This is a genomic window from Anaerococcoides asporogena (genome assembly GCF_029590275.1).
In the GTDB taxonomy this organism is placed as follows: Bacteria; Bacillota; Clostridia; order Clostridiales; family Clostridiaceae; genus JG1575.
Genome location: NZ_CP120965.1, coordinates 3281138 through 3511823, shown reverse-complemented (window position 1 = coordinate 3511823; position 230686 = coordinate 3281138). Strand labels below are relative to the sequence as shown.

The window sequence follows — 230686 nt, the reverse complement described above, 5'->3', positions numbered from 1 at the left end:
TGGCTCTGATCCTGGAGCTGGCCCACCAGATCGGACGGCACAGCCAGTCCGTCCAGGCCGGGGAGTGGACCAGCGCCAGCGACTGGTGCTATACCCTGTCACCCCAGGTTGAGCTGATGGGCAAGACACTGGGAGTTATCGGCTATGGCCGGATCGGACAGCGGGTCGGTGAACTGGCCCGCGCCTTCGGCATGCAGGTCATTACTGTGGAGCGGCCGGGCCGGGCCTTCGATGTGCCATCCGTTTCCCTGGAAGAGATTTTCCGGCAGTCGGATATCCTGACGCTGCACTGTCCCCTGACCCAGTTCACCAGGGGCATCGTCAATGCCAGAAGCCTGGCGTTGATGAAGCCAGGTGCCTTCCTGATCAACGCCTCCCGCGGCCCCCTCATCGTGGAGGAAGACTTGCGCCGGGCGCTGGATGAAGGCGTCATTGCCGGTGCCGCTCTGGATGTTCTGTCCATGGAACCCATGCCGGAAGGCCATATCCTGCGGGAAGCCCCGAATCTGATCATCACCCCGCATATCGCCTGGTCGACAAAGGAAGCCCGAATCCGGATTCTGGACTCTACCATGCGCAACATCCGTTCCTACCTAGCCGGCGAACCCCGCCACCGCGTCATTTAGCCGATCGAATTAACCTGTATTTAACTTAATTGGGCACGATTAAACAGAATGGAGGCTTTACAAATAGTAAATATTTTGTTAAGATTGCTTTAACAAAATAAATACAGATGGAGGAAGCGTTCATGTCTGATTTGGGCATTCGAATTCTGAAGATTCTCCATGATAAAAACAGCGACGAGTATGTTTACTTGAAGAGCCATTCCCAGCTGCGTGATTACCGAAAAGAGGAGATCCAGACAGAAGCGGAACGGCTGACGGAGAAAGGGTACCTGGTGACGGTCCGCACCGATCGGCTGATCGAACGGGATAACAGTCTGGTCAACTACTTCTTTGAAATTACCGATGCCGGGAAACACCTTTTGAACCAGTGGGCAGCAAACATAAGCTAACAATGAATCATGAGAACCGATAGAAAAAAGCCGGAAACCCCGGCTTTTTTCGCGTTTAGAATCAAATCGCTGCATTTTTCGAATCACGCCTTCCACTGAAATCAAGTCCTGTCCATCGATCCTGTCCATCGATCCTGTCCATCGATCCTGTCCATCGATCCTGTCCTCAGATCCTTTCCTCAGATCCTTTTCTCAGATCCTTTCCTAAATACTTAAAGGGATTCTTGCCAGCCGATCATCCCCGACGGTCCGAAGCCGTCGAAGACTTGCCGATGAAACGGAAGAACCTTGTCTGAGTGCCGGAGGTTCACGAAAGACTTGCTCTTCTTTCATAGAATGTTCTCAAATGCCGGACAGCGTCACGGTATAATGGACTCAAACCAACCGAGCCGCAATCTGGCGCAGATCCTTCCGGTAACCCACCGAAGGTGGATGCCCGGCAGTTGCCGCAGACAAAGGAGCAATGCATTCGTGACAGAAGAAGAACTGATGGCCCAAGGCTATCGTAAATACCGGGGCAAGGACATCGATGTCTACTACAGCCAGGACCGCTGCAACCATACCGGCGTCTGCAGCCGGGAAAATGAGTTTGTATTCGACCCGTCCAGCCGTCCCTGGATCATGGTGGATCTGGCCCCCGTGGAGGAAGTCATCCGGGTCGTGCGGGAATGTCCCACCGGCGCCCTGAAGTATAAACTCAAAACAGAGGAAGAAGTTCAGCCTGCTCCGGATCGGGAGTAAAAACATCCTGCGATTGTCTCCCTTGAAAGGGAGGCATGAGCCTGGAAAAGATCCATGGACAGGAATCAATGAGGAAAGAGGTATAAAGAATGGAATATCCCGATATCAATACGAAAATCAACGATGTGTTTGTCATGCCGGTAACGGAAGAGCTCACCCGCAAGTGGGGGGAGGCTTTAAAATCGGAACAGCGCATAGAACAGATCCTTAACCGGGAACTGCTGCCCAGGCTCCTGGAGTATGTCAGGACCAGCGAACCCCGGTTTGAGGGCCGGTTTGTGGTAACCAAAGTCGGTGATGTGATCAAGGGGCAGTTTCAGTCTCAGTCGGTCGTGAAAAGCAGTCTGGATCAGGCGGTTCTGGATCACCTGAATCAGCTGCTCCGGGAATTCTCGGGCAGTCCCCTGGCTCAGGCCGAGATCAATCTGAACTGTTTTTTGTAAGGTAAAAGTAAATCAAACGGCAGGATTCCTGCCGGCAAAGACCTGATTTCAAACAATGGGAGGAATCGCTCATGAAAAAGGAACCGCTGAAAACCACTCCGAAACCGGAAGAAAAGAAAAATTTCTGCGAAGTGATCCCCGAATCACGGGATATCACGGAGACGGAAGAGCAGCTCAGGCATCACAATCCTCAGCAGGGACAGACCACGGATGAACTGGGCGAGGTGGAATCCTCCGAATACGCCACCAATGACCAGTTCCGTTCCAAACCCGAATACTATAATCCCAAGACCTGTTCCACCACCACCGACAAGGATGAGCTGGAGCGATGAAGCGATCACAAATCAATCAGGCCATCCGGGAAATGGAAGAACTGGCTGACCGGTTCCATTTCGCGCTGCCGCCGTTTTGCCACGTCAGTCCAGCGACGTGGCCTGTTTTAGGCCACGACTGGGATGAAGTCAGGGATTGCCGGCTGGGCTGGGATATTACCGATTATGGTCAGGGGGACTTCCATGCCCTGGGCTTCTCCCTGATCACACTGCGCAACGGCAAAGCGGGGGATCCGAAGTATGCCCGGACCTATGCCGAAAAGCTCCTGATGCTGCGCGAAGGCCAATATGCCCCGATGCATTATCACCGGGCCAAGACCGAGGACATCATCAACCGCGGGGGCGGCAATCTGCTCCTGCGTCTGATTCAGACGGATGAGGACGGACATGAAACTTCGGAACCTGTCCGGGTTGCCTGTGACGGGGTCCACCGGATTCTTCCCTCCGGCGCCAGTCTGCGCCTGACCCCCGGGGAGAGCGTCACGCTGACGCCCGGACTGTCCCACGACTTTCGGGTGGAGCCAGGTACCGGAGCCGTCCTCATCGGAGAAGTCTCTTCCGTCAATGACGATGAAACGGACAACTTCTTCCGGGAGGCGGTGGGACGTTTTCCCACCATCGAGGAGGATGAACCCGCCTGGCGGCTTTTGTGCAGTGAATATCCGCCGCCACCTTAGGGAGCATCGTGATTTCAATCGGGAAACGGCTGTTTGAGAAATCCAGGAAGAACAACAGGGAGTCCCTCCGGCCCGCCGGAAGGACTCCTGTTCCATCCGGTGGGCCGGAGGGGCCTGACGGATCTATTTTCATTTGAATTTGCAATGAAAAACGGAAGAAATGCTATACTGATAGGAAGAGAACACATCCGGCAGGAGGAAATCAGTGACAAAGAAATATTTGGATCAGTTTTTAACACAGACCGCGGCAGGAAAACGGCCGGTGGTGCTGTTTGCCGATATTGACGGAACCTTGGTGGACAAGTCCCTGCAGGTTTCCGAGACCGACCTGGAAGCCATTCAGCGGTTTATCGCCGCAGGCTTCCACTTTACTCTGGCCACGGGCCGGGGCCGGATCAACGCGGAATACCACGTTCAGGCAGTTCCGTCCAACTTTCCGGCAATCTTTGCCAATGGCGCGACGCTGTATGACCGAACGGGCCGGCAGTCCATCATCGAGCATGAAATGGCTACCGAGGGGCTGGGGGAGCTGTTCCGGCGGCTGACTGTCTTCTATCCGGAAATCATGATTCAGGTGTACACGCCGGATCAGACGTATCTGGTCAGCCAAAGTCCGGATGAGGATCCCCGGGTGGTCGAGCATCATCCCTTTGTCCGGGCAGATTTTGGAGATGTGGAAGGTCAGCGCTGCAATAAGATCCTGTTCGGCCTGACGGATGAGAACTGCGACGCGGGCATGAGACTGGCCCATGAGTATGTCCGGGAGTATCTGCCCCAGCTTCGAGTCGTCAAGTCTCAGACCCATTATCTGGAGCTGACGCCCCGAGAGGTATCCAAGGGCAAGATGATCCGCTACATTCGGGAGAACAGCAGTGCCTTTGTCATCGCGGCCGGAGACTATCTCAATGACATCGAGATGATGCGGGAAGCCGAACTCTCCTATACGCTGGCCAGTTCACCGGCTGAAGTTCAGGAGGCCGCTGACCGCGTTCTGGATTCGCGGCCGGGGCAGTTCGTTGCCAGGGTGATTGAGGATATTCTGTCCGAGTGGGGGAATCCGGCCGAAGCCGGGAAGTGACCAGCCAGGCGGGGCAATCCCAGGGCTGCGAGGGAATAGTCCAGTGAGCGGCAGCCGCTTTCAGGGGGCGGCTCGGGGAATGGTCAAAGAATCGGGTGGTTATGAGCAGAAGGAGGAATTATGAGCAACGTTTATTTTATTCCGATGAAGCAGGCCGATGAGGCAGCCTTGTCCGAGGCGGCTGCCCGGCTGTTTGAGGAAGTGGTGGCCCGGGAAGAAGTGGAACTGGCCGGGGAGATCCCGCTGAAGGTTCATTTCGGGGAAAAGGGCAATGATACATTCCTGCGTCCCGGGTGCTATCAGGGAGTCATCAGCCGGCTCAGATCGCGCGGCATCACGCCCAGCTATATTGAGACCAATGTACTTTATCGGGGCAGCCGGACAACCCGGGACAGCCACATTGCGCTGGCCAGGGAGCATGGCTTTACGGATCTTCCCATCATCATCGCCGATGGCGATCACGGCGAAGCGGTGACGGAAGTGCCGATTCCCGGCAAAGTGTTTGATTCGGTCAAGCTGGGGGCCGGCTTTGCGCCTTACGATCAGTTCATCATCATGGCACATTTCAAGGGACATGCCGAAGCCGGTTTCGGCGGTGCCATGAAGCAGCTGGCCATGGGCTTTGCCGCCCGTTCCGGGAAAATGGCGCAGCATGCCACCGTCAATCCGGTGGTGAGCCAGGATGAATGCATCGCCTGCGGCGCCTGCGTGGAATCCTGCAATTACGGAGCAATTGAGCTGACCGAGACGGCCTTCATCGACCATGAGAAATGCGTCGGCTGTGCCGCCTGTGTGGCCGCCTGTCCGGTAGGCGCCATCAAGACCGACTGGGGCGCGAAGGATTTTACGGCCCGGCTGGCGGAATATGCCTACGGAGCTGGCTTTGGCAAGCGCAATATTTACCTGAACTTCCTGCTCAATGTCACCCAGTACTGTGACTGCTATGGCGGACACATGGAGCTGGTGGCTGATAACATCGGCGTCTTCGCCTCCACGGATCCTGTGGCCATTGACCGGGTCTGCATTGATCTTTTGCAGGAGCGGGAAGGCAAGCCTCTGTTTGACAACGGCCGGGAATCCCTGGCTCATGCCGAGGAAATGGGACTGGGCAGCCAGAAGTACGAGCTGATCACACTCGGTTAGCAGCAGATCATCTGTCCTTCGGACCATTTCAAGAAAAAAATCGTGCGGAAAGCGTAATGACCCGGCGCAGCGGCTCCATCCGGAGATTCAATGCGGCGCATTAACCATGTTGGTTTCCCATGAAAATAAGCATAAGAAAAAGTCCTTCGGGGAGTGACCATATCACTCCCCGAAGGACTTTCTGATGCCAGGGTCCGGCGGTTTATGTGCGGGCGCGGACATATTCAATGGCTTCCTTGCCGGTCAGATGATCCACATCGATGGCGAGGATCAGAGCAGCGGAGCAGCCAGCCACTTCCTTGGCTTTTTCTTCGTCCGGACGGTCTCCGGAGTATTTTTCCACCATGGCCCGGAATGCCTCGATCCGTTCGTCGCCGGCGCAGACGCGGACCCGTCCGAACGCAATGGCGCTTCGAAAATAGGTGGTGTACTCGGCACTGATGATGGTATCCTCATCAATGACGGTGAAACTGATTTTCGGGTTGCCGGTAATGGCATCGAGCTTATGGCCAGCCGCCGCCGAATGGAAGTAGATGCGGTCATTGTGATAGACATAGCTGACCGGCACACCGTAGGGGTAGCCGTCATCGCCGTGACAGGACAGGATGCCGTTGGTGCATCTGGCAAGAACAGTGTGGGTCGCCTCAGGGGACAGGAGCTGGCGCGCTCGGCGCATGGTTCGAAACATGAATTACCTCCCAGGGTTAATTTATTCAAATGCTAAGTTTGCGGGCTGTTTCATTCAAGAGTCATTCAAGGGGTCCTTTGATGATCATTCTATAGCCATTCGATCAATGATCATCAGATGGGCTGGCAGCGGGGACAGGTATAGATGCTGCCGCCCAGATAGCTCTCCTTGCGGATTTCGCCGCCGCACCGGGGGCAGCCCTCTTTCTGGTGGAGGCTGCTCAGGCTGGCACGGTAGCTGCCGCTTTGACCGAAGAGATCTTTCTCGGTATCCCGGCCGCCGGCATCCGCCATGGTCGCCAGGGTGGTCTTGATGGACAAGAACAGCTTCCCGGCAGCTTCGTCATCCAGGCTGGAGACCTTCTGCCTGGGATGCAGGCCGCAGGACCAGAGCAGGTCCTGCAGGACTCCGTTGCCCAGTCCGGGAATGCGCTGCTCGGTGGCCAGGAAGGCCTTCAGGCTGAGTTTCTGAACCGCCTCTGCGTTCAGCAACGACTGGAACCAGGCCCGGTTAAACTCCGGCGTCAGGGGAGACGGTTTCGTCCGTGCGGCAGCCCGGTATTCATTGTCGAAGGTTCCGGGTTCGAAGCACCAGAGCATGCCATACATTTGGACGCTGGCGCTCAGGGCCGTTCCGTCGCGGAATTCCAGGAGGAGCTGGTGCTTCTTCGGCCGGGTGGCGGGCATTTCATGAAACCTCAGATTGACGCCGTCGGAAATGACCAGCCGGCATCGGCCAAAGTCCATTTCCACCATTCCGCCGTAAGCGGAAGCATCGTGGAGCGTGCAGCCGCGCAGTCTATCGGGGTAAACGGCGGGATCCCCATGGTAAAAGGCAAATTGATGCGGTGACTGGTTCACGGCTGCCGCGGCAACGGTTTTGCCGCAGACGGCCTGATTCAGCTGTCTGGCCAGGACCAGGGCTTCGGGCAGTTCGATCATAGTGTCCACCCCCTCGGAGTACATTCGGTGTTTCCGATGAAACACCCTGCTCCTTCCATTATACCTTAACTTCCTGAAATTTTCCCACTAAAGATCGAATTGACCCAATTAATCTGCATCTGAATCCCTTTTGATGTAGTCCAGAATCTCCTCAAAGGAGCGCTTGCTTTTCGCGATCGCCTCCATTAATTCCCGGTCTCTCATTGCCTGTCTCTTTTGGAGCAGTTCCTTCAGTACAGCCGCTTCCGCGTCATATTTGGCCTTGGCTTTGGCCAGGGCAGCCTCGGATTTCCTTATTTTCTCATCAATCAGGATCTTGGGTCCTCTTGGCATTATAGTTCTCCTCTCAACCGTTCATTGATTTGATTTGCCTTGGTCTTTATGTTTGCCACATCCAGTCTGACGGCCTTCAGGATTGCTTTCTGCGTGGCTGTCACCGCGTGGCTTAAGCGATAGTTGCCATCTCCCATCCTCGTCATCTCAATCTTTTCCAGTTCCCGCAGCGCGGCTGGAACCGTCATGTAATTGGCTTTACGGTCGTTGTTTACCATCTCCGCTTTCAGTAGAGTGTACAGACGGCTTCGAATGATTGTGGCAACGAACTCAATAAAGATTTTAGCCGATACTGATTCGTTGGAGTGGACCCGAAGACTCTTGTTGCCCAGATAGGACTTGCTTCCACGGAATAACTTTTCCGATACATCACGCCCCTTATACAAGGTGATCGCTTCCTCGGCGGTCATCTTTTTTGAGGTCACAATGACGAAATATCCGCAAAGCTTCAGCTCGCGTTCAATCACGGCTTCCTTCTCTTTAAGGGCGAGGAAGGTCCCATCCTGATCATAGAAGACCTCAAAATATTGATTGTAGCTCTCCGGCACACTCATCACTTTCCCCTGATAAGGAGCCATGAGAGCAGCCATGCGCTCGACCTTTGCTTTCAATGCAGAGCGTTCCCAGGTTTGCTTTTCATCGCTGTGAAACAGATGGAAATAGCGGTCGTTTCGATCGGACTCATAGAGCTTATGCCGGACGGTAATGCCCGATACATCATAGGCTTTCACCCTACGATTCCAACTCTCTTCGAAGCTCCCCCGATGCGCCATGATCAGTTCATTGACCAGCTTGGCTCTCCCTTTGAGCATCATGACAAAGTCATAGCCATATTGATCCATGTACTCAATGTTCTGGCGACTGAAGTAGCCCCGGTCAAGAATAAACCCGATTTTGCGATAGCCATAGGCATAGGCACGATCAAGCATGTACTGCAGTTGGGAAACATCTACAATACTGCCGGGATATTCCTCATAGAATAGTGGGACCTGATTGCTGGTGTCATAGGCAATCGCGTAATTGAAGATGGGACAGCCCAGATCGACTTTCGGGTGTCCGAACTCCACCAGCTCAAGATCTCCAGCCTGGCAATTCTTATTCGTGGAATCATACGAAATATAGATTTTCTCTCGATGGTCTCTGGCTGCATTCCAGTCATTCAAGAACCCCATACTTTGCTCATCACTCATCTGGCTTAGGAAGCCGGAGATCTTGGAATCACTGTACATATGCATGTTTTCCGTGAACAGGGGATGGTTGTAAGCATAGTCGGGATAATACTGAGAGGCGTTGTTTTCGCAGATGATCGAATAGATCGCCAGATCCAAAAACAGGCCCAGATCAGGAAAGTTAAAGTATCGGCCCAGCAGCTCAGGCAGTTTGTAGGCTTCAACGATCTGCTGCAGGACAATGAATGCCCCAACCTTGAGGGTATAGCTTCGACGAATTGTACTCTTTTGGACCGGAAGTTCAACTTCGGGAAAATACTTCAAAAAATTCTCGTTGGGTACCATTCGCTCCGGATTGTCCGGATCCTGTTTGCCGATGGTGACTCGTTTAGGGATGGTATACTTTCGCTCCGGATAATAGATCCGCTCGTATTCGAAGTCGATATAGACCGCATTTTTCTTTTTCTGATGAGTTATTTTCCCTGGAATATCAGGTACATCAACGACACAATCAAGATACATTTCGGGTACTTCCTTTAGTGTTATTTAATACTAAATATTGTATAACAAAAGTCCCATGAGTACAACCATTAAAGACTGTATTCATGGGCTTTGATCAACTTTTTTTGACGATGAAATTTCTTTAGTGTTATTAATTCAGGAAGTTAAGGATTATAACCCCGCGGGGCGGCAACCGCCGGCGGACGGTTGATATTTGCCGGATGGTCCATCCCCGGGTTCGCCGATCCGGCCGATGAGTCGCTTGATCGTCCGGCTCATCGGCCATCCGATGAAAAAGGGAGAACACCCGGCCTGGTTGGTCGGGTGTTCTCGTTGGATCAGGGATGCCCTGGCCGCAAAATCACAAGATTGTGAATCAGACCGGTTTGGAATCCTGAAATTCTTTCTGAACTTTGGCCAGAGCCTGGGGATCCGTCAGGAGCCGGAGACCCAGGAGGGCCAGACTGAAGGCTCCGTCCAGAAGGGCCTTTGATCCGGCGTCAGATACGGTGGCCGCGGCGAAATCACTGGTATGAGCCGGAACATCACTGCCGCAGATCTTGATTTTGCCCTGAATGGTCGGGCAGCGGTAGGAGACAGCCCCGACATCGGTGGATCCAATGGGCTCTTCGACGATGGCTTCGATCTCAGTCAGGCCGGCTGTGGCAAAGGCTTCCTGCAGCAGCTCGCCCAGGGTGTAGTTCATCAGGCAGTCATCGTAGGCGGTTTCATACTGGTAGTGGCTGAATTGGACGCCGGCTGCCTGGGCAGCCGCCTGCGCGCTTGTCAGGGCTTTGGCTTGAACTTCCTTGCAGTAGGCCATGGAGGGAGCGCGGAAGTAGTAGTCCAGCTGGGCCGTTTCCGGGATCACATTGGCGGCTTTGCCGCCATCGGTAATGACGCCCTGGATGTTGGTGCCCGGCTTGACGAACTGGCGGAGCTGGTTCAGCAGGTTGAAGGTGGAGACGGCCGCATCCAGGGCGGAAGCACCTTCCCAGGCCCGGGAGGCATGGGCGGACCTGCCGTGGAAGACAAACCGTTCCGGAATCAGGGCCAGGGACCGTCCACCCAGCCCGTTGACGCTGGAAGGATGGAGCATCATGGCGCAGTCCACGCCGTTGAACAGGCCGGCCTCGGCCAGGCTGATCTTGCCCCCGAAGTTTTCTTCGGCCGGGCAGCCCATGACCTGCAGCGTGCCGCCGGTCTGGTCGATGACCTGCTTCAGGGCAGCGGCAGCAGCCAGGGAGATTCCGGCGATGAGGTTGTGGCCGCAGCCGTGGCCGACTACGGGCAGAGCGTCGTATTCGCACAGGTAGGCCAGCACCGGACCGGGTTTGCCGGAGTCATAGACTCCGACAAAGTCGGTGGGGGTGGCTGCTCCTTTGGTTACGCAAAAGCCCAGTCCGGTCAACATCTTCGTAAGCTGTTCCTGAGCCAGCCATTCTTCATTGCCGGCTTCCGGATGGTCGTAGAGATACCGGACCAGTTCGGCATACTGAGGATGGCTTTCTTCCAGGTAAGTCTTGATGGCTGATTCGTGGGACGTCATCGCGCCACCTATTCCAGAGCTTTCTTGGCCAGTTCCAGAGCTTCCTGGCGCCATTTTTCCATGGTGCCGTCGGCTTTGGCTGCTTCAATCACTTCATTGGCAACCGCGATCAGGGACTGATATTCTTCGCCCAGGGGGAAGCCGATGATGTTCTGATTGTATTTGCCTTCCGGATCCAGGTTGTAGGTTTCTTCCGGCAGGATGGTGAAATCAGGGAAGGTGGCCAGCATGTTGATGGCATTGTCTGTGGAGACAACCACCGCGTCCAGGTCTCCGGCGTTAAGGGCCAGAGCCAGGGCATCGAGCACGCCCATGAGTTTGACGTTCATGGCGTCGGTGACCGTGTAGGCCATTTCTGCCTGGATGGAGCCGGTCTGGGCTCCGATGGTGAGCTTGGCTGCCTTGATTTCATCCAGCGTCTTGTATTTGGCAGCCGTTTCCTTGGTCATCATCAGACCGTGGAAGCCTTCTACGGATTCGTTGACAAATCCGGTGGAGAACTGCATGGACTGCTTCCGTCCTTCGGTATAGGTCAGTCCGGCAATGGCCATGTCGATCTGGCCGGCCTGGACATTGGAGAGAACACCCTGGAAATCGGTGGCTTTGATCTCCAGCTTGACGCCGATCTTGTCAGCGATGGCCTGTCCGAGCATCACGTCGGAACCGACGATCTGCTTGTTGCCGGAGGCATCGAGGATATAGAATTCATTCGGAGGATAGTCCGGGGAGGTTCCCATGACAATCTTGCCGGCTTTCTTGATCTGGGCCAGCTTATCATTTTCATCGGCCTGTGCCTGAGTGGTGGAAGCGCCGGTGGTGGATCCGCCGGTGGCCGGATCTGTGGCTGCGCCCTGAGTGGTTGCTGTCGGGGAGGTAGCCGGGCTGGTGGCGGGAGCGGCGGGAGCACAGCCGGAGAGAAGGGTTATGCCCAGAAGGAGGGCCGCCGAATTCATCATCATTTGCTTTATTTTAAGGTTAAACATGCTTCATACATCCTTTTTTAAATTTGTTTGTTTCTTTTTTTTTGATCCAGGATTGGGGAGGGATTGGAATCAGTAACTCACCACGTTGAGGAACTGTCGGGTTCTTTCCTCCCGGGGATTGTCCATGACATCCGCCGGGGGTCCCTCCTCTACGATTTGTCCGTCATCCATGAACAGGATGCGGTCGGCCACTTCACGGGCAAAGTTCATTTCGTGAGTTACAATGACCATGGTCATGCCATCCTTCACCAGATCTTTTATAACCAGGAGCACTTCCTTGACCATTTCCGGGTCCAGGGCGCTGGTGGGTTCATCAAAGAGCATCAGTTCCGGTTCCATGGCCAGTGCCCGGGCAATCGCCACCCGCTGCTTCTGACCGCCGGAGAGACTGGCCGGATAGACATCGCGCTTGTCGGAGAGACCGATGCGGGCCAGCAGCTTTTCTGCGGTAGCCTCGGCATCCTTCGGACTGAGCGATCGTACCAGGACAGGCGCCATGGTAAGATTCTCCAGCACCGTCATGTGCGGGAACAGGTTGAAATGCTGGAACACCATTCCCATTCGGCCTCGGGCTGTGGTCAGCTCCTTGGATTCCGGATCCAGGACGGAGAGGTCTTCCCCGTGAAACAGGATCTGGCCGGAGGTCGGCCGTTCCATGAGATTAATGCAGCGCAGCAGCGTCGACTTGCCCGAACCGGAGGGTCCGATGATGGCAACGACTTCGCCTTTTTCCACGGTCGTGGAGACGCCCTTGAGCACTTCCAGGCTGCCGAATTGTTTGTACAGATTATTTATGGTCAGCATCCGTATTCAACTTCCTTTCCATGATGGCCATGAGCTGAGTCGTAACAGTGGTGAGGAACAGATAGATCAGCGCAACGACCAGGAGCGGCTCAAACGTGGAATACGTGGCGGCCTTGATGATGTTGCTGCTGTAGGTGACATCAAAGATGCCGACCGTCGAGACGATGGCGGATTCCTTGATCATGGTGATGAATTCATTGGCCAGGCCGGGCAGGATGACCTTGACCGCCTGGGGGATGATGATCTTGCGCATGCTCTGGCTTCGGGAGAGTCCCAGGGACAGTCCGGCTTCCATCTGACCCTTGTCGATGGAGTTGAGTCCGCCGCGCAGGAGTTCGCTGATGTAAGCGCCGGAGTTAATGGCCAGGGCGACGACGGCGGTGATGAATTCCCGCGAGCCGTAAATACTGCCCAGAAACGGAAGTTCCGGCAGCCGGATTCCGATCTGAGGCAGAGCGTAGAGCCAGATCAACAGCTGAACCAGCATGGGCGTGCCTCGGATGATCTGGGCATACAGGTCCGCGATGACGTTGAGGACGCGGTAGCGGCTTCGTTTCATCATGGCGGCGGTCAGGCCGAGAAGGCTTCCCAGGATGACCGTGATCAGGGACAGGACGATGGTGACCACCGTACCCTGAATGAACACATTGGTCCAGGGGATCAGTTTGGAAAAATCGATGACGATTTTCGACGCGTATATATATGACATAATTTCAGCTCCGATACATAATATTAACAATATATGAATAATTATACATAACGTCAGGGAGCGGTCAAGTGCTTTTTGGGGGATTTCATTCAGAAAAGGCAGGATTTGAAATCAAACCGGCAAGAAAAGCCGAATAGAATTGGCGAATTGAATTAATAAAAATGCAAATACGATGCAAATTATACAGTTGAGTATCCTTTACTTCAAAAAACAATGAAAATTAAGCAAATGATGAAATGACAGGATCCATTGCTCCATCAGCGTTCCTGAGCAGGCTGTCCACCAGCTCTCCAGGGAATTTCAAGAGAATTTACTGGAGACTTGGCCGAAGCCCGACTGGAGCCAGAGTGGAACCAGACCGGAGGGATATCCGGACTCTCCCGAAGCCTGACTGGCGGTATTAAGATGGAATAAACGCAGGATTATGCATCTGACAGGAGAGTGGAATCGAGGGGAAAGGATTTGCGATGGCGCAGGAACCTGAAAATCACTCCATCAGGGAAAACTCTGAGGAAACATCAATCCGGCCTGACAGAACAGAGTGGCTAAAGATCCATCGTCAGCTGATGAGTTTCTTCCGGAACCGGCTGACCCAGAATCTGCATGAGATAGCGGCTGTTGTCGCGGGCTCCCTGGGTGGCGGTATTGTCAAAGTAGATCCAGGCAGGGGCTCTGGCATCATCCAGCCATTCCTTGAGCCGATTCAGCTGATCCTTTGAATAAGGCGTATGGTACATGCGCTTCAGACCGTGCAGACGCAGGTAACTCTCCGGGTGAGGGGCAATCCACTCGCAGGGCCATCGCCCGGGAGAGCTGGAAATTACCTGGGTTGCCTGGCGGCGCGCCAGTATTTCCGCCGTGCCGGGTTCATACCAGGTGGAATGGCGGAATTCCACCGCGATGCCAGCCGAAAGGCCGGATTCCCGAAGGATTTTTCGCATGGTCGAAAGAAAACCGTCCAAAGCTGCCGGATCAGCTGCAAGGCTGGGCGGCAGCTGAACCAGAAACCAGGACAGCTTGTCCCCCAGCTGCGCGAAGCTCGTCAGAAATTCGCTGAGTCGGGCAGTGGCTTCCAGTGGCAGGCGCAGTCCCAGATCATGGGTAAAGAGACGATTCAGCTTAATGCTGAAGCGAAAGGCCGGCGGCACCGTATCATGCCAGTTTTGAATGGTTGCTTCGGAAGGAAACTGATAATAGGTGGAATTGACTTCCACGGTATCGTAGATCTGGCTGTACAGCCGCAGCTTATCCTTGGACCGGATGCCCGCCTCATAGAAGCTTTGACTGTCCCAGCCCGCCAGGCCAATATGAATCATAGCAACTCCTTTCAGGGGGAAATCGAATCCCGCAGGTGACCTGATTTTTGTTCCATAAAAAACGAACTCTCGAGCTGATCAAGGTTCGGATCAGAGATCCATCATAAGTTACAAAGATCTTTTTTGTTGTCTCCAGGTGTCTGTATATATTTAATGTAGCTTTTTTTTATCAAAGAGGGTCAGGCATTCTCGAAAATTTCATGGATTCAGATCACTTTGTGGTACGATTCTTGTATAAGAGGGCGAGGTATCCGAAGGTACATTGACCCACGCCCCCGATTCAACGACCTCAGGAGGTGAAGCATGGAATCCATCGATATCGATCGTGCCACAGAGCTGTTGACTGAGCTGGCCGATGAACTCCCCGACGAAATTTTCAGCAACCTGAATCTGGGCATTCTGGTGTCGGAAGAAGTCCGCTACAGTCCGGAATCCTCTCCCGGAGATCCGCTGTACATGCTGGGGCAATACTCCAGAAACCGAATGGGACGTCAGATCGTGATCTTCTATGGCAGTTTCCAGAAAGTTTTCGGTCATCTGGACGAAGTCCGGCTGAAGGAGCGTTTAAAGGAGACCCTGCACCACGAACTGCTCCATCATCTCGAGAGCCAGGGCGGGGAGTTTGGGCTGGAGTTTGAGGATCACCTGCGCCTGCAGTCATACCGGGATCGGGTTCGCCGCCAGACCTAGCAGCAGTCCACTCCAACCAGCCTCACACACAAATACAAGGTTCGCGAGGAATTTTGGCTCAATCATAAATTCTGTGGGATGGTGGATTCCTTACGTACGTTTTACGACTCATATCGAATAACTTGAGGAAGAAGTATTCATCATCTGGATAGCCATACCCTTGTCGACGTAATGTCTTAATCTTGTTGTTGATCCCCTCGATTTGACCATTCGAAATGCGGTAGGTCGCATAAGCTATAATCCCTTCAAAATGTCTGTCCATCAGGCGCCCAAACCACTGCAGGTGCTCATTCTCCGAGGCATAGCATACTTCCATGACCTCCGTGATCAGACTAGCCATTTCCGGCTCACTGGCGGCCTTGTACGCCTCCGAGAGCATCTCTTTGACGAGGTCAACTGTGAACAGAAGCTGGTTCTCCTGGATGAGCTGGTCGTACTTCTCCTCACTGCCAGGACGACGCGTGATCTCTGCCCTTTGGAAGAGCCTACCGCCCTTGGACAAGGGTTTGCCCTCCGCGGCCTCCCGGTCTTTGCGCTGCAGCGTCTCCCGAGAAGACATCAGGATATAGCGGGTCCTCTTGAGGGACTCAGCAGCTTTGTACTCACCCACCGCCTGAAGACGCCTCTGTTCGTCTTTGCGCACTTCAGCGACCACTTTGTCATTGAAATTCTTGATGATGTGGAAATGGTCGAAGACCGGCTGGATGTGGGGGCACTTTTCCTCAAAGGCTTCTTGGAAGTCTGAGTTCATGTCCGAGGCGACTGCTTCAACACCGTCCATCCACTCGAGACCGACGTGCTCAATGAAGTCATAGACGACCTGCTTGCGCTTGCCATGGGCGATCCAGAGGATATGGCCAGTCTCTATGTCGATGATGTGGGTGGCGTACTGGTGGCCTCGGTGAAGCTTGAATTCGTCGATACTGAGGTACTTTGCCTGCCTCTGGGGCTTGGTGAGCTTGCCGTCCAGGGTGTACATTTCCTCCAGGCGTTTCAAGTCGATCGCTTTGACTGTGTTCTTGCCAAGACCAGTAATCTCAGCGACTTGCTTGAGGTTGTAGGTTCCGATGGCGAGAAGATCCCTAGTGTATTGCAAAAGTGGTTGCGAGATCCGATGACCTTGTGCCTGAAAGGGCACCTGCTGGACTCTGGTGATCCCGCAGGTTGGGCACAGTAATTGATTCTTATCGAATTCCAGGGAAGTATAAGTGTGCCCGAAGTTCAGGTGCCAAAGACTACATGAGGACGTATTGTTAATGTGCATGAAGCCCCCGCAGTTGGGGCAGGCGCGATCGGTGTCATCTAGCTTGAGGACTCCATGAAACTGAATCACACTTTTACCGGAAACGGCAGTATGCTGTGAACTATGCGTATTAGTAAACCCAATAAGAGACGAAGGGATGTGCAGATAATTTTGGGAATCAGTGATTGTATTAGCTTGTTCATCCTGTGTATAATTCATTCAGAGCCTCCGCTGTGTTTGGATTTGTACATCCGTCCAGATGCATTTCCATCATAGCGCGGGGCTCGTTCTATTATCAAATGTTATGCCGGTTTGGGGAATGGATCTAGTCGGTCAATCCCACAGAATTTGTGATTGACCCGGAATTTTTCTCAAAAGGGCGAAATCCTGCATAAAAAGGAAGCATAAGTCTGGCGAGACCTGATTTTCTAAGAAGGCTTGTTAAGTGCGCTTAATAATAGCACGCTTTACAAGCCTTCTTAGAATTAAGATAAAAGTTCAAACGAGGATTAGTTCGGAAAAACGAAAAAGGAGTTGTTGCTCATCTAGTTACCTAGTTATGCAACAACTCCCTCAGACAGACTCCATATAATTGGTGATCTGGTGGGGTTCGAGGGTGAGACTACCCGGACAGCTTAGCCAATAAAGCAATAAAAATAGGCGGAAGTCTAATACACATTCGAAACAAGAAATTCTGAATATATATTTGCATAGGATGTTGAATACGCTAATCGTTAACGCCTGCGTTTAAGTAAGATGCCTGTTTATCAGGAACAAGTATCCTTGCCCGTTCAATTGATAGTGACTGGATCTTGATATTTCTAAAATCATTTCATCAAAACTAATTATTTTTGTAGGGGAGGTTCCTGATTCCATGAAAGTCGCTTGTAGCCGGTTTGAACAGGTAACATTACGAACAACAATAATAATAGTAAAAAATACCTTAATTTAAATATTTAATTATTTCTCCTTGTCAGGGGACGATACAAGTCCATTAACGGAAAGTAACAAGCCGATAACGATACAGGATATTCTGATAACTTTGTTTACAGATTCAGTCTCTATCGGACGTGTGAAGATTATACTGTCTAAAAATGGTACCATCACAATTACTAAAGCAAACAGAATCGAAACAATTTTCCTATTCACAATACCACTCCTTTTGTATGTAATTAACAACAATAGATGAAGATCACCATTAATACCCTCCTCTGATTTAATAGTAGAGGGGAAACTAAAATTTAGAGATTTAATGATATTAATTCACATACAGAACATACTGGTCGTCTAAATGGAACAGGTTTTATCAACTCGAGCCATGAAACCGTATGAAACCAAAAGCAAAGAATGGCTCAAGATCAGTTCCTTTTTCCTCCACAGCGGATCAGGCAGCCCGGTCGTCCCAGAAATGACGACCGAATGAAACGATACGGCCCCTGGTTACCCAAATTCAGTGTTTTTGGAGGTCGGTGCAGGGTCGTGTGTCTGAATCAAGGTTGGCATGAAGTGGAATCAACCGATTGATCTTTCATAATCGCAAGTTTTGCCAAGGATTTAGGGAATTTCAATAACTACCGTCTGGAAGATTAACCTCCAATTTACTTGATGAGAACATGGGCATCACATGGCAAAGCTAGAATATCCTTGTACGAAACGAATGAAACGGAGGAACAAGGATGTTGAACTGGAAAAAAATGATGGCTCTGGCGGTGACGGGATCCCTGGTTATGGGATTGGGCGGCACCAATGCGCTGGCTGCCAGAAAGACGGCAGGAAAGGGTCAGACGGTGCGCAATGTGATCCTCATGATCGCGGACGGCTGGGGCGAAAACCAGATCCTGGCGGCCAACTACTACCATGCAGGACGGGATGGGCAGGCGATCTATCAGAACTTCCCCACCGCCACGTTTATGAGCACTTACTCGGTGGGAAGCTACGATCCTTCCCAGGCCTGGTCAGACACTGACTACATCAAGCACCGGCCCACGGATTCAGCGGCGGCCGGAACGGCCATGTCCACCGGCGTCAAGACCTATGATGCAGGCATTGGCGTGGATATCAATCGCCGGGAACTCAAGCATGTGGGCCAGTATTTTGAGGAAGCGGGCCGCTCCACCGGCGTAGTATCCTCAGTGCAGTTCTATCATGCGACTCCGGCCGCATTCATTGCCCATGACGTCAACCGCAACAACTATAATACCATCGCCGCTGAGATGATCAATGAGTCCGCTGCGGACGTCATCATGGCTCCGGGTCATCCCATGTTCAATGACAACGGACAGCCCGCCGCTCCCAGTTTCAAGAATCTCAACGCCATGCGCGAAGGCGGGAAGGCGGTCGATGGGGAGACACTGTGGAATAACCTGACCCAGGGCCAAGCCGGTGCAGATGCTGATGGAGACGGTCAGACCGATGCCTGGACCTTCATCGAAACAAAAGCCGAGTTTGAAGCCATGACCCGGGGGGAAACCCCGAAGCGCGTATTCGGGGTGCCCCAAGTGGCATCCACCCTGCAGCAGGGACGCGGCGGCGATGCCAAAGCCGCTCCGTATGCGGTTCCCTTCAACCAGAATGTCCCGGATCTGGCCACCATGTCCCGGGCTGCCCTCAACGTGCTGGATCAGGATGAAGACGGACTCTTTCTGATGATTGAAGGCGGTGCCATTGACTGGTCGGGGCATGCCAACCAGCTTGGCCGAAACATCGAGGAAATGAATGACTTCAATGCCGCCGTCGAGGCCGTGGTGGACTGGGTGGAAGAAAACTCCAGCTGGAGTGAAACGCTGCTCATCGTGACCGGTGATCATGAGACCGGATACCTGTCGGGCTCACCCGATGCCCTGACTCCGGTCCGCAGCAACGGTCAGGGCCAGCTGCCCGGTGTGTACTGGCTCTCCGGCGACCATACCAACCAGCTGATCCCGCTGTATGCCAAGGGACCGGGTGCTCAGCTCCTGAAGAAATATGCCGACGAGCGCGACGCAGTCCGCAAGCGCTACCTCGACAATACCGAAATCGTCCCGGCAGTCCTGGATTTGCTGGATTAATCGGATTCCACATCAAACGAAAAAGCAAAAAATGCCCGGAGCTCATCCCCCTTGGGGGAGCAGGCTCCGGGCATTTCTGTGTCCGGGCATTTCTGTGTCTGGGACATCACCGGGTTCTGGTCAGGGCGCGATCAGGAGGGTCGAGAAGTAGCTGTCACAAGTCACTTCCTCAATCCGGGGAAAAGCCTGTTCCGTGGGGAGGCCGCAGTCACTGACCAGGGCTGCCCGGTCGGTCAGGCCCTGTCTGGCCAGGAGTTCCAGAACCTGGGGCAGGGACTTGCCGGACTTCATCACGATTTTTCCGCCCGGCAGGGCCAGGGCGGCTTCCAGATCTTCCAGGGCGCCGGGCAGGATATGCAGTGGTTCATTCATCTCGGTCAGGCTGCGGTTGAGCCGGGCGGCACAGGCGCAGAAGCTGGTCACGCCGGGGATGGTTTCCGCCGTCCAGCCGTCGTCGAGAAGAATTCGGCACAGGTAGGACCAGGAGCTGTAGAGCGAAGCATCGCCCAGGTTAAGCACCGCCACATCCGCACCGGTTCCGAGATGGCGCGCAATCTGGTCTGCGACCGCGCGGTAGGCTCGTTCCCGCAGTTCGGGATCCCGGGTCATGGGCAGGTCCAGGTATTCCACCGCCTTGGCAGCCAGATCCACCGCCCCGGCGGCGATGGACAGCGCCAGGGAGTGGGCACCGGAGGTCCGGGGCACAGCCAGCACCGGACACAGCCGGATGCGCTCGGCTGCTTTCAGGGTCAGCAGGGACGGATCTCCCGGCCCCACGCTGACGCCATACACAATTCCATGTTTCATCAATCATCACTCCATTTCCGGATTATTAAGTCAGATTGGCAGGGGAGCTCATCGGCACCGGACACAACCGGCAGGCCGAGTGATCGGGCCGCTTCGGCCAGTTCACGGTTTGGCAGGTTCAGTTCGCCGTACCGATTCAGGCAGTTGATCACCGCGCCACATTGCTTCAGCCGGTCGATGGCCTGCCGCAGGAGCGCCGGGCGGATGGGCTCAAAGCTCTGCTCGGCAATGACCTCGCCGGCCAGATCCCGCGCCAGGCTGAAGTCCACGTCATTTTCATGCAGGATGCCGGTGGCAAACGGAATGCCTCGCTGCTGCAGCGCCCGGTACTGCGGGATGCCGGTTCCGCCGCCGGCGATGACAAACACCCGTGGTACTCCGCCGGGGCGGGCCAGTTCAAAGCTGCCGAAGCCCGGGTTGTAGCTGCCGTCAGTCAGACCGAACAGTTCCCGGATCCGGTCGCCGCCAAAGACTTCCCGGGGGCTGCCGATGTGGGCAATCGCTCCGTCCTTGACGCACAGAACCAGATCCGAAGCCTTCTGGGCCAGTTCCAGTTCGTGCAGCGACATGATGACCGTGATGCCCCGCTCCTTTGCCAGGGACCGCAGAATTCCAAGGAGTTCCAGCTTATAGCGGATATCCAGAAAGGAGGTGGGCTCGTCCAGTACGATGATCCGGGGTTCCTGGCAGATCGCCCGGGCCAGCAGGATTCTCTGGCGCTGGCCGTCGCTGATTCGGGTAAAGTCCCGTTCGGCCAGGGGCAGGGCATCCACCAGCTCCATGGCCCCGAAGACAGCGGCCCGGTCTGCCGCGGAGAGGATGCCCAGGCGGCCGGTATAGGGATAGCGGCCGGTGGCGACAACCTCCCGGCAGGTCATAAGTTCCGGTTTGAGCCGGTCGGTCCAGACCACCGATACCTGCCGGGCCAGGTCGAGGCTGGACATGTTGGCAATGGATCGCCCATCGATGCTCACCGTTCCGCCCAGGCTTTTCAGCTGACGGGTGAGGCTTTTCAGAATCGTGGACTTGCCCGAGCCGTTGGGTCCGATCAGGGTCATAATCTGCCCCCGCTCCAGGGACAGGCAGATGTCCCGGATCAGCGGGACTCCGTCGTAGCCGACGGTGAGACGGTCCGTTTTGAAAAAATCAGTCATGTCAGTCACGTCCTTTCTTTCCCAGCAGTATGCTGATCACGATGGGGGCACCAATCACTGCGGTCACCGAGCTGATGCTAAGTTCCAGGGGAGCAAAGGCGGTTCGGGCGATCAGGTCGCAGCCCAGACAGAATGCAGCGCCGCTTAAAAAGCAGGCGGGGATGACAACCAGCGGCCGGGCTGTGCCCAAAAGGCCCCGGGTCAGATGCGGCACGGCCACGCCGACAAAGGACACCGGGCCGGCAAAGGCGATGACGCAGGCGCACAGGACGCTGGATAAAAGCACCAGCAGACGGCGGAAGCGGGGGATGTTGACGCCCATGTTCCTGGCGTAGCTTTCTCCCAGCTGACAGGCGCCGATGGGTTTGGACAGCAGGAACACACAGACAGCAGCCGGCAGGACCACGAACGTCATGGCGGCTACATCCGGCCAGGCCATGCCGGAGAAGCTGCCCCGGGACCAGTTGTGCAGGTTCACGATGGCGGCGTCATCGGCGAAGGTAATCACGAAGTCCGTCAGGGCGGAACAGATGTAGCCGATCATGACGCCGCTGACAATCAGCCGGCTGGAGCGTTGAACCTTTCGGGCCGCCAGCAGGATAAAGCCCATGGTGCCCAGGGCACCGGCAAACGCCGCGCTGATCAGAGCGGCCGAGCCCAGGGGAATGCCCCGGCTCAGCGCGGCAATCAGGGTGACCGACACCGCCAGCTTGGAACCAGAGGAAATGCCCAGGACGTAGGGACCGGCGATGGGGTTGTTGAAATAGGTTTGAAGCAAAAAACCCGACAGCGCCAGAGCGCCGCCGAGAAGAACCGCCGCCAGAGTCCGGGGCAGTCGGATTTTCCAGATGATATCCTGCTGGGTGGGCGTCCCGCCCTGACCAAACAGAATGCGCCTGATGTCGGGGAGGCTGACCGGTATGCTCCCCAGGCTGATATTGAGTGCCACCAGGCCAAGAACCAGGCTCAGCAGGAATAGCAGAGCCAGGCCGAAGCGCCAGCGTCGTTTGTTGGATGGATCCATGCGGCAAGTCTCCTTTGCGGAATTCGTTCATCGTCCGGAACGTTATCTGAGGCGGGTAAAAAAGTGCAGCTGGTTCAAAGTGGGATCGGGATCCGTCAAGAGGCGGTTCAGATCCGAGACCATCAGCCCCAGCCGGGTTGTTTCCTGGTACAGGTTCTTTTCCGTACACCAGACATTTCCGGTTTGAACGGCCTTGAACTTGCTCAGCAAAGCGTTCCTGGCGGTCAGGTCTGCCAGGGAAGCGACTTCACCGGCCAGGGCACTGTTGTAGATCAGGACATCCGCATCCCTGGCCGCGGCATAGAAGGCTTCCATATCCAGATTGACGGTATTGTCGGCTTGTTCCGGGTCGCCCAGATGGCTGAAGGCATAGCTGCCTCCTGCCAGGTCGATCATCTTCGTGATGTAGTCCCCGGGTTTTCGCACCACCACCTGACCGGCGGAACTGATGTAGAAAAACGCCACCGATTTGCCGGTGCCGGACTGCACTGAGGCTTCCCGGAGCAGGGCGGCCTGCCGGTCAAAGCTTGCCGCAGCCTGCTCTTCCCGACCGGTGAGTACGCCGTAGAGCTTAATCCATTCGGTCCGGCCCAGCGGGTGTTTTTCATAGCTGGACTGGTCGATCAGAACCGGAACCTTCATCCCCAGCAGTTTTTCCTTCACCTCGGGCACATGATTGATCATGCTGGATTCAATCGCCAGATCGCACTGACTCGAAAGAATCAGCTCATAGTCGGGCGCACTGTATTTGCCGGCAAACACGATGCTCCCGTTTTCCATGGCCGTCCGGGCATTCTGGCTCTGCCAGTCCGCCGCCCGGGTGCCGGAGAGCCGGATCTGATCCAGGGCATGGAGTTCATCGAACTGAGCCATGACGGAGGTGGCCACCAGATAAACGCTGCGCAGCGGCCGCTGCAGCACGGTGATGTCCCCCCCGATTCCTTCAGGCGCCGTCCTGCCCGGCGGGACGACCAGAAACCGGCTTTTGTCCGACAGCGTGACCAGAGCATAATCCTCCGGATAATAGTCCACGCTGAAATTCTTGGCATACTCCAGCTCCAGGGACCGCTCAACCCTCCAGCCAATTCCCAGTCCGCCGGCGGGCGGGGCAGCTGCCGGAACCGTACAGCCCGACAGGAGGATGGTGACTCCCAGAAGGGCAGTGACTCCCAGAAGAGCAGTGACTCCCAGAAGCGTGCTGACTTTGAGAAGAGCGGTGCTCAGGAAGGCTGGTACTCCCCGAAGCCCGCCGGGTCGACGGGGGCGAATCCCATTGCATCCTGTCATCATTTCTTCAGGGAAGCCGAATCAAAGAACAAGGTGTACTCTACTTCCCGGGGTTTGCCCATGGCTGTGGTGTCGGCAATCACCGCCAGCTTCTCATCGAGCGTGACCGGAATTTCAAACGTGCTGTTGCCGGCGGTATTGACCGGCAGGTATTTTTTGCCGCCCACCAGCATGTAGTCGTAGTTCGGGCTGCTCCAGACGATGGTGGCGGTAGCCTGTTTGCCGCTGACGCTGAGTCGGGCCGGGGATTCCACGCTGGCGCGGCCGGAGCCGCCTTCCAGGGTGACGCCGATGGTGTACTGACCCTCTGCCGGAAGCTGACCGGAAGCAGGCTGGTCCGCTCCGGCGGAGGACCGCAGCGCGGTCTGAGGAAGGCTGGCCGACTCAAAAATCAGCACCCGGTCATACCAGGCCTGCTTCTTGATGCTGAAGGCGGCGCAGTCGATTTCCTGATCCAGGGCACTGACCGCCACGGTGTAGGTATATTTGCCGTTGGCATCGGGAACAAACTGGCTGAACCGGTCTTCGGTCGCGGTCTGGGCATCCTGGCCGGTGCCGATGAAAAGTTTTTCATAGCCATCGCCGCTGAGCGTCAGAACGGCCGTCATGGCACCCTGGGCAACGGTGAGCTGAGCATCGATGACCCGGAACATGGAAGAGCTTGACGATACCTTGATGGGATAGGACCCATCCTGAAGTTGATTGCCGTATACCGGTACCAGGGCTTTGGGGGTGACCGGCACCTGCGCCTGGGTCACTGAGGGAACGGAAACCGGGGCGGCCGCTTTGGCCGGGCTGACCGAACAGCCGGTGAGCAGGCTGCCGGTCAGCAGCGCCGCAAGGATCCATTGTTGTACTTGTTTCATTTCGCATCTCTCCTGATTTTTTTGATGGACAACAGGCTGACTGCAGTCTGCTGCTGGCATGGTCTGGACAGCGCCAGACCTGGTTCGAACGATGGCTGGTTTGCCAGGGCCTGCATGGGAAGGCTTCGAGGGACAGGCTCTGAGTTTTCCGGGATAAGCACCGGTCAGCCGGAGCGGCTGATGGCTAATGGCTGATCGCTTCGCCGGCGTGGCGCACGATCAGATCCTGAATGCCTTTCATCTGGCCCATGCCCTTCAGGACCACTTCAACCGCAAAGCCGGCTTTCTCAAATTCTTTCTTCCAGGATCCGTCCTCTTCACCGGCCATGTCATTGTTGGCGTGGTCGCCGGCCACGATCATGAGGGGCTGCAGCACCACTTTGGTCGCGCCGGAAGCCTTGACCTGAGCCAGCACGTCTGCCAGCGACGGCGTCGCTTCCACGGTGCCGATGAAGTACCGGCTGTGTCCCGCTTCGGCCAGCGACTGCTGAAGCCGGGCGTAGGTGGCGTTGGACGGAGCTTCCGTGCCGTGACCCATGAAGACTACAGCGGTACCTGGAACGTCATAAGCCGCTGTTTCCCGGGTGATGACCGATGCGACCTCCTGATAGTCCGTGTCGCGGCTGAGCAGATTGACGCCGATGCTCAGACGGTCGAACCTGCTTTCATAGGCTTTCACTTCGGCCACGATGTCATCATATTCGTAGCCGTTCATGACATGGGTGGGCTGAATCACGATCTCCCGGACCCCGTCCGCCACCAGGCGGTCCATGGCCTCTTTGACATTGTCGATCTTCAGGTTGTCCCGCTGCTTCAGCTTGTCAATGATGATCTGACTGGTAAAGGCCCGGCGGACCTCATAGGCGGGATACGCAGCCTGCAGGGCCTGTTCGATGGCGCCGATGGTCAGGTCGCGGCTGTCGTTGTAGCTGGTGCCGAAACTGACGGCTAACAGCACCGGCTTTCGGGGCGCGTCGGTGGCGGCGGGGCTGACGGCCGCGGTCGGCCGGGCGGCGCAGCCCGTCGTCATTAGCAGGGCCAGGGCCAGGGCGGCCAGGGGTTTGAGCTGTTTGTACATGACTGATTTCCTCCTGAATTAAACAAATGGATTTATTGTCAGTGCCGGCAGAACGCTGCGCGTTGGCGGCATCGCAATCAAAAAGCGGGGGCCAGGGCAAAGCCTCACCCCCCAGCGGGGCCGGAAGGATCCGTGCCCCCAGGAATAAGGGATAATAGAGAAAAAGAGAAAAATCTGGCCCGAGGGAATCGGGCACGTTTGAACCATACCGGAAGCTGCCGGACGGGCAAAATAAAAAAACGCCCGCAAGCAGCTTGCAGACGTTTGTTAATGGTCGAAATCGGGACGTGACCAAAAAAAGGCCTCACCCATTCTCATCCATGACCCCGGTAGTCCGCAGGGCTGTATGCACCGCGCAGGAAGCGCGGCAGGAAACAGGCAAGTATTCTGGCTTATCGCCCGGATCCGCAGGGTGCGGACTCGGCCCTGACGCCTTCCCGGAACTTCTTCCAGTGACATCTGCCAGGGCTCTGGCGAATTACAGCAACGGCCTTGCGTGGGATTCGCACCCAACTTCCATGGCCTGATTCCGATATTCAAACGAACTCAGTATACCAACGGGACTTTGAAATTGTCAATCGGTTGACAAAGAATTGTTCTTAAGGCATACTGGTTTTCAGTTAGACTGGGAAAGCAGGGTGTAATTCCCTCACAAGGCCGTTACCGTGATAGTCGGGTTACCAGGATTCATATTCCTTTGCGGGCACCGAAGGATATGGTTTGAGCGGACTTTCGCGTCCGCGTGAATCAGCCCCCCGGTGCTTGGCGTCGGGGGGTTTTTTGCATGGAAATGAAACGAAACGTCAATGGAACGATGATGCGCCGCGGCTTCACCACCGGGACCTGCGCCGCGGCGGCGGCCAAGGCGGCGGCTGTTTTGCTGCTGCGCGGGCAAGCGCCGGCCACCGTGTCGGTCCGGACGCCCGGGGGGATCGACCTGGTACTGGACGTGCTCCAGCCGGAGCGGGGCGCGGATTCTGCCAGCTGCGCCATCCGTAAGGATGCCGGGGACGATCCCGACATCACGGACGGCGCTCTGATCATTGCCCGGATCCGCCGGATTCCCCGGGGGATTGAGCTGGACGGCGGGACTGGAATCGGCCGGGTCACCCGGCCCGGTCTGGATCAGCCCGTGGGGGCGGCGGCCATCAACCGCGTGCCCCGGGAGATGATTGCCCGCCACCTCCGGGAGGTGTCGGAGAACTGCGGCTACAGCGGCGGTCTGTCAGTCGTCCTGGAAATTCCCGGCGGAGACGAGCTGGCCCGCCGGACCTTCAACCCCCGCCTGGGCATCACCGGCGGTCTGTCGATCCTGGGAACCTCCGGCCTGGTGGAACCCATGAGCCATCAGGCCATGGCGGATACGATCCGCCTGCGGCTCCGGCAGCTGCGCGCCGGGGGTGCCCAAACCGTGCTGCTCACCCCCGGCAACTACGGCGAGACCTTCGCCCGGGAGGAGCTGGGACTGAGTATGACCTGCCACATCAACTGCGCCAATTTCATCGGCGATGCCATTGACGCGGCGGTGGAGCTCGGGTTCGAACGGATTCTGCTGGTGGGCCACATCGGCAAGCTCGTCAAGCTGGGAATCGGGGTGCCCAATACCCATTCCGCCTTTGGCGACGGCCGGATGGAAACGCTGCTGGCCTGCGCCCTGCGCGCCGGCGCCGGACTTCCCCTGCTGGCGGGAATCCTGGAGTGCGCCACCACCGATGCCGCCCTGGACCTGCTCTGGGCCGCCGGTCTGCTGGAGCCGGCATTGGTCGAACTGGGCCGGCGGATCGAGGATTTTCTGACCCGGCGCGTGCCTGCGGGCATTGCCCTGGGCTATCTGTGCTATACCAATGCGCCGGATTTTCCCGGCGTTCTGATAAAAAATGATCAGGCCAGTGACCTGATGAAACTGCTGGAGGAAAAACAATGATTCATTTTGTGGGAGCCGGCCCCGGAGCACCGGATTTAATCACGCTGCGCGGTGCGCAGCTGCTGCGTCAGGCCGACTGTATTGTCTACGCCGGATCCCTGGTGGATCCGCGGCATCTGGAGGGGGCCAAAGCCGGCTGTGAGATCCATAACAGCGCCGCCATGACCCTGGATGAAGTCATCGCGGTGCTGGAACGGGTGCACCGCAGCGGCGGACTGGTGGTTCGCCTGCATACCGGAGATCCCTCGATTTACGGCGCCATCCGCGAACAGATGGATCGGCTGTCGCAGGCGGGCATACCCTTTGACGTCTGTCCCGGAGTATCCAGCTTCTGCGGCGCCGCCGCCGCGCTGAAAGCTGAATATACCCTGCCCGGGGTCAGCCAGAGCGTGATCATCACGCGTCGGGCGGGACGGACTCCGGTGCCGGAACGGGAGCGAATTGCCAGTCTGGCCGCCCATGGCGCTGCCATGGTGGTCTTTCTCAGCGCCGGCATGACGAAGGCGCTGCAGCAGGAACTGCTCGAAGGCTATGCCGCGGATTCTCCCGCGGCCATTGTCTATAAAGCCAGCTGGCCGCAGGAGAAAGTGCTGCGCTGCACGGTGGGTACCCTGGCGCAGACGGCGGCCGCCCATGAGGTGTCAAACCATGCCCTGATTCTGGTGGGGGGATTCCTGGGCGAGGACTATGAGCTGTCCAGACTGTATGATCCTGCCTTCACCACCGCCTTCCGCCAGGGAACCGAGGCATGACCGCTGCGGTGATTGCCTTCAGTCGGCAGGGAGCCGAGCTGGGGGAACGGGTGGCATCCAGCCTGGAAGTCATGGGATACCAGACCGAGGTGAGGCGCTGCGGCCGGGGGGAGCTGCCCGGGTGGACCCGGGCGAACTTTCATCGGGATGCCCTGATCTTCATCGGATCCTGCGGCATTGCCGTGCGGGCGGTGGCTCCGCTTCTGGCCGGAAAGACCCGGGATCCGGCGGTGCTGGTCATTGATGAGCAGGCCCGCCATGTCATCGCCCTGCTGTCCGGCCACATCGGCGGGGCCAACCGGCTGACCCGGGAGCTTGCCCGGGCATTGGATGCCGTCAAGGTCATTACCACAGCCACGGATGTCCGGGGCGTGTTTGCGGTGGATGCCTGGGCGGTCGAACAGGGTCTTCGGATTGCCAGTCCGGAGGGCATCCGGGAGATTTCAGCCTGTCTGCTGGCCGGAGGTTCCGTCCGCCTGGAGACGCCGTTTCCGGTGACGGGACCTTTGCCCCCGGGATTTCTCATGACGGATGCTGGATCGCCTGCGGCGTTGCCCACAGTGCGCATTGACTGGCAAAGTCACGCCGAGGCGGCGGTTCTGGAGCTGGTGGCGCCGGTTGTCAGTCTGGGCATCGGCTGCCGCCGTGGGACGCCGGCGCCCCTAATTGAAGCGGCGGCAGCGCAGCTGCTGGAGCAAACCGGCTGTCACCCCCTGGCCATCGCCAGGGTCTGCAGCATCGATCTGAAAGCCGATGAGCCGGGACTGACGGAATTCTGCCGGACCAGACACCTGCCCCTGGTCACTTATTCCGCCCGGGAGCTCGAACGCGTCCCCGGCCGGTTTGGGGCCTCCGAGTTTGTCCGGCGCGTGACCGGGGTGGACAATGTCTGCGAGCGCAGCGCCGTTTGCGGCGCCGGAGCCGGTGCCCGGCTGCTCCAGGGAAAAACTTCGGGCAGCGGGGTGACGCTGGCTCTGGCCATCGCCCCCTGCACCCTTCGCTTTGAAAAAGGAGAACTGATATGAAAAAACTGTATGTTGCCGGGATTGGTCCGGGAGATGCCCGCAATATGACGGCGGCCTGCCGCGAGGCCATCGAAGATTGCGATGTCATGGTCGGCTATTCCAAATATGTGGAGCTGGTCGCACCGCTGTTTCCGGACAAACGAATCCTCGATACGCCCATGACCCGGGAGGTGGAACGCTGCCGGATGGCTCTGGAGCTGGCTTGCCGGGGTGAAACCGTGGCCATGATCTGCAGTGGCGATGCCGGGGTGTATGGCATGGCGGGCCTGATCTGTGAACTGGCGGCCGAGTATGAACCGGTGGAGATCGAGGTGGTGGCGGGGGTGACGGCAGCCCTGGCCGGGGCGGCGGTGCTGGGTGCCCCTCTGACTCATGACTTCGCGGTGATCAGCCTGTCGGATCTCTTGACGCCCTGGGAGGTGATTGAGCGACGGCTGGAGCACGCGGCTGCCGCCGACTTCTGTCTGGCGCTGTACAATCCCTCCAGCCGCTCCCGCCACGATTACCTGGAGAAAGCCTGCGCCATCCTCAGGCGTCACAAACCGGCGCAAACCGTCTGCGGCCTGGTCCGGAACATCGGGCGCGCCGGTCAGTCGGATGCGATTCTGACGTTGGAGGAGCTGAGCCAGACTTCGGTGGACATGTTCACCACGGTGTTCATCGGCAGCAGCCAGACCCGGATCATCGGCGGAAGAATGGTCACGCCCAGGGGGTACCGGCTTGACTGAAGTCATTCTGTTCGGCGGAACCACGGAGGGGCGGCTGCTGGCGGCGGCCTTGCGGGCGAAAGCCCTGCCGGCGCTGGTCTGCGTGGCGACGGAATACGGGGAGTCGCTGCTGGAGGAGGGGGGGAGCCTCTCGATCCGGCGGGGCCGGCTGGAAACCGGGGAAATGGCGGACCTCTTCCGGCAGCGGAAGCCCCGTCTGGTGATTGACGCCACCCATCCCTTTGCCGCGGTGGTCAGCGAGAATATCCGGGCGGCCTGCCGCGCGGCCGGAACTCAGTATTTGCGGGTACTGCGCGCGGACAGCTCTGAGGAAGAGGGTGACGGGGAACAGCTGGAGCGGTTTTCTGATCTGGAGGATCTGATCGCCTGGCTGAACGAACAGCCGGGGATCATTTTCTCGACGCTGGGGGCCAAGGAAGCGGAGCGGCTGTCCCGCATCAGGGGCAGTGCCGAGCGGGTCTGGCTGAGGATTCTGCCGGATCCGGCGGGGCTGGCTGCCTGTCAGGCCGCCGGGTTTTTGGCCCGCCGCATCATCTGCATGCAGGGACCGTTTTCCCGGGAGCTTAACATGGCGATGTTTGGCGCCGCCGGGGCGGACATTCTGATCACGAAGGAATCCGGCCGGACCGGGGGCTATCCGGAGAAAATCGCGGCGGCAAAAGCCTGCGGCTTGAAGATCGGAGTATGGAGCCGCCCCCGGGAGAGCCGGGGACTGGCGGCGGAGGAAATCATCCGGCGCATCGGGGAGGGAACACTATGAAGCAAGTAACCATTGTTGGGGTCGGACTGAGTGCCGGCACTCTGACCCGGGAGGGAGCCGAGGCTCTGGCCCGGGCGGATCTGATCCTGGGCGCTCCCCGGCTTATTGAGGCTCTGGCGGAGTTTGGAAAGCCTTCGGTCGCGGCGTATCAGCCAGAGGAGATTACCCGCTGTCTGGCCAGTCAGGGGAGCGGGCGGTACTGCATCGCTGTCTCCGGAGACACCGGTTTTTTCAGTGCCGCCCGGGGACTGAGCGAAGCGCTGGCTGACTGTGAGGTGAGCTGGCTTCCGGGGATTTCATCACTGAATGCCCTCTTTGCCAGGCTCCGGCGCCCCTGGCAGGAGGCTGCCCTGGTCAGCTGCCATGGCCGTGAGGCGAATCTGGTCGATACGATTCGCCGCAGTCGCCTGACCTTTGCCCTGACCGGACAGAATCTGGCGGTCCTGGGAGAAGCGCTGACAGCGGCCGGTTTTGGCCGGCTGACCGCCACGCTTGGGGAAAACCTGGGACTGCCTGATGAGCGCCTGTCCACGGTGCGGCTGGCTGAACTGGCCGATATGACGCCCGGTTCGCTGGCGGTGCTTTTGGTGGAGAATCCCCGGGCGGATGACCGCATCCCTTGCGGACTGCCGGATGAGTCCTTTCTCCGGGGCAAAGTACCCATGACCAAGTCTGAGGTTCGGGCAGTGACGCTGAGCCGGCTGGCACTGGCGCCGGACAGCGTCTGCTGCGATATTGGCGCCGGTACCGGCTCGGTGACCGTGGAAATGGCGCTGGCGTCCTATCGGGGCCGGGTCTTTGCCCTGGAGCGGTCGGAGGAGGCCCTCCGTCTGATCCGGGAAAACTGCCGGCGCTTCCACCTCGGGAATGTATCGGTCCTGCCGGGGGAGGCCGCCCAGTCGCTGGGCTCTCTGCCCCGTCTGGATGCCGCTTTCATCGGGGGCAGCGCGGGCCAGCTGACAGCCATTATTGATGCACTGATGGCCAACAATCCGCGGATCCGGATTGTCCTGAATGCCGTCACCCTGGAAACGGTCCAGGAAGCACTGGACTGTTTTCAGGCTCATGGACTGGAACCGGACATCGTCCAGCTGGCGGTGACGCGGACCCGGCTGGTGGGCCGGCGGCACATGCTGGAGGCCGCTACGCCGGTCTTTGTGATGGCAGGAGGCGGGACATGGATCGAATCCTGATTGCCGGAACCCATTCGGGCTGCGGCAAGACCACGGTAACCTGCGCCGTCTTGACGGCGCTGAAGCAGCGCGGGCTGAACCCATCGGCATTCAAGTGCGGCCCGGACTATATCGACCCCATGTTCCACCGTCGGGCCATCGGGGTGCCCTCCCGCAACCTGGATCCGTTCTTCTGTGACGAACAGGGGCTGAAAGGTCAGCTGGCCGGTCCTGGTCTGGCGATTATCGAAGGAGCCATGGGCTACTACGACGGGGTGGGCTGCGACGGGCGGTTCAGTGCCTATGAGGTAGCCCGGCTCACCCGAACTCCGGTGGTGCTGGTGCTTGATGTCAAGGGCATGTACGCCTCGATGGGGGCGGTGCTGCAGGGTTTTGCCCGATACCGGGAAGACAGCGGGATCAGCGGCGTCATCTTCAACAATGCCTCGCCGAAACTCAATGCGGGACTGTCCGCCATCGCCCGGCAGGTCGGGATCCGGCCGCTGGGCTATCTGCCGCGGGCGGTGAAGGCCACGGTGGCCAGCCGGCATCTGGGTCTGGTGAGTGCGGAGGAAATCGGGGAGCTGGAGGAGAAGCTCCAGACCCTGGGTGACCTGGCCGAACGCTGCATCGACCTGGATGGGCTGCTGGAACTGGCTGCGGGGTCGCCGGGCCTGACCGGTGAACCGGAGGCGATTCGCCCCCTGGGATCCATCCGGCTGGCAGTGGCGCGGGATGAGGCCTTTTCCTTTTTCTATGAAGAAAACCTGGAGCTTCTCAGGGCGTTGGGCTGTCAGCTGGAATTTTTCAGCCCCATGCGCGATCCGGCCTTGCCCCAGGGCGTGGCCGGTCTGTATCTGTGCGGGGGTTACCCCGAACTGCATCTGGAGGCTTTGAGCGGCAACCGGACCATGCTGGAATCAGTCCGCTGGGCGGTACGGGGCGGTCTGCCCACCATCGCCGAGTGTGGCGGATTCCTCTATCTGCATGACCAGCTGGACGGGATTCCTTTGGCCGGAGTGGTGCCGGCCCGGGCCCGCACCACCGACAGACTCAGCCGGTTTGGCTATGTGACTCTGCGGGCCGGGGTCGACAACCTCCTGTGCGGCGCGAAGGATACGATTCGATCCCACGAATTTCACTACTGCGAAAGCACTGCGCCGGGCGGGGACTTTACCGCAGAAAAGCCGCTGTCGGACCGGAGCTGGCCCTGCATTCATGCTACCCCCACTCTTTATGCCGGATTTCCCCACCTGTATTTCCCGGCGAATCCTGAGTTTGCCCGGCGGTTTGTCACCGGGTGCCTGGCCTACGACCGGACGATCCGATCTGACCGGCAGAATCAGTCGGACCGAAAGAATCGGTCTGAACTCATCGGACCCCCGGAGACTATCAACCATAACGGAGGAAGATTATGACCCTGGAATTTGAAATACTCGACCCCCTGGATATCGAAAAGCGCAGCTTTGAACTGATCGAGCAGGAATTGCCTCATCCACTGGATGAACAGCTCGCTCCGATTATCAAGCGGGTCATCCATACTACGGCGGATTTCGAATACGCCGATACGCTGAGTTTTTCCGCCACCGCCCTGGAATCCGGTTTGGCCGCCCTGCGGGCCGGGGAGACCATCGTGACCGATACCAATATGGTGAAGGCGGGGATCAACCGGACGGCGCTGCAGCAGCTTGGCTGCGAGGCGGTCTGCTATATGGCCGATGAAGCCATCGCCCAGGAGGCGCTGGAGCAGGGAATGACCCGGGCCACCCTCTCCATGGACCGGGCTGCCCGGCTGCAGGGACATCCGATTCTGGCCATCGGCAACGCCCCCACCGCGCTGATCCGGCTGGCCGAACTGATCCGGGAGGGCCGGATTGCGCCGGCTCTGATCATCGGCGTCCCCGTGGGCTTTGTCAATGTCGTGCAGTCGAAGGAACTCATCATGCAGTCCGGCATTCCCTATATCGTGGCACGGGGCCGCAAGGGCGGCAGCAATGTCGCGGCGGCCATCGTAAACGCCCTGATGTACCGGATTACCAGAACCTGATTCCTGAACCAAATACCTGAACCAAATACCTTAACCAAATTAATGAAATGAATTTATGGAACGAGTTGATTGATCAAAAACGGAGCAGGCACACCGCGCTGGTGTGCCTGCTCCGTTATAGGATGAAGGTTTCGGGTTGATTATTGTCTGGGTCCGGCATTGACGATGTCTTCGCCGACTCCGGGAAAGCGGCTGAAGTTCTTGACAAAGCCCTGAGCCAGTTCGCGGGCGGTCTTTTCGTAATCGGCCGCGTCCTGCCACTGGGTGCGGGGATTGAGGAGATCATCCGGCACGCCTTCGATATGGACCGGAACTTCCAGGTTGAAGATCTCATCGTGGCGGTAGTTGGCCTGCTTGAGTTCTCCGTTCACTGCGGCATTGACCATGCGGCGGGTCAGGGGCAGGGACATGCGCTTGCCGACGCCGTACTTGCCGCCGGTCCAGCCGGTGTTGATGAGGTAGACTTCAGTCTGATGGCGGTCAATCTTTTCACCCAGGAGCCGGGCATACTCTTCGATGGGACGGGCCATGAAGGGTTCGCCGAAGAGGGCGGAGAAGGTGGTCTGGGGCTCGGTGATGCCGCGCTCCGTGCCGGCCAGCTTTGAGGTATAGCCGCTCATGAAATGGTACATGGCTGCCTCGCGGGTCAGGCGGGAGATCGGGGGGATAACGCCGAAGGCATCGGCTGTCAGGAATACGATGGTATCGGGAACTCCGCCCATGCCGGACAGCTCCGCGTTGGAGATGTACTCGATGGGGTAAGTGCCGCGGGTGTTTTCCGTCAGGCTGTCATCGGAATAATCCGGAGAGCGATCGGCGTCGATCACGACGTTTTCCAGGACGGAGCCGAAGCGAAGCGCCTGATAGATTTCCTTTTCCTTTTCGGGATCCAGGTTGATGGTCTTGGCATAGCAGCCGCCTTCGAAGTTGAAGACGCCATGCTCGTTCCAGCCATGCTCGTCATCACCGATCAGCTTGCGGCTCTCGTCAGCCGAGAGGGTGGTCTTGCCGGTGCCGGACAGACCGAAGAACAGAGCGGTGCGGCCGTCTTCCGCCATGTTGGCGGAGCAGTGCATCGGCAGAATATGGCGCTCCGGCAGGAGGTAGTTCATGACGGAGAAAATGGATTTCTTGATTTCGCCCGAATACAGGGATCCGCCGATCAGAACGAGGCGTTCGGTGAAGTTGAGGATGATGAAGGCTTCGGAATGGACTCCGTCCTCGGCGCCTCTGGCTTTCAGAGACGGTACGGCGATGACGGTGAAATCGGCGTCGTAGCCGGTGCGGGCGGTGTCCTTGATGAAGATCTGGCTGGCAAACACAGCCTGAGCCGGATTTTCGCACAGGATGTTCAGCTTGAGGGAATGGTCCGGATCGGCTCCGGCCTTGGATTTCACCAGGTACATTTTGCGGTCGGCGATGTGAGCCATCACCTTCTGCTTGAGCTTCTCATAAACGGCCGGTTCCATGGGGACATTGACCTTGCCCCAGGCAACGGTGTCCCGGGTCATGTCATCGCGGACGATGTAGCGGTCCTTGGGGGACCGTCCGGTGTATTGGCCGGTCTTGATGACCAGACAGCCATTGTCAGCCAGTTTGCCGTTGCCATCGCAGACGGCCTTTTCAATCAGCTGGGTGACACTTAAGTTTTCAATCAGATTCTCTTGTTTAATTCCAAAGAGTTGTTCCAAAACAGAACCTCCTAATGTGCAGTAATATCTTCATTTAAATACAGCAAAAAACAAAAAGCAACCGACTGGATTTTATCAAATGCAATGAAAAAAGTCTGAGGGGGGATTCATTGAAGAAAGCTTAATATATTGTGAAATAAAAAATATTCTCGTGCATAATGCCAAGAATATTTCTAATAATGGAAATTGGTTCGTTTTCAATTAATGGTTTACTTGCTGTACTGAACTTTGCGCTTGCCGCCGGCCAGCAGCAGCATGGAGGGAATGGATGCGGCAATCAGGGAGAGACCGATCTTCAACCAGACATTGGCGACGTAGAACCGGCTGTTGTCGTAGTGCGCGGCCAGACCCTGCCCCAGGGCTTCCAGAAGGCCCACGTTGACCTGCTGCAGAACTTCCGCGGCGGAGATCAGGACGCTTCCCAGCAGCAGTGAAGCCAGGACCAGGAGGATGCCCAGACCGATGGGCATCTGGTTTCCGGCCATGACCCGGTAGATCCCAATGACCAGGAAGGGGATGGCAAATCCGACGGGCTGAGCCGGCACGCCCATGACATGGACACCGGCCATGAGCACGGCACCCAGGATTGCCCCCAGAATTGCGCCGATGAAACCAGCCGCGGAAAAGCTCCGGTCGATCAGGCCGGTTACGACCCCTTTGGGAAAGTCGCCGTGATTGGGGTTCTCCTCCGGCCTGACATAGGCCCCCCGGGAGCGGCTTTCCCGGGTCTTCTGGCTCGATGGGCGGACCGGCTGTGACACCGGTTTTGCGGCGGGAATATCATAATAATGCTCTTCTTCTTCGTCCGTCAGATCATCCGGGTCGGTCAGGTCCGCCGCGTCCGTCAGGTCATCAGACTCCGTCAGATCAACAGCCTCTGTCAGATCTGCTTCGACTCTCCGGTCATTGGTCTTCGACCGGTATTCAGAATCTGCCAGACCTTCCGCAACCGGCTCAATGTCATCCGCCCCGATCATTTCTTCCATGGAGGTCATAACAGCTTCCGGCGGGAAAGTCGGCTCTGCCGGCCGGGTTCTTTTCGAATCCGGCACTGCTGAAGCTGACGGATCGTTCCCAGCACGGGCGGCCGGATGTCCGGTTTCAGCAGCCAGCCAGGGATTTTGGGGCTGAACCGCGGCTTCGATCCGCTGGATACCGGATTCCAGGCTCTGGGTCAGAAAGTCGAGACGCGTGGCTTCCAGCCTGGGATCGGCGGTGGGTGCGGTCAGATCGACATAGACCCGGCGGCCGCGGATTTTGGCCTGGGTCAGCGCGTACCGCGACGCCAGCGATTCAATGTGGTCCAGCAGCTCATTTTTGGCCGGTTCGGGCCCGTCAAAGGAGGTTTCAATCCAGGTCCGTCCCTTCTCTTCATTGACTTCATAAAGTCGGGTTCCGACAAATTTGGAATAGATTCCGTTGGTGTCAAAAAAACCTTTTTCGGATAAAGCTTGTTTCAGCAGATGGTTCATGGCGCAACTCCCTCGCATAGTGTGTTCAGAGTCCTCGGACTCTGAGGCAGCCGGATCGACAGTGCCCGGCACGTTATTACGTGTCATCTTATCAGCCAAACATTAACCCCATTTTAAAGCAGACCCCTGATAATAGAGTCGTTGAAAAAACTGCCGGCTGTCAGCCCCTCCATGTCTTCACCGTTCCAGCAGCATAAGACATGGATCGCAAGGACCTGGCCGGATTTTTGTGCCGCGTCGCAGCCACGGACGGGATAATGTCAAATGTTATTAACAAATCACAGCTTTTTTGATGGTATCATAGAATAGATGGTCTGTTTCTTCATTTAATGATGGAAGGTCTATTTCTTCATTTAATGATTGAATCCAATGCGAAGTGGTTCCGGGGTTCACCAGTTCCGATATTGACGTCATTCCGAAACTTAAACATTTCGCCATGCAATCATACTGGAACACAATCATTCCGGTACGCAATCATTTTGGAACACAATCATTCCAGGATCAACTGGTACATCAATCGAGAAACAGTGCGAATCAAATCGTTCGAACAACCGATAAAACATACAGTCGAGGAGGACATACCTATGATCGCAGTAATACTGGCCCAGGGCTGGCTCAGACGGGAAGTGGCGGAGGCTGAACTGGCCGGAGTGAATGAACCGGTCGTTTATGCCGAACGTTATGAAGAGCTTCTGCCGGTGAAGGATGAAGTGGAGATCATTTTGAATACGGGGAAGCCGGATGCGGAAGTCATCCGTCAGATGCCGCATCTGAAGTGGATCTTTTCGTATTCTGCCGGAGTCGACATGTACCCGATGGAGCTGCTGAAGGAAAAGGGCGTGGTGCTGACCAATACCTCTGGGGTCCATAAAACCAATATCGCCGAACAGGTGCTGGGAGCCATGATCCTGTTCTCGCGCAACCTGCTGCAGGCGACGAAGGATCAGGCGGCCCGGGTCTGGCAGACCTATCGTCTGGATGAACTGACGGGAAAACAACTGCTGATTATCGGCGCCGGTCAGATCGGGCGGGAAATCGCCCGCAAGGCCAAGGCCTTTGACATGAAGGTCACCGGCGTGCGCTGGCAGGAGAGCCGTGAGATCCCGGTGAACTTCGATGAAATGGTGACCGTGCGCGAGCTTCACCGCGTGCTTCCGGGCAAGGATTATGTCTGTCTGGTGGTACCCGCCACCGATGAGACCATCGGTCTGATGGGCCGGCGGGAATTCCAGGCCATGGACCGGACCGCCGTCTTCATGAACGTGGGCCGGGGCAACACCGTCCGGGAAGCCGAACTGGTTGAGGCACTGCAAAATGGCGAGCTGCGCGGCGCATATCTGGATGTTTTCGAAGTGGAGCCCCTCCCTCAGGAGTCTCCGCTCTGGGATCTGCCCAATGTGTTCCTGACGCCTCACACCGCCGGGCCGACCCCGCATTACGCCACCCGGTCCTTCGCGCTGTTCCGGGCTAATCTGGAAGAACTCCGGCACGGCCAGCCCATGACCAACCGGATCGATCCCGACCGGAAATACTAGGAGCTTTATGAAAGCGGCTGAATTTTTTCACCTGGTTGAAATCCGGACCAAAACGGCCAGTCTCCTGCCCTATCTGGTCGGTACGCTGTACGCCCTGACTCAGTATGAGCGCTTTGACCGGCTCAATGCCCTCCTGATGCTGGTGTCGCTGGTCTGCATTGATTTGTCCGCTACCATTCTGAATCACCTGTCGGAGGTTCGAACACCCTACAGCGTGTTCCGCCTCGATCACATGAAATACTCCAAATCCGGTGTTAAATTCCTGCTGGCGGCGCTGCTGGCGGCCGCCGTGGTCTGCGGCGGCTGGCTGGCGTGGCGCACCGGGCCCATCGTCTGGTTCTGGGGCGTTGTCTCCTTTGCCGCGGCGATCCTTTATTCCGCCGGACCGCTGCCCATTCAGCGCACCCCGCTGGGGGAGGCGGTATCCGCCTTCTTCATGGGCTTCGTCATTGTGTTCCTGGCCTGCCACATCCATCTGGGCGGGGAACCTTTCCGGGCCTATGTCTTTGGCACCCGCTTCACCCTGGAACTTGACCTGGAGCGCCTGGGCGAGATCCTGCTGGTCAGTCTGCCCCTGGTTACTGCCATCGGCAACGTCATGCTGGCCAACAACATCAGCGATCTGGCAAAGGATCTCAGTGAGCGCCGCTATACCCTGCCGGTGCTCATCGGTCGCAGCGATGCGCTGGTGCTGTTCAATCTGTCCTATCTGGCCGGCGCTCTGGCCATTCTGACCGCTGTTCTGGTCCGGGCTCTGCCGGCTCAGGCACTCTTCATAGCTCCGGTCTACGGGCTGGTCTTCCGCCGGGCCCGCCGCTTCAGCGCGGCCCCGGACAAGACCACAACCTTTCCCCTGGCGGTGCACAATCTCAACCTGATCGGCGCCGGCCTCATCCTGGTTCTGATCAGCCGCCTCGTTTTTTAGAATCTGTAACCCGGAACATAGCTGATAAACTGATTTGGCTGAACTACCTGCGCCAGCCAACTGGAATCAACTGTTTTAGCCAGCAGAAATGACCAGCAGAAATAACCAAACTGAAATAGACAGAAATAACCATACTGAAATAAACAGAAATGAAAGCATCTGCAACAGATAGGAGTCGTTTTGGAAAAGTTTGTACAAGAAATCATGCAGCAATATGGATACCTGGGGATCTTTCTTCTGATCTTCATCGAGAACCTCTTTCCCCCCATCCCTTCGGAGGTGATTCTGTTGTTCGGCGGCTTTATGACCGTATCCGCCGGACTGAATGTCCCTCTGACCATTGTCGCGGCCACCGCCGGATCCATGGTCGGGGCCGTCGTGCTCTACTTCCTGGGCTATGAACTGGGGATGCACGGGATTCAGCGTTTCTTCCAGGGCCGCATCGGCGATCTCCTGGGCCTGACCCCCCATGATCTGGTGAAAACCACGGAATGGTTCCAGAAGAAGGGCTCCGCGGCCATTTTCCTGTGCCGGTTCATTCCGCTGATCCGAAGCCTGATCTCCATTCCGGCCGGCATTACCCGGATGAAAGTGGGTCCCTTCCTGGTTCTGACCCTCATCGGTTCCACCATCTGGAATACCGTTCTGGTTCTGCTGGGTCATTTTGCCGGCCAGGGCTGGAATGAATACAAGGAAATCTTCTCTGCCTATTCCAGTATCTTTGTCCGGGTCATGGCCGTGGCCGTGGCGCTCTGGCTTGCCTGGCGCATCATTCGCCGTTTTCGCCGGAGCAGGGCTGAGAAATGAAGCGCCACATTGAACTGACGATGCCCGGCGGCACGCTGCGCGGTTATCTGGATCTCCCGGAGGGTGAGGGACCGCATCCGGCCGTGATAGCCTTCCATGGCTTTACCGGAGACTGTACGGAACACAAGTTTCTCCTGGCCCGGCTGGGCCGGCACCTGGCCGCCTCGGGCATCGCCGTGCTGCGGCTGTCCTTCCTCGGCTCCGGGGAATCGGACGGCGAGTTTTACGACACTGCCCTGTCGGATCAGGCGCGCCAGGGCGAACGGATTCTGGACTGGGCCCGGTCACAGGCGGCCATTGATCCAGACCGGATGCTCCTCCTGGGCATGTCCATGGGGGGTTGCGTCGCCACCCTGGTGGCGCAGCGGCGGCAGTCAGACCTGCGGGGCCTGATCCTTTTCGCGCCGGCGTTCCGCTACGCGGAGAAGTACCGCGAGCGCTATGACGAATCCGGGACGCTGTGGCATGGCAATCTGGCCGTGGGCCGCGCCTTCCTGGACGAGTGTCTGGCCTGTGACTTTGCTGCGCTGCTGAGCGATTTGAAGCTGCCGGTGCGCTTTTTCCACGGATCCGCCGATGCTTCGGTGCCGCTGGCGGTTTCGGAGGAATTCGTCCGCTGGCCGCAGGACGCCCGACTGACGCGGCTGCCCGGGACCGATCACGGGTTTGATACCCCCTCGGGCATCGCCGGACTGTTCGCGGGCGTCGAAAGCGCCGCCCGGGAACTTCTGGACTGTCCCTGAGTCCGGGTCCGAATCCTTAGATCGGGTTGTTTTGTCAACTCTCCCAAGTCTTCAAGCATAAACTTGCATCCCTGATGTATAGAAGGGGTGCTCTTTTTTTGCCCTTTTTCAGCCCGAAATGTAATCATTTGCGGAAGGTGACCAGGAATGAATAAAGTTTTCCACAGGATTTCGCAAATTGCTCAGGCAAGACTTCAGCAAATTAAACAGGGGTCTTTTTCCTGGATTTCAATAAAATCAGAATTTTAGTATTGGAATTTTAGTACCGGATGAAATTTTGAATCGAATCGGCAAGATATGACCTTTAAATTTTTAGATTTTAATTTGAGTTTCAAGTATAATATATGGTGCAAATTTGAATGGATCGGTAAAAATCGGGCCGTGAAAAGGGTTTTATGCATTTAGTTATCTTTTATGCATTCTGATTTTGCTGTCTAAAAACAAAATAATTTTGGGGAGGATATGAAATATGAGACAGGACAATGTAAAGATCATCATCTGGGGACTGGGTGCCATGGGCAAGGGCATGGCCGAGATGCTGCTGGCCAAGAAAGGAATTGAAATCGTCGGGGTGGCAGGCCGCGGCGACAAACTGGGAAAAAGCATGTTTGAATTCCTGGACAAGACCAATCCGTATGACCATGACATCGTGATCGGAACACCGGAAGAAGTCATCACCGAGAAAGCGGCCGATGTGGTGCTGCTGTGCACGGATTCCTACACCCGCACCGCCTTTGACCGGATCAAGTTCATTCTCGAGCAGAAGATCAACGTCATCTCCACGGCGGAAGAAATGGCGTATCCTCAGGCTCAGGAACCGGAGCTGGCCAAAGAGATGGACCGCATCGCCAAAACCAACGGCGTGTCTGTCCTGGGCACAGGCATCAACCCCGGCCTCATCATGGATCTCCTGGTGGTCTGCCTGACCGGCGCCTGCGAGTCGGTGGACTCCGTGGAAGCCAAGCGGGTCAACAACCTGTCTCCCTTCGGACCCGTCGTCATGCATGAGCAGGGCGTGGGCATCACCATGGCTGAATTCGAGGAAAGAAGCAAGACCGGAACTCTGGCCGGCCATGTCGGATTCAGCGAATCCGTCAACATGATCGCGGACGCCCTGGGCTGGAAGCTGTCCGAACCGGTTTCCCAGAGCATGACCCCGATCATCTCCAAGGTCGACCGCAAGGCACCCTACGCTGAAGTCAAAGCCGGCAACATGGCCGGAGTCGACATGCGCGGCCAGGGAAAAGTGGACGGCGAAGTCAAGATCAGCATGATCCACCCGCAGCAGGTTGAGCCCCAGCTGGAAGGCGTCAACACTGGGGACTACATCAACATCAAGGGCGTGCCCGACATCAACATGGCCATCACGCCGGAAGTTCCCGGCGGCATCGGCACCATCGCCATGTGCGTCAACATGATCCCCCACATCATCAATGCCAAGCCGGGTCTGCGCACCATGCTGGACCTGCCGGTACCAAGAGCCATGATGGGAGATATCCGCGAACTGATCGAGGTGGAATAAAATGACAGCGAAAAAAGGCGACTGGGTCCGGATCCATTCGGTGATCCTGACCGCCGCCCAGCGGACCGGCAGTCTGCCGGAGGATACCCGGGCCACGGATATCCAGATGTGGACCAAGGGGTTCCTGCTGGATGAAGCGGCAGCCCTCGGCGACGAAGTCACGGTGGAAACCTACATCGGACGCCACCAGAGCGGCACCCTGACCCAGATCGAGCCATTCTATGACCATAATTACGGCAAGTGCGTCCCGGAGCTCCTCTACATCGGACGGAGTCTGCGGGCGGACCTGAAAGAATATGAAGCGCAGCGCAAGGAGGAGGGACAGGATGAAAGATAACAGCTACCAGAGCGTTCTGGCGCGCAAGAACGACATCATGAAGACCTCCGTCGGCATCGACTACTCCCAGTTCGAGTACGGCCGCATCGCCTTCGACTATGACCGGATGATGAAAGAGACCGGCTACAGCCTGGAGGAGATCCGCCAGATTCAGAATGAAACCGGAGTGGGCAATACGCCCATCTTTGAACTGCACAACCTGACCCGGCTGGCGCGCAAATACGCCGCGCCGGGCAAAGGCGCCCGCATTTTCGTTAAGGATGAGGCGGCCAATCCGTCCGGATCCTTCAAGGCCCGGCGGGCGGCCACCAGTGTATATGAAGCGAAGCGCCTGGGCTTTTCCGGCGTCATCACGGCAACCTCGGGAAATTACGGTGCGGCAGTGGCCAGTCAGGCAGCGAAGAGGGGATTGAACTGCATTGTCGTCCAGGAGTGTTACGACTCCCATGAGAAGGGACAGCCGGAGATCATCGAAAAAGCCAGAAAGTGCGAAGCCTACGGGGCCGAAGTCATTCAGATGACCGTGGGACCGGAGCTGTTCTACAAGTTCCTGCTCCTGCTGGAGGAAACGGGCTACTTCAACGCTTCGCTCTACACCCCCTTCGGCATCGCCGGCGTGGAGACCCTGGGTTACGAGCTGGCCCTGCAGATGCGGGAGAAGATCGGCCGTGACCCGGATGTCGTCGTGTGCACCAACGCCGGCGGCGGAAACCTCACCGGAACTGCCCGGGGCCTGCGGGCTGCCGGGGCAAATTCCCAGGTCGTGGGCGCCTCCGTCGACCTGTCGGGGCTGCATATGGCATCCGACAATGACTTCAACCGCAAGTCCTTTACCACCGGCCACACCGGCTTCGGCGTGCCCTTTACCACCAACCCGGACCGCTCCGACGTGCCGCGCTCGGCCGGCCGGCCGCTGCGCTACATGGACCGCTATGTCACCATGAGCCAGGGCAGCGTGTTCTTCATTACGGAAGCCCTGGCCCAGCTGGAAGGGCTGGAACGCGGACCGGCGGGCAACACCTCCCTGGCCGCAGCTTTCTGCCTGGCCCAGGAGCTGGATGAAGACCAGGTCATCGTGGTTCAGGAAACCGAGTACACCGGCGCCGGCAAGCACATCAACCCGCAGCTCACCTTTGCCCGCGAAAACGGCATTGAGCTGGTGATCGGCGACCCCAAGGACGAGATTCCCGGCAAGAACATCGTGCTGCCGACCAGTGCCGGCAGGCTGTTCATTGAAGATCTGGACCTGAATAAATTGCGGCGTTCCTCCATCAAGAATCAGACGGTGGGCAAGAACGTCCTGGATATTACCCCGGCCGACGTGGATTATCTCGTCCTGGAAACCAATTCGGATGACGCCTTCGTCCGGACGGTTCTGGCCGAGCTGGGAGTCAGCATTACGGAGGAAAACCAAAGATGAAGCGACCCGATGACTACCTGAGCCGCCGGGCTCACCTGCAGGATCTGACCGAAGAAGAGCTGGAGCAGCGCTTCTGGGAGACCTGCGCCAAAATTGTCGATCCCATGCTGGATCTGGCCAAAAAGAACACAACGCCGTCCATCGAGCGCTCGGTGCTCCTGCGCATGGGCTTCTCCTCACCGGAGGCCGCTCAGATCGTGACGCACACCATGGAACACGGTCTGATGGGCAAGGGTTGCGGCCACCTGGTCTACCGCCTGGCGCAAGACCAGCATCTCACCATCCGGGAAGCCGGACTTCGCCTCGCCCAGGGCGAGGGCTTCGACGCGCTCAAAGCCGTCCTGGGAGGGAACGCGTAATGGATCTGAAACGCAACGAAAAACTGGATGTCCGGGAAATCCTGAAGGACCTGGACAAATATGAGCCGCGCCGCCGCGGCTGGCACTGGCGCGAAGGCGCCGGCACCCCGCGTCAGATCGGAAAGTTTGTCTTCCATGACATGAGCGACGATCTGAAGCAGAGCCAGCCGCTGCCGGCTGCCAAGTACTTTGAGAACATCGACCCGCAGCCCAAATGCGTCATCACCACCGAGATTGCCTCGGGCCGGTTTGAGGACGACATCCGGCGCATGCGCATGGCCGCCTGGCACGGCGCAGACCACATCATGGTCATCCGCACCGCCGGCCAGAGCCATTACGATGGTCTCATCGAAGGCACGCCCCAGGGCATCGGCGGAATCCCCATCACGCGCAAGCAGGTGCGGGCCCAGCGCAAGGCGCTGGATCTCATTGAAGATGAGGTCGGCCGTCCGATCAACTATCATTCCTACGTGTCCGGTGTCGCCGGACCGGAGATCGCCGTCATGTTCACCGAAGAGGGCATCAACGGGGCCCATCAGGATCCCCAGTACAATGTCCTCTACCGCAACATCAACATGGTGCGGTCCTTCGTGGACGCCGCCGAAGCCAAGACCATCATGGCTTATTCCGGCATGGCGCAGATTGACGGCGCCCATAATGCCAACGCCACCGCCCGGGAGGCCTGGAAGGTCATGCCGGAGCTGCTGGTTCAGCATGCCATCAACTCGCTGTTCTCCGTCAAAAGCGGCATGAAGAAGGAGAACATCTGTCTCTCCACCGTGCCGCCCTCGGCTCCGCCGGCCCCGGCCATGCGCCTGGACCTGCCCTATGCCGTGGCGCTGCGCGAGCTGTTCCGGGAATACAAGATGCGGGCCCAGCAGAACACCAAATACATGGAATCCTCCACCCGCGAGGCGACGGTAACCCATGTGCTGAATCTGCTGATCTCACAGCTGACCCGGGCAGACATCCAGTCCACCATCACGCCGGACGAGGGGCGTAACGTGCCCTGGCACATCTACAATATGGAGGCCGTTGATACGGCCCGGCAGGCCTTTGCCGGCATGGACGGCCTGATGGATATGATCGCTTTGCGCCGGAACGAAGGGGAACTGGCACAAAAGACCCGGGAAATCAAGGAACGGGCCATCCTGTTCATGGAAGAAATCCTGGAAAACGGCGGCTATTTCAAGGCCGTCGAGGACGGCTTCTTCGTCGACTCCGGCATCTATCCGGAGCGCAACGGAGACGGCATCGCCCGCAAGATTGACGGGGGCATCGCCGCCGGCACCGTGTTCGAGCGCGATGCCGACTATCTGGCGCCGGTCACGGCCCACTTCGGCTACAACAATGCCGCTCAGTACGGAGCGGAGGATCCGGTCAGCCTGATTGGAGGCTGCACCTTTGAGGACCGCTCCAAGATCGTCTACATCGACGAGCTGGATCCCAATGACAACGTCAATGTCCGCCTGGAAGAAGTGAAAGACCTGCTGGATCCTGCCCGGATCAAGCCGGAAATGGAATGGCGCGGCGACGGAGTCATCCATCTGTCCATGTTCCTGCCCGCCGAGGAGCGCACCGCCGCGGTGGCCGCTCTGGAAATCGCCCGGCGCATGAATCTGGCCGATGCCGAGGTTATCCACAAGGAGATCATGCAGGAGGCCGAGGGAACACGGATTGAGGTCAAGGGCGTCTTCCGTGACATCCTTAACATCGCCGACCTGGTGATTCCGCCCAAACCGGAAATTCTGTCCGAGGAAGAGCTGCGCCAGGACATCCAGCGCCGGCCGATGAAGATCGTCTGCGGCACCATCGGAGAGGATGAACACTCCGTGGGCCTGCGTGAAATCATCGATATCAAGCATGGCGGCATCGAGAAGTACGGCATCCAGTGCGAGTATCTGGGGACGTCGGTGGCGGTGGAAAAAATCGTCAACGCCGCCATTGAGCTCAATGCCGACGCCATCTTAGCGTCCACCATCATCAGCCATGATGACATCCACTACAAGAACATGAAGAAGATCGCGGACCTGTGCGTTGAAAAAGGCATCCGGAACCGGATCATTCTGGCTGCCGGCGGTACGCAGGTATCCAACGAATATGCCCGGGAAGCCGGAATGGACCAGGGCTTCGGCCGCGGTTCCAAGGGCGTCCATGTCGCAACCTTCCTGGTCAAGAAGCGCCGGGAACTGGAACAAGGGGAACCGTAACATGAAACAGGCAGACCTGCTCATTGCGGAGATCGGAAGCACCACCACGGTGGTCAGCGCGTTCCATCAATTGAATACGGATCCGGTGCTGCTCGGCCAGGGGCAGTTCCGCACCACCGTATCGGAAGGGGATGTCAACATCGGCCTGGCCGGTGCCATCCGGGATCTGGAGGAGCAGCTGGGAGAAGCGCTTCGCTATGACCGGCTAATGGCGTCCTCCTCCGCCGCGGGCGGTCTGCGCATGACGGTGCACGGCCTGGTCTATGACATGACGGTGCGGGCGGCGCGGGAGGCCGCCCTGGGGGCCGGCGCCAACCTGAAGTTTGTTACGGCCGGCCGGCTGCGCCGGTCGGATCTGGCAAAAATCCGGGAAATCGGGCCCAATATTATCCTGCTGGCAGGCGGGGTTGATTACGGCGAGCGTGAAACCGCTCTGTACAACGCGGAGCTGATCCGATCGCTGAATCTGGCGGTTCCGGTCATTTATGCCGGCAATGTGGAGAATCAGGAGGAAATCCGTCTGATCTTCGAGGGCAGCCCCAACCGGCTGTATGTCGTGGACAATGTCTATCCCCGCATCGATGAACTTAATATTGAACCGACCCGGAAAGTCATCCAGGCGGTCTTTGAGGAGCACATCACCCACGCCGGCGGCATGGAGCACATCCGCGATCTGGTGGACGGACACATCATTCCGACGCCGGGCGCGGTGATGGAAGCTTCCATCCTGCTCAAAGAGGAACTGGGCAACCTGGTCTGCGCCGACATCGGCGGGGCCACCACCGACATTCATTCCTGCACGGCGGACTCGGATGAGTTCGCGGGCATCCTGCTGGAGCCCGAACCGGAGCACAAGCGGACCGTCGAGGGGGATCTGGGTATGTACGTCAACCGCATGACGGTGCTGGATCTGGTGACGGACCGGGAACTGGACAGCCGGCTGGGTCTGGACCGGGCCGAGGCGGTCCGGCGCTCCGAAGCGCTGCCGCCCATCCCGGACACGGCACAGGACCTGGCACTGGTGTCGCTGCTGGCAGAGACCGCCCTGGTGACGGCTCTGCGCCGCCATGCCGGCGTGCTGAAGGAATACTTCGGTCCGTCCGGCCGCAAGCTGGCGGCCCTGGGCAAGGATCTGACCCCGGTGAAGCATTTCATCGGCACCGGCGGGGCGCTGACCCGCCTGCCCGACGGCGAGGCCATTATCCGGCGCGCCCTGGCGCGGGAGAGCCGGCTGGAGCTTTTGCCCCGGCCTGATATCAACATCTGGATTGACCGGGACTACATCATGGCCTCCCTGGGCGTCATGAGCCTGCAGTATCCGGAAGCGGCCCGCAAGCTGGCCCGAAAAAGTCTGAGCATCCCGGAGGGAACACCATGAAAAATCCACGAGTAGAAATTAATCTGACCCGGCTGCGCCAGAACGTCGATGCCATCGTCGGCCTGTGCGCCGATCACGGCATCTCCGTGGCCGGTGTCACCAAGGCGTTCTGTGCCATGCCGGAACTGGCTCAGGTCTTTGTCGACGGCGGCTGCCGCTATCTGGCGGATTCGCGCCTGGAGAACCTGAAAAAACTCAAGGGCATGAGTCTGCCCCGCATGATGCTCCGGCTGCCCATGATCTCCGAGGCTCGGGAAGTGGTCCGTTACGCGGACATCTCCCTGAACTCCGAGGTCGATACGATCCGGGCCCTGGATCAGGCCGCTCAGGAAGCCGGCGTCCGCCACGGCGTACTGCTGATGATGGATCTGGGCGACCTGCGGGAGGGGTTCTACGATGAGTATGAGCTGTTTGACGCCATCGAGCAGACCCGCAGGCTGTCCCACATTGACGTGGTGGGGGTCGGCGTCAACCTGACCTGCTTTGGCGGAGTCATCCCGGATGAGTACAACCTGTTCCGGCTGGTCACCATCGCCAAGTATGTCCACAAAAAGTACGGCCTGGAGATGGAGCTGATTTCCGGAGGCAATTCCTCTTCCCTGCATCTGATCCTGGATGACGCCATGGTGGAGGGGATCAACAACCTGCGCATCGGCGAAGCCTTTCTGCTGGGACGGGAAACCGCCTACGGCGAACGGGTTCCCGGAACCGTGGAAGGAGTGTTCACCCTGGTGGCCGAGGTCATCGAGCTGAAAAAAAAGCCCACCGTACCCAAGGGAATGGTGGGAAAGAACGCCTTCGGCGAAGTGCCGGAGTTTGAGGACCTGGGGACCAGAACCCTGGCCATCTGCGCCATCGGCAAGCAGGATGTCGATCCCACCAAGCTGACGCCCCAGGATGAGGACATCCTGATCAAAGGCGCTTCCTCCGACCACATCGTCCTGGATCTGACGGACTCGGCCATTCCCTACCGGGTTGGTTCGGAAATCCGCTTTGACATGACCTACGGCGGCATACTGTCCTCCATGACCAGCAATTATGTCCATAAGGAAATCGTCTGGGAGGAAGCCGAAGCCCAGGAGGAGTTCCAGCTCAAGGTCGTTCGCTGAGTCCTGCCTGAGGCAAGCAGCACACAAGCGATCCTGCCAGCATCGACATGAGCAGCAATCGAAAAAGCAGCAATCGAAAAAGCAGCAATCGAAAAAGCAGAAAACCCCGCGGCCGGTCGGCTGTCCCAGGACAGTCCGCTGGAAGCGGGGCTCTTTTTTGACTGGCTGACTACAGGCGAATCGGAATCAGCTTGATGTAGTCTTCAATGGAACCGTCCTTCAGGCAGCACTCGATGATCTGGCGGCCGAGGGGATCCAGGTCCGGGGAGTCGAATTTGGCCAGTTCCTTCTTGAAGAAATCGGTGAGCAGCCGGGCTCCGGCGTCGTAGGCCTCATCGCCGACTTCCGGCTGACGGTTGACTTCAAGCAGTTCCTTGGGCAGGAAGGTGCCGTCCACCTTGATGCTGCCCAGGGCGTAGCCAAGCAGCGGGCATCTGGATTCGTTGAGCTGATGGCGGCCGAACTTGCCGTTGCGGCGGGAGAGATATTCCCGGGCAATCCACTGGGGCATGAAGCCGACCTTATGGGCGCCGATGTTCTGGTTGGGGATCAGCACGTAGCGGGTGTGGCTGGTTTCCAGTATCTGCTTGAGCAGGAGGTTGGCCTGGTCGACGCGGCGGCCGGTGGCAAAGGGCCAGTAGGAGCCGACGCCTTCGCTGGTCATGCCCTCGCTGTCGGTGATGCTGGGATTGTTGTGGCCTCTGGGGGATACCAGGCGCCACAGCCAGGCCAGGGCCGGGGGCAGGATATGGAACAGCCCGATGATGCCGTAGCTGGGATCCGCGATGGTGCAGGGCGGAGTGCGCACGCCGAAGCTTCGGATATCGACTTCCACCGGTTCGTTGATGATGTTGGTGATCTGATTGCGCGGCAGAATCACCCGTGGGTTGGGGCAGGGCTTGTCCGGGGCATCCATGATGTGTTCCCAGATCAGGCAGGTGGAGCCGGGGACGGAATCATAGTTGAAGAACAGCAGCGGTTCCTTGGGATGAATGGTGCGCTTTTCCAGATAGGGATCCGTGCCGTATTCCTTGATGTGGTCGGTCCGCATGAACCAGCCGGCTTCGGCATCCTTGACTACCAGGCGCTTGGAGGCGTTCTGGAGCTGGGGATGGCACAGCGCCATGTCATCGGTGATGGGGAGCAGCTCGCAGGTTTCAATCAGGTCAATGTAGGTGGTTTCGCCGGTGACGCGGTTGGTGGACAGGCGAATGCGGCCGTCCATCTCGCGATGGATTTCTTCGATCATTTCACTCTTGCCGCTGCCCGAAGCACCTTCATGCATGACGGTGAGAACATTGTCATAGGGCGTGATGATCCGGACGGTGGAGCCGTGGACCGTCACCCAGCCTTCTTCTTCGCCGATCTTGAGGAGCACGCCGTAGACGCCTTTCTTGGCGCTGGGGCCCGGATACAGGTTGTAGGAGAAAAGCTCGTAGATATCGTCCAGCCGGTTATGCACGACCATCTGCTTGCCGCCAAAATGGGTATGGCGGAAGGTCGGTGCCAGGTAGATGATGGCCTTGGGCTTGAAGCCTTCGGGAACGCGGCTGGCCGGGATGAAGCCCTGCAGGTCGGCCAGGGCCGCGGCGAAGAAGCCGGCGTTGTCCGGAGCGACCAGGAGCGCGGGATAGCCGAATTCTTCGCCGCCGGCCATGAAGGGCATGATGATCAGGCCCTGCGTGGTGAGCCAGTCGAAGGTCTGGTGGCGCAGTTCGTCAAATTCCGCGCCGTATTTGGAGATGAAGCGCTGCTTGTCGGATTTACCGTGGTCGGCAATGACCATGCAGTGGGGATCGCGCCGTCTCATGTAGACATCCATGTAGTTGACGACCAGTCCGTTTTTGCACTTGGCCACCGTGGCTTCCACGACTTGGCCTTGGCCCGGAACGTCATAGCTCACTTCATTGAACAGCGGGTCACCGCCCATGGCCAGTTCAAGAAGTTCGCCGCGTGTCTCCGGGATGGTTACCGAAAGACCGCTCTGCAGAAGTTGGTTCAAAGAGTCCGGCAGAATCATATGCTGGATCGGTCCTTTGTCTGTCATCACGTATCGCCCCTTGTCGTTTGTATAAAATGCAGAAATGTTGAGTTATTATTCCACTGTAATAATACATCGGAGATGGAGCGAAAACAACAATAAACCTTATAAATCAAAGGTTAACAAGAGCAACCGATTACATTTGTCAACCCATTCAGCGTGAATAATTATGCATATATCGTGAATAACAATCATGTTGAAACCAGCCGCAAACCTTCCGGGCGGTCGCCTAAGCTGCGTTTTCCAGGGGGTTCAGGTCCTGCGGCGGGTCTTCGACACGGTAATTTCGGAACAGGCTTGCCCCGATCAGGCCGCCCAGGATTCCTCCGATGGCAGCGCAGGCCATGGCCAGCAGAACGTTCAAAGGCGGATTGAAGCCAAAGGGGGCCAGGAAACCGGGAATCGGGGAAGCGGTTCCGGGCGCGTTGTTGATGATCCCGAACCAGGAGGCGCTCAGACCCGCCAGGGCTCCCCCGAAAAAGTCCGACACATAGATGGGGACAGCGTGGCGGGTGACGATGTGAGCCTGGGTCAGGGGCTCCAGCATGACGGCAATGATGTTGCCCTTGCTGCCCAGTTTCAGCTTGTAGAAGATCACTCCGTTGGTAAAAGTCCCGCCAAAGGTGGCAACGGCGGCGATGCCCATGGGCAGTCCGGTGAGTCCGAGCATGGCGGTCAGCGCCATGGAGCTTAAGGGCGAAGTGCAGATGACTTTCATGATTCCGCCCAGAAGGATGCCCATGACATAGGGCGACTGCTCAGCCGCCGCGGAGATCATGGCACCGATCTGGGAAAGGGTGCTGCTGACCATCGGATTGATCGCGGCAGCGATGCCTCTGGCCAGCGGAGCCAGCAGCAGCGCCATCAGAATCACGTTCAGTCCCTCCGGCAGCTTCTTTTCGAGTTTCGGAGTGAGCAGCCCCAGCAGGTAGCCGGCGATAAAGCCGGGCAGGATGCCGAAGCCAGCCGTTGCCAGGCCGGCTGAAACGGCCAGTACCGGGGAGATGCCCATTTCCAGCAGGACCAGCATCGCCGCGGCGGCCGCCCCCATGCTGCCGGACAGGCTGCCGACCTCTCCCAGAAACCGGCTGTGCAGAAAATTCCCTGCGATGTACCGGTGGATCGCCTCCACTAAAAACGTTGCGATCGCTGCATTGGCCAATCCCCCCATGGCCGCCTGGCCCTTGGGTGCTTTCAGGCTGAACAGCGAGAATACCCCCAGTGTCGCAATCAACAATCCCATTCCCTGAACAATTTCCATCATGTTCTCCTCTCACTTTTTTTATGTATCAAAAAAAAGGGCAGCGCAGCGTAGGCTTACCAAAAAAACCTACGTTGCTCTGTCCTTTGATCTGAAAGATTCACTGCGTCCGGCAGCTTGCTTCTTCGATGGCCGGTTACGGCTCTCTCCAGAGTTGTGTCCCATCGCTGGTATGACCTGAAAGTTTCGGTAACCTATGTTAGGAACAGGTCCCTTGCTTCTACGGTCCCGGCAGGTTGCCGGGCTCTTCAGCCGATGTTCATCCACGGATATTGAATTCAGTACCTACTGTACAGGGCGGCCAGAAGCCTGTCAAACAGCGGGTTTGGGCCGGATTTTCAAAGTTGTATTTATTTTATCAATCTCACTGAAAAGATAATGCTTATGATTGGGATAACCATAAGCATCTGCTAAATTTGATGGCTATTTTATTTTTGATTGCAAAATGAGGGAAGTGGGCAGGAAGTGAAATGCTACCGGTTTTCCTCGTCATCGAGCTGCTGCTGAATTTTTTTCTGGGTCACCGTATTCTGATGATAAAACAGCCAGGCAGCAAGATAACTGATCGCAGTGGAACCCAGGAAGGTAACGAGGAGCATCGCCAGGAAATAGCCGATGCCATCCACCTGATACTTGCCGGCGTATTGGGAATAGTTGATCCCCCCGGTCACTGTGGTGACGGTCAGTCCGGCGATGAGGCTGTGGATCAGGGGCATTCGCTTCGAGTGCGTTCCGCTGCCGTTCAGATCCAGTCCCAATGACAGATACCGTACCAGCTTGTAGATGGAAACTCCGAAAAAGCAGAGGAACTCGGCGGCATACTGTTTGAACGGCGCGTTCATAATAAATTGCTGCAGCAGAATGGACGCAAGCAGGGCAAACATCAGAATGCCATCGGCCTCACTGCTGATTTTGCGGCGTTGTGAGATGACTCGTTCATCCCGGATAGTCTGGTTTTTCATGATGGATCCTCCCAAAATAAGTCATTCAGTGTTTTCTTCAGTGCCTTGCAGATTGCGATGCACAAATTCAGCGACGGGTTATAATCCCCGGCCTCAATCAGTCCGATGGTCTGTCGGGTCACGCCGACAGCTCTGGCTAATTCTTCCTGGTTCATATCGCATTCCAGTCGGGCTATTTTCATTCGCTTGTTCTTCATGAAGCACCCCCTTATATTGCAAAGTATAACATATCTCAGTCATAATGCAATATATAAATTACATTTTTGCTCGGAATCCAATACAGAGGGAAGCAGCAGAGGAAAGCACCGGAGGAAAGCAACAAAGGAAATCGCCGGAGGAAAGCACCGAAGGAAAGCAGCAAAGGAAAGCACCGGAGGAATACACCAGAAGAAAATAGCAGAAGAACCACGGAAGGACAACAGCGGTTCGGGAAATTGCTGCCGGGTGACCTGCCGGGCAATCTGCCGGGCAATCTGCTGCCTGGTGACTTGCCGGGCAATCTGCGGCTCAACGATCTGCCAGATGCAATCAGTGTATGCTTTTTTTCAGAATCATTTGTTATAATAGCCTTGAATTCGAGGCGGATCCCATGTTGCCGGGACCGCGGGAGGTAGGTCAATGGCAGGTTATGTATTTGCGCTGGGTGTCGCGCTGGTTTTGCCGGTGCTGGTCTCGCTTGTTCTGGTGCGCCGGTACAGGGCACTTCAGCCCGTACTGCTGGGAGCCGCCTGTTTCATCCTGTTTCAGGTTCTGCTGCGGATTCCGCTGCTTCAGTTTGTGCTGCCCAGGTCAAATGAGTATCTCCTGTTCCAGTTTACTCAGCCCCGGCTGTTTCTGTGGTTTCTGTCCCTGACGGCCGGCCTGTTTGAAGAAATCGGACGGTATGTGCTGATGCGCCGGTTCATGAAGGACGCGCCGTTGTCTCATGCGATTGCCTTCGGAGTGGGGCATGGCGGTATGGAGGCCATGCTGCTGGTGGGTCTGAATTTAGCGGTGGGCGGATATCTGGGACAGCTTCCCTTCCAGTCCAGCCTGCCCTTTGTCCTGGCCGGTGCAGAACGGATTTTGGCCATGACGCTCCATGTCTGCCTGAGCATCCTGGTGTGGCGTTCTCTGAAAGAGAACAAGCCGCTTCTGCTGGCTCTGGCCATTCTGGCACATACCCTGTTTAACGCGCTGGGGGCTGAACTGGCCTGGCGCAACGTCGACGCGGTACTGATTGAGGGTGCCCTGGCACTTGCCACCGTCGGTATTGTCATCTATACCCTGTTCACTCTAAAAACCATTCGAACGGATCAAAGGAGTATTGAATCATGAAAAGAAAACACCGTGGACTGACCCTGCTGCTGTTTGTACTGACCCTTTCCCTGGCCCTGGCCGCCTGTGCCCAGAAGACGCTGCCGGAGGGCTTTGATCAGGCCAAGGTAACGACTCAGGCCAAACAGGTCATTACGCAGCTGACGAATAAAGAGTATGCCAGCGTGGCAGCCCAGTTCAGCCCGGAGATGAAGGCAGCCCTGGATGCCCAGAAACTGCAAACCGCTGTGGGACCGGTCATCGACAAGCTGGGCGCCTTCAAGGAATTCAAGTCCGAAACCGTCGGGGCCGGGGAGAATCCCACCATCGGAAAATACGCTGTAGCCATCATCAATTGTGTCTACGCCAACGGCAATGCCACCTACACCATCAGCATCGACTCCGCCGGAAAAGTCTGCGGACTCTATGTGAAATAGGAATAGGGCACAAGGGATCGGCCGGTGCGGCGGATGATCAGGCTGGGGCAGCCTGGATCGGATCCCGCAGCACCCTCTGAATCCCCGACCCTGGATGCCGCCCTACCATGCGGCATTTTTCTTTTTCAGCCGGGCGAGCTTTGACCTTGCTCCGGGCTTTGGCTGAGCTTCGAAAGTCCATGACATGCATTGGTTCGGATCAGACGCCTGCCGGCTGAAAAAAATTGACATTTCCGCTGATTGCAATAAAATAGCAGAGGAAAGCATAAGCAGAGAACTCGGATAACCCAGGGTTTCTGATCATGCCTTTCGAGATTGCTGCTATCCTATTTCTACATCAATGATCCGTGCCGCTGCCTCTGATCTTTGTGCGGCAGCCCGGAATACGAGGAACAAACCAATGGATAAATTACAGGGGGAAGGGTGCGAGATCCTGATTCCCAAGGAAGAGCGGAAGGAGATCCGGGATGTCGAGGCATCCATTACGGGGAAATATAAGAAGACGATCTGGTCCAAGTTTACCAAGGCGCTGAATGACTTCCAGCTGATTGAGCCGGGGGACCGGATTGCGGTAGCCATCTCCGGGGGGAAGGACTCCATGCTGATGGCAAAGCTGTTTCAGGAACTGAAGCGGCACCGCAAGTTTGAGTTCGAGGTGGAGTTTATCTGCATGGATCCGGGATACCATCCCCAGATCCGGGAACTGCTGCTGGATAATGTGGAATACCTTCAGATTCCGCTGAAAATATTCGAAGCGGACATCTTTCAGGTCATTGATGACATTGCCCGGGACTACCCCTGCTACATGTGCGCCCGGATGCGCCGGGGCTACCTCTATGCCAAGGCCCGGGAACTGGGCTGCAACAAGCTGGCCCTGGGTCACCATTTCAACGATGTCACTGAGACGGTCATGCTCAACATGGTGTATGGCGGGACCTTCAAGGCCATGCCGCCCAAGCTCCGCTCCACCAATTACCCGGAGATTGAGCTGATCCGACCCCTCTACTATATCGAGGAGAAATTTATCAAGAAGTGGACCAGCGAGATGGGCATCTGGCCGCTGAACTGCGCCTGCATGGTGGCGGCCAAGCGGACCGGCAACAAGCGCTATGTCATCAAGGAACTGATTGAAGAGATGAAGAAGATCAACCCCAACGCGGAGATGAACATCCTGCGCTCGACTCAGAACGTCTATCGCGACACCTTGCTGGGCTATGTCTCCGCCGGCGAGAAGCATGATTTCGCCACCGCCTACTCCGAGCGGCCGGGTACGCCGGACGAGGAGTAAGCTGCCGGAAGAAAGCGGTGCGGGCAATGGATGAGATCATCCCTGAGCCAGGGGATGCAGCAGGAAGCCCTTCATCATCATGACAGTGAACAGCAAGGCCACCCGATTCGATTCGGGTGGCCTTGCTGTTATTGGGGTTCAGATTTCTTGTGTTACTTGAGCCGGATGCGGTCGCCGGGTTTAGTTTTCAGCTCGGCGTTGAGTTCTTGCTCCAGAGCTTCCAGCTGGGAAGGCCGGCCGAAGTTGTACTTGTCCATGCCTTTGCTGACGAGTTTGTGGCGGGGCAGGTAGCGGGGGCCTTTGCCAAGGATGGCAATAAGGGCGAGAACCAGGGCTGCGAGGCATCCCAGGATCATCCAGCGCAGGAGGGAGCCGGGCATCTGCAGGAACTTGAGGAGCAGGGCGGCAAGCCACAGGAGGACGATGGCCGGGCTGCGGGTGGTCAGGCCGTAGTAGATCACAAAGAAGAGGAAAACGGCCAGGAGCAGAAAGGCGGTGACGTCCTGCTGGAACAGGGTATGCCAGCGCATGGCGATGGTCTGAAAGAGCAGGAAGAGCACCCAGCCCAGGAACAGGCAGAAGGGGGCGCGCAGGAGGAGTGTCTCATCCCAGAGGTCTTCGTCTTCCCGGATGCTGCCGTTGATGGCGAACAGGAGGAGGGTCGTCAGGATCAGCAGGAAGATGGCCAGTCCCAGGAGTTCATAGTGCCAGCTGAGGATGGCCAGGGAGTAAAGGATAAACGAAGCGCCGACGGTCCAGCCCAGGGCATGGCGCGCCTTCTGCCGAATCAGTTCACGGTGCGGGCTGGCGGCTGCCTGAAACAGGGTAAACAGGGTCAGGCCGGCCAGCGTGATGAAATAGAGGTACCAGGTGTAGGACGGTCCCACGACGGGAGCGGGATACCTGGTTTCCAGGGTCAGGACAGTAGCCTGAATGGGCAGGAAGTAGGCGGACAGAGAGACTGCCGCCAGAATCAGCCAGGACAGGCTGTTGAGTATTTTCAATCGAGTCTGCTTTTGTGCTTCCATGTGGGACCTCCCGGACCGGCGGCGGCAATGGAAATTGCCGGCCGCTTTGAATTGATTTCAGTATAACAAAGTCATTTCGGCCCCGTATGGCGTAACTGTTATAAAACTGTAAATCTTGGCTGACCTCAGGGGCTTCAGCTGGGATGGGGCTGGTGGGAGTCCGCGGTCTCGGGTTCGGGGGAGAGGCGGGACAGTCCCAGGATTTCTTCAATGAGGGTGGACAGGACATCCAGGTCCTGGACCCCGTTGAGATACAGGTCGCTGAGCCCGCGCACCAGGATGTGGATGGTGTATTCGGGGTAGCGCAGGGGCAGCAGGGACGGATTTTCCCGCAGGAGCTCCGTTACTTCCCGGATGGCGTGGTCTTCCAGGCGCCCCCGGACAAAGAGCGAGACGACGGTGCCGTTGCTGGCTTTGATGTTGAGCAGGTTCTCGTTGTGCTTCATGGTGGTCAGGTAGTACCCCAGAATGCGGCGGATCAGGGTGGAGAAATCCTCGGTCTGGTCGCGCAATTGGGTACTGAACTGACGGGACACCTCCTCGACGAATTCGTCGGCGATGGCGGCCAGGATGGCGTCCTTTTTGGGGAAGTAGTAGTAGAAGAGCCCCTTGGCGACGGACAGGCGGCGGACGATGTCATCGACGCTGGTATTTTCGTAGCCGTTTTTGAGAAAGAGCTCCCGGGCGGCATCCATGATTTCCTGGCGGCGGACTTTGGGATCTTTTGAGATTCTCATGGCGCAGGTCTCCTATTCCAGTGATTTTAAGGACTCTACCATGTTGATCCGTTTCAGGGCGAAGTGCATGACGAAGTTGACGATGGCAGAGAAGAGGAAGGTCAGGGCGAAGGCCAGCAGATAGCTGGGCCAGTAAATGACTTTGCCGAACATCATGTTCTCGATTTCCATGGTCTGGATGATGAACTGATGCAGGGATGCCCCCAGGGCCAGGCCGAACAGGGCGCCGAACAGAGTCAGGAAGATGTTCTCGCGGTAGACGTAGGCGGACACCTCCGTGTCCCGGAAGCCCAGGACCTTGATGGTGGCGAGTTCGCGCACGCGCTCCGTGATGTTGACGTTGGACAGGTTGTACAGGACGATGAAGGCCAGGGTGCCGGCAGAGGCGATCAGGACCAGAACCACATAGATCAGGGATTTCATCTGGTCGTTGAAGGTTTTGGAGGTTTCGCTGGCGGAGAAGATGCCCAGAACGGCATCCTGTGCCATCAGCTCCTCCTGCACGCCATTTTCATCGGCCAGGCCTTCCTCGGTCAGCTTGAGCCAGGCCATGTCGTAGTCGGGCTTGAGGAAATGGGTGGACTGGTAATAGCGGGGCGAGATGTAGATGTAGTTTTCGATGTAGTTTTCGGCAATGCCGGAGATGACGGCTTTGTACTGACGGCGGTCACCGTCTTCATAGCTCATTTCGTCTCCGATCTTCAGACCGGTCTGATCCGCCATTTTCTCCGTGATCACGACGCCGTCATCCGGCAGGGGAAGGGCCTGGCCGCTTCTGCGGTCGCGCAGCACCACGAAGCCGGAGAGCTTGCCCGGTTTTTCAGGGATGGTGAGGCGGGCGTCGTAGGTCCGGTCAGAGCCCGGGACATGGACTTTCATGGTGAGCTGCTGGCCCAGGGCATAGCTGTCCACGGAATCCACCTGGGACAGGATCTGGTCCAGATTGCGTTCCGAAGCGGGCTTCTTGGAGTCGACGCTGACAATCTGGTCGAAGATGAACAGTTCCTTGAACTGGTTGCCCATGATGGCATCCACCGAGTCCTTGATGCCAAAGCCCGTCAGGATCAGGGCTGTGCACCCGGAAATGCCCAGAACGGTCATCCAGAAGCGTTTCTTGTAGAGGAACAGGTTACGGAAGGTGACCTTGCGGGAGAAGGACAGGCGCCGCCACAGCGGCGTGATGCGCTCGAGCAGGATTCGCTTGCCCGCCGGCGGAGCCTTGGGCTGCATGAGGGAAGCGGGGCGTTCCCGGATCTCGGAATAGACGGCAGCCAGAGTGGCTCCGACGGTGGAGAGCACGGCAAAGCCGATGGAGAGTGCCGCGTAGGTGGAGTTGAACTCGATGACCGCGGCCGGCACGTTGTACATCATCTGATACGCCTGAATGATGACCCGGGGGAAGAGGTTGAAGCCAATGAACAGGCCAAGGACCGAACCGGCCAGGGAGGCCAGGAGAGCATAGGCGATATACTTGCCGGCAATGTAGCCGGCGCTGTAGCCGAGGGCTTTCAGGGTGCCGGCCTGGACGCGCTCTTCCTCTACCATGCGGGTCATGGTCGTCAGGGAGACCAGGGCAGCCACCAGGAAAAAGAAGAAGGGGAAGACCACGGCGACTCTGCCGATCTTGTCGGCGTTGTCAAACCAGGAAGTATAGCTGGGATTGCCGTCCCGGGTGGAAACAAACCACTGATCCGGGATGTCGAGGATCTTGCGCTCGGCGTCCATGATCTTGTCATCGGCTTCGGCCAGCTTTTCTTCCGCGTCAGCCTTCTGAACGTCATATTCGGCCCGGCCTTTATCCAGTTCGGTCTTGCCGTCGGAGATTTTTTTCCAGCCTTCCTCGACCTTGGTGTCCAATTCGGCTTCGCCGTTGTCCAGATCGAGCTGGGCCTGGGAGAGCTCCACTTCACCGTCATCGAGTTCTTTGCGGGATTCGTCCAGCTTCTTTTTGCCGGCATCCAGTTCCTTCTTGCCTTCGGCCAGTTCTTTGGCGGACTGGTCCAGCTTCTTCTTGCCGGCGTTGTATTCGGCCAGGCCGGACTTATACTCCTTCTCGCCGGCGGCCAGATCCTTCTTGGCCTGGTCATACTGCGCCTTGCCGGCGTCATAGGCGGCCTTGGCGCTGTCATAGCTGGCGTTGACGGTTTCCAGGGAGGTGTCGAGGAAGCTGCGGATCGCCGCCGGGGCTTCCGGCGTTGTATAGGGGATAAAGGTCCGGATGTAGCTGGCGGTCTCGGGGGAGACTTCTTCGATCTGAGCGAGGAGCTGGTTGTACTCCTCTTCGGTCATGGTGGGGGCGTCGGGAATTGAATCCCGTGCTTCATTGAGTCCCTTGACGATGTCGCCGAACAGTTTGATCTGCTGTTCGGAGGATTCCATGGTGGCCTCGTTCTGCTTGAGCATGGCCTTGCCGGCATCGATCTGCATCTTGGCGGAGTCGAGCTGGGCTTTGGCGGTGGCCAGTTCCAGGGTGGCCGAGTCGAGCTTGGCCTTGCCGGCCAGGTACTCATTATTGCCTTTCTGCCATTCGAGATAGCCTTCGTTGTATTTGACCCGGCCATCCAGGAGCTTCTGGCGGTTTTCCAGGATCTCCTTGCGGCCGTCGGCGATCTCCTGCCGGCCTTTGGCCTCCTCGTCGATGAGGGTAGTTTCGGCTGTGGCCAGGTCTGTCTCGGCCTGATCCAGTGTGGCTTTGGCATCGGCCAGTTTTTTCTCCGCGTCGGCTTTTTCCCGGCGCAGGGTGGCCTTGCTGTCTTCCAGCTCGGCCAACAGGTCGGCGGTTTCTTTGGCCATGACCGTTTTGCCGATCTCATCAACCTGGGCCTTGACCGGATCAACCAGGTTCCTGTACTCGTCCGTGTCGGGGCGGAGCTGGCCGGCTCCCTCTATGGAGAAGAAGAATTCAGTGGGTTCTTCCAGGGTAAAATCTTCGGCGGGCACGTACACGAAGGTGGCAAGCTGGCCGTTGCCGATGTTGGTGTGCTCGAACTCAAAGCTGATGTAGAGGGGAGACTCCACCAGGCCGACAATTGTATAGTCCTGATCCTTCAGCACTTTGGCCAGGTCATTGCCCTCGTCCTCGGCAAAGCGCACGGTCTGACCGACGGACAGGTCCATGTCCTGGTACTTTCCGGCAGCCAGGACGATTTCACCGGAGCGTTCCGGCAGGCGGCCTTCCTTGAGGACGAGCTGATTCAGGGTTTTCGGCTCGTGGTAGGTGGCCAGATCCATGGAATAAAGTCGGGCGGCCAGCTTCTGGTCTTCGCGGACCAGAAACAGATCCTTGGTATAGGAGCTCTGGAGCTGGTCGATGCCTTCCACCGCCCGGAGCTGGGCAATGTCTTCGGGACTGTAACCCAGGGGGTTCAGCGAACGCAGATCCATCAGGTTGAGCTCGGAGTAGTAGGCAGCCGCGCTCTTGACCATATCTGGTCTGGTGGCGTTGATGCCCGCGAAAAAGCCCACACCCAGCGCAATGATGGCCAGGATGGACAGAAAGCGGGTAAAGTTCTTTTTCAGGGAGCGCAGAAACTCCCGAATCATGACGTTCATGGGATCACCACTCGATCTCGTCCACCGGTTTGGGGGACTCGTTGATGTAATGCTCCAGCACCTTGCCGCTCTTCATCCGGATGACCCGGTCCGCCATGTCCACCAGGGCGCCGTTGTGGGTGATGATGACCACGGTCATATGGTTTTCGCGGGAGAGATCCTGCAGCAGCTTCAAAATGGCCTTGCCGGTATTGTAATCCAGCGCGCCGGTGGGTTCATCGCACAGGAGCAGCTTGGGATTCTTGGCAATGGCTCGGGCAATGGCCACCCGCTGCTGCTCTCCGCCGGAGAGCTGCGACGGGAAGTTCTGGGTCCGGTGACCCAGACCAACCAGTTCCAGGGCCACTTCCGGATCCATGGGATTCTTCGTGATCTCGGTGGCCAGTTCGACATTTTCCACCGTCGTCAGATTCTGGACCAGGTTGTAGAACTGGAAGACAAAGCCGATGTCATAGCGCCGGTAGTCCGTCAGGGCGCGTCCGTTGTACTTGGAGATGTCCTTGCGGTCCACTTCCACCAGACCGGAGTCCGCCGAATCCATTCCGCCCAGGATATTGAGCACCGTCGTCTTGCCCGCGCCGGAAGCACCGACGATGATGCAGACCTCGCCCTTCTCGATTTCAAAATCTACGCCGTCCAGAGCGGTAATGGTGACTTCCCCCATGGGGTAGACCTTCCGAACGTCTTCTAATTTAATAAAACTCATGGTATCACATCCTAATAACCTCATGATATCACTGACTGACTCCAAGTCAATCAATAAATTACATACAGGAACTATAAAACTCCACGCAATACCACCAAGGTGTTTTTGCGGGAGCAGATCAAAAAACAGGGAGGACCTCGCGAACGGCTCCACACCCTGTTTTTCAGGACAATCTATTTAGGTCGTTATCTTTTGACATTTTTTGACCCGCAGGCGCTGTCCTTTCCAGGAAGTTTCGTCTATCGCCGCTCAGTTCCGGGATGATCCGACTACCGCTGCTCGAGGTTCTTTCTTCGGTCAGAGGCCAGGCGCGTTAATCGATGGTACGGCCGGTTATCGAGCAGGCGGGATCGGTTTGGCAGTCCGGTAATGGTTCAGGAGGATTCGTGCAACTTCAATGCCTTCCTCTGCCAGATTGAAGGACCCGTCCTGCATGGCCCATTCAAAGATAAAGCCGCGAAGTGCCCGTACCAGCTGGCAGGCGATGTCCGGTCCGTTTCCTTCGAGGTACCCGCCTTCCACCGCACTGCCGATGGATTCGCTCAGGACGTTTTTCACGACGCTGCGGATTGCCTGGGAATCCTTGATCTCCAGCTGATTTTTCAGGAACACGCTGCGGTAGGCTGCCCCTTTTTTCATATTGGTTTCCAGATATTTTTGAACGGCCAGTTCAATGATCCGGATGGGATCTGCCTCGACCTGGGCCAGATAGGTACGGAGCTCTTTGTCGAAATTTGTGTAGCCTTCGTTGAAGACATGTCCTTTACTGGGGAAGTAGTGATAAAACACGCCGACACTGACGCCGGCCTTTTCGCATATATCGGAAATCTTGACCTGGTCATAGGGAAGGTGGATAAAAAGCTCCACCGCGCTCTCATAAATTCGCTGCTTTGTCTCCAAAGCCTGTCTCTGTCTTTTCGTTAAATGATCATCCATGGATTCTCCAGACTGTGTGTTAATCGGCATGTAAGTGTTCCTCCGCCCGGCCGAGCCGTGCTTTCCCTAAATCTACCAAAATTCCGGAGAGAATCCAACCTCCTTTTTTCCCCAGCCTCATGACGCGGAATGTTACGAATCATGCGAGGATTCCGGCGAAAATTATGAATTAAGCATTTAAAAGGAAAGGAAGAGGTAATCTGGGAAACAAAGTCCGGTGAATCGAAACACATTGACATGCGCCGGACCAGCAATATAGAATAAGTTCATTGAATAAGTTCGTAGAATCAATTCTATGAACTTATTCTATTAAACAAATCAGGTTATTTTTTTAGTTTGAACTGAAAGCGTATACACAACGAAAATCAACAGGGAGATGCATCTTGATCGGAACATCAGTATTTCAGGAACTGGCGGCAAAAGCAAAAGAAACATTCGATCGCACAATGAATGGAAAATCCTGTATGAATCCGATCCCGGATGACATTCCAGTGCCGAATGAAGGATTCGGTTTTTAGAAAAGAAGGGCGGGCCGTCTGTTTCAACGTATGGACGGTCCTTGTTTATGACTTGCAGTCAGGGGGGGTATTATGAAAACATTACGCCAAACCGGTATTTTTTATGGATGGTTTATTATAGGGGCTTCATTCCTTATCATGGCCATCGGATTCGGCAGCGTGTACAACGCTTCCAGTATTTTCATTCAGCCGGTCTGTCAGGACCTGGGCTTCACCCGTTCGCAGTTTAATCTGACCATGACAATCCGGGCAGTTGTCTCAGTGGTAGTGTCTCTCCTGGCGGGAAAGATTTTCAGACGGTTTCCGATCATGAGGGTCATGAAAACAGCTGCGGTCATTCTTATCCTGTCGTTTTTCACCTATTCCCTGGCAGACTCCCTCTCGATGTTCTATCTGATCTCCGTCGCAGTCAGCATTGCACAGACACTGGTCACGATCATCCCGTTGTCCATTATCATCAGCAACTGGTTTGATCAAGGCCGGGGTGCGGCTCTGGGGCTGGCCTTCATGGGCAGCGGAGTCGGCGGCATGGTGCTGAGCTCTCTGACTGGCATCTGGATCCAGATGTACGGCTGGAGAGCAGCGTATCAGATCCTGACGGTGCTGATGGTGATATTTCTGATTCCCAGCGTGTTTCTGGTTTTGCGCCTGCACCCCAGGGAACTGGGGCTGAATCCTCACGGCGTCACCAGAGAGGGGGCGGAACGCTTCCGGACTTCGGAGCAGGAAGGGATTACTCTCAGGCAAGCAATGCGTTCAGCGAGCTTCTGGGGCATCAATCTTGCCTCGGTCCTGCTGGTGGTTGCTGTGAATGGTCTGATGCTCAATGTAGCGCCCCATCTGACGGACATCGGCTATTCCATTACCTTCAGTGCCAACATGGTGGCATTGATCATGGGGTCCCTGGCTATGGGTAAATTCATTCTGGGCAAGCTGTTTGACCGCCTCGGACTGAAACCAGCCATACTCATCGCCAGCTGTGCCAATATCATCGCTCTCGCGGGACTGATCTACGCAGAAAAATACATCGGGCTGGCTGTTACGGTATTGTTTGCGGGGGTCGGCTGCGCCTATTCCACGATCACCTACTCCGTCCTAACCCTGGAACTGTACGGAAAAAAGGACTACCGGGCAATTTTGGGCTTTATAACTGCCATAGCGTCTTTGGGCGGCATCATCAGCCCGGTACTGACCGGTTTCCTGTATGATCTGACCGGCAGTTACCTGGACAGCTATAAAATTTCCATCGGCTTCTGCGTGATTGCCCTTGCCATATTCCTGATGGTGTTCGGACAGAAGAAGCAGCAAAAAACAATGCCGTCCTTTCAGGAGGGGGAACGATGGATTCTAACATCCCAGTCGAAATAATAAGATCCACGGGGATTCTGTTTCATCCGGACAGCATCAGTTCAGTTCTCATTGACGGAAATTGCTGCGTTCCGATAAAATGAGCACGATACCATAATTCACAATTTTTTTTAATTATTATACATATGGGAAATGGCGCTCCAGCAGGCAGCGCGAATTTGCAGAACGTGCGATCCGCTGGAAGGCGGAGATTTCCCGGTAAAAGAACGATTCCACCGATTCCATCCAATAACGGACAAAACAAAGGGGAAACGCAAAGTGAAAGCACTCTTAAAGAGCAATATTTTTTACGGCTGGTTTATCGTTGGTGCCGCCTTTTTCATCATGGCGCTGGGATGGGGCAGCGTCTATAATGCTTCCAGTATTTTTATTCAACCCATCACAAAAGAACTGGGTTTCACCAGATCTGAATTCAATGTGACGCTGACCATCAAGGCGGTGTGTCTTTTGGTTGTTTCACTCCTGGCCGGTAAAATATACAGTCGGTTCAATATCATGAAAGTAATGAAAGTCTTCAGTGTCACCCTGGTACTCTCATTCTATCTGTATTCGTTTGCCAGCACGCTCCTGATGTTTTATGCCATCACCATTGTAGTTAGCACGTCCCTTTCACTGATTGCCATTCTCCCGTTATCCATCATTCTGAGCAACTGGTTTGTCAAAGGACGGGGCAGCGCCATCGGCATGGCTTTTATGGGAAGCGGAGTCGGGGGCATGATCTTGAGTTCGCTCACTGGGATCTGGATTCAGAATTACGGCTGGCGTGTCGCCTATCAGTTCCTCACGGTACTGATGGCTGTCTTTATTCTCCCCGGGGTATTCCTGATTATCCGCACCCAGCCCAGTCACATGGGGCTTAAGCCTTACGGAATAACCGAGGAAAGCGCTGAAACCTATCGGACGGCAGAGAATGAAGGAATTATGCTCAAGGAAGCCTTCCGCTCCGTCATATTCTGGGCAGTCAACCTTGCCACGGTCTGCCTCAACATCGCCATCAACGGACTGATGCTCAATGTGGCGCCACACCTCACGGACATCGGCTACTCCATTACCTTCAGCGCCAACGTAGTAGCTCTCATTATGGGATCCCTGGCCATCGGTAAGGCTGCATTCGGAAAACTTTATGATACCATCGGACTCAAGGCGACCATTCTGATCGCCTGTATGGCGAATATTATTGCCCTGACGGGAGTGATTTTTTCCCGGAGCTACATCGGCCTGGCAGTTACGGTCATTTTTGTGGGCGTCGGCTGTGCCTATGGAACGATTGCCAGCTCTGTCCTAGCCAATGACCTGTTCGGCAAAAAAGACTTCAACGCGATATATGGATTTTTAACCGCCATTGGAGGAGTCGGCAGTATTCTGAATCCCATCATTTATGGATTCCTCTATGATAACAGCGGCAGTTATATCAGCAGTTACCTCCTGTCCATCGTACTGTGCGTTGTGGCTCTGTTCATTTTCCTTGCAATCTTTTCCTGGAAAAAACCGGTTCCTGCTCTGAATTGATTCTGATCCACCGCTGGTTGCTTCAGGGGCGGGGGAAATGCTCTGCAGTATTTCCCTGCCCTGTAACCGCCCGGTCAATGATCAAAAAATAGGATTAGACAGCTGGAATGGTATTTGAAAACAAAATATGATGTAAATTTAAAAAAACACTTCACAAAACATGCTTTAGTGGCTATAATAAGTTTTGTAACAAATTTACGGGATGTAGCGCAGTTGGTAGCGCGCTGCGTTCGGGACGCAGAAGTCGCAGGTTCGAATCCTGTCATTCCGACCAACCATGCGGGTTCCAGAGCTTTCTGGAACCCGTTTTTATTGAAAATAACTGCAAAATAACTGCATAGGAAGAGTGTGCAGTGAGAACATATAAAAAGAAGGCTATCGAATAGCCTTCAACATCCGCTCCTTTTTGTTTTCCTGTCTTAAGTGGGTGTACACATCACGAGTGATATTAGACCCTTTTGTGTGCCCGATTATTTCCTGGACGGTCATTTCATCAACGCCTTTTTCGTACATTTCCGTTACGAAAGTATGTCTGATGCAATGGACCGTTTTTATTTTTAGCCCAAGTTCTTTCTGGACTTTCTTTAGATATTTCCGATAGGAGTTTGCATCAATCGGGGATCCGGTGGGATTCACGAAAACTAAATCACTGTTCGTAAAGGCAGCTCCCATTTTGAGCTTGCTAATGTTTTTTAGGGTTCGGGCTTTTTTCAAGAGATCGTGCACTTCATTGTCTATAAATACTTCTCGTTCCGAACTCTTATTTTTTGTAGAGTCATTTTGGTATTCGTAATGGTAAGTTCCATCGGGTTTTATTACTTTCACCCATGCTAAGGAACTATCGATACGGATTGAGTCTTCAAGCAGATCATTTTCTCGTAAACCGAGAATTTCACCTTCCCTGGCTCCGATCTTAAATAATAGTGATGTTACTACCCAGTAAACCGGATGATTTTGTTCCATGTAGAGTAGAATCAGCTGCTTCTCCGCTTTTGTATAGGGATCGTAAGTGAAATCAGAAACAGTTCTTGTTTCCCTGGCTTTCTGGGGCAGCTGGACCCCCTGCATGGGATTCCTCATAATCATGTTGGTGCCAACAAGATAGGTGAAGTGACGATTTAGAAATTTGCGGATCAGCAGAACGAAATTATAAGAATTCTTCTCTGCCATCTCATTAAGGATTTTCTGAATGGTCATTGCTTGAATATCTGCTACCCTCATAAAGGCCATACTAGTACTTTTAATCGCATTGTAGTGGTCATAGTAACGAGCAAAAGTACTGTCTTTAATCCCGGAGGGTTTGATCACTTCAAATAGCCATTCGTGAAGAGAATTCGTTAGGGTAGGGTTTTTATCCGATAAACCCGATGATAATAAACGCTTGTATTCATCCCGTTTTAGTTCTGCGTCCTTCTTACCTGTTCCATAGAAGTTCTTGTATTTGCGAACACCATTTTCATCATATCCCAGGAACAATTGAACTCTGTAGTATTTTTCATTAAAGTTCTTTTTGACAGCCATATGCTTCAACTCCCAATTGTGCTTTTTAACATTAACAGATTGATTGGACAACATTTGTCCGGAAAATAAAGTTCTTGTAATCCTAATTTAGCCCAACTATGATTAAAGTACACCAAAATTAGAACATACATTCGAACGAGTGGAGGGGGCTTAAGTGACGGAATTAGAGAAGAAAGCACAAAGTAACTTCATCAGGCTGATTAAGCTAATCGCTGCAGGTAAAGATTCATGCAGTGATTCGCCTGCTCCAGAAGAGCATCGTAACTCGACTTGCTCATCTGATTGATATCAGTGATGCCGTGGTCCTGATATACGCGATCTAAGGCAGACTTAAGGGTCAGGAAGGAATCCTGATTTGTTATAAAGGAGTCTGCCTTTACACTTTCAATATCTTTATTCACCATATCGTCAATGGTCACATCAAAGTGTGCGGCCAGGATTGCAGTAATTGCCAGGCTGGGTTCAGTATCTCCGCTCTCCCATCGTTGGACCGTCGTAAAGTTCTTTCCGACTAAATCACCGATCTGGTCCTGAGTGAAGCCCCCATTCAATCTGAGATAGCGCAGGTTTTTTCCGAAAAACATATTCACCCTTCCTTTAAGTTTATTAAAGTAACTCGTAATCATTTTAAATTTTATTTGCAAAAAATACAAGTACTTTATTGACATGCATATTTTGCAAGTGATATTATTGTAGCCACAGGAGGAGTTCATAAATGCACTATGAATTACACGTACTTCGAGCAATCAGAAACGAAACGCAAGAAGATGTAGCCAAAGCTGTAGGGGTTTCAGTACAAACATATAATGCCTGGGAGAAGGATTTTTCAAACATAAAAATCTCCAAAGCCAACCGATTGGCCAGGCATTTTGGGGTCTCACTGGACGAGCTTTTTTTGGCCAATCAACATGCAGAAAATGCAACTAAGGAGGATTAACGTATGGCAAAGGATTTATCGCTTCAGGAGATTTCAGTCAAGCTGGCGGTCACAGTTGAAGAAGCAGCGATGATTTCCAATATCGGAGAGAATAAGCTCCGGGATCTCATCCACGGCGGCAAACTGGATCATTTCAAATTGGGCAACCGATTCCAGATCCCATTCAAGTCATTGGAGCGTTTTATCGAAGAATCGGGCAAGAGAAGAGATCAGATATAGCATAATGCTATTTTATGAATCAAATGAAGCATTTTATAACGAGTATTGAGGTGAAAAAATGAGACAGTATACAGAGCTGAAAACCACAGATTTAAGCAGGTCTGAATGGCTGGTGCTGAGACAAAAGGGCATTGGCGGGTCAGACGCCGGCGCGATCCTTGGATTAAACAAATGGAAGACGCCATTTCAGGTATACCTGGATAAAACCGAACCCATCGCGGATGATGAGCAGTCCGAATCAGCCTATTGGGGGGTCACTTTGGAGGATCTCGTAGCCAGGGAGTTTACCAAACGAACAGGGAAAAAGGTCAGGCGAAATAACCGGATGCTGATCTCCTCAGAATACCCGTGGATGATCGCCAACCTGGACCGGGAAGTGGTCGGGGAAGACGCCATCCTTGAGTGCAAAACGACCAACGCATTCATGGCAAAGGAATGGGAGGGAGACGAGATCCCGGCGTCCTACATGATTCAGATCCAGCATTACCTGGCAGTTACTGGGGCAAAGAAAGCGTATGTGGCAGTCCTCATCGGGGGCCAGAAATTCATCTGGAAAGAGATCCAGCGCGATAAGGAACTAATTCAGACCATCATTGATCTGGAACGCGGATTCTGGACGGATCATGTTCTCAAAGGGGTACCACCGGCTTTGGATGGATCGTCTGCTGCCGAAAAATACCTGAAGGAAAAGTACGCCATTGCTGAGCCTGGTTCATCCATCGACCTGAAGGGTGAATATCATGAGCAGATCGAACAATACCTTAGTTTGCAGGAATCGATCAAGGAGCTCACCGCGGAAGCGAATTCCATCGAGAATGCATTGAAAAATGAGATGGGCGATAAGGAAACTGGATTCACGCCGAAGTACCAGGTGCTTTGGAAGAATGTAGTCGCCGCCAGGTTCGATTCAAAGGCATTCAAGGCTCAGCATCCGGATCTGGCAGATAGATTCATGAAAGAAATATCATCCCGAAGATTCACAGTAAGGCAGTTAAAGGAGAGTTAAACATGGCAAACGTGGGTTCCCTGAAAAATGAGTTAGCAAGCAAGAAAACTACTGGTGTTGGCACCGCAGGCAGCAGCATCAAAGGCATGCTGGAATCTCCGGCAATCAAGAAACGATTTGAAGAAGTCCTGGATAAGAAGGCACCTCAGTTCATGAGTTCCGTGGTCAACCTGGTCAATGGCGATACCAATCTGAGAAAGGTTGATCAGATGTCGGTCATTGCCTCCGTCATGGTGGCAGCGACACTGGATCTTCCCGTGGATAAGAACCTTGGATATGCCTGGGTTGTTCCCTATGGCGACAAAGCCCAGTTCCAGCTTGGCTACAAGGGCTATGTTCAGCTCGCTCTGCGGACCGGTCAATACAAGTCGATCAATGTGGTGGAGATCTGTGAGGGTGAGCTGATCAAATGGAATCAGTTGACAGAGGAGCTGGTTATCGATTTTGAGAAGCGACTGTCTGATGTAGTCGTCGGATATGCCGGATATTTTGAACTGGTGAATGGCTTCAGGAAGACAGTTTATTGGACGAAAGAACAGATCGAAAAGCATCGAAAGAAATTCTCGAAATCACCTTTCGGCTGGAGCAAGGATTTTGATGCCATGGCCAAAAAGACAGTCCTTCGAAACATGCTGAGCAAGTGGGGGATTCTGTCCATTGAGATGCAGACCGCTTACAAGGGGGATATGAACACTGTCAATGCGGCAGCTGTAGATTCGGGGAATGTGGATGAAAACATTGAGTATCTCGATATAGATTTCTCCGTGAATGAAGAAGGAATTAATGAGCCCCATTACGAACCTGTTGAAGTTCACCCTTAAGGATGATGATGCGGCATAGGCTGCTTGATCATAATGTCACCCAAAATAACCAGGGGAAGCCTTGCAACCTTCCCCTGAAAGGAGGTTCTCATGGCGGATGGCTGGATCAAATTTTACCGGGCTACACTTGAAAATCCAATTGTATGCAAAGATGCAGATCATCTGGCTGTATGGGTTTATCTGCTGCTTCATGTAACCCACGCGGAGTATGATACATCATTTGTCGGGGGACGTTTTACACTCAAACCCGGGCAACAGCTTTTTGGGAGAAAGGTCATCAGCGATGATTTGAAGATTAACCAATCTAAGGTCCAACGAATCCTGAAAACCTTCGAAAATGAACATCAGATTGAACAACAGACAACGAACAAAAACCGGCTGATATCAATTGTTAACTGGGATAAGTATCAGGGGGCTGAACAGCAGAACGAACAACAATTGAACAACAACCGAACAACAACTGAACAACAACTGAACACAAACAAGAATAATAAGAATACTAAGAAGACTAAGAATATCTATATAGGTGAGGATGGCCCTGTGGATAACTCCATCGAGGAAATCTATGACGCTTACATCCCTAATAAAAAAAGATTACCGGAAACAACCAAGCGGCGGATCAAGACCTTGGTCTCCAAACATGGACCAGAGAAAGTGAAGCGAGCCGTCGACCGGTATAAAGAAGCTACAAGGGACAGGGAGCTGAAGTATATCAAGAACAGTGACGGCTTTTTTCAGGATGATTATATCAAGATCTATCTTGAGGATGACTATAAGGCTCCAGCAAGGACGAAGGGTTCCAGTGTAACCACATTTAATGATTATGAGCAGCGTGAATACGACTATGACGCACTGGAGAAAAGTCTTCTGGGTTGGGAGTAGGAGCGATATAGGGGGACAATATGAACAGCAGGGAAAAAGGAGCCAGAGGCGAACGAGCCCTGGCAAAGAAACTGAGAGAGCACGGCTATATGGAAGCCCGTCGGGGGCAGCAGTACTCCGGTGCAAATGGGGATCCCGATGTTGTAGGTCTGCCAGGGATCCACATTGAATGCAAATACACCGAACGGCTCCAACTCTATGACGCAATGGCTCAGGCAGAACACGATGCGCGGGAAGACGAAATCCCCGTTGTCATCCATAAACGAAATCACTGTAAGTGGTTGGCTATAATGGATCTGAATAACTTCATCAAATTGATTAAAGGTGAAGCTGATGTGGGTTGAAGAGATTCTGATAAGGTATCCACTCGATAAGGCTCAACTGAACATGAGGAAACTGACTCTCAGGGCAATTCAGCAGAATATCATCGATGAAACAGCAACGAATTACGGCGAACGGGTTCAGACCTCCATCACCTCCGACCCTACAGCAGATAAAGCTATGAAGATCATTGCAAAGACTGAGGAGCTTCGTACCAGGGACAACCTCATCGAACTCAAGGTTCAGCTGATTGAGAATGCCCTGTCGGTATTGTCTGATGAAGAATTCAACATTGTCACTAGGGTGTACTTTAAAGGGCAATCCTATACAGCAATCGATGTAGAGTGTGGAATCTCGAAACGGACCTGTCAACGGATTAAAAGAGACGCCATCTTGAAACTGGAACCGCTCCTGGAAGTAATCCTCTTGATAAATAAATGAATTGGTCGGAATTGGGATGATATTAGTGAGTGTGTATAGAACTTTTGATTGCTAAGGTTGATCACAGAAACCATCCTTCGACATCTATATTTGCCTTGTATTTTCAATAATGTTCTGGCACAATATTGTTATTGTAAATGAGTAAACATTTTCAGTTAAACATGCTGAATTAATCTTGCCCCCTCTCTGATAGAATTTTTTTCAGTCGACCATACAAAATGCACCGATTCTTATCTGGTGCCGAAGTGATAAACCCAATTTTTAGGAGGATCCATGATGAAAGGAACCATTTTTTCTCTGAAAAGCAATTCATCTCAAAGTAAAAGATCAAACCATAGTGCTCGTATCAAGAGTGGTGGATTATTCTTGCTTTTCCTTGGGCTTCTTGGAGGATGTAATCGGATTAAAACTGCTCAAACATTCACAGAGACAGGAATTGTCCGAAAAGCTCGGGAAGAGATCGCTGCCCTCAAAGCAGTTGATCCCGCCGATAATTTATCTCTAATATCTCGAATCTACTTACCGGCTGAGAATCCAAAAGGCCTTCAGCCTCTCTTCAGCGTTAATGAAGAGGGACTTATGGTTACATATATGAATCTGATGAAAAGTGATCGCATCTTTGGCATCCATCAACAATATTCTTCTGATCCCCTAAAGCTGCTGAAAGCAAAGGCAAAGTCATTATCAACAAAACAAATTGGAGAGGAATTATTTTACGTCTCCGGTGACCCCTGGCCTGAAGAGCTTAAAAATATATACATGATCCGGGAAGACCTTATGATTCAGATCACAGCACAGGGCTTTAGTGAAGCGGAATTTATAAAGACTCTTGAGGGGCTGATTGAAATACCTCTCGACAGTAACCATGTTGCACCCAACTCAACCAAGTAAACTTCTGTTGGAATTGAACAAACTCATGAATAATTGATTTGTCGCGATTTTGGCACGATATTGGCGCGATTTTGGCACCTTTGTTTGCCAAATCAGTGCTACACTAATAGCAGGTAAGAGCGTCCTTTGACAGGGCGCTCATTTTATTTGGAGGAATGGCCATGGAAGAATATCGGTGCAAATATTGCAGAGGCCTATTTAATCTGGACAAACAGAAAGTAAATCATGTGATCAGGGATAAGGGCTACATCGCCTGCCCCTATTGTGGATCCAAAGCAATTGGGCTTTTTAAGTTTGAAGGAATTGAAGGGTGTATGAAAGGTGGAGAGATCGACTCATGGAAAATAACCTGATGATCACCATGCGACCGATCCGATCCCTGAAGCCCTACAAGAAAAATCCTCGGATCAATGATGGGGCTGTTGCCTATGTTAAATCCAGCATTCAGGAGTTTGGATTCAAGGTCCCGCTGGTCATTGACTCCAAAGGCGTAATTATTACGGGACATACCCGGCTCAAAGCTGCGAAGGAGCTGGGCATGAAGGAGGTCCCCTGCATTGTAGCGGATGATTTATCACCCGATCAGATCAAAGCCTTTCGCCTTGCGGACAATAAAGTTTCAGAAATGGCAGAGTGGGACGTTCCACTTTTGAACGAAGAGCTGGAAGATCTGCTAGAGCTCAACTTTGACATGGATCAATTTGGCTTTGACCTGGACTTTGATCTCCCGCCTGAAACACAAGAGTCCAGTGAGGAAGAAAAAGAGAATGCCCGCATGAACACCATGCACCAGTATAATCTGGAGTACTTTGATGCCGATCGAGTTGTCGGGTGGCACCAGATGCCAGTCCTTGCAGCTGTAGATCACGTGCCTAGGCGGCTGATTGGTTTTAACTATATGCTCAATACTCCGGATCCCGATGCAGGGATCCATTTTTATGTGGATGATTATCAGTTCGAACGAGTCTGGCAGCGGCCAGATTTCTATGTGGAGCGGATGACTGAATTTGACTGCATGCTGACACCGGACTTTTCACTCTACATGGATATGCCCCGTGCCATGAAAGTCTGGAATATTTACCGGTCACGCCTGATTGGTCAGATCGCTCAGGATTATGGCTGCGTGGTTATTCCAACTGTTTCATGGGCAGAACAGGAGACTTTTGACTTCTGCTTTGATGGATTACCGGAAAATTCCACTCTCTCGATCTCGACCATTGGGATCAAGCGAGCAGAGGAATCTTTTGCGATTTGGAAAGCAGGCATGGATGAAATGATCCGGAGGCTGAAACCAAAACGGATTATTGTCTATGGGGGCCAGGTGGAGTACGACTACCAAGATACCGAGGTCCATTATTTTGAGAATGAAGTCACTGAGCGAATGAAGACCAACAAAGTCAGAGGGGGTGAAAAAAATGACTAAGGAACGATTACTGGACATTTTCAAACACATTGAGTTTATCGAGATCGACGAATTTATGATCACCAGGAACAAGCAAATCTTTAACCTTGAAACCGATACGCCGATTGACTTCACCGATTGGAACAAACTCCTGGAGCACAAGATCCACGGTCAGTCCATTCGGGATGCACTCGATGAAATCGAGTTTGAATTTCACTATGAGGGAGGCAGAGGATCCTCATCCGGTTCGGGAGAAATGGGCGGGGGGTTCAACCATGCCAGCCTGCAGGGACGAAAGGCTGAAGATTACGGAAAGATCGAATACCCGGCGGTATTTAATACGCAGGGCCGTTTTGCGACTCAGGATGAGGCCATCCGCCTATTCAATGACCGGTACAAGGATTCAGATATCGAGTATGGAATCAGTGTAGACGAAAATGGCTTTGTCCATCGTCACATCCGGGGATCCGCTACTTCAGTTCCGATTTCAGCCTATGGGAAGAATCATATTGTGGTCCACAATCATCCCAGTGGCGGTGCTTTCAGTGATACGGATCTAATCGCAGCGGCCCAGGATGCCCATGCAACGGGGATTGTTGCCACGGCCGGAAAAGTATCCCACGTGTTCCGAAAGGGCTCTGACTTCAAAGCGCCGGAGTTTGCCAGGGCCGTCAAGAAGGCGAAATGGCCAAAGGATCTGACCTATGACGCTGGGGTCAAATGGTGGATGAAAAAGAACGCAAAAGATTTCGGTTTCACGTATGAGGTACGTAAAACCAAAAAAGCACCAAGATAGCGTGTAGTTGGAGGGGGTGAGATCGTGACCAGGAAACAGAATAATAATTTGATTCCAAATTCAGATCGCACTCCGGAAGAACTCCGAGCGATCACATCGAAAGGCGGCAAGGCTTCCGCTGAGGCCAGGAGGCGCAGAAGAGACTTTAAAGAGATTGCCCAGCACTTATTGACCATGACGGTTAAGAACGGCTCACAGGACGATCTGGAGGCCATTCGAAGCATTGCGGAGCTGAAGGGACAGAATATCACCGTGGCAGATGCGATCATGATAGCCATCACCCAGAATGCCATGAAGGGCGACATCCAGTCCGCCAACTATATTCGAGACATTACAGGCCAAAAGCCAAAGGATGAAGTCGAACTGACCGCTACAGTCAACGAAGGCAAGCTGGGAAGCATTTTAAAGCAGCTGGAAAAGAACACGAAATCAATTAAGAAATGATACGAACCAATCCTTATATGCATTGGGCATAGAGGGACGGCGCGTATCATTTTCCGTTTGGAGGGGATCATTTGGGCGGAAGAGGGGCATCATCACAAGTGCAGAAGAACTCCCTAGCGGTGTCATCAGAAAAGTGGAGACCAAACGTTGAAGCTGGTGAGAACCGGATCAGAGGGAGGAAAACAGAAACAGCGATTCTGGTAGGAATGGATGGGAAGATTTTGATTGATAAATCCGACGGGCATAAAAGCCAGGTGGGATTCAATGGGCAGGAACTTGCATTGATGGACGGAGCCATTTTGACCCATAACCACCCTCGCAACAGCACATTCAGTGATGAAGATTTGAAAATCATGGTACATGGTCTAAAGGAAATTCGCGCTGTAGCGGTCCATGGAACTTTTGTGATGAAGAAGACAAGGGAGAATGCGGATTTTTCCATGGGTAAGGACTATGCTCTGGCGCAAAAAGAACATTTGAATCAGACCAATAAAATCTGGGCGGAAGCTCAAATGAAGCGACTGGGATTACTGGAAATGGATAAATTGGCGGATCAGCTGAACCACAGCATTGAAGTGTTTCGACGAAAGTGGTTAGCGAAGAATGCTAAGAACTATGGATTTATTTACACGTACGAAAGGAGAACAGCATAATGGCAGCAACAAAGAAGGGCTTTATTCTCGATGATCGATCCCTGGAACCGGTATATAAGGTGCCGAAAGCGGGCATCAAAAAGACCCCGGTTACACCGAAGGCGTCCAACCGTGGAACAAAAAAGAAGTAATTCGGGATAGGAGTGAAAAATGGGAGGGAGAGGAGCAAAGAGCGCGCCGGGTACCTCAAAATCAAAAGAGTACCCGGAAAAACGGAAGCATTCGCAAAAAGAAGGTTTAACGGCAGAGGAACATAAAGCCAGGCTTGCAGCCTCGCCGGATCCGGAACCCGGGAAAAAGCCCTATGCCGATGGCAGAAGGCAGACTTGGCGGAACGTATCACAGGAAGAACTCGAAGACGGCAATGCGATCATGACCAAAAATTTTATCCTGCCTGGGAGTACCTTTGAGAACCTGAAGCCGGGATCAAGAATTGAATATGCGCCGATGCTGCGTCAGGGGTCCGAGATGAAAGCAATTCGCGGAACCCTGGAAGTAATCGATGGGATTCGGGTGGGGATCAGCAACTCAACTAAGGGGTATGCCAAATACACGGTAACAGATCTTTACACCGGGGTTGCCATCGGGTTTGGAGCTACAAAAGCCGAGGCGATTGAGGATGTAAAAAAATCGATGGAGCGTACCGGCGGAATAGAAGGCTTCAAGCGAAAGCGGATTACTATGCTGGAGAACATTCAAGGCCATGGCAGGCGCTGGAAGGGGTAAGGTAAATGGGCGGCAGAGGAGCAAGGTCAACCAGTGGTTCAGCCACTCAAAACAAAACCGATTCAGCTCTGGCAGGAATTCTTGCCCTGGAGAGTGAATTGCAGGCAAAGCATGGAGCTGATTTTGAACCGGGAATTCAACTGGCCACTGAACTGCTTCGTGATAGCCGGTTGCAGCGGGTTCGGACCAGAAGCGGTCTTATAAAAATCAGCAAGGATCTCACCAGGGTAACCAAAGATATTAAGCATAGACTTGATGAATTGGAAACTCTGGAGAACAATCCATATCAATCCTGGCCGGAGGAGAACACCTACAACTGGGCCATTGCAGCACACGGATCCATCGAAAATTATTACCGGAGCACGGATCAGAAACATGAAACCACGGAATACACAAAGCTGATTCAAGATTTTCACGGTCATCGAATGAACCGGGAAGCCATCGAAGCCCTCAAAAGGGTACAGGTGAGACTCAAGGTGTATTCAGGCCAATGGACTCAGAAATGGGATGCCTTGAAGCCCTGATGAACCAAAGGGGGGATGGGGATGATTGAAGATACCATCCTGTTATCTGAAAAATACCGTGACTTCATGGAGCTAGATGCTCCGGCAGAATTTCTGGAAGGGACAACCGCTGCCGGGAAAACCACCGTTGGTTGTCTGAAATTCATGTTCAAAGTGGCCAGGAGTCCAAAGAAAATGCATATCCTGTCGGGGCTAGATTTGGGAACCATTGAAAAAAACATCATCAACAAGGATCTGGGCATTCTGGATATGTTTGGGGATCTGGTGACTTATAGTCCCAGCGGGAAAGGCAAGAACTCATTGCCCCACATGATTCTCCACATGGGCGCGGACGACAAGATCATATACGTGCTGGGCTATGACAACAAAACACGCTGGAAAAAGGCACTGGGCGGGCAGTATGGCTGCCTGTACATTGATGAGATCAACATTGCCGACATGGATTACATCCGGGAAGTGGTAATGAGGTGCGATTATCTCATGGCTACGCTCAATCCCGATGACCCCAATCTGCCAGTGTATGCGGAGTTTATCAACAATTCCAGGCCGCTCAAAAAGTGGGCTCATGAAACGCCTATTGAAATTTTGGAACAGCTGGACCGGGGACCCAAGGATGGTTGGGTGCACTGGTTTTTTTCATTCAAGGATAATTTGAGCTTGACTGAAGAAAAGCTGGGCCAGATCATCAATAACGTGCCTGTCGGGACCAAGCTCTATAAGAACAAGATCCAGGGGCTCCGCGGTCGGGCCACCGGCCTTGTGTTTGCTAATTTTGACCGACGCAGGCATGTCTTTTCCAAAGCTCAGCTCGAACAGTGGATGAACAAAGAAGGCCTTCATTTTGAGCGCTACACCTGCGGAGTGGATACGGCCTATTCCGACAAAAGTCCAGATGTGCTGGCCTTCATTTTTCAGGGAATCACCCAGAGGGGGCATTTGGTGACCCTGGAAGAGGAAATATACAACAACGCCAATCTGGATGAGCCGCTGGCGCCATCGGATGTCGTGGTCCGCCTGAATGACTTTCTGGACCGGATGCGGTCCAAATGGGGCTTTGCCAAGGATGTGTTTGTGGACAGTGCGGATCAGGCAACGATCACGGAGCTGAACAAGTACCGGAAGCGTCGGGGATCGCTTCACTCTTTCATCAATGCCTATAAAAAGATGAATGTCATCGACCGGCTTCACCTTCAACTGGGCTGGATCGCAGCCGGATATTATTACGTGATGGACACATGCCCCTATCACATTCGGGAAATGGAAAGCTACAGCTGGAAAAGTGACAAATATGAGCCTGAAGACATGAATGACCATACCATCAACGCCGGGCAATATGCCTGGATCCCGTTTAAGAATGTGATCGGTGAACGGGGCATAGTAGCAGGCAAAGGAGGAACAGCTTGAAAATCTTGAAACTGGACAATGGGGCCTTCAGTCCGGTGGTCCAGCAATTTACTAACTTTGAAACAGACTGCATCCGTAACCGGATCTGGTATCGTGGGGATCCGTCTGAAATCGAGCAATACTTCAAACAGGCCAACTTTGACACAGTGTCCAAGGCTAGGTTTTGGGCTGCTGTGCCATCGGAAGGGTATATCAGAAAATTCCACAGCGGGATCTATGCAACCGTCATCGATGCCCTGACCGACCTGGTGCTGACTGACTTTCAGGGGTTTGGGGAACAGGAGGAGTCAAAAAGGGAAGTCATTGAACGATGGGAGGACATCGCTCAAGACAATCATTGGGATGATGACCTTCTACGAGACGCCATCAGTGAAGCGCTCATTGTAGGCGACGGGGTATTCAAACTGTCGGTGGATCGGGAGCTGTCAGAGTATCCGATCATCGAATTTGTATCCGGGGAAAATGTGGAGATTCGGCACAAACGTGGCCGGGTGAAGGAATATGTATTCAAAACCGAGTACTTCAAAGACAAGCAGCGGTACATCCTGGAAGAGTCCTATAAAAAAGGGGCCATTGCATATTCTCTGAAGATGGATGGCTCAGAGGGTAATCTTCCACTTGAGACATTGGATGAAACGAAAGCTTTGAGTCCGGTGTCGTGGTCGGGTGACTATTATTTGTGTGTCCCGATCCGTTTTTACCGCCATCCCAAATACCCCGAGCGCGGGATGCCGCTGCTCGACCGGAAATCAGACAATATCGATGCCCTGGATGAAGTGTGCAGTCAGTGGATCGATGCCATCCGGGCAGGCCGGGTCAAGAACTACATTCCGGAGGATTTGCTGCCAAAGGATCCCGAAACCGGCGAGGCCATGCGGCCGAACAGTTTTGACAATCAGTTCATCAAAACGCAAACGTCCATGAAGGAAAACGCTCAGGACACCATCGACCAGAAACAGGCCATGATCAACTATGATGCCTTTGTCCAGTCCTATGCCAGCATGCTGGACCTGGTGCTTCAGGGAGTGGTTAGTCCTTCATCATTGGGCATTGACCTCAAAAAGACCGACAATGCAGAAGCCCAGCGGGAAAAAGAGAAGACAACCGTCAAGACCCGGGACAAAATTGTAGACACGTTATCAGAAGTCATCCCTCAGTTGGTAGAGATTGCGCTTCGCTGTCAGGACAACCTGAAAAACAACGGCAGGGATCTGGCCAGTTATGAAGTCACGGTCAATTTCGGTGAGTATGCCAGTCCGGGCTTCGAGCAGAAATTGATGATGGTGAACACAGCCGCTGCCTCAGGGATCATGAGTGTTGAAACCATGGTGGAAGAGCTTTGGGGGGACTCCAAGGGTCCGGAATGGAAAGCGGAGGAGGTCCAGCGCTTGAAAGAAATGCGAGGTTTCGTTCCCCGTGATGAAGCGGGAGCCGCCATTGACGGGATGGACCAGGGCGAGGAGGAAGGCGAGGAGCTAACGGATGAGCAAGCTGATACCGAAGAAAACACCATGGGAAGAGCTGAGTGAAATCTTTCAGGAGATGGAACTGGAGCTGATCGTGTCCATGAAAAGAAATCTGCATCGCCACGAAAAGGAAGAAAGGCTGATCGGTTATCGATATGAGCAGTGGCAGTCAGCCAAACTGCGAGATCTGGACCGCTTCCGAAGAGAAAATGAACAGATCATCGCTCAGTTTAAGCCAGGGATTGTCCAGAAAATCGAACAGACCATCAAAAACTCATACCGACAGGGCATGCAGCGCGTCATGGGCTTCCTTGAACGGTTAGGCGATCAGGTGGGTCTAATCCTGCCGGGACGTGCCGAAACGACACCAGGGGCATACAGGAACGGAAACAGGCCGTTGGATATCAACTTCTTCCGGATGCAGGATGAGCGGCTCAAATCACTCATCACGGAAACGGTGGAGCCGGTGGAGGATGCTACAAGAGCCATTACCAGGTACATTGATGACCAGTATCGGCAAATCATTAAAAAGGCCCAGATTGCACTGACCAGCGGCACCTATACCATGGATAAAGCCCTGGATACGGCCATCAGCGATTTTTTGAACCGTGGGATCACGAACATCACATACAAGGACGGCAGGATCAGATCCATTGACAGCTACGCGGAGATGGCGCTGCGGACCGCTGCGCATCGGGCCTTCCTTGCCGGCCAGGGAGAAACGAGGAAAGAACTGGGCATTGCCACGGTCATCGTTTCAAGTCATGACTCCATCTGCGGACTTTGTGCCCCGTGGCAGAACGCGGTTTTAATCGATGATGTGTGGTCCGGGGGAACAGCTGATGGAATCTATCCCCTGGTTTCCCAGGCGATCAAGGCTGGGCTACTGCATCCCAACTGCCAGCATAACCTGGATACCTTCATCCCGGGGATCACAAAAGTACCGGAGCCCAAGGAGCAGCGAGCAAAGATCGTTCGAGGAAAACTGCAGCAGAAGCAGCGTGCCATTGAGCGGGATATGCGCAAACTCAAGATGGCCCTTGCAGGGCTGTCTGACCCACAAGCGATCCAGAATGCCCGGCGGAAACTGGACAGAGCTGAAACCCGGATGAAGGCACTCATGGAGCTGGATCCGGCCATGCGCAGGCAGCCGGAACGGGAAAGGATCCGGCTCAAAGGAAAGAGGTGAAGGAAAACGAACACGAAACAGAGAAGAGGAATCAAACGTCGATCCGTTATCGGGAAGGGAAGGTGATCCAAATCTCCAAGCGTTCTGGAAGGACGCCGTTCGTTTCAAGGAAAGGGGGTGAGAATTTGACGGAAAAAGGACCGGAAGTGAAAGTCGTTTATGCCCTTTACGCCGGGGCTTCAGCTAAGGCAAAGAAGCTGATTGCCAAAGGGACCAAAGCTGAAATGGAAAGGCTCCAGGAAGAACACACAAAAGCATATAAGGCTATCAAGGCAGGCCTATTTACTGAGATCGTGAAGCTGTAAACAGCAAGCTGTCAGCAAATTAAAGGACATCAAGATTGACAGAGGACTGTTGAAACAGGGTCAGGGGGTGCATCATAAAAAAAGAACGGCCTCTTAAGAGAACCGTTCATCGGTGGGATCGCCGGACTGTCGTATGATCTCATCGATCTTTTTTTCGATGCGGTCGAGCTGTTTCTGTTGATTTCTTCCCCAGTGGATGACCGAAATAATGAATGTCACGAACATGATGAATATGACCACGTTCAGAAGCTGCCAGAGGACTTCAGTTATCATCGTTTCCAAACCCTCCCAAATTCTGTTGAATATAAATTCTGTTGAACTCACTATATCATGAAAGCATAAAATATGCTGGACCCAGGCGTAAAACAGGGCAGCCTTGTGATGCGACCACGTAAAAAGCGTAGGAGGAATAGATGAAAAGAGAAGAACTTGAAGCATTGAATCTGACCAGGGAACAGGTTGATGCCATCATGGACATCAACGGCAAAGACATCAACACCGTGAAATCCAAAATGGAAGGGGTCCAGGCTCAGCTGACCAGGGCCCAGGAGACCATTGCGGAACGTGACGGCCAGCTGGAGGCATTAAAAAGCAGCACCGGGGACATTGAAGAGCTCCGGCAGAAAGTAGAAACTCTGCAGGCAGAGAACCAGAAAACAGTCAGCCAGTACGATGCCCAGATGAAAGATCTCAGGCTGAATTCGGCCATCAAACTGATGATTGCCGGTAAAGTCCATGACGAGGACCTGACTGCCAGCCAGTTTGACAAAACCAGGCTGATCCTCAACGAGGACGGTACGGTGACAGGGCTGCAGGATCAGCTACAGGCTATTCAGGAAAGCAAGAAATTCCTGTTCAAGGGGCCGGAGCAGCCTGAGAAAACGGCAGGTTTCAAATTTGGGATCGAGCCCGCAAAGGATGGAGGTTCAGGCATGGATGCAGCGCTTAATGCTGCTTTTGGCCTAGGGGAAGATTAACACCAGACACCAAAAATTGATTTAAAAGTGAGGGAAAAACATGGCATTTAATTATGCAGAACGCTTTGAAAGCCAGATCGAAGAAAAGTACAAACATGGCCTGACGTCCGCCGACATGGCCACAAACAACAAATATCGCTTCATTGATGCGCAGACTATCAAGATCCCGACGGTCACTATTTCGGGCTACAAGGATCACGTGCGCACGGGAGAAAGCACGAACCGGGGCACGATCTCCAATGAATGGACGCCGTATTCTCTGACCCATGATCGGGATATCAGCTTTTATGTGGACATCATGGACGTGGATGAAACCAATCAGGTCGTGTCGGCAGCCCATATCACCAAAGCTTTTATGGAGGACCAGGCTATCCCGGAAACAGATGCCTATCGGTATTCTAAGCTTTACGCTGACTTTGTGACCCACGGGGGCACGCCCACCACCACCATCCTGACGGTTTCCAATATTCTCTCGATCTTTGATGATGCCATGGAAGCCATGGATGAGGCAGGAGTTCCCGAGAGCGGCCGCAAGCTGAAATGCACCCCGGCGATCTACACGCTGCTCAAGAGCGCGGAAGGGATCCAGCGGACCCTGGAGGCCTCTGGCGCTGCCAATGTGAATCGAGTGATCCGCAAGCTGGATGATGTGGAGATCACCAAGGTGCCCTCTGACCGCTTTAAGACAGCCTTTGATTTTACGGAAGGATTTGCCCCGGCAGTTACTGCCAAGCAGATCCATATGATCATTTATCATAACAGCGCCATAGTGGCCCCTGTTAAGGTATCTGACGTCTATCTGTGGGCCAAAGGGGAAACGCCCCAGAGCGCATACGGATGGCTCTACCAGAACCGTTCGTATCAGGATCTGTTCCTGATCAAGCAGAAAAGGGCTGGCGTGTACATCTGTACTGCAGTCTAGGAAATCAGTGAAATGGGGGAGTGCAATGATCCTGGCAATTAAGGCCAATCGGGAAGTCAAGATCAAGCCGGCAGAGCGAAAAGTCTATGCCGAACAGGGCTACAGGATCGTGGAAGATCCTGGAGATGGATCAAAACTGGAAGTTAAGACAAAGCCTGCGGCAAAACCGGCCAGAGCGAAAAGGGGCCAGGCAAAATAATGCCTGGCCCCTTGAATGAAGGGGGAGTGAGTTCATGTATGCGAGCGCCAATGATTATTTGACCTACATAGCGGACGAGCTGCCAGCCAATATCGAGCGTCTTCTGGCTCAGGCGGCGGATGATGTGGATGCCGTGACCTTTAATCGAATCCGCGGGGTGGGATTCTCCAGTTTGACTGCTTATCAGCAGGAAATGGTCAAAAAGGCTGTGTGTCATCAGGCAGAATACCTGATGAATTACGGCCAATATGAAGGCATTTCCAGCTTTTCGGCAGGCGGGGTGTCCGTGTCCTTAAATCAAAACAATCTGTTCAACGGTAAGCGGATGAGCAGCAAGGCCATTGAGTGCTTAAAAACTACAGGCCTGACTTCCCGAAATGTGCGTTGGGGACGGAGCAATTATGTTTAAACTGCCATTTCCTGTCTGGCTTGCCAATACTCCGGTGACCTTGGAGACCCAGGTGAGGGGCGAAGATGGAATCACCAAGGTGGTGCTGTTCTCCGGGAAAGCCATTGTGGAAGAGCGGACTCAAGTATTCATGAACAAAGAACGACAGCAGGTCAAGATGAGCGGGAAAGTCATCATCCAGGGCGATATCCTCCCGGGTGAAGACATCAAGGGGTATCTGACGTTCAATGGCCAGGAACGGACCATTGTATCCACAGTACGACCACGAAATCCGGACGGCAGCGTGTTCTCCACGGAGGTGGGCTTTGAGTGATAAAAGTAAAAAGTAATGTAGTCCTCAATGATGCGGCCATCGCAAAGATCACCGGCGGAACGGAAAAAGCCATGAAGATCCTTCTGGAGGGACTTAAAACTGACGTGTCCGAGCGGAAGGTCGTGCCATTTCGGGACGGACTCTTAAAGGACAGTGTCTCAACTGGGACGATGATGCAAAACGGCTATACGCTGGGGTGGATCGGCTGGGATACACCGTATGCCCGGCGTCTATATTTTCATCCAGAGTACAATTTCAGGCAGGACAAACACCGAAACGCCATGGGCTTATGGATGAGCTTTTACGAGCTGGGGCCCGGGCAAGACTGGATCCAAAAGTCTTTTGCCGTGGCTCTGAAGATCGCAGCAGGAGGTGTCATCAGGTGATTACCAGTAAAGCGTTCAAAGATTGGCTCAAAGGGCAGTTCCCGCAAGCCATGGGCTATTACTCCGGATCTCTGGGGGATGCAAACCTTGAGCAGACGCTGACGGTTTATCCCTACAAAGGGGTGACACAGGCCATGCAGCGGGTGGATGGAAAGCCTGGATATCATTACCAGGCATTCACGGTTCTCATTCGGTGGAGCCGGAGCAGTGAAGAATCAGAGATGAAAGCTTATGAGGTTTACCGGATCATAGAGGACTATCCGGAGGCAGTAACGATGCACTCCGGCAGTCCGATGTTTCTGGGGGTGGATGATGACGTGCATGAGTACGTGATCAATTTCAACGTGTTACACAAGGAGGAATAATAAATGGCATTTGTAGGAGTATTTCCGGTCAACGCAAGTACATTCAAAGTGGGCAAAGCAGGGCTTACGTCCGTCGCTCCCACAGATTTTGCGGGGATCGCGGAGCTGGAAGAAATTGGGTTGGACATCGACAGCTCAGATGAAACCTGGAACAGCATGGATGCGGAAGGGTGGCAGTCGGCCCTGGTCACGGGTAAGGAGCTTAAGCTGGGTGGCAAAGCCAAGCGGAGCATTGGGGATCCCGGCAACGATTATCTGGCGGGACTGGCATTTTCGATCGGCAGTGACTGTTACACCAAGTTTGAGTGGACCTTCCCGGATGGTGCAAAGGTCACCGGTACAGTGGCAGTTGGGGTCAAGTCCATGGGCGGCGGCAAAGCCACGGATGTGGCCCCGCTGGAGTTTGAAATGCTCTCCCACGGCAAGCCCACCTTCACACCAGCACCCGTCGCATAATCTAACAGCCCTGGATCCGTGGCTTAATACGGATCCTTTTTTATAACCACAATGGATTCTCCTGTAGCAAGCATGTTACCGGAGAAAAAAATCAAAGTAATAATGGGGGAATCAAATGTTATACGACATTGCAAACAAGCTGACCAATAAACGGCCTGAAGTCAGACTTGCTGAAGGGCACGTCTTCAAGATCAACAACACCAAGACCGGTGTCATCATGATGGACCACAAGATCAAGGAAGCAGAAAAGCTGGAAACGCTGGAGGAAAAGCTCAATGCCTATGATGAGGTCATCGGACTCATGCTGACAGCGGAGGCCAGAGAATTCATTGCATCCCAGGACTATGGTCTGGAGATGTATGAGGTCATTTTTAAGACCATCACGGCAGCCATCCAGAATAAGTCTTTGGAAGAGGTGGAGGCAGAAGAGGCTAAAGCAGGATTTCGTCCCTAGATGGTATGACATTTGGGATGACTGGGAGCTGATCGAAGCCTCATTTGCTGACCAATATCATATCAGGCTACGCTCGGCACAGGAGGAATCCATGAGCTGGGAGGAATTCAAAAACCTGTTATCCGGATTAGGGCCAGAAACGGCGCTGGGAAGGGTCATTAACATACGGTCAGAGGATCAAAAGGATACGCTCCGCCACTTTTCGGAAGGTCAGCATAAGATCCGGGATGACTGGCGCAAAAAAGAAGAGAGACGCCGGGACGATTTCAACCGGAAAAATCAGGATCAGAAGGCGGTGGATCCATATGCGGCATTATCTGCGATGTTCCAGGGCTTACTGAAGTGAATCTATTGAATTGTTCGCTGAGATCGTTAATCAGAAAAATTTCTAAAGAGAATCTCTAATTCTGATTTATCCTTTATTTCACCCTTACTTAAGAATCGTTCCACCAGAATTTCCCCGTCAGCAAAAAATTCTACTTCCCATCTCTCTCCGGGAACTGCAATTTCAACCATAATACTATCTCTAACTTTGTTAAGACGGTAATATATCTTCTTTTCATCAAGTTTGTCCAGAAAATCAATTAAATCGTTCATTTTACTACCCTCGCATATATAAAATAGAACCGGAAAGGGGTTGAAGGGATGTCAGGCGGAACAAGTGTAGGCAAGATTCAACTGGACCTGGAGCTGGGCGGCGATATTAAAGAACAGATCAAGGCAGCTGCTGGTGAAATCGGCAGGGGTCTTGAAGAAAATCTGGGTGGCAAAGGTCTTGATATGACAGGGATCACCAAGGGGGTCGAAAAAGCCCTGTCCGGTATGGAATTGGCTTTCCGGGCCAGCTTTGATGATATCCGGACCATGGCCAATGATGTGGCTCAGTATGTCAGGGAAACACTGTCAGGCATTTCAGGGACGATCCAGGGACCAAAGAATATTGAATTGCCCAAATCTGTCAGTGTGAACCCGTCAGCCATGGCCACAGGCCCGCCCGCCAGCGCAGGGGTGAAGGTCAAGGCTCCAACCATTGCCCCGGATGCCGGGGCCATTAAGATGCAGATGGAGCAGCTGGATGTGGTGCTGCAGAGATTGGATGGTCAGGCGGACAACGTGCGTCAGAAGATCAATGCGCTCAAGGCTGAAATCGTCAGGCTGACCCAACCTACAGGGAACAAAGTCCAGGATTTCATTAACACAAAGGCTTTGACCAAAGCCAGGGCGGAGCTCCAGGCCCTGGAATACGAACACGAAAAAATAGGGACCAAGGTCACTGGGATCAATGACAAATACATTCGGCTTGAGAACTCTCTGACAGCCCTTCGTTCTAAAGCGGATGGAGTGCAGCAGGCAACCACCCAGGTGACAGCAGCTGCCGGAACCATTCAGAACCCGGTTGAGCGAGCCAAAACGGCCATGGACAGGCTCCGGCTTGCAGCCTCCAAGGCAGTCCCGGTTGCCCGATCCATGGTGGATTCTCTGCGAAGAATCAGCTCCGGGGCAATCCATGCGGCTGCCACTGCCATGGCAGGACTCAGGGCAAGGACAGCAGGCGTGAGTGCCTCATTGCGCAATATGGTATCGGCTGGCACATCCGGGATCCGGCGGATCGGAACTACAGTCATATCCGCTGCAAAGAATATTCTGATCCTGGGTGTCATTACCAGTGCTCTACGGTCCGCTTTTGGGATCTTTTCCTATGGAGCGAATCAGACGACAGGGTTCCAGCAGGCAGTGGCGAATCTTCGGACGGCTTTCTATACAGCCATATATCCCATTTATCAGGTGGTGCTGCCTGCTTTGATCGCCTTTATGAATGGTCTTGCCATGGCGATCAACTTTCTGGCAGTTTTCTTGTCCATGCTCACCGGAAAAACCTATCAGGCGAGTTACCAGGGGGCCAAGGCCCTTTCCATGAGCGCAGCTGCAGCGGAACAGATGAAAGTGTCCTCCGGTGGGGCAACAAAGGCAGTGGAGGGGACTGGTAAGGCACTAAAAGATACCGGGTCCAGCTCCGAGAAAATGGCTGATGACGTCAAAAAGTCAGCTGATAAAGCCAAACGTGCCCTGGCTGGATTTGATGAACTGAACATCCTCTCCTTCCCGGAAGATCCAGCAGTGAACGAGCCAGCAGTACCAGGTGCTCCTGATGTTGGTGGCGGTGGAATCGGCGGCGTTGACCCAGGAGCAGGGTTTGCAGCTCCCATGATGGGACTTCCGGCAGCAGTGGCAGCCGTCACACCGGTGCTGGAGGGTCTCAAGGAACTCTTTGCAACCCTGTTTGATCCGCTCAAAGATGCCTGGGATCAGCAGGGACCTGTCTTCATGGCCGCATTGTCGAGCGCCATCGGGCGGACCAAAGACATTTTCAGGGATCTTTATACGGTCCTGCAGAGTCCACCTGTACAGGCGTTTAATTCTAAAATAGCTCAGATCGGGATCCTTCTGGCAGCTGTGGCGCTGCGGATCTATGCTGACTTCATCGGTCCGATCATCCAGTGGTTTGTCAATTCCCTGCCGAAGGCAGCCGAGGCCTGGAATCCTGTCCTGGATAAAATCATCCTTCGCCTGGAGGACCTGGCAGCGCCTGGTTTCGGATCGGAAGCCCTGGCCAATATCATCCCTGCCCTGAATCGTTTCCGTGATGCGCTATTGCCCTTCACCGTGACACTGGGGGAAGGTCTGATCTGGATTTATGACCATGTACTGCTCCCCTTGACCTCGTTCATCTTCAGCGATGTAGTCCCTCGTTTACTGGACCTTGTAAGTGGAGCCTTAACGGTACTCAACAATGCCCTGATCGTGCTGCAACCCATCTGGCAGTGGGCCTGGGATAATATCCTCGCTCCAATTGCCGCATGGACTGGCGGGATCATCGTTACGGTCCTGGACGGGATCAATGCGGCCCTGACGGCCCTGGGTGAATGGATTATAAACAATCAATCCACCATCGAAGCCTTGATCATCCTCATCGGTTCGATTGCTGCGGCCTGGAAGCTGGTTAATGCGGCCCTGATCGTCTGGAACGTAATTTCCGGCATTGCAGCCATCATGACCGGAGGTTTGGCCGGAGCTGCCGGGCTATTGGGAGGCGCGATTGCCTTCATTACATCTCCGGTCACACTGGTCATTGCAGCAATCGGCCTATTGATTGCAGCTGGGGTCCTGCTCTGGCGAAACTGGGATACGGTGAAAGCGAATGTAGTGGCCAAGTGGAATGAGATCAGGCAAAAGGCATCGGAAATTTGGAATGGTATCAAAACCTTCCTGGTCAATCTGTGGAACGGCATCAAGGCCACGGCCGCCAACGTCTGGAATGGTATCAAAACCTTCTTTGCCAATTTGTGGCAGGGGATCAAAAACACGGCAAGTACTGTCTGGAACGGGATCAAAGCATTTTTATCCGGACTTTGGACAGGGATCACGACCACAGCTACAAATGCCTGGAACGGATTCAAGACCTTCCTGGCGAATTTGTGGACGGGGATCAGCACTGGCGCTAGCAATGCCTGGAATGGGATCAAAACGGCAGTCACCAATATTATTACTGCCATCGTGGGCGGGATTGCCGAGAAATTCCTGGGAGCCAAGACAAAGATCGCGGAGATCTTTGACGGCATCAAACAGTCCATCAGTGACAAAATCAATGCAGCCAAAGATATCGTGTCTGGGGTCATCGACAAGATCAAGGGATTTTTCAGCTTCAAGTTCACATGGCCGTCGATGCCAATGCCTCATTTTGGAATTACCCCGGATAACTGGAAAATCGGGGACCTGCTCAAGGGCGTCATCCCAAAGCTTGGAATCAACTGGTATGCCAGGGGCGGTGAATTTGACCAGCCCACGGTCATCGGTGTCGGAGAAAATGGCCGGGAAGCGGCCGTGCCGTTAGAACATAACACCGGATGGGCAAAGGATGTCGCGAACCTGATCCTCGCTGGGATGGGCGCTGGCATTGGCAGTGGTGAGAACGTGGTGAAGCTCGTCATCGATGAGCGGGAAATCGGGCGGGCAATCCTGCGGGACTGGAACCGCGCGCAGAAGCAGTCGGGTCGAGCTACAACGCTAAAGAGGTAAGGGGTACATGAAGACATTGACAATCAACGGGGTGGCAGTTGCTGCCCCGGTTACTTTAGAGGTAAATCTGGGGGATCTCGATGCCGAGACCTCCGGACGAAACGTCCTGGGGACCATGATGCGCGATCGGATTGCCGGGGGCAAACGGAAGATCAGTCTCAAATGGGGTCCTTTGAGTGATTCGGAGATAGCAGCCATCTTAAATGCGGTCAGCCCGGTATTTTTTCCGGTGAGTTATCCGGACCCGATCAGTGGACAAAAGACCATCACTGCCTACGTGGGAGACCGCAGCGCTGCCCTTTTGAATTATTCCATGGGGAAGTGGCTGGGCCTGTCCTTTAATCTGATCGAGAGGTGATTACATGATCAATGCAGCGTTTGCCTCCCCTGATCGGACTTTGACAGCCAGGATCACCATCGATGGGATCGTGTATGGACCCGACGTCATAGCAAGTATTAAGTTTAACCGCGGGGTGTCTCTGGCCAACCTGTTTGAGATTGGAACGGCCTACGCCCAGGTGGTGTCTTTTGAGCTTCTGGATGAACACGGCACGCTGCTGGAAGGTCGGGCGTTCCTGGGAAAGCGGGCACGGATCGAAATAGGAGTCCTGGACGGTGAATTATGGGCTTACCAGGATATGGGGGAGTACATCCTGGAAGCACCGGAGAAGGTCCAGAAAACCCTGTGGCGCTTTGATGGATCCGATGACATGATCCGAGCGGATATCTCCTTTGATGAGACGCTGCTGGTCTATCCCCAGACGATTCTGGCTATCTTTCAATCTGCCGTGACCCAGATGGGGATGACCACGGATACGACATTGTTCCCGAACAGTGCAGTGTTGATCGACATTAAGCCGATATTTTATGACATGACCATCCGAGAGGTGCTCTCGGATGTGGCCGAGCTTGCAGCCGGGTACTGCTTCATCGAAGACGGCCAGGTACGAATCAAAAGCATGGTGCAGGATACGCTGACTAGTGTGACCGGTGAAAATATATCGAGCTTCCGGCGCCATGAGGACAAAGACATTTTGATTGATCAGCTGATCATCAGGCAGACAGGAACGACAGATCACATCGAAGGGACAGGCACTCATCCGTATTACATCGCGGATAACGTGTTTATCCAGGGAGATCCGCAGCGATTTGCTCCGGCCATCTTCGGCGCCATCAACGAGATCAGCTTTGTGCCCTGTGAAGTGGAGTTCAATGGCAATCCAACTGAGCTGCTCAATGGCTGGATCGATCTGGACTTTCTCGGAATCATCTACAGGGTATTCCCGACTGCGCGGGAAATTAGTTTCACCGGGGGCATGAAGGAACGCTGGATCTCCAATCATTTGGAGAATAAACCTCCGGATCCGGTTGAAGAGAACCTGGTCCGGAACATCAAAAAAACTCAGGCTATGATCCAGCTGACCAATTCAAACATCGAAATGACGGTCACCCAGATCGTGACAGAACAGGTGCAGCAGTTTGCCCCTTATCAGGTGCATATCATCTCGACCGGAGGACTGCTCTTCAAAAATGGGGTCATATCCACCACGCTGCTGGCCCGGGTCTATCAGAACAACGCAGATGTGACCGATGAGATTGACGCCAACCGCTTCCGCTGGACCAAGACCAATGCGGACGGATCACCAGATACCATTTGGAATGATGCCCACTTCGGCGGTGTCAAGCAGGTGCAGGTCGCCAGTGAGGACATCAAACGACGGGCTACATTCCAGTGCCAAATACTTGATCAGTAAGGGAGAAAAATATGCCAGTAGTATCAAGCGGACAAATTACCATCATCGATCTATATGACGCCCCCAGTCTGAATGCCTGGGTAAGCGCTTCCCAAACCACTGTCCAAACCTACAACAACACAACCCAGGTCTGGAACCCCAGCTATGCTTCGTCTCCCCAGGTAATGACTTTGAACCTGACCAAGGCAGGGTCCATTACCAGTTTGATCGGCGCTGCCGTTGCCAATATCAAATGGTATAAGACCGTAGGGGGCACCAAGACTGAAATCACATCACTCATCACCACTGACAATGAATATAAGTCGGGGACCAGCCACAGTGTTTTAACGATCAAAACCAACGTTCCCACGGCGAATAATGCTGTCATCTATACAGCTGAAAGTACCTGGACTGATCCGGACACGGGACTGCCGGTTACTTTCGCAGCGGAGATCCCCATTACGCTGGTCCAGCTGGCTAAGGCCGCTGTCATCGGTTCTGTCTATGCGCCCAATGGGGATATATTCCGCAATAATACTCCAGCGAGTCTCCTGATCAATGCGGATCTGTATAAAGATGGAGCCTTGAGCTCAGGCAGTAAGAAATTCAAGTGGTTTGCCGCGGACTCATCCGTCACGGTATCCCAGGACACCGATGGTGGAGTGGGCTGGCGAAAAATCATAGCCACGACAGGCACAACCGGGGAGGTGGCCAATGCCAGCTTTGATGTAGCGGTCACCACACAAGGGGTCCTGACCGTGTATCCGGATGCTGTCACCAGCGCTCAAACGTACAAAGTGGTCATCACGGACAATGCGGGCGGTACTTCCGGAACGAAGGTCAGTGGTTATATGACCCTGAAGGACCTGGATGATCCTATCATGGTCATTATTGAGTCTTCCGGCGGTGATGTGCTGAAAAACGGGGTGGGGTCCACCACACTGCGGGCCAGACTGTTCCAGAATGGGGCCGAGATTGATGCAGCGCCCACCTATGCCTACACCTATACCTGGACTAGATGGCAAAATAATGCTCTGGATCCAAACTGGGCAGGGGCAGGAATTTCCACCAAAACCGGCAAGGATCTGGCCGTTGGAACGGCAGATGTAGACGGAAAGACAATGTTCAAATGCGAGGTAAGCAAGTAATGAGGCACTATGTAGCCTTCCTGGAGCTGGATGGAGTCCGCACCAGGGTAGAGTTTAAAACAGACATCCGCCCGGTGGAATATCTCTGGCAGCGCTATGGGATGAGTACATTTATTGAGTCAGTGGAGACAACCCCTGATGAGGATCAGACGGGGGTAACATAAATGGTCGTTTCTATTGGGCAGATCACAATCATCGATATGAATGACGTGAATATCTCCACAACTGAGCCTGCGTCTCCCGTGGCGGAGCAGCTTTGGCTGGACACATCCATGGTTCCCAATCAATTGAAGCGGTGGACAGGAACCGAATGGCTGATCGTCAACGATACCGGCGATCTGCAGGATACGGTGGGGAACCTTGAAACCACGGTCACCACGATGTCATCGGAATTCACGCAAAACCTGGACAGCTTTCGAACGGAAGTATCCGAGCAATTTGTGAAGACGACGGATTTATCGATCTACAAGGAGGAAGTCAGTACAGCCTTCACTCAGACAAAGAACGCTTTCGCCATGGACTTCTCCACACTGATCTCTAACATCTCAACGGTGGATGGGAAGGCGACTGAGAATTTCACGGAGATTTTCAAGTACATCCGCTTTGTCGATGGAAATATCATTTTGGGCGAAGAGGGCAATCAGATTTCACTGAAGATCACCAGCAATCGGATCTCTTTCATGCAGGGGGTCCAGGAAGTAATGCACATTACGAACAACTTGTTATACATCACCGACGGCAGATTCCTGAACTCTCTGCAGATTGGTAACTTCTCGTTCCGGCCACGTACAAACGGCAGTCTGGCCTTTGGAAAGGTGGTGTAACCTTTGGCGCTTTCCGGAGTAACAACCAAGACCTACACCCCATCATCAGCCTTCTGGGTGTGGGTGGAGTGGTCGGCAACACAGAGCATCGAGAATAACACCAGCACAGTCACGGCCATTACCTATGGTGGATCCAACAGCTATGGCTATTATAGCGGAACCAATAAATGGGGATACACCTCGATTGCGGGCAATACCACTTCGGTGAAGTATACAGCCCCCTGGGTAGCCTCCACCACCAAAAAGGAGCTTCACCGGCAGGTCCGGACCATCACGCACAATGCAGACGGTTCAAAAAGCATTGCCCTCTCCGGGCGATGGACCGCAGGTTCTGACCCGGAAGGGTCATTCTTTGACATCACATCCTCCGCTACCGTTACGCTGGACACGATCCCCAGAGCTACCCAGCCAGCAGTCAATCTGACCACCGTTGATCTGGGTGGGGCTGTGACGATTTCAACACCAGGTGCCAGCGGATCATTCACTCACACACTAAAATACGCCATCGGCAGCTTAAGCGGGACCATTGCTACCGGGGTTAACGCAAGTTATGCCTGGACGGTTCCGGCAGCGCTGGCAGGAGCCATTATCGGGGCCAAGTCGGGGACCGTCACCATCACCTGCGAAACCTACAGCGGGGCAACACTGGTGGGGACAAAGACTGTTGCCATGACCCTGACCGTACCGAATACCGCCACGTACTGGCCAACGGCCAGCATTACGAGCGTCACGGAAGGAGCTGCGGGGCTGACCGCCTTTACCGTGTTCATCCAGGGAAAGACGCAGCTCCGGGTACGGTCATCCGGCAGCGGCAAGTACAGCGCCACCATCACGCAGTATAAAGTCACCATTGATGGATTTAATTATTATGGGGCAGACGTTACTTCAGCTCTGATAAATAAGAGCGGAACTGTTGCCCTCACACTGACTGTCACGGACAGCCGGGGCTACACAGGGACATCTACACAGAACGTGACCTTTCAAGCATATACCGCGCCTCGGATCACTGCCTTTTCAGCCAGCCGGGCGCCGACTGACCAGGGAATCGATCTTTCGGTTCCTATCAATTTCTCCATCTCGACCTTAAGCAATCAGAACACGAAATCCTATCAGATCAGATATCGGCCGGTGGGGGCAGCCTGGGTCACGCTGACCAGCAGCACGGCCTATTATACCAGGTCCATCACGCACACTGGAACCGGGGTACTCAGTACGACTCTGGCCTACGAAGTGGAATTCACCATTGCCGATTATTTCACATCCGTCACTCAGACCCTGCCCATTAGCACCGCCTTCGACCTGATCAACTTCAATACATCCGGCAAGGGCATTGCCTTTGGTAGAGTATCAGGCAAGGATGAAATGGAAGTGGATCTGCCGATGGATATCCTTAAACCAGTGAAGTTGACGGGGAGCGATCTTGATCTGGCCGGAGGATCCCTGAAATTCAGTGGTGTGGCAATGCCCTATAATAATCTGATTTCAGCCAGCATGGATCTTAACACGCTGCAGACAACTGGAACTTACTACTGCCCCGCCAATGCCACAGTGGCCACGCTGGTCAACTGCCCTACAACCAGTGCCTTCAGCCTGGTCGTCACAAAGCATGCAGGCGTTGCCCAGCTGCTGATCCCTTATTTGACAACGTCCCATGATGTATTCCATCGTAACTACTACAACGGCACCTGGGGATCGTGGCAGAACATTTACGGCCTGTCAGCCCATACACACGGATCAATGACAGCCGCATCCCAAAACTATTCCTATACAGATTACGGCTATATTTCCTTTGGACCGCAGAATGCAACATGGGCCCATATCTATACGGACCGGCCCAACTTCTACTTCAACAAAGATCTTTATGTGAACGGGTATAAAGCCAGGACCATCGTGGCCAGATCCGGTGATGCTAAAAACGGGTATGAAAAGTACAATGATGGCTATGCCAGGGCATGGAAAACCTATTCCGGAACAGTCCTGGGTTCCTCATTGTCTGCTACAGGGCCAACAGGCACCTATAAATCAGGCTGGCTGGCTTTTGGGGCATGGCCGATTACATTCACTGCAGCGCCACGGCAGATCGTGGCGCTCACCACACCAGTGGGATCCTGGATCTGGCTTGGTGGAGTAAAACCTGCAACTACAACGAATCCAGGGGATTTTTTCATGTACAAATTCGGGACCACGGATAGTGGAATTGAAGTGTACGCCGAAGCATACGGCACGGCATAAAAGGGGGAATAAAGGGAATGTTTGCGACTTTGAACGACACGAACAAGGTGATTGGGTATTCCAAAGATCCATGGATGACAGCCATTGAGTTGACCGATCAAGAGTACATAAGGCAAATCAGCAGCAATGGATATTTTCTCTATTTGGGAAATGACGTTTTTGAAGAACATGCCTTTGAACCTCCTGAACCTACGCAGGAGGAAATCAATGAGGCAGCACTGGCTCAGCAAAACATCCAGCAGCAGAAAGCCATTCGTGAGCTTGCCCTGATGCAGGCCGTTGCCCTGATTCCGCAGCTGAGCGAAGTAAAGGTATTCAATCTACGATATGCTTTTCCGCAGTGGCGGGATTTGATTGGGACTCAAATCTTCAAAAGTGAGATACCCTACATCATGTACAATGATGATTTTTACATGGTTAATCAAGATCACCTGGTCCAGGCAGAATGGGTGCCAGGAACAGGGACGGAAAGTCTATACAGTAAGGTGGCCCAGCCAGGTGCTGTGGCGACATGGGTGCAGCCATTAGGGGCTCATGATGCCTATAACAGTTATGGATCCTGGCTCCCGAAATCAGATCCGGTGACACATAACGGAAGCACCTGGATCAGCTCATTGGATGGCAATATTTGGGAACCTGGAGTCTATGGGTGGGTAATTTATACGGGATAGGTAATTGGGGGGTCACATGGCATATGAAATTAATCCGGTCGAACATGGGAAGATTTTGGCAGAAGTGGGAAGACTGAAAGATGATATTAAAGCGATGGAGAAAAGAATTGATGAACTGGAGGCCTACGCGCGGCGGAATGACACCGAGCATCAGGGCTTTTCCAATTCTCTGGAAAAGCTCCAGGGCGTTCCTGACAGTCTGAAGAAAATAGAGAATTCAATTCTGGTGGTTACTCCGAAGCAGGCGAAAGAAAATGGGAACGGCTGGCTGACCATTCTGCTCAAAAATCCAACGTACCTCATGTGGATCATCCTCGGAGCTGTGATCATCTCCATGGTTCTCATGGGGTATAACTTTGTTGAGATCAGTCAGGTACTGGAAAAGCTAAAATAGGAGGATGGGATGGAAATAAAAAAAGCAGCCAATTACAACAGCAAAATCTTTACTAACAGGCGAAATACAACTTTCAAGAGCCCTCAGAAATGGGATGTAATAGTGAACCACATTACTGAAGGGTATATGCCAGGAACTCTTACATGGCTGGAGAACCCTGAAGCCAAAGTATCCTGCCATTACCTGGTGACACGCAAAGGAGAGATCTATCAGCTGGCAGATCTGCAACATGGTACCTGGCATGCCGTGAAGCACTCGCCGTCTGCTAGGATCGTCCAGGAACGCTCTGAGCCGCCAAACCTATACACGGTTGGCATCGAGCATGAAGGTATTCACGAGGAAACGCAGGGGCGCCTGACAGCTGCACAGTATGCAGCGACATTGGAATTACACAAACACATCATCGAGCGGTATGAGGCTACCTTCAAGGAGCCTTTTTTGATTGACCGGGAACATGTCCTGGGACACCACGAACTGGATACCGTCAATCGTAGCGTCACGGATCCGGGAGTGGAATTTCCCTGGGCGGAGCTGCTAACCAATCTCACAGTTTGGAACAAGAAAAGACAGGAGGCAATAGAAATGGAAGAAAATAAACTTGATACAGCCCAGCAGTGGGCAGTTGACAATAGTCTGGTCAAGGATGAGGGCTGGAAGGGTCCGATTAGCAAACACACGATGGTATCGATTCTGTACGCACTGATCAAGCGCGTCTTCAAGATGTAGGAGGATATAGATGGATACCCTGGAAAATATCGTAAACGTCATCTTAATCCCCATCCTTCCATCCTTGGCTATTCTACTTGGCCTGTATCTGCAGAATCTCATTCAGAAGGCCAAAGCACAGTTGGAGCTGGCAGAGGGAAGTCAGATCGCGCTGCGCCTTGATGAGGCTACTCAGGCCGTAGTCGAAGCGATTAAGTACACAGCTCAAACTTACGTGGACTACATGAAAAAGCAGAATGCATTTGATGCAGTAGCACAGAAGGAAGCTTTACTTATGGCGATTCAAAAAGCCAAACTCCTGATGAGTGCTAATGCAATGAAAACGATAGAAGATGTTTCTGGAGATGCAGATGCCTGGATCCGAACAATGATTGAGGCGAAAATAAAAGAAATGGGAAATAATCAGCCCCTGCCGGTTAAGGTTGACACATCGGAAAATCTCGATTAAGCTAACAAAGACATCATAGGAAAGACGTTGTAAGCCCCGGAGCGATCCGGGGCTTTGTCCAGTCAAAATGAAATAATTATATTGTTTAAACTTTCCACTTACGGTACTATTTAATCAAAATGTATTTCTGGGAGGTGGAAGATTAGTGCATAGGGATGATGGATTTCCTGACTTTTTCCCGGATGAATGTCCTCCAGATTGTGCGAATTTTGATTTCAAGGACATGAAGGTATTCAGGATTTCAAATGAAGAAAACGAAGTAACAATGAAGTCGTTTAGGTCGTATTTTCAAGACAAGATACCTCTTAAGCATCCAGATAATTTATATCGAAATTATGCGGTTTCCGTTTTTGAAGATCTACAAGGCTTACATCACAGTTATGAAGCGTCAGGAATTTTAAGAAAATCCTACCCCTCTAAAATTATTCTGGAAGGCACTTTAAAAGAAAAATCTGGAGCCACATTAAAAAAAGGGAATAATTCGCATGTATCTTGGTGGATTAAGCATGATTATGATCCAACACGGGAGTTTGAATTTCTAAAGGAGGTATAAAATGATGTCTGAAGTATTTGTATATTCCAAGGATATAGGTAATCTATATTATTGCTTGGATTTGATTTACTATGACAGACCATTATTGTTCCTCTTAAATGATGAAGGCAATAATTTATATATTGTTACAGTTATTGAAACTGAACCCAACGAAAAATGGCTTATCTCTCCAATTAAAGCAACAGAAATGGTACGAGTTGCGGAGGGTGAGCTTACTGGTTATGATGCTTTTCATATGAGTGAAGATAACCTCATCTTTCAAGGGACTTTATATAATAATGTGATCGAAACGGAAATAAAAAATGTTTCGGAAATTTCAGATGAATACTTTCCTTTAAAAACAAATTGCCTTAGTAATTCTGAGATTATTGATGAACTGAGAGCCTATAGCAGATTAGATACGTTCCCTCCAAAATATAAAAATATAAAAGAAAATGCTGCTAGAGAAGAAAATTCACTTGAGGTGCGGTTTAACTCTGAACAAAAATCAAATTTAGTGGACATTACACTTTTAGGGAACGTACTAGTTAACTTACAAAAACTAACAAGCACTATAAATCAAAAAAGTGAGCGGTCTAGAGCAAGAGCCTCTAAAAACATTTTTAGAGACACAACTTGGAATGCCTTTGCTGTTGCACCTGGTTCGTTCAAAATAAAGCTTGTAAATATTCCCGAGAAGATTGATGGTAGAGATGCTCTTACTGACAATATGATTTCAATATTAAATATTTTAGAATCAACTTCTAATTCGCAAACTTTTTTAAAGCAACTTACCTATAATAACACCGCCACTATTAAAATAATTAATAAAATTTTATCAAATCTAAAAAATTATAATACTGATTTTGATTTGGAATTCACCTCAATTAATAATTACGAAAGAAAAATCAGTATAAATCAACGTCAAATTGATTCCTCATTAACAATTTTATCTGAAAAACAAAAGAAAAAAATTGATCGCTATGAGATAACTGGGACATTAACAACATTTTCAAAAAATAAAAAAATATTTGAATTAGAAGCTACAGATGGTAATGTTTATAAAGGTTTTGTTGATAATGAATTGAGTAAAAGGGAAGTTTCAGTAAATGGACCTCCTCTCAAGTTTGTTATTCAAGAATACGAAGAAATGTCTTTACTTGAAACTAAAGGAAAAAAAATAAAGGAATTGCTGGAAATCAGAAATGAATAATAACTAATTGAAGAGCACTCTACAATCCTAAATTTCTCGTAAGTATTACAGTTGTTTTGAATTTTACTAGCTTAATGATAAACATATTAAGAAGCTCAGGCCTAGCGCCGGGGCTTTTTTACGCAAAAAATCCATCGCGAAGACTAAGAACCTTGCGAGGGGAGAGAAGAGCGCCGGGGATTTTTATTTTTGTCCGTCTTGAATGTTAGAATGTATGTACGAACTAAAGGAGTGGACATCATGACGGAAAAACAGTTTCTAAGAGCAGCATTGGATCACTACTTCACGACGGGGAACCGGTTCTATCACGACAAAGGCAAGGCGATCCTGGTAGATCTCGAAACCATAACTAAGTATAAGGCGCTGCCGGATGAACCGACAGACTACGCTGCTACAGTAATTTGTCCCGAGTGACGGACATCCCTGATCGGAAAGGTCCGGGGCGAGATCTATTGGTGCCTGGAATGCAGAGAGATGTGAAATAAGTAGGGAGCAGGTTTAAGGCTCCTTTTGGCGTTGATGGTCCCAATAACTGTCATTGAAAACCATCCTGGCTTACTATTGTGCTAAGATATTGGAAAGCATACGTTTATTAGGAAGTAAATTATTAACTTCTGGAGGAAGATAGATGACACTTAAAGATATTTTGAAGGTTTTTGAGTTACCTCTTTCTGCCTTATTTGGTTTGGCAGTAATTTCAGGTGCAATCTTATTACTCCCATCGGATGTACTTTGCATTTTAGGGCTCAATCAGTTACCAACAACCTGGAGGACAATATTAGGCATTACCTATCTCTTTTCAATTGTTATGTGGTCATTGCGGATTTTTATAAAAACTGTGAATCTTTTAGAAAATCTTTACTTTAAATCTGTATTCCCAAGGAAATTTGATTCGAATATGAGAAATTTAACTCCTATAGAGGGTGCAATAATTGTAGGGTTATCACAAGAACCTACATACACTTCACGATTGCCAATGAACGATGGAGTCATTTTGAGGTTAAGACATAAATTGATGATCCAACCTACTATGACTGATAATTTAACAGACGAATTTATGATGATCCCATTCACATTAACACCCGTTGCACTTAAATATGTGCAGGATCATCCTGACTTTGTAGAAAAATATACGACTCTAAATCCGCTATCCAGGTCAATTGGTTCCGAAGGGATTTGGTCTAATCGCGACTAAAATTCAAGGGTATTTTAAATGAAATATACAGAATAGGAGCCTGGTTAGGGCTCTCTTTCGTATCTATCAGCAATGTCAGCCAGGATCAGCAGTAACAGTTCATCATCTGTCATGGTCATTACCCCCTTATGTTCTATAAATATGGTAGTATTTAGAAAATGGCGTAATGGGGGATATTTTTTAATGACTGATGCGGAACATAGAGCAGCAGCAAGAATATTTGCTGCTCAATGGAATAATAGAGGGTATGAAAAAGGTGACAGTCAACGTTTCTGGATGGCTTTGTTGCAGGATGTATATGGTATAGAGCATCCGGCTGAACATATATATTTTGAGGAACAGGTAAAACTAGATAAAACAAGCTTTATTGACTGCATAATTCCATCAACGCATGTATTAATTGAGCAAAAATCAATCAATCGTGATCTAAAAAAAGGAATTCGTCAATCAGATGGTTCAATACTCTCACCACTCCAGCAGGCGAAAAGATACTCTATCGAGCTTCCCTACTCAGACCGACCAAGATGGATCGTGCTTTCTAACTTCAAGGAATTTCACATTTATGACATGCAGAAGCCTGGTGGAGATCCCGAGATTGTCAAACTAGCAGATCTTGAAAATGATTATTATCGCATGTTTTTTTTGGTGGACAAGGAAGATCAGAACATAAAAAAAGAATTCGAAGCATCCATTAAAGCAGGCGAATTGGTGGGTGTTCTGTATGATGCTTTGCTGAAACAGTATGCGCCACCGCATACTGAAGACATTTTGAAAGACTTAAACATCCTTTGTGTCCGCCTTGTCTTTTGCTTTTATGCGGAAGATGCAGGCCTTTTAGGCCGACATAATATATTCCATGACTATCTTGCAAAATACCAACAATTTCATTTCAGGGATTCTCTCATCAAGCTCTTCCGTGTTCTGGATCAAAGGCCGGAAGAAAGAGATCCGTACCTAGAAGATGATTTGGCTGCGTTCCCATACGTCAATGGAGGCTTATTTGAAAAGGAAAATATTGTCATCCCGAGGATTAATGAGGAGATTATCGATATTATCCTAAACAAGACCTCTGCTAACTTTGACTGGTCCAAAATAAGTCCTACAATTTTCGGAGGTGTGTTTGAGTCTACATTGAATCCTGAAACCAGAAGATCTGGTGGTATGCACTATACATCAATTGAGAATATACATAAGGTCATTGATCCTCTATTTATGAATGAGCTCAATCAGGAACTTAATGAAATAAAATCCATTAAAGTTGAGCGTACAAGAAATAAGCGCTTAGATGATTTCCAGGAGAAACTGGCATCACTTACTTTCATGGATCCAGCAGCCGGTAGTGGTAACTTTTTAACCGAAACCTACATTTCTCTAAGAAAACTGGAAAATGCCGTACTGGAATCTAGGTATGGCAAGCATGAAGATGGTGAGCAAAGATTACAGATCAGAATGGGCGATGTTTTTAATCCCATTAAAGTTTCGATTAATCAATTTTATGGAATTGAGATCAATGACTTTGCTGTGTCAGTGGCAAGAACAGCCTTATGGATCGCTGAATCACAAATGATGAAGGAGACGGAAAATATCATCAATCACCAAATAGATTTTCTCCCATTAAAATCCTATGCTAATATCATTGAAGGCAATGCACTAACATTGGATTGGGAGAAAGTGGTATCCAACAGAGAGTTGGATTACTGTATGGGAAACCCTCCTTTCTTGGGATACTCACTGCAATCAAAGCAGCAGAAGGCGGAAATGAGGGAAGTCTTTGTTGATAAATTTGGTAAACCAGTAAATAGTGCTGGAAAAATAGATTATGTATCGGCATGGTACATGAAAGCTGCGAAATACATCCAGGCAACAACAATTCAGGTGGCTTTTGTTTCTACGAATTCAATTGTTCAAGGAGAACAGGTGCCGGTCATCTGGCAGCCATTAATTGATGATTATAATATCGAAATCAACTTTGCCCATAAAACCTTCCGATGGGATAGTGAAGCAAGCAATAAAGCCCATGTACACGTCGTAATAATTGGATTTAGTTATGGTAACAACGATAATATAAAATACCTATACGAAAATTCCATGGCAAAACAAGTAACCACAATCAACGCTTACCTAGCAGATGCCCCAAACGTATTTATCAACAGCCGAAATAAGCCTGTTTCAGAAGTCCCTGAAATGTCAACGGGAAACCGTCCAGCCGATGGAGGTCATCTTATTATTGAAGCTGAAGATTATTTTGAATTTATTAATAAGGAACCAGCTGCAATACCATATATAAAAAAACTGACCGGGTCAGTGGAATATATCAATAAGAAGGAAAGGTATTGCCTGTGGTTAGTTGACGTTTCTCCAGCAGAAATTAGAAAAATGCCAGAAGTTTTTCAGCGTGTGAATGCATGTAGATTGGACCGTCTCAATGGTGCTGCGGATCGGAAAAAGCTAGCGGAAACGCCAACCTTATTCCGGGAAACCAAGAATCCAGATAAATTTATTATCGTCCCTTTAACATCATCAGAAAACCGCAGATATGTCCCTATGGGATTCCTAAACGGGGATTTCATTGCTACAAATAGTGCTGGGATAATACCAAACAGTACTATGTTTGACTTTGGGGTACTGATATCAAACGTCCATATGTCTTGGATGCGAGCTGTAGCGGGGAGGTTGAAAAGTGACTATAGATATTCAAAAAATATTGTATATAACAATTTCCCGTGGCCTTCCCCATCAAACAGTCAAAAGGCTAGGATTGAGACTTCCGCCAATATGATCCTAGATGCCAGAAACCTTTATCCTGATTGTTCCTTGGCAGATCTTTATGATGATATTGTGATGCCACCGGAATTAAGAAAAGCACACCAAGAAAACGACAAAGCTGTTATGGAAGCATATGGTTTTGATTGGAAAAATATGACTGAAGCCGATTGTGTTGCACAGTTGATGAAGTTGTATGCTGAATTGACAAAAGGAACAACTAATCGAATTTAGCCGTACCAAATTCGAACCAAGCCACTTCATGCCATCAAAGAGAATTGCCTAAAAAAATAACTGCAAAATAACTGCATGATACGACGATGAAGCAAAAATATATAAAAGGGTACATCGCGTAAAGTGAGATATACCAACGGTTTTAAAGATTTTTAAAGATTTATAAAAATGGTTTATGGGAACGCAGAAGTCGCAGGTTCGAATCCTGTCATTCCGACCAAATAAGCGGGTTCCAGATTTATCTGGAACCCGCTTTTTGTCAAATCATCTGTATAATAACTGCATTGACAACCTGGATTCCCGGTTTACCTAACGAGGAATCCTTTGTATTTTCTCAAAAACTATTGATATCACTTACTTTCTATCTATTAAACCTTGCGGTTATCCTAGTTATGTGTTACACTATACATAACTAGGAGGGCGTATTATGGCCATTGTTAATCAGTTCGATAAGCGCAGCGGAATTACTTACGTTTATGAATCAGTTTCCCATTGGGATAAGGAAAAACAACAGCCTCGGTCCAAACGGTCGCTCATCGGCAAACGAGATCCGGTCACCGGCGAAATCATCCCAACGGATGGACGGGGTAAAAAACGTCGGAACCCAGAGGCGGGTACAACTGAAGTCAAGCCTGGCCCTGTGCCCTTTACCGTAGCTGATCGTAAGTTCTACGGTGCCACGTATCTGTTGGATCAAATCGGAGACTCTCTCGGGCTTACAGAGGACCTCAAGGCTTGCTTTCCCTCTCTCTACAAGCAGATTCAATCCATCGCCTATTATCTGATCCTGGAGAGCGATTCCCCCTTGTTTCGATTTGAAAAATGGAGTACGCTCCACCGGCATCCCTATGGAGCCAATATCCCATCTCAGCGCAGCAGCGAGCTGTTTGCGGGCATCTCGGAAGAGTCCAAACAACGTTTTTTCAGCTGTCTTGCCAAGCGCCATCAGCCCGATGAGTATTGGGCCTATGACACCACCTCGGTGTCGAGTTATTCCCAAACCCTTCGTCAGGTCCAGTACGGTAAAAACAAAGAAAGTGACCCCCTGGCGCAGCTGAACCTGGCCTTGGTCTTTGGACAAGACTCAGGGTTGCCGTTTTATTACAGAAAGCTCTCTGGCAACATTCCAGATGTCAGCACGATCAAAAATTTGCTGGCTGATTTCAAAGTGCTGGGCTTCGATAAAGTCAAGTTGGTCATGGACCGGGGATTTTACAGTGAAGCCAATATCAATGCGCTTCTTGGGGAGCGACTGAAGTTCATCATTGCCGCTGGCACGCATCTGGCCTATATCCGAAGACATATCGACGGGATCTATGACAGCATCCGATCCTTTGAAAACCTGGATGAGCAATATGGCTTATACTCCTCAACTATTCTGACTGACTGGGAGTTTCAAAAAGAACGCCCCAACAAGAAAGATGTCATCCGACAAAAACGCCGGGTCTACCTGCACGCTTACTTCAACATTGAAAAATACGCGGATGAAGAAGCTCATTTTGATCGACGACTGCTGTCGATGAAGGGGGAAATCCTAAGCGGAAAACGTAATCCCGATCATGAGACGTTCTACAAGAAATACTTTGAAGTGACAGATACCCCGGTAAGGGGCATTAAAGTTACCGTGAAAGAAGATGTGGTCAAACAGACGAAGCGCTATTTTGGATTCTTTGCGCTGATGACCAATGAAAAGATGGATGCCATCACGGCTTTGACGCTGTATCGGAATAAAGATCTGGTGGAAAAGGCCTTCGGCAATATCAAGGAACGGCTCAATCTGAGGCGACTCTTGGTTTCCTCAGAAAAAAGCCTGGATGGAAAACTCTTTGTGGCCTTCGTCGCGCTCATCTATTTGTCCTACCTCAAAAAGCAGATGCAGGATAAAGGAATGTTCAAAGATTACACAATGCAGTCTCTGCTGGACAAGCTGGACGTCATAGAGTGCTTTGAAAACCCAGGCCATGACTTGAGGGTTGGTGAGATTCTCAACAAACAGAAGTTGATCTATGAATTCATGGGTGTTGAGACCCCATCATAGTTATGTGTTCCGGGAATCCAGGTGACAAGTGATGGAGTCTAATGATAGCCTCCATCGTTCGCTTTTTTTTAGTATTCTATTGGCTCAATCACTTTTTATGTGGGATTATGATTTTCCCTGTTTACACGGAGAGGTCGACGTGGTAGCCTGACTGGCCGACTAGCCCAGCATTTATGCAGCCTAGCGGCAAGGCTGGCGGAACCACGCCGACAGAGGCTCCATGTCAACTTGGGAAAATCCCACAGTTTTTGTGATTGACCCATTTTTTTTTGCTAAGTTCAAGTATCAACTCTCTATACATATGAAGTACAACAGTTTTGGATTCAGCCACCACCGTCATAGGATAAGAATTTCTATGTGAAAATATCAGATTTGCTCCCAAGATATCCCCACCTAAAAAAACAGATATTGTAAGCACTCTTCCGTTTTCATCTATCTTCTGAACAGATACCGTTCCATATAAAATAATATCCATTGTATTACAGTGCTCATTTTGAAGGTATATGATTTGTCCTTTGTCATACTGGCTTATCCTATACCTGAATGAACCAAATACCGAATATATTGACTCGCTAATTAAACATTGCGTTTCTTGATGATTTTTGATATAATAATCTTATGAATAATGATTTAAATACCCAAGCAGTACGGCTTAGTCCGGAAGAGCAATATCAGATTCGCAAGAACATCATCCGCCTATCAGAAAAAGGTAAAACGAATGAGGAAATAGCGGAAATCTTAGATGTAAGCTTGCGGCACGTCCAGAACACTAAGAAACAATACAAGGAAGGCGGGATCGCAGGGATCAAGTCCCAAAAGCGTGGTCGCCGAGAGGGTGCCAAACGAACCCTCACTCCTGCCCAGGAAAAGGAAATACAACAAATCCTGGTTGATAAGACCCCGGATCAATTGAAGTTCAAAGACTGCATGTGGAGCAGAAAAACCATTGCAGAACTTATTTATGAAAAGTATAAAATCAGCCTGCCCGTATCTACTTTAGGGGTCTACTTGGCGCGGTGGGGATTCTCAGTCCAGCGGCCGATGAAACGCGCCTACAAGCAAGACACAGAGAAGGTGCAGCACTGGGTCGAAACTGAGTTTCCTGGCATTACTGAACGAGCAGAGGCTGAGAATGCAGAGATTTTCTTTGGAGATGAAACCGGATTGCAAAACCAGTCAACTTGCTTGCGTGGGTATGCGCCAATCGGACAAACGCCGGTGGTTCGAACCGAAGCAAAGCATATCAAGATCAACATGCTTTCAGCAATTTCCAATCGAGGAAAATTGCGCTTTGTCCTCTATAAAGACAACATGAATGCCGACAAACTGATTGATTTTATGCGGCGGTTAGTGCATGACAGCAACAAGAAAGTATTCCTGGTGCTCAATAATCTGCGGGTTCATCACGCTAAAAAAGTCATGGCGTGGGTAGAAAAGCATAAGGAAGAAATTGAGCTATTCTACCTGCCACCGTATGCCCCAGAGTACAATCCTGATGAATTGCTCAACAGCGATCTCAAACGTGGCATAAGTAAAAAACCAAGTCCCAGGAGCGATGATGAGCTTGAACATAATGTTCGATCACATTTAAAAACTGTGCAATTGCGCCCTAATAAAATCAGGGGGTTCTTCCATTCAAAAACCACAAAATATGCCTCTTAATATGCGCAAGGTTTAATCAGGGGAGCAATAACTCTTCATTTGTAAATCCACTAAAAAGATCCATTTTCGAAATTACATCAACATAAATATCAAAATTTATTTTTCTCACCACCTAAATAGTTTCCTTGGTAACTATATTATACCCCACTCTGTTGTATGATTATATATATTTTATATTTTAAATTGAAAGGAGCTTTCGATATGATAGAAAAACTATATGATTTTTCTAAAAAAGATACAAAACAGATAGAGAAACTAGTTGATGACGAATCTATACTCATAAATCACATGATTTTACCTAAAGGAGAAGGGATCCCCGAACATTATTCAAATTCGAATGTATACATGGTTATTATCAAAGGAATTATGACTTTAAAGCTTGATGATCAGGAACCTCAGAAATATGCACATGGCAAAATTGTCAGCATTCCCTATAACACTAAAATGAATGTCTATAATTTTGATGAATGTGTTCTGGATTTTTTTGTACTCAAATCTCCTAACCCTACGAACTATAAAGAGGTATCAGTATGAAAAAAACATTACAGCGTGTAATTCAAATACTCTTTCTTGCTCTTTTCGTTTTCCTAATTATTAGTGGTAAAGTACAGTTATGGATGGGGCTGTTTCTTTTAGGTATCGTCTCATCGTTTGTGCTGGGGCGTATCTATTGTGGATGGATATGTTCAATCAATACCGTCATGATTGGTGTTACATGGATAAAAAAGAAGCTTCATATAAAAAGTATGAAAATACCATCGTTTTTAACAAAAGCATGGGTACGTTATGTTGCCTTAGGTGTATTTGTCATAGTTTTTATTTTTACTATGTTTACCGGAAAGAAGCTACCCATTCTACCTATTTTATTTATGATAGGAATGTTATTAACCTTTCTTTTCCCTGAGGAGTTATGGCATCGCTACTTATGCCCATATGGCACTATTCTTCATCTGTCATCAAAAACATCCAAGTACCATATGGCTATCGATTCTCACAAATGTAATAACTGTGGTGTATGCATGCGCGTGTGCCCCGCAAAAGCCGTCGAAAAATATGAAGATCATCATGAAATTCACAAAAGCGATTGTATCGTATGTATGGAATGTTCAAGAAAATGCAAACAAGAAGCTATTAGCTATAAATAGTAACAAATAAAAACGTTGGCATTAATTACATCAACTGCCAACGTTTTTATCTATCAATTCTCCCGATAAAAATTTTTTACCCAGCCATCTTATATATTTTTCAATTGTTGAAAAAGCGAATTACATGACAAAGAAAACAACTTCAAGAAGTGATGTTTTAGTATTTAATAAATTTGTCCCCTGGAACACCGCAGATGCTGCACTTATCTGGCTGGAATTTTTCGATATTTCCGCAGACAGGGCAGAGATAATAGAAAACCTCCTCAGTCTGGTCAAGATTTTCTAGTGCATCCTGATAAAGCCCAGCATGAACCTCTTCGGCCTTCATCGCAAAGGTGAAGGACATAAGGGCGGCTTTATTTCCAACGGCTTCGGCTTCTTTTACAAAATCAGGATACATTTCCTTGTATTCATGGGTTTCACCTGCAATGCCATCCTTTAGGTTATCAACTGTTGAGCTGATTTTTCCTGCTACTTCAAAGTGCTTTAAGGCATGGATGGTTTCTGCGTCGGATGCAGCCTTGAAAAGCTTAGCTGCGTTGAGCTTTCCATCTTTTTCTGCTTTCTTTGCATAAGCCAGGTACTTTCTGTTTGCCTGGGATTCTCCGGCGAAAGCCTCCATCAGGTTATCAAATGTTTTGTTTTCACTCACTTTATTGTCCTCCTTGTTTTTAAATAGAGATTCTAATAGTTTGTTCACAGCATCTTTTGGGAATCCTTCGGGTTGAGTTTGATCAAGAAGTGACTGCAGAAAATCCTTCGCATTTTGACTTTGGGGGATCATATAGCCTGCTTCTCGAATGATATCCTCAGCCATGATATGGTTGGATTTTTCGATGGCGGCTGCCAGTTTTCCTGGTAAACCTAAAGCGATATTTTCCTGCTCGGACTTACTGCGCATTAGCACCTTCATCGCACCGATTACAGCTTCTGTTTTAGGCTGCTGGGCTGGGTACTCAAAAGGCACCATCGAAATTGCACCGGATGGACAAGCATCAGCACAATCTCCGCAGCCGATGCACTTTGATACATCTATGATGCTGTTTTCGGTGTCAGTAGCACCGGTAGGGCAGACGTAGAGGCACAAGCAGTCTTTCGTGCACAGACGTATATTTCTCACCGCGTATTTTTTAGACATTCTCATGACCTCCCTTCAACTTTTTCAAATTTCCAATTCGGCACCTTACATACTGGACAAATATCCGGCGGTGTATCTCCTACGTAGACAAAGCCGCAAATGGTACATACGTATACGCCGGTATTTTGAAGCATGGTGTCACCCTCTTTTTGATACCGGTTCAAAAGAGATTTTAAGATGCGGGTAACTTTCTCGCTCCACACCAGGGCGCGAAGTGCACCTCGATCGTTGATATTAGATGCTACAGCATTGGCATTGGGGAAGCCTTCAGCCAGGTCTTTTTCAATAAGCTCGACCAGTTTATCTACACTTGGTTCTTTTGCAGGTGCTGTTACTGTCTTGAAGAAGCCAGCAAGTTCATTGAAAAGAGCAGCTTCTTCAGCTTTATACTGCTTCTCACAGCCTCGCGCTAGGTTAGTACAGAGTGCGCTGATTTCCAATGGCGACATTTCTTTCATATCGCTGGATGACTCAACGACCGATATCGGTTTTTTCACTACTGGAGCAGAGGGCTCACCTTGCTTTTCAAAATCCGATTTTGCAGCTCCACAGAGCGGACAAACCCAATCCTCCGGCAGGTCTTCCCACTTTGTGCCCGGTGCAATGTCAGCTTCAGGAATACCCGCTGCTTCGTCATAGATGTAACCGCAGATGGAACATACATATTTGCTCATGCTATCTCCTCCTTTTCATAACTAATTTGGCTCAATCACTTTTTATGTGGGATTATGATTTTCCCTGTTTACACGGAGAGGTCGACGTGGTAGCCTGACTGGCCGACTAGCCCAGCATTTATGCAGCCTAGCGGCAAGGCTGGCGGAACCACGCCGACAGAGGCTCCATGTCAACTTGGGAAAATCCCACAGTTTTTGTGATTGACCCCTAAGATTAGAAAATACCACATTCTACCTGGATCCAACTAACGAAACCATTATTACGGGTATTGCCTTAACGATGCAAGGGCAAAAAGTCGGAATTGATTTTTGGAAACAACTGATGGATAATTTTAATGTTATTTCTGCCAACTTTCCAGAAGAACTCAAGGAATACACAATTCATATAACAAACCCTGTGGATAAAGATAAGATTTTGTTCGTATCAAAACAAGGTGAGACTTTTTATGATGCTTTCAAGGAGTGATTCTAATCGGGCATAGTGTTCTTCTGAAAATATGTAGAATTGCTGGATAATAAAGGTATGAGCTAAGCCGACTTAAAAAGTCAAAAACGCAACCAATTTTATGACAGCTGTTCGGATGAATAAAACCAACTGTAAATTAGCGTTTTCGAGATCAGAAGTCACAGGTTCGAATCTTATCATTCCGACCAAATTACAGACGTCTTCGAAACAATCGTTGACCTCTGTTAAAATCGGTAAACTAAAGTGTACCACTACTAGCCGACCACCCATAAAAGCTTGGGATGGTCGGCTAGTATTTATCTTCACAGGTGAAGTTCATCCGGAGTAATCAGGGTCATATATGGTCTGGGGAGTCTATTGGAATTATCAACAATTAGTTATTAACCATATACAACATCATTCCAGTAGGAGCTCAAAATGATTTTTTTGAGCTCCTGTCCCAACAACTAGTGGTTCGGTGTCAGGTTTTCTTCAGAAGGCTTATTGCTATGACTGACTTTTCATTGCTGGAAGTATTGGATCAGAGGTTTCAGGGGTTGAAGATTTTTTCTGCCAGTTTTGAACTTCTGCGATGACTGCATCAATGTCATCCACCTGCAGAACGACCAGATCGCCTGGTTGAGCCATACCGAGAGCGTGGTGAACGGCTTTTTTCTCATCGATCACCATGGTGACGGAGTTAGCCGGGAAGCCGCGTTGAAGGAGGCCTGCCTTAACTAGGCGGGCTGTCTCGCCGGGTACGCGTTCCCGGGGATCAGAATCGCATAGGACGATGTGGTCATAATACAAAGAGATGGCTTTTCCAAATTCCAGAAGGTCCTCGCTGCGGCGATTGCCGACACCCGAAGCCATACGGATCTTTCTGCCTGGCATCAGAGTTTGAATGAACTCACCAGTAGCATGGACTGCTGCCACATTATGACTGTAATCAATGATAACCTTGAAGTCGCCGAGTTCGAAAACGTTCATCCTTCCCCGGGACTGTTCCACAGAAGCTTGAAAGCTGATGAGTCCGGCGCGAATTTGCTCCGGATCAAGTCCCAGAGAAAACGTCGCGGCAGTGGCAGCCAGGACGTTTTGAATATTAAAGACTGCTTTTCCCTCAAAGGTAATGGGAATTTCTGTCACGGGAGCGATTGGGAAGATTCCATCGGGTGTCTGCACTACGATCTGTCCGGTCTCATCAATCGCAGCATTGCGGTTCCCCTTTGCAAGATTGGCAGCCAGAGCAGAGTGTCCGGAATCCATTGAGAATAGGAATGGATTCCCGTTGGAGCGTTCGACACAAGCGAGTACTCTCGGGTCATCCGCATTGAATATCGCCCAGCCGCCCGGGGCAACGCCCTCTTTCACGGTGGATTTTTGACGGGCTAAATCCTCCAGGGTATCAATTCCACCTTCGCCGAGGTGATCCGAGCTGATATTGAGGAGTACTCCCACATCACAGGTGGAAAAGCCCAGTCCGCGACGAAGGATCCCACCGCGTGCAACCTCAAGCACTGCCTGCTCGACAGAGGAGTCTGACAATACGAGGCGTGCGCCCTCCGGTCCGCTGTAGTCCCCACGGACAACTTCCACTCCATCAATAACTACTTGGTCTGTGGAGGCCAGCCCTACTACATTTCCGTTGTGTTGCAGGATGTGAGTAATCAGACGGGATGTGGTGGTTTTGCCATTCGTTCCGGTGACGGCTGTGACAGGAACGGAATGAGGGCAGCCGGCTGGGAACAACATATCGATGATGGGAGCGGCGATATTGCGCGGCTGACCGATGCTCGGACTCAGATGCATCCGGAAGCCAGGCGCTGCGTTAACTTCAACAATCCCGGAGTGACCCGAGATAAGCGGCTCCTGCAGGGAGGGGGCTACGACATCGATTCCCATGACATTGAGTCCCACCAGCCGGGCGATTCGCTCCGCCATCCGTTGATTGTGGGGGTGCACCAGATCAGTGACATCTACAGCAGTTCCGCCGGTACTGATGTTGGCTGTGGTTTTGACATAAAGTTTCTCACCGCGGGGCAAAACGCTCTGAAGTGTCAAACCTTGGGCTGTGAGCAGGCGTTGGGTCGCTTCATCGCTGATTATCCGTGTCAGGTTTTTTTCATGGCCTTCGCCCCGCTGGGGGTCTTGGTTGACCTGATGGATGAGCTGGCTGATGGTATCCATTCCGTTGCCGATGACAAAGGCGGGTTCGCGGAGGGCGGCTGCCGCAAACCGGTAGTTGATGACCAGGATGCGAAAGTCAAAGCCTTCGATGAACTGCTCTACGACACAAGTATCGCAGATGCCCCTGGCCAGTTCGTACGCCGTGAGAAGATCCTCGGGATCTCTGACATTTACTGTAACCCCTCGGCCATGGTTACCGATCAGCGGCTTGACCACCACAGGATAACCTATGCTCTCGGCCGATGCCAGGGCTTCTTCAAAGGAGTCCACCGAAGTGCCTTCCGGGACAGGGATGCCATTGGTCTTCAGTATCCGCTTCGTCCATTCCTTATCATCGGCAATTTCGACGCCCAGAGCGGAGGTAGTATCCATCATGGTAGCCTGAATCCGGCGCTGATGACGGCCGTACCCGAGCTGGACATAGCTGTCTTCATTCAGGCGAAGGTGGGGGATGCCCCGGCGAGCCGCTTCTTCAACTATGGAAGTGGTGGACGGACCAAGGCGGGATTCCTCTGCAATCGTCTTTAGTTCTGCAATCATTGGATCAATGTCAGCGGGAACCCCTTCAAACAGCTTCAGGACCAGTTCTGCTGCCATTTGGCCAGAACGAAGCCCTACTGCTTCATCGAGGTAGCGGAAAACCAGCTGATAGATGCCCGGTTCCGGCATGGTATAGGTCTTGCCAAAGGTGACGTGATGACCGGCCAGACACTGCAGTTCAATGGCCAGATGCTCCAGTATATGACCTGCCCATGTCCCCCGTTCAACCCGTTCGAAAAATCCGCCGCGGTATCCTGGAGAACAGGTATGGTCGATGAGGCTGGGCATTATTCGCTTCATGCTGTCCAGGAAGCCGGGCACGGTATCCGTTGGTTTATATTCCAGTTCTTCCAAATCGATTTTCATAAAAATCACGGGGTGGCGGCTGTAATAATTGGCGCCGCGAAGAGCCCGGATCTCAAGTAGTTTCATGACTGTACTCCTTATTCAGATTTCATCAGATTGGGTATTCTGATCTTACCTGACATCGAGCCGATTTCATTGTAACCTCATAAGATTTCATAGATTATTTAGAACTTAACATATTTTATTGGATTTACTCGTGGAATTTAAAAATACTGTGAATAGGCAATGAAAGCATCGCTTCGAACGAAATCAATGGATTTCACCTGAGGACAAATACACTGATCTGGACCGGAGTCTATGGGATTGTTTACTGAGTTGATCAAAAGAGATGCTGCTGTGTAGCTTCCGACGGTTTGAGGGCTTCTTTTCCAGATGAGCAGTCCTCGCATGAGGGTATCAGATTCTGGAGGAGCAGCAGGGAAGAGGTGAATCGGGTTGACTGGCATTGGGATCAGCTGGCAATTATAATAAAGATGAATCCAATGCGGCAGAGAAAAAGAATTCGGGAGGTGCGTGTCATGATCTCCAATCAATGGTATGCCATACTTCCAGCCACTAAAGTCAAACCGGGACAGATTGTAGGAGTCAGGCGGTTGAATCTGGAACTGGCTGTGTTCAGAAGTAAAACAGGGAAATTGGGCTGTGTCGTGGACCAGTGCACGCATCGGGGAGCGGCGCTGCGTCTGGGGAAGGTCCGGGATGACTGTATCCAGTGTCCGTTTCATGGACTGCGGTTTGATCCCCAGGGCAAGTGCCGGCTCATTCCTGCCAACGGAAAAGCTTCCCGGGCGGATCTCAGCCGCTACAACGTCCGACATTACCCGGTGAGGGAAAAACACGGTATCATTTATCTCTGGTACGGAGATCCGGAGCAGGCATCATCGGATCTGCCTTTCTTTGACCGGGAGATCGACGAGTCCTTCTCTTATAGTGAAATCGAAGACCATTGGAACGCCCATTATTCCCGATGCATTGAAAACCAGCTGGATGTAGTGCACCTGCCGTTTGTCCACCACAACACCATCGGCCGGGGCAACAAGACGCTGGTCCATGGCCCTAAAGTTGTGTGGGAGAAAGGGATCCTTACCACCAGCGCCAATAACGAAGCGGATCATGGGCAATTGCCCAGGTTACCCGAAGACAGTGTGATCAAGGAAACGTATCTGAGCTTCCGGTTTCCCAACTTGTGGCTGAATCACATCAGTGATCAGATGAAAGTAATGATCTATTTCGCACCGGTGGATGACGAAAATACCGTCCTGTATATCCGGTTCTACTGCAAGCTGGCAAATGCCAGGCCGCTGAACAGCATGATTGCCTGCCTGGGCAAGTTCGGAAACCGGATGGTCGAGCGCCAGGACCGACGGGTAGTCATCACCCAGAAGCCAAAGGCGTCTTCGCTGAAGTCGCGCGAAAAGCTGCTGCAGGGCGACGGTCCCATTATTAAATACCGAAAGATCAGAGAGGAACTGAACCAGGCAGGTTCGCCGGATCAGTCGCAGAGAACAGAATCAGGTGCAGCTGAAATCAGATGAGGCAGTTTGAGGTCCGGCAGTTTTAGATCCGACAGTTTGAGCTCCGGCGGTCTGGGTCTGGCAAACGGTCCAGACGCGGCGGGGACAAGCGTCATGCCTTATTCAGTAATTTTTTGGTATCACAAGGTTTGGATGAGTCCTATATAAGTACAGTCGAAAGGGGGGAAGCAAGATGGGAAAACAGGATCGGGTCTATGTGGCGATCGATCTGAAGTCGTTCTATGCATCCGTTGAGTGCATTGAGCGGGGACTGGATCCCATGACCACCCATCTGGTGGTGGCGGATGCCAGTCGGACGGAAAAAACGATCTGTCTGGCCGTTTCCCCCTCCCTGAAATCCTTGGGGGTTTCCGGGCGGCCCAGATTATTCGAAGTGGTGCAGCGGGTCAAAGCGGTGAACGCGGAGCGACCGCGCCTGGCTCCCGGCCGGACATTCACGGGGGAATCCATCGATCAGGTCATTCTGAACGCTTCGCCGGAGCTGGCGGTTGCCTATCTGGTTGCCCCGCCCCGGATGGCGCTGTATATGGAGTACAGCACCAGGATCTACGAAGTATATCTGAAATACGTGGCACCGGAGGACATCCATGTCTATTCCATCGATGAAGTCTTCCTCGATGTCACGAACTATCTGGACACCTGCCGGCTGTCTCCGCGGGAGATGACCATGAGGATGATCCGGGATGTCCTGCGGACCACCGGAATTACGGCGACGGCAGGGATCGGGACCAATCTGTATCTTGCCAAGATCGCCATGGATATTCAGGCCAAGCATATTACTCCGGATGAGAATGGCGTCCGCATTGCGGAACTGGATGAGATGAGCTATCGCCAGCTTTTGTGGACCCATCGGCCCATTACCGACTTCTGGCGGGTCGGGCCGGGTTATGGGCGGAAGCTGGAAGCCAACGGACTCTATACCATGGGCGATGTGGCCCGATGCTCCGTCGGTAAACCCAACGATTATCACAATGAGGACCTGCTGTATCGCCTCTTTGGCATCAATGCGGAGCTGCTGATTGACCACGCCTGGGGCTGGGAGCCATGTACCATCGCCGATATTAAGGCGTACAGGCCGGGTTCGAACAGCATGGGCTCCGGCCAGGTTCTTCAATCGCCCTACCCGGCGGAGAAAGCCAGGCTGATCCTGCGGGAGATGACAGACCTCTTGGTGCTGGATCTGGTGGACAAGGGGCTGGTCACGGACCAGATGGTGCTGACCATCGGCTATGACATAGAAAATCTGACAAATCCCGAGATCAGCCGGTCCTACCGCGGTGAGATCACCACGGATCGTTACGGGCGCAGGACGCCTAAGAATGCTCATGGCTCAACCAATCTGGGCCGCCAGACGTCCTCGACGAAAGGAATTATGGACGCGGTCATGGCACTGTTTGATCGGATCGTGGATCCCAACCTCCTGGTCCGACGAGTTTATATCACGGCCAACCATGTAACAAAAGAAAGTACCGCTCAGCCGGTCGAAACTTACCAGCAGATGGATCTGTTTACCGACTATGATGCGCTCCAGGCGAAGCAGGCGGAAGAAGCCGAAAAGCTGGCGCGAGAAAAACGAATGCAGGAAGCCGTCATCGGGATTCAGAAAAAATACGGCAAAAATGCTGTGATCAAGGGAATGAACCTGGAGGAAGACGCCACAACCATTTCCCGCAACCAGCAGATCGGAGGACACAAAGCATGAGCCATCCCTATGAAGACATCATCGATCTGCCGCATCATCGCTCCTCGACCCGGCCCCATATGTCAGCCCATGACCGGGCGGCCCAGTTCTCACCCTTTGCCGCTTTGACGGGGTTTGAGTCGGCGATCCATGAAACGGGACGAACAACGGATCAGAAAGTTGAACTGGATGAATCCGTCAAAGCGGACCTGAATGATCGCCTGATCCTGCTGCAGGAGCAGCTGGATCAGGCACCGCTGGTCACCCTGACTTATTTTTTGCCAGACCCCAGGAAACCCGGCGGATCCTATGAAACGCTGACCGGCTGCATCAGAAAGATCGATGCATCCGGACAGCGGCTGATAATGGAAGACGGTACGGTCATACCTCTAGACGATCTGGCTGCCCTGAGGGGAGAGATCTTCCGAAAAATCGGACCATGAGGAAAAAATCTCTGGGGAAAGAATCTCTGAGGAGTGGGAGTAGAATACGGCTAATCAACTGGATTTGGTGATCGAAGCGCCCGGACTGCCGGCGGCAGCATGATGAGGCAGCTGCTGATGCTCGGGCAAAAAGAACGGGCTTTGGTACTGCCCGACGATCCCGCGGTTTCCGGCATGCCCCTGGATATGGAACATATCCAGGAAGACCTTCTGGATCACCAGCCCGCGGAGTTCAATATCGCCTGCTGAAATTGACCATCTCAGAAACCATTGCTCTCTGAGTCGGGCCGAAATCATCATTCCCAAAGAAATGCCGTTCGGATTGAACTCCGAACGGCATTTCGTAAACGGGGCATGTTGCCGAGCAGATGGGTTGAAAGAAACCCTGTCATCTACCTAATGGGATCTTGGAAAACGACATGAAACTGACAGTGAACAAGGATAAGACCCATCTGACCAAAATATGCGAGGGAGTTGAATTCCTAGGCGTGCGGATATCCAGTAAATGGATCTCGATACAGCCCAAACGGCTGAAGAAATTCAGGGATAAAGTAAGTCGAATCACCCGCAGAAACAGTGGCAGGCCATTGGGGGCAGTGGTGGAGGAATTGACACCCGTGCTTAGAGGATGGATCAACTATTATCGAGTAGCAGACATCAAATCACTGGTTGCCAATCTCATGGGTTGGATCCGGAGAAGACTCCGGATGATTCGAATGAAGCAGTGGAAGAACTCCAAAGTCCACATCATCCATATGCTAATTCTGTACAGCTACTTAGAGGGTTATGAATAATTGCTACTTTTCAGGAAGCAATTGCATAAACCTCGAAAGATATGTAGAAATTGAAGACTTGGTTTTTGTCAAAAAAAGAAGCAAGCTGCTTCCTCAGGTTGCGGAAGGAATTCATCACAACAAAACTAACACAGATCATCACCTCAGTGGCTTGCTGTGTTCTCTCCATAATTCTGTCTAGACCATACTTCCGTTTGCTTTCTCCGATTTTGGCTTCCACCATATTGCGATCGCCAGCCTCCTGGACCTCTGCTGCTCGCTGCTGCTGGCGCACCTGAGGATCCTTTGGGGGTCTGCCAAGTGCCGGACCGTTCATTCGAATATTCTTGCTTTTGCAGAATGCCAGGTTGGCTTTGTTTCGATATATCTTATTTGCCAGGATCCTTTCAGGATATGATCCTGTTCTTTCTTTGTAACGCTCAGCACTCTCTTGCAAGGTCAGGGCTTCATTGAAGTTTTCAAACGAAAAGTACTCCATTCGCACATACCCCTCCACCGTTGAGAGGGCAATTTTCGAACCAAACTCGGTGTTGACGGATGCCTTGCCCTGCTTGATAGGCCTTACCCAGGGCTGGGACACACTGACAATTCGACGTTCGATCCGGTTAATTTTTAACTTCCACATCTCAAACTGCTGATCATGAATCAAAGACAGTGTCTTGAGTGCATCGATCGTCTTTGGGCTGATGGGTTTGTTCATGGCTGGTGAGTCAAAGTATCCCAGGCAGCGTTTCAGCAATTACAAGAGATTACCCTGTTTTTCTCGGAACTGGGCTGGAGTATTTTTTTCGATTTGGAGATGCTCAAATAAGCCTGTCTGGCACGATTCAACAATGACTTCTGAGTTTTGGTAATGGGTTTTCCTCGTGTTATTTCTAGATGACGCATGGCTGAACAGACCGCCTCATACAGGAGGCGGATATCCGTCGGGAAGTGGATGTCTTGTAGAACACAGGTAGCATCCAGGATCAACGTACCGCTGCTTGTCTGTAACAAGTCATTGACCGAAGAAGTGCTTGACTCAGAGCCTTGGGGATCGCTTTCCCCCGAATGGCCGCCGCTCGAATCATCATCACTATCATCATTGGACGATGGTTTCTTTAAGGGATTCTGAGCAATAATGGCTTCATTGATTTGGCAAATTTCTGCGGCTGTAAAGCGTTGCCTGAAGTAAGACATCAAGCTGGTATCAAAGGGCAATTCACTTGAGAATTCTTCGAATCCGAGGAAAAACTGAAGATATGGATTTTCACGAACCAGCTCAATCAAATCCGCATCAGAGACATTCAAGGCTTGTTTGAGAAAAAGAGCGCCAAAGGCCAATCTGGATGAGTATGCCCGGTTGCCACGAGGCCCATTGAACTTAGTGGCATAGATTTCTTCGATGAGATCCCAGGGCATTTGATGGGATAATTTCACCCATCGATTGGAGGGATCAATGCTGACCCCATGGAAACCACTTGGGTATTCAAACACCGAAATTTGACGATTTCTCTTCTTAAAACCCATAAAAATCTCTTGAATACGAGCAAAAATGCTGAAATTTAATGAAAACTTATAACTTTATTATACCAGAAACCAGCTGAAAGTGGCTTGAAGAATAGGTTCCGGGCCCATTCAGCAGTCTCTACTTAGATGAATTAGGGTTATGTGAAATGACAAAAGTCAAAGTTGGCTTATTGTCACACATCGTGATAGAAACTGCATGAGCCGAATGCGGAAAACGCACGTACGGTTCTGTGAGAGCAAAGAAGACAGGGTCGCTCCCTGCCTTCTAGCTACTCGATTTGACTCTCCTGAAAAAGATTATCTTCCTTATAACGGATGATCTTTTATGAAAATACTCACTTTCAGGCGTATGGTAAGAGTAAAGAATAAGCAAAAAATTTTGTGTGGAATAATTAGAGACTGCTGAATGGGTCCGGAACATAGTGTTCAAGCCACTTTTAACTGGTTTCTGGTATAATAAAGTTATAAGTTTTCATTAAATTTCAGCATTTTTGCTCGTATTCAGGAGATTTTTATGGGTTTTAAGAAGAGAAATCGTCAAATTTCGGTGTTTGAATACCCAAGTGGTTTCCATGGGGTCAGCATTGATCCCTCCAATCGATGGGTGAAATTATCCCATCAAATGCCCTGGGATCTCATCGAAGAAATCTATGCCACTAAGTTCAATGGGCCTCGTGGCAACCGGGCATACTCATCCAGACTGGCCTTTGGCGCTCTTTTTCTCAAACAAGCCTTGAATGTCTCTGATGCGGATTTGATTGAGCTGGTTCGTGAAAATCCATATCTTCAGTTTTTCCTTGGATTCGAAGAATTCTCAAGTGAATTGCCCTTTGATACCAGCTTGATGTCTTACTTCAGGCAACGCTTTACAGCTGCAGAAATTTGCCAAATCAATGAAGCTATTATTGCTCAGAATCCCTTAAAGAAACCATCGTCCAATGATGATAGTGATGATGATTCGAGCGGCGGCCATTCGGGGGAAAGCGATCCCAAAGACTCTGAGTCGAGCACTTCTTCGGTCAATGACTTGGTACAGACAAACAGCGGTACGTTGATCCTGGATGCTACCTGTGTTCCACAAGACATCCACTTCCCGACGGATATCCGCCTCCTGTATGAGGCGGTCTGTTCAGCCATGCGTCATCTAGAAATAACACGAGGAAAACCCATTACCAAAACTCAGAAGTCATTGTTGAATCATGCCAGACAGGCTTATTTGAGCATCTCCAAATCGAAAAAAAATACTCCAGCCCAGTTCCGAGAAAAACAGGGTATTCTCTTGAGATTGCTGAAACGCTGCCTGGGATACTTTGACTCACCAGCCATGAACAAACCCATCAGCCCAAAGACGATGGATGCACTCAAGACACTGTCTTTGATTCATGATCAGCAGTTTGAGATGTGGAAGTTAAAAATTAACCGGATCGAACGTCGAATTGTCAGTGTGTCCCAGCCCTGGGTAAGGCCTATCAAGCGGGGCAAGGCATCCGTCAACACCGAGTTTGGTTCGAAAATTGCCCTCTCAACGGTGGATGGGTATGTGCGAATGGAGTATTTTTCGTTTGAAAACTTCAATGAAGCCCTGACCTTGCAAGAGAGTGCTGAGCGTTACAAAGAAAGAACAGGATCATATCCTGAAAGGATCCTGGCAGATAAGATATATCGAAACAAAGCCAACCTGGCATTCTGCAAAAGCAAGAATATCCGAATGAACGGTCCGGCACTTGGCAGACCCCCAAAGGATCCTCAGGTGCGCCAGCAGCAGCGAGCAGCAGAGGTCCAGGAGGCTGGCGATCGCAATATGGTGGAAGCCAAAATCGGAGAAAGCAAACGGAAGTATGGTCTAGACAGAATTATGGAGAGAACACAGCAAGCCACTGAGGTGATGATCTGTGTTAGTTTTGTTGTGATGAATTCCTTCCGCAACCTGAGGAAGCATCTTGCTTCTTTTTTTGACAAAAACCAAGTCTTCAATTTCTACATATCTTTCGAGGTTTATGCAATTGCTTCCTGAAAAGTAGCAATTATTCATAACCCTCTAATTAGTTCTGAGGTTTTTAACTCGTCACTGATCATTCCTGTACCCATCTTATGGCTATCCCTTACGATTCGAATTATTGATCATTTTAGCTTCTTTTAAGTCAATCTTTGCTTGATGACCATGTTTCTCTAGTAAACTTAGCAAGTTTCCACCATTAAGTAAACGAAGTGGTTTGTTACTTGCAAAATTATAAGCATCAGGCCCATAATCTGCTGTTGTAACTAAAATGCCTAACATTGCGCCCTCATTCATTACTGTTCCAAAAAGATCTCGAACAGCTGATACACCTACAGTGTTTGAATAACGTTTTGCCTGTATAATTATTTTCCCGCCTCTAATTGGATCTGGATCAAATACTACTGCATCGACTCCCCCATCTTTACTAGCTTGGGTCACTTTGACTTCACCGCCATTAACAGAAAACTCTTTTTGAAAGAGCTCTCTAATTAGGTGCTCGAAATCTTCCCAGTCCATAGCAGCCAAGTTTTTAGATTCATCAAGGGTATATGCTACATCATAGGATGAAATAAAACGTTTATCTTCCTTGTTAATAGTTAAAATTGGTTGGATAGGAGTAACGCCGGCAAGTTTTGAACTACCAACGCCTTTCAAAGACTTGAAACAAGTCTTTGGGTCTACATGCCGAAGATCAATCTTGAGGAACTCCTCTTTTTTGACTTGTATACTTGATATACATGCACTCTCAGGATTTCCGTTAGCTCGATTAATAAAATTTACCCATATATTAAGGGAAACAGCTTCCAGCGCATCAACGGTGTCTGCTTCAAAAAGCTCATGGAGTATTCGCAAAATAAAGCGGTAAATTGTGGAATCGTATAATTTTTCTGTTTGACTATCAGTATAATAAGACTCCTTGAATTCGTTTTTTGAGGCATTGTATTTTACTTCTTTTAGGCGTGGAAAATGATCCATGTTAGGGATCATATAATCCACAATCAATATTTTGGTGTCAGAAATATAATCTACTTCAAATTCCTTCGTAAAAGGAATTGGAAGGGGAGAGTTATTTAAAACAGCTTCCAAATACACTCTAATTGCTTCAGCATCTAGGGTTTCAAATTTATTTTTCAAATCATCAATTTTATGATTATATTCTTTCTGCTTTTTATAAAACCGGGTCATTGAGTCTTCCCATTTTTCTAGATCATCATGATATGTCTTTATTTCCTCGTTGTAATCTTCTAGCAGACGTTCATTTTCTGCTTTTAGAAGATCATTACTTTCTTCCCACTCATGAACATGCTTTAGATAAATAGCATCAGCCTCATGTTGAGCTTTTTCTCTCTTTGATTTGAGTAATCCTACCAAAGCTGGTAATTTAGGCTGGTAAATCGGATTATTCTTAGATGGTTTCTCAACTAATTCGAATAATGTAGGATATGAAGGCGCTGTTGGTTTTTTATTTACAAAGGCATCACTGTTTTTTAGAGTTTCCCAATCAAGTCTACTATCCCATTCTAAAGATGAGTGCAGGATCTCTTCTAAATCATATATCTGTTTTTGAGCAACCATGGAACGGAGTTCAGCGTTTTCGGAATTGCTCGTTTGTTCTGCAATTTTGTTCCTTTTCTCTTCTTGTAATTTCCAGGCAGCATCCCATTTATCATATTGCATCCTAATTTTATTAAGTAGCATAGATTCATCAGGTGCCGAAATGATTTTATGTTCAGAAAGACCGGTATGCCAAATTTCCTGCTGATATTTTATTATCTTTGACCGATTATTGTTATAAACTACATCAATGAATCCTTCTCCTGTTAAGTCAGGTCTTTTGAATTTGTATTCATTCGATGAAACTTCATTGCCAGGCACTAAATAATTGACATTGATAGAATAATCTTTATTTTTTATTAATATTGCTTGATCAACAATATTTTTTGCTTCAGCCAGCCCAAGCCCTGTTTCTTTTCTAAGCCACTTAATTAATTGTATAGGTTTGTGCGACAATTGCTCAGTTTTTTCGTTTAAATCTATCATCTTTCCACCTTCATAATTTAAATTATATTTAATTTTATTACAATTTTATCATAACGTTTTAAAGCTAACAATTCATTTCAAATCTGAATGCCTTAGTGATATTTACTTGACGAAGAGGGAAATAATTAATAACTGAAGAGATTCAGTAAAACCTAAGGATCAAAAATGAAAGTCAACTGCACTTCTTCGGATGATAGTTGCTCCCCGGGGTGCCAATTTGTCGGATTTCACTTTTTCCATCAGCACAGCCCGATTGGAAAGGAATAGAGATCTTTCCTGATTATGGGTGACATAGAGCATGGTCACGTTCAGCTTGCGATGGAGTTTTTTCAGTTTTTCCCTCATGCGATGCATAGTTCGGCGTCGAGATTGGGTAAGGATTCATCCAGAAACATCAGTATGAGATGAGTTGAACGCTGGAGATAGGAAGTTATCAGGATCTTTTGGTAGAGAAAGATGTAATCGAGATAATCCTGATGATCATTCGGAAATTCCTACAGAAGATCTTCTACTATGCGGAGCAGCCGGTGGATGAATATCCGGAGGAGACCTGCCAGATTTTCTTCTAGGCCATATAAAAGAAAGCGGAGCGGGCGAGTATAAGATCTCACTATCGGGATGTATACCACAGCATTTAATACCTCATTGAAATAGGAGGGCATAACGAAGCGCCGAGCTAATGGCCCGGCTTTGGAAAACCTGCAATAGACTACCTGCTTTTCTAGAGGACCTGGAGCCACTGGCTTCCAATCTTGGAAGAAAGGTGAAGAGATGATAACAAGTGATCTGAAAGCTTTTTGAATTAAAGCTGTGATGAGATAAGAACAGAATATTATAGATTTACTTTCAAACATCGGCCCAAAGAAATTATCGCTCTGTGACAGGTCGGATTCATGCTATCATGTTATGAGATTAATCCTCATAGAAATCCCCATAGTAAGCATTGATAATTTCATAAATGCAGGATTAACAGGAACACCTGGATCTTTAGAATTTCAACCACATTGCACCAACCGAAGAGCGCCGGATCATCAAGACCCCAGAGGGTGTGCATAATATTTAGATCCTCAGTGACTGACATGAAATGGAGAATAGTAATGATAACGAAGCAAGAGTTTTCCTTGCAATACATGACCCATCTGAATGAGCAGCAGCGGGAAGCCGTGCAGTCCAGCGACGGCGCCACGCTGCTGCTGGCTGTGCCGGGCAGTGGGAAGACCACCGTGCTGGTGCTGCGGCTGGGCTATCTGATTCACTGTCTGGGCATTGCCCCGGAATCGATTCTGACAATGACTTATACAGTGGCTGCTACGCAGGAAATGAAGAGCCGGTTTGCCGGTCTGTTTGGCAGTTCCGATGCGAATGCTTTAGAATTTCGGACCATTAACGGGTTGTCGGCAAAAATCATTGACTACTACAGCCGCAATCATGGCCGAAGAGAACCCTTCCAGCTCCTGTCGGATGAAGGGGCGGTGTCCAGGCTGCTGACCCAGGTCTATCAGCGGGTTACCGGGGAGTTTTCCACCCCCAGTACGGTGAAGGATCTGCGGACTGCAATCACCTACATCAAGAACATGATGCTCACGTCGGACGAAATCAATGACCTGGATGTCGGCATTCAGAAGCTTCCTGAAATCTATGAAGAGTACTGTGCTCAGCTGCGGGAAAAAGGTCTGATGGATTATGATGATCAGATGAAATATGCGCTGGGTATATTGGAAAAATTCCCGGCGGTGCTGGATTATTTTCAGGATCAGTACCGTTACCTTTGTGTCGATGAGTCCCAGGATACTTCACGGATTCAGCATGCCATCATTCGGTTGCTGGCTCAAAAATACGGTAATCTTTTTATGGTGGGCGATGAGGATCAGAGCATCTACGGATTTCGGGCTGCCTACCCCCAGGCACTGATGAACTTCAGCCAGGAGCATGCGGGAGCCAAGGTGCTGCTGATTGAACAGAATTACCGCTCTACCAGCGAGATTGTGTCAGTGGCCAACGCCTTTGTGTCAAGGAACCGCTTTCGCCACCCCAAGACCATGGTTCCCACTCGGGGGAGCGGAGAGCCGATTCAGGTCATCGATGCCGTCGATCGGGAAGCGCAGTATAAATATCTGTTTGAAGTGGCTAAGACCTGCCGGTCAGAAACTGCAGTCCTCTTTCGCAACAATGACAGCGCACTCCCCCTGATTGATCTCTTGGATCGGCAGGGGATTCCCTACCAGTGCCGGCAGTTTGACGGAGCCTTCTTCACCCATCGGGTGGTTTCAGATATTACCGACATCATTCACTTGGCCTATGATCCGACGGACAGGGAAGCTTTCCTGAGGATTTACTATAAATTCGGAAGTCCGCTCCCCAAGAAGGCAGCGCAGTATGCCTGCGAACAAAGCCTGATCAGCGGCAGGACAATTTTGGAAGAAATGATGGATTACCCGGAGCTGAACGGGTATGCCAAGGAGGGAGTCAGTGACTTGATGTCGCTGCTGCCCAAGCTGGTGGAATGCACCGGCGCTGAAGCCATTCGGAGGATCAAGGCTTCCGGGTATGGCTATTACGTGGATACTTCCAAACTCGATGCCGGCAAGTTTGATACCTTGATCCTCCTGGGGAAAGGACAGGCCAGTCCCAAGGATTTGCTGAACCGGCTGGCACAGCTGCAGCAGATCATCCAGAGTCATGGCACCTCCTCAGCTCCTTTCATTTTGTCCACCATTCATTCCAGCAAGGGGCTTGAGTACGATCAGGTCTATCTACTGGATGTGTTAGACGGAATTCTTCCGGCAAAAGCGTTTCCGGATCGAACTTCGGAAGAGGAAGTCCAAGAATATGAAGAAGCCCGCCGGCTGTACTATGTAGCCATGACCCGGGCCAAAAACCAGCTCCATCTCTTCAGCTGCGGCACGAATGAATCCTCCTTTACCCGGGAAGCCCGGCAAGCCCTCCCGGTGGAAGTGCACAAGGAAGAAAGCATTTTTTCAGTTCTGGAAAATTCCTTCGTCGGAAAGTCCTACGCTCATCGCAAGAATGGCACGGGCAAGGTGATTGCTCAATGCGGCCTGAATTTACTGATCGAGTACCCCAAAGGCGAGCTTGATCTTCAGAGCCTGTCTGAACTTCATCGCCAGCGGAAAGTCGTGACGGCAAAAAAAGTCATTTCAAAACCAAAGCCGGAGAGAAAAACCAGCAGAAAGACAAACCAGTCAGTCACCGCATCAGCCATGGATCCGGAGCTGCTTGCTGCCCGGCTCACGCCGGGGTCAACTGCTACACACATCAAATATGGCGAAGGCAGCATCCAGCACAATGACGGCACCACAGTCAGCATTCAATTCAAAGGCTCAGGCCAGGTCCGGAAGTTCCTGATCCAGACCCTGGCAGATCATGGTCTGATTCAGTAGGAGGACCTATCCAAAGGAAACGAAAACCGCTGAATGTACTCAAATAAATGCATTCAGCGGTTTCGCTTATCTATAGGGAAACTATTCTAGGTCCGGGTTTCGGACTTTGCCCTCCCATCAGGTTCAAAACCTTAGTTTTAGATAACAGACCAGGATTGGCAAAGGATGAACTATTTAGTATATCAGAATGGAAATTGTTATTGGGGATTCGTACAAAAAAATCCAAACAAAAATCGGAAGTTTGTATCATGTCTCATTAACTTATTTCTAATAAAATTTATTAGAAATTAAATTAAAAAATAATCGAAAAGTATTGACGGTTGATATTTCAAGTTGTACTCTTAAACCAGAGGTGATACTATGCCAAATATTGATTATATCCGGAATTTGAAAAATCAATCTCAGAAGAAGAAATCTGTAACGATTACGATTGATGAACCTGTATTTGAGAAGTTGTCAGAAATAGCAGATGAACTTGAAACATCAAGGAATCAAATCATCAGTGACATCTCTTCACGTTTTGTGGATGATTACTTCAAGGCGGAAAATCCAAACTACTATATCTTCAACTCAAATAACACTTATATGCCTGAGGGGCATTTGCACATGCTTCTGGGGAATAAAGTATCTGCCTGGGGAGATACCAAAAGTACCATTGAACGATTAGTTCCAGGAGATTATGTATTTGTTTACTTGAACAAAGTTGGCATCGTGGGTGCGGGAACAGTTACAACCGATTACCAGATCAACGACTATTCTCTGGTCCGCTTGAATGATGAAGCTGATGGATCAAGTCGTTTCGAAGTATGGGATGAGTATTCAGTAAGTGTTAGCTATGACAAAAAATGTTTGCAGGAAAGTGTCGATGGTCAGGGACATGTCATCGATGAGCAAAAGGTCGTAACAGCCACGGAAATCAACCATCAGATTACTAGACAGCCACTTAATAAGACAAGGGTCTGTCTAAATTCAGAGGAAGGGAAAAAACTGAAGGATCTTTTCCTGGCCAAATAATATTTCTCATCCAGTGTATATGAATAAAAAATAGCATCCCAGGTGTATGATGGCCTTGATGAGTAAGAAGGTCAAAATCGGCCTTAATGACTAAGGGATAGCCCAGTGTTTCAATGACTGTTTCATGTATGGGTTCGCGCCTCAATATCTAACGAACGACATCCCCAGACCGAAGTAATCGGACTGGGGATGTCGTTCGAATTGAGATTGCATTAATTTATTGCTTTTGGAGCATCTCTCTTAAATACCCGTTCTTCTATGTTCTATCTTTAAGCAATCTTTTATTGTCAGACCAAGGGTGGGATAAGTCTTTCCTGTCAACAGTTCTCTCCCGGGAGGCGGGTGGATCTGCCGAAGCGGAGAGCTACCCGGTCGCCCGGCTGGTGGGTGCTTTGACTGCTGCCTGCTGCGTCGACGGTTAGTATCTGCTGGTTGTACCGGACGCGGTAGATGGTGTGAGAGCCCATGAAGGTGCGATCGATGACCTGATGCGGGGAAGTGGGGTCAGCTTCCATGATGATATCTTCCGGTCGCAGGAGGTGGATGCCCTGGGGGTCTTCCAGGAAGTTGGACTCGCCCATGAAGGAGGAGGAATAAGGGGAGTTTGGATGATGATAGATCTCTTCCGGGGTGCCGATTTGTCGGACTTCGCCTTTTTCCATCAGGACAATCCGATCGGACAGGGACAGGGCCTCTTCCTGATCGTGGGTGACAAAGAGCATGGTGATGTCCAGCTTGCGCTGGAGTTCTTTCAGCTCTTCCCGCATGCGAACGCGCAGTCCGGCGTCCAGATTGGACAGGGGTTCATCCAGGAGCAGCAGCTTCGGCTGAATGACCATGGAGCGTGCCAGGGCTACGCGCTGCTGCTGGCCGCCGCTCAGTTTCTGAATGGACTGGGTTTCGTATCCTTTGAGTCCTACAATCTCGAGGTACTCATAGGCCCGGGGGAGTGCTTCCTTTTTTGAGAGATGGCGGAAAAAGCGCAGTCCGTAGCACACGTTGTCCAGGACATTCATATGGGGAAACAGCGCATAGCTTTGAAACACGGTGGAGATGGGGCGCTCTTCGGGCGGCAGATTGGTGATGTCCTGGCCATCGAGCAGAATCCGACCGGAATCGGCTCGCAGGAAACCTCCGATCAGGTTCAGCACGGTAGTCTTGCCGCAGCCGGAGGGGCCCAGCAGAGTAATGAACTCCCCCTGCTTCACTTCCAGATCGAGCTGACGGACTCCGTTTTCCTGATCATACATTTTGCGCAATTGATGCAATTCCAAAAACATTTAAGTCACCCGCTTTCGATTTTTGATGGCAAGAACAATGACGTTTACCAGGGCAATGACAGCGATCATCATGACAGCCTGAACTGAGGCTACGCCATAGCGGCCGTTTTCGACGGAGCCGAACAGCTCCATGCTGGCCAGATTCATGCCCGGGGATACGATGAAGGCAATGGCCCCCATGGAGGTCATGCTCGAGGTGAACACAGAGATGAAGCTAGTGAAGAAGATGGGTCTGGTCAGGGGCAGGATCACATTGCCCAGGATCCGGAACTTTGATGCGCCCAGATCGGAAGCGGCATGTTCCAGCCGGTGATCCAGGGTGACAAAGAAGGAATTGGCTGCTTTGTTGGATACTGAGATCTGGCGGAAAACCATATTGGCTCCCAGGATCAGCCAAGTTCCGCGCAGCATCAGCGGCTGATGGGAAAAGGCGGCAACATAGCCCAGGCCATAGAACGTGCCTGGAATGATGAAGGGGAGGGAGGCGATAAATTCTACGGGCTTCAGGTAATTCAGGCGTCTCCGGTGTACGTAGTAGGAGAGAAGGATTCCCAGTAGGGGGGCGATCAGTCCGGCCAGGGCGGAGAGGGCGATGCTGGCGCGGAAGGATTTGAAAAATGTCAGCGGAAGGTCTTTGAAGTACTGGTCAGTCAGGACAATCTTGCCTGTCGAGGTATTGGCGACGGTGGAAAGGAAAATGTTGCCGTATTTGAGCAGCATGATGAAGAAATACAGGCCGACCAGGCTTCCCAGAAAGATCGACAACGGTCTGGGCAGGGGAAAGCGGTAATCGTCGTTCTTCAGCGAGGTGACACCGACGCTGGTCAGATCCGTCCGGCTGAAACTCTTCTGATAGAAATAAAACGCAACGATGGCCGAAGGCAGCATCAGGACACTGATCGCAGCCGCCTTTCCCAGGTGCGGGGTGGAGATGACCTGGAGATAGGCCTCAGTGGCCAGCACTTTGAAATTCCCGCCGATGACGATGGGGGTCCCAAAGTCCGCGATGTTCATAGTAAACAGGAGGAAGAACACGGACAGCAGGGTGGGACGCAGCAGGGGCAGAACCACGGTTCGAAGGATGGCCCCGGGACGGGCTCCCAGGTCCTGAGCGGCCAGGAGGTGGCGCAGATCGATGCTGCCCAGCGAGTTGAGAACCATCAGGGTTGCAAAGGAAATGCTGCCCAGGACCTGCAGAATGACAATGCCGTGCCAGCCGTAGGGATTGACGCTCAGTCCCAGCCAGCCGTGCGTAATGAGACCCCGCCGGCCGAACAGAATGATGTAGGCCAGAGCTGATACAAAGGGTGGGGAGATCATCGTCACCATCAGAAGGGTTTCGATCCGTTTCTTGACGACAGCAGCCTGTCCAAAGGCAAAGAGGGAAATGGCAGCGCAATCAGTACAGCGATCCCAGATGAAACAATGCCGATTCGAAGGCTGTTCAGAATCAGCGTGACATTGCGCGGATCGGCCAGGTCCATGTAATTTTGCAGCGTGAAAGTGCCGCGATAATAAAAACTGGTGGCTATGACGGATCCGATGGGATAAAGAATAAACAGCAGGATCCCGGCAATCAGGATGACCCGAAGAGTGGGATCAAACCAGCGGTCGATCCGACGGGAAGGGGTAGATGAAACCATGGTTACCTCGAAATCGACGGGGAACTGCCAGGCAGTCCCCCGTCCTATTTTTTATTCTATTTTTCCACAAGGGCGGTCCACTTGGCAAGGAGCGCCTCTCTCTGGGAACCAAACAGGGTGATGTCCTGCTTGACGAGCTTGTTGGTGTCGATGTCCTTCATGACATCCGGAATCGCTACATCCTTATGGGTCATGATGCGGGCATCAGCCTTGAGCAGTTCTTCCTGGCCTTCCTTGGAAAGCATGTAGTCCACCAGAACCTTGGCCGCTTCCTTTTTGGTGGAGCTGGCGAAGATTCCGATCGGTGCCGGAGTCCAGGGGATGTAGTCGGAGGGAGCGATGACGGAGACCGGATACTGGGAAGTCAGTTCATAGGTTCCGCCGGTCAGAGCCAGAACTCCGATGGCGTATTCGCCGGCTCCGGTTTTTGGTGCCGGCTCGCCGCCGCCCTTGGCATAGACTTCGATATTAGCATCGATCTTGGTCCACAGATCCCAGCCTGCTTCCTCGCCCATTGCCTGAATCAGGCCGGCCAGAATCGCGTACTGAGTTCCGGAGATGGCGGGATCCGCCATGATGATTTCACCCTTATACTTGGGATCAGCCAGATCCGCCCAGGTCTTGGGTGCTTCCAGGCCTTTTTCCTTCAGTACATCGTTGTTGACCAGGAATCCGGCGGGTACCAGTGCCAGTCCCGTCCAGTAGCCTTCGGCGTCCTTGAACTGAGGGTCAACGGCTGTCGCTTCGGGAGAAACGTACTTTTCCAGGTAGCCTAAGTCCTTTGCCGCCAGATAGCTGTCAACGCCGCCGCCGAACCAGACGTCTGAAGTGGTCTTGCCGCCTTCCGCCTGCATCTGCGCCAGCGCCTTGCCGGTCGAGATTTCCAGATACTCGATCTTGATGCCGGTCTTCTCCGTGAATTTTTCAAAAGAACGCTGGGCGTTTCCGTAAGCCAGCATGACACTCAGGGTTTCTCCGGCAAAGGGTTTGTCCGTTGCAGAAGTCTGAGCGGTGGTTCCGGCAGCAGTGCCAGCCGTTGTCGATCCGCCGGTTGCCGGGCTGCAGGCAGCCAGCAGGGGCAGAGCCAGAGCAGCTGCCAGCAGAAGATTTGTCATTTTTTTCATGAAAATACCTCCAGATTACACTTTTTTATAAATTCAATTTCTCGGATCATGAGGTCCGAGAAGATTTAATTACTAAAACATCATAAATCATTCCACGAAATATATCTAGTACAATCAGTCAATAAGAATAATTTCGATGAATTCTGAAAATTATTCGTTTATTAGAAAAATTAACGATGTATCACGGAAAATAACTTTTCGATAATAGAATTATATTTAATAGACCGGAGAATATCATGTTAGTCTATCTCTTCCAGTATGCAGTGTAGGTACTGGGAAGAAGGATTGTTCATTGATAAGTTAAGCATAAAGAGTTAAAAGCACCAAAAGCGGTTGTTGAACAGCTTTTGGTGCTTAAATATAGTATGCTATCAAGCTTTAAAGTCAGTTAGGGTTTTTAGTCAGTTAGGGTTTTTAGTCAGTTAGGTTTTTAGTCAGTTAGGGTTTTTAGCCAGTTGGGTTTTTAGCCAGCTAGGCTTTTAAGCCAGATAAGCTTTAAATCCAGATAGGCTTTACCTGGTTAGGTTTTTATACTAAAAAGATTCTGGGCCGATTTCCGTGCCTGGCTGGTGCCGGTTCAGGATGTGATCCAGGAGCAGATGGGCGGCTTCGGTTTTTGAGACCAGGGGCAGGGGGGTATCGCCGTCCCGGGTGATCAGGGTCAGGCGGTTGGTATCCCCGGCAAAGCCGGCTCCGGCTTCCCGCAGGCTGTTGGCTGCGATCATATCGATGTTCTTGCGCAAGAGCTTGGCCCGGGAGTTCTCCAGGACGTTGGTCGTTTCCATGGAGAAGCCGCACAGGAACTGATTCGGTGTCCGGTGTGCTCCCAGATAGGCCAGGATATCCTGGGTGCGTTCCAGCGGGATGGAGAGTTCGCCTTCGCCCTTCTTCATCTTGTCATGGGCAATGCGGGCGGGGCGGTAATCTGCCACTGCGGCGGCCTTGATGATGATGTCCTGGGAGGTGCTGCATCGGGTCACTTCCTGGAACATTTCCTCTGCAGTAACCACATCAATGACTTCGACCCGGTAGGGTCGAGGGAGATTGGTTGGACCGGAGACCAGGGTGACCTGGGCACCGCGCGCTGCAGCGGCCTGAGCGATGGCATAGCCCATCTTGCCGGTGGAATGGTTGGTCAGGTAGCGGACGGGGTCCAGGGCTTCCTGGGTGGGGCCGGCTGTCACCAGGACTTTTTTACCGACCATATCCTTTTCGTGAGACAGCTCGTGCAGAATTACTTCCAGCAAAAAGTTTGGCTCCGGCATTTTTCCGGGACCTTCCACTCCGCAGGCCAGGCGTCCGGAGCAGGGGTCAATCACCTGCCAGCCGTACTGTCTGAGTTTTTCCAGATTGTCCTGGGTGGCCTGATTGAGGTACATTCTGGTATTCATGGCCGGCACGATGATTTTCGGGCAGTCGCAGGCCAGTACCGTAGTGGTCAGCATGTCGTCCGCCAGCCCATGGGCCAGCTTGGCAATGACATTGGCTGTGGCGGGAGCGATAAAGACCAGGTCTGCTTCATCCGCCAGAGAGATATGGCCGATCTTGTAGTCAATGTTGCGGTCAAATGTATTTACCAGTGTCTTCCGGCTGGTTAACGCCTCAAAGGTCAGGGGAGTAATAAACTGGGTGGCGTTTTCCGTCATGACGACCTGGACATTGCAATGCTGCTTGACCAGGGCTGAAACCAGGTTCGGGATTTTGTATGCTGCGATTCCGCCGGTGATGCCCAGCAGGACTGTTTTTCCATTTAGCATTTCTTGCGCCTCAATTCTTGGTTTTTTTCATTCTCAGTATAGTAAACCGCTCAGTTATTGTAAACTTTTTAGTTCCGATTGCATTCACGATTCAGCGAACTTATAATTTTATTGTTTCGCATGGTTCGCTTTACCCAAGGGGAGGCAGAAGATATGCATTGGAAACAAAATAAATTTTCATTGCGCCATATTCTTTGAAATGGCAGCAGGAGGTAAAAATGAATACCACAAGAAGCTTGTCCCACGGAAGAAACGGGTCGATCCACGACATGGTGCTCCTGGCATCATTCACTGCAATCATCTTTCTTCTGGCCTTTTCGCCGTTGGGCTACATCCACCTGCCTTTGATCAAGGCAACCATTGTCCATGTACCGGTCATCATGGGTTCTCTGCTGCTCGGTCCCAAGAAAGGAGCCATTCTTGGATTCTTTTTCGGTCTGACCAGTCTGATCATGAACACGATGAGCCCGAGTCTGCTGTCGTTCGCCTTTTCTCCGTTGATTCCGCTCCCGGGAACGAACCAGGGCAGTATCCTGGCCCTGGCTGTGTGTTTTATCCCCCGAATCCTGGTTGGGATCGTTCCCTGGATGTCAGCGGCTTTCTTCAAGCGGTTCTTTCACGGCAAACTCAATCAACCCCTTCAGCTGACGATCAGCGGAATCCTGGGCTCCATGACCAACACGGTATTCGTGCTCGGCTTCATCGATCGGATGTTCCGCAATGAGTATGCCGCCGTAAAGGGCTTGTCGGCCAGTCAGGTGCTGTATGCCATCCTGGGCGTTGTAACCACCAACGGCCTGATCGAAGCCCTGATCGCGGGCGTTCTGACCGCTGCCGTCTGCCTGCCGCTGCTCCGATACACCAGACTCTTCCCGATTACGACGGAAGCATAAGAAGCGAGGATTCACCATGTTTTTAGCCATCGACATCGGCAATACGAATATCGTTCTGGGGATCTACCGCGAACAGGAGCTTTGCCTGACCGCGCGCATTGCCAGTGATCTTCTCAAAACGGATGATGAGTATGTCCTGATCATCCATAATTTGATGCATTTTCATCAGATTCCGCTGGCGGAGCTGGAGGGGGGCATCATGTCCTCCGTGGTGCCGCACCTGAAGACGGTGATCAGCAGCGCCATCCGCAAACTGATCGGCAAGGAACTGATCATTGTAGGCTCCGGCATCAAAACCGGACTTAACATCCTGATCAAGGATCCTTCCAAGCTTGGCAGCGATCTGGTAGTGGACGCCGTAGCGGCCATCGCCAAATATCCCAAGCCCATTGTGATTTTCGACCTGGGGACAGCGACCACCGCTTCCGTCATAGACAAGCAGGGCAACTACCGCGGCGGAATGATCATTCCCGGACTGCGCGTTTCGGTGGATGCCCTCTCCGCCAACGCGGCACAGCTTCCCGCGATTAATATTCAGTCCCCGGACAGGCTGATTGCCACGGATACCGTCAGCTGCATTCAGTCCGGTCTGATTCATGGCAATGCCGCCATGATTGACGGTCTGATTGAACGGATTGAATCGGAGCTGGGCGAGCCCGTTACACCGATCATCACCGGCGGATTGGCCGGCATGGTGCTTCCCTATTGCCGTAAGCACCTGATCCATGATGAAAACATGCTCATGGACGGACTGAGGATTCTCTACCATAAGAACAAGTAGCTAGATCTTCCCCTTGGATTCCTGAATTGCCGCCGTGCAGCAAACAGCCCTCAGCGCAGCGAACAACCTCTCGAGCAGCGGATGACCAGCCAGCCGGGCTGCGCGGACCGCTCAAGCGGAGGGGCTCCAGGCATCTGTTTTTACCAATAACCAAAGGACGATGAAACCTCCAAGAGGAATGTTTCATCGTCCTTTGACTTCGTGCCGGAGACCGGAAGGCCATAGGAAGGACACACTGGATAGATTGGGTGGTCTTCCAGGGGCTAAGGATCCGATGAATCGATGTTCTGAAAAAATTTTTTCCTTACCCTCTTGATAAATCGAGAAAATACGATATATTAAGAAAGGAGAGACTATATCGGGAAAGTTTGATATATACGACCGATCCATAGTCCAAAGGATCCGGGATCCGAAAAAATCATAATAGTGATAAATAACGAAATGAAATGAAAAGAGGATGATGTACAGTGTTTGGATTCAGCAACAGTTTTTCAATCGATCAGGAAGAATTTCAGAAGAAGGCCGCACAGGGAGCGCATATTATTGATGTCCGCTCACCCCAGGAATTTAATGAAGGGCATATCAAAAATTCGGTGAATATCCCCATGAACCTGCTGGGAGTGCACCTCAATGATTTGAAAAAATACGCAGAGAAAAAGGAAGTTGTTCTGCTGTACTGCCTGACCGGCTCCAGAAGCGCATTCGCCTATCGCTTCCTGAATAAGAACGGCCTGGCTGAGCAGATGTATGATCTCAAAGGCGGCATCGCCCGCTGGAGCGGCTCCCTGGGTTAAAGCCGGATTCCCGGGTTTAAAAATCATCCTGGCATAGGAGAGTTGGATAGTGCTTCCAGCAGATCCATCCTATGATGCATTCTTACCGTTCGAATCAGAGCGGCATTTGTCTTAAAACAACTTTAGGTACGCATTGGAGAGACGATCGAAACCTTTCATAGGAATCGTCAGTCCACGTCGCCCGATCAGATGACAGGCACCTGCGCCATGGCGCAGGTGCCTGTTTAATCTTCCTGATGGGAATCATCTCTCCAATAATCGGCATTACCATTGTAATCATAATCGGGGATATTGGCGTCGTGGCATTCTTCACATACAGGTTCTCCATCATTGGAAAACAGATCTCTTTCCTTGAAATATCTCTCACATCCGACGCACATTACTGTATCGTCGGCTTCCATACACTTCTCACAAATATTTTTTTCTCCGTCAAAGTGTAATTCGCTATAGGGAAAGAGGTTTTCGCACATCTCACAGGTGCCTGGTTCATCGTCTTCGACTACATGATTTTCGTCTACAGCAGGTTTTTTTACAGTAATTAATGGCTTGTTCTTTACTTCAACTTTTGACTTGCGCTTGAACAGTGAACTGAAAAAATCCATAGATTAACCTCCTGGAATTATAGGCTTGAATTAGTTATTGGATTGGTAATCGGCAACTCGAAGGTTCCGCGTCTGTTTACCCGGTCCCTTATATTTTATCATAAGCATTTCCAAACAAACGGTGACCGGACAAAAGAGAAACCGTTTGCAAAAAAACGGTGTTTCCCTTAATCTGTGAATAATGAGTAAAACGGCCTGGGAGGGAATGAAATGAGCAAATCATTATTGATTCGGAATATCCGTCATCTGGTGACCTGTGATGATCAGGATCGCGTGCTGGAGCATGTCAATGTACTGATCCGGGACGGGGTTATTGCAGCCATTGGAGCGGTCGGGGAGCCGGCTGATGAGGTCATTGACGGATCCATGCTGGCCGTATACCCCGGACTGATCAATACCCATCATCACCTCTACCAGATTCTGACAAGAAATCTCCCGGAGGTGCAGAATCTGGAGCTGTTCGACTGGCTTCGGGCTTTGTATCAGATTTGGAAGAACCTGACCCCTGAATCCGTTTATGACAGTTCTCTGGCAGGGATGGCGGAGCTGGTAAAATACGGATGCACCACCGTGTTTGATCATCATTACGTTTTCCCCAATGCTCACCCGGATCTTCTGCCGACCCAGTTTGCGGCAGCAAAGCGCCTGGGCGTGCGAATGACCGTGTCCCGCGGCAGCATGGACCTGAGTGAGAAAGACGGCGGCCTGCCGCCGGACTCTGTCGTACAGTCCCTCGAGACGGTCCTCAGAGATTCCGAAGAGGCAGTTCGCACCTGGCATGATCCAGCCTGCTACTCCATGCGCCAGGTCGTTCTGGCACCCTGTTCACCGTTCAGTGTCAGTGCGGATCTGATGAGAGAATCAGCGCTCCTGGCCAGAAAACTGGGCGTACGCCTCCATACCCATCTGGCAGAAACTAAAGATGAAGAAACCTATCTGCTGAAAAAACTCGGAATCCGGCCTTTGGCTTACATGCAGGAACTGGGCTGGATCGGACCCGATGTCTGGTTTGCCCACGGCATCCACTTCAATGATGAGGAGTTGAAGCTTTTAGCAGACACCGGCACAGGAGTGGCCCATTGCCCAGCTTCAAATATGAAACTATCCTCCGGTGTAGCACGAATCCCAGAAATGCTGAAACTGGGAATTCCCGTCGGCCTGGCGGTGGATGGCAGTGCCAGCAACGACGGCTCCAGTTTGATGGAAGAGATGAGAATCGCCTACCTCCTTCACCGATTGACCTCAGGCGATCAGGCGCCCTCAGGCTATGATATCCTGAAAATCGCCACCCGGGGCAGCGCACGCCTTCTGGGCCGGTCGGAACTCGGCCAGATCAGCGTAGGATCTGCCGCTGATCTCTTTGCCGTCCGGGAAGACCGCCTGGAGCTTGCCGGCGCAACCTTCGATGTGACCTCGATGCTTGCCACAGTCGGACTGAAAGGCCCGGTTGACTATACAATCGTTGCTGGAAATATTCTGGTCAAGGGAGGTTCGTTGGTGGAAGTGAATGATCGGGAATTGTCTCAAAAGGTGCATCAGCACTCTCTGAGTCTTCGAAGTAAGATTTAACGATTCACTCATATCCGGTTGGTGGGGAATGTTACAACCTTCCTGATACGCTGATTGGAGAACCGATCTGGCTTGCCAGGCCAACAATGTCAGTTTGCTATGTTATACTGAGGGAGAATTAAAGCGTTCGGAGTAACTCATGGAAAAGAAACTAATTAACCAACTTGAATTTGGAATCCGCACCTCTTTTATTAACCGAGAGATTACATCAGATCCCTTTCTACGCCCCCAATTGATTTCTAACGATTATAAACAGGGGAAAAAGATGTTAACGGCACTAACGGAAGAACTCAGCAAGTGCGATGAGTTCTATATTAGTGTGGCTTTTATTTCCATGGGTGGCATTACCCCGCTTCTGCTGGTTTTGAAAGAATTGGAACAGCGAGGGGTCAAAGGGAAAATATTGACCACTGATTACCTTACTTTTAGTGATCCCAAAGCCTTAGAAAAACTCCATGCTTTCAAGAACCTCGAGATTAAGATGTACTTATCAAATAATGATAAAGAAGGATTCCATACCAAAGGTTATATTTTCAAAAATCAAGAGCAAAACGCACTTCGAATCATTATTGGATCATCCAATATCACATTGAATGCTCTCACCATTAATAAAGAGTGGAACACCAAAATTGTATCTAACAATCATGGAGAGTATGCAGTAACCATCCTGGATGAGTTTCACAAGTTATGGAACTCGAGTCAAGCAAAGCCCTTCGATGAGTTTTTCGATGATTATGAAAAGAAGTATTGGATGGTTCAAGACCAAAAGGCCTTAGTCCGCACCTCCAAGCTTCCTCGTTTGGATAATTACAAACTTGAACCAAACACGATGCAGGTTCAATTTACCCAGTCTATTCAGAAATTAGTTCAGGAGAACGAGCGGAAGGCTTTACTTATTTCAGCAACAGGAACAGGTAAGACATTTGCTTCAGCTTTTGCCATTCGGGACTTAAATCCTAAACGGATGTTGTTTCTGGTTCATCGAGAGCAAATAGCTCGTCAAGCTCGCGAGAGCTATCAAAGGGTATTCGGCGATCACATTGGGATGGGGCTGATATCTGGTTCTAGTAAAGATACTCAATCACCCTTTATTTTTTCAACCATGCAGATGATGGCCAAAAGAGAAATCCATTCTATGTTCCATCCGAATGAGTTTGATGTCATCGTGATTGACGAGGTTCATCGTGCAGGATCTACCAGCTATCAAACAATTATGGACTATTTTAAACCTCGTTTTTACCTTGGGATGACAGCGAGCCCTGAACGCATGGACGGCTTCGATATTTATCAGATGTTCGACCATAACATTGCACATGAGATCCGCCTTCAGGAAGCTCTCGAGGAGGACTTGCTTTGTCCATTCCACTACTTTGGAATTACTGAATTTCAAGAGGCGGAAGCACAGATCAACTATGAGTTTAGAGATTTTTTGGATCTTGATCAAGACAAGCGTGTTCAATACATCATTGATAAACTTGAATATTTTGGCTTTAGCGGGGATCGAGTTAAAGGATTAATATTTTGCAGTACCAAGGAAGATGCGACAGCTCTTTCTGATCAATTAAATAAAAAGGGATATCAAACGCTGGCGTTGACTGGAAATGATTCTCAAGAAGATCGATTGGATGCAATTGAAAGATTGACAGGAGATGCAGGTGAAAACCATCTAGATTACATTATTACAGTTGACATCTTTAATGAAGGGGTGGATATCCCGGAAATTAATCAAGTCGTGATGCTTCGTCCAACTCAATCACCGATTATTTTCGTGCAACAGTTAGGCCGCGGACTTCGAAAATATCAAGACAAAGAATATGTTGTTATTATTGATTTCATCGGAAACTATAATAATAACTATCTAATCCCAATGGCGCTCTTCGGAGATCGAAGCTATAACAAGGATAATGTTCGCCGCTTCATCCGGGAAGGGAACAAAGTCATTCCGGGTAGCTCCAGTATCCATTTTGATGAGATAACCAAGAAGAGAATATATGAAACCATAGACTCTGCTAACTTTAGTGAGAGTAAAATTATTAAACAGGCCTACCAACAGCTTAAATTCAAGCTTGGCAGAATTCCAACCCTAATGGATTTTGAAGAGCACGGATCAATTGATGTATTAAGAATATTCGAGAATAAAACTTATCGATCCTATTATGGCTTTCTGATCAAATGCGAAACAGAGTATCATGAGCGACTTGATTCGGTGCAGATCAATATGCTTGAATTCATTTCTCAAAAACTGGCCTCAGGAAAACGTATCCATGAGCTGATTGTTCTGAAGAGTATCCTCGAGGGAATTTCGGATCCAATGCATTTTTTGGAAGACCAACTGGTCAGTAAATATTCTCTTCCATATACGAATAACACGGAGCGAAATGTAATGAATTATCTTTCGGGTGAGTTTTTCGCTGGAACAGGGAAGGATACGTTCAAGCAGAGTATTTTTCTTCAGAAAAATTCAATAACTGGCCGGATTGAAATATCCGATCAGATGGAAACAGCGTTAAAGTCCGATGAGTTCAGAAGGTTGGCTCAAGAGTTGATTGATTATGGGTTCTTCCGAAATCAAATGGAGTACTCGAATTACTATAAAAATACCCCGCTTAATTTATATGCAAAGTACACATATGAGGATGTTTGTCGCATTCTGGAATGGGAGAAGGCCGAAGTTGCACAGAATATTGGTGGGTATAAATTTGATAGAGAAACAAAGACCTTCCCAGTATTTATTAACTACTTAAAAGAAAATGATATCGCTGATTCGATAAATTATGAGGACCGCTTCCTAAGCACGGGTTCACTTATTGCCCTTTCTAAATCCAGAAGGACCATCGATTCCAACGATGTTAAGACTCTATTAACAGCCGATCAAATGGGCGTTCGGGTTGAACTCTTTGTTCGAAAAAACAAAGATGATAAGGCTTCGAAAGAGTTTTATTATCTTGGACGAATTCACGCCACGGGTCAAACCGAGAGTATCATTATGCCAAACACGAATCAAAATGCCGTAGAGATTTATTACCAGCTGGAAACTCCCGTCCGTGAGGATCTCTACGAGTACATTGTGAATTAGAGGAAATATGAAGCAAATAGAAGTTGTTGCAGCAATCATTGAGTCTGATGGATCCTTTTTAGCTACGCAGAGAGGATACGGCGATTTTAAGGGTTTTTGGGAATTCCCTGGTGGAAAGATCGAAATTGATGAAAATCGACATGACGCTTTGATACGTGAAATTCTAGAAGAGCTAAATGTAAAGATCCGCCCTGTTCATTTCTTAGGAACGGTGCAGCATGATTACCCAACATTTCGACTTTCAATGCATTGCTACATTAGTGAAATTGAACTGGGAAACATCTCATTGAATGAACATCTTCAAGCTCGGTGGCTTGAAGAAACTGAATTGGACGATGTCGATTGGCTGCCAGCAGACATCATAGTCGTTGAAAAACTGAAAAGTTTTTTGCGGAAAAGAAATTAAGAATGATTGAAAACCGGGGTAGTTAAGTCTATGGAAAGACTTAACTACCCCGGTTGCATTGCTTGCAGACTTGAATTAGCCTATTGAAATGAACTGAGAGTGGTTCGTCTGCTTATTTCAGATAAGCAGCGGCGTTTTCTCCTGCGATTTTACCGTAAACAATATTAACAGCTGCGGGATTGGCACCCCAGGTGCCGTCATTGGCACATTCTCCGGCAGCAAAGAGACCAGGAATTGGAGTTCCGTCTGGTTTTAATACTTCAGTGGAGGCGTTGATCTGGATTCCTCCGAAGGTACCCTGAACTCTGGCTGTCATGGGGCAGGCATAGAAGGGAGGTTCATCAAAGGTCATGTTCAGCATCGGACGATTGAATTCTTCATCTTTTCCATTGGCGACATACCCTTTGTATTTTTCGATCGTATCTTTCAGGTTCTGCTCATTGACCCCAATCTTTGCTGCTAATTCCTCGATGGTATCAGCAGAAGTGAACAATCCCAGTTCATTGTATTTGCGAACATCTGAAATCGCGCTGACAATGGACTGATCAAAGATGGCCCAACCTTTGCCGCCTTGTTCAACAACTTTAAGTCCAACGCCATAGGCTCCCTGGTCGCTTACAAATCGCTTGCCTTCGTTATTCACTAAGATGGCTCCGGTATTAAAGAGGGATCCCATATAGTAGAAGTAGCCATTGTCCGCGGTGGTGTAAGTGAAGTTCACTCGGATGTAATCCATATTGTCTAAAGCGGCCCCAATTTTTTCAGCCATGATGTGTCCGTCGCCGGTTGCACCGACTGAAGCGGAGCTCGAATAGCCTTTCAATGCGGGATAATGCTTTGAAACTAAATCATTATTTGCGCCGAATCCACCGGTGGCAAGAATCACAGCCCTTGCCTCAATGGTGTAATCTCCACTTTTTGCAGAAACCTTTACTCCGGAGATCCGGCCATCCTGCATGACCAGTTCGGTGGCTTTGCTTCCGGTTCGGATATCAACATCAAGTTTTTCGCACTCATGCTTTAATGCGGAAATTATGGCAACCCCTAATTCTCCGGTTTCACGGGATGTTGCCACACTGGTTTGTCCTGCGGCTACCGTCATGGGCGCGCCGATGCTGCGCAGCCAGTCTGCGGCTGCCCCATTGTTCTCAGCCAAAATCTTGAAGGCTTCAGCAGTACCCTTGGGATTTCCGGTAGTCAACGTTTCTGCCAGGGCGCTGGCAGTGATATCGCTGCCTAATCCGGTGTGAGTTTTGTCACCGACTGCTCCGAAACCTTCAATCGAATAGTTCGAAGTTCCCCCAACAATATCCAGTTTTTCCAGAAGGATGACACGTTTTCCGGCTTTTGCTGCATGAATCGCGGCAGTCATACCAGCACCGCCGGCACCAACAACGACCACATCAGTTTGTGTATTCTGAGGAGCTGGTGGTGTGAGAATCTTTCCGGTGAATTTTGCGGGATCACCGCCAGCTTGGGAGATGGCGTCTTTGACTGCATTCAACAGAGCGAGGCTGGAGATGGTCGCACCGCTGATGAGATCAACATCAAGGGATTGATTTTTCAGGATTTGATCCGGATAAACAGAGATTGGTATGGAACCGGTATTCCAGGTTTCTTGAGAGATGACAACATCAATCGAATCGAGACTGGTTTCACTTACCTGCACTTTTACGACGATTGCGCCGTTTCGTCCATTGCCAAGTCCAAGGTAAGTGCCCGGCGTCATTCCGGCAGGTTTGGTGGCGGGCGAGGTTGTCGGTGTGGTTTCCGGAGGAAGCGTCACTGGAGTAACTGTCGTTTGAGCCGAGGTGCTGGAGACAGATGTGGTATTCGTTGCCGGAGAGTTGCATGCAGACAGAATGAGCATTGACAAGAGAACTACCAGCCAAAGGGATACAAACTTTCGGGGTCTCATGTTACATCCTCCTCTTCAAGATAGACTGAGATATGTCATGGAATCTGAAAATTGTATTGGGAATCAACGAATATTTGTTTTCATGTTAATCATACAACGAATTCAAAGCTCTTTGTATGGTTTTTGGGGGGGATGGAAATTTAAGTCATTTGAATCTTAAGGACAAATGTAGAGTTCGGCTTTTTCCTGAATATAATCCGGAGAATTGTCATCGTTTCTCAACTGCAGTTCATCCTGGATTCCCGGAACACATAACTATGATGGGGTCTCAACACCCATGAATTCATAGATCAACTTCTGTTTGTTGAGAAGCTCACCAACCCTCAAGTCATGGCCTGGGTTTTCAAAGCACTCTATGACGTCCAGCTTGTCCAGCAGAGACTGCATTGTGTAATCTTTGAACATTCCTTTATCCTGCATCTGCTTTTTGAGGTAGGACAAATAGATGAGCGCGACGAAGGCCACAAAGAGTTTTCCATCCAGGCTTTTTTCTGAGGAAACCAAGAGTCGCCTCAGATTGAGCCGTTCCTTGATATTGCCGAAGGCCTTTTCCACCAGATCTTTATTCCGATACAGCGTCAAAGCCGTGATGGCATCCATCTTTTCATTGGTCATCAGCGCAAAGAATCCAAAATAGCGCTTCGTCTGTTTGACCACATCTTCTTTCACGGTAACTTTAATGCCCCTTACCGGGGTATCTGTCACTTCAAAGTATTTCTTGTAGCCTTAACTTCCTGAAATTTTCCCACTAAAGATCGAATTGACCCAATTAATCTGCATCTGAATCCCTTTTGATGTAGTCCAGAATCTCCTCAAAGGAGCGCTTGCTTTTCGCGATCGCCTCCATTAATTCCCGGTCTCTCATTGCCTGTCTCTTTTGGAGCAGTTCCTTCAGTACAGCCGCTTCCGCGTCATATTTGGCCTTGGCTTTGGCCAGGGCAGCCTCGGATTTCCTTATTTTCTCATCAATCAGGATCTTGGGTCCTCTTGGCATTATAGTTCTCCTCTCAACCGTTCATTGATTTGATTTGCCTTGGTCTTTATGTTTGCCACATCCAGTCTGACGGCCTTCAGGATTGCTTTCTGCGTGGCTGTCACCGCGTGGCTTAAGCGATAGTTGCCATCTCCCATCCTCGTCATCTCAATCTTTTCCAGTTCCCGCAGCGCGGCTGGAACCGTCATGTAATTAGCTTTACGGTCGTTGTTTACCATCTCCGCTTTCAGTAGAGTGTACAGACGGCTTCGAATGATTGTGGCAACGAACTCAATAAAGATTTTAGCCGATACTGATTCGTTGGAGTGGACCCGAAGACTCTTGTTGCCCAGATAGGACTTGCTTCCACGGAATAACTTTTCCGATACATCACGCCCCTTATACAAGGTGATCGCTTCCTCGGCGGTCATCTTTTTGAGGTCACAATGACGAAATATCCGCAAAGCTTCAGCTCGCGTTCAATCACGGCTTCCTTCTCTTTAAGGGCGAGGAAGGTCCCATCCTGATCATAGAAGACCTCAAAATATTGATTGTAGCTCTCCGGCACACTCATCACTTTCCCCTGATAAGGAGCCATGAGAGCAGCCATGCGCTCGACCTTTGCTTTCAATGCAGAGCGTTCCCAGGTTTGCTTTTCATCGCTGTGAAACAGATGGAAATAGCGGTCGTTTCGATCGGACTCATAGAGCTTATGCCGGACGGTAATGCCCGATACATCATAGGCTTTCACCCTACGATTCCAACTCTCTTCGAAGCTCCCCCGATGCGCCATGATCAGTTCATTGACCAGCTTGGCTCTCCCTTTGAGCATCATGACAAAGTCATAGCCATATTGATCCATGTACTCAATGTTCTGGCGACTGAAGTAGCCCCGGTCAAGAATAAACCCGATTTTGCGATAGCCATAGGCATAGGCACGATCAAGCATGTACTGCAGTTGGGAAACATCTACAATACTGCCGGGATATTCCTCATAGAATAGTGGGACCTGATTGCTGGTGTCATAGGCAATCGCGTAATTGAAGATGGGACAGCCCAGATCGACTTTCGGGTGTCCGAACTCCACCAGCTCAAGATCTCCAGCCTGGCAATTCTTATTCGTGGAATCATACGAAATATAGATTTTCTCTCGATGGTCTCTGGCTGCATTCCAGTCATTCAAGAACCCCATACTTTGCTCATCACTCATCTGGCTTAGGAAGCCGGAGATCTTGGAATCACTGTACATATGCATGTTTTCCGTGAACAGGGGATGGTTGTAAGCATAGTCGGGATAATACTGAGAGGCGTTGTTTTCGCAGATGATCGAATAGATCGCCAGATCCAAAAACAGGCCCAGATCAGGAAAGTTAAAGTATCGGCCCAGCAGCTCAGGCAGTTTGTAGGCTTCAACGATCTGCTGCAGGACAATGAATGCCCCAACCTTGAGGGTATAGCTTCGACGAATTGTACTCTTTTGGACCGGAAGTTCAACTTCGGGAAAATACTTCAAAAAATTCTCGTTGGGTACCATTCGCTCCGGATTGTCCGGATCCTGTTTGCCGATGGTGACTCGTTTAGGGATGGTATACTTTCGCTCCGGATAATAGATCCGCTCGTATTCGAAGTCGATATAGACCGCATTTTTCTTTTTCTGATGAGTTATTTTCCCTGGAATATCAGGTACATCAACGACACAATCAAGATACATTTCGGGTACTTCCTTTAGTGTTATTTAATACTAAATATTGTATAACAAAAGTCCCATGAGTACAACCATTAAAGACTGTATTCATGGGCTTTGATCAACTTTTTTTGACGATGAAATTTCTTTAGTGTTATTAATTCAGGAAGTTAAGGTGTAGAACGTCTCATGATCGGGATTACGTTTTCCGCTTAGGATTTCCCCCTTCATCGACAGCAGTCGTCGATCAAAATGAGCTTCTTCATCCGCGTATTTTTCAATGTTGAAGTAAGCGTGCAGGTAGACCCGGCGTTTTTGTCGGATGACATCTTTCTTGTTGGGGCGTTCTTTTTGAAACTCCCAGTCAGTCAGAATGGTTGAGGAGTATAAGCCATATTGCTCATCCAGGTTTTCAAAGGATCGGATGCTGTCATAGATCCCGTCGATATGTCTTCGGATATAGGCCAGATGCGTGCCAGCGGCAATGATGAACTTCAGTCGCTCCCCAAGAAGCGCATTGATATTGGCTTCACTGTAAAATCCCCGGTCCATGACCAACTTGACTTTATCGAAGCCCAGCACTTTGAAATCAGCCAGCAAATTTTTGATCGTGCTGACATCTGGAATGTTGCCAGAGAGCTTTCTGTAATAAAACGGCAACCCTGAGTCTTGTCCAAAGACCAAGGCCAGGTTCAGCTGCGCCAGGGGGTCACTTTCTTTGTTTTTACCGTACTGGACCTGACGAAGGGTTTGGGAATAACTCGACACCGAGGTGGTGTCATAGGCCCAATACTCATCGGGCTGATGGCGCTTGGCAAGACAGCTGAAAAAAAGTTGTTTGGACTCTTCCGAGATGCCCGCAAACAGCTCGCTGCTGCGCTGAGATGGGATATTGGCTCCATAGGGATGCCGGTGGAGCGTACTCCATTTTTCAAATCGAAACAAGGGGGAATCGCTCTCCAGGATCAGATAATAGGCGATGGATTGAATCTGCTTGTAGAGAGAGGGAAAGCAAGCCTTGAGGTCCTCTGTAAGCCCGAGAGAGTCTCCGATTTGATCCAACAGATACGTGGCACCGTAGAACTTACGATCAGCTACGGTAAAGGGCACAGGGCCAGGATTGACTTCAGTTGTACCCGCCTCTGGGTTCCGACGTTTTTTACCCCGTCCATCCGTTGGGATGATTTCGCCGGTGACCGGATCTCGTTTGCCGATGAGCGACCGTTTGGACCGAGGCTGTTGTTTTTCCTTATCCCAATGGGAAACTGATTCATAAACGTAAGTAATTCCGCTGCGCTTATCGAACTGATTAACAATGGCCATAATACGCCCTCCTAGTTATGTATAGTGTAACACATAACTAGGATATTCGCAAGGTTTAATAGATAGAAAGTAAGTGATATCAATAGTTTTTGAGAAAATACAAAGGATTCCTCGTTAGGTGAACCGGGAATCCAGGGTTCATGCTGGAAGAGATGTATCAAGAACTGATGAGGGTTGATAAAAACAAAAAAAACGTTGCAAGTATCTTGAGGTTAAGATAATCTATTATTATAGACTTACAAAAACAGAAATAACGTTTTTATGGAGGTAATTAAATGAAGATATTGAGAATAAAAGTAGATGGGCTTCCTTTATATAAAGCTCCGTTTGATGTATCGTTTTATGCTGTTCAGAGAGTACAGACCAATCACTTAAACTCAGTATTCAACCTATTTGGAAACATTTATGTGAATACTGCGGAAGCGTTCATTGGAATTAATGCATCTGGAAAAACAACTGCTTTAAAGGTTGTTTCTTTCACAAGGTTGCTGTTGGATGCGGCCCCGTTGAATGCAGAGTTTATTCCGCAGATTCTGTGTGAGAACACGAAGACCGTATTTGATGTTGATTTTTTTGCTACAGAGAGACTTTATCACCTCAACAGCGAGATTATTAGAACAAAAAAACCGGATGGGACCCCTGCTGTTCAGATTCTTTCGGAGAAATTATGGGTCAAATCTGTTACTAGTAAAGTTAATAAGACAAACTTACTGAGTTTTGATGAGATTCGACCTGTACGAATTCGTGATAATTCTGATGAGTACCTTCCGGACGATGTCAGTATCATGATCGCCGTTAATAAACAGATTCAGAATAAGAGGATGTTTGTGGATCTGGCCGCGTTTACAAACTTTAACCTGTTCCTTCCAGAAGGAGGATCCGTTCCTACAGAGATTATCTCCCTGCTTGATCCAACGATCGAGTATATCACTGTGGAGAACGTCAATACCAAGGTTGTAACAAGATTAAAGTTTTACGGACAAAAAGAGCTGGTTCTCTACAATCCGACAGAACTTAACGTGTACTTATCATCCGGTACTGTGAAGGGTGTCAGAGTATTTTCGGACGCGGCAAGAGTATTAAAGAATGGCGGTTATTTGATCGTTGACGAAGTTGAGAACCATTTCAATCGTGAGCTGGTTGCATCCTTACTCAGGCTGTTCATGAATAAAAGAACAAATCCAAAAGGAGCAGTTATCATATTCTCGACGCATTACGCTGAGTTACTGGATGAGATGGAAAGAAACGATGCCATTTTTGTGACGAGAAGTGACCAAGGGTTGACCGTTGATAATCTCAACTCTCTACTGAAACGAAATGATATGAAGAAGAGTGAGGTATATCAAAGTGATTTTCTGGGGGGAACGGCACCGAAATACAAGGCGTTGGCTGCGCTGCAGAAAAGCATTATTAAGGACTTGGAGGAGTAAATGACAGTAAATATTCCAAGTTCAAGTCTGATAGCATGCATCTGTGAAGGTGGTGCAGAAACTGCAATCATGGACATCCTCCTTAATCAGGATCTGCTGGTATTCAGTCGTGATCAAATGATTGAGGAAAGTGTTTTGCCAAGGACCTCAGTCAAAGAATTTGAGAGACGCCATTTACGATTGGCCTACGATCAAAAAATACTCATTCTTCGAGTGATTGATTCCAGAGGTGAGAAATTTAATCTTAGTAGGGCATACCGTTCTAAAGTTAAGGTGATCGATGTAATAACCGCTCCGGAAATTGAGATGCTGATTATTGTCAGTAAGAAGAAATATGATGAATATTGTCGATCGAAAATTAAGAAACCGAGTGATTACTGCAAAAATGTATTGAAGATCAAAAATGTAAAATCCCCAGCTTACATTTCAAAATACTTTGCAGATCCCTTTTTTCTCTTGGAGAGTATTAAAGAATATCAACGTGTTCATAAACAAAAAAACAACGAAGCATCGCTTTATGACTTAATTAAAACCAAATAATCCTCCGTTAAAAAATGAAATTTGTATAAAAATTAACTATCGATAGCGATTAAATGTTTATTATGCACAAAAACAGGTAGCATTTAAAAATGAATTGATCAGATAGCTAGAATAATAGTCCAATTTAACCGTAGAATACATGGACTTAATCCAGTAATCGCAACGGCTTATCTTAATAATGGTTCATAACTTAGAAAAAACAACAATAGCGCGACGGAAAGAGCTGTCATGCAGCTCTTTCCGTCGCGCTATTGCTCTAGGAATTTTCTTGAGTTCTAATTCTATAGTTTTCGTCCTATACTCCGGTTTCCTTGGCGACATTCGGCTTGTACTTCAGTGGAATCGGAGCTAATGCCATACATACCAGGATACAGGAAAGGATTTTATCGATGAAGTTGCTGGCGATGGTCGCCAGGAAGGTGGAGGCGAAAATTTTCTGACCGGAGGCGCGCAGGGCGGAGATCAGCAGATCTGCTCCGGATCCGGTTAATCCGCCAAAGAGGAAAATACGAATGGGGGTGCCAATCAGCGGTGCCACCACAGACAGGATCAGTCCGGTTGCTACGGCGGTTACCATGGAGAAGCCGCGTTTGGCCATAAGACCGGAAACTATGCCGACGGCAATATTGACCAGAGCAAACGGAATGGCAGTGGGACTTGCGGTTACGCCCATCAGTAAATTCGTGGCCAAGCCGACCAGTGCGCCATAGAACGGTCCGAATGCAACACCCATGAATATCGTACCCAGGGTATCCAGGTAGAGCATAGGGATTTTAAACAGAGCAACCAGATCACCGAGGACTACGTTGATGGCAACTGCCAGTCCGGCAAACACAATGATCATGACGGGGGATGTCTTCTTCATACTAAAATACTCCTATTCCTTATTGATGAATTCGAGAAAACGTTGATGCAGGTTTTGGTCTTCTGTTGGGTCAATCCCATAATCAGGCGAGATTTCGAACAGATCCAGTTCGATACCGCGTTCCTTCAGCATGTTGAGCAAGACCTGCATGAAAACACCGGTCTGACCGCTGAGGGAACAGCTGGGACTATCTTGAATGCCAATCAGGCCAAGTATTTGATAATTCCTTTGGAGATATTGTTCTACCTGCCACAGAATCGGCTCCAACAGTCGAGCTGATAAGCTGCGGTATTCCGCCGTATTGTATTCTTCATATTCCATACCCGGTCGGTCCAGATTGTGTTGGAAGAATTCCGGACAAGGGAGCTGAAGGATGCCAATGCCGTGATCAATCAGAAGGTGAGCCAGGGGAAAGGGACCTGCAGCCCGTTCCAGTCCGTTTACCACGGTATTCTGATTCAGGACGCAATGAGATACAAGAACAATTTTTTTGCTTTTTTTAATTAACATGATCGCCTCCTTGATGATTTAAGCTACGCACTCAGTTTACACAATCGATTTTAAGTTTTTAAATAAAAAAGAACAAATTAGTACATATATAAAATAACAGGGAATAATATTTAATGTGATAATTTAATGAATTCTAATTTTTGATTTGATATCGAATAAAAAAGTATACGACTTCGGATTACCTTTTAAAAAGGATGAGAGGTTAAAAACGTTATCTTGAATCAACTTTTTTGTAAATAAGAAGAGCAAGTGCTGGTAACTTGGTATCATTCAAAAGAAGGAAAAGGAAATGAGGAATTCTATAAACGGGAATCCTTTATAGGTGGATATTAACTAACGATATGACATTAATAATAAACTATAATCACGAAAGTTAACTAATGGTATATTAAGACGGGAATATTCGGAAAATACAGAAAATAAAATCATTTCGAATTTAGGTTGTTTTGATCGTATCAGCATGATAATCTATTGATGAAATTGCTGTTGCTCCCAAACGGAAATTTGGGGAACTATAGGATGTGGATGCCTCACGGTGATCCTTACCAGGTGTGGATCAGAACCGTGTACCGTCAAGAACGGCTCAGCCCGGGCATCGTGATGACAGCAATCATCAATGTTATTAATCTTCTAAAAATTGAGAGCGGTGAACAAAAGCTCTCTTGACTATGCCTAACCAAGGATAAGGAGCAAACCATGCTGATTGATATGCATCTCCATGAAATAACCCATTCCAGCGACAGTTTTATTAATCTGGAAGAAATCGTCACATCTGCCCGACTGAGAGGACTGGATGCCGTATGCATTACAGACCATGACAGCATGGGCCTGAAAGAATATGCGGAAGCCTTTTCGCGAAAAGTTGATTTTCCGATCTTCGTCGGCGTTGAGTACTACTCGCTGAGCGGTGATATCACCGCCTGGGGCATCGACAGCTTCCCGCAGGAACGGACCAGCGCCCAGTCATTCATCGATCATGTGCGCAAATCCGACGGATTCTGTGTTTCCTGTCACCCCTTCCGGAATAATAACCGGGGGTTGGAAGATCATCTGAGGAAAGTTCGCCATTTGAACGGAGTGGAGGTTTTAAACGGAAGCACTTCCCTGGAAGCCAACCGCAAAGCGCTGCGCTACTGCCGGGAACTTGGATTAAAGGCCATCGGCGCCAGCGATGCCCATACCCTGGGACAGATCGGAAAGTTCGCCACCTGGCTGCCGGAAAAGGTCAACAACATGAAGGATTTCGTTGCCCAGCTTCATCTGCATGAAACCAAGCCCGCCATATGGAATGGCCTGACCTATGATGTGGTGGACGCGTTCTAGCCCTCTACGAATGGGTAATCCAGTATAGAAAGAAAGCAGCCGCTTCAAGCCCGGGCTTGAAGCGGCTGCTTTCTTTCTATTAATTGTTTTACATACACGTTTCCGTTCCCATTTGCATGACCATTTCCATTCCCAGTCCTGCTTCGCTTCACATCCGCAATTGGATGAAGGGGAGGCGATGGGATCGAATCAGCGTGCTCAACCTGCAAATGTCTAATACATCGTATTGACTGACTTCTCGAAGACCTCTCCGTTGGTATTGGTAATGTGGAAGGAGTCATAAGTGTCTTCCAGCTGAAGAATCAGCATGGGATAGGTAAAAGCCTGGGTTACAATATCCCCGGGTTTCGGCGATTTTTCAGCAACAATCACTGAAAGGGCAGAACCTTGCGCTGAAATCTGGCTCAGACTGATGGAGTAGCCTCCGGTGGAACGCTCACCCATGAAGATGACCAGGATTTTTTCATTTTGGAAATAGAAATAACCGCGGCCTTTCTTTAAGGCTTCTACAGTACTTTTCAGAGATTCCGGGATCATTGGCAGGATCTGATGTTTCACGGTCTGACCTCCATTCGTGACAGGTACAGTGACAGGTGTTGTAACAGGCAGTGTAGTTGCAGGGGGCATGGTGGCAGGAATTGTTGTCTGGACCGCCGTGGTCGAAGGAGTCGTCACGGGGGGAGTGGTAGTTCCGGGCTGCGGCTGAGCGCATCCGGACAGCACAGTCGCTGTAAGAGATACCAGCAGAGCGCTGGACAGCATTCGGATTTTCAAGGGGATACCTCCTTCCCGGTTCAAATGAACCTTGCTTGGTTTCTTTCACTATACAATATCTGACCGGTTGTTTCATTACAAATCAGTGAAGCGGGAACATATGGCTTGGCAGCCACGTTGAAGGCTCTGGCAGTCAGTTTTTTTGAAAAAGGCGGATCTTTACAAAGCTCGCCAGTCCGTGAGATAGGCAACAATGGGACAATAATTCAGATTAACTTTGGGGGATCACAATAATCGGGCAAGTTGCGATTTATGATCCGGATCGGTAGATCAAATCAAGCTGAAAATCCAAGCCTGAAAATCCAACGCTGAAAATCCAAAACTTTGGGGGACGGATTACATCCTGTATAATAGGGGCAAACAGACCTGGGGAGGATTGGATCGAATGAAACAAATGACTTGGCAGAAGTGGGCGAAAATTGGGACCGCCTTCCTCATCTATGGAATCCTGGTCTTTGCCTTCACCGAACTGGCGGAGCAGGTAATGGATCATTCCACACAGTCTCTGGATGTTGCGATTCTTCGATGGATTAATACGCTGTCCGATCCCGGCCTTGACGGTTTTTTTGTCTTTATAACAGACCTGTCCGGACCGGTGGTGGTACCGATTCTGGCTCTGCTGCTGGCCGCCTGGTTTATCTGGAAGAATGAAGCCTACAATGCGATCTACCTGTTTCTGATCCTGGGTGGAACTTTCCTGGTCAATACCGCACTGAAGCGCTATTATCAGCGGGTTCGGCCGAACCTCTGGAGTCTGCTGGTGGAGGAGTCCTCCTATTCCTTTCCCTCGGGTCACGCTATGATCAGCATGGCACTGGCGCTGAGCCTGATTGTCCTTTTGTTTTACTCCCGGCTGCGCTGGCCGGCCATCCTCATAGGAACAGGCTATGTTCTGCTGATCGGCTTTTCCCGGCTGTATCTAGGGGTTCACTATCCTTCGGACATTGTCGGAGGCTGGCTGGCCAGTATTGTCTGGAGTGCTGTGGTTACAGGAATCATGATGCGCAACAACAAGTTCCGGGATGACACGATGAGTTGAATTCATAAAATGTTAATGATAATGACTATCAATTATGGAGAAAATGCCTTATAATAAAAGTACGGAAAATAAAAGTTCCCCCAACTGATATTTTCATATTTCCCCCTTTTACACGATTAGTACATTTCCCTTAAAGAGCAGTTTCCCCGACTGCTCTACTTTTTTTAGTTTTTTGCGGTTGATGTTAATCTCCCGGGTTTTTACCACCGGGCTTTAGAGCCTTTATGCCATTCAACCTTTAAGCCTTTCAACCTTCCACCCTTCCATTTAGCCTTCCAACCTTTCTGCTTTTCAGCTTTTCAGCCTTCCGGCCTGCCAGCATTCGAGCGTTGGTAACCTCTATTCTGCCTACCTTTTTAGCTTCCTGATTTCGAGGCTTCGTCTTTCTCGGTTGCTTTGTTTTTAGCTTGTCTCCTGAATTTCTGAATATAAGAATCAGGGGGATTTGCGTTCATGCTGCGGATTGACTGTCTGAAATTTTTCGATAAAGGAAAGCTGCTGCCGAAGGTTGACGGCAGCAGCTTTCCTGCAGGGACATTATGCGGTTTCGGTTCAGGGATCATCCCTGTGGGAAAAATCGCGTGTAGAGCCAGAAGATGGCAACGATCAGACCAAAAGCCAGGGCAATGGCCACGATGATGGAGAGCAGCATGGCGATTAATGTGAGAAAGTATCGAAGCGGCTTGTTGGGAATGGATGCCAGCCGCCGATAGGCTGCCATGGTCCAGCGTTCGCCCAGAAGATCGGGGATGAGTTCCATGATCAGGTCCAGCAGAAAATCCATCGTTAATCTACCCTGGGGGACCCGAGGTCTGGTGTTTTGAGGTTCTGTAATTCCTCCCGGAGCAGGCCCAGCAGCAATGCGTCATGATAGCGGCCTTCGTAGAATACCTCATCCCGCAGAACAGCTTCTTGGGTGAAGCCGGCTTGTTGGAGAATGGCCAGATCCGGATCCTGAAAGGCTGGAATCTGAACAATGCATTTATTCAGGTTCATCTCCTGAAACAGGCGGCGCAGCAGCTCCCGGAGTGATTCTTCCAAGGGGCTGGGCAATTTGGGTTCAGTAATCGGGTCTGCTGATGAGTCGCCGGTTCTGGTTTGAATTTCCTCGGGATGGGGGGCGAAAAGCCACCTGAGCTGGCCACGGCGGTCCTTGAAGGTCAGAGTGATGTCAAAGAAGCCCAAAAGCTGACCCGCCTGATTTTCTGCCATGTATTGAAAATGAGAAGAGGTCGGCTTGGAAAACCGCTGATGGATCTGCTCCTCCGCAAGCGGAGCGGGAAACTCGCCCAGAGAGATCCGGGCGCTTCCCTGATTCAGCAGAAGGCAAAGCCAGGACAGATCGTCCCTGCGGTATGCTCGTAATTTGATGTATGACTGATTCATTTAGCTGCCTCCGAATTCCCGGTCCAGGATGCTGTAAACCAGCTGATCCTCATATTTTCCCTGACGGTAAACCTGCTGTCTCAGCCGGCCTTCCAGCCGGAACCCGCATTTCTCATAGAGTCTCTGACCGCCGGGATTGCTTGCATAGACCGTGAGAGTCACCTTATGCAGGTTGAGTTCGTGAAACGCAAACCGAAGCAGCGTCCGGAGCGCATCCGTTCCATAGCCCTTGCCCCGGGAAGCCGGGCGCAGGATGATGGAGAAGAGGGAGTGGTGACTGGGGCGGTCAATGGCCCGGAGCTGGATCGTGCCCACGCATTCATCCGTCATGATTTCAGCAATGGCGAAAGTAATCAGGTCTTCCCGGGTGGAATGAGCCAGCCAGAGCGCCTGAAAAGCTTCTGTTTTCGGGATGGGGGCTGAATCGGTAAAGCTGGAATAGGTCTCGAAGTCGTTGACATATTCCATGATATAAGGCAAGTCTTCAGGACGAAGCGCGCGAAGCTTGATGTTTTTTCCATAATACAAAGGATTCACCTCCTGGTTCGATTATAGGACAGGTGTTAACAATTGGCAAAATATCGGCTCATTGCCTTATTTTAAGGTCATCTTTATCTGAATTAGGGTAAAATAGCAGTAAAGACGGTTATATCAGAACGGAAAGAAGGAGTGTCCTATGGCAAATGAAGATATGAAGGATGTTGTAAGGAATCAGGAGTTTGCTGACCCCAAGACCGGAAAGCGAAAAGTGGTTCTTGGTGAAGAGGACTACTCAGACCCTGTAACGCCCCGAACCTCTCCACATAAACCCGAATCCATGATTGATCTGGAGACCGATCCGGGCTATTCCGGGAAATCAGCAGATACGGAAAGCGGCGGATTTTTTCGCAAATTTCTAAATCGTGAACCGAACCCGGAGGATCGGGTGGAAGGAACCCGCCTGAATCAGTCGCCGGTATTTGACGAAAGAAAAGACGCCATCACGGCGGATGAGTCGACCCGTGAAGTACCCATGCGCCTGCTGGGTGAGGACGAGGAGCAGGAAACCAAGGCCTCCCGCCTGGTGCGCGAGAAAGATATGGCAGCCATGGCAGAAGAAATCACTGAGTCTGGCACGGTGATGCTGACAGATCGCGAACGGCGGATGCGCCGCAACAAAAACCGCCTGATTGGCGGACTGATCTTTGCGCTGATCGCCGCACTGCTTATCCTGTTTGCTCCCTCTCTTCAGGCAGCTCTGTTCAAAACGCAGGACAACTCCCTGATTTTCAGTCCCGCCAGCGGACTGTTTGGGCCACGGGCCGGAATCATTGAGATATTGCTCGGACTGGCCGGACTGGGTCTGGTATTCTCCACCCTGTTCACCAAGCGGAAGGAAGAAACTCTCTCCAGAAAGCAGTCGAATGCGGTCAAGCCGGCCAATCCGATCCGGACCGCGGGACTCATCCTGCTGCTCTTGATCCCCATCGGCTTTGCTTCCCAGTTCAATTTCACGGAGTTCCGGAATGACGACATCCGCCATTCCAGCTTGTTCAATCAGAATAAGATTTCGACCTACAGCCAGGTGAAAGAACAGAAAATCTTCAGTGAAGGAGAGGACATCTTCTATACCATCTCCACCGAAAACGGCCCCAATGCCACCATCAACATTACAACCCAGCCTCTGGAGTCCGTAAAGCTGCTCGACACCAAACTCCCCGCCACCCGCAATGTGGTCGTGGATTCCAGCGTCATTCAGAAAATGGTGGAAAAGCAGATCTACACCGAAGAGGAAGCCATTCGCCTGTTCATTACAAAAAAATAGAATCTATCGAACTCGCCCTTCATGGATGAGAAGAGCCGATTCCCAGCTTTATAATCTGACAATGTACCATCGGATCAATCGAAAGCAGCCGGACGACTATCAAGGTCATCCGGCTGCTTCCTATTAGTTACACTTGCTTTAAGCAATTATTTTAAACTCTTACTTAAACTCTTACTTAAACTCTTACTTAAACTCTTACTTAAACTCTTACTTAGACTCTTACTTAAACTCTTACTTAGACTCTTACTTTAAACTCTTACCTAAACGGTTCTTAATCGAAAGATTCTTAATTCATCTGAGTTTTACAGAGTTTTATACTAGAAACTATTCCTTAACGACCAATTGATTTTTACGTGGACGTCCGCGCTTACCCTTGTTCGTCTTTTTCACCACGTAGTCCGGGGCGCATCCCTCAGGGATCTCAAAGCCAAGAGCCTCGCATATGTCCACCTGTTTCCCCACAAATGGGGTAATGTACGCCTTCGTGTTGGGGTGCTCGATATAGCGAATCGGCCTCATCTCGTTTAACACATCCGCTACCGAATGAAACTGTTCGCCCAGCTTTGTTTTGCGGACATGGCTTAGGTAACAGCCCATGATCTGGGCAACAAAGAGAATAAAGGAACGACCAATTTTTCCAGTTTCCGTTGATGTACGCTGGCGGTCGGCTCCCAGGACCCCTTTCATCAGGGCAAAATACTTCTCCTGTTCATCCCGCAGCCTGTAATGCCGGTTAGCACTCATCGCATCCATGTCCAAACCATGGGTCGTGTTGGCAAAGAAACCTGCTTCTCGCCGACACCGGATGACCTTGGTCTCATCCAGGCTGAAGTCCTCCAGGATTCGAGTTTTCGCATTATACTTCAACCGATAAAACCGGTAGACCTGTTTGAGCGTTTCATCATCATCCAAGGGGATTTGGTTAACAAGGGACGCTTCCAAGGCTTCTTTTTGAGCTGCCAGAGCAATGTCCAGATCCGTCAGTTCATTGCCTCGGCGGATGGGATCAAAGTACAGGTTCAGTTTCAGATTATCTGCTTTCTTAAGGTTGTCACGCTGCCCTTCGATCTGGTAATCCATATCTTTCTGCAGATAGTAGATCCGTTCCTCCGGATCCACTTGCATACCCTCCGGGTGGTGGCCGAAGTTTCCGAATTCATCGATCAACTGACGAACGTGTTTCTGGCCGGTTTTGGTTCCCATGATCATGCGTTGCTGCTGGTCGATGTATAGTTCCAGATTGCGGATCGATTCATTCCCCCGGTCAGTGATCAGGATGATTCGTTTCATGCCAGCCTGTTTCAAATCCTTCAGGATCACGGCCAGGCTTCGGGAGTCAGGGGTGTTTCCGGCAAAGCTTCGATAATAGACTGGCATGTGGCCATCCAGGGTGTAGACTACTACTTCCAGGGTCTGTGGAAGGGGCAGTTGTTCTTTGTTCCGCCCGTAATGGATATCCGCCAGCGAGTGTCCGTAGCTGGAACAGCTTGTGGAATCGACGGCACACAGCTCATTGTCGTGGAGTCGGCGTGCCCGCAGACGCAAGAACGCCATGCGATCCTGCTCTGTAATGGACTGGGTAAACCTGGTAATATACGGAGAAGAGAGTGGCTTTGCCCAGGGGGTCTTGGCTATGCGCTGCCAGGAAGCCAGCTGGTTATAGGTCTCTCGTCCACAAAGAAGATAGAGGGCCAATGTCATGAGGGTATCAACTTTTTCCTTGTCCCCATCAAATGTGCTCATTAGGTCGAATCTCAGGCCGGTCTGTTCCGCAATCTTCTCCAACAGCCATATGTCGCCATAGAGCCGGTTCTCATCCTGACTTTCAATAACCGGCCTTCCCGCCTTCCGTCGTCCTGACAGTTTGTCAATTTCACTTAGATCCCAGCCTTCCGGGAAGATGAGTTTACCTCGTTCCTCAATAGACTCCAGAAGATAATTCTTTCCCGGAATAAACTTAAGATCATCTGTTACCGTCCCCCAATAAACGTGACGGTATTCCCGTTTTCCGGTCTTTGGGTTCACTCTGGCCGGCTGTGTACTGGCATAGTGGTATCCATTATTGTGATGAATCGATACCCGGTAAGGGCTGTTAGAATCCGTGGGACGAGCCATTGTTATCCCCTCCTATTTTTAGTATAATTATACTAAAAATAGGAGGGGATAACAAGATGGAAAGGACTGATTTTCTCAGACATTACAATGGTTTCAGGAGTTTGCAGATCGTTACTAGTATAATTGTTTGCAAAACTTAAATAATTCAAGGGTTCTTATTTTATTTGATCTGGTTCGTCAATAGAGATGTCTCTTTACGAAAACTGCGATCCCGAGGAAAACGGAGAAATGTCCGGGACAAACAGATATCGTAAAATGTCACACAGATAACTGTCCATAGAAATCTGGCTTATTGAGCTTATATCATTTCATGAGTTCGCTTTTTTAATGAGAGGATGAATTTCGTGTTCCGGCAAAAGACAATTTTAGCTGAGAATGGCTTGAATGAAAGTTCCGGTTCGGATGCCGGAGAAAAAGTATAGGTTTCACCGTCCGTTGTGGTCAAATTATACTTTCTGTGCCCGACGAATCGGCCTCTGCTGTTTAGATTGTGGTGCCGGTCCAGTTGAATGGTAACGACGGTTACGTCCCGCTCTGAAATTGCCCGGTTTCGAATATCAGCAAGCACGTTATGGTGAAAGAGAAACATGGGCAGGTACAGTAAGGGACATAGAATTGCAATGACTGGCATGATCAGATTCCAGTTAGTCCATGGATTGGTGAATGATATGAGGAATGCGGCTAGAATAAGTCCGATCAGAAGAACGCATGATTTGTAGGTATCCGCAAAATACCGGGAAACTGTTCTCCTGTAATGGTCTGTTTGATCTGTCCGATTCATTTCGTTCTCCTGATTCGCAGGTTTGAGATCATGATCCAAGGGTTTCCATGTCCAGGGGAGGATCAGACATCGGTGGGTCCTGGGCGGTCAGCAGAGCAATGGAGAGCTCGAGGAGCTTTTCGTCACCGGAGGTGTTGATCAGGTGGATTTCACCCGGTTCCTGGCGGTCACTGAGCAGGCCGCGCTGGGTCAGCACATTCTGAAGATGGCGGGAAATCCCGTCGGCTCCGTCAAAGATCAGAGGAGTCGGGCCGACGACCTGGCGCAGAGGGCTCAGGATAAAGGGGTAGTGGGTGCATCCCAGGACGATGGCTTTAATTTCCGGTACATCAAGTGCTTTAAACTTGTCACTCAGATAATCGAGGGTTTCCTGGCTGTGGGCCTTGCCCTCCTCGATAAGTTCCACCAGTCCCGGACAGCAGAGCTTGACCACATGGCGGTCCCGGGCAACCCGGTCCATCAGCTGCGCGAATTTTTGTTCTTTCAGTGTGGTTTCGGTTGCCATCACGACGATGCTGCCGCCCTCGGTATTTTCCACGGCCGGCTTCAGTGCTGGTTCGATGCCGAAAATCGGCAGATCCGGGTGTTTTTCCCGGACCAGATGGACGGCGGCGCTGGTTGCGGTATTGCAGGCAAAGACGATGGCTTTGACATTCCTGCTAAGCAAATAATCGACAGCATCAAAGGTCAGCTGTTGGATTTCAGCCAGCGGTCTTGAGCCGTAAGGGGCATTCAGGGAATCCCCGTAATAGATAAAATTCTCATGGGGCAGCAGGCGGACCGCTTGTTTCAGGACACTGATGCCACCTACTCCGGAATCAAAAAAACCAATGGGTCGATTCGGATCAGTCATAAGGTAAAAACCCCCTTTGTTCCTTCCATAACTATAACAAAAAATATCAAGGGAGAAAAATATTTTTTATGGCAAGGTTTTCTGCTTTCCGCCCTGATTGACGCGCAAATTGAATGGTTTTATGATGAAAAAGTAAAAACAGGGTAGCTGACTGGTTTTAGGATCATGCGGCAGCCGGTGGGGGGACCAACATGAAGGAAGAAAGACGATTTATTCTGCCGGAAGAACAAAACAAGGAAATGCTCCTTCGAATTCTGGACGAAAACCCGGAAATTCGATTTGTTTCAGTAGCCGGTGTGGATCTGATGGGACATGAAACCGACGAAAAGATACCAGTGGCCGTGTTCCGCAAGGACCTGGACACATTCCTGAACGGCACGGCGGTACAGACGGACGGATCCTCCGTTATCCTGCCTGGAATTGCCACGCTGAATAATGCCAAGATTGACATGAAGCTGGACTGCAGCGTGAAATGGTGGATCGACCGCAATGTAGAACATCTGGATCCGGAAACCGGCAAGCCGGTGGCCACGATCAAGATTCCCTGCTTTCTGTTCCATGATGGCAAGGCAGTTGACTCCCGTTCCATCCTGAACCGGGCGTCAAGCCATTTTAAAGCTCAGGTGCGTCAGCTGCTGGAGAGCCATCCTGAGTCGCTGCTGGAAATGGGAATAACTCCCGGAGACATTGACCGAATTGACATCACTGCTGCCACGGAGCTGGAGTTCTGGGTAAAAACACCGGACGAAAACCGGGACATGGAAGAACTCTCCGTTTCTCAGGAACTTAAGGAACAGTACTGGGCCAGAACCCGCGGCAATGTTCGCACCGCTCTGGAGAAGACGCTGCTGGTCATGGCTGATTACGGACTCCAGCCGGAAATGGGCCACAAAGAAGTAGGTGGCGTGAAATCCCGGCTGAACCAGAAAGGCTCGCTGCAGGGCATCATGGAACAGCTGGAAATCGACTGGCGGTTTGATAAAGCGGTTCAGGCGGCTGACAATGAAATCATGGTCAAGCTCATCGTCAAGGAAGTCTTCCGCCACATGGGAATGGAAGTCACTTTCCTGGCCAAGCCAATGGAAGGGGTGGCCGGATCCGGCGAACACGTCCATCTGGGTGTCATGCTTACTCTGAAGGATGGACGGAAAGTCAATCTGTTTGACGGAGGCCGGTCTCACTTCATGTCGCGGTTTGGCTACGCTGCACTGATGGGACTCCTGAACAATTATGAAATCATCAGTCCGTTCATTGTCCAAAGCAATGATGCGTTCCGCCGACTTAAGAAGGGATATGAAGCCCCGATCTGTACAGTAACCTCCCTGGGTCAGACCCTGGAAATTCCGTCCCGTAACCGGTCCATCCTGGTCGGTCTGATCCGGGATGTGGAAAATCCCCTGGCTACCAGGTTTGAACTGAGATCACCCAATCCTCATACCAACACCTACCTGGCGATGACCACCATGCTGCAGACCATGCTCCACGGCATGACCTGGGCGGTTGAATCCGGGAAGACGGAGGATGATCTGTTGAAGGAGCTGTCCAAAGCACCCGGAGAAGAGGCTCAGTACCTGGAGACAGAGCGGATGTATCGTTCCGAGGAGGATGTCTTTACTGCCTTCACCGATGAGGAGCGGGAGCGCTATTTTGGCCATTTCCCGGCAACGGTCTGGGAGAACGTCCGCCATTTTGAACTGTTTGCGCCCAAGAAAGAGGTCCTGACCCAGGGCGGTGTCCTGACGGAACAGCTGATTGATTCCTTTGGGTTGGCTGTCACTTCCAAATGGGCGCTGGAACTGGATCACCGGATCATCCCCAATTTCATCAAAGAAATCCGGAGCATGAAAAAACTGCACCACTCAGTGGATTCACTGGATGAAAAGCGGTGGAACAGGATCCACAAGCTGCGGCAGCAGCTGATGGTGGATGAAGAGGATCAGCTGAGCGTAATCGGCACGATTCACCAGGCGATTCTGAAGAAAGATTATCAGACAGCCTCCGATGCTCAGATCAGGATGTACGAACTGATGGCTGAATTAAATGGTTTGTATCGGCGGTACCGCATGAATATCCTGGACTGATCCGATTGAAAATGAACAGAAAACGAATAAAAACAAGTAAAAAAAGAGGAAGTTGTATGGCAGTACAACTTCCTTTTATCATGGGATTTTTTGTCTCCCCCGCAGGAGACGGCAGAAATCAAACGGTTGAATTCAAACCTTTGTTCTAATATTGATTATATTCGAACGCCTGTTCCCTGTCAACACTGGCAAGAAAATGATTGAAAATCCTTGATCATATCAATATGATCGAACGATTGGTTAAATAATGAACAATAATTCTGAATCCAATACAGTTTCGAACCGGTAATTAATTTGATAAAACCGATTAGATTACGGAATCATCAACAAAGTGTAACAAACAACTTGTTGTATTACCATATTTGTAATTGTTTAACGAAGGTTGAACGAATTAGTTTGATTCAATTGACACGTTAGTTAGATGGATATATTATTGATGCAAAAGCATGGGTTATCATCCTGAAGAAAAAGGAGGATGAGACCCGGATTTTTGGGGAGATTTATTTCTCCCGGGAACGTCAGAAGCATGGGATATAAAAAGAGACCTGAGCTCCTGCAACGATTGGGGGGCCCATTAAGGGCAAGAGTCATCAATAGAAGAGGGGGGAATCAAAGTCAGCAGAGGATTAACAGAAGACACGCGGTTCGGTACTTCATAGGAGAGTCAGACGATAGGATCGCCTGACTCTGAGCCCGACTGAGGGGTAAGTTTTCCAGGTCGCTGTGACCTGGCCATTTGGGGAAATGGTTTTAACTGAGTCTTAATTTAAGGAGGAAACATGAAACGACTATTATCATTCCTGATTGCAGGAGTTATGTTGTTTGGCTCGATTCCGGCATTTGCTGAGAATCAGTCGGCGGCAGGAGTCTCACCCTCTCTGACCTTTGGTCAGGCCGAGGTGGATCCGCTCATCGCCAGCGAATTTAAAAAAGGGAATAAGCACATTCCCATCGTTGTTTATATGAAAGACAGTCTGGACAAGCAGCAGCTTTCCACCCAGGCCCTGGCAAAAGGCATGGATCGGCACTCTGCAGTGGTGGACGGACTGAAAAGTTCAGCATTCCGCGCTCAGCAGGGACTGCTGCAGAATCTGAACGAAAAGGTGAAACAGGGAACCGTAGAGGATGTCAGATCCTTCTATGTAGCCAACGTAGTTGCGTTGGATGCAACGGAAAACGTCGTCAATGAGCTGTCCAAACGCAGCGACGTTAAGAAAATCCTGTTCGACCGGGTCATTCCGCTGGAAGTCCCGGAAATCGTTCCTTCCGATCCGGAAATCCGTACATCGGATGAACGCATCGAATGGAACATTTCCAAGATCGGCGCGGACGTCCTCTGGGAAGAGGGAATTACCGGAAAGGGAATCACCGTCGGAATCATCGACTCCGGTGTTGACGGAACTCATCCGGCCCTTGCCAGAAAATGGAAGGGTGCCGGTCAGGCCAACCCATCCGATTACTGGATTGACTGTGTTGCCGGAAAACCGCTGCCTTATGACGAACTGAGTGTTCCACACGGAACCCACGTCACCGGAACCATTCTGGGTTCAGAAGCCGATGGCTCCAACCAGATTGGTGTAGCTCCGGATGCTCAGTGGATTGCAGCTAAGGCGTTCAACGCTGATGGCGGTTCCATTGCAGGATTAATTAAGGCCGGCCAGTTCATGCTGGAGAAGAAGCCGGATATCGTAAACAACAGCTGGGGTGGAAATCCTGGTAAGGATGATTTCTATGTAGATGTTGTCAATAGCTGGGTCGCAGCGGGCATCACACCGGTATTTGCCGCCGGAAATGCCAACTCCCAGGTTCCTCAGGTTCCCGGTTCCATCGGAAACCCCGCAAACTACATGAACGTCCTGGCTATCGCGGCTACGGATAAGGACGATGTTCTGGGTAACTTCAGTTTGCTCGGACCTTCACCCTACGATCCGACCAAGATCAAGCCCGACCTGTCGGCGCCTGGCGTCAACATCCGTTCCTCCATCGCGGGCGGCGGATATCAGTCCGGATGGAACGGCACCTCCATGGCAACCCCTCACATCGCCGGTGTTCTGGCGCTGATGAAGCAGGTTCACAATGCAGAACCCAACCTCTTTTATGAGGACATCCTGAGAAACACCGCCATCCCGCGCACCGACGACATGTTCCGGCAGAGCCCCAACATGGGTTATGGCTATGGTGTCGTTGACGCCTATGCAGCCGTTCACTCGGCTCAGCAGGGACAGGTTGGAGTGATCCAGGGACGTGTTCTGGCTGGTTCAGCCACTCCGGGAGAAACAGCGATTTCTCATGAGCAGCTGCTGAAGGTTGGATTTACATCCAGCGACCTTGACCTGACCGCCGCGGTAAAAGATACTGTTTCTGTCACCAAGGTAAAAGCAGTAGTCACCCAGGGTGAAACGGTCAAGGAATATGAGATGAAGGATATTTCCGGCGATGAAAAATCCGGAGAGTATCAGATTCTGGTTCCGGCAGAAGACCTGAAGGAAGCCAGCCTGACCTATCGGTTTGAAGCAACAAACTTCAACGGTGTGGTTACAAAGAGCCCGGACTATACCATGGATATCAAATTTGGTATGAAGGCCGGATACTTTGAAAACTTTGAAGCCGATCCGGTCGGCTGGTTCTGGGATGGAGACTGGGAACTGGGAACACCCGTCAAGGGACCCGGCAAGGCATTCTCCGGTGAAAACGCACTGGCAACCAAATTAAAAGATAAATATACCGGCCCCGCCAACAGCACCATCATCACTCCTCCGCTTGATTTGAGAGAGCTGGATACGGCATATCTTACATTCCAGCACTGGATTGATACACCCACCGTTCTTGATTACGACCATGGCCGTGTGTTCGTCACGACTGATCTGGGAGAAACCTGGACGCAGCTGGAAAAAACTTGGAAGGGTCAGAGCACCGATTGGACCGAGGCCGGAGTTAACCTGAGCGATTACGCAGGAAGTGAAACCCCAGTCTTCGTTGCGCTGGACTTTTTCTCCGACTATGGAGACCAAGGAGATGGCTGGTTTATTGACGACTTCTCGTTCAAAACATCTCAGGGCGAAGTGCCATCGGATGTAACCGGACTGAAGCTTGAAGAAGCAACGATCAACTACATTAAGCTGGCGTGGGATCCGGTGGCTGATGTCACCCTGGACCACTACCGCGTTGAGCGCCTGAATGAGTGGAGCGGTGAATATGACGTAATCGCCAAAGTGAATGCCACTGATTACAGAGATGCCAGCATCTACTCCAATAAGACCTATGAATACCGCGTGTCAGCCGTAGACTTCTCCGGCAAAGCATCGGCTGTTCCTGCCAAGCTGACTGTTGACTCACTCAAGAGCGACGAGTTCTTTAAAGCAAAATTCAGCAATACCTGGAATACGTACTTCAAAACCGGCGGAATCAATTCCTGCTGGCAGTACGGTGAAGTAGAATGGAACGAATTAGATGAAAACGCTCCATCCAAGCCGTACAATTCAAACTACGTTTGGGGAACCAATCTGACCGGCGATTATCGCAAACGGTCCGACAGTTACATCCAGAATGAGACTGCCTTCGCGATTCCCGCAGAAGGACATGCTTACCTGAACTTCACCCATTGGTATGAAATTGAAGAGGGTAATCCTGCCGAGTACGGTGTCGTACAGATTTCTGTCGATGGCGGAGAAACCTGGACCGATCTTTCAGAGCAGTACGACGGGGAAAAGAAATTCTGGAGTGATGTGGAAATATCTCTGGACAAGTACCGTGGAGAATCCAACGTCCTGCTTCGGTTCACACTTCTTTCCGATGACCTGTTCCAGTATCCGGGCTGGTACATTTCCGGTGTGACCGCTTACTCCTTACCGGAAGCAGTTGAACCATTAAAAGAAGCAGAACCTGTTAAAGAAGCAGCAGCGCCTGAAAAAGAAGAGGCAGAGAAAACGCTGCCAACGCAGAGCCTGAAACTGCAGAGCGTTCAGACTGCTGGCATCGCACCGGCCGTTGAAACCGTCGAACCTGCTGCGCAGGCTCCGGTAGGAGCAACCATCCGGGTCGTTGAAACAGGCCGGTATGCTACCAGCTCCGCCCGGACCGGTGAATATCGCCTGTTCCACAAAGTGGCTGATCAGATCACATTGCGGGCAGAAGCTTATGGCTTTGAAGCGCAGTCCCTGAAGTTCTCACTGGCGGCTGATGAAACCAAGACCGTTGATTTCCATCTGGAACCCAAAGCCACCAACAAGGTGACTGGCGTCATTCTCGATGAAACCAGCAAAAAGCCGATTGCCAACGCGAAAGTCAGAGTCCGTGAGGACGTCCGCGTCGCGGAAGTGGTCACCGATGCCAACGGACGGTTCGAACTTCCCAGAATATATGTAGGAAGCTACACACTGGTTGTATCCCATCCGGATTACCTGGAAGGCGAAAAAACCGTGCATGTCCTGGCTGATTCAGCAACTTCTGCTGCCGTGGAACTGAAACGTTTCGTGGGTTATGAAGTGGTTCAGTCATGGGATGACGGTTCAGGAGAAAACTTCCTGGTCCTGGGCAAGAATGCCGGCAACGTGGTTCTGTTTGAACCCGGTGAATTTGTAAAAGTGAAGGCCATTGACGTATTCTTCGGAAAAGAAGGCTGGCCGGTACCCGGCGGTACTTCATCCTCTGTGGCCATCCTGAGAATGAATGAAGATGGAACACCCATCGGATTTGCCGCTGCTCCCAAGCCGGTTGAAGTCAAACGCGGCGAGTGGAATACCTTCGACCTGTCCGATATGGACTTCAGTACTTCAGGCATCTTTGGCCTGGCAGTGATTCAGACCACAGCCAGTGAATACACACCGGCCATGGCGCTGGATACGGGCGGAGATAACTTCGTACCCCAGGAACGCAGCTATGTCTACTCCGGCGGCGGACTGACTCCGCTGTCACAGCTGGGCGTAGTCGGAAACATGATGATTCGCGCCAGATATGCAAAATCTCTGGAAAATATTACACTGGACAACTTGAATGAAGTCCATTATGTCAACACCCGGGAACTTCCGGTTTCAGGAAGTGTTCAGGGCGACTGCTCCGTCAACCTGTACCTCGACGGCCGTCTGGCTGCCACCGTACAGACCGCGGATCGCAAATTCAGCACAACTCTGACCCTGACCGGAGACCGTCACGAACTGACGGCTACGGCGATGAAGGATCAGAAAGAAACGACCCCGACCAAGCCGGTTACGGTGATTTTCGATAACGCCAAACCTGAACTGAACGTCACCCTGCCCTGGGATCAGACCGTTCAGGCAGACCGTTTCCTGGAAACAACCGGAAAAGTATTTGATGCCAACTTTGACCATCTCACCATTCAGGGAGAACCGGTTGAAGTGGAATCCACCGGAGCCTTCCGGCATGAACTGATCCTGAACAACGGCAGCAATGTTGTGGTCTATCAGGCGGTCGACAAAGCCGGCAATGTGACGGAAGTACGGCGCAACGTGGAAGTTAAGCCAGTTGTTCAGCCGACTTTCGAAGTTCTCTCCCCGCTGGCTGATACCAAAGTGGTAGCAGGCGATGTGGTTAATCTGCAGGCGAAAGCTGCCAAGGGAACTGTTTCCTTCCAGGTCAGCCTGAGTGATGTGCCCGACGCGGCCGCATGGAAATCCATGACCGCGGCAGACGGTGTCTTCACGGCACAGTGGACAGCACCGGCCATCGGTCTGGGAAGCTATTATGTTCATTTCCGTCATCAGGACGGTTCTGTCGACAAGAGCTATATGGCTCCTGGCAAGATCATGGTCGGAACCGCATCAGTTACACAGCGCATCGCCGGTGCCAACCGGTACGCGACGGCAGCGGAAGTTGCCCGCATGTTTGGCACAAGCGAAAAAGTCTACCTGGTCAGCGGTGAGAAATTCGCCGATTCCGTGGTAGCCGGACCTCTGGCCCGCCAGAACAAGGCACCGCTCCTTCTGACCAAGCCGGAAGCACTGACCCCTGAAACCGCCTCGGCGCTTTCCTTCCTGAAAGCGAAGGAAGTCGTCATTGTCGGAGGAGAACTGGCTGTTAAGCCGGAAGTCGAAGCCAGCCTGAAGGCCCTGGGACTGACGGTTACCCGAATTGCCGGAGCTACCCGTTACGAAACTTCCGCTCTGGTCGCTGCTTCCATGAAGCAGGATGGCCGCTTCCTCGTTGCCTCCGGTGAAAGCCTGGCCGATGCCATGGCAGCCGGATCCTATGGACTGCCCATTCTGCTGAGCCCTGCCAAGACCCTGGATCCCAAGGTTGCCGCAGTCCTCGACGGAGCTGCCGAAGTGACTCTGCTCGGTGGTGAGAAAGTTCTGGATGCTGCCCTGCCGGCTCAGATTAAAGCGGGAAAAGTAACCCGTCTGGCCGGAACCACCCGTTATGAAACCAACGTGGAGATCCTCAAGCACTTTGCCGGAACTCCCGAACAAGTCGTTTTGGCAAACGGCACAAGCCTGGCAGACGCTCTGACCAGCGCTCCGCTGGGACTGCCTGTCCTGCTCAGCACGGACAAGGCACTGCCGGCAGCAGCCAAGACCTATCTTGAGGCTTCAACGGTCCGTCAGGTATTGATCCTGGGCGGTCATCTCGTCATCAGTACAGAACTGGAAACAACCATCCAGTCCCTGCTCAAAAATTAGGAGGAATGTATGAAACGATTTATAGCGATCCTTCTGGCCTTTTTGATCCTGGTTCCCAATCAGGCTGTTCTGGCAGAGCCAGTCAGCATGCTGCGGGATCTGAATGAAACCCGGGATCTTTCGGTCAAGCTCGCGCCTGAAGTTGTCAAAACCCAGGGCGAAAGCGGTCTCCACGATTATCTGATCCAGATGGAATCCTCTCTTGTGCTCGAGCAGCTGCCTGTATCCAGGCAGCTCCTGGCCCAGGGGCTTACCCAGAAGCAGGCTCGTGGCGTAGCCACTGTTCAGGCTTTGAAATCCGAAGCGCTGATGACTCAGCAGCCGATTCTTCAGCAGCTGGAGAAGACAGGCTTTGAGTATGAATCCTTCCACATCGCCAACATGATCTGGCTCCGGGCAGATTATCAGACGGTGGAACAGCTGGCAATGAATCCGGCTGTCCGCAAGATCTATGCGGACAAAGAGACTCATATCAGCGAAATGATCCCCTCAGCTGCTCCCCAGGCGGGCGATGCCACTCCGCTGCAGTGGAACATTAAGCAGATCAACGCTGACAAGGTCTGGAATGATGGAATCACCGGACAGGGAATTGTTGTCGGTGTCATCGATACCGGAACCGACTGGACCCATCCTGCGCTGAAGCAGTCCTGGCGGGCCTACAATCCGGCCAATCCGGACCAGCCGCTGGAAAGCGAACTGGCCTACAGCTGGTTTGACGGAGTCGGCACCAGCAAGCTTCCCTTCGATGACAACAATCATGGTACACACTGTGCCGGAACCATCCTGGGACATGAGCCCGACGGTTCCAATCAGGTCGGTGTAGCTCCCGGAGCAAAATGGATTACGGCCAAGGCCTTCAACAGCGACGGCGGCGGATCCTTCCGCGCTATGCTTCGTGCAGCTGAATGGATGCTGGCACCGGGCGGCGACGCTACCAAAGCTCCGAACATTGTCAACAACAGCTGGGGTGTCGGCGACGGCGTCGATGACTGGTTCCGTGACATTGTCCGCGCATGGCGCGCCTCTGGCATTGTTCCACTGTTTGCCGCCGGAAATCAGGGGCTGTTTGATCCGGCTCCGACCCCGGGAACCATTGAAAACCCGAGTAACTACCCCGAAAGCATCGCGGTAGCAGCTACCGACATTGACATGAAACTGGGCTCCTTCTCCAAACTGGGCCCCTCACCCTACGACCCGTCTCTGATCAAGCCGGAAATTTCCGCGCCTGGTGTGGCGGTCCGGTCTTCCATGGCCGGCGGCGGCTATGAGGAAATGGATGGAACTTCCATGGCAACTCCTCACATCGCCGGTGTCGCTGCCCTGATGCTGTCTGCCAATCAGAACCTGTCAGTGGATGACATTCTGCAGACGCTGGAAAAAACTGCTACCCCTCTGACCAACTCCAAATATCCGGTTTCCCCGAATATGGCAATGGGCTATGGTCTGGTTAATGCCAAGAAAGCCGTAGATTTTGTCTCCGGCGGACTCGGACAGCTTAAGGGAACCGTTCTGACCGAAGGAACCGATAATGGTGCGCCTGGCCTGACCATGAATCCCGGCCAGTCCTTTGCCTTTATGGATGCCGATTACGTAGTTACTGCCACCGCTTCTGACGATGTCTCCATCGTCAAGACCGAACTGCTCTACAAATGGCAGGCAGACGAGACCTTCAAGGTCATGGAAATGAAACGCACCGAAGGTGATGAGAAAAACGGCACCTACACCGGAATCATTCCCAAAGCGCCTTTCTTCTCGGCTGTTACCGGAGCTGAGGGAACCGGCCTCAAAGAAGGCGAGATGACCTACAAGGTCCGGACCACGGATTTTGCCGGAAACATTCTTGAAACGGAACCTCAGAAAGCAATGCTTTCCTTTGGAATGAAGCGCGACAACTGGAAGGAAGAATTCCAGGGCGATCTTTACGGCTGGTTCCTTCTCGGGGACTGGAAACAGGGATCTCCCAAAGGATACGCCGAGCCAGCTCCGCTGATTGGCGACAAGTATGTCGGAACCAACGTGGGAGCTTCATCTCATCATGAAGATACCGTCAGCTATCTGATTACTCCGCCCATCGACCTGCGCGATGACACCGTGGAGGAAGCAACCTTCAAATTCCGTCACTATTTTGAAATGGCCAAGAACTCTTCCGTTGCCCGGGTCATGGTGACCGACTGCAACGGAGAAGAATGGTTTGACCTGACACCGGAGTACTTCACCGGCAAGAGTGACGGCTGGCAGGCTGACTCAGTTAGTCTGTCCAAATATGTTGGAACCGATGTTCCGGTGTACCTGGCCTTCATCCTGACGGCTGGCGGATATGTCGAAGGTCCCGGCTGGTACATCAACCAGGTGGAACTCGAAGGCAAGGATGTCACCGCTCCGGTGCCCCCCACAGAAGTTAAGCTGGTTCGCGAAATTGAAGGACTCACCCTTAATTTTAAGGGCTCCTACGATGGCGACACCGTTCGCTACGATGTATACCGCAGCTCCAACGGCGGTGACTTCACCAAAGTTGGCGAGACCACTACCAAAACTTATATGGATACCACCGTGGAAGACGGCGTGGAATACACCTACAAGATTCGTTCCGTTGACGGAGCGGCCAACGCCGGTGATTATTCCGAGGCGGTCAGCGGCAAAAAACTTTCCTTTGATACCCTCATCGGCAGCGATTTTGAAGCCAATGACGGCGGATTCACCACTCAGATTGTTCCCCTGGACAACGGCCGCGAAGCAGTTAACAGCTGGGAATACGGCAAAGTAGTCAAGTACGGTCCGGGCCGCGCCTGGAGCGGAGAGAAACTCTGGGCTACCATCATCGCCGGGGACTACCTGGATGATTCCAGCAGCCGCCTGCTTACCCCGGAAATTGTTGTTCCTGAAGGGGACGGCACTGTCGTTCTGAACTTCCGTCACTGGTATGACGGAGAAAAATACTGGAGCTTCAATACTGCCTCCGATTACGGTCTGGTTGAAGTCACCGCTGACGGCGGACAGACCTGGGATCTGATCCCCAATGCCAAATGGGCCGGTCACATCAGAGAATGGCAGAAAGGCATGTTTGATCTGTCAGCCTACAAGGGCAAGACCATTCAGGTTGCATTCCGCTTTGTCTCTGACAAGTGGAGTTTCGGTTCAGAAACCTTCATTGGCTGGTATGTCGATGACATCGGCGTATACCGGATCAAGGACGCTGATTTCACAGTCAGCGCGCTGGACAAGCAGCCCAAAGCCATGGTCGCTCCGGAAAAGATGACCGAACCGGGTCTTCTGACCCAGTACAAGCCGCAGGTCAGCACTGCGACACTCGCGCCGGAAGTGAAAGCCAACCCGGTAACCGCCATCCCGATGCGGGAAGCCCGCGTAGAAGTGGTAGAGAAAGGAATTTCTGTTCCGGTCAACGCTGCGGACGGAACCTGGAGCATGCGCTTCCCGGCAACGGAAAAAGCGACGCTCAAAGCCAGCGCTTACGGATATTATCCGGAAACCAGAACTTTTACTCTGACCAAAGAAGGAACTGTTGAGGAAAACTTCGTTCTGAAGAAAATCCCGCGTTCCGTTGTCACAGGAACCCTGACAGACATCAACACCGGAAAACCGGTAGTCGGTGCTCAGATTCGTCTCCTGGAAGACGGCAAGATCAGCCCTGTAGTTACCGATGAAACCGGAAAGTTCACCTTGAAGGATATTTTCGCCGGCAGCTATACACTCCACATCTATCACCCGGACTATGAAATCATGACCGTACCGGCCGAAGCGGCTCTGGGTGATCCCACACCGCTGAGCCTCAAGATTCAGCCCTTTGTGCCTTACCGCAAGGAACTTTCCTACGATGACGGCACAGCCGAAAACGCGGTCAGCCTTTCAAAGGCTAACTATGGCTACGGCGTGGTCTTCCAGCCGGAAGAACTGGCTCATGTAAAATCAGTCAGAGCTTTCTTCTGGGGCAATGACTATCCGATCCCCGGCGGAAACGAAATTCAGCTGGTTCTGATGGAAGTCAATGACTACATGATCCCGCAGCAGACCAGACTTTGTGAACCAATGACGGTGACCGTACGCCGCGGCGAATGGAATACCTTCGATGTCTCCAGCCTGAACCTGAAGACCGACAAGCCGTTCATGGTAGCCTTCATTCAGCCGGATAGCGGAGACAACTGCCCGGCCATCTCCGTCGACAATGACACGGAACTGGGCAATGAACGTTCCTACATCTTTGACAGCACCAAAGTGATGTCCCTGCCCGATGCTGAATTCCAGGGCGGATTTATGATCCGGACCGAAATGGATTACTCCATGGATACTCCGGTGATCACAGGTGTTACTCCTGCCAGACAGAAGGAATCCGTATACTACACCGATCAGGAAAAAGTTGAACTCCAGGGTGAAGTATCCGGTCCCTCCAAGATCGAACTGAAGCGCAATGGTTCCTCCTATGCCACTGTAAGCACTGCGACAAAGTCCTTCAAGACTTTGATCAAGCTTGAGTCCGGAATGAATGAAATCAAAGTCCGGTCCGAGGTTAATGGCGCTTATACTCAGTACTCCGCACCGGTCAAGGTTGTCCGCGACCAGGTTGCTCCTGCCATCACACTCACAGAACCGACAACTGAAGTTGTGACATCAAGAGTTCTGGATGTTAACGGCCAGGTTAAGGATGAAAATCTCGAAACTCTGACCATCAACGGCAAAACCGTAGCAACCGACAAGGATGGCTCCTTCGCTCATTCCCTGATCCTGAAGGAAGGCATCAACATCGTTGAGATCAAGGCCACTGACCTGGCAGGAAACGCAACGAGCAATCCGCTCCGGATCGACTGCCAGCCGGCATACGCTGAAGTTCTTGTAACGGATGCTGCTCCGGCCGCCGGCCTTACCGTTTACGGCGGAGAGCAGGTCAAACTGCATGTCGAGTCCAATCTTGTCGGCGCCAATGCCAGCTTCCAGCTGTCACTGCCGGCAGGTACCTCTTACGATCCGGCCATGACAGAAGTCGCAGCCGGTGTCTACGAAGCCACCTGGACTGTACCGGCTGAGCTGGTTCAGAATGACATCAAAGTAACGTATGCCCTGACCCGCGGCAGCCAGCGCGCCGTGAAGGAAGCGGAAGGACGGATTCAGGTTCGTGCCCGCGGAATTCGCCGCATCAGCGGAACGGATCGCTACGCAACCGCCAGCGCCATCAGCCAGTTCGGCTTTGAGCGCAGCGAACGGGTCGTCCTGGCCAACGGCAACTCCTTCGCGGATGCCATGGTTGGTGGAATCCTGGCCGGCCAGTGGCAGGCACCGGTTCTGCTGACTGATAAAGCCGGTCTGTCCGAAAGCCTGACCAAGGAACTGGAACGTCTCGAAGCCAAGGAGATCACACTCATCGGCGGAGAACTGGCCATCAGTTCCGCGGTGGAAGCTGAACTCAAGGTCAAAGGCTATACCGTCAACCGCATCAGCGGAGCCAACCGCTATGCTACCGCCGCCAAGGTGGCAGGAACCGCAGCATCTGAAGCGGAGACTGTTTATCTGGCAAGCGGTACCAGCTATGCCGACGCCATGAGCTTTGCTCCGTTGGCCGGTCAGATGGGCGCAACCCTGCTGCTGAGTGATGGCAAAACCCTCAGCCCTGAAACCAAAGCCGCTCTGTCGGATCTCAAAGCTAAAAAGGTTGTTCTCATCGGAGGAAATCTGGCACTGTCCGACAACGTGGAAAATGAAGTCAAGGCGCTGAACCTGGAAACCGAACGGATCCAGGGAGCGAACCGCTATGCTACCAACCAGGCCCTGATTGCCCGGTTCTACGGAAATCAGGCCAGCGGACTGCTCATCGCCAGCGGCGAAACCTACGCTGACGCCCTGACCGGAGCCGGACTGGCAGCCAAAATCGGCCAGCCCCTCGTTCTGGTGAAAGGCGATCAGATCACAGAAACTACGCTGACTGCTCTCAAGGCCATGGCTCCCAAGGAGATCACGGTCCTGGGCGGAACACTCCGGATTACGGATGCCGCCTACAATCAGCTGGCGAACGTTCTGAAATAAACCAATGAACACAATGGGATGGTGCGGCATCATGCCCCCTCCCATTGTTTTTTTAGAAAGGATCTGTTTTGAAAAGTTTGATCGAAATCCAACGAAGCGGACGCGGTCTCTTGACACTCCCCAAACGCAACTATATGATTGATTACATGAGGGGAGGGAGAACGTCTTTGAATATGAATTTTGCCACTGAACCCGGTGAAGTCATGGATTTTTTCTTCAGTTTATGGATGTTCCGGAATGCGGAGCGTGTCATGGAACGAAGAGAAGAGTCCGGTTTGCCGCGAATCAGTGATTTCGAAAAATGGATGATGGAGCAGTATCAGGAGAATTCCGAGCTGCTTAAACTGCTCGCTCCCTATACCAATTATTTGTTTGAGCCAAGTTATATTCTGCCCCCGGATACCCTGTTCTCATACCCCACCATCGAGTCCTTCCTCGAAGCCATGGTCAGAATGACACCGGAAGAAACCCGGCTGCAGATCAGCCGTGTGCTGACGATTCTGCTGCGTGACCAGTCGGATGAGCAGGAGGAGGTGGCCGATCCGATTTACTCGGATGAGGAAATGCTCACCATGCTGGAAGAAAGCCAGATTCCCAGTGAAGTGAAATGGGAGCTGTACCTGCTGGTGCGCAATAAACAGGCTTATCTGGATAAACTGGCAATGGCATTCAGTGCCTGCATTCCGCTCTACCGTAAGATTATGGTCGAACGGGCAAGAGCTCTGGAGGGCTGGAACCAGAAAGTAAAAGCGGAAATCGAACAGGATCCGGAAGCGTTCCTGCGCAAATTCGAGAAATATTATGACTTCAGTTCCTTTGATACCATCCAGGTGACATCTTCGGCCATGGTCACGTTATACATCAGTCTGGATAAGGACGGTGAAGTCATTCTCATGCTCGGACCGAACAGTGAGCTTGCCCTGCAGGAAGAAGATTCGGATGAGGACCTGAAAAAGGCCCTGGTCCAGCTGGGCAACCTGACTGAGAACTCCAAGTTCATGATTCTCCAATTCCTTGCGGAAGGCGATCATTTTGGCCAGGAAATTGCTGAAAGGCTTGATCTGACCAAACCGACCGTTTCACATCATATGAACTACATCATTTCCCAACACTGGGTAACGGTTCGTCAATCCGGCGTCCGCATGTACTACCGGTTGAACCGGGATCAGGTGCTGCGCGATCTGGAACACGCCACCCGACTGATCCGGCAGGCTTTGGCCGAACCGGAATCCCCACCAATCCAATAATTCATCAGGGACCGCCAATTGGCGGTCCCTTTGTGATCGCTCCCTATGATTAAGGGTGCAGCGGTTCCCATCAGACATTTGGGGTTTGTCAGTCAAGATGAATCACTGTGCAGAGAATGGGGACACTCCTGTTGGCGAAAGGGGATACTTCTGTTGGTGCTGAACAGTCAGGTGTCATTCCGACAGATTGACAGTCTGAGGGATGATTATAAATACCTTCTCGTGATTCGATTCATCGGGTCAAGGTAAAGATGTAAGTCAGTAAAAAGATCAATGTAACGAGGGTTAGCACTATACTAAGTTGTGGCCTGCCAATTAAGCCAGACGAACCCCGGATAAAGCAGAAGAGGTTGTTCAAGACTTATTCATTTGGTCTGAGTCATAATATGCCATATAATAGAATAGGTACAAAATTTAAAACAAATTTTCAGGAGGAACTCAAATGAATCCAATCGTAACAATACAATTAAAAAACGGCAGTGTGGTGAAAGCGGAATTATATCCGGAATTCGCGCCCAATACCGTGAAAAATTTTGTCAGTCTGGTCAAAAAAGGCTTCTATGACGGACTGATTTTCCATCGCGTCATTCCCGGCTTCATGATCCAGGGCGGAGATCCGACCGGAACCGGAATGGGCGGACCGGGCTACTCCATCCGCGGAGAATTCTCCGGCAACGGATTTGACAATGCCCTGAGACATGACAAGGGGGTTCTCTCCATGGCCCGCTCCATGCATCCGGATTCGGCGGGATCGCAGTTCTTCATTATGGTGGAACGCGCGCCTCATCTGGATGGACAGTATGCCGCATTTGGCAGGGTAATTGAAGGCATGGAGGCTTGCGACGCAATTGTCGGTGTTCGCAGAAATGCTCAGGACCGTCCGCTGGAAGACCAGATCATGGAGAAGGTTACCGTGGAAGGCGCCGACGAGATGGACGAGCCGGAGGTGAAGCGGTAATGGAACGCAATCAGCGCAGAGTTCTCCTGGTTCATGGACTCGATTCCATGGATCTGGCGCGGCTCCAGCTGATGGGTCACGAACTGGTTCTGATTCATCAGGAAAATGGAGGCGGTCTGATCCGGGATCTGATTGACAATAAGGGAACACCGGCCAGCGCGGAGCTTCCTCCGGAACGAGTCGTCATCTTCAATGGCTACTCGGATGAAGAACTGAAAGCAGGCGTGACGGGGATTCGTTCCACCTTCCCGGTACGCCCAATCATTGCGGCAGTGACTGATAATTCCTACGACTGGAGTTTTGAATTCCTGCTCACCGAACACCTGATTCAGGATCGTGACTGGAATCTGAAGAATTCCAGAGAATACCGGGAAAACCTGATCCGGGAAAATCAGGCCGAAGAAGCCCGCCGCGCTCAGGAACAGACAGAATCCGACGACGGATCCTCTATGCAGTAAGCAGGATCTGTCACAACTCATTGAAGACAGACGAAGGAGCAGACCATCAGCATGAGTCGTGTAGGAGAAAATATCAAGAAAGTCAGAGAAGCAGCCGGACTCTCACCCAAAGCCCTGGCCAAAAAGATCGGGGTATCCGAAAGCTTTCTCATCGACGTAGAACTGGGGCGACGGGTTGTCAATGAAGCGATGATCCAGCGATTTTCCAAGGTCCTGGGACGAAATGTCTCGGAGCTCGGCCTGGATTCGTTTGAAAGCGCTGTTTTCAAGGAAGAAAAGGAAATCCAGCGCCAGAGCCGGATCAAGGAAGCTCCCCGCAAGGCGGAACCCTCCGCCCAGTCCGCCCCGCGCAATGAAGTGTGGGATCAGGCGTTTGGCAGCAATCTCAAGTCCGTCCCGGTGTATGGGCCGGCATTCGAGCAGGCGGTCGGACAGCGCCTGTATCCGGTGGAAAACGGCCGGATCCATGGGCTGACTGCGGATAAGGCCGTCCTGATCCGCCAGGATTCCAATGACCTGGCCGGCTATGGAATCTTGCATGGCAGCGAACTGCTGGGAGCGCCCCTGCGCGATTTGAGTCAGAACGGCTTCTACCTGATCGTCCTGGGCAATCGGAATGTAATTCGAAAAGTGAAGCTTTTGGGCAACGGAAACGTACTTCTGCTTCGCCGCGAGGATCGGGAGATCTCAGAAACCGTTTCGCAGAAAAGTGTGAAGGCTCTCCTTCATTTCGTTCGGGTTGAAACAAAGCTGCTCTGATCCTGAGACAGCCTGGGGATAAGTCCATGCATTGGGTATGCTTTTTCGGATGTTAGTGGTTTAATAACCGAAAAATTTCGTTCGGAAAATATATGGAATCCCAAAAAATTCGCGCTCAACAATTTAGCATGATCAAATTGAAAATGGAATATGCAGGAAACTGGGGATAACTAAAAAGTTATCCCCAGTTTTTGTGCATAAATTAGGGATATTGTGTATAACTCCGGGGAAAAAGGTCAGCTTTTAAAAATAAGCAACATTTTCAACATAGAAATAACCGATTTGAAAATGATAGATTAATAATAATAATGAGTCTAATTTGCATGTTAACAATATGTGAAATCGGTTTTTTATGAGATTCCATCAACGGTTGCGTTGTAAAATGTAGATAAGAACGAATTGGCTTACGACAGAATTTTCAGGAGGCGGCTATGTTAACAGTAATTAAGAAAAAAGGGAACCGACAGCCCTTTATTCCGGAAAAAATAAAGACGAGCATAATGAATGCATCAGAAGACACCGGACTTAAATTGAACCACAAAGAAGCGGAACTCATGTCGCAGGATGTGGAACGTACGCTGATCGAGCGTCACGGTGAAAATGGAGTGACCTCAGCCCTGGAAATCCGGGATCTGGTCCGGGAAGTTATCAAGAACTTCGGGTACCCGCAGGTTCTGGAAGCCTTTGATCAGGGCAAGAAGCCCGGCAGTCACGACCCCAAGCGGCATCTGGAAGAACTGGCCAAGCACCAGGATGAAGCCCTGCCGGAACAGCCGGCCCCGTCAGAACCCAGCGACAGCACCGACGAATTCGGAGAAATGAAAACTGAGCACTACAAATCCAGAGACTGGTAAACCATACCCCGGCATCCTTACGCTGCAAATTAACAAAAACCATGGCACCATTGACTGCCTGAGTCAGCGGTGCCATGGTTTGCGTTGCGAAAAGAATGCGTTACAAAAAGAAAGAGCTGCGATCAGAAAACTTCGCAGCAGTATGCGTTGTTATCAGGGAAGGGGGTTCTGTCCGGGGAAAAGGCTCTGCAGGAGATGGAGTCCGATCAGGCTGCCGGTGGCAATTGCCAGAAGGACATCGAGCAAGGGCAGATGCAGGACGAGGATCTCCACCAGGAGCAGGGCAGAGCTCAGGACCAGTGTCGCCAGCAAGGCCAGATCTGCCAGACGGCGCCGCCGCTTCATCCGGACCAGCAGGTGGAGGATGGAACCGGCAGCCGCCAGCAGCACCAGAATGGCTTCAGTTTGCGTCAGAAGCATCGCTCAGGCCTTCCTCCGAAACGGAAAAGTCGGGGGTATAATCCAGAGTCTGGCTCTCCTCCGATTGTAGCAGGGCATTTTCGATGCCCAATGCGAGCGCGTAGTCCACGACTTCGTCATATTCAGCAGCTGTGAGCCGGCGATTCAGCTCCGGCACGGCACTTAGATCGCCGCAGGGTGTATATTGATTCATAATGGAGAGGAAAATGTCATGGCCAAAGGTCGTCGCCAGCCAGGCCAGTACCGACTGAGAATCATCGGCATGTCCGGGCAGGACGAGGTGACGAACCACGGTGCCGCCCATCAGAAGATCATCCTGGAAGCGGAGCGGCCCGGTCTGGCGGACCATTTCCGTGATGGCCGCCCTGGCCGCGGCAGGGTAATCCTCGGCTCTGGAATAGCGCAGAGCCAGCGCGGGATCCATATATTTGAAATCAGGCAGGTAAACATCGATCAACCCGTCCAGCAGACGAAGCGATTCCACGGATTCGTAACCGGAGGAATTCCAGACCACGGGGAGATTCAGGCCTCGGGCTCGGGCTTCCCGCAGCACCGGAACGAGCTGACGGGTAAAGTGGGCGGCAGTAACCAGATTGATATTGACTGCCCTGCGCTCCTTGAGGCGGAACATGATGTCGATCAGTTCTTCCTTCGAGCAGGTTCGGCCTTTGAGTTCATGGCTGATGGTCTGGTTCTGGCAGAAGACACAGCGCAGATTGCAGCCGGAAAAGAACAGGGCGCCGGAACCGCCTTCGCCGGTGAGGAAGGGTTCTTCCCACTGGTGCAGCATGATTTTGGCCAGCAGGGGTTCTTCCCCTGCCAGACACAGGCCGGGCTTTTGGGACCGGTCGGTTCCGCAGGCCCGGGGACATTGATTGCATGGATTCATGATTTTCCTTTCGGATCCCGTTGTAAATCCCATTTCGGATCCCGTTTCGGATTCCTTGCGATTCGCGCAGGGGCTGAAAAGGGGAGAAAGGGATGCTCTATTGGTCGCCATATAGTGTATAATTAGATCATTGAGGGTTGGCCTGTCCCCGCGGGACACAGCCTGAACCTATCCTATCAAACCAGCGCAATGGTGACAAGGGAGAATGAATCAATCAGTGTCGGACCGGATTCCCGGCAGACCTGTCCGGTTCAGCCCCTGCCGCACTGCCGAGCATACGGAGATCAGACATGAATGTAGAAAAACGACGAAATTTCATCATCCAGTTCGCCTATTTATTTATCATTGGCCTGATTTCCTTTTTCCTGGCCAAGTATGTCGTGCCACTGTTCGGGCCGTTTCTGATCGGTCTGGTCATCGCCATCATGGTCCGGTCCGTTTCCAAGCTGATTCCGGTCAAGGGCGTCGGACTGCGCGTGGTTCATATCATCAGCCTGATCCTGTTCTATCTGCTCCTGGTGGCGCTGCTGCTCCTGGGCGGAACCAAGATCGCCGACCTGATCCGGACCTTCTTCAACCGCTTGCCGGACCTCTACATGAAGGAAATTCAGCCGGCCATCAGTAACCTGATGTTCAACATTACGGACCGCTTCCCCAACCTGCGGGAATTTGCCGAAGCCAGTTACCAGAGCATTAATCAGACGCTCCTCAACTTTGTGGAGAAAGCTTCCAACACCGTCATCAACAGTCTCACCGGCGTGGCCGGCACACTGACCTCCCTGGTTGTAAAGACCGTCTTCATTATTGTTTCCTCCGTCATGTTCACCCTGGACCTGGACCGCATTGAAGCGTTCCTGCGCCGTCAGATGAGTGACCGGACGCTCCATATCTATGAAAACATCATCTACAACATCGGCCATACGGCCTTCCGGTTCATCCGGGCATATCTGATCATCATCGGGGTCACCTTCATCGAATTGTCCATCGGCTTTTCCATCCTCGGGCTGTCCAATGCCATCGTGCTGGCGTTCCTGATTGCCCTGATGGATTCTCTGCCGGTGATCGGAACCGGAACGGTCATGATTCCGTTGGTTGTCTACAACCTGATTCTGGGGAACTTCCAGCTGGCCATCGGCCTGTTTATTCTTTACGCCATCATCTTTGTCGTGCGCCAGTCCATTGAACCCAAGGTGGTGGGTGACCAGATCGGTCTTCATCCCATCATTATCCTGATGTGCCTGTACGTCGGCGTTCGCCTGTTCGGCATCGTAGGCATGTTCATTCTGCCTTTGGCCATTACCATTTTCAAGAAGCTCAATGACGACAAAGTCATCAATGTGCTGCGCTGACCAGCGGCCCGACCGCCCCGCAGCCGCCCTGCCCGCGGGCGGGACCGGAAGACAACAGACGGCTCGTTCCGTCTGTTTTTCTGTGTTACACTGAGTTTGCAGCCTATAAAAAAGTGAGGACCCCCATGAATTTATTGTTTTTTGACGTGGACGGCACCCTGCTGGAATACAGCAAGGGCATCAACACGCTGACCCCTGAATTTCGCCAGGCGCTCCGGACCCTGCGGGACCGCGGCGATCGCTATTTCATCTGCACCGGCCGCTCCCACGGCAGCCTGCCCCAGGTGATCCGGGATATGGAACCCGACGGCTATTCCCTCTGTGCCGGAGCCTACGTGACCGTAGGGGACCGGGAGATCCGCAATGTTTTCTTTCCTCAGGACACTCTGGATTTTATCCTGCAGCGCCTGGGTCAGTTCGATACGGTGCTGTACCTGGAGTGCGGCCTGGAACTTTACACCAACCAGCCCCTTCCCGCCGACGACGACTATGTCCGGCGCTTCGGCATCGACCCGGCCTACCTTCTTCCCCTGGGTGATTCCGCCGGACTGGAAGTCAACAAGATCACGGTGACTTTCCGTCGTATGGCGGACATCGAAGCCATGGAGGATTTCTCCGATCATGGGATTACCGTCCTGGTTCAGCCCTCCCCGGATTCCTTTGATATCACGCTGTCCCATTCCACCAAGCGGGATGGCCTGAAAGCGGTCCGCCAGCATCTGGATCCGGAGCACCGTGCCCGGCTCATTGCCTTTGGCGACAACTACAATGACATCGAAATGATCGAGTATGCCGATATCGGCGTGGCCATGGGCAACGGAGCGCAGGACCTCAAGCGCATAGCCGACCTGGTGACCCTTTCCGTCGAAGAGGACGGCGTCCTGCATGCGCTCAGGCAGCTGGGGATTCTGTAATGTGGTCGGGAAAGCGCTACCGCAGCCTGAATCATGACCTGCGGGAACGATTCGGGGAAAAAGTCATGAAGATCAGCCTGGACGGGGGATTTTCCTGTCCCAACCGGGATGGCACCCTGTCCTTCGACGGCTGTATTTTCTGTTCGGAACGCGGTTCCGGCGATTTTGCCGGCGACCGGCTCAGCTCCCTGACCGAACAGTTCGAGACGGTACGCCGCACCCTGTCGGACAAGTGGACCAGCGGCAAGTACATTGCCTATTTTCAGGCCTTTACCAATACCTATGACACCCCGGACCGCCTCCGGGAACGCTATGAGGAAGCACTGGCCCAGCCCGGCGTGGTCGGACTGGCCATCGCCACCCGGCCGGACTGCCTGTCCGATGGGATCATCGCCCTGCTGCAGGAGCTTTCTCAGAGGACCTATCTCTGGGTTGAGCTGGGCCTCCAGACCTGTCATGACGAGACCGCCCGCCGGATTAACCGCGGCTATGACCGGTCTGTCTATGAGTCCGCCATGGAGCGGCTCACCCGGGCCGGCATCGAAGCTGTCACCCATGTGATCTTCGGCCTCCCGGGCGAAACCAGGGAAGACATGCTGGAAACCGTTCGCTATGTGCGCGATCAGGGCAGCCGGGGAGTCAAGTTCCATCTGCTCCACCTGATGCGCCATACCCCACTGGAGAGCGTGTACCAGAGCGGCGGTCTCCGGTTCCTGGAAGAGGCCGAATACATCACGCTGATCTGTGACGCCATCGGCCTGCTGTCCCCGGACATGGTGGTGCACCGCCTGACCGGAGACAGTCCCCGGGAACTGCTGATCGGACCGATGTGGTCCCTGAAGAAGTGGGAAATATTGAATGCCATTGACAGCGAGCTGACCCGCCGGGACATCATCCAGGGCAGCCTGAGGGAGGAAATCAGATGATCCAGTGTTCTATTCTGCCAAGCCACGAAGCCATTCATCCCGAGCAGCTGCCGGGGAAAACGGTGATTGTCATCGATACCCTGCGCGCCACCACCGTCATGGTGACGGCTCTGGCCAACGGTGCCCGTTCCATCCGCTGCGTCATGGAGCCCGAGGAAGCGCTCCGGCTGCGGGACGACCAGCCCGGCCTTCTGCTGGGCGGAGAACGCCATGCCCTGAAAATTCCAGGGTTTGACCTGTCCAACTCCCCGCTGGAATATACCACGGAAACGGTCTTTGGCCGCGACCTGGTCATGACGACCTCCAACGGAACCCGCACCCTGCTGCGCACCGCCGGCGCCTCCGAGGTTCTGATCGGCTGCCTGCTCAATGCCCGGGCAGTCATGACCAGGGCGCTGGAGTCCGGGCGAGACATCCTGCTGCTCAATGCCGGCACCATGGGTCTGTTTTCACTGGATGACTTCATCACCGCCGGAGCCATGCTCCACGAAGCCCGGGGCGCCGTTTCGCTGACGGATCTGGCCCTGGCTGCCCGCCTGCTCTATGAATCCTGCCCGGAAATCCACCCGGCCCTGACCGAGTCGGTCCATTACGGCCGTCTGCGCGAACTGGGTCTTCAGGATGACCTGAACTACGCCCTGCGCCCCAATCGGCTGGACGTTGTACCCCGGTACCGGGAGGGACTGGTCACCTGGGAAAAAACACCTGCCCATGAAAAGGAGAATCCATATGCCTGATTGCGTGATCCACCTGACGCCCGGCAAGACCCATGCGGCGGAAAAAGGCCACCCCTGGATCTATACCGATGAAATTGAAAACTACAGCGGAACCTATGAGAACGGCGACATCGTCAGCGTCGTGAATGCCCGGGGTCACTTTGTCGGCCGCGGCTTCATCAATGACGTCAGCAAGATCTCTGTCCGGATTATGACCCGTGATCCGGAGGAAGCGGTGGACACTGCCCTGATTCGCCGCCGCCTTCGGGAAGCCGAAACCTACCGCCGCGACATTATGCCGCAGGAAGAAGCCTACCGTCTGATTTACGGCGAGTCGGACTTCCTGCCCGGTCTGACCGTGGACCGCTACGGCGATTATTTTGTACTGCAGAGCCTGGCGCTGGGCATTGACCGCTTCAAGGACGATGTCGTGCGCATCCTGCGCGAGGACTTTGGAGCCAAAGGCATCATCGAGCGCAGTGACGTCAAGGTGCGGGAGCTGGAGGGAATGACCCCCTGGAAGGGCTTCCTGACCGAACCCTTTGATCCGGTCATCACCATGACGGAGAACGGGGTCCGCTACCGGGTCGACCTGATGAACGGACAGAAGACCGGCTTTTTCCTTGACCAGAAGGAAAACCGGCAGGCGATCCACCGTCTGGTGAAGGGCCGAACCGTCCTGGACTGCTTCACCCACACTGGTTCCTTTGCCCTGAATGCCGGCATAGCCGGAGCGAAAAGCGTTCTGGGCATTGACATCTCGGAGGATGCCGTCGCCATGGCCAGCGACAACGCGCGGCTCAACGGGCTGGAAGATACCGTGCGCTTTGAAGCCCACAATGCCTTTGACGTCCTGCCCGTCTGGTCGCGTGCCGGACAGACCTATCAGGTAGTCATCCTCGATCCGCCGGCCTTTACCAAGTCCCGCGGCTCGGTATCCGGCGCGGTGCGCGGCTACCGCGAAATCAACCTGCGCGGCATCCGCATGGTGGAGCCGGGCGGATACTTCATCAGCTGTTCCTGTTCCCACTTCATGAAGGAAGACATGCTGCGCCGCACCATTGCCGAAGCCGCGGCCGCCGCCGGCCGCATCCTGCGCCAGGTCGAATTCCGCACCCAGAGCGCCGACCATCCGATCCTTATGAGTTCGGATGAATCCTATTACCTCAAGTTCTTCATCTTCCAGGTGTTCTAGGAAATTTCCGGTGTCGTGAATCAGTTGTTCCTTTGGGTGATTCCAGTTTATAATGGATTCAAATGAGGTCTTTCGCCCGAAAGCGCCTCTCCCTGAATCTACCCCGTGAAATGAGGAAAATACTATGGAAGACAATGGCCTGACGCCCGAAATTCTGGACAAGCTCACCAAAATCTGCATCTGCAAGCAAATCCCCCGTTCCCGGGTCAAGCAGCTGATCCGCAACGGCGCAAGAACCTTTGCTGAAATCCATCAGGCCACCGGCGCCGGCACCGGAGCCTGCAGTGGGACCCGCTGCATCCCGAAGATCGAGCAGCTGATCGAGGATTACGAAGACGGTCTGTGGGAATAACCCCCCGTTCCAAGACTGGGTCTGAAGGCAAAACCTGGGGGAACGATAATCCACCGACAGCCAAATCAGAATTTTCCTGCACTGACAAAAATGGTGAAGAAGTCAATTTTCCACTCAATCAAGTAGTTGAAGGAGGCATGAAATGGACAAACTGAGCATCAAATGGACCAGCATTGTGCTGGATGCCAAGGATCCCCAGGCGCTGATGGATTTTTACTCAAAGCTTCTGGGCTGGGACATCGTCGGAGTGTATGAGGACTATGTGTTCCTGGCCAATCCCGACCAGGGACCGGTCATCGGTGCGCAGCGGGTGCCCACCTACCAGAGACCGGTCTGGCCGCCTCAGGAAGGCATGCCGGATCAGGGGGCACATCTTGATCTGAAGGTGTCTGATCTGAACCAGGCGGTGAAAAAGGCGGAAAGCCTGGGCGCGGTCCGGGCGCAGGAGCAGTTTATCGACAATCTCGTCGTCATGATCGATCCGGAAGGCCATCCGTTCTGCCTGTACATCGGCGAACCGGAAGACTAGGGGAACGAGCCGATTACTACGTGATGCCGTCACCGGATTTCGCGGGAGCCGCCCGTATTTGCATTGACGAATACGTAAACTTTCGCTATTATGGTTACATATGAATAAAATGCAGTGAACAGGACGAGTAGTCTGAGACAACGCGACAGAGAGGGAATGGCTGGTGTGAATTCCTGCGGCGAATCAGATGAAGATCACCTGGGAGCAGGAGCCTGAATACCAGTAAGGCGCCCCGTGGCCCGCGACGTTACAGCGAAGGGTATGTCAGTATCCGATCAAACAGGTGGTTACGAACGGTCTTCGTCCTTTTTTGGGACGAAGGCCTTTTTTGATAGGTCAGGCAAGCAGCAATACAGGCAAGCAACAATAATGGAAAGATGGTGATCATATTAATGTACAGGAAAATTGACCCCAGCCGGTCCTTTACCCAAATGGAGAAAGAGATCAGGGATTACTGGAAAGAGCATGAGATCATTGAAAAGAATCTCAGCATGAATGAAGGGAAGGAGTACTTCACCTTCTACGACGGACCGCCTACGGCCAACGGAAAGCCTCACGTCGGCCATGTCCTGACCCGCGTCATCAAGGATATCATTCCGCGGTACAAGAACATGAAGGGCTACAAGGTTCCGCGCAAGGCCGGCTGGGATACCCATGGCCTCCCGGTGGAACTGGAAGTGGAAAAGAAACTGGGCATTTCGGGCAAGGACCAGATCGAAAACTTCGGGGTGGAAAACTTCATCAAGGAATGCAAGAATTCCGTCTTTACCTATACCGCCATGTGGCGTGAAATGTCCGATGCCATCGCGTTTTGGGTGGACATGGACAATCCTTATGTCACCTACCAAAACAACTACATTGAGTCCGAGTGGTGGGCGCTGAAGAAAATGTATGAGAAGGACCTGCTCTACAAGGGCTTCAAGGTCATGCCCTACTGCCCGCGCTGCGGCACCGGCCTGTCCTCTCACGAAGTCGGACAGGGCTATAAGGATGTCACCGACCGCACCGTCATCGCCAAATTCAAGGTCAAGGGCAAGGACAACACCTATTTCCTGGCCTGGACGACGACCCCCTGGACACTCCCCTCGAACGTGGGACTGACCATCAACCGCAGCTTCGACTACGCCGAGGTGAAAGTCGGCGAGGACATCCTGATCCTGGCTGACGCCCTGGTTCATCAGGTGCTGGGCAAGGTCGAGCACGAACATCTGAGAACCTTCAAGGGATCCGAAATCGAGGGCATGGAATATGAGCAGCTGCTTCCGTTCCATGTTCCCGAAGAAAAGGCGTTCTTCGTGGTTCATGCAGACTACGTCACCCTGTCCGACGGTACCGGTATTGTCCATACCGCTCCGGCCTATGGTGAAGACGACTACCTGACCGGGCAGAAGTACGGCCTGCCGATGATCCACCTGGTGGACCTGAAAGGACGCTTCGTGGACGAAGTCACGCCCTTTGCCGGCATGGACGTCAAGAAAGCCGATCCCAAGATCATTCAGTACCTGGATGAGCACGGACAGCTGTTCGCTTCCGAGAAATACATGCACTCCTACCCGCATTGCTGGCGCTGCGACACCCCGCTGCTCTACTACCCGAGAGACTCCTGGTTCATCCGGATGTCCTCCATGCGGGACAAGCTGGTCAAGAACACGAACGACACCAACTGGTACCCGGACAACATCCGCACCGGACGGATGGGCAAATTCGTGGAAGGCGTCATCGACTGGAACCTGTCCCGGGAACGCTACTGGGGTACGCCGCTGCCGATCTGGCAGTGTGACTGCGGTCATCAGGACTGCATCGGTTCCATTGAGGAGCTGAAGGAGAAGGGAATCGATGTAACTGAGAACATCGAACTGCACCGGCCCTACATTGACAATGTCCAGCTGCGCTGTCCGCACTGCGGCAAGGAAATGCATCGGACGCCGGAAGTCATTGATGCCTGGTTCGATTCGGGAGCCATGCCATTTGCCCAGCATCATTATCCCTTCGAGAACAAGGAATACTTCGAACAGACCTTCCCGGCTCAGTTCATTTCCGAAGCGGTGGATCAGACCCGCGGCTGGTTCTACACCCTGATGGCGATTTCCACGGTTCTTTGGGACAAGAACTCCTATGAGAACTGCATTGTCCTGGGCCACGTCCTGGACAAGAACGGCATCAAGATGTCCAAGCACAAAGGCAACATCGTCGAACCGATGCCGGTCATCCTGGAAGAAGGCGCCGACGCTACCCGCTGGCACTTCTACACTTCCTCCGCCCCCTGGCTGCCCACCCGGTTCAGCCGGGAGCAGGTGGGCGAGACCCAGCGCAAGTTCCTGGGAACGCTCTGGAATGTGTATTCCTTCTACCTGCTGTACGCTGAACTCGACCAGTACGATCCGACTCAGCACCAGGATGTTCCCACGACCCACATCATGGACCGCTGGATTCTGTCCCGGCTCAACACCCTGGTGAAAGCCGTCGGCGACTTCCTCGACCACTACGACATCACCAGCGCGGGACTTGCCATCGAAGAATTCACCGATGAGCTGTCCAACTGGTATGTGCGCCGCAACCGGTCCCGCTTCTGGGCGGAAGAGCTGACCGAAGACAAGATGAGCGCTTACAACACGCTCTACCATGTCCTCACGACGCTGAGCACCGTAGCCGCTCCCTTCGTTCCGTTCATCACGGAAGAACTCTACCAGAACCTGGTGCGCGGTCTCGATCCGACGGCACCGGAATCCATCCACCTGACCTACTGGCCCGAATACAACGACCAGATGGTGGACGAGGAACTGGAACAGAAGATGGATCTTGCCTACAGCCTCGTGAAGCTGGGCCGCTATGCCCGGAACCAGGCGGTGATCAAGAACCGTCAGCCGCTGCAGTCCATCCTGATCTCCGAGCGCGAACTGCCTGAATATTACGGCGACATCATCAAGGATGAGCTCAACATCAAGGAAGTCAAGCTGGGTGCCAACCTGTCCCAGTACGTCAACTTCGAGATCAAGCCGAACCTCCCGGTTCTGGGCAAGACCTACGGCAAGCTGATTCCGGCCATCCGCCAGGCCATCGCCGGTCAGAACCAGATGGATCTGGCTCAGCGCATCCTGGGCGGCAAGGAAGTCTTCATCACCATCGGGGAAGAAGACATCGCCCTGAACCAGGACAACCTCCTGGTCACCATGCAGGGACTGGAAGGCTTTGCCTTTGCCGGAGAAGGAGAACGCGGAGTGGTGCTTGATACCACCATCACCCCGGAGCTGAAAGAAGAAGGCTACCTGCGTGAACTGATCTCCAAGATCCAGAACCTGAGAAAGGATTCCGGCCTGGAAGTGTCCGACCGCATCCACCTGACTGTAGCCAGCCGTGAACCCATCACCGGTGTACTGGCGAAGTTCGGGGATGTCCTGTCCCGTGAGACGCTGGCTGAATCCATCACTCAGAACGACCTGGGTGACCAGACGGGGGATGTCAGCATCAACGGCGAATCCATCACCCTGAGCCTGACAAAGGCTGAGTAAGAAGCCCTGATCTCCCGTCAGAGCATTGGGATACCCAAAGGATGCCAGGATCAGATAAAGAACGGAAGCAGTCCTTTGATACTTCAATGGGGAGCCGCTCTCTGATGTATCTCTTTAAAGCCATCTTTGAAGTCAATCCTTAAAGCCACACCTTGGAGCCGCTTGTTGAAGCCGCTCCAGTTCATCAGCCCCGGAGGATCCGGTGCCTCAGGCACCGGTTCTCCGGGGCTTTTTTTCCGAGGGGCCAGCCACTGCCCCGACACGTCGGGTTTGTCCCGCCTGACTCCGAGGGAGGCCTGCCTCCGGAGCGAACAGTGAATGGGGGCATCAGTTTGCCTGGAATAACTATACAGAATAATCAACTGTATTCATCGATCTGATCACCCGGCGGCCCGGCAGACAGCTGCCGCCATCCACGCATTTCAGACCAACCCGCAAGACGCATGATCAGGGCGTTTGATCGGATCTCGACCATCGGGCCGAAGTCAGAGGGAGGAGGGCATGAAAAAAGATCAGATCTCCCAAAAGAAAAAACAGGAATGATAATTATATTTCAATACAGAAATTTATTGATAAGTTGTTGACAATAACGGTAGTCAGAGTATGATTAAAGGGTAAACGGTACCAGTTCTACAAACCTAAGGAAACACTGATTATTTGAGGTTAACGTTTCCCAGTTCGGTCATTATGTTGTTTTTTTGCTCATGGGTGCACAAAAATGCTGGATTTTAGTGCGATTTCAGCCCGTTTTGTGGGCTAACCCCCAATTTTGGGCGCACTTATCCCATGCAGAATTCTTTCGTTCGTTTTGCACGAATACAATTCAACAAATTGGCGCTGGCAAACAAGATGTTGAATCTATTCAAATTTTTGCTGATCCCCCGATAAACTACTTTGGCATAACCAAAGAACCGTTTGACGATCAAAAATGGGTGCTCCACTTTGCTTCGAACGGATGATTTGCGTTGTTCAATTGCCCGGTCCCACTGGATCCCGGGATAGTTCTTATTGGTCTTGATCTTGGAAGGGCGAACATTGCTGCGAAATTCAATAGTAGATAAGTGCGGATCCTCGGTGAATTCTTTTCTTGACTCGACTCCATTATAGCCGGAATCTCCGTAAGCTACTTCATCATCGGGACGAATCAGTTTGTGTGTCTCGTTTATGTCATGGACATTGGCCGCAGTCCCTGTGACTGTATGGACATACCCACTGCCGGCGCAAACTCCGGTATGAACCTTCATCCCAAAGTACCACTGATTGCCTTTCTTTGTCTGGTGCATCTCAGGGTCTCGTTCTCCCGTCTGGTTCTTGGTGGAACTGGGGGCTGCAATAATGGTGGCATCCACGATGGTGCCGCCATGCATCATTAGTCCGGCAGATTCCAAGCGTCTGGTGACATCATGAAAGATCTTCTCCCCCAAGAGATGGCTTTCCATTAAATGGCGAAAGTGAAGAAGCGTGGTTGCGTCAGGCACTTGCTGCGAGATGAAGTCCAGCCGCATGAATTTGCGCATGGCATAACTGTCATAGATGGCTTCTTCCATTGCAACATCGGAGAGGTTAAACCAATTTTGCATCAGGTACATCCGAAGCATTGTTTCAATTTCGATGGGCTTTCTGCCGCGTTTTCCCTGAGGATAGTAGGGGCGAATCATCTCGATCCAATCTTTCCAGGGAATGATAGTTTCCATAGAATCAAGAAACTCTTCTCTCTTTGTAGTCTTGCGACGATGTGCGTATTCAAAATCACTGAAAGTCTGCTGCTTCATAAGAAAAACCTCGCTGGTAACGTAATACTTAAATTATATCGTGAGAGCGTTCCTCAGAGTTACAGAAAACAGAATTAATCAGCGTTTCCCTAAGAAGAAGGAGTGAGATCATTGTTATTCAGAAAAAAATCACTGGCCTCCCTAATGGCTGCGATCATCTTCAGCCTCACTGCCTGTTCCACTGCGCCAACCGGCACGACCACAGCTCAGTCCGGCAACGCGACTTCGGGAACTACCCAGGCTGCGACCCAGGCCGCGACTCAGGCTGCGACTCAGGCTGCGACGCAGGCGGTGCGGGTCATCAGTCCGATGAAGCCCGGCGAATACATCGTCGAGAGCAAGGGATTGAATCCCATGAAGGTCAAAGTCGTACTGACTGAGAAAGCGATCGAATCCGTAGAAATTGTGGAAAATACCGAAACCCCGACGGTGGCTGAAGCCGCGCTGCGCGATCTGCCCAAGGCCATCGTGGAGGCACAGAGCGTGAAAGTTGACATGGTTTCCGGCGCTACCTATACCAGCACGGGAATTCTTACCGCTGTTCGCAGTGCCATTGAGCAGGCCGGCGGAAAAATTGCCGAGTTTGAAGTCGCTCCATCTAACGGAGAGACTCAGGCCGATGCCCGTCCCGCGCTGGGATCGAAGGAACTGCCCGCCACCTGGGATGAAACCTTTGATGTCATCGTTATCGGCGGCGGCTTTGCCGGACTGTCGGCAGCCTATACCGCAGCCACGGACGGCGCGAAAGTCACTTTAGTTGAAAAGATGCCGATGCTGGGCGGAAACTCACAGATCAACGGCGGCGTGTATGCTTCCTACACCTCCAAAATCGCGGATGATCTGTACAAGAAGCTGAATCTGACGCCGGATACGGCAGAAAAGCATATTGAAGACACCATCAAGGGCGGGGACTTTATGGGCGATCTCAAGCTCGTTAAAAACCTGGTGTATGGTTCACCGGAGTTCCTCAACCTGATGCTCGACAACGGCCTGAAGGTCCGGGATTCCATTACCCGCCCGGGCGGCCATTACGGCTATCGTACCTACACAACGGAAAACGGCGTGGGCGCAGACATCGTGAAAGTCCAGAAGGAACTTCTGGCCAAGACCGACTGCAAGGTTTACCTTGAAACCGCCATGACCCAGATCTACCGTGAAACCACCGGAGATCAGCGAGTCATCGGCATCCGGGTCAAGGACAAGGATGGCAAGACCCGGAATATCAAGGCGGAGAAAGGCGTGATCCTGACGACCGGAGGATTCTCCGGAAATGTCGAGATGCGTCAGAAGCAAGTTCCGGCGCTGACGGCGGACCTGCCGACGACCAATCATGTCGGAGCCACCGGCGAGGGTCTTACCATGGCGCAGGAAATCGGCGCCAATACCATCCAGATGTCTTACATCCAGCTCTATCCGTTTGCCAATCCAAACAATGGAGTGCTTGACGCCACCGCCGTCATCCCATTCTCCGGTCCGTCTTCAGGTATTGTCTATGTGGATGTGAACGGAAAGCGCTACGTCAACGAAGGGGAACGCCGCGATGTATGCTCCAGAGCGGCACAGAACAGCGGAGGCTTCCCGACCTTCTCCATCTTCGGACAGGAGATCGTCGACAAGGGAGGGTTTATCGCTCCGGCACAGCTCGAAGCCGGAATCAAGGCAGAACGGATTTTCAAGGCGGACACCCTGGAAGATCTGGTCGCACAGATCAACGCTCACCAGTACAAGGATCAGACCATTGCCATGACAGCCGAAACCCTGAAAGAAACGCTGAAGGTTCACAACGGCTATGTAGATCAGGGCAAGGATCCTGACTTTGGCAAGGTCATCGACAAGGGCGTCATGCTCAAGATCGAATCCGGTCCATACTATGCCATCCCCCAGTGGCCTTCCGTTCACCATACCATGGGCGGCCTGGCCATCACGGAGAAAACCGAAGTGCTGGATATCTGGAATAAAGTCATTCCGGGTCTCTACGCAGCCGGAGAAGTAACCGGCGGCGTCCATGGCACCAACCGTCTGGGCTCCAATGCCATTCCGGACGCGGCGGTTCATGGCTGGATTGCCGGCGAGGTTGCCGTCAAAGGCACCGTGCCCGCATTCGTTCCCAAACAGTAGGGAAACATTCGTACACCAATCAATTGATAAGGCCGCCGGTTTCTGACCGGCGGCCTTATCTGTCTGCCTTATCTGTCAGTTTGCTTTATGCCGGGTCAAATCATGGAGCGGAATATCGCCCGAGGACGGGTTTTTGCGGTAAAATGAAAAGGAACTTATTCCTTGGCCTGTCAGTGCGTTTGCGGACCGGTCGGGGGCGAATGGGCCGGGCAAACCGGACCGAAGGAGGAATCATGAAGTTAAGAAGTTTTCGCTGCCGGGGGAAGGACGCCATTGGGGCAGAAATCGACGCCGACCTTCGTCTGATCGAGGGGTTTGAGGACATGAACCGGCTGATTGAGGCCATGGCGGATCAGACGCCGGCGGAGCGGGTTCCGTTTCTTCAGACGCGTCTGGGCGAACCGGTTGACCCGTCTGAGATTGAAACCCGGGCACCCATCGTGCATCCGGTGAAGGACGTCATCTGCGTAGGGCTCAATTATCAGGCCCATGTCAACGAATCCCAGTCCATGGGCGTCCATGAGAACAAGGAGGACATCCATACCACTTATTTCGGCAAGCGCTGTGACTGGATCCGCGGGGACGGAGAGCCCGTGGCGATCCACTCGAAGGTGGATCCGGAAATGGATTATGAGACGGAACTGGTCGTCGTGATTGGCAAGGGCGGCCGGGCGATCCCGCGGGAAACGGCTCTGTCCCATGTCTTTGGCTACAGCATCGGCAATGATTTTTCTTCCCGGCGGCTGCAGCGCAATCACAAGCAGTGGTTTTTAGGCAAGGGCCTGGATGGCTACACGGCTATGGGACCGTGCATTCTGCTCAATGAGTCGGAAGAACACCGGGACTTTGAGCTGGAGGGCAGAGTGAACGGGGAAATCAGGCAGTCCTCAACGACTGAGCTGATGATCAAGTCCATCGAGGATATTATTTATGAAATCTCGCAGGGCATTACGCTGGTGCCCGGGGATCTGATCTTTACCGGCACGCCGGCCGGCGTGGGAGCCGGATTTCAGCCGCCCCGCTATCTGACGGCCGGAGATGTGGTGCAGCTTGAAGTGGAAGGGATCGGCCGCTTAACCAATCCGATCATTGAGGCGTGACGGATCTGCTCCTGACCTTCCTCCTGGGACTGGTCGGGGGCCTGCTTTTCCTGAATTGGAAAGTGCCTGCCGGCGCCATGGTCGGCGCCATGCTGTTCGTCGCGGTATTTTCCATCCTGACGGGTCGGGCTGAGATGCCGGCAGATGTCCGGGTTCTGACCCAGCTGGTGGCCGGAGCCTACATCGGCTCCTCCATCCAGTACAAGGATGTCCTGGCGCTGCGCCGGATCCTTCTGCCTGCCCTGTTAATGATCAGTCTGATGATCAGCCTGGACATCGCCATGGGATTTTTGCTGTACCGCCTGACCAGTCTGGACCTGGCCACGGCTTTGATGGCCTGCGCGCCGGGCGGCCTCATGGATATCTCTCTGATCAGTGCGGATGTGGGCGCGAATTCTTCCAGTGTAGCCGTCTTGCAGCTGCTTCGGCTGGTCACTGTCCTGGCCTTCTTTCCGCTGCTGATGAAGAAAGTGAGCGAACGGATTCAGACGCCGGGACAGACCGCGGCTGCTCCGGTGGAGGAGCCGCTGGTCATTTCCGTCAGTGAGCGCGCCGTCATCCGGAATCAGTGGTATCTGTCCCGGCAAAAACGGAAAAATCTGGCGATCACCCTGCTGATTGCCGGTCTGTCCGGCAGTCTGGGCAAATACCTGGGCATCCCGGCGGGGGCCCTGACGCTGTCCATGGTCTGCGTTGCGCTGCTTAACGTCCTCACCGGACGGGGCTACCTGCCCGCTGCGCTGCGCCGGTTCACCCAGATGCTGGCGGGTATCCTCATCGGTGCCTCCATGGACGCCTCGGACCTGGCCCTGCTGAAAGGGGTCATGGTACCGGCCCTGGTTCTCATCGTTGGAATTATTGTCATCAACCTGACTGTGGGCCTTCTCCTGAACCGGCTGTCAGACCTGGACCTGATGACTTCGCTGCTGGCCAGTGTCCCCGGCGGAGTGTCTGACATGGCCCTGATTGCCCGTGATCTGGGCGGCGATCAGAGCAAGGTGGCCATCCTGCAGCTCTTCCGCTATCTGTTTGTGGTGGCGCTGTATCCGGTGCTGATCCGCCAGCTCCTGACCTGGTTTGTCTGAATCAAAAGAAGCGAACAGCAAAAAACCAATGCCGCAGACGTTCCGCGGCATTGGTTTTTCGGGTTGGTGATTTATTTTCTTTCCCGGAGCAGGTCTCTGATTTCAGTCAGCAGGACTTCTTCATTGGAAGGAGCCGGAGGTGCTGCTTCAGGTGCCGGCTTTCTGAAGAACCGGTTGATTGCCCGGATCATCAGGAAGAGAACGAATGCCAGGATCAGGAAGGCAATCAGCGCGTTGATGAAGGAGCCGATCTGGATGGGACCCAGCGTGATGGCAGAGAAATCCGGCTTGCCGAATACCATGCCGATGATGGGGGAAATCAGGAAGTCCACGACTGCTTTCACCAGTGCCGAGATGGCACCGCCGAGAATGATGCCAACGGCCATGTCAAAGACGTTTCCCTTGAGTGCGAATTCTTTGAATTCCTTGATGAAGTTTTTCATGATACCACTCCTTAGAACAATTTTTCTGTGTCTGACATTGGAATGGAAGCAATAATAAAAGCATTCAAACACACCTAAATTATAGCACATCGGCAGGTAAACAGCTGTCAAATGGCACTCTGAACCCAGCCGGGACGGGCAATGTCGGATTCCAATGAAGCGAAACTGGTGAACATTCTCCAAACAACTGATAAATAATATGCTTTTCTATTGTGAAGAAATGAATGTCAACCTATAATAAAATAGATAATGTTTGACAGTTTGGCAAATTTGAGACAGGCGGCACCGCTTCCTTTGATCTCTTGCCATCGTCACAGAATCCAACCATTCGATCCATGAGTCAGCAAGTGCCGGTGGTCCACCCATTCCAAGATGGGGGGCGACCGTAAAAATTCGTTAAAAGAGGTGTAAAAAATGGCTGCTTCAATCAAAGATGTTGCGCGGGAAGCCGGTGTTTCCATTGCGACTGTTTCCAGAGTCATCAACAAAGTCGACGTCGTCAATGAAGAGACGAAGAAAAAAGTGAATGACGCCATCAAGAAACTGGGTTACAGCCCGAACATCGTGGCGCAGAGTCTCAAGACGCAGCGGTCACGCTCTATCGGGATTCTGGTCCCGGATATTTCCTCTCAGGTTTACCCCGAAATCGTGCGGGGCGCGGAAGATGTCGCCAATATGTATGACTACAGCATCATCCTGTGCAACTCGGATTTTGATATCGACAAGGAAAAGAAATACATCAAGGTAATGAAAGAAAAAATGGTCGACGGCCTGCTCTATATGAGCTCATCCCTTGACCCGGAAATCCTGCAGTACATCCAGGACCTCAACATGAAGACGGTTCTGGTGGAAACCACCGAGGATGAAAAAATCCTCCCGTCTGTCACCATCGACAACCGGCAGGCAGCCAAGGAAGCCGTTCAGCTTCTGATCGACAGAGGTCACAAGAAAATTGCCTACATCGGCATTAAGAAAGACCGCAAGAATGCCTGGGCCAGACGCTATTACGGTTATGCCGACGCCCTGAACGAAGCCAATCTGCCGCTGGAGGAAGACCTGACCTACTATGGCGACCTCAAGGCTCAGACCGGCTACAAGGGGATCAACAGCATCCTGGAAAAGACCGAAGTCGATGCCGTATTCTGCGGCTCCGATGAAATCGCCATGGGCGTCATCAACGGCCTGCGCGACAAGGGTATCAGCGTTCCCGAGCAGGTCAGCGTCATGGGCTTCAACGACATCTATGAAGCGTCGATCTTTTATCCCAAAATCACCACCGTGGCTCAGCCACTGTATGACATGGGATCGGTATCCATGCGCATCCTGGTCAAGATCCTGAGAAACGAGCCCAGCGAACAGGACCATCTCGTGCTGCCCTTCCAGATCATCGAGCGGGACAGCGTCAAGTAACAGACAATATGACTTTGTATTCAATAGAGAGCGGAAGACCAGCAGAAATGCTGGTCGTTCCATTGGGAGGTAACCTATGACTGAACGCGAGCGCCTGCTCAGAGATGAGCCCATTCTGCCGCTGTTTTTAAAATTTTCAATGCCGGCCATCATCGGCATGCTGGTACAGGCACTGTACAATATTGTGGACCGGTATTACATCAGCAACATTCCCGGAAGCGGTTCCGTTGCCATCGGCGGCATCGGCGTAACGCTTCCCATTACCTTTGTCCTGATGGGCTTCACCATGCTCTACGGCATCGGCGGAGCTGCCAACATCTCCCTGCGCCTGGGAGAAGGCAATCATAAGAAGGCGGAACAGATTCTGGGCAACGTCGTCATGCTGCTCTTTGTCACGTCCTTCCTGCTCAACATTTTCTTCCTGGCCAATGTAGATGACCTGCTTCGGCTTTTTGGAGCCACGGAAGGAAACATCGGCTTTGCCCGGGAGTATATCGTCTGGATCCTGATCGGAAATTTCTGGAACACCTTCGGGTTTGCCCTGAATCACGTCATTCGGGCTGAAGGCAGCCCGAAATGGTCCATGATGCTGATGCTGGTGGGGGCGGTGACCAACATCATTCTCGATCCCATCTTCATTTACGAGCGAATTCCGCTGCTTAACCTGCCCGGCCTGGGAATGGGCGTGAAGGGAGCGGCGATTGCCACCATTATTGCCCAGGCGCTGGCGTTCCTGCTGGGACTGTCCTACTATGTCAGCGGCAAGAGCCTGCTGAAGCTGCGCCTGTCCAATCTGAAGCCGAATGTCGGAATCATCCTGATGATTCTGTCCATCGGCGTCTCACCCTTCTTTATCCAGATTGCCGGCTCCGTGGTCGGAGCAGTTTTCAACAACAGCCTGAAGGTGTACGGCGGGGATGTGGCTCAGGGAGCCTATGCCATCATCAACTCCATCGCCATTCTCTTCTATATGCCGACCTTCGGCATGAACCAGGGCCTTCAGCCCATCATTGGCTACAATTACGGCGCCGGCAACTTCGCCCGGGTCAAGCAGGCGGTGAAGGTCGGACTGATCGCGGCCAGCCTAGTGACCCTGTCGGGCTGGATTATTGTCCTGGCCATTCCCCAGGTGCTGGTCAGCACCATGGCGCGGGAAGATGCGGTTCTGCGGCAGATGACCCAGGACGGCCTGGTCAAGGTTGAACTGATGATGCTGCTGGTCGGCATGCAGGTCATTTCCTCCAACTTTTTCTCCTCCATCGGCAAAGCCCGCCTGTCCTTCTTCCTGTCGCTGTCCCGCCAGGTGTTCTTCCTGATTCCGGCCCTGCTGATCCTGCCCCGGTTCTTCGGACTGGACGGCATCTGGTACGCCATGCCCCTGTCCGATCTGCTGGCAACAGTGATCAGTCTGGCATTTCTGCTGTATCAGTTTAAGCTGCTGGATGAAAAGCACGCTGCTTCCGGAAAGGGCAGAAGCCAAGAAAACAAGGAATCCCAAAAGGAATCCGAAATCGAGTCGTTTGATCAGGATCAAGGCCCCAAGCTCCTTGAAACCAAAGTTTGACCAATCTGTAATGCTATTGTAACCCACTGCTTTTGTTATGGGACTATAGTAAACCTAATGCGGGACGCCATCGTCTGACGAATGGACCCAGGGTCCCCCCCAATTGCTTGAAGCGGAGGTATGACATGAAATCGCAAAAAATGAAAATACTGGCGTTCAGCCTGTTCTTTGCGCTGGCCGCAACCGGCTGCACCCTGACAGCCGGAACCGTTCCGGTGAACCCGTCGAATGCACCAAATATCACAAAACCTGGGGTGACTCAGCCAGCGACGAAACCAACCACCACGCCAGTTACTACGACAGCGGCCGGATCGGGACAGACTCCGGGGACGAAACCTTCCACCACTACTGCCGGAACCACAACCGCGGGTTCCACCACGACCAATCCCATCAACCCGTCAGATATCAAATCGGGAGAGGCATACGATACGGCAACCGTCCGGGACTGGACCCGCAATGCTTCACAGGCCGCCTACTACCCGAAACAGAAGCTGGTGTTCCTGACCTTTGATGACGGTCCCTCCACCAAGGTGACGCCCCTGGTCCTGGATGTCCTGAAAAAGAATAACGTGAAGGCGACGTTCTTCTACTACACTCACGGTGATCTTTCCAGCCGCGCCGGCATCGTCCGGCGGACGGCCGACGAAGGCCATGCCATCGCAATACATACGGCCAGCCACAACTACAAAAAGCTCTACCCCGGCCGCAAAGCCAACGTGGAAGCCATTCTGAGCGATGTCCGAACCGCCACATCGAATATTCAGGCGGTCCTGGGAGCCTCCTGGAAGCCATCCGTATACCGGTTCCCCGGCGGATCCTTCTCCTGGACCGGATCCACCAGCGCCAGAAAGGCCATGACCCAGGCCAAGCAGGCTCTGGGGAATATGGGGTTGCAATACCTTGACTGGAATGCCATGACCGGTGACGCCGACTACAACAACCGGGATAAATCCCCATCCGGCCTGGTAAAATACGCCGTTAAGACCACGAAGAATGCCTATGGCCACGTAATCGTCCTGCTGATGCACGACGCGGACCATTTACCCAATACGCCCAAAGCGCTCCAGGGGCTCATTGATTATTACCGGGAGCAGGGCTACGAGTTCGGCATCCTCAAATAGGGTCGGGTCTCAGTAGCAGGAGTCTTCCGACTTAAAACTCGGGAAGTAGAAAGCAGCTGCTGTAAACTTTACGGCAGCTGCTTTGAATCTATCTTCGATTTTTTTATCTGGAGGAACTAATTCCTTTTCATGGGTCCCATTCCTCTGAATCAAGGGACCAGGATGATTAGTCTGGGCTGCCCAAAGTCACTACAATGATCGACTGAGCATGGATATCCCCGTATTCTTACATCAGACAATCCACTGCAATAATGCATCCGAACCAGAATGGTACGAAATCAAACGGATGTTTTGGCAAAGATCAGATGTACCCTAAGTTGCCTTTCAGCTGAGTACCCATGAAATTTTAACAGTTATTAACACATCGAGTTGAGTCGTGCTGCTCATATACCTAAAAATTTTCATCGCCCGGATCCCCCACTATGGATCCGGGCGATGTTTTTGATTAGTAAGTTCAAGGCAGTTGCAGGTTACTTTTTCTTACCTTCCAGGCCGCGGTTGACAAGGTCCTGATATTCCTCATCAACCTGAGGTGGAATCATCTCAAATGAATTGTCTACAATGGTGAAATCGTAGTAGCCCAATCGGGCGACGGGTCCGATCTTGACGATGTCTATCTTGCCGTTGTCCAGAATCACATCATCCTGTACATGAATCCCAATGACCTCGGCGATGATGACATCCACCGTGGTGATCCCGCCATTGGCCGGTAGTCGAAGGGAATGTACGATACGGCACTCATACTTGATGGGGGATCCTTTCACCATGGCCACATCGACCAGGCGTGCCCCTTCTTTTTCTAACCCGCAGTATTCGAACTTATCCTTGAATCCCTGGGGCAGCATTGCGATGGATGAATCATTCATCGCCTGGGCCAGCTCACGGGGAACCATGTTGTATACAAATTCTCCGGTCCGCTCGATATTTTTGATCGTAGTCTTGCGTTCCCCCGTCACCGGATGCTGATTGGAAGAAAAAACTACCATTGGGGGGTCATAGGTCAGATTTGTAAACTGACTGTAAGGGGCGATATTATCAGTGCCGTCATCGTTCCTGGTCGAGATCCAGCCGATTACCCGCGGTACCGTGCTGGATTTAAAGGGGGCGTGTTCAAGTCCGTGATCATTTTTCTCTGGTTCGTAAAACATAATTTCCTCCGTGGTATTTTTGTGGATTCAATGGGAACTGACCTGATGGATCATTGAGAGCGGATTCAGCCGTCTTACCTGAAGAGTAAATAGGCGATGGGGGTGGTGATGATCAGTGAAAGCGCAGCACGCTCAAACCAGATGATGACCAGATCCTTCAGGGGAATCGGGACTTCTGTTGCCGTTATGACCGGGATGGTGCAGGAGAACATAAGAATTCCGGTGATACTTCCAATGCCCACTACGAACCGGGTAATCATGGGAGCTTCAGTGACTACCAGGACCGGCAGGTACATTTCCGCAAGACCCAGAATAGTTGCCTTTGCTGCCAGCAGGGGTTCCGGAATCTGAAGTACCCACGTCAGAGGGTAGAACAGGTAGCCAAGAACATCGAAGACAGGGGTGTATTCCGCAAGCAGCAGTCCGATGAGTCCAATGGACATCAGATTTGGCAAATAGACCAGGACCAGCTCCATGGCATCCTTGAGGTAATCGAGGATATTATTCAGGATGGGCTTGGCTTCGCTTGACACCTTAAGTCCCTGATAAAAAGCGTTGAGAAGCAGGTTTCCCTCCTGAATTTCCTCCACGCTGCCTTCTCCATTGTGGATATAGGTGTCTGGCAGACTCTTCAGAGGTTTTAATCGGGCGGTAATGGCGGTTATCGCGAAGGTTACGATCAGTGCGACCAGGAAGAAAATGTTCCACATCTCCATCAGACCCAGTGTCTCAGCGACGACGACCATAAAGGTTATGGCCACGGCAGAGAACCCGGTGACAATTATGCTCGCTTCACGAATGGTGTACTTACGTTCCTTGAATAGGCCATTGGTGATCATAATACCCATGGCCGAGCTCCCGACAAAGGAGGAGATGGCATCCACAGCTGAGATGCCCGGAGTGGTCCAAATCGCGCGGGTAACCGGGCGAACGATCATGCCGATGGCATCGACGAATCCGTAACTAATCAGAAAGCTGATAAAGATCGCACAGATCGGGATCAGGACACCCAGACCGACACCCAGGGATTCAAACAAGTACTGACCGACATTGGGATCAAGAATCTCCTTTGGGCCGACATTAAAGTAAATCAGAATACTGGCGACGGCACCGACAATTTTGAGGAGAGAGAAGACAATCTCAGTGCGACTGCTCTTCCAGGTTTTTCGGATGAATGGCAGCGCTGCGCCCAGCAGAATGAAGACGAGTGCGTAGATTCGGGCTACGAACATGAAGTTTTTCTGGATGAAGGATACGATGATCTCCACCGGGATTGACGTCTTGCCGTTGATCGTTATCTGGGCAAAGAACATGAAAATGCCGATACCTGAAATGATTAAGAACTTCAGGATGTTGGCGGTGCTGACATAACTTGGTTTGCCTGAACCGGCGCTGATGGGTTTGCTGGTATTCACATTAATTTCCTCCGTCCGTTTTTTTGCATGATTTCCCCTGATCGGAAAGACGTTCAGATTCTGCTCAGACACCTTTTCGATCGTCTCCTTTTTTTTGTTGTTTATAAATTAATGGCCCGATGCCATAATTTTTCTTGAATCGGCTGCTGAAGTACGAATAATCATTGAAACCTACCTGATCAGCGATTTCATTGAGACTCAGGTCGCTGGTGAGCAGCAGTTCCGTTGCTCTTTCAAGGCGAGCCCTCTCCAGGAATTCGGAAAAATTCTGGCCCGTCTGCTCTTTGAATTTCCGACTGAAGTAAGCTGTGCTGAGATTGCTTACTTGGGACATGACCTCAAGACTGAGATCCCGATAATAGTATTTAACAATGAAAGCCCGGGCTGAATCGATAGCTGAAGAAACCGCGTTACCACTTCGCCGGCTGACGATGGCCGCCGCGACTATGGAGATGAACTCATTGCTGGTCGCCTTGATATTCTCCATCGTGGATGCTCGGAGGATTTGGGAGGAGACCTTGATCACATAATCATTGAGGTCTCGTTCGGCCAGCTCCATCTGCTCCAGATAATCGAGGATTTCAAAATTATATTTGATCACGATGGACTTGATGGTCTCGCTGCTGAAGCTTTTGCTGACCAGATGCTCCAGAGTTGTCTCATAATAGGCTATGATTTCCGACTCGGACCAGTTGTTGATGTTCTTGAAAAAATTGTATTTGAAGCTGGGGAGCGTCTCCTCATCGTGTTCCAGGGTTGTAAAGTTTCGGGTCTCCTCGAACTGAATTACGCTGTCACTGCCAACGTAAAAAGAATACTCCAGCGCTCGGAAGGCTTCCTCATAAGATTTCCAGATGAGCTGCCAGTCCGGATAGACACTGCCGACTCCGATACTCACCGTATTGCCAGCCTTGCGGTTGATGAATTTCTTGAGGTCCTGGGCAAGCTGAACAACCATTCCCCTGGCTTGTTCCGGATCCCTACCAGGTACGTTGACCAGGGCGATGAGTTTATCTGTTCCAATCAGGGAGCAGGCAATGCAGTCCACCGCGGCAGTTTCGATGAAATCCTTGAGTAAGTCCAGGTACACCATTTTGATCCCGTAGCGGGATTTATTATCCAGATCCTGACAGAGCTCCCAGAAATTATCCACCATGATGGTCATGGCACAATTTGGATAAGCCATCAAACCAAATTTTTTCCGAAGGGTCTTCATTCGGTTCGCTTTGTCAAGATCTCCATAAATGAGATCGTAGATGAAAAAGGATGTCACCATTGTTTCCTCTATGGAGGTCTCGGTGGGATCTTCTGGAGGAGGCATCTCCCTTTTCTCATGGGTTTCCTTCCGAATTAATTCATCCAGAGTTCTCAAAAGGTCATCCTTCTGGTCGGCCATTTGGAAGAGCTGGTTCACCTGACCCTCATTAATGAGATTCTGAATCTCGGAAATGGATTTTCTGGTCAGCGCCGCCAGATACTGCGCGGGAAGCTGACATTCCCGGATTCTTTCCAGGATCGCCCGATAATCACCGTTATTCTCGTAGAGAACCGTTACTCCAGGCTCACTCAGCCACCAGGACATCAGATCGGGGATCTGCTCCGGGGACGTTATGAATTTAACGTTGCATTGGGGGAACTGCTTGATAATTTGTTCGCTGAGATTACTGCTGACATTGATCAATACCAGATTCATCGGAGATCCTTTCGGCCAGAATGATTGGCCACATTGTTCATGCCACCAGTTTAACACCGTCCAGCATATCTGGATATTTTTTCACATAAAACCGTTTTCTCATCAACATCATCCTATCACTGCGAAAAGTCAGGGTACATAAAATATCTTGCCTGGAATTTTAGTTATTTTGTCCTAAAAAAAAGACTGATAAGAGAATGAAACCTGAAGCAGTCCCTCAGATGGCTTTATTCTAAGGAAACGCTGATTAATTCTGTTTTCTGTAACTCTGAGGAACGCTCTCACGATATAATTTAAGTATTACGTTACCAGCGAGGTTTTTCTTATGAAGCAGCAGACTTTCAGTGATTTTGAATACGCACATCGTCGCAAGACTACAAAGAGAGAAGAGTTTCTTGATTCTATGGAAACTATCATTCCCTGGAAAGATTGGATCGAGATGATTCGCCCCTACTATCCTCAGGGAAAACGCGGCAGAAAGCCCATCGAAATTGAAACAATGCTTCGGATGTACCTGATGCAAAATTGGTTTAACCTCTCCGATGTTGCAATGGAAGAAGCCATCTATGACAGTTATGCCATGCGCAAATTCATGCGGCTGGACTTCATCTCGCAGCAAGTGCCTGACGCAACCACGCTTCTTCACTTTCGCCATTTAATGGAAAGCCATCTCTTGGGGGAGAAGATCTTTCATGATGTCACCAGACGCTTGGAATCTGCCGGACTAATGATGCATGGCGGCACCATCGTGGATGCCACCATTATTGCAGCCCCCAGTTCTACCAAGAACCAGACGGGAGAACGAGACCCTGAGATGCACCAGACAAAGAAAGGCAATCAGTGGTACTTTGGGATGAAGGTTCATACCGGAGTTTGCGCCGGCAGTGGGTATGTCCATACAGTCACAGGGACTGCGGCCAATGTCCATGACATAAACGAGACACACAAACTGATTCGTCCCGATGATGAAGTAGCTTACGGAGATTCCGGCTATAATGGAGTCGAGTCAAGAAAAGAATTCACCGAGGATCCGCACTTATCTACTATTGAATTTCGCAGCAATGTTCGCCCTTCCAAGATCAAGACCAATAAGAACTATCCCGGGATCCAGTGGGACCGGGCAATTGAACAACGCAAATCATCCGTTCGAAGCAAAGTGGAGCACCCATTTTTGATCGTCAAACGGTTCTTTGGTTATGCCAAAGTAGTTTATCGGGGGATCAGCAAAAATTTGAATAGATTCAACATCTTGTTTGCCAGCGCCAATTTGTTGAATTGTATTCGTGCAAAACGAACGAAAGAATTCTGCATGGGATAAGTGCGCCCAAAATTGGGGGTTAGCCCACAAAACGGGCTGAAATCGCACTAAAATCCAGCATTTTTGTGCACCCATGAGCAAAAAAACAACATAATGACCGAACTGGGAAACGTTAACCTCAAATAATCAGTGTTTCCCTAAGTGATCATCTGTGATGGGGATAAATCCGAATGGTTCATCAGGCATAAATTCCTGCAAAAAAACATAAAACGGAGCAGCTCCATGGGGGACTGCTCCGTTTTGATCAATTTATTGCATTTTGATTTTCTTTATAGTAATTTCTCTGAATGCTTCCGGAGGATTATTCGCCGGTTCCGACTCTTGGTGAATGGTCTGTGATCAGTTCAGCTCGTTCCGGTCAGACAGTGGATTGAGGCCGCCGATGGGCGCCCGGAAATAGAATTCCCGCTTGCTGCCGCAGGTGGAGCAGATGCAGGTGGTTACATTGGAAGGCATGCCGTCCTCAATATTGAAGCCGGAGGATTCCGTGATGTACTGTCCGCCGCAGATGTTGCAGGGGGTATTGTTTATGATGATGAATTCGCTTTCGATGTATTTCATGAGTTCTCTTACGTTCAAAGTGGTACCTCCCAAGGGGCTGTTGTCGTTTCTTTGCTTATCCTAACACTGACGTATGTTATTTGCAAGAAAAATAGAATGAATATTTCAAGCGATGGATAAGGGCAAAAGTCAACGGGTTTTTGCTATAATGAATTCATAGTAAAAGGTGGGCTTCGAATATGTCTGAATTCATACGCAACGAGAACACCTCCTGGGAAGTTCTCAATGAACGGGTGGCCGTCAAGTCCACCGATCTGTCCGCACTGAAATACAATGAAATACGGATCACCAATGAAGTGAAGGATTACTTCTCGCTGATCAACATGGAAAAGCATGAACGCCGGGAGATCTACCTGCATTATCTTGGTGTTGCCTACCCCTGCGCCATCTATCTGGATTCCTATGATAAGGGCAGGGGAAAACTGCGTTGGGGCAGAAAATTCAAGAGTGTGTTTTCTGATCTGGTGGCCGGCTACTTTTTTGAAGGGACCGACAGCCCCAGCGTGCCGCTGTTGCGCTTTGAAAAGCTGGATGACATTAACTACGCTATCTGCCTGATTTTTGTCCGGGAGATTATTGAAAATACCCTGGAGCTGGACGAGAGGGTTCTGACCCCGCGGGATCAGTTCCGGGCGATTGAGGAGAATTTCATGTGGCGGATCGAGACCATGAAGTATCATGGGACCCGCTGTGCTCTGTGCGGATTTGACTATATCCCGATCTACGGCGATGCCGGGAAGGGGCGGACCCAGATTCATCTGCGTCGGTTTTCCCGGGAAGAAGGCTTCCATCCCGATGTCGAGAAAGACCTGATTCCGGTCTGCGCCAATTGCCATGATATCCTTCATGCCGGCATCGAGACAGAGGAACTGGAATCCCTGGTCCGGCGCAACCGGGAAATGGGACACTATTAAATACCGTCAGCCATTATAAGGTCCGAACGGCAGAATCTGCCGTTCGGACCTTGTTGCTGATGGCACGAAAAATCGACTGTCTGAAGCGATTGGTTTGCCGACGATGTGTGGATTACGGGAGTACCGGAACCGCTGGGTTGTATTCCCCGATCCCGTTACTGGATCCTGGAATAATCCAGATGATCCAGGTATTCTTCCAGCATCGGGGTGATGCTGGCAATGGTTCCGGCCGCGAAGGGGTTCTTCAGACCGGCATCAGGCACGAGTTTGGTGAAGGGCTTGCGGCCGGACTGGCTGCACAGCTCCAGATAGGATGCCCAGGCGGCTTTGGGGTCCTTGCGGCTCCAGTTGAAGTACTGATGAGCGCAGACCTGAGCCAGGGTGTAATCCAGATAATAGAAGGGATAGAGGTAAACATGGAGCTGCTTCTGCCAGCGTCCGCCCTGCTCAAGGAATTCATGACCGTCATAGTCCAGGTGGGGGAGATACTTCTTCTCGATTTCGCGGTATTTGGCATTGCGTTCGCTGGGCGCGGCATCGGGATGTTCGTAGACCCATTCCTGCAGTTCATCGATGGACGCGCCGTAGGGAAGGAAGTTCAGCGTATGAGCCACATGGGCATAGAAGTACTTCTCCGTGTCTTCCCCGAAGAATTTCTCCATCCAGGGATGGGTGAAGAATTCCATGCTCATGGAGTGGATTTCTGCCACCTCGGAGGTGATGTCATTCAGCGTGCGCGGTCTGGCATCCCGGACGAGCCAGCCCTGGAAGGCGTGACCGGCTTCGTGGGTCAGGACATCAACATCCCCGGAGGTACCGTTGAAATTGGAGAAAATGAAGGGAACCTTGAATTCCGGGAAGAAGGTCATATAGCCGCCGTTGGCCTTGCCGGCCTTGGTGGTCAGATCCATCAGTTCCCGGCTTCGCATCAGGGTGAAGAACTCATGGGTGTGGGGCGAGAGCTCCTCATACATGTGGGCTGCAGCTTCGAGCAAAAAGGGTTCATCGCCTTTGGGGGTCGGGTTGCCGGTAAGGAACTTCAGATTGAGGTCGTAATTCTTCATCTGGTCGATGCCAATGCGCTGGGCCTGCTGGCGGTAAAGCTTCTGGGTCAGGGGCACGACGGATTCAGCGATCTGATCGCGGTAAATCCGGGCATCGGACTGAGTCCAGTCGGTGCGTCCCATCCGGGCGTAGGCTACGGGAATGAAGTTGTCATAGCCGAGTTTCTGGCCGATCCGGGTCCGGACCTTTACCAGCGCGTCATAGATCTGGTCGAGTTTTCCCGAATTTTCGGCAAACCAGTTCCAGGAAGCGTCATTGGCCCGTTTTCTCATGCCGCGGTCCATGGATTCCATGAAGGGCGTCAGTCCCGACAGATTGCGCTCCTCGCCTTCGAAGTGTATCTTTGCGGAAGCGGTGAGCTTCTGGTATTCGGAAACCAGCTTGTTCTCTTCCACCAGATCGTCGACGATTTCCGGCGTGAAAATCTTGCGCTTAACCTCAAACTTCTCCAGAAGATGCTTTCCGTATTTTTCTTCAAAAGCCGGCCGGAACTTAGACTCCAGGCAGATCCGGGCTGCTTCGCTGGGGATTTCCTGGAAGCGCGGCAGCTGCTCGTCCATGGTGTCCTGCTCCGACTTGTAGAAGTCGTCTCCGGTATTAATGGAATAACGGACAAAACACAGCGTGGCCATGGTGTCAAAGTGATTGGACAATGTGTCCAGGTCTTCAAAGGCTTTGAAGAAATCCGGTTCGGCTGCGGCCTGCTCCATTTTGACCAGGTATTCCTTCATGTCGGAATAGGTCTGGTCAAAATCAGGACGCTGGTAGTTCATTTCACTGAATGTCATTTGATCTTCCTCCTGTTAATACTGATATCATCTGGTGGCATGTCACTCTTGAATGCGAATTGTTTGAACAGATTTTTATTTCCTGGCAGTTCATGATCAGAAGCCTCATCATCAGAAGCTTCATCAAAACACAGGCAGCAAATAATGCAGAAGTGAGCCATAGGATCGTTCCACGATTGACGAACTTATGTTAGATATGCATGATACAATTATAATCAAAAATTGTCCTACAATCCATGGTTCGATCAAAAAATCTAGATCGCTGCATTAACAGGGCAGTCGTCCGGCAGGGGCGAATCAGCTGAACGACTGCCCATTTACAGCTGGAAAGAACCAACGTATAGTCAAAGGAGAGGATATGTCACATTGTGAAAGGAGGAATTCAGCGTGATCTACATCGTACTGATTGTCGCCGGGGTGAGTCTGCTCCAGCTGGCGCTCGCCCGCTATCCCATTGGCGGGCTGGTTTTGCCCATGATGTCCATGTTCGGCGTCATCCTGTCCGTTCTGGTCCTGTTCGCCCCTTCCGGAAGTGGTCTGGGGGATTCAAAAAACCGGCTGTCACTGCTCATTTTTCTGCTGCTGAGTACAGTGACTTTTCTCATCTACTTCATGAAACGGCGAAAAGAGTATCAGGAAGGCTATATGAATGCCGAAAAAGTGAAAAAAAAAGGTTCTGACGAAGACTCTGAATAGGAAAAAGAGTCTTTCTTTATTTTTTTGGTAAACCGTAAATGACTGTGGAGTTAAACGCTTACATGGTGTATAATGAAACTGATTTATGTACAGAAACACATTTTTGTAATTCTATGAAGTACACAGGAGGGATCAATTTTGAGCAAAGCATTGGATCTGTTCTTAAAAGAGAACCTGGATGACCTGAAATCCAAGGGACTCTACAATGTCATCAATATCCTTGATGGCGCAAACGGACCGGAGATTACCATCGAAGGCAAGCGCCTGGTCAATCTTTCTTCGAATAACTATCTTGGTTTTGCCACTCACGAGCGGCTGATCCAGGCTGCCAACGATGCCACCGCCAAATACGGTGTGGGTGCAGGAGCGGTTCGGACCATCAACGGTACCATGGCCATTCACCGGGAACTGGAAGAAAAGCTGGCGGAATTCAAGCATACGGAAGCTGCCATCGCCTTCCAGTCCGGATTCAACTGCAACATGGGCGCTATTTCCGCTGTAATGGACAAAGATGATGCCATCCTGTCCGATGAGCTCAACCATGCGTCCATCATTGACGGCTGCCGCCTGTCCAGAGCCAAGATCATCCGCGTCAAGCACTCGGATATGGAAGATCTGAGAGCTCAGGCCAAAGCTGCCAAAGAGTCAGGCCTCTACAAGAAGATCATGTTCATTACCGACGGTGTCTTCTCCATGGACGGAGATGTGGCCAAGCTGCCGGAAATCGTCGAGATCGCCAAGGAATTTGACCTCATTACCTACGTGGACGATGCTCACGGATCAGGTGTCATGGGCAAAGGCGCCGGCACTGTGCACCATTTCGGCCTGTCAAAGGAGATCGATTTCCAAATCGGAACTCTGAGCAAGGCCATTGGAGTGGTCGGCGGATATGTGGCGGGAACCCGCGATCTCATTGACTGGCTGAAAGTCCGGGCCAGACCGTTCCTGTTCTCCACCTCGCTGACTCCCGGAGCCGCTGCCGCAGCCAAGGAAGCCATTACCATGCTGATGGAATCGGAAGAGTATCATGACAGACTTTGGGAAAATGGCCGCTATCTGAAGGCCGGACTCAAAAAGCTTGGCTACAACATCGGGAAATCCGAAACACCGATTACGCCCTGCATCATCGGCGATGAGAAGCTGACTCAGGAATTCTCCAGAAAGCTCTTTGAAGAAGGCGTATACTGCAAATCCATCGTATTCCCCACGGTACCGCTGGGAACCGGACGGGTGCGCAATATGCCCACCGCCGCTCACACGAAGGAAATGTTGGATGAAGCCCTGGCAATCTACGAAAAAGTTGGAAAGGAATTAGGGATTCTGAAGTAGAATCCTGAAAAACGAGCAGACTATATGAAGAAAATTTTAGTGACCGGATCCCTCGGACAGATCGGATCTGAACTGGTAGGAAAATTAAGAGAAGTATACGGAACCGACGAAGTCATCGCCACGGATATCCGGCGGGATGAAAGCAATATCGCCTGCACCGGCGGACCCTTCGAGATTCTCGATGTGACGGACCCCAAAATGATGGCCGAGATCGTGCAGAAGCACAATCCGGACACCCTGATCCACCTGGCGGCTCTGCTGTCGGCAGTTGCTGAAGCCAAGCCCCAGCTGGCGTGGACCATCAACATGGGCGGTCTGGTCAACGCGCTGGAACTGGCCCGGGAGAAGAACCTCCATTTCTTCACCCCGTCCTCCATCGGCGCCTTCGGACCCAGCACCCCCAAGGTGAACACGCCGCAGGACACCCTGCAGCGTCCGGCGACAATGTACGGAGTTACCAAGGTATCCGGCGAGCTGCTGTGTGACTACTACTTTAAAAAGTATGGCGTCGACACCCGCGGTGTCCGCTTCCCCGGCCTCATTTCCAATGTCGCGCTGCCCGGCGGCGGAACCACCGACTACGCGGTTGACATCTATTATGAAGCCCTGAAAAATCATTCTTATACCAGCTTCATTCAGGAAGGCACCTACATGGACATGATGTACATGCCTGACGCCCTCAATGCCATCATCCAGCTCATGGAAGCGGATCCGGCCAGACTCATCCACCGCAACGCGTTCAACATCTCCGCCATGAGCTTTGCGCCGGAACATGTGGCAGCCGAGATCAAAAAGCACATTCCGGACTTCACCATGCACTACAATGTGGATCCGGTCCGCCAGGCCATTGCCGATTCCTGGCCGGATTCCATCGATGTCACCAGTGCCCGGGAAGAATGGGGCTTCAAGGCCGACTACGATCTGGCGAAGATGACCACCGACATGCTGGAGAAATTGAGAATCAAACTGAACATCAAGGACTGATGGGATGAAAGATCAGTTTTTCATCGTCAACGGAACCGTACTGCCGGAGATCTTCGGTAAGATCATCGAAGTCAAGACGTTGCTGGCGACCCGCAAGGTGAAGGACATCACCGAAGGGGTGAAAAAGGCAGGCATCTCGCGCAGCGTTTTTTACAAATACAAGGACAATGTCTTCCTGCTCTCCGAGATGAGCCGGGGTCGAAAGGCCTCCATCTCGATCCTGCTGGATCACAAGCCGGGAGCTCTGTCCAAAGTCCTCGACCTGATGGCGGGCAATCAGGCCAACATCCTCACGATCAACCAGGGCGTTCCGATCAATGATGCGGCCATGGTTACCATGACGGTCGACATCTCCGACATGTCCATCGACATTAAGGACCTGATCGACAAGCTTCTCCTGGAGGAGTATGTCCTGGAGGCAGATATCTCCGCCATGGAGTAGGCTGTCGATTTCGAGAATCACCGGAACTGTCCGAACGCCCCAAAGGCAGCAGTTAAACTCTCATAAAACACCCGGATCTTCCTGCCAGGAGGATCCGGGTGTTTTGACACCCAGACGGAGGATGCCGCATTTTGAGTTCCGGCCTGAGCGCAAGTAGCGACTGGAACAGCGGACGGGTCAGTCTGGCGTCATATGGGGAGGCTGTTCAGCCATTTTGGCAGGCACCATAAAAAAACCAGGCGGAATCCGCCTGGTAAAGAAGGGATCTTGTATTGTATATTCAGAGCGGGTAAGCTTCTGGGAGCACGGATGTCCCTTTATGGGCTAGTTGCCGAACAGACCGCCGAGAATGCTGCCGAGCAGTCCGCCCGGAGCCTGCTGCTGGGGTTCTTCCTCGGGCAGCTGTCGCAGTGCGTCATAGAGGCTTCCTCCGGTCCGGTCGTTGATTTCATCCGAGTAGCGTCTGGTCAGATCCTTGACGCCGCGCTCATCCAGATGTTCGTTCTGCTTCTTGCGCGCCAGGAAGGCCAGAGCCAGAGGGGCAAGCATGGTCAGGATCTTCATGGTGTTGTTCTTGTCAACACCGGCTTCCTGTCCGATGCGTTCGGACACGCGGTCGGTGGCGTTGTCGCCAAAGATGTGGCCAAGAATGCCTTTGCCGTCCTGTTCATCGATATCCTGAGTCGAACGGTACTGCCGGTTGGCATGATTCTGGAGGGCGTCGGACAGCGAGCGGGCGCCGTCATCGCTCTCAACATTCTGGCCGAGCTGACCCATGATCAGGGGGAGTGCCATTTTAATGATCTGCTGGACTTTGTCCGGGGAAACTCCGAGCTTGCCGGCAATTTCTCCCAGGTCGCCGCTGAAGAACTGGTCCTGGCTGGGGGCCTGATAACCGCCCTGATACTGGTTCTGCATATCACGCTGCAGGTTCTGATACTGCTGCTGCTGTCTCAGTGCTTCCTGCTGATCGTAGTATTCCTGCTGGGGCTGCTGCTGGGACTGCTGTCCCTGGCCGAATCCTTTTAATAACATTTCAAACAGTTCCATAAATTATCCTCCAATATGTTGTCTATTGTGATGGGATCCTATCTATTCATGAAGATCCTCCGATTATTTTCAGTGTACAGGAGCGGGATGGGCTTTGGGCTTTTTCTGAAAACCTTTTATAAAATGTTCAGAGCTTGTTATTAATTGACCACTGGCCGGGGAACGGTGATAGAATAATGATAGAAATATAGAGGAGAGTGCTGTATGACCAAAGACTTGTATGTAGAAAATCGCAGAAAATTAGCGGAACGGATTGAAACCGGTTCGGCAGTGGCGCTGTTCAGCGGCCAGGCGCTGAAGAAAACCGCGGATGAGAAGTTCCCCTATGCCCCCAATCGCAATTTCCTGTACCTTACCGGCATCGCCGAGGAACAGGTCATCCTGTTCCTGGAGAAAACCGAAGCCGAAACGAAAGAAACGCTGTTCATTCAGCGCTATGACGAGCTGAAGGCCAAGTGGAACGGGGAAACCATCGCCCCGGAGAAAGCATCGGAGGTTTCCGGCATCCGGGAGATTCGATTTATCGATGAGTTCAACGGCTTCCTGCATCAGAAAATCCAGTCCGGTTCGATCCGGACCCTGTTCTTTGATCTGGAGAAGGATTCCTTTGAGGCGGATTACTCCGCCGGCGGACAATATGCCCGTAAGCTGAAGGAGTCCTATCCCCATGTCAGCATCGGCAACATCTATCCCCAGATCGCGGCACTGCGTGTGTTCAAGAGCCCTGAGGAAGTTGCTCAGATCCGCCGCGGCATCGAAATCACCCGCGATGGCATCCTGAACCTCTGGAAGAACCGTCGCCCCGGTGCCTACGAATATGAGATGGAAGCGGAGTTTGACTACATCCTGAAGAAGAATGGAGTGAAGGATTTCGCCTTCAAGACCATCTGTGCCGGCGGAAAAAACGCCGCCGTGCTCCATTACGTCAACAATGATCAGCCCATCCAGGACGGCGATCTGCTGCTGCTGGACCTGGGAGCCCAGTGGAACTCCTACAGTGCCGATATTTCTCGGACGTTCCCCATCAACGGCAAGTTCTCCGACCGTCAGAAAGAACTCTATCAGATTGTCCGGCTGGCTATGGAGCGCGTGTTTGCCGCCATCAAGCCCGGCGTTCCCTTTAAGCGCCTGAATGAGATCGTGCGGGAGACCTATGCCGAAGAACTGGTCCGCATCGGTCTGATCGAGGATGCCTCCGGCGTCTCCAAGTATTACTTCCACGGCGTCAGCCATTACCTCGGTCTGGATACCCATGACGTGGGATCCCGCGACCAGGACCTGGCGCCCGGCATGGTGCTTACCGTTGAACCCGGTCTCTACATTCCGGAAGAGGGCATTGGCATCCGGATCGAGGATGATGTCCTGGTCACGGAAACCGGCATGGAGAATCTGTCCTTCGACATTCCCCGCGACGTCGAGGAGATCGAACGCATTCTGGCCCGCTAAGGAAACAGACTCGGCTGGTACGGAACGTTCCGGTCCGACCCGCAGCCCTTGAATCCATTCCATTCTTTTGCTATGATAAACTATGCACGAAGAAGGGAAGAGTAATTCTGAAGGTCAGTATAACAGCGAGGCAGATCATGGTGAAAGCTGCCGGCGGACGCAGGATGAACATGGCCCCGGAGTGCTGACTCCTGAAACCAGTCAGTAGGGAGCACGCAGGGACTGCGTTAACGGTCCGAGGGGTTGATCGATCGACCCCCAGAGGCGGCTGCTCGCGAGAGGGCCGTGAAACGGAGTGGTATCACGTATTCGCGTCTCCGGGACTTTTTGTCCCGGAGATTTTTCGTTTTTTCCATCCAGCAAACCGCAATAAGCCGGATCATTCCGGTCTGACAAGGAGACCATCAAGATGAGCAAGAAACCCTACTACATTACAACCCCCATTTACTACCCGTCAGCCAACCTGCACATCGGCAACACTTACACCACGGTGGCCGCGGACGCCCTGGCCCGGTACAAGCGCCTGACCGGCCATGAGGTTCTGTTCCTGACCGGAACGGACGAACACGGGCAGAAGATCCAGCGCATCGCGGAAGAAAAGGGCGTCACACCGATCAAGTATGTCGACCAGATTGTCGACGGCATCAAGGCCCTCTGGGAAACCATGAACATTTCCTATGACCGGTTCATCCGGACCACCGATGACTATCACGTCAAGTCGGTTCAGGCCATCTTCCAGAAGCTCTACGATCAGGGCGACATCTACAAGTCCGAGTACGAAGGCTGGTACTGCACGCCGGATGAAGCGTTCTGGACCGAGACCCAGGTCGGGGAAAACCATACCTGTCCGGACTGCGGCCGCGCGCTGGAGCGGGCCAAGGAAGAGTCCTACTTCTTCCGGATGAGCAAGTACGCTGACCGCCTGATCCAGTACATTGAGGATCATCCGGATTTCATCCAGCCGGAATCGCGCAAGAATGAAATGCTCAATAACTTCCTCAAGCCCGGACTGCAGGATCTGGCCGTATCGCGCACCAGCTTTGACTGGGGCATCAAGGTTCCCTTTGATGAAAAGCACGTTATCTACGTCTGGATCGACGCGCTGTCGAACTACCTGACCGCCCTGGGCTATCTCAATGACGAATATCACGACGTGGAGAAGTTCTGGCCGGCCGATCTGCACCTGGTCGGCAAGGATATTATCCGCTTCCATACGATCTACTGGCCCATCATGCTCATGGCCCTGGATGTGCCGCTGCCTGAAAAAGTCTACGGCCACGGCTGGCTCATGTTCAACAATGACAAGATGAGCAAGTCTAAGGGCAATATTGTGGACCCGGTGGTTCTGGCGGAGCACTTCGGGGTAGACCCCATCCGGTATTACCTGCTCAGCGAGATCCCCTTCGGCTCAGACGGAAATTTCACCAATGAATCCTTTATCCGCAAGATCAACTCGGATCTGGCCAATGACCTGGGCAACCTGCTGTCCCGGACCGTCTCCATGGTGGAGAAGTATTTCGGATCCGTAGTGCCCGTTCCCGACACGCCGGGAGAGTTTGACGCGAACCTGATTGAAACAGCCCTGGCTTTGCCGGCGAAGCTGGAGGAAGCCATGGACGATCTGCGGATTCCGGAAGCCCTGTCTCAGATCTGGGCACTGATCGGCCGCGCCAACAAGTACATTGATGAGACCATGCCCTGGGTTCTGGCCCGCGAGGAATCGCAGAAGGGACGGCTGGGCACGGTTCTATACAACCTGCTGGAATCCCTGCGCTTCATTGCCGTGGCGCTGGAGCCCTTCCTGCCGGAAACCTCAGGCAAGGTGCTGAGCCAGATCAACAGTTCAGTCACCGGATTTGGTTCCCTGGACTCCTTCGGCGGAATCCAGGCCGGGGACAGCGTGGCAAAAGGACAAGTAATCTTCCCCCGCATCGATGTGGAGAAGAAGCTGGAGGAATTGGAAGCCCTGAGACTGCAGAGCCTGCCCCAGACCGAAGTCCTGCCGGCCATGGCGCCGCTTAAGCCGGAGATCAGCTATGAAGACTTTGAGAAGATCGACCTGCGCCTGGCCAAAGTCCTGGCCTGCGAAAAGGTCAAGAAATCAAAGAAGCTGCTCAAGCTCAAGGTTCAGCTGGGGAGCGAGGAGCGACAGATCCTCTCGGGCATCGCTCAGTTCTATGAACCCGAAGAGCTCGTGGGCAAGACGGTCATCGTCGTAGCCAACTTAAAGCCAGCCAAGCTCATGGGACAGGATTCCCAGGGCATGATCCTGTCGGCCGCTGATGAGGAGGACACCGCACTTTACCTGGTCAGCCCGGTGGGCGACCTTCCATCCGGCAGTACCGTTCGCTGATGCCGACCGGGCAGGGGGATGAGACCCCCTGCAGCGGCAGACAGAGCACGAGGAGGTGCCGTATGAAGATCTTAAAAGCGGAAATCCGGGATCTGCCCCAACTGGCAGTGATCTATGATCATGCCCGGCGTCTCATGCGCGAGAGCGGAAATCCGACGCAGTGGAGGGAGGGGCATCCTGCCCCGGAGCTGCTGCTGGAAGATATCGCCCGGGGACAGCTCTATAAAGTGCTGGAGGGGGATCAGCTGGTCGGCGGATTTGCCTTCACCGAAGGACCCGAGGAAGCCTATGCCACTCTGGAGGGGACCTGGCTCAACGAGGAGCCCTATCGGGTGATTCACCGCATCGGAGCCTACGGCGCCAAAGGGGTACTGCGGGAAGTCATCGCCTGGGCCATGACCCAGACCGACAGCCTGCGCATCGATACCCACGAAGCCAATGCCATCATGCGCCGGCTCCTGGAACGGGAAGGCTTTACCTATGTCGGACGAGTCACACTCCCCGACGGAGATCACCGTCGGGCCTACCACAAGGTGAACCCAAAGGGTGGGATATAATCCGGGAGTTATATGACAGTCTGTCAACAATGCGACAGCCTGACGGCAATACGACACACTGACTGCCAGGGAGCGCAGAAACAGGCGTTCCATGCCCCTCAGATCACCCGTCCCCGGTCCGATTCGCCGAATCAGACCGGGGACGGGCGCTTTTTGGCCTTTTCCCAGATTCTGGATCCGGGCACAATATGATGGAATAGTGCTTTGGCAGTTCTTCGGCAGTGCTTTGACAGTGCCTCGGCAGTGCCATCTTTCAGATCCCGGTGAGGAAGTCCGCTTCTTCGATCAATCCGGGAAGCGACAGAAACTGTCCATTGACAAGTTTCGTGCCCGGGAGTATGAATGAATTGAGAGCAGGCGAAGCGTCTGACCCCGGGGGTGAGGCTTCACAGTTCATCGCCTGGAATTTACACTGTAATGTGTTGAGGGGGAATCCACATGATTGACCGGTACATCCATGAAGTCCTGAAGCGCCTTCCGGACAAACTGCGAGGAGAAACCGAACGGGACTTGCGGGAACTGATTCAAAAGAAAATGACCGAGCTGGATCCGGCTCTGTCCGAAGAAGCCCGGATTGATCTGGTTCTGCGCGAGCTTGGTGATCCGGCCGGTCAGGCCGACCACTACCGTGGCCGCCAGCGCTTCCTCATCGGGCCGGCGTACTTTGACAAATACCTGATGGTGCTGAAAATTGTGTCCGGTGCTATTTTCCTGGGAATTTCCATTGCCACCATGATTCGCCTGATCTTTGCCCCGCAGACCATGGGGCTCATGGTCGCGGACTACCTGAGCGCGGTGTTCTCAGCAGTGCTGCAGGGCGCTGCCTGGGTGACCGGTATTTTCGCCCTGCTGGAATACAATGAGGTTTCTCTGAACGAGGCGGAGAATAAGTCGGTCTTTGACCCGGCAAAACTGCCGGATCTGCCAGAGAAAAAAGCGTTGATTCCCAAGTCCGAACCCATTGTTGCCTTAATCCTGACGGCCGTCTTTGTTCCATTGCTCTATGTTTCGGCAGAAAAACTGGGCGTCTACCAAAGCTTGAAACCGGCCACCGGGTTCACACCGCTATTGAGCGATCAGGGACTGGCTCCCTTCAAGAACATGCTGCTGGCGGTCTTTGCCCTGAACATTCTGATCGAACTGATGAAGCTGGTAAAAGGACGGTGGACTCTGCCGCTGGCACTGGTCACCTCGGCGCTGAATATCGTGTCTGCTCTGATCATTGTCTTCACCATCACCCGGATGAGCCTCTATCATCCGGAGCTGCTGCTGAATTTCGAGCGCTACGTGCCGTTTTCTTTCCAGCGCCTGATTGCCGGAATCACGGCGGTCATTCTGATTGTCACACTGGCTGAGTCAGCAACTGCCATCTACAAGGGTTCCCGGTATGGCCGGGTCCGATAAGCGAAAGCCCAGCAAAGCCAGACTCGGGAAAATCGATCCCGGTCTGCGGCTCAGGTCTGCGGCACAATAACAATGAAAAACGGAAGAAGGCCGCGCGGCCTTCTTCCGTTTTTCAGGGGTTCGGATGCAATTTTGATGTCAGAACGCGGATGCCGTCAGCTGACGTCGTCAGCGGATGCCCTTCCGGATCATGGTGCTGACCAGCATATCGTAGGTCAGGTCGGACGGAACCAGCTCCTTCGTTTCGATGGAGAGGCCGCCGGCGACGGAGGCCATCATGAGGGAACGTTCCAGATTTTGCTTCTTGAGATACTCCACCAGGAATCCGGCAAAGTAGTTGTCACCGGCGCCTTCGGAATCCACCAGATGAAAATCATGGGCGCTCTGCTCATAGAAGCGGTGATTCCAGAATGCGGTGGAGCCTTCCTTGCCGTGGGTGGCCACGATGAGCTTTCCCCCCTGACCGAGCCGGCGCATGGTGGCGCGGTAATCGGTCAGTCGGTCGGAGGATAGAAAAATGACCTGCGATGCCTCAATGAACGGCGTATAGTAGGGATCCTGCTCCACATAATCCTGCAGGTCGGTCCAGACCTCCTTGCCCTCCAGCAGAGGAATCAGGGGCTGGTTATATTCCAGAATATTCAGGACAACCAGCTGGGCGTCGGCAATCAGCCGGCGCAGACGGACTTCGTTGATCCGGCGGTGGTCCCTGCCCCGGGGCAGCAGGATCGTGATCCGCTCCCCCTCTTCATCCAGCAGATTGAAGTGAAGCTCAGTCCCGGACGGGTCCGGGTCTGTCACCAGATGGATGCCGCATTGCCGCAGGTGCTTTGTGATGGCCTGTCCTTCCAGGTCTTCGCCCAGCAGGGTGTGCAAGGTTACACTGGCCCCCAGTTTCTGCAGGGCGACTGCCTTGGCAATGCCGGTGGAGCCGCAGCGGTCATAGGCGTCCTTTGCGTAATATGTCCCTTTGGTGACGGGATTTTTTGGAAGCTGGATAATCGTGTCATAGGAGGCGCCTCCCATAACCAAAATGTCTGCCATGATACCCCCCCTCGTACGGTTGATTTCGATCAGAGCGTTTCTCAAGTTCGGATCTGGTTCATTTCCAGGGATTGACCGGTCCTGCTGACCGGGCGCTGAATGCGGAATGGCTGCCAAGTGATCGTGAAGCGGGATCCATTCGTTCGGATGGATCTAGGATTCATGACTGATTCAAGACTGACTCATCTTGGATTCAGGATTCTTGATTTCAGGATTCATCCTTAATCAAAAGAATGTTCTTTGCGCACGCCTATTCATCGGCCAGCCGCTGCAGGAGTTCCTTATCCAGGAGCTGGATCTGGTCGCGGCGGACAATGATGCATTCCAGTTCTTCCAGACGCTTGAGCTCGCGCTGCAGGGACGGGCGCTGGACTCCCAGCAGGTCAGCCCACTCCTTCTTGGTGAAGGGCAGGGTGATCAGCGCAGTGTCCTGGGCGTCTGCTTCTTTCAGCAGGAACCGGGCAATGTTCTGCTTCAGGGTCTGAACCGTGACTTCATTCAGCCGCTTGGTCAGCAGAAAGGCTTTGCCGGAAGAAATCCGGAGCAGGGACTCCAGAAAATGGACATTGACCTGACAAAGCTTGATGACAAGCTCCCTGGGCAGGGACAGAAGCTTCACATTGGTAATGGCGGTGGTGGAAAGCGGGTAAAATGTATGATCCGAAAACATGACATTGGAGCCCATGATTTCTCCGACGGCCGCTTCCCCGACATTGAAGTAGCGCCCCGAGGAATCAATCTTCTGGATCATGACTGTTCCCGATAGGATGACGAAGATGGAGCGGCACTCTTCCCCCTCATTGAAGATGGTCGAGCCGGGGGGGAATTCTGCTATGCTATAATTGTATAGATTCAGCCAGCTGCGCAGGGCATCCCTGGTAAAGGTCTGGAACAGCGGCAGAGAGATGATTACGTCCAAGTAGTCGGTGATCAATTTGTAAGTCCTCCTGTCTGGTTATTCCTATCATAGCAGAACCGATTCATTTTGTTGTAAGAATAATGTAAGAACCTTTTCGGGGCGGAATGAGCGGAGACCGCATGGCGATTGGGATGGAATTTGCATTGGCATAACTGGAAAAACAAAATTAACAGGTGTGAAGAAAACTTTAAAACTGACAGAAATGGCCATATATCAGCAACGGACCTGATATTATGAACAATAAATGAACAAAGTGGTCGAATTGTTTACAATTAGTTCATCACTGTAAAGGAGACAACTTATGAAAATTTTTGATACACACGCCCATTATGACGATGAAGCCTATGAGGAAGATCGTCCGGTGGTACTCTCGGAAATTCACCGCCAGGGCGTGACCCATGTGCTTAACTGCGCCTCTTCCTGGGCATCGGTGGAGCGGACTTTACATCTGGCGCAGGAGTATCCGTTTGTCTATGCGGCCCTGGGCATTCATCCCTCAGACGGGCGCGACTACACGGATGAAGTGGAGCAAAGACTCCGGGAGCTGCTTCGGCATGATCGGGTGGTGGCAGTCGGGGAAATCGGACTGGACTATTACTGGGAAGACAATCCTTCCCGGGAGTGGCAAAAGGAGATCCTGGTTCGTCAGTTCGAACTGGCTCGGGAAGCCGCAAAGCCAGTCATACTGCATGTTCGCGATGCCTATGGGGACATCATGGATCTTCTGGAACAGCACCGGGACCTGAAGTTTGTGCTGCACAGCTTTTCCGGTTCGCCCGAGATCGCAGAGCTTGCTGTCCGCCAGGGCATCTTCCTGGGAATCGGCGGGGTGGCCACCTTCAAGAATGCCAAAAAGCTTCCGGAAGTCATCCGCGAAACGCCCCTGGAGTACCTGCTGACCGAAACGGACGCGCCGTACCTGACCCCGGTCCCATACCGCGGCAAGCGTAACCGCAGCGACTATATCCCCTATGTCATCGAGGCCATTGCCGCAATCAAAGGGCTGGCCGTAGATGAGACGGCCCGAATCCTGCATGACAATGCTCTGCGGTTTTTCGGAATGACAACCTGAACAAATAAAGAAAGTTGTAAAGAAGCCTCAATTTTTCGTTAACAATTCGTTCATAAATAGAGCCGGAAATCAGGAGAAACCTAGTCGTACCAATGGTTTTTCCTGTTTTTTTGACGGATCAAGGCGTGTTCCCTATAATGAATTCTTGTAGCCGTCGAAAAACGGCACGCAAAAATAGAGACAGAAACAGAAAAAACTGTTCACTATGGAGGTAAATCCCCTTGATACATATCCTAAAGATCACCACCAGCCTGGCGCTGTCCGCCGGCTTGATGATCACCTCAACTCAGGTTCCCTACAATCAGGTGAATCGGGTTCAGGTCGATGTCAATGGAACATCCCGTACTTATTTCACTTCAAAGGATCAGGTCGGAGAACTGCTGGAAGAAATCGGCGTAAAAGTAGGACCGCAGGACGAACTGAATGTCGCCCTGACGGATCAGCTGCACCAGACCGACCATATTATGATAGAAAAAGCGAGAAACGTCAGCGTCATGGCCGACGGTCTTCTGTATGAGAGAGTCACACAGGCAGACAACGTGGCAGCCCTGCTGAAGGAAATGAACCTCAGCCGAGGCGAGCATGACCGCCTCAGTTCTGAACTCACTGCCCCGGTCACCGAGGGCATGAAACTCATCCTGTCGCGAGTTCGAATCATGGAACAGACCAAAGTCATTCCGGTGGCCTACGGCCAGACCAGAGTACAGACCGCGGATCTTCCCAAAGGCGAAGAAAAGGTTGAGCGTTCCGGCCAGATGGGACAACGGATTTCTACCCGCCGCATGGTATATGTGGATGGCCAGCTGACAGGCGAAGAAATTCTCTCAGATTATGTGGAAAGCCTGCCCGTTGCCGAGACCATCCTGGTGGGAACCAAGGAACCGGTGGTGGTCAAAAAAACCGTCGCAGTGGAAAAGAAGCCGGTCGTCAAAGTCAGGAAAGCGCCGGAAGTTAAAAAACCGGTGGCGAAAAAGGTCAGCACTACCGATACCGATTCTGATTCCGACAAGAACTGGAAGACCTTCACGCTGTCCTTCTACACCAATCTGCCTTCCGAGAATGGCGGATATACCATTACAGCGACCGGTGAAAGCCTGCGCTACGGCATGGTAGCTTCCAACTACTACTCGCTGGGAAAGAAAATCTATCTCTCCGGCTGGGGCACCTTTACCGTCAAGGATCGCGGCGGCAGCAACTTCTACAGCTCCACCCGCCTGGATGTGTTCATCCCCAGAAGAAGCGGAGAATCAAACAGCACCTACCTGGCCAGAGTAAACAACATGGGCTTGAAGGAAGTCAAAGGCTACGTCAAATAGGAAAGATCAGCTATCCGGGCACGGCTCACCGCCGCTGCCCGGTTATTTTTCGTCTGACCCGGTCAGGAGGGAGAGGCTGCCTGTCAGAATTGCAATTGTCTGACCGGAGGAGAGACGACTGCGATTTTTTGTGTGGGCAGGGAAAAATCCGCTATAATAAATAGGAGACTTTGGGAAAGGAAGCAGGATATGATCAAAGAAATCATTGTGGTGGAAGGCCGGGACGATGTGACTGCCGTAAAACAGGCCGTTGAGGCAGAGGTGATCGCGGTCCACGGGTTTGGCATCACGGGCGAAACGATCCGGCGGATTCAGAAAGCCGGCAGGGAGCGGGGCGTCATTGTACTGACGGATCCCGATCATGCGGGAGAAACGATCCGGCGGCGCATCGAAGCCCTTTGTCCCGGAGTCCGGCATGCCTATATCATGCGCGAAGAAGGCACCAGAAAAGGCGATATCGGTGTGGAAAACGCCAATCCGGAGAGCATCCGGCGGGCGCTGGCTACTGCCCATGCCTCGACCTGCGAAGCGCGCGAGGAGTTCACGACCCGGGATCTGATGGCCCATGGCCTGATGGGGCGGGCCGATTCAAAGAAGCGGCGCGAAGCGCTGGGCAAAAAGCTGGGCGTCGGCTATGGCAGTGCCTCAACTCTTTTGTCCCGACTGAACAATTACGGCATCAGCCGGGAAGAATTCGAACGGGTCGCCGGCACCTTGTCCGGAGATCAATAAACAGGAGTATCTATGGAACGATTAAATACAAAAGAACTGGTCAAAAAATATGGCTTTCGATTTACCAAATCGCTGGGCCAGAATTTTTTGGTGGATCCCACCGTGGTACGCGATATCATCGAGGGATCCAACATAACGAAGGCCGATCATGTCATCGAGATCGGACCGGGTGTCGGCACGCTGACCCGGGCACTGCTCGAGGCAGCCGGTCAGGTAACTGCCGTCGAAATTGATTCGGCTCTGATCCCGATTCTGAAGGAAGAACTGAAAAACTATGACAACTTCCGGCTGATTGAAGGCGATGTCCTCAAGACGGATCTGAAGGCGCTGACGCAGGGAGCTCCGGTGAAAGTCGTGGCCAATCTGCCGTACTACGTGACGACTCCCATCCTGCTGCGCCTGCTGGAAGAGGATTTCCCCTGGCAGAGCATTACCATTATGATTCAGAAGGAAGTGGCCATGCGTCTGAACGCCGGGCCGGGGACCAAGGACTATGGCTCGCTGTCGGTGCTGATATCCTATTATGCCGATACGGAACTGATCCGCCTGGTCACGCCGGTCTCCTTCATTCCTCAGCCTAAGGTGGATTCGCTGGTCATCCGGCTGGATCGCCGCAGCCAGAGGCGGGTTGCCCCCAAGGATGAGCAGCTGTTCTTCCAGCTGGTGCGCCAGAGCTTTGCCATGCGGCGCAAGACCCTGCACAACACCCTGAAACCTATGGGCATTGATCCGGTCATCATGGCCGACTCTTTTGCCGCAGCCGGCATCGATCCGGGACGGCGGGGCGAGACCCTGACGATTGAAGAATTCGCCCGGCTCAGCGATGAGATAAAGGAGCGGTTGGGTCATGAAGAAAATCAATAGAAGCCTTTTGCTGGCACTGGCCTTTATCCTGACCCTGTCAGGCTGCACCTCGCTGCTGAAGCTGACCTACCAGAATGAGGACTTCAAGTGGGTGACTCCCGAAAATCTGGCCAAGATCGTGGTCCAGAGCACCCGCGACATCGGCTTTCGCTTTGTGGTCACCGACGCGGATACGATCCGGGAGCTCCATGAGTCGCTGGCGGCCGCCATGCCGATGGAAGAGACCAACACCATGGAACCGGACTACATTTTTGAATTTACGACCTATGACAATGAAGTGCGCAAGTTCTACTACACCTCCGGCGTCGGAACCCAGGAAGACGGCGGGAACTTCTATAATGACGACAAGGTCTACCTGGTACTCAACCGCATTGATGCCAGTCTGATCAAGAACCTGTTTGCCCTGCGCAAGCCGCAGGACTTCTTCCAGGGCTATTACGGCTCGATCCTGGAAGCGGCGCGCAAGGTCCGCGAAGACTTTCCGGACCGGTCGCTGGGCATCATGATCAATGAAGACAAGGAAATGCTCAAGTTCCAGATGTCCTACGAAATCCTGGATTTCAACCTGGAACTTAACGGTCTTGGCATCCACCCGGTCTATTCCGACCGGGAAACGGACGTAGTGATGAACATCCGGACCAGGGGCTATAAAACCAACCTCTACAAAGCCCTGGTGGAAGTCCGGGACAACATCAACAAGAAGACCATCCGCTACTATATCCTCGCCAGCTACGCCAACGAGGCCTGGACGACCCAGGTGTCGGATGAGTTGCCGGAAGGATTCTAAGCTGTACCCAAGAGCTGCCCTCGCGCCGGAACCCGGCGCTGGTGTAAGCCGTAAGCCAGCTCAATCATAGAACCAATGGGGCGCAGCCCCCGTCAGTTCCATCATCTGACCCTGAGGGCACAGCCCCCATTATTTCAATTTTGACCCAGGGGGCACAGCCCCCTCAATTTCAATCATCAAGGAGAACATCGATATGCCGACTACTTGCAATACCTGTGCCATGAAGCCGAACTGCCTCAAGGACAAGCCCTGTGAACTGCTTAAGCCGAAATTCGGAAAAATTAAGCACGTCGTAGGCGTGATCTCGGGGAAAGGAGGCGTTGGAAAATCCAGCGTCACCGGACTTTTGGCCGTTGCCCTGACGAAGCTGGGCAAATCCGTCGGTGTCCTGGATGCCGACATTACGGGACCTTCCATTCCGCGATTCTTTGGTGTCGAGCAGGGACGCTCGGGTTACATCCCGACCGAGGACCCGGAGGTAATGATGATGACGCCCATGGTGTCGCGCCTGGGCATCCGGCTCCAGTCCATGAACTTCCTGATCGAGGAGGAACAGCCGGTGATGTGGCGCGGACCCATCCTGTCCAACGCGCTGGTGCAGCTGTTTCAGGAGACCGAATGGGGCGAGCTGGACTACCTGCTCATTGACATGCCCCCCGGCACCGGAGATGTCGCCATTTCCATCATGACTCAGTTCCCGGTAGAT

General features: G+C 51.8%; 208 protein-coding genes, 1 tRNA gene, 5 pseudogenes, 2 riboswitches and 1 other annotated feature (2 of these 217 cut by a window edge). Of the genes and pseudogenes, 143 read left to right on the top strand and 71 right to left on the bottom strand.

Features of this window, described 5'->3' with window-relative positions; all coding sequences use genetic code 11:
- From P6M73_RS16060 to P6M73_RS16025, 8 genes are all read left to right on the top strand, one after another.
- Positions 1–626 carry the 3' portion of a D-2-hydroxyacid dehydrogenase gene (locus P6M73_RS16060; protein ID WP_277854026.1) on the top strand. 319 nt of this gene lie to the left of the window's left edge, so 626 of the gene's 945 nt are visible here — the last part of the coding sequence; its start codon lies off the left edge, out of view; its stop codon occupies positions 624–626.
- Positions 627–748: 122 nt separating this feature from the next.
- Positions 749–1015 carry a hypothetical protein gene (locus P6M73_RS16055; protein ID WP_277854025.1) on the top strand — a complete coding sequence of 89 codons (267 nt, stop codon included), beginning with the start codon at positions 749–751 and terminating at the stop codon, positions 1013–1015.
- Positions 1016–1486: 471 nt separating this feature from the next.
- Positions 1487–1756, top strand: a complete 270-nt coding sequence (locus P6M73_RS16050) for a (4Fe-4S)-binding protein (protein ID WP_277854024.1) — start codon at positions 1487–1489, stop codon at positions 1754–1756.
- 89 nt (positions 1757–1845) lie between these two features.
- Positions 1846–2199 carry a hypothetical protein gene (locus P6M73_RS16045; protein ID WP_277854023.1) on the top strand — a complete coding sequence of 118 codons (354 nt, stop codon included), beginning with the start codon at positions 1846–1848 and terminating at the stop codon, positions 2197–2199.
- A gap of 71 nt (positions 2200–2270) precedes the next feature.
- Positions 2271–2531, top strand: coding sequence for a hypothetical protein (locus P6M73_RS16040; RefSeq protein ID WP_277854022.1), 261 nt, complete (start codon positions 2271–2273; stop codon positions 2529–2531).
- Positions 2528–3208 carry a D-lyxose/D-mannose family sugar isomerase gene (locus tag P6M73_RS16035; RefSeq protein ID WP_277854021.1) on the top strand — a complete coding sequence of 227 codons (681 nt, stop codon included), beginning with the start codon at positions 2528–2530 and terminating at the stop codon, positions 3206–3208. The genes P6M73_RS16040 and P6M73_RS16035 overlap by 4 nt, the downstream gene beginning before the upstream one ends.
- A gap of 205 nt (positions 3209–3413) precedes the next feature.
- Positions 3414–4286, top strand: a complete 873-nt coding sequence (locus P6M73_RS16030) for an HAD-IIB family hydrolase (protein WP_277854020.1) — start codon at positions 3414–3416, stop codon at positions 4284–4286.
- Between the two features lie 120 nt (positions 4287–4406).
- The gene (locus P6M73_RS16025; protein WP_277854019.1) at positions 4407–5429 is read left to right on the top strand and encodes a DUF362 domain-containing protein; all 1023 of its coding nucleotides are present in this window, start codon (positions 4407–4409) and stop codon (positions 5427–5429) included.
- A 202-nt stretch (positions 5430–5631) separates the two neighbouring features.
- On the opposite strand, the gene P6M73_RS16020 is transcribed toward P6M73_RS16025, so the two are convergent.
- The 9 genes from P6M73_RS16020 to P6M73_RS15980 form a co-directional block, all read right to left on the bottom strand.
- Positions 5632–6117, bottom strand: a complete 486-nt coding sequence (locus tag P6M73_RS16020; protein WP_277854018.1) for a pyridoxamine 5'-phosphate oxidase family protein — start codon at positions 6115–6117, stop codon at positions 5632–5634.
- A 113-nt stretch (positions 6118–6230) separates the two neighbouring features.
- Complete coding sequence (locus P6M73_RS16015; protein ID WP_277854017.1) at positions 6231–7058, bottom strand: DNA-formamidopyrimidine glycosylase family protein; 828 nt, start codon at positions 7056–7058, stop codon at positions 6231–6233.
- Between the two features lie 108 nt (positions 7059–7166).
- The gene (locus P6M73_RS16010) at positions 7167–7391 is read right to left on the bottom strand and encodes a hypothetical protein (protein ID WP_277853886.1); all 225 of its coding nucleotides are present in this window, start codon (positions 7389–7391) and stop codon (positions 7167–7169) included.
- On the bottom strand, positions 7391–9082 hold the full coding sequence (locus tag P6M73_RS16005; RefSeq protein WP_277854016.1) for an IS1634 family transposase: 1692 nt from the start codon (positions 9080–9082) through the stop codon (positions 7391–7393). The genes P6M73_RS16010 and P6M73_RS16005 overlap by 1 nt, the downstream gene beginning before the upstream one ends.
- Positions 9083–9437: 355 nt before the next feature.
- Complete coding sequence (locus P6M73_RS16000) at positions 9438–10610, bottom strand: M20 family metallopeptidase (protein WP_277854015.1); 1173 nt, start codon at positions 10608–10610, stop codon at positions 9438–9440.
- A gap of 8 nt (positions 10611–10618) precedes the next feature.
- Entirely contained in the window at positions 10619–11593 is a 975-nt protein-coding gene (locus P6M73_RS15995) for a transporter substrate-binding domain-containing protein (RefSeq protein ID WP_277854014.1), read from the bottom strand.
- Between the two features lie 69 nt (positions 11594–11662).
- Positions 11663–12397: an amino acid ABC transporter ATP-binding protein gene (locus tag P6M73_RS15990; RefSeq protein ID WP_277854013.1), complete on the bottom strand. Its 735-nt coding sequence runs from the start codon at positions 12395–12397 to the stop codon at positions 11663–11665.
- Complete coding sequence (locus tag P6M73_RS15985) at positions 12381–13106, bottom strand: amino acid ABC transporter permease (RefSeq protein ID WP_277854012.1); 726 nt, start codon at positions 13104–13106, stop codon at positions 12381–12383. The genes P6M73_RS15990 and P6M73_RS15985 overlap by 17 nt, the downstream gene beginning before the upstream one ends.
- 545 nt (positions 13107–13651) lie before the next feature.
- Positions 13652–14422: a DUF72 domain-containing protein gene (locus P6M73_RS15980; protein WP_277854011.1), complete on the bottom strand. Its 771-nt coding sequence runs from the start codon at positions 14420–14422 to the stop codon at positions 13652–13654.
- Between the two features lie 303 nt (positions 14423–14725).
- Between P6M73_RS15980 and P6M73_RS15975 the strand changes: the two genes are divergently transcribed.
- Positions 14726–15112: a metallopeptidase family protein gene (locus P6M73_RS15975; protein WP_277854010.1), complete on the top strand. Its 387-nt coding sequence runs from the start codon at positions 14726–14728 to the stop codon at positions 15110–15112.
- Between the two features lie 58 nt (positions 15113–15170).
- Here the strand turns inward: P6M73_RS15975 and P6M73_RS15970 are convergent, their stop codons facing one another.
- Entirely contained in the window at positions 15171–16574 is a 1404-nt protein-coding gene (locus P6M73_RS15970) for an ISL3 family transposase (protein ID WP_277854009.1), read from the bottom strand.
- 1457 nt (positions 16575–18031) lie between these two features.
- Between P6M73_RS15970 and P6M73_RS15965 the strand changes: the two genes are divergently transcribed.
- Complete coding sequence (locus P6M73_RS15965) at positions 18032–19402, top strand: alkaline phosphatase (protein WP_277854008.1); 1371 nt, start codon at positions 18032–18034, stop codon at positions 19400–19402.
- 120 nt (positions 19403–19522) lie between these two features.
- Here P6M73_RS15965 and cobI read toward each other — a convergent pair whose 3' ends face one another.
- From cobI to P6M73_RS15935, 6 genes are all read right to left on the bottom strand, one after another.
- Positions 19523–20209, bottom strand: a complete 687-nt coding sequence (cobI, locus tag P6M73_RS15960; protein ID WP_277854007.1) for a precorrin-2 C(20)-methyltransferase — start codon at positions 20207–20209, stop codon at positions 19523–19525.
- Entirely contained in the window at positions 20209–21363 is a 1155-nt protein-coding gene (locus P6M73_RS15955; protein WP_277854006.1) for an ABC transporter ATP-binding protein, read from the bottom strand. The genes cobI and P6M73_RS15955 overlap by 1 nt, the downstream gene beginning before the upstream one ends.
- 1 nt (position 21364) lies before the next feature.
- Complete coding sequence (locus P6M73_RS15950; protein WP_277854005.1) at positions 21365–22387, bottom strand: FecCD family ABC transporter permease; 1023 nt, start codon at positions 22385–22387, stop codon at positions 21365–21367.
- Positions 22388–22429: 42 nt separating this feature from the next.
- The gene (locus P6M73_RS15945; RefSeq protein WP_277854004.1) at positions 22430–23677 is read right to left on the bottom strand and encodes an ABC transporter substrate-binding protein; all 1248 of its coding nucleotides are present in this window, start codon (positions 23675–23677) and stop codon (positions 22430–22432) included.
- Positions 23674–24540, bottom strand: a complete 867-nt coding sequence (locus P6M73_RS15940; protein ID WP_277854003.1) for a hypothetical protein — start codon at positions 24538–24540, stop codon at positions 23674–23676. The genes P6M73_RS15945 and P6M73_RS15940 overlap by 4 nt, the downstream gene beginning before the upstream one ends.
- Positions 24541–24724: 184 nt before the next feature.
- Complete coding sequence (locus P6M73_RS15935) at positions 24725–25618, bottom strand: sirohydrochlorin cobaltochelatase (RefSeq protein WP_277854002.1); 894 nt, start codon at positions 25616–25618, stop codon at positions 24725–24727.
- 360 nt (positions 25619–25978) lie between these two features.
- Positions 25979–26160: riboswitch (cobalamin riboswitch) on the bottom strand.
- A 242-nt stretch (positions 26161–26402) separates the two neighbouring features.
- Between P6M73_RS15935 and cbiD the strand changes: the two genes are divergently transcribed.
- The 8 genes from cbiD to P6M73_RS15895 are packed head-to-tail and all read left to right on the top strand — an operon-like array spanning position 26403 to position 34026.
- A complete protein-coding gene (cbiD, locus tag P6M73_RS15930; RefSeq protein WP_277854001.1) occupies positions 26403–27542 on the top strand; it encodes a cobalt-precorrin-5B (C(1))-methyltransferase CbiD in 1140 nt (379 codons plus the stop codon).
- On the top strand, positions 27539–28294 hold the full coding sequence (gene cobM, locus P6M73_RS15925) for a precorrin-4 C(11)-methyltransferase (RefSeq protein WP_277854000.1): 756 nt from the start codon (positions 27539–27541) through the stop codon (positions 28292–28294). The genes cbiD and cobM overlap by 4 nt, the downstream gene beginning before the upstream one ends.
- On the top strand, positions 28291–29319 hold the full coding sequence (locus P6M73_RS15920; protein ID WP_277853999.1) for a cobalt-precorrin 5A hydrolase: 1029 nt from the start codon (positions 28291–28293) through the stop codon (positions 29317–29319). Before cobM ends, P6M73_RS15920 begins: the two co-directional genes overlap by 4 nt.
- Positions 29316–30047 carry a precorrin-3B C(17)-methyltransferase gene (gene cobJ, locus P6M73_RS15915; protein WP_277853998.1) on the top strand — a complete coding sequence of 244 codons (732 nt, stop codon included), beginning with the start codon at positions 29316–29318 and terminating at the stop codon, positions 30045–30047. Before P6M73_RS15920 ends, cobJ begins: the two co-directional genes overlap by 4 nt.
- On the top strand, positions 30040–30807 hold the full coding sequence (cobK, locus tag P6M73_RS15910) for a precorrin-6A reductase (protein ID WP_277853997.1): 768 nt from the start codon (positions 30040–30042) through the stop codon (positions 30805–30807). The genes cobJ and cobK overlap by 8 nt, the downstream gene beginning before the upstream one ends.
- Positions 30804–32000, top strand: a complete 1197-nt coding sequence (cbiT, locus tag P6M73_RS15905) for a precorrin-6Y C5,15-methyltransferase (decarboxylating) subunit CbiT (RefSeq protein ID WP_277853996.1) — start codon at positions 30804–30806, stop codon at positions 31998–32000. The genes cobK and cbiT overlap by 4 nt, the downstream gene beginning before the upstream one ends.
- A complete protein-coding gene (locus P6M73_RS15900) occupies positions 31985–33397 on the top strand; it encodes a cobyrinic acid a,c-diamide synthase CobB (RefSeq protein WP_277853995.1) in 1413 nt (470 codons plus the stop codon). The genes cbiT and P6M73_RS15900 overlap by 16 nt, the downstream gene beginning before the upstream one ends.
- Positions 33394–34026: a precorrin-8X methylmutase gene (locus P6M73_RS15895; RefSeq protein ID WP_277853994.1), complete on the top strand. Its 633-nt coding sequence runs from the start codon at positions 33394–33396 to the stop codon at positions 34024–34026. Before P6M73_RS15900 ends, P6M73_RS15895 begins: the two co-directional genes overlap by 4 nt.
- Before the next feature lie 140 nt (positions 34027–34166).
- Here P6M73_RS15895 and pckA read toward each other — a convergent pair whose 3' ends face one another.
- Both pckA and P6M73_RS15885 read right to left on the bottom strand, forming a co-directional pair.
- Positions 34167–35717: a phosphoenolpyruvate carboxykinase (ATP) gene (gene pckA / locus P6M73_RS15890; protein ID WP_277853993.1), complete on the bottom strand. Its 1551-nt coding sequence runs from the start codon at positions 35715–35717 to the stop codon at positions 34167–34169.
- Between the two features lie 209 nt (positions 35718–35926).
- Positions 35927–37189, bottom strand: coding sequence for a hypothetical protein (locus P6M73_RS15885; RefSeq protein WP_277853992.1), 1263 nt, complete (start codon positions 37187–37189; stop codon positions 35927–35929).
- A 584-nt stretch (positions 37190–37773) separates the two neighbouring features.
- On the opposite strand from P6M73_RS15885, the gene P6M73_RS15880 reads away from it, so the two are divergent.
- From P6M73_RS15880 to orr, 11 genes are all read left to right on the top strand, one after another.
- Positions 37774–38724: a D-2-hydroxyacid dehydrogenase gene (locus P6M73_RS15880; protein WP_277853991.1), complete on the top strand. Its 951-nt coding sequence runs from the start codon at positions 37774–37776 to the stop codon at positions 38722–38724.
- 7 nt (positions 38725–38731) lie between these two features.
- Positions 38732–39649 carry a UbiA family prenyltransferase gene (locus P6M73_RS15875; RefSeq protein WP_277853990.1) on the top strand — a complete coding sequence of 306 codons (918 nt, stop codon included), beginning with the start codon at positions 38732–38734 and terminating at the stop codon, positions 39647–39649.
- Positions 39650–39829: 180 nt separating this feature from the next.
- Positions 39830–40456, top strand: coding sequence for a DedA family protein (locus tag P6M73_RS15870; RefSeq protein ID WP_277853989.1), 627 nt, complete (start codon positions 39830–39832; stop codon positions 40454–40456).
- On the top strand, positions 40453–41199 hold the full coding sequence (locus tag P6M73_RS15865; protein WP_277853988.1) for an alpha/beta hydrolase family protein: 747 nt from the start codon (positions 40453–40455) through the stop codon (positions 41197–41199). Before P6M73_RS15870 ends, P6M73_RS15865 begins: the two co-directional genes overlap by 4 nt.
- Positions 41200–41668: 469 nt before the next feature.
- Positions 41669–42721 (top strand): 2,4-diaminopentanoate dehydrogenase, encoded by a 1053-nt coding sequence (gene ord / locus P6M73_RS15860; RefSeq protein WP_277853987.1) that lies wholly within the window; start codon positions 41669–41671, stop codon positions 42719–42721.
- A 1-nt stretch (position 42722) separates the two neighbouring features.
- Positions 42723–43058 carry a 2-amino-4-oxopentanoate thiolase subunit OrtA gene (ortA, locus tag P6M73_RS15855; RefSeq protein ID WP_277853986.1) on the top strand — a complete coding sequence of 112 codons (336 nt, stop codon included), beginning with the start codon at positions 42723–42725 and terminating at the stop codon, positions 43056–43058.
- The gene (gene ortB, locus P6M73_RS15850) at positions 43048–44478 is read left to right on the top strand and encodes a 2-amino-4-oxopentanoate thiolase subunit OrtB (protein ID WP_277853985.1); all 1431 of its coding nucleotides are present in this window, start codon (positions 43048–43050) and stop codon (positions 44476–44478) included. The genes ortA and ortB overlap by 11 nt, the downstream gene beginning before the upstream one ends.
- On the top strand, positions 44475–44837 hold the full coding sequence (locus P6M73_RS15845; protein WP_277853984.1) for an ornithine aminomutase subunit alpha: 363 nt from the start codon (positions 44475–44477) through the stop codon (positions 44835–44837). The genes ortB and P6M73_RS15845 overlap by 4 nt, the downstream gene beginning before the upstream one ends.
- Positions 44837–47047 (top strand): D-ornithine 4,5-aminomutase subunit OraE, encoded by a 2211-nt coding sequence (oraE, locus tag P6M73_RS15840; protein ID WP_277853983.1) that lies wholly within the window; start codon positions 44837–44839, stop codon positions 47045–47047. The genes P6M73_RS15845 and oraE overlap by 1 nt, the downstream gene beginning before the upstream one ends.
- Before the next feature lies 1 nt (position 47048).
- Positions 47049–48425: a GlmL-related ornithine degradation protein gene (locus P6M73_RS15835; RefSeq protein WP_277853982.1), complete on the top strand. Its 1377-nt coding sequence runs from the start codon at positions 47049–47051 to the stop codon at positions 48423–48425.
- A complete protein-coding gene (gene orr, locus P6M73_RS15830) occupies positions 48422–49534 on the top strand; it encodes an ornithine racemase Orr (RefSeq protein ID WP_277853981.1) in 1113 nt (370 codons plus the stop codon). Before P6M73_RS15835 ends, orr begins: the two co-directional genes overlap by 4 nt.
- A 169-nt stretch (positions 49535–49703) precedes the next feature.
- Here the strand turns inward: orr and P6M73_RS15825 are convergent, their stop codons facing one another.
- The 4 genes from P6M73_RS15825 to P6M73_RS15810 form a co-directional block, all read right to left on the bottom strand.
- Positions 49704–51581 carry a DUF4914 family protein gene (locus P6M73_RS15825; protein WP_277853980.1) on the bottom strand — a complete coding sequence of 626 codons (1878 nt, stop codon included), beginning with the start codon at positions 51579–51581 and terminating at the stop codon, positions 49704–49706.
- 223 nt (positions 51582–51804) lie between these two features.
- Positions 51805–52836, bottom strand: a complete 1032-nt coding sequence (locus tag P6M73_RS15820; protein WP_277855798.1) for a PTS sugar transporter subunit IIC — start codon at positions 52834–52836, stop codon at positions 51805–51807.
- A gap of 69 nt (positions 52837–52905) precedes the next feature.
- Positions 52906–52998: riboswitch (glycine riboswitch) on the bottom strand.
- A gap of 311 nt (positions 52999–53309) precedes the next feature.
- On the bottom strand, positions 53310–53798 hold the full coding sequence (locus tag P6M73_RS15815; RefSeq protein ID WP_277853979.1) for a DUF6773 family protein: 489 nt from the start codon (positions 53796–53798) through the stop codon (positions 53310–53312).
- Positions 53795–53995, bottom strand: coding sequence for a helix-turn-helix transcriptional regulator (locus P6M73_RS15810; protein ID WP_277853978.1), 201 nt, complete (start codon positions 53993–53995; stop codon positions 53795–53797). Before P6M73_RS15810 ends, P6M73_RS15815 begins: the two co-directional genes overlap by 4 nt.
- Positions 53996–54416: 421 nt before the next feature.
- Between P6M73_RS15810 and P6M73_RS15805 the strand changes: the two genes are divergently transcribed.
- The 3 genes from P6M73_RS15805 (at position 54417) to P6M73_RS15795 (ending at position 56819) form a co-directional block, all read left to right on the top strand.
- Positions 54417–55115 carry a YhfC family glutamic-type intramembrane protease gene (locus P6M73_RS15805; protein ID WP_277853977.1) on the top strand — a complete coding sequence of 233 codons (699 nt, stop codon included), beginning with the start codon at positions 54417–54419 and terminating at the stop codon, positions 55113–55115.
- The gene (locus tag P6M73_RS15800; RefSeq protein WP_277853976.1) at positions 55112–55531 is read left to right on the top strand and encodes a DUF3887 domain-containing protein; all 420 of its coding nucleotides are present in this window, start codon (positions 55112–55114) and stop codon (positions 55529–55531) included. Before P6M73_RS15805 ends, P6M73_RS15800 begins: the two co-directional genes overlap by 4 nt.
- Positions 55532–55931: 400 nt before the next feature.
- Positions 55932–56819, top strand: a complete 888-nt coding sequence (locus tag P6M73_RS15795) for a tRNA 2-thiocytidine biosynthesis TtcA family protein (RefSeq protein WP_277853975.1) — start codon at positions 55932–55934, stop codon at positions 56817–56819.
- A 152-nt stretch (positions 56820–56971) separates the two neighbouring features.
- Here the strand turns inward: P6M73_RS15795 and P6M73_RS15790 are convergent, their stop codons facing one another.
- The 5 genes from P6M73_RS15790 to P6M73_RS15770 all read right to left on the bottom strand — a co-directional run bounded on the left by P6M73_RS15790 (position 56972) and on the right by P6M73_RS15770 (position 63808).
- Positions 56972–57847 (bottom strand): hypothetical protein, encoded by an 876-nt coding sequence (locus tag P6M73_RS15790; RefSeq protein WP_277853974.1) that lies wholly within the window; start codon positions 57845–57847, stop codon positions 56972–56974.
- A gap of 134 nt (positions 57848–57981) precedes the next feature.
- Positions 57982–58584: a TetR/AcrR family transcriptional regulator gene (locus tag P6M73_RS15785; RefSeq protein ID WP_277853973.1), complete on the bottom strand. Its 603-nt coding sequence runs from the start codon at positions 58582–58584 to the stop codon at positions 57982–57984.
- Positions 58585–58596: 12 nt separating this feature from the next.
- Entirely contained in the window at positions 58597–62136 is a 3540-nt protein-coding gene (locus P6M73_RS15780) for an FtsX-like permease family protein (protein WP_277853972.1), read from the bottom strand.
- Between the two features lie 4 nt (positions 62137–62140).
- Positions 62141–62842 carry an ABC transporter ATP-binding protein gene (locus P6M73_RS15775; protein ID WP_277853971.1) on the bottom strand — a complete coding sequence of 234 codons (702 nt, stop codon included), beginning with the start codon at positions 62840–62842 and terminating at the stop codon, positions 62141–62143.
- 333 nt (positions 62843–63175) lie between these two features.
- The gene (locus P6M73_RS15770; RefSeq protein ID WP_277853970.1) at positions 63176–63808 is read right to left on the bottom strand and encodes a TetR/AcrR family transcriptional regulator; all 633 of its coding nucleotides are present in this window, start codon (positions 63806–63808) and stop codon (positions 63176–63178) included.
- Positions 63809–64161: 353 nt separating this feature from the next.
- Between P6M73_RS15770 and P6M73_RS15765 the strand changes: the two genes are divergently transcribed.
- The 4 genes from P6M73_RS15765 to P6M73_RS15750 all read left to right on the top strand — a co-directional run bounded on the left by P6M73_RS15765 (position 64162) and on the right by P6M73_RS15750 (position 67447).
- On the top strand, positions 64162–64296 hold the full coding sequence (locus P6M73_RS15765; RefSeq protein ID WP_277853969.1) for a hypothetical protein: 135 nt from the start codon (positions 64162–64164) through the stop codon (positions 64294–64296).
- Between the two features lie 72 nt (positions 64297–64368).
- Complete coding sequence (locus P6M73_RS15760; RefSeq protein ID WP_277853968.1) at positions 64369–65664, top strand: MFS transporter; 1296 nt, start codon at positions 64369–64371, stop codon at positions 65662–65664.
- Positions 65665–65922: 258 nt separating this feature from the next.
- Entirely contained in the window at positions 65923–67173 is a 1251-nt protein-coding gene (locus P6M73_RS15755) for an MFS transporter (RefSeq protein ID WP_277853967.1), read from the top strand.
- 198 nt (positions 67174–67371) lie between these two features.
- Positions 67372–67447, top strand: a tRNA-Pro gene (locus tag P6M73_RS15750).
- A gap of 101 nt (positions 67448–67548) precedes the next feature.
- Here P6M73_RS15750 and P6M73_RS15745 read toward each other — a convergent pair.
- Together P6M73_RS15745 and P6M73_RS15740 are read right to left on the bottom strand one after the other, a co-directional pair.
- A complete protein-coding gene (locus tag P6M73_RS15745) occupies positions 67549–68694 on the bottom strand; it encodes a tyrosine-type recombinase/integrase (RefSeq protein ID WP_277853966.1) in 1146 nt (381 codons plus the stop codon).
- A 200-nt stretch (positions 68695–68894) separates the two neighbouring features.
- The gene (locus P6M73_RS15740; protein ID WP_277853965.1) at positions 68895–69278 is read right to left on the bottom strand and encodes a helix-turn-helix transcriptional regulator; all 384 of its coding nucleotides are present in this window, start codon (positions 69276–69278) and stop codon (positions 68895–68897) included.
- A gap of 131 nt (positions 69279–69409) precedes the next feature.
- Here P6M73_RS15740 and P6M73_RS15735 point away from each other — a divergent pair, with 131 nt between their 5' ends.
- The 20 genes from P6M73_RS15735 to P6M73_RS15640 all read left to right on the top strand — a co-directional run bounded on the left by P6M73_RS15735 (position 69410) and on the right by P6M73_RS15640 (position 83121).
- Positions 69410–69631, top strand: a complete 222-nt coding sequence (locus P6M73_RS15735) for a helix-turn-helix transcriptional regulator (protein WP_277853964.1) — start codon at positions 69410–69412, stop codon at positions 69629–69631.
- A 3-nt stretch (positions 69632–69634) separates the two neighbouring features.
- Entirely contained in the window at positions 69635–69850 is a 216-nt protein-coding gene (locus tag P6M73_RS15730; protein WP_277853963.1) for a helix-turn-helix domain-containing protein, read from the top strand.
- Between the two features lie 58 nt (positions 69851–69908).
- The gene (locus P6M73_RS15725) at positions 69909–70856 is read left to right on the top strand and encodes a YqaJ viral recombinase family nuclease (protein ID WP_277853962.1); all 948 of its coding nucleotides are present in this window, start codon (positions 69909–69911) and stop codon (positions 70854–70856) included.
- 2 nt (positions 70857–70858) lie between these two features.
- A complete protein-coding gene (locus tag P6M73_RS15720) occupies positions 70859–71677 on the top strand; it encodes a recombinase RecT (RefSeq protein WP_277853961.1) in 819 nt (272 codons plus the stop codon).
- 90 nt (positions 71678–71767) lie between these two features.
- Positions 71768–72559 carry a hypothetical protein gene (locus P6M73_RS15715; RefSeq protein WP_277853960.1) on the top strand — a complete coding sequence of 264 codons (792 nt, stop codon included), beginning with the start codon at positions 71768–71770 and terminating at the stop codon, positions 72557–72559.
- Positions 72560–72579: 20 nt separating this feature from the next.
- The gene (locus P6M73_RS15710; RefSeq protein ID WP_277853959.1) at positions 72580–72903 is read left to right on the top strand and encodes a putative PDDEXK endonuclease; all 324 of its coding nucleotides are present in this window, start codon (positions 72580–72582) and stop codon (positions 72901–72903) included.
- Positions 72904–72946: 43 nt separating this feature from the next.
- The gene (locus P6M73_RS15705; RefSeq protein ID WP_277853958.1) at positions 72947–73321 is read left to right on the top strand and encodes a sigma-70 RNA polymerase sigma factor region 4 domain-containing protein; all 375 of its coding nucleotides are present in this window, start codon (positions 72947–72949) and stop codon (positions 73319–73321) included.
- A gap of 273 nt (positions 73322–73594) precedes the next feature.
- Positions 73595–74212: a hypothetical protein gene (locus tag P6M73_RS15700; RefSeq protein ID WP_277853957.1), complete on the top strand. Its 618-nt coding sequence runs from the start codon at positions 73595–73597 to the stop codon at positions 74210–74212.
- 161 nt (positions 74213–74373) lie between these two features.
- Positions 74374–74565, top strand: a complete 192-nt coding sequence (locus tag P6M73_RS15695) for a hypothetical protein (protein WP_277853956.1) — start codon at positions 74374–74376, stop codon at positions 74563–74565.
- Positions 74550–75635 carry a DUF4417 domain-containing protein gene (locus P6M73_RS15690; protein WP_277853955.1) on the top strand — a complete coding sequence of 362 codons (1086 nt, stop codon included), beginning with the start codon at positions 74550–74552 and terminating at the stop codon, positions 75633–75635. Before P6M73_RS15695 ends, P6M73_RS15690 begins: the two co-directional genes overlap by 16 nt.
- A complete protein-coding gene (locus tag P6M73_RS15685; RefSeq protein WP_277853954.1) occupies positions 75628–76410 on the top strand; it encodes a hypothetical protein in 783 nt (260 codons plus the stop codon). Before P6M73_RS15690 ends, P6M73_RS15685 begins: the two co-directional genes overlap by 8 nt.
- 24 nt (positions 76411–76434) lie before the next feature.
- On the top strand, positions 76435–76854 hold the full coding sequence (locus tag P6M73_RS15680; protein WP_277853953.1) for a hypothetical protein: 420 nt from the start codon (positions 76435–76437) through the stop codon (positions 76852–76854).
- 71 nt (positions 76855–76925) lie between these two features.
- Positions 76926–77507: a hypothetical protein gene (locus P6M73_RS15675; RefSeq protein ID WP_277853952.1), complete on the top strand. Its 582-nt coding sequence runs from the start codon at positions 76926–76928 to the stop codon at positions 77505–77507.
- Positions 77507–77638, top strand: coding sequence for a hypothetical protein (locus P6M73_RS15670; protein ID WP_277853951.1), 132 nt, complete (start codon positions 77507–77509; stop codon positions 77636–77638). Before P6M73_RS15675 ends, P6M73_RS15670 begins: the two co-directional genes overlap by 1 nt.
- A gap of 19 nt (positions 77639–77657) precedes the next feature.
- The gene (locus tag P6M73_RS15665; protein ID WP_277853950.1) at positions 77658–78233 is read left to right on the top strand and encodes a hypothetical protein; all 576 of its coding nucleotides are present in this window, start codon (positions 77658–77660) and stop codon (positions 78231–78233) included.
- A gap of 5 nt (positions 78234–78238) precedes the next feature.
- Positions 78239–78757 (top strand): hypothetical protein, encoded by a 519-nt coding sequence (locus P6M73_RS15660; protein ID WP_277853949.1) that lies wholly within the window; start codon positions 78239–78241, stop codon positions 78755–78757.
- Positions 78758–78778: 21 nt separating this feature from the next.
- Positions 78779–80161, top strand: a complete 1383-nt coding sequence (locus tag P6M73_RS15655; protein ID WP_277853948.1) for a terminase — start codon at positions 78779–78781, stop codon at positions 80159–80161.
- Entirely contained in the window at positions 80158–81690 is a 1533-nt protein-coding gene (locus tag P6M73_RS15650; protein ID WP_277853947.1) for a capsid protein, read from the top strand. Before P6M73_RS15655 ends, P6M73_RS15650 begins: the two co-directional genes overlap by 4 nt.
- Complete coding sequence (locus tag P6M73_RS15645) at positions 81644–82816, top strand: phage minor capsid protein (RefSeq protein ID WP_277853946.1); 1173 nt, start codon at positions 81644–81646, stop codon at positions 82814–82816. The genes P6M73_RS15650 and P6M73_RS15645 overlap by 47 nt, the downstream gene beginning before the upstream one ends.
- A 125-nt stretch (positions 82817–82941) precedes the next feature.
- Positions 82942–83121, top strand: a complete 180-nt coding sequence (locus P6M73_RS15640; protein ID WP_277853945.1) for a hypothetical protein — start codon at positions 82942–82944, stop codon at positions 83119–83121.
- A 93-nt stretch (positions 83122–83214) separates the two neighbouring features.
- Here P6M73_RS15640 and P6M73_RS15635 read toward each other — a convergent pair whose 3' ends face one another.
- Complete coding sequence (locus tag P6M73_RS15635; protein ID WP_277853944.1) at positions 83215–83394, bottom strand: hypothetical protein; 180 nt, start codon at positions 83392–83394, stop codon at positions 83215–83217.
- A gap of 140 nt (positions 83395–83534) precedes the next feature.
- Between P6M73_RS15635 and P6M73_RS15630 the strand changes: the two genes are divergently transcribed.
- The 10 genes from P6M73_RS15630 (at position 83535) to P6M73_RS15585 (ending at position 87948) form a co-directional block, all read left to right on the top strand.
- Positions 83535–84098, top strand: coding sequence for a phage scaffolding protein (locus tag P6M73_RS15630; protein WP_277853943.1), 564 nt, complete (start codon positions 83535–83537; stop codon positions 84096–84098).
- Positions 84099–84138: 40 nt separating this feature from the next.
- Positions 84139–85020 (top strand): capsid protein, encoded by an 882-nt coding sequence (locus P6M73_RS15625; protein ID WP_277853942.1) that lies wholly within the window; start codon positions 84139–84141, stop codon positions 85018–85020.
- Positions 85021–85045: 25 nt separating this feature from the next.
- Positions 85046–85219 carry a hypothetical protein gene (locus P6M73_RS15620; RefSeq protein WP_277853941.1) on the top strand — a complete coding sequence of 58 codons (174 nt, stop codon included), beginning with the start codon at positions 85046–85048 and terminating at the stop codon, positions 85217–85219.
- Between the two features lie 34 nt (positions 85220–85253).
- Positions 85254–85628, top strand: coding sequence for a head-tail connector protein (locus P6M73_RS15615; protein ID WP_277853940.1), 375 nt, complete (start codon positions 85254–85256; stop codon positions 85626–85628).
- Positions 85621–85941 (top strand): hypothetical protein, encoded by a 321-nt coding sequence (locus P6M73_RS15610; RefSeq protein WP_277853939.1) that lies wholly within the window; start codon positions 85621–85623, stop codon positions 85939–85941. The genes P6M73_RS15615 and P6M73_RS15610 overlap by 8 nt, the downstream gene beginning before the upstream one ends.
- Positions 85938–86327 (top strand): hypothetical protein, encoded by a 390-nt coding sequence (locus P6M73_RS15605; RefSeq protein WP_277853938.1) that lies wholly within the window; start codon positions 85938–85940, stop codon positions 86325–86327. Before P6M73_RS15610 ends, P6M73_RS15605 begins: the two co-directional genes overlap by 4 nt.
- Positions 86324–86692: a hypothetical protein gene (locus P6M73_RS15600; RefSeq protein ID WP_277853937.1), complete on the top strand. Its 369-nt coding sequence runs from the start codon at positions 86324–86326 to the stop codon at positions 86690–86692. The genes P6M73_RS15605 and P6M73_RS15600 overlap by 4 nt, the downstream gene beginning before the upstream one ends.
- Positions 86693–86695: 3 nt before the next feature.
- Complete coding sequence (locus P6M73_RS15595; protein WP_277853936.1) at positions 86696–87148, top strand: phage tail tube protein; 453 nt, start codon at positions 86696–86698, stop codon at positions 87146–87148.
- Between the two features lie 115 nt (positions 87149–87263).
- Complete coding sequence (locus P6M73_RS15590; protein ID WP_277853935.1) at positions 87264–87602, top strand: hypothetical protein; 339 nt, start codon at positions 87264–87266, stop codon at positions 87600–87602.
- The gene (locus P6M73_RS15585) at positions 87493–87948 is read left to right on the top strand and encodes a Gp15 family bacteriophage protein (RefSeq protein WP_347276295.1); all 456 of its coding nucleotides are present in this window, start codon (positions 87493–87495) and stop codon (positions 87946–87948) included. Before P6M73_RS15590 ends, P6M73_RS15585 begins: the two co-directional genes overlap by 110 nt.
- 26 nt (positions 87949–87974) lie before the next feature.
- Here P6M73_RS15585 and P6M73_RS15580 read toward each other — a convergent pair whose 3' ends face one another.
- Entirely contained in the window at positions 87975–88199 is a 225-nt protein-coding gene (locus P6M73_RS15580; protein WP_277853933.1) for a hypothetical protein, read from the bottom strand.
- 48 nt (positions 88200–88247) lie between these two features.
- On the opposite strand from P6M73_RS15580, the gene P6M73_RS15575 reads away from it, so the two are divergent.
- From P6M73_RS15575 to P6M73_RS15495, 17 genes are all read left to right on the top strand, one after another.
- Positions 88248–91679: a phage tail family protein gene (locus P6M73_RS15575; RefSeq protein ID WP_277853932.1), complete on the top strand. Its 3432-nt coding sequence runs from the start codon at positions 88248–88250 to the stop codon at positions 91677–91679.
- A gap of 7 nt (positions 91680–91686) precedes the next feature.
- The gene (locus tag P6M73_RS15570; protein WP_277853931.1) at positions 91687–92037 is read left to right on the top strand and encodes a hypothetical protein; all 351 of its coding nucleotides are present in this window, start codon (positions 91687–91689) and stop codon (positions 92035–92037) included.
- A gap of 4 nt (positions 92038–92041) precedes the next feature.
- Positions 92042–93433: a hypothetical protein gene (locus tag P6M73_RS15565; protein ID WP_277853930.1), complete on the top strand. Its 1392-nt coding sequence runs from the start codon at positions 92042–92044 to the stop codon at positions 93431–93433.
- Between the two features lie 11 nt (positions 93434–93444).
- Entirely contained in the window at positions 93445–94560 is a 1116-nt protein-coding gene (locus P6M73_RS15560) for a hypothetical protein (protein WP_277853929.1), read from the top strand.
- Complete coding sequence (locus P6M73_RS15555) at positions 94560–94724, top strand: hypothetical protein (RefSeq protein ID WP_277853928.1); 165 nt, start codon at positions 94560–94562, stop codon at positions 94722–94724. Before P6M73_RS15560 ends, P6M73_RS15555 begins: the two co-directional genes overlap by 1 nt.
- The gene (locus P6M73_RS15550; RefSeq protein WP_277853927.1) at positions 94725–95384 is read left to right on the top strand and encodes a hypothetical protein; all 660 of its coding nucleotides are present in this window, start codon (positions 94725–94727) and stop codon (positions 95382–95384) included. It abuts the gene before it with no gap.
- A gap of 3 nt (positions 95385–95387) precedes the next feature.
- The gene (locus tag P6M73_RS15545; RefSeq protein ID WP_277853926.1) at positions 95388–97616 is read left to right on the top strand and encodes a DUF859 family phage minor structural protein; all 2229 of its coding nucleotides are present in this window, start codon (positions 95388–95390) and stop codon (positions 97614–97616) included.
- 17 nt (positions 97617–97633) lie between these two features.
- Complete coding sequence (locus P6M73_RS15540) at positions 97634–98287, top strand: hypothetical protein (protein ID WP_277853925.1); 654 nt, start codon at positions 97634–97636, stop codon at positions 98285–98287.
- 16 nt (positions 98288–98303) lie between these two features.
- The gene (locus P6M73_RS15535) at positions 98304–98681 is read left to right on the top strand and encodes a hypothetical protein (protein ID WP_277853924.1); all 378 of its coding nucleotides are present in this window, start codon (positions 98304–98306) and stop codon (positions 98679–98681) included.
- Between the two features lie 9 nt (positions 98682–98690).
- Complete coding sequence (locus P6M73_RS15530) at positions 98691–99407, top strand: N-acetylmuramoyl-L-alanine amidase (protein ID WP_277853923.1); 717 nt, start codon at positions 98691–98693, stop codon at positions 99405–99407.
- A gap of 10 nt (positions 99408–99417) precedes the next feature.
- A complete protein-coding gene (locus tag P6M73_RS15525; protein WP_277853922.1) occupies positions 99418–99855 on the top strand; it encodes a hypothetical protein in 438 nt (145 codons plus the stop codon).
- A 145-nt stretch (positions 99856–100000) separates the two neighbouring features.
- A complete protein-coding gene (locus P6M73_RS15520; protein ID WP_277853921.1) occupies positions 100001–100408 on the top strand; it encodes a hypothetical protein in 408 nt (135 codons plus the stop codon).
- Between the two features lies 1 nt (position 100409).
- Positions 100410–101600: a hypothetical protein gene (locus P6M73_RS15515; protein WP_277853920.1), complete on the top strand. Its 1191-nt coding sequence runs from the start codon at positions 100410–100412 to the stop codon at positions 101598–101600.
- A 240-nt stretch (positions 101601–101840) separates the two neighbouring features.
- Positions 101841–102014 (top strand): hypothetical protein, encoded by a 174-nt coding sequence (locus P6M73_RS15510; RefSeq protein ID WP_277853919.1) that lies wholly within the window; start codon positions 101841–101843, stop codon positions 102012–102014.
- Positions 102015–102228: 214 nt separating this feature from the next.
- On the top strand, positions 102229–102795 hold the full coding sequence (locus tag P6M73_RS15505) for a super-infection exclusion protein B (RefSeq protein ID WP_277853918.1): 567 nt from the start codon (positions 102229–102231) through the stop codon (positions 102793–102795).
- A 183-nt stretch (positions 102796–102978) separates the two neighbouring features.
- Positions 102979–105792, top strand: coding sequence for a DNA methyltransferase (locus P6M73_RS15500; RefSeq protein ID WP_277853917.1), 2814 nt, complete (start codon positions 102979–102981; stop codon positions 105790–105792).
- A gap of 427 nt (positions 105793–106219) precedes the next feature.
- Positions 106220–107830 (top strand): IS1634 family transposase, encoded by a 1611-nt coding sequence (locus P6M73_RS15495; protein ID WP_277853916.1) that lies wholly within the window; start codon positions 106220–106222, stop codon positions 107828–107830.
- 223 nt (positions 107831–108053) lie between these two features.
- Here P6M73_RS15495 and P6M73_RS15490 read toward each other — a convergent pair whose 3' ends face one another.
- A complete protein-coding gene (locus tag P6M73_RS15490) occupies positions 108054–108362 on the bottom strand; it encodes a cyclic nucleotide-binding domain-containing protein (protein ID WP_277855797.1) in 309 nt (102 codons plus the stop codon).
- A gap of 86 nt (positions 108363–108448) precedes the next feature.
- On the opposite strand from P6M73_RS15490, the gene P6M73_RS15485 reads away from it, so the two are divergent.
- The 3 genes from P6M73_RS15485 (at position 108449) to P6M73_RS15475 (ending at position 110637) form a co-directional block, all read left to right on the top strand.
- Entirely contained in the window at positions 108449–109492 is a 1044-nt protein-coding gene (locus tag P6M73_RS15485) for an IS630 family transposase (RefSeq protein ID WP_277853915.1), read from the top strand.
- 201 nt (positions 109493–109693) lie between these two features.
- Entirely contained in the window at positions 109694–110026 is a 333-nt protein-coding gene (locus P6M73_RS15480) for a cupin domain-containing protein (protein ID WP_277853914.1), read from the top strand.
- Positions 110023–110637 carry a 4Fe-4S binding protein gene (locus P6M73_RS15475; protein WP_277853913.1) on the top strand — a complete coding sequence of 205 codons (615 nt, stop codon included), beginning with the start codon at positions 110023–110025 and terminating at the stop codon, positions 110635–110637. The genes P6M73_RS15480 and P6M73_RS15475 overlap by 4 nt, the downstream gene beginning before the upstream one ends.
- Positions 110638–110794: 157 nt before the next feature.
- Here the strand turns inward: P6M73_RS15475 and P6M73_RS15470 are convergent, their stop codons facing one another.
- The 5 genes and pseudogenes from P6M73_RS15470 to cphA all read right to left on the bottom strand — a co-directional run bounded on the left by P6M73_RS15470 (position 110795) and on the right by cphA (position 116056).
- Positions 110795–111289, bottom strand: coding sequence for a rubrerythrin family protein (locus P6M73_RS15470; protein ID WP_277855796.1), 495 nt, complete (start codon positions 111287–111289; stop codon positions 110795–110797).
- A gap of 297 nt (positions 111290–111586) precedes the next feature.
- Positions 111587–111775, bottom strand: a pseudogene (locus P6M73_RS15465) (4Fe-4S binding protein); the annotation flags it as partial.
- A 2-nt stretch (positions 111776–111777) separates the two neighbouring features.
- The gene (locus P6M73_RS17080) at positions 111778–111909 is read right to left on the bottom strand and encodes a rubredoxin-like domain-containing protein (RefSeq protein WP_489666509.1); all 132 of its coding nucleotides are present in this window, start codon (positions 111907–111909) and stop codon (positions 111778–111780) included.
- Positions 111910–112293: 384 nt separating this feature from the next.
- Positions 112294–112449 (bottom strand): annotated as a pseudogene (gene rd, locus P6M73_RS17075) (rubredoxin); the annotation flags it as partial.
- A gap of 952 nt (positions 112450–113401) precedes the next feature.
- The gene (gene cphA / locus P6M73_RS15455) at positions 113402–116056 is read right to left on the bottom strand and encodes a cyanophycin synthetase (protein WP_277853911.1); all 2655 of its coding nucleotides are present in this window, start codon (positions 116054–116056) and stop codon (positions 113402–113404) included.
- 452 nt (positions 116057–116508) lie between these two features.
- Here cphA and P6M73_RS15450 point away from each other — a divergent pair, with 452 nt between their 5' ends.
- The 5 genes from P6M73_RS15450 (at position 116509) to P6M73_RS15430 (ending at position 120443) form a co-directional block, all read left to right on the top strand.
- On the top strand, positions 116509–117525 hold the full coding sequence (locus P6M73_RS15450) for an aromatic ring-hydroxylating oxygenase subunit alpha (RefSeq protein WP_277853910.1): 1017 nt from the start codon (positions 116509–116511) through the stop codon (positions 117523–117525).
- Positions 117526–117697: 172 nt separating this feature from the next.
- Positions 117698–119227: a Y-family DNA polymerase gene (locus P6M73_RS15445; protein WP_277853909.1), complete on the top strand. Its 1530-nt coding sequence runs from the start codon at positions 117698–117700 to the stop codon at positions 119225–119227.
- Positions 119224–119649 carry a YolD-like family protein gene (locus P6M73_RS15440; RefSeq protein WP_277853908.1) on the top strand — a complete coding sequence of 142 codons (426 nt, stop codon included), beginning with the start codon at positions 119224–119226 and terminating at the stop codon, positions 119647–119649. Before P6M73_RS15445 ends, P6M73_RS15440 begins: the two co-directional genes overlap by 4 nt.
- 99 nt (positions 119650–119748) lie before the next feature.
- Positions 119749–119898: a hypothetical protein gene (locus P6M73_RS15435; RefSeq protein WP_277853907.1), complete on the top strand. Its 150-nt coding sequence runs from the start codon at positions 119749–119751 to the stop codon at positions 119896–119898.
- Positions 119899–120068: 170 nt separating this feature from the next.
- Complete coding sequence (locus P6M73_RS15430; protein ID WP_277853906.1) at positions 120069–120443, top strand: group II intron maturase-specific domain-containing protein; 375 nt, start codon at positions 120069–120071, stop codon at positions 120441–120443.
- Between the two features lie 10 nt (positions 120444–120453).
- Here the strand turns inward: P6M73_RS15430 and P6M73_RS15425 are convergent, their stop codons facing one another.
- Together P6M73_RS15425 and P6M73_RS15420 are read right to left on the bottom strand one after the other, a co-directional pair.
- Positions 120454–121182 carry a transposase gene (locus tag P6M73_RS15425; RefSeq protein WP_277853905.1) on the bottom strand — a complete coding sequence of 243 codons (729 nt, stop codon included), beginning with the start codon at positions 121180–121182 and terminating at the stop codon, positions 120454–120456.
- Positions 121176–121952, bottom strand: coding sequence for a transposase (locus tag P6M73_RS15420; RefSeq protein WP_277853904.1), 777 nt, complete (start codon positions 121950–121952; stop codon positions 121176–121178). Before P6M73_RS15420 ends, P6M73_RS15425 begins: the two co-directional genes overlap by 7 nt.
- Before the next feature lie 514 nt (positions 121953–122466).
- On the opposite strand from P6M73_RS15420, the gene P6M73_RS15415 reads away from it, so the two are divergent.
- Positions 122467–123966 carry an IS5 family transposase gene (locus P6M73_RS15415; RefSeq protein ID WP_277853256.1) on the top strand — a complete coding sequence of 500 codons (1500 nt, stop codon included), beginning with the start codon at positions 122467–122469 and terminating at the stop codon, positions 123964–123966.
- A gap of 81 nt (positions 123967–124047) precedes the next feature.
- Here the strand turns inward: P6M73_RS15415 and P6M73_RS15410 are convergent, their stop codons facing one another.
- Positions 124048–125991: a restriction endonuclease gene (locus P6M73_RS15410; RefSeq protein ID WP_277853903.1), complete on the bottom strand. Its 1944-nt coding sequence runs from the start codon at positions 125989–125991 to the stop codon at positions 124048–124050.
- A 1097-nt stretch (positions 125992–127088) separates the two neighbouring features.
- Between P6M73_RS15410 and P6M73_RS15405 the strand changes: the two genes are divergently transcribed.
- Together P6M73_RS15405 and P6M73_RS15400 are read left to right on the top strand one after the other, a co-directional pair.
- A complete protein-coding gene (locus P6M73_RS15405) occupies positions 127089–129392 on the top strand; it encodes an ATP-dependent helicase (protein ID WP_277853902.1) in 2304 nt (767 codons plus the stop codon).
- 360 nt (positions 129393–129752) lie between these two features.
- On the top strand, positions 129753–130406 hold the full coding sequence (locus tag P6M73_RS15400; protein ID WP_277853901.1) for a hypothetical protein: 654 nt from the start codon (positions 129753–129755) through the stop codon (positions 130404–130406).
- A 317-nt stretch (positions 130407–130723) separates the two neighbouring features.
- Here the strand turns inward: P6M73_RS15400 and P6M73_RS15395 are convergent, their stop codons facing one another.
- The 5 genes from P6M73_RS15395 to coaBC form a co-directional block, all read right to left on the bottom strand.
- Positions 130724–131686, bottom strand: a complete 963-nt coding sequence (locus P6M73_RS15395) for an ABC transporter ATP-binding protein (RefSeq protein WP_277853900.1) — start codon at positions 131684–131686, stop codon at positions 130724–130726.
- Positions 131687–133006, bottom strand: a complete 1320-nt coding sequence (locus tag P6M73_RS15390; protein WP_277853899.1) for an ABC transporter permease — start codon at positions 133004–133006, stop codon at positions 131687–131689.
- Positions 133007–133014: 8 nt separating this feature from the next.
- Positions 133015–133329: an ABC transporter permease family protein gene (locus tag P6M73_RS15385; RefSeq protein WP_277853898.1), complete on the bottom strand. Its 315-nt coding sequence runs from the start codon at positions 133327–133329 to the stop codon at positions 133015–133017.
- A 56-nt stretch (positions 133330–133385) separates the two neighbouring features.
- Positions 133386–134453: an ABC transporter substrate-binding protein gene (locus tag P6M73_RS15380; protein ID WP_277853897.1), complete on the bottom strand. Its 1068-nt coding sequence runs from the start codon at positions 134451–134453 to the stop codon at positions 133386–133388.
- Between the two features lie 533 nt (positions 134454–134986).
- Complete coding sequence (gene coaBC / locus P6M73_RS15375; RefSeq protein WP_277853896.1) at positions 134987–136210, bottom strand: bifunctional phosphopantothenoylcysteine decarboxylase/phosphopantothenate--cysteine ligase CoaBC; 1224 nt, start codon at positions 136208–136210, stop codon at positions 134987–134989.
- Between the two features lie 218 nt (positions 136211–136428).
- On the opposite strand from coaBC, the gene P6M73_RS15370 reads away from it, so the two are divergent.
- From P6M73_RS15370 to P6M73_RS15360, 3 genes are all read left to right on the top strand, one after another.
- Complete coding sequence (locus P6M73_RS15370) at positions 136429–137103, top strand: ECF transporter S component (protein ID WP_277853895.1); 675 nt, start codon at positions 136429–136431, stop codon at positions 137101–137103.
- Positions 137104–137119: 16 nt separating this feature from the next.
- Positions 137120–137884, top strand: coding sequence for a type III pantothenate kinase (locus P6M73_RS15365; protein ID WP_277853894.1), 765 nt, complete (start codon positions 137120–137122; stop codon positions 137882–137884).
- 467 nt (positions 137885–138351) lie between these two features.
- Complete coding sequence (locus P6M73_RS15360) at positions 138352–138678, top strand: rhodanese-like domain-containing protein (RefSeq protein ID WP_277853893.1); 327 nt, start codon at positions 138352–138354, stop codon at positions 138676–138678.
- Positions 138679–138902: 224 nt separating this feature from the next.
- On the opposite strand, the gene P6M73_RS15355 is transcribed toward P6M73_RS15360, so the two are convergent.
- Complete coding sequence (locus P6M73_RS15355) at positions 138903–139280, bottom strand: hypothetical protein (protein ID WP_277853892.1); 378 nt, start codon at positions 139278–139280, stop codon at positions 138903–138905.
- 210 nt (positions 139281–139490) lie between these two features.
- Between P6M73_RS15355 and P6M73_RS15350 the strand changes: the two genes are divergently transcribed.
- From P6M73_RS15350 to P6M73_RS15340, 3 genes are all read left to right on the top strand, one after another.
- The gene (locus P6M73_RS15350) at positions 139491–140849 is read left to right on the top strand and encodes an 8-oxoguanine deaminase (protein ID WP_277853891.1); all 1359 of its coding nucleotides are present in this window, start codon (positions 139491–139493) and stop codon (positions 140847–140849) included.
- Positions 140850–140988: 139 nt separating this feature from the next.
- On the top strand, positions 140989–143925 hold the full coding sequence (locus tag P6M73_RS15345) for a DEAD/DEAH box helicase (protein ID WP_277853890.1): 2937 nt from the start codon (positions 140989–140991) through the stop codon (positions 143923–143925).
- Positions 143926–143932: 7 nt separating this feature from the next.
- The gene (locus P6M73_RS15340) at positions 143933–144331 is read left to right on the top strand and encodes a (deoxy)nucleoside triphosphate pyrophosphohydrolase (protein WP_277853889.1); all 399 of its coding nucleotides are present in this window, start codon (positions 143933–143935) and stop codon (positions 144329–144331) included.
- Between the two features lie 112 nt (positions 144332–144443).
- Here P6M73_RS15340 and P6M73_RS15335 read toward each other — a convergent pair whose 3' ends face one another.
- The 5 genes and pseudogenes from P6M73_RS15335 to P6M73_RS15315 form a co-directional block, all read right to left on the bottom strand.
- Positions 144444–146249 (bottom strand): flavocytochrome c, encoded by a 1806-nt coding sequence (locus P6M73_RS15335; RefSeq protein WP_277853888.1) that lies wholly within the window; start codon positions 146247–146249, stop codon positions 144444–144446.
- Positions 146250–146504: 255 nt separating this feature from the next.
- Positions 146505–146972: pseudogene (locus tag P6M73_RS15330) on the bottom strand (IS1634 family transposase); the annotation flags it as partial.
- 46 nt (positions 146973–147018) lie between these two features.
- The gene (locus tag P6M73_RS15325) at positions 147019–147243 is read right to left on the bottom strand and encodes a hypothetical protein (RefSeq protein ID WP_277853886.1); all 225 of its coding nucleotides are present in this window, start codon (positions 147241–147243) and stop codon (positions 147019–147021) included.
- Positions 147243–148933, bottom strand: a pseudogene (locus P6M73_RS15320) (IS1634 family transposase). Before P6M73_RS15320 ends, P6M73_RS15325 begins: the two are co-directional and overlap by 1 nt.
- Before the next feature lie 135 nt (positions 148934–149068).
- The gene (locus tag P6M73_RS15315) at positions 149069–150229 is read right to left on the bottom strand and encodes an IS1634 family transposase (RefSeq protein ID WP_277853885.1); all 1161 of its coding nucleotides are present in this window, start codon (positions 150227–150229) and stop codon (positions 149069–149071) included.
- Positions 150230–150504: 275 nt separating this feature from the next.
- Between P6M73_RS15315 and P6M73_RS15310 the strand changes: the two genes are divergently transcribed.
- Together P6M73_RS15310 and P6M73_RS15305 are read left to right on the top strand one after the other, a co-directional pair.
- On the top strand, positions 150505–151659 hold the full coding sequence (locus tag P6M73_RS15310) for an AAA family ATPase (protein ID WP_277853884.1): 1155 nt from the start codon (positions 150505–150507) through the stop codon (positions 151657–151659).
- Positions 151660–152199, top strand: coding sequence for a hypothetical protein (locus P6M73_RS15305; protein ID WP_277853883.1), 540 nt, complete (start codon positions 151660–151662; stop codon positions 152197–152199).
- Positions 152200–152494: 295 nt separating this feature from the next.
- On the opposite strand, the gene P6M73_RS15300 is transcribed toward P6M73_RS15305, so the two are convergent.
- The gene (locus P6M73_RS15300; protein WP_277853882.1) at positions 152495–153064 is read right to left on the bottom strand and encodes a CD3073 family putative ECF transporter S component; all 570 of its coding nucleotides are present in this window, start codon (positions 153062–153064) and stop codon (positions 152495–152497) included.
- A gap of 12 nt (positions 153065–153076) precedes the next feature.
- Positions 153077–153574 carry a CD3072 family TudS-related putative desulfidase gene (locus tag P6M73_RS15295; protein ID WP_277853881.1) on the bottom strand — a complete coding sequence of 166 codons (498 nt, stop codon included), beginning with the start codon at positions 153572–153574 and terminating at the stop codon, positions 153077–153079.
- A gap of 696 nt (positions 153575–154270) precedes the next feature.
- On the opposite strand from P6M73_RS15295, the gene P6M73_RS15290 reads away from it, so the two are divergent.
- Positions 154271–154897, top strand: a complete 627-nt coding sequence (locus P6M73_RS15290) for a PHP domain-containing protein (RefSeq protein ID WP_277853880.1) — start codon at positions 154271–154273, stop codon at positions 154895–154897.
- Positions 154898–155110: 213 nt separating this feature from the next.
- On the opposite strand, the gene P6M73_RS15285 is transcribed toward P6M73_RS15290, so the two are convergent.
- A complete protein-coding gene (locus P6M73_RS15285) occupies positions 155111–155671 on the bottom strand; it encodes a protease complex subunit PrcB family protein (protein ID WP_277853879.1) in 561 nt (186 codons plus the stop codon).
- Positions 155672–156056: 385 nt separating this feature from the next.
- Between P6M73_RS15285 and P6M73_RS15280 the strand changes: the two genes are divergently transcribed.
- Positions 156057–156710: a phosphatase PAP2 family protein gene (locus P6M73_RS15280; RefSeq protein WP_277853878.1), complete on the top strand. Its 654-nt coding sequence runs from the start codon at positions 156057–156059 to the stop codon at positions 156708–156710.
- A gap of 559 nt (positions 156711–157269) precedes the next feature.
- Here the strand turns inward: P6M73_RS15280 and P6M73_RS15275 are convergent.
- The 3 genes from P6M73_RS15275 to P6M73_RS15265 are packed head-to-tail and all read right to left on the bottom strand — an operon-like array spanning position 157270 to position 158624.
- Entirely contained in the window at positions 157270–157494 is a 225-nt protein-coding gene (locus P6M73_RS15275) for a hypothetical protein (RefSeq protein WP_277853877.1), read from the bottom strand.
- Positions 157495–157496: 2 nt separating this feature from the next.
- The gene (locus tag P6M73_RS15270; RefSeq protein ID WP_277853876.1) at positions 157497–158096 is read right to left on the bottom strand and encodes a GNAT family N-acetyltransferase; all 600 of its coding nucleotides are present in this window, start codon (positions 158094–158096) and stop codon (positions 157497–157499) included.
- Positions 158097–158624: a GNAT family N-acetyltransferase gene (locus P6M73_RS15265; protein ID WP_277853875.1), complete on the bottom strand. Its 528-nt coding sequence runs from the start codon at positions 158622–158624 to the stop codon at positions 158097–158099.
- A gap of 148 nt (positions 158625–158772) precedes the next feature.
- Here P6M73_RS15265 and P6M73_RS15260 point away from each other — a divergent pair, with 148 nt between their 5' ends.
- The gene (locus tag P6M73_RS15260; RefSeq protein ID WP_277853874.1) at positions 158773–159900 is read left to right on the top strand and encodes a hypothetical protein; all 1128 of its coding nucleotides are present in this window, start codon (positions 158773–158775) and stop codon (positions 159898–159900) included.
- A 324-nt stretch (positions 159901–160224) separates the two neighbouring features.
- Here P6M73_RS15260 and P6M73_RS15255 read toward each other — a convergent pair whose 3' ends face one another.
- Together P6M73_RS15255 and murI are read right to left on the bottom strand one after the other, a co-directional pair.
- Positions 160225–162015, bottom strand: coding sequence for an IS1634 family transposase (locus P6M73_RS15255; protein WP_277853873.1), 1791 nt, complete (start codon positions 162013–162015; stop codon positions 160225–160227).
- An 809-nt stretch (positions 162016–162824) separates the two neighbouring features.
- Entirely contained in the window at positions 162825–163649 is an 825-nt protein-coding gene (gene murI, locus P6M73_RS15250; protein WP_277853872.1) for a glutamate racemase, read from the bottom strand.
- Positions 163650–163840: 191 nt separating this feature from the next.
- Here murI and P6M73_RS15245 point away from each other — a divergent pair, with 191 nt between their 5' ends.
- The 8 genes from P6M73_RS15245 (at position 163841) to P6M73_RS15210 (ending at position 182671) form a co-directional block, all read left to right on the top strand.
- Entirely contained in the window at positions 163841–165730 is a 1890-nt protein-coding gene (locus P6M73_RS15245) for a type I glutamate--ammonia ligase (RefSeq protein WP_277853871.1), read from the top strand.
- A 779-nt stretch (positions 165731–166509) separates the two neighbouring features.
- A complete protein-coding gene (locus tag P6M73_RS15240; protein WP_277853870.1) occupies positions 166510–172365 on the top strand; it encodes a S8 family serine peptidase in 5856 nt (1951 codons plus the stop codon).
- 9 nt (positions 172366–172374) lie between these two features.
- Positions 172375–178395, top strand: a complete 6021-nt coding sequence (locus P6M73_RS15235; RefSeq protein WP_277853869.1) for a S8 family serine peptidase — start codon at positions 172375–172377, stop codon at positions 178393–178395.
- Between the two features lie 173 nt (positions 178396–178568).
- The gene (locus P6M73_RS15230; RefSeq protein ID WP_277855795.1) at positions 178569–179642 is read left to right on the top strand and encodes an ArsR/SmtB family transcription factor; all 1074 of its coding nucleotides are present in this window, start codon (positions 178569–178571) and stop codon (positions 179640–179642) included.
- A 442-nt stretch (positions 179643–180084) separates the two neighbouring features.
- Positions 180085–180600, top strand: a complete 516-nt coding sequence (locus P6M73_RS15225; RefSeq protein ID WP_277853868.1) for a peptidylprolyl isomerase — start codon at positions 180085–180087, stop codon at positions 180598–180600.
- Positions 180600–181058, top strand: coding sequence for a DUF3783 domain-containing protein (locus P6M73_RS15220; protein ID WP_277853867.1), 459 nt, complete (start codon positions 180600–180602; stop codon positions 181056–181058). The genes P6M73_RS15225 and P6M73_RS15220 overlap by 1 nt, the downstream gene beginning before the upstream one ends.
- A gap of 51 nt (positions 181059–181109) precedes the next feature.
- Positions 181110–181817 (top strand): helix-turn-helix domain-containing protein, encoded by a 708-nt coding sequence (locus P6M73_RS15215; RefSeq protein ID WP_277853866.1) that lies wholly within the window; start codon positions 181110–181112, stop codon positions 181815–181817.
- A gap of 431 nt (positions 181818–182248) precedes the next feature.
- A complete protein-coding gene (locus P6M73_RS15210; protein ID WP_277853865.1) occupies positions 182249–182671 on the top strand; it encodes an ATP cone domain-containing protein in 423 nt (140 codons plus the stop codon).
- Positions 182672–182824: 153 nt separating this feature from the next.
- Here P6M73_RS15210 and P6M73_RS15205 read toward each other — a convergent pair whose 3' ends face one another.
- Both P6M73_RS15205 and P6M73_RS15200 read right to left on the bottom strand, forming a co-directional pair.
- On the bottom strand, positions 182825–183091 hold the full coding sequence (locus tag P6M73_RS15205; RefSeq protein WP_277853864.1) for a hypothetical protein: 267 nt from the start codon (positions 183089–183091) through the stop codon (positions 182825–182827).
- On the bottom strand, positions 183072–183980 hold the full coding sequence (locus P6M73_RS15200) for a radical SAM protein (RefSeq protein ID WP_277853863.1): 909 nt from the start codon (positions 183978–183980) through the stop codon (positions 183072–183074). Before P6M73_RS15200 ends, P6M73_RS15205 begins: the two co-directional genes overlap by 20 nt.
- 290 nt (positions 183981–184270) lie before the next feature.
- Between P6M73_RS15200 and ytvI the strand changes: the two genes are divergently transcribed.
- The 8 genes from ytvI to ileS all read left to right on the top strand — a co-directional run bounded on the left by ytvI (position 184271) and on the right by ileS (position 193470).
- The gene (gene ytvI, locus P6M73_RS15195; RefSeq protein ID WP_277853862.1) at positions 184271–185329 is read left to right on the top strand and encodes a sporulation integral membrane protein YtvI; all 1059 of its coding nucleotides are present in this window, start codon (positions 184271–184273) and stop codon (positions 185327–185329) included.
- A gap of 125 nt (positions 185330–185454) precedes the next feature.
- Positions 185455–186243, top strand: coding sequence for an HAD family hydrolase (locus P6M73_RS15190; protein ID WP_277853861.1), 789 nt, complete (start codon positions 185455–185457; stop codon positions 186241–186243).
- Positions 186243–187169: a tRNA modification radical SAM protein MnmL/YtqA gene (gene mnmL, locus P6M73_RS15185; RefSeq protein ID WP_277853860.1), complete on the top strand. Its 927-nt coding sequence runs from the start codon at positions 186243–186245 to the stop codon at positions 187167–187169. The genes P6M73_RS15190 and mnmL overlap by 1 nt, the downstream gene beginning before the upstream one ends.
- Positions 187166–187906, top strand: coding sequence for a 2-phosphosulfolactate phosphatase (locus P6M73_RS15180; RefSeq protein ID WP_277853859.1), 741 nt, complete (start codon positions 187166–187168; stop codon positions 187904–187906). The genes mnmL and P6M73_RS15180 overlap by 4 nt, the downstream gene beginning before the upstream one ends.
- Complete coding sequence (locus P6M73_RS15175; RefSeq protein WP_277853858.1) at positions 187899–189080, top strand: class I SAM-dependent rRNA methyltransferase; 1182 nt, start codon at positions 187899–187901, stop codon at positions 189078–189080. The genes P6M73_RS15180 and P6M73_RS15175 overlap by 8 nt, the downstream gene beginning before the upstream one ends.
- A 124-nt stretch (positions 189081–189204) precedes the next feature.
- A complete protein-coding gene (locus tag P6M73_RS15170; RefSeq protein ID WP_277853857.1) occupies positions 189205–189432 on the top strand; it encodes a (2Fe-2S)-binding protein in 228 nt (75 codons plus the stop codon).
- 142 nt (positions 189433–189574) lie between these two features.
- Positions 189575–189961 (top strand): VOC family protein, encoded by a 387-nt coding sequence (locus P6M73_RS15165; RefSeq protein ID WP_277853856.1) that lies wholly within the window; start codon positions 189575–189577, stop codon positions 189959–189961.
- Positions 189962–190066: 105 nt separating this feature from the next.
- Positions 190067–190272: a binding site (T-box leader), on the top strand.
- Between the two features lie 81 nt (positions 190273–190353).
- Positions 190354–193470, top strand: coding sequence for an isoleucine--tRNA ligase (gene ileS, locus P6M73_RS15160; RefSeq protein WP_277853855.1), 3117 nt, complete (start codon positions 190354–190356; stop codon positions 193468–193470).
- Positions 193471–194249: 779 nt separating this feature from the next.
- Here ileS and P6M73_RS15155 read toward each other — a convergent pair.
- Positions 194250–195242, bottom strand: coding sequence for an IS5 family transposase (locus P6M73_RS15155; RefSeq protein ID WP_277853844.1), 993 nt, complete (start codon positions 195240–195242; stop codon positions 194250–194252).
- 111 nt (positions 195243–195353) lie between these two features.
- Here P6M73_RS15155 and P6M73_RS15150 point away from each other — a divergent pair, with 111 nt between their 5' ends.
- The 3 genes from P6M73_RS15150 (at position 195354) to P6M73_RS15140 (ending at position 199545) form a co-directional block, all read left to right on the top strand.
- Positions 195354–197360, top strand: coding sequence for a flavocytochrome c (locus P6M73_RS15150; RefSeq protein ID WP_277853854.1), 2007 nt, complete (start codon positions 195354–195356; stop codon positions 197358–197360).
- A 233-nt stretch (positions 197361–197593) separates the two neighbouring features.
- Positions 197594–198460 (top strand): fumarylacetoacetate hydrolase family protein, encoded by an 867-nt coding sequence (locus tag P6M73_RS15145; RefSeq protein ID WP_277853853.1) that lies wholly within the window; start codon positions 197594–197596, stop codon positions 198458–198460.
- Complete coding sequence (locus P6M73_RS15140) at positions 198457–199545, top strand: AbrB family transcriptional regulator (RefSeq protein WP_277853852.1); 1089 nt, start codon at positions 198457–198459, stop codon at positions 199543–199545. The genes P6M73_RS15145 and P6M73_RS15140 overlap by 4 nt, the downstream gene beginning before the upstream one ends.
- A gap of 71 nt (positions 199546–199616) precedes the next feature.
- Here P6M73_RS15140 and mscL read toward each other — a convergent pair whose 3' ends face one another.
- On the bottom strand, positions 199617–199988 hold the full coding sequence (gene mscL, locus P6M73_RS15135) for a large conductance mechanosensitive channel protein MscL (RefSeq protein ID WP_277853851.1): 372 nt from the start codon (positions 199986–199988) through the stop codon (positions 199617–199619).
- A gap of 414 nt (positions 199989–200402) precedes the next feature.
- Here mscL and P6M73_RS15130 point away from each other — a divergent pair, with 414 nt between their 5' ends.
- The 3 genes from P6M73_RS15130 to P6M73_RS15120 all read left to right on the top strand — a co-directional run bounded on the left by P6M73_RS15130 (position 200403) and on the right by P6M73_RS15120 (position 204083).
- Positions 200403–201398, top strand: coding sequence for a LacI family DNA-binding transcriptional regulator (locus P6M73_RS15130; protein WP_277853850.1), 996 nt, complete (start codon positions 200403–200405; stop codon positions 201396–201398).
- 76 nt (positions 201399–201474) lie between these two features.
- Entirely contained in the window at positions 201475–202962 is a 1488-nt protein-coding gene (locus P6M73_RS15125; RefSeq protein WP_277853849.1) for an MATE family efflux transporter, read from the top strand.
- Between the two features lie 125 nt (positions 202963–203087).
- On the top strand, positions 203088–204083 hold the full coding sequence (locus tag P6M73_RS15120; RefSeq protein ID WP_277853848.1) for a polysaccharide deacetylase family protein: 996 nt from the start codon (positions 203088–203090) through the stop codon (positions 204081–204083).
- A gap of 470 nt (positions 204084–204553) precedes the next feature.
- Here the strand turns inward: P6M73_RS15120 and P6M73_RS15115 are convergent, their stop codons facing one another.
- The 3 genes from P6M73_RS15115 to P6M73_RS15105 form a co-directional block, all read right to left on the bottom strand.
- Positions 204554–205231 (bottom strand): flavin reductase family protein, encoded by a 678-nt coding sequence (locus tag P6M73_RS15115; protein WP_277853847.1) that lies wholly within the window; start codon positions 205229–205231, stop codon positions 204554–204556.
- Positions 205232–205305: 74 nt separating this feature from the next.
- On the bottom strand, positions 205306–206646 hold the full coding sequence (locus P6M73_RS15110) for a YjiH family protein (RefSeq protein ID WP_277853846.1): 1341 nt from the start codon (positions 206644–206646) through the stop codon (positions 205306–205308).
- 64 nt (positions 206647–206710) lie between these two features.
- Positions 206711–208339, bottom strand: coding sequence for a helix-turn-helix domain-containing protein (locus P6M73_RS15105; protein ID WP_277853845.1), 1629 nt, complete (start codon positions 208337–208339; stop codon positions 206711–206713).
- A gap of 325 nt (positions 208340–208664) precedes the next feature.
- Between P6M73_RS15105 and P6M73_RS15100 the strand changes: the two genes are divergently transcribed.
- Positions 208665–209657, top strand: a complete 993-nt coding sequence (locus P6M73_RS15100; RefSeq protein WP_277853844.1) for an IS5 family transposase — start codon at positions 208665–208667, stop codon at positions 209655–209657.
- 339 nt (positions 209658–209996) lie between these two features.
- Here the strand turns inward: P6M73_RS15100 and P6M73_RS15095 are convergent, their stop codons facing one another.
- Positions 209997–210236 (bottom strand): metal-binding protein, encoded by a 240-nt coding sequence (locus tag P6M73_RS15095; RefSeq protein WP_277853843.1) that lies wholly within the window; start codon positions 210234–210236, stop codon positions 209997–209999.
- 161 nt (positions 210237–210397) lie between these two features.
- Between P6M73_RS15095 and P6M73_RS15090 the strand changes: the two genes are divergently transcribed.
- Positions 210398–211132, top strand: a complete 735-nt coding sequence (locus tag P6M73_RS15090) for a hypothetical protein (protein WP_277853842.1) — start codon at positions 210398–210400, stop codon at positions 211130–211132.
- A gap of 155 nt (positions 211133–211287) precedes the next feature.
- Here P6M73_RS15090 and P6M73_RS15085 read toward each other — a convergent pair whose 3' ends face one another.
- Complete coding sequence (locus P6M73_RS15085; RefSeq protein ID WP_277853841.1) at positions 211288–212985, bottom strand: M3 family oligoendopeptidase; 1698 nt, start codon at positions 212983–212985, stop codon at positions 211288–211290.
- Positions 212986–213372: 387 nt separating this feature from the next.
- Here P6M73_RS15085 and P6M73_RS15080 point away from each other — a divergent pair, with 387 nt between their 5' ends.
- The 4 genes from P6M73_RS15080 to P6M73_RS15065 all read left to right on the top strand — a co-directional run bounded on the left by P6M73_RS15080 (position 213373) and on the right by P6M73_RS15065 (position 216436).
- Positions 213373–213681 (top strand): hypothetical protein, encoded by a 309-nt coding sequence (locus P6M73_RS15080; protein WP_277853840.1) that lies wholly within the window; start codon positions 213373–213375, stop codon positions 213679–213681.
- A gap of 135 nt (positions 213682–213816) precedes the next feature.
- Entirely contained in the window at positions 213817–215010 is a 1194-nt protein-coding gene (locus P6M73_RS15075; protein WP_277855794.1) for a glycine C-acetyltransferase, read from the top strand.
- A 24-nt stretch (positions 215011–215034) separates the two neighbouring features.
- Positions 215035–215994 (top strand): L-threonine 3-dehydrogenase, encoded by a 960-nt coding sequence (locus tag P6M73_RS15070; protein ID WP_277853839.1) that lies wholly within the window; start codon positions 215035–215037, stop codon positions 215992–215994.
- 4 nt (positions 215995–215998) lie between these two features.
- Complete coding sequence (locus tag P6M73_RS15065; protein ID WP_277853838.1) at positions 215999–216436, top strand: ACT domain-containing protein; 438 nt, start codon at positions 215999–216001, stop codon at positions 216434–216436.
- Between the two features lie 324 nt (positions 216437–216760).
- Here P6M73_RS15065 and P6M73_RS15060 read toward each other — a convergent pair whose 3' ends face one another.
- Entirely contained in the window at positions 216761–217486 is a 726-nt protein-coding gene (locus P6M73_RS15060) for a DUF937 domain-containing protein (RefSeq protein WP_277853837.1), read from the bottom strand.
- Between the two features lie 204 nt (positions 217487–217690).
- Here P6M73_RS15060 and P6M73_RS15055 point away from each other — a divergent pair, with 204 nt between their 5' ends.
- The 4 genes and pseudogenes from P6M73_RS15055 to P6M73_RS15040 all read left to right on the top strand — a co-directional run bounded on the left by P6M73_RS15055 (position 217691) and on the right by P6M73_RS15040 (position 223246).
- Positions 217691–218932, top strand: a complete 1242-nt coding sequence (locus tag P6M73_RS15055) for an aminopeptidase P N-terminal domain-containing protein (protein WP_277853836.1) — start codon at positions 217691–217693, stop codon at positions 218930–218932.
- A 391-nt stretch (positions 218933–219323) separates the two neighbouring features.
- Positions 219324–221285, top strand: a pseudogene (gene metG / locus P6M73_RS15050) (methionine--tRNA ligase); the annotation flags it as partial.
- Between the two features lie 62 nt (positions 221286–221347).
- A complete protein-coding gene (locus P6M73_RS15045; protein WP_277853835.1) occupies positions 221348–221842 on the top strand; it encodes a GNAT family N-acetyltransferase in 495 nt (164 codons plus the stop codon).
- Positions 221843–222280: 438 nt separating this feature from the next.
- Complete coding sequence (locus tag P6M73_RS15040) at positions 222281–223246, top strand: hypothetical protein (RefSeq protein ID WP_277853834.1); 966 nt, start codon at positions 222281–222283, stop codon at positions 223244–223246.
- Between the two features lie 168 nt (positions 223247–223414).
- On the opposite strand, the gene P6M73_RS15035 is transcribed toward P6M73_RS15040, so the two are convergent.
- A complete protein-coding gene (locus P6M73_RS15035; RefSeq protein WP_277853833.1) occupies positions 223415–224290 on the bottom strand; it encodes a carbohydrate kinase family protein in 876 nt (291 codons plus the stop codon).
- A gap of 250 nt (positions 224291–224540) precedes the next feature.
- Positions 224541–225224 (bottom strand): Crp/Fnr family transcriptional regulator, encoded by a 684-nt coding sequence (locus P6M73_RS15030; protein WP_277853832.1) that lies wholly within the window; start codon positions 225222–225224, stop codon positions 224541–224543.
- 286 nt (positions 225225–225510) lie between these two features.
- On the opposite strand from P6M73_RS15030, the gene P6M73_RS15025 reads away from it, so the two are divergent.
- The 6 genes from P6M73_RS15025 to P6M73_RS15000 form a co-directional block, all read left to right on the top strand.
- Positions 225511–226281 carry a TatD family hydrolase gene (locus P6M73_RS15025; protein ID WP_277853831.1) on the top strand — a complete coding sequence of 257 codons (771 nt, stop codon included), beginning with the start codon at positions 225511–225513 and terminating at the stop codon, positions 226279–226281.
- 221 nt (positions 226282–226502) lie between these two features.
- On the top strand, positions 226503–227597 hold the full coding sequence (locus P6M73_RS15020; protein ID WP_277853830.1) for a resuscitation-promoting factor: 1095 nt from the start codon (positions 226503–226505) through the stop codon (positions 227595–227597).
- 189 nt (positions 227598–227786) lie between these two features.
- On the top strand, positions 227787–228329 hold the full coding sequence (rnmV, locus tag P6M73_RS15015) for a ribonuclease M5 (RefSeq protein WP_277853829.1): 543 nt from the start codon (positions 227787–227789) through the stop codon (positions 228327–228329).
- A gap of 12 nt (positions 228330–228341) precedes the next feature.
- A complete protein-coding gene (gene rsmA / locus P6M73_RS15010; protein WP_277853828.1) occupies positions 228342–229193 on the top strand; it encodes a 16S rRNA (adenine(1518)-N(6)/adenine(1519)-N(6))-dimethyltransferase RsmA in 852 nt (283 codons plus the stop codon).
- Positions 229177–229980 carry a YhfM domain-containing protein gene (locus P6M73_RS15005; RefSeq protein ID WP_277853827.1) on the top strand — a complete coding sequence of 268 codons (804 nt, stop codon included), beginning with the start codon at positions 229177–229179 and terminating at the stop codon, positions 229978–229980. The genes rsmA and P6M73_RS15005 overlap by 17 nt, the downstream gene beginning before the upstream one ends.
- A 193-nt stretch (positions 229981–230173) precedes the next feature.
- Positions 230174–230686, top strand: the 5' portion of a protein-coding gene (locus tag P6M73_RS15000; RefSeq protein ID WP_277853826.1) for an Mrp/NBP35 family ATP-binding protein. Its footprint extends 381 nt past the window's final position; only the first 513 of its 894 coding nucleotides appear in the window; its start codon is at positions 230174–230176; its stop codon lies beyond the right edge, outside the window.

Excerpts from the sequence above, each read along its gene's own strand:
- P6M73_RS16055 (WP_277854025.1), top strand. The coding sequence starts at position 749 with ATGTCTGATTTGGGCATTCGAATTCTGAAGATTCTCCATGATAAAAAC.
- P6M73_RS16045 (WP_277854023.1), top strand. The coding sequence starts at position 1,846 with ATGGAATATCCCGATATCAATACGAAAATCAACGATGTGTTTGTCATG.
- P6M73_RS16040 (WP_277854022.1), top strand. The coding sequence starts at position 2,271 with ATGAAAAAGGAACCGCTGAAAACCACTCCGAAACCGGAAGAAAAGAAA.
- P6M73_RS16035 (WP_277854021.1), top strand. The coding sequence starts at position 2,528 with ATGAAGCGATCACAAATCAATCAGGCCATCCGGGAAATGGAAGAACTG.
- P6M73_RS16025 (WP_277854019.1), top strand. The coding sequence starts at position 4,407 with ATGAGCAACGTTTATTTTATTCCGATGAAGCAGGCCGATGAGGCAGCC.
- P6M73_RS16020 (WP_277854018.1), bottom strand. The coding sequence starts at position 6,117 with ATGTTTCGAACCATGCGCCGAGCGCGCCAGCTCCTGTCCCCTGAGGCG.
- P6M73_RS16015 (WP_277854017.1), bottom strand. The coding sequence starts at position 7,058 with ATGATCGAACTGCCCGAAGCCCTGGTCCTGGCCAGACAGCTGAATCAG.
- P6M73_RS16010 (WP_277853886.1), bottom strand. The coding sequence starts at position 7,391 with ATGCCAAGAGGACCCAAGATCCTGATTGATGAGAAAATAAGGAAATCC.
- P6M73_RS16005 (WP_277854016.1), bottom strand. The coding sequence starts at position 9,082 with ATGTATCTTGATTGTGTCGTTGATGTACCTGATATTCCAGGGAAAATA.
- P6M73_RS16000 (WP_277854015.1), bottom strand. The coding sequence starts at position 10,610 with ATGACGTCCCACGAATCAGCCATCAAGACTTACCTGGAAGAAAGCCAT.
- P6M73_RS15995 (WP_277854014.1), bottom strand. The coding sequence starts at position 11,593 with ATGTTTAACCTTAAAATAAAGCAAATGATGATGAATTCGGCGGCCCTC.
- P6M73_RS15990 (WP_277854013.1), bottom strand. The coding sequence starts at position 12,397 with ATGCTGACCATAAATAATCTGTACAAACAATTCGGCAGCCTGGAAGTG.
- P6M73_RS15985 (WP_277854012.1), bottom strand. The coding sequence starts at position 13,106 with ATGTCATATATATACGCGTCGAAAATCGTCATCGATTTTTCCAAACTG.
- P6M73_RS15980 (WP_277854011.1), bottom strand. The coding sequence starts at position 14,422 with ATGATTCATATTGGCCTGGCGGGCTGGGACAGTCAAAGCTTCTATGAG.
- P6M73_RS15975 (WP_277854010.1), top strand. The coding sequence starts at position 14,726 with ATGGAATCCATCGATATCGATCGTGCCACAGAGCTGTTGACTGAGCTG.
- P6M73_RS15970 (WP_277854009.1), bottom strand. The coding sequence starts at position 16,574 with ATGAATTATACACAGGATGAACAAGCTAATACAATCACTGATTCCCAA.
- P6M73_RS15965 (WP_277854008.1), top strand. The coding sequence starts at position 18,032 with ATGTTGAACTGGAAAAAAATGATGGCTCTGGCGGTGACGGGATCCCTG.
- cobI (WP_277854007.1), bottom strand. The coding sequence starts at position 20,209 with ATGAAACATGGAATTGTGTATGGCGTCAGCGTGGGGCCGGGAGATCCG.
- P6M73_RS15955 (WP_277854006.1), bottom strand. The coding sequence starts at position 21,363 with ATGACTGATTTTTTCAAAACGGACCGTCTCACCGTCGGCTACGACGGA.
- P6M73_RS15950 (WP_277854005.1), bottom strand. The coding sequence starts at position 22,387 with ATGGATCCATCCAACAAACGACGCTGGCGCTTCGGCCTGGCTCTGCTA.
- P6M73_RS15945 (WP_277854004.1), bottom strand. The coding sequence starts at position 23,677 with ATGATGACAGGATGCAATGGGATTCGCCCCCGTCGACCCGGCGGGCTT.
- P6M73_RS15940 (WP_277854003.1), bottom strand. The coding sequence starts at position 24,540 with ATGAAACAAGTACAACAATGGATCCTTGCGGCGCTGCTGACCGGCAGC.
- P6M73_RS15935 (WP_277854002.1), bottom strand. The coding sequence starts at position 25,618 with ATGTACAAACAGCTCAAACCCCTGGCCGCCCTGGCCCTGGCCCTGCTA.
- cbiD (WP_277854001.1), top strand. The coding sequence starts at position 26,403 with ATGGAAATGAAACGAAACGTCAATGGAACGATGATGCGCCGCGGCTTC.
- cobM (WP_277854000.1), top strand. The coding sequence starts at position 27,539 with ATGATTCATTTTGTGGGAGCCGGCCCCGGAGCACCGGATTTAATCACG.
- P6M73_RS15920 (WP_277853999.1), top strand. The coding sequence starts at position 28,291 with ATGACCGCTGCGGTGATTGCCTTCAGTCGGCAGGGAGCCGAGCTGGGG.
- cobJ (WP_277853998.1), top strand. The coding sequence starts at position 29,316 with ATGAAAAAACTGTATGTTGCCGGGATTGGTCCGGGAGATGCCCGCAAT.
- cbiT (WP_277853996.1), top strand. The coding sequence starts at position 30,804 with ATGAAGCAAGTAACCATTGTTGGGGTCGGACTGAGTGCCGGCACTCTG.
- P6M73_RS15900 (WP_277853995.1), top strand. The coding sequence starts at position 31,985 with ATGGATCGAATCCTGATTGCCGGAACCCATTCGGGCTGCGGCAAGACC.
- P6M73_RS15895 (WP_277853994.1), top strand. The coding sequence starts at position 33,394 with ATGACCCTGGAATTTGAAATACTCGACCCCCTGGATATCGAAAAGCGC.
- P6M73_RS15885 (WP_277853992.1), bottom strand. The coding sequence starts at position 37,189 with ATGAACCATCTGCTGAAACAAGCTTTATCCGAAAAAGGTTTTTTTGAC.
- P6M73_RS15880 (WP_277853991.1), top strand. The coding sequence starts at position 37,774 with ATGATCGCAGTAATACTGGCCCAGGGCTGGCTCAGACGGGAAGTGGCG.
- P6M73_RS15875 (WP_277853990.1), top strand. The coding sequence starts at position 38,732 with ATGAAAGCGGCTGAATTTTTTCACCTGGTTGAAATCCGGACCAAAACG.
- P6M73_RS15865 (WP_277853988.1), top strand. The coding sequence starts at position 40,453 with ATGAAGCGCCACATTGAACTGACGATGCCCGGCGGCACGCTGCGCGGT.
- ord (WP_277853987.1), top strand. The coding sequence starts at position 41,669 with ATGAGACAGGACAATGTAAAGATCATCATCTGGGGACTGGGTGCCATG.
- ortA (WP_277853986.1), top strand. The coding sequence starts at position 42,723 with ATGACAGCGAAAAAAGGCGACTGGGTCCGGATCCATTCGGTGATCCTG.
- ortB (WP_277853985.1), top strand. The coding sequence starts at position 43,048 with ATGAAAGATAACAGCTACCAGAGCGTTCTGGCGCGCAAGAACGACATC.
- P6M73_RS15845 (WP_277853984.1), top strand. The coding sequence starts at position 44,475 with ATGAAGCGACCCGATGACTACCTGAGCCGCCGGGCTCACCTGCAGGAT.
- oraE (WP_277853983.1), top strand. The coding sequence starts at position 44,837 with ATGGATCTGAAACGCAACGAAAAACTGGATGTCCGGGAAATCCTGAAG.
- P6M73_RS15835 (WP_277853982.1), top strand. The coding sequence starts at position 47,049 with ATGAAACAGGCAGACCTGCTCATTGCGGAGATCGGAAGCACCACCACG.
- orr (WP_277853981.1), top strand. The coding sequence starts at position 48,422 with ATGAAAAATCCACGAGTAGAAATTAATCTGACCCGGCTGCGCCAGAAC.
- P6M73_RS15825 (WP_277853980.1), bottom strand. The coding sequence starts at position 51,581 with ATGACAGACAAAGGACCGATCCAGCATATGATTCTGCCGGACTCTTTG.
- P6M73_RS15820 (WP_277855798.1), bottom strand. The coding sequence starts at position 52,836 with ATGGAAATTGTTCAGGGAATGGGATTGTTGATTGCGACACTGGGGGTA.
- P6M73_RS15815 (WP_277853979.1), bottom strand. The coding sequence starts at position 53,798 with ATGAAAAACCAGACTATCCGGGATGAACGAGTCATCTCACAACGCCGC.
- P6M73_RS15810 (WP_277853978.1), bottom strand. The coding sequence starts at position 53,995 with ATGAAGAACAAGCGAATGAAAATAGCCCGACTGGAATGCGATATGAAC.
- P6M73_RS15805 (WP_277853977.1), top strand. The coding sequence starts at position 54,417 with ATGGCAGGTTATGTATTTGCGCTGGGTGTCGCGCTGGTTTTGCCGGTG.
- P6M73_RS15800 (WP_277853976.1), top strand. The coding sequence starts at position 55,112 with ATGAAAAGAAAACACCGTGGACTGACCCTGCTGCTGTTTGTACTGACC.
- P6M73_RS15795 (WP_277853975.1), top strand. The coding sequence starts at position 55,932 with ATGGATAAATTACAGGGGGAAGGGTGCGAGATCCTGATTCCCAAGGAA.
- P6M73_RS15790 (WP_277853974.1), bottom strand. The coding sequence starts at position 57,847 with ATGGAAGCACAAAAGCAGACTCGATTGAAAATACTCAACAGCCTGTCC.
- P6M73_RS15785 (WP_277853973.1), bottom strand. The coding sequence starts at position 58,584 with ATGAGAATCTCAAAAGATCCCAAAGTCCGCCGCCAGGAAATCATGGAT.
- P6M73_RS15780 (WP_277853972.1), bottom strand. The coding sequence starts at position 62,136 with ATGAACGTCATGATTCGGGAGTTTCTGCGCTCCCTGAAAAAGAACTTT.
- P6M73_RS15775 (WP_277853971.1), bottom strand. The coding sequence starts at position 62,842 with ATGAGTTTTATTAAATTAGAAGACGTTCGGAAGGTCTACCCCATGGGG.
- P6M73_RS15770 (WP_277853970.1), bottom strand. The coding sequence starts at position 63,808 with ATGCCGATTAACACACAGTCTGGAGAATCCATGGATGATCATTTAACG.
- P6M73_RS15760 (WP_277853968.1), top strand. The coding sequence starts at position 64,369 with ATGAAAACATTACGCCAAACCGGTATTTTTTATGGATGGTTTATTATA.
- P6M73_RS15745 (WP_277853966.1), bottom strand. The coding sequence starts at position 68,694 with ATGGCTGTCAAAAAGAACTTTAATGAAAAATACTACAGAGTTCAATTG.
- P6M73_RS15740 (WP_277853965.1), bottom strand. The coding sequence starts at position 69,278 with ATGTTTTTCGGAAAAAACCTGCGCTATCTCAGATTGAATGGGGGCTTC.
- P6M73_RS15735 (WP_277853964.1), top strand. The coding sequence starts at position 69,410 with ATGCACTATGAATTACACGTACTTCGAGCAATCAGAAACGAAACGCAA.
- P6M73_RS15730 (WP_277853963.1), top strand. The coding sequence starts at position 69,635 with ATGGCAAAGGATTTATCGCTTCAGGAGATTTCAGTCAAGCTGGCGGTC.
- P6M73_RS15725 (WP_277853962.1), top strand. The coding sequence starts at position 69,909 with ATGAGACAGTATACAGAGCTGAAAACCACAGATTTAAGCAGGTCTGAA.
- P6M73_RS15720 (WP_277853961.1), top strand. The coding sequence starts at position 70,859 with ATGGCAAACGTGGGTTCCCTGAAAAATGAGTTAGCAAGCAAGAAAACT.
- P6M73_RS15715 (WP_277853960.1), top strand. The coding sequence starts at position 71,768 with ATGGCGGATGGCTGGATCAAATTTTACCGGGCTACACTTGAAAATCCA.
- P6M73_RS15710 (WP_277853959.1), top strand. The coding sequence starts at position 72,580 with ATGAACAGCAGGGAAAAAGGAGCCAGAGGCGAACGAGCCCTGGCAAAG.
- P6M73_RS15705 (WP_277853958.1), top strand. The coding sequence starts at position 72,947 with ATGAGGAAACTGACTCTCAGGGCAATTCAGCAGAATATCATCGATGAA.
- P6M73_RS15700 (WP_277853957.1), top strand. The coding sequence starts at position 73,595 with ATGATGAAAGGAACCATTTTTTCTCTGAAAAGCAATTCATCTCAAAGT.
- P6M73_RS15695 (WP_277853956.1), top strand. The coding sequence starts at position 74,374 with ATGGAAGAATATCGGTGCAAATATTGCAGAGGCCTATTTAATCTGGAC.
- P6M73_RS15690 (WP_277853955.1), top strand. The coding sequence starts at position 74,550 with ATGGAAAATAACCTGATGATCACCATGCGACCGATCCGATCCCTGAAG.
- P6M73_RS15685 (WP_277853954.1), top strand. The coding sequence starts at position 75,628 with ATGACTAAGGAACGATTACTGGACATTTTCAAACACATTGAGTTTATC.
- P6M73_RS15670 (WP_277853951.1), top strand. The coding sequence starts at position 77,507 with ATGGCAGCAACAAAGAAGGGCTTTATTCTCGATGATCGATCCCTGGAA.
- P6M73_RS15665 (WP_277853950.1), top strand. The coding sequence starts at position 77,658 with ATGGGAGGGAGAGGAGCAAAGAGCGCGCCGGGTACCTCAAAATCAAAA.
- P6M73_RS15660 (WP_277853949.1), top strand. The coding sequence starts at position 78,239 with ATGGGCGGCAGAGGAGCAAGGTCAACCAGTGGTTCAGCCACTCAAAAC.
- P6M73_RS15655 (WP_277853948.1), top strand. The coding sequence starts at position 78,779 with ATGATTGAAGATACCATCCTGTTATCTGAAAAATACCGTGACTTCATG.
- P6M73_RS15645 (WP_277853946.1), top strand. The coding sequence starts at position 81,644 with ATGAGCAAGCTGATACCGAAGAAAACACCATGGGAAGAGCTGAGTGAA.
- P6M73_RS15635 (WP_277853944.1), bottom strand. The coding sequence starts at position 83,394 with ATGATAACTGAAGTCCTCTGGCAGCTTCTGAACGTGGTCATATTCATC.
- P6M73_RS15630 (WP_277853943.1), top strand. The coding sequence starts at position 83,535 with ATGAAAAGAGAAGAACTTGAAGCATTGAATCTGACCAGGGAACAGGTT.
- P6M73_RS15625 (WP_277853942.1), top strand. The coding sequence starts at position 84,139 with ATGGCATTTAATTATGCAGAACGCTTTGAAAGCCAGATCGAAGAAAAG.
- P6M73_RS15620 (WP_277853941.1), top strand. The coding sequence starts at position 85,046 with ATGATCCTGGCAATTAAGGCCAATCGGGAAGTCAAGATCAAGCCGGCA.
- P6M73_RS15615 (WP_277853940.1), top strand. The coding sequence starts at position 85,254 with ATGTATGCGAGCGCCAATGATTATTTGACCTACATAGCGGACGAGCTG.
- P6M73_RS15610 (WP_277853939.1), top strand. The coding sequence starts at position 85,621 with ATGTTTAAACTGCCATTTCCTGTCTGGCTTGCCAATACTCCGGTGACC.
- P6M73_RS15595 (WP_277853936.1), top strand. The coding sequence starts at position 86,696 with ATGGCATTTGTAGGAGTATTTCCGGTCAACGCAAGTACATTCAAAGTG.
- P6M73_RS15590 (WP_277853935.1), top strand. The coding sequence starts at position 87,264 with ATGTTATACGACATTGCAAACAAGCTGACCAATAAACGGCCTGAAGTC.
- P6M73_RS15585 (WP_347276295.1), top strand. The coding sequence starts at position 87,493 with ATGGTCTGGAGATGTATGAGGTCATTTTTAAGACCATCACGGCAGCCA.
- P6M73_RS15580 (WP_277853933.1), bottom strand. The coding sequence starts at position 88,199 with ATGAACGATTTAATTGATTTTCTGGACAAACTTGATGAAAAGAAGATA.
- P6M73_RS15575 (WP_277853932.1), top strand. The coding sequence starts at position 88,248 with ATGTCAGGCGGAACAAGTGTAGGCAAGATTCAACTGGACCTGGAGCTG.
- P6M73_RS15570 (WP_277853931.1), top strand. The coding sequence starts at position 91,687 with ATGAAGACATTGACAATCAACGGGGTGGCAGTTGCTGCCCCGGTTACT.
- P6M73_RS15565 (WP_277853930.1), top strand. The coding sequence starts at position 92,042 with ATGATCAATGCAGCGTTTGCCTCCCCTGATCGGACTTTGACAGCCAGG.
- P6M73_RS15560 (WP_277853929.1), top strand. The coding sequence starts at position 93,445 with ATGCCAGTAGTATCAAGCGGACAAATTACCATCATCGATCTATATGAC.
- P6M73_RS15555 (WP_277853928.1), top strand. The coding sequence starts at position 94,560 with ATGAGGCACTATGTAGCCTTCCTGGAGCTGGATGGAGTCCGCACCAGG.
- P6M73_RS15550 (WP_277853927.1), top strand. The coding sequence starts at position 94,725 with ATGGTCGTTTCTATTGGGCAGATCACAATCATCGATATGAATGACGTG.
- P6M73_RS15540 (WP_277853925.1), top strand. The coding sequence starts at position 97,634 with ATGTTTGCGACTTTGAACGACACGAACAAGGTGATTGGGTATTCCAAA.
- P6M73_RS15535 (WP_277853924.1), top strand. The coding sequence starts at position 98,304 with ATGGCATATGAAATTAATCCGGTCGAACATGGGAAGATTTTGGCAGAA.
- P6M73_RS15530 (WP_277853923.1), top strand. The coding sequence starts at position 98,691 with ATGGAAATAAAAAAAGCAGCCAATTACAACAGCAAAATCTTTACTAAC.
- P6M73_RS15525 (WP_277853922.1), top strand. The coding sequence starts at position 99,418 with ATGGATACCCTGGAAAATATCGTAAACGTCATCTTAATCCCCATCCTT.
- P6M73_RS15515 (WP_277853920.1), top strand. The coding sequence starts at position 100,410 with ATGATGTCTGAAGTATTTGTATATTCCAAGGATATAGGTAATCTATAT.
- P6M73_RS15510 (WP_277853919.1), top strand. The coding sequence starts at position 101,841 with ATGACGGAAAAACAGTTTCTAAGAGCAGCATTGGATCACTACTTCACG.
- P6M73_RS15505 (WP_277853918.1), top strand. The coding sequence starts at position 102,229 with ATGACACTTAAAGATATTTTGAAGGTTTTTGAGTTACCTCTTTCTGCC.
- P6M73_RS15500 (WP_277853917.1), top strand. The coding sequence starts at position 102,979 with ATGACTGATGCGGAACATAGAGCAGCAGCAAGAATATTTGCTGCTCAA.
- P6M73_RS15495 (WP_277853916.1), top strand. The coding sequence starts at position 106,220 with ATGGCCATTGTTAATCAGTTCGATAAGCGCAGCGGAATTACTTACGTT.
- P6M73_RS15485 (WP_277853915.1), top strand. The coding sequence starts at position 108,449 with ATGAATAATGATTTAAATACCCAAGCAGTACGGCTTAGTCCGGAAGAG.
- P6M73_RS15480 (WP_277853914.1), top strand. The coding sequence starts at position 109,694 with ATGATAGAAAAACTATATGATTTTTCTAAAAAAGATACAAAACAGATA.
- P6M73_RS15475 (WP_277853913.1), top strand. The coding sequence starts at position 110,023 with ATGAAAAAAACATTACAGCGTGTAATTCAAATACTCTTTCTTGCTCTT.
- P6M73_RS17080 (WP_489666509.1), bottom strand. The coding sequence starts at position 111,909 with ATGCTTCAAAATACCGGCGTATACGTATGTACCATTTGCGGCTTTGTC.
- cphA (WP_277853911.1), bottom strand. The coding sequence starts at position 116,056 with ATGAAACTACTTGAGATCCGGGCTCTTCGCGGCGCCAATTATTACAGC.
- P6M73_RS15450 (WP_277853910.1), top strand. The coding sequence starts at position 116,509 with ATGATCTCCAATCAATGGTATGCCATACTTCCAGCCACTAAAGTCAAA.
- P6M73_RS15445 (WP_277853909.1), top strand. The coding sequence starts at position 117,698 with ATGGGAAAACAGGATCGGGTCTATGTGGCGATCGATCTGAAGTCGTTC.
- P6M73_RS15440 (WP_277853908.1), top strand. The coding sequence starts at position 119,224 with ATGAGCCATCCCTATGAAGACATCATCGATCTGCCGCATCATCGCTCC.
- P6M73_RS15435 (WP_277853907.1), top strand. The coding sequence starts at position 119,749 with ATGATGAGGCAGCTGCTGATGCTCGGGCAAAAAGAACGGGCTTTGGTA.
- P6M73_RS15430 (WP_277853906.1), top strand. The coding sequence starts at position 120,069 with ATGAAACTGACAGTGAACAAGGATAAGACCCATCTGACCAAAATATGC.
- P6M73_RS15420 (WP_277853904.1), bottom strand. The coding sequence starts at position 121,952 with ATGGGTTTTAAGAAGAGAAATCGTCAAATTTCGGTGTTTGAATACCCA.
- P6M73_RS15415 (WP_277853256.1), top strand. The coding sequence starts at position 122,467 with ATGGGTTTTAAGAAGAGAAATCGTCAAATTTCGGTGTTTGAATACCCA.
- P6M73_RS15410 (WP_277853903.1), bottom strand. The coding sequence starts at position 125,991 with ATGATAGATTTAAACGAAAAAACTGAGCAATTGTCGCACAAACCTATA.
- P6M73_RS15405 (WP_277853902.1), top strand. The coding sequence starts at position 127,089 with ATGATAACGAAGCAAGAGTTTTCCTTGCAATACATGACCCATCTGAAT.
- P6M73_RS15400 (WP_277853901.1), top strand. The coding sequence starts at position 129,753 with ATGCCAAATATTGATTATATCCGGAATTTGAAAAATCAATCTCAGAAG.
- P6M73_RS15395 (WP_277853900.1), bottom strand. The coding sequence starts at position 131,686 with ATGTTTTTGGAATTGCATCAATTGCGCAAAATGTATGATCAGGAAAAC.
- P6M73_RS15390 (WP_277853899.1), bottom strand. The coding sequence starts at position 133,006 with ATGATCTCCCCACCCTTTGTATCAGCTCTGGCCTACATCATTCTGTTC.
- P6M73_RS15385 (WP_277853898.1), bottom strand. The coding sequence starts at position 133,329 with ATGGTTTCATCTACCCCTTCCCGTCGGATCGACCGCTGGTTTGATCCC.
- P6M73_RS15380 (WP_277853897.1), bottom strand. The coding sequence starts at position 134,453 with ATGAAAAAAATGACAAATCTTCTGCTGGCAGCTGCTCTGGCTCTGCCC.
- coaBC (WP_277853896.1), bottom strand. The coding sequence starts at position 136,210 with ATGCTAAATGGAAAAACAGTCCTGCTGGGCATCACCGGCGGAATCGCA.
- P6M73_RS15370 (WP_277853895.1), top strand. The coding sequence starts at position 136,429 with ATGAATACCACAAGAAGCTTGTCCCACGGAAGAAACGGGTCGATCCAC.
- P6M73_RS15365 (WP_277853894.1), top strand. The coding sequence starts at position 137,120 with ATGTTTTTAGCCATCGACATCGGCAATACGAATATCGTTCTGGGGATC.
- P6M73_RS15355 (WP_277853892.1), bottom strand. The coding sequence starts at position 139,280 with ATGGATTTTTTCAGTTCACTGTTCAAGCGCAAGTCAAAAGTTGAAGTA.
- P6M73_RS15350 (WP_277853891.1), top strand. The coding sequence starts at position 139,491 with ATGAGCAAATCATTATTGATTCGGAATATCCGTCATCTGGTGACCTGT.
- P6M73_RS15345 (WP_277853890.1), top strand. The coding sequence starts at position 140,989 with ATGGAAAAGAAACTAATTAACCAACTTGAATTTGGAATCCGCACCTCT.
- P6M73_RS15340 (WP_277853889.1), top strand. The coding sequence starts at position 143,933 with ATGAAGCAAATAGAAGTTGTTGCAGCAATCATTGAGTCTGATGGATCC.
- P6M73_RS15335 (WP_277853888.1), bottom strand. The coding sequence starts at position 146,249 with ATGAGACCCCGAAAGTTTGTATCCCTTTGGCTGGTAGTTCTCTTGTCA.
- P6M73_RS15325 (WP_277853886.1), bottom strand. The coding sequence starts at position 147,243 with ATGCCAAGAGGACCCAAGATCCTGATTGATGAGAAAATAAGGAAATCC.
- P6M73_RS15315 (WP_277853885.1), bottom strand. The coding sequence starts at position 150,229 with ATGGCCATTGTTAATCAGTTCGATAAGCGCAGCGGAATTACTTACGTT.
- P6M73_RS15310 (WP_277853884.1), top strand. The coding sequence starts at position 150,505 with ATGAAGATATTGAGAATAAAAGTAGATGGGCTTCCTTTATATAAAGCT.
- P6M73_RS15305 (WP_277853883.1), top strand. The coding sequence starts at position 151,660 with ATGACAGTAAATATTCCAAGTTCAAGTCTGATAGCATGCATCTGTGAA.
- P6M73_RS15300 (WP_277853882.1), bottom strand. The coding sequence starts at position 153,064 with ATGAAGAAGACATCCCCCGTCATGATCATTGTGTTTGCCGGACTGGCA.
- P6M73_RS15295 (WP_277853881.1), bottom strand. The coding sequence starts at position 153,574 with ATGTTAATTAAAAAAAGCAAAAAAATTGTTCTTGTATCTCATTGCGTC.
- P6M73_RS15290 (WP_277853880.1), top strand. The coding sequence starts at position 154,271 with ATGCTGATTGATATGCATCTCCATGAAATAACCCATTCCAGCGACAGT.
- P6M73_RS15280 (WP_277853878.1), top strand. The coding sequence starts at position 156,057 with ATGAAACAAATGACTTGGCAGAAGTGGGCGAAAATTGGGACCGCCTTC.
- P6M73_RS15275 (WP_277853877.1), bottom strand. The coding sequence starts at position 157,494 with ATGGATTTTCTGCTGGACCTGATCATGGAACTCATCCCCGATCTTCTG.
- P6M73_RS15270 (WP_277853876.1), bottom strand. The coding sequence starts at position 158,096 with ATGAATCAGTCATACATCAAATTACGAGCATACCGCAGGGACGATCTG.
- P6M73_RS15260 (WP_277853874.1), top strand. The coding sequence starts at position 158,773 with ATGGCAAATGAAGATATGAAGGATGTTGTAAGGAATCAGGAGTTTGCT.
- P6M73_RS15255 (WP_277853873.1), bottom strand. The coding sequence starts at position 162,015 with ATGGCTCGTCCCACGGATTCTAACAGCCCTTACCGGGTATCGATTCAT.
- murI (WP_277853872.1), bottom strand. The coding sequence starts at position 163,649 with ATGACTGATCCGAATCGACCCATTGGTTTTTTTGATTCCGGAGTAGGT.
- P6M73_RS15245 (WP_277853871.1), top strand. The coding sequence starts at position 163,841 with ATGAAGGAAGAAAGACGATTTATTCTGCCGGAAGAACAAAACAAGGAA.
- P6M73_RS15240 (WP_277853870.1), top strand. The coding sequence starts at position 166,510 with ATGAAACGACTATTATCATTCCTGATTGCAGGAGTTATGTTGTTTGGC.
- P6M73_RS15235 (WP_277853869.1), top strand. The coding sequence starts at position 172,375 with ATGAAACGATTTATAGCGATCCTTCTGGCCTTTTTGATCCTGGTTCCC.
- P6M73_RS15230 (WP_277855795.1), top strand. The coding sequence starts at position 178,569 with ATGAATTTTGCCACTGAACCCGGTGAAGTCATGGATTTTTTCTTCAGT.
- P6M73_RS15225 (WP_277853868.1), top strand. The coding sequence starts at position 180,085 with ATGAATCCAATCGTAACAATACAATTAAAAAACGGCAGTGTGGTGAAA.
- P6M73_RS15220 (WP_277853867.1), top strand. The coding sequence starts at position 180,600 with ATGGAACGCAATCAGCGCAGAGTTCTCCTGGTTCATGGACTCGATTCC.
- P6M73_RS15215 (WP_277853866.1), top strand. The coding sequence starts at position 181,110 with ATGAGTCGTGTAGGAGAAAATATCAAGAAAGTCAGAGAAGCAGCCGGA.
- P6M73_RS15210 (WP_277853865.1), top strand. The coding sequence starts at position 182,249 with ATGTTAACAGTAATTAAGAAAAAAGGGAACCGACAGCCCTTTATTCCG.
- P6M73_RS15205 (WP_277853864.1), bottom strand. The coding sequence starts at position 183,091 with ATGCTTCTGACGCAAACTGAAGCCATTCTGGTGCTGCTGGCGGCTGCC.
- P6M73_RS15200 (WP_277853863.1), bottom strand. The coding sequence starts at position 183,980 with ATGAATCCATGCAATCAATGTCCCCGGGCCTGCGGAACCGACCGGTCC.
- ytvI (WP_277853862.1), top strand. The coding sequence starts at position 184,271 with ATGAATGTAGAAAAACGACGAAATTTCATCATCCAGTTCGCCTATTTA.
- P6M73_RS15190 (WP_277853861.1), top strand. The coding sequence starts at position 185,455 with ATGAATTTATTGTTTTTTGACGTGGACGGCACCCTGCTGGAATACAGC.
- mnmL (WP_277853860.1), top strand. The coding sequence starts at position 186,243 with ATGTGGTCGGGAAAGCGCTACCGCAGCCTGAATCATGACCTGCGGGAA.
- P6M73_RS15180 (WP_277853859.1), top strand. The coding sequence starts at position 187,166 with ATGATCCAGTGTTCTATTCTGCCAAGCCACGAAGCCATTCATCCCGAG.
- P6M73_RS15175 (WP_277853858.1), top strand. The coding sequence starts at position 187,899 with ATGCCTGATTGCGTGATCCACCTGACGCCCGGCAAGACCCATGCGGCG.
- P6M73_RS15170 (WP_277853857.1), top strand. The coding sequence starts at position 189,205 with ATGGAAGACAATGGCCTGACGCCCGAAATTCTGGACAAGCTCACCAAA.
- P6M73_RS15165 (WP_277853856.1), top strand. The coding sequence starts at position 189,575 with ATGGACAAACTGAGCATCAAATGGACCAGCATTGTGCTGGATGCCAAG.
- ileS (WP_277853855.1), top strand. The coding sequence starts at position 190,354 with ATGTACAGGAAAATTGACCCCAGCCGGTCCTTTACCCAAATGGAGAAA.
- P6M73_RS15155 (WP_277853844.1), bottom strand. The coding sequence starts at position 195,242 with ATGAAGCAGCAGACTTTCAGTGATTTTGAATACGCACATCGTCGCAAG.
- P6M73_RS15145 (WP_277853853.1), top strand. The coding sequence starts at position 197,594 with ATGAAGTTAAGAAGTTTTCGCTGCCGGGGGAAGGACGCCATTGGGGCA.
- mscL (WP_277853851.1), bottom strand. The coding sequence starts at position 199,988 with ATGAAAAACTTCATCAAGGAATTCAAAGAATTCGCACTCAAGGGAAAC.
- P6M73_RS15130 (WP_277853850.1), top strand. The coding sequence starts at position 200,403 with ATGGCTGCTTCAATCAAAGATGTTGCGCGGGAAGCCGGTGTTTCCATT.
- P6M73_RS15125 (WP_277853849.1), top strand. The coding sequence starts at position 201,475 with ATGACTGAACGCGAGCGCCTGCTCAGAGATGAGCCCATTCTGCCGCTG.
- P6M73_RS15120 (WP_277853848.1), top strand. The coding sequence starts at position 203,088 with ATGAAATCGCAAAAAATGAAAATACTGGCGTTCAGCCTGTTCTTTGCG.
- P6M73_RS15115 (WP_277853847.1), bottom strand. The coding sequence starts at position 205,231 with ATGTTTTACGAACCAGAGAAAAATGATCACGGACTTGAACACGCCCCC.
- P6M73_RS15105 (WP_277853845.1), bottom strand. The coding sequence starts at position 208,339 with ATGAATCTGGTATTGATCAATGTCAGCAGTAATCTCAGCGAACAAATT.
- P6M73_RS15100 (WP_277853844.1), top strand. The coding sequence starts at position 208,665 with ATGAAGCAGCAGACTTTCAGTGATTTTGAATACGCACATCGTCGCAAG.
- P6M73_RS15090 (WP_277853842.1), top strand. The coding sequence starts at position 210,398 with ATGTCTGAATTCATACGCAACGAGAACACCTCCTGGGAAGTTCTCAAT.
- P6M73_RS15085 (WP_277853841.1), bottom strand. The coding sequence starts at position 212,985 with ATGACATTCAGTGAAATGAACTACCAGCGTCCTGATTTTGACCAGACC.
- P6M73_RS15070 (WP_277853839.1), top strand. The coding sequence starts at position 215,035 with ATGAAGAAAATTTTAGTGACCGGATCCCTCGGACAGATCGGATCTGAA.
- P6M73_RS15065 (WP_277853838.1), top strand. The coding sequence starts at position 215,999 with ATGAAAGATCAGTTTTTCATCGTCAACGGAACCGTACTGCCGGAGATC.
- P6M73_RS15060 (WP_277853837.1), bottom strand. The coding sequence starts at position 217,486 with ATGGAACTGTTTGAAATGTTATTAAAAGGATTCGGCCAGGGACAGCAG.
- P6M73_RS15055 (WP_277853836.1), top strand. The coding sequence starts at position 217,691 with ATGACCAAAGACTTGTATGTAGAAAATCGCAGAAAATTAGCGGAACGG.
- P6M73_RS15045 (WP_277853835.1), top strand. The coding sequence starts at position 221,348 with ATGAAGATCTTAAAAGCGGAAATCCGGGATCTGCCCCAACTGGCAGTG.
- P6M73_RS15040 (WP_277853834.1), top strand. The coding sequence starts at position 222,281 with ATGATTGACCGGTACATCCATGAAGTCCTGAAGCGCCTTCCGGACAAA.
- P6M73_RS15035 (WP_277853833.1), bottom strand. The coding sequence starts at position 224,290 with ATGGCAGACATTTTGGTTATGGGAGGCGCCTCCTATGACACGATTATC.
- P6M73_RS15025 (WP_277853831.1), top strand. The coding sequence starts at position 225,511 with ATGAAAATTTTTGATACACACGCCCATTATGACGATGAAGCCTATGAG.
- rnmV (WP_277853829.1), top strand. The coding sequence starts at position 227,787 with ATGATCAAAGAAATCATTGTGGTGGAAGGCCGGGACGATGTGACTGCC.
- rsmA (WP_277853828.1), top strand. The coding sequence starts at position 228,342 with ATGGAACGATTAAATACAAAAGAACTGGTCAAAAAATATGGCTTTCGA.
- P6M73_RS15005 (WP_277853827.1), top strand. The coding sequence starts at position 229,177 with ATGAAGAAAATCAATAGAAGCCTTTTGCTGGCACTGGCCTTTATCCTG.